Here is a 230,686-nt window from a genome sequence, read left to right as displayed (position 1 = left end):
AGTCAACTCGCCTTGAAGCTTGCTGACGATATCCCCTCGCGCGCCCATCCTTAAAAAACCAGCGTGTGCAATCGTCGCGCTATGGCTATGAGAGCCGACTCGTTGTGCCGTAATTTCTGCCAACCGCTCGAAAGTGATCACCCCGCTCTTGACGTCGCGAACCAACTCTTCGGTGATTGTCTGCGACCATAAACTTCCTGCTATAACCCGCTCATCGTTGCCATTCGTTCCACCATTGATATCCACTCCGGCGGCACCTGCGTCCTCTCTGTGGTGTTCTTTAACCTTATGGCTCCAATAGGCAATGGCGAGTTTGGCTGATGTCTCAGGATCGGCCGCAAGATCGGGATTGCTGACCAAATCGACACCGAATTTCTTTCCAAATTTTGTGTAATTGTATCTTCCGGTGAACTGCAAATACCCTCGACCATAATATTTGGCTCCGTCACCCGGCTCAGTGTTACCAATGCCTTTGTGATTTTCATAAAGTATCGTTGCCACTTGAAGAGGATCGCCGCTGTCAATTGCCGCCTGTATCTGTTTTTCGGTAAATCTGGTGCTTGACGATTGAACCGCTGCCTTTACTCGGCCAACCGTTTTATAGCCCAAGAATTCGTGCATCGTGGAAAAAAATTTCGTCTCTACCGAAGCATTTCCCATTAAGTTGGCAAGTTCGGCTGGTGAATCGATGCCGCCCTCAATGGCTCGCTTCAAAAGAAGTGCAGAAAGTTCGTTTGGCTTGGACATGATCTAACCTCCTTGTTTACTGAACGATTGCAGGGTGCTTAACGAGCACGCGATCAATCTCTTTTCTGTCGAATGAGGACATAGGCGTCCAACGAAAATCCTTTGGATAGCCGGCCACTTCTTTCACCATCTCTACCTCATCGGATTTGCTCCTTAGATGCTGATAAGTATTGATCGCCTCATCCAAGTACCAGTTCGCATTTGGTGCCGAGTATCTGAAGGTGTACTGGCTGTAGTTACGTATCCTCTGGTTTGTGTAAGTTATCCTGAAGGACTTCACATCTAGATCGTCGTTGATGTCGTTGACGTTATCTCTGACCAAGTCGTTGTACGTGCAATCGACTATCTGACTATTCTTTACAGCTGTAGATAGCACGCCACCGCTCCGCTTAAGGACCAATAGATCGCAAGGATTGTTGTCGAACGACTGCATGTCGGCCGGTGGGGTCTCATGGCGAACGATGATTACTGCGTCCATCGTTCCATCTGCAAGGAGGTCGACAGGCTTGTACGCAATAAGGTCATCTTTCGGACCAATGAAGGACTGAACTTCAGTCGGAATCGGCATCTTGGGCTGCAAATCACGCAAAAGTTTGTCGGGCGCAGCGGTATCCTTATTCGGTTCGTGACCAGTATTCGTCGGCGACGGCGGGGCGGGAGTAACCACCTCGGAAGACTGATGTTTCAACTGTTCCGCACGCACCGCGCTCTCCAGGAAGACCGCTTGATCCGTCGTTTTTTCCGTGAGGCAAAGCAGGGCAGCGAGACGTTGCCCTGGCCTGGGATCAGGCCGCAGCGGGCATTGAACGTCGCGATACGCTATCCATTGCCTCTGCTCGGCACGCAGTTTTGCTTGTTGCGTCTTGTCGGTAAGGCCAAGAAGTGCCTTGTAGACCTTGTTCAGACGTTTGTCCTGAAAGGCCAGTTCGTTCTTAGCGCATTCCGTCGAAGCGGGTACCGCAGAGGGTGCGATGGCGAGGCATTTTATATAGGAGACGCGATTTCCACGCGCGTCGTATACCTCGCTTGGCGATACTTCATGCTGATCCGACGCGATACTGATCGTTGCTTTTGTTGCCCTCGTTGTATCGAGTCGTGATTGCTCCGCTATTGATGGGCTCGCGACTATCGCGCCAAGCACGAACATGTATGCGAGAAGATTCAACGCATTCCGTGCAAATGTTATTGCCATAGCCGAACCTCTTCTCGCCAGCATTGTTACTGTTGTCACAAGATCAACCTCGGCACATCGATCTGGCTCGTCATATTTTCATATCATTGAGTGATTGATCGTACGCATTGATGAAATCAAAATGCGTGGAAACTATTTCTCCGGTGCCCAAACAAGACGAAATTGAAGGTATTCCGCCTGTTTGGCCGCTTCCCGAACCTCACAATCTTGCGCCATAAGCATCTGCGCCTCTCCGTCGTCAGGGAACGATTCGCAGTGGGTATCGCGATACGCGATCCATGCCCTCTGCTCCGCTCGAAGCTTTACCTGCTTGTCTTTATCCAGTCGCTGCAACAGTGTTTTGTAGACACTGTTGAGTCGAGCATCCTGATATGCGTACTCGACGGTTGCGCACGCTTGAATTTTTGATGTCACACCGTCCGAGGCATTCAGGCAAAGGGAATAGGATGGACGGATGCCGTCCTTCACTTCTTCCGGCATATTCTTGGCTTCAACATTCGCTGCTGCATGATCTTTCACTTGTTTTGCATGTATCTCGTTCGCAAGTATCGCGCCCAGCGCAAATATGGATATACGCAGGATCAACACGTTTCGACGGGTTATCCGATTCATAGTCAAACTCCTGCTCGTAAATGCCGACACTATCGACCCAACTGCAACTTCGGCACATCGACCTTCGGAAGCAGCCGTTTCTTGAAGAACCGATCCTTGTAGTACCGAATTTTCGTGCACTTGATCGGATGCGGACTGCCTTCGACGAAGATAATCTGCTCTTCCGGGCTCATGGCCTTCAGTTCCTGCGGAAGCATCAGCGCGCGGCGTTCTTCTGTGTCGGTGTAGGAGACGCTACCGTTGCGGCCCCTCGACCGCGTTTCGTTGCGTTTGCGTACGGTGGTGTAGCCAAGCATCTCGGAATAGTCGTTGGCATCGCGCTGCTCGCGTGGCGTATAGACGATCTGGCAGGCAAGGTTCGTCACCATGCTGCGTGCCACATCGCGACCGTACGTCGCGTCCAGCTGTGACAGCGACTGGATGACGGTGAGTATTCGCAGGTTGTAGCCAGCGAGGTAGCTGATCGCCCTGGCGATGATGTCGACGCGGCCAAGCGCCGTGAACTCGTCCAGCAGGATCAGGCACTGGTGTTTCAATGCGGGATTCTTTTCCGGCAGTTCCTTGACGTTCTGGTTGATCGCCTGACTGAAGAACAGGTTGAGGATCTTGCTCGACTCGGCGAGCTTGTGCGGCGAGATGCCGACATAGATGCTCATGGATAGGCACCGAAGATTCCGGAGGTCGAAACTATTGCTGGATGTGGCTTTGTCCAGAACGGGGTTGAGGAAGATGTGCAGCGGCTCCTGAAAGCTGCCGATGACCGACGAGAAGGTCTTGTCGGCCAGTGCGGTCAGGTTGGCGAAGGCCGTGCGGGTGTCGGCGCTTACAAAGGGTTGGTCGGCCAGCTTCTGCACGTGGGTCTTGAGGTCACCGCCGTTGCTTGTGAATAAGCGATAGATGCGACCAAGCGTCGGATAACGCGCGCGGGCTTCGCCTGCGTTCTGACCGTCCTTCCACTGTTCGAACAGAAAGAGGCTCGCCGCGAGGAAGCAATTACGGGCGTTGTTTGTCCAGAAGGGATCGCGACCGGCCTCGTCGTCGTAGAGGGTCGCGGCGATAGCCTGTAGATCGGTCGTGCGAAAGGTGGGGTCGTCGCTCACATAGGTCATCGGGTTCCAGCAATGCGTGCGCAGGTCTTCGGCGAACGGATTGAACAGGAACACCGGGCCGAGCGTCGCGCGCCAGCCGGAGGTCAGGTCGTAGGCCTCCTGTTTGATATCAAGCATGACCACCGAATCGCCGTAGGTCAGCAGGTTCGGGATCACCGCGCCAACGCCTTTGCCGCTGCGCGTCGGTGCGGCCAGCAACGCATGCCGCGTGCCGTGCAGGCGAAGCAGGTCATTTCCGGATTGGCCGATGACGATGCCATTGTCGGAGGGATTGAGCAGCCCTTGACGGGACAGCTCGCTGCGCCGGGCGAAACGGGCGTCGCCGTGCGTGGTTTGTGCAGTTCGCCGGAACAGCTTCGTCAGCAGGAACGTCCACAGGATCAGAGGTACGCCAAATCCTATGAACCCCGATGCCTTGATGGTGCCGGCGTAGCGTGCGACATCGGGCCGATCCAGTATCTGGAAGTACAGCCAGTACGTGTTCCACGTCCAGGGGACGTGGCTCGCCTTCAACAGGAGCAGCATCAGGAAACCCGAGGCACACATGCCTGCCAGCAGGACCGACGCCAGACTTCCGAGCGTCAGCCCGACCTTGATCTTGCTCATCCTTGAATCTCCCCTACGCAACCCCGCGTACTTGCCGTCATTCTCACGGCGAGAGACAAACAGCTCTCTCAGACTAGTCTGAAAAATCGCGTCTATTTAGCGCGATGGATTGACGGGCGCGCGCACGGCCGCGATGCTTCTTCGGTCGCCGCATATCGGCGACCGGGCGTAGAAACCCGAGGACTGGCGCTGAAGACGGCGTCTCAAACGACGTCTTCATGCGTTGCGCTACGTTATGCCTGCCTTTTACGGCGGGCGTGCCGGGCGGGCTTCGGCCCGGCCGGGCTCCAGTCCACGGTTTTCTACCCTGGCACGCCCGCCACCCGCACTCTGCGGGTGGCGGACATCCACGGAGAGGATGCCGCCATGAGCAGCAAGCAAGACGGACCGTCAGCGTCCGAGTCGTACGTCCTGACGTCCGGCCACGACCTGTCCATTCCCTGCCCGCTTTGCAAAGGCAGACGCGCCCTGAAGCCGGGCGATATCCATGAAGCGATCACCGAGCGTTTGTCGGGCATGCGTGGCGTGACCGATCTTCTTATCGACGTACCGATGATCGATGCCGAGCAAGGCTCGGTGGCACAGGCTGCGTATGTCTTGCGCGGTCTGATCGACGAGGTCGTCGAGATGTATCGGGTGATGAGCCCGGGAGGCAACGAGAAGATGCGCGGAATGCAAACCCCATAGCGATTCACCTGTAGGAGCCCGCTTGCGGGCGAAAGCCAACGAAGCGGAGAAGATGTGCGTGACATCCGCAGCCAGAAGGTCGGGCTTGCGAATGTGAGCATCCGTCTTCTTCGCCCTGTTGGCTTTCGCCCGCAAGCGGGCTCCTACAGACAACGCGAAAAGATCAGTCTGCGCACTTCGTCTCGTGCAGGTGCCGCCAGAGCGGCTTTCCTTCGGCATCTATCGCGAACACCGCCGTCGAACGACGGCTGTTCCGACCGGAGGGTAGCGTCTGGTGTTCGTGATAGCCGATCGTGGCCCCAGTCGCATCGACGTGGATGGCGCGCATATCGGAAATGACGATTTCCAGCCCCGGTCTCGCTCCGCCCAAGCGGAGGAACAGCGCATGGACAGCGGCGCGATCGAGGATGTCGCCGGCGGGTACGACCATAGAGAAGTCGGACGAGAAGCGGGACATCAGCGACTCGAGCGTCTGTCCATGCGTTTTTCCGGCGAACCAGTTCTCGATGGCGACATGGGCATCGACGATTTCGTCGAAGAAGATGGCGGGATCAGTCATGGTGTTGTCTCGATGGCGTTGGATGCAGCAGGGGCATGACATCTTCCGTGCGGATGCGACGCACGAGAGGTAAGGGAAGCAACGTAAGGAGCGCGGCAACGATGAAGCAAGTGCGATGCGCGGAGAGCGGCGTATCGGACATGCCGAGCAGAGTGCTCAGAAGCATACCGATGGCAGCGACGCCGAGGCAGAAACCGATCTGCCGGTTGATGTTCCACAGGGCGCTTGCATGCGCCATGTCTTCCGGCGCGATATCCAGGAATGCCGCGCTCTGCGCCGTGCTGCTGCACAGACTTCCGCCAAAGCCCATCAATGCGTAGGCAGCGACGAGATACGCGATGTGAACGCCGGGCGTCAGCGTCGACATCAGCGTGATTCCCGCACTCTGCATCAGCACGCCAGCGAAGAACAATGTCTTGGGTCCGATACGGTTGAACCCGGCGCGTGTCGTGGCGATGGCCGCGAACGAGGCCATCGCCCAGGGCAGCATCAATGCGCCGGTCTGCGTCGCCGTCATGCCGAAAGGACCTTGCAGGAGGAGCGTCGCGGCCATGCTCGTGCCCATGAACACGCCGGGGACGAACAGATAAACCAGCATCGACGTACGCAGCAGTTTGTCGCGGATGAGATGGATATCCAGCAGCGGATGTTTTCTCCGCAGGGCGTCCCGCGCATAAACGATTACTAGTGCCGTCGCGACGACCAGCCAGACCAGGCCCGTCGCCACGGAGCCCGCGGTGCCGAGCAAGGTGAGCGCGACGAGCAGCGCGACGATCGCCGATGCGCCGGAAACGAAACCGAACGCATCGAGCGGCGTCTTTTCGCCGCGTGGAGGATCTTTCCCGAGCCAGGCACTGGCCAGAAAGAACGTCGGCAGCACCAGCGGAAGATTGGCGAAGAATATCCAGCGCCACGATACGTGGTCGACGAGCAGTCCGCCGAGTGCCGGCGATGCGGCGGGAACGATCAACGCGACCGCCATCACCAGCGAGGTAAGCCGGGCGCGTTCGGCTGGCGGATAGAGCCGGTACGCCAGCGCCTGGCCGATCGGTATCAGCAACCCGCCGGCCAGTCCCTGCACGAAGCGCCAGCCGATCAGTGTGCCGATGGACCCGGCGAAGCCCGCCATCAGCGAGGCGGACCCGAAGACCGATAGAGACACCAGGACAAGACGCCGCTCGCCGTATCGCCCGGCCAGCCACACGCTGAGCGGAATGATCATGGTGAGCCCCAGCATGTAGGCATTGCCGACCCAGGTCAGTGCGGCGACCGATGCACCGAATGCGCGCCCGATGTCCGGGTAGGCCACGTTGGCGATGAACATGTTGACCAGGTCGATGAAGAAGCCGAGCAGATAAATCGTCGCGATTCTGGATCGATGACGCATGCGTACCTCCGAAGCGAAGGCGAGCAGCGTAGGACCGGGCCTCCCGGCAGGGTATTCCCGGCGCGGCTGATATATTGTCGGATAAATTTTGACAATGGCGCGATTCCGACATGATCAGCCTCGATCGTTTCGACATCTTCCGGGCCGTGGTCGAGGCGGGATCGCTCACTGGCGCGGCGAATGCCCTGGGCCAGACACGGGCGGTCGTCAGCTTCAATATCAAGCGGCTGGAAGAGGAATTGGGGGTATCGCTGTTGACGCGCAGTACGCGCAGGATGGCGCTGACCCAGGCGGGCGAGCGTTTCTACCAGCGCTGCCTCGATGTACTGGACGCCGCGCAACTCGCCGTCGACGACGCGCGTCTGGAGCACAACGATCTCAAGGGCACCCTGCGGATCACCACCACCACGGAATACGGGGTCGCGCGCGTCGTTCCCTTGCTGGATGCCTTCAGCCGGCTATATCCGGCCCTGCGCATCCATCTGTCCACGTCGACGCGCCATGCCGACCTGATTTCGGAACGGTTCGACGTGGCCATTCGCCTGGGACGCATCGACGACTCGACGCATCGCGCCGTACGGATCGCTCGTTTCGAGATACGTCCGGTTGCCGCCCCCGCACTTCTGAAGCGCTTGCCGGGAGGCACGGTCGCCACGCTGGACAGCCTTCGCGACGTTCCCTGGCTGGAGCACAGCCGACTTGCGGAATGGTTGCCCTGGAAAGTGACGACACCCGACGGTGGAAGCGACCTGTGCCGGCCCGCGCGGGAAGCCACGATCACAACGGACAACGCCGCGACCCTTCGGGCTTTCGCGCTGGCAGGTATGGGTGTCGCTATGTTGCCGATGTGGCTGATCCGGGCCGATCTTGACGAGGGCCGGTTGTGCAATCTCCTGCCCGGGTACGGATTCCCGGTGCAGGAGGTTTATGCGTTGTACCCGGACACGCGCCACGTTCCGTCGAAAGTGAGATCGTTCATCGACTTCATCAAATCGGCCGATCCGGGCGACGCACCCTTCGCATGATCGATGCGAGGTTTACAGATCGAAACCGACGCCCACGAGCGCCATCGTCTCGCCGCGGTTCGGTTTCGTGAAACCGCCGTTCGAGATGTGGCGTACCTGGAAGCTGAAGTTCCGGTACTGCCAGCCGAGCGTGCTCACGAATTCGTAAGCGGTGCTGAGGGCCTGAGTACGGCCGGTCTGACCCGCCACCTGGAAGCTGAAGAAGAACGGCTGGTACCAGTCGCCCGCGCTGCCATAGTGGAATCGGGCACCCGCCGCGGCGAGCAGGACATTGTCGGTGACGCCGGGATGCGAACCGACGAACCGGCCGATCTTGCGACCCTCGATGTAGCCCAGCGAGACGTCGGGCGACCAGGTGAAGCGGGTGTTGCCCAGGGGGTAGGGATTGAAGACGGATTCGATGAAAAACGCATTCGTTCCGTGGTCATCCATGTAACTGCGCCCGCCCTGTACCTCGATGCGGGTCTGTGCCGCGGCGGGCAGGGAGAAGGCGGTAACGGCTAGCGCGGCAGCCAGGCCGCAGGCGATACGGGACACGTGCATGGAGCGTATTTCCTTCACTTGGGACGTTTATGAACTGAATGGTTCGGTAAATGGTGTTTGATGTCCGTGAATAAAGGGTCGCGACCGTAAAAACTTTTCATCGATCGGCCTTTTTTCTTGCCGAAAGGGTGCTCCGGGCCGTATTTCTGTCCGCGAGGATTCCCGAAGGGGAGGACATCGGCCTCAAGGGGGACACCCCGTGGCCGATACGGTTAGACGGCGACCTTGCGGCCGGCGAAGCACATGGCGTCCCTCGGGACGTGCGGGGAGAAAAACGTGGCGGTAGGGGCGGAGGACGGACTGGCATCGGCCGCGCGCATGCGTCGTTTCCGGCATGCCACGTGGACGGTCGCTTCGATCATTTCGGTTGGCCTGGTCGTGCTCGTCGCCGCGGTCCAGATCGACAGCTATCGTTCGATGCTCGCCTCGGCCCGCCGGCAGGCGGAGGGTGTCGCGGGAGGCGTCGTGCGGGTCGTCGACATCCAGATCGATGCCACGCTCGGTCCACTGATCGCGCTGCGTAACGCTATCGACGGCCCGGCTGCGGACACGCTTCACACCCGGCTGACCGAGGTTTGGGCCCGTCACCCGGAGCTGTCGGGTTTCGTGGCGCTGGACGATGAAGGAACGGTCATCGCGCGGGCGGGCGGTTCGTCCACCGACTGGCGACCGGCGTTGCGCGTGCCGCGCGGAAATATGCTCGGCGTACCCGTGCGCGTGGCGGTCGCCGCCGGCGAAGACGGGACCCGCGCGATCCGCGTGATCGTGGATTCGAATATTCCCATGCCATCGTCTTTCGGCACCGAGATCGACGCCAGCAGGGTCCGCGAAAGTCTTGCGCACACCGGGCTGGGTCCGCACGCGGCGATTACGGTGCTGTCGCGCGAAGGCCGGCGGCTGGTCGCCAATCGCGACGACGATCGCGATGCGTGGGATCGTTCCATGTCGATACCCGGCGCGACCGGTACATGGGACACATTGGGTGCCGATGGCCGGCTGTATGCATATGCCGCATCGCGAACCCATCCTTATGTCGTGCTGGTTGGCGTCGATCGCGTGGCTATCGCGGGAGCGTGGTATCGCCAGGCGCTGCCTTCCGTCCTCGCGGCATTGACACTGATCCTGCTGCTTATCGGCTTCACCGTCTGGCTGAGCCGCGCCTATCGCGGTCAGGGCCAGCTGACCCAGGCGCTGGAACGAAGCGCCCGTCATCTTGGACACGTGCAGCGCATAGGCCATATCGGCCTGTGGGAAATGAACCTGGCGACCGGTGTCATTACTTGGTCCGGCGAAGTACACGACATCACCGGCGTTGCAAAGCATCTCCTGGCCGGCGAACTGGCGACTTACTTCACGCTGGTTCCTCCGGAGGACCGGCAACCGCTGCTCGACTGGCTGGCGCTGTTCGATCACGCGAAAGGCCCCTTCGAGCTGGAGCATCGGTTGTGCCGGCCGGACGGTACGCAGGCTTACGTACGTCTGCGCGGCGAGCGAACGAGCGCCGAAAGCGGTGCGGCCATCATCGCGGGCACCGTCATCGACGTAACGGCGTTGCACGATGCGAACAGCCGGTTGCAGGCGACGAAAGTGGTTGCCGATCGCGAACTGGCCGCCAGCGAGGCGCGTTTCCGCCTTCTGGTGGAGCAGATGCCATTGCCGCTGCTTATCGTGCGCAACGGTGAAATCGCGTTTGCCAACCGTCTCGCCGAAGACCGTCTGGGCCACGAGGGAGCCATGCTCGTGGGCCGGTCGGCCGCCGACTTCATGGACAGCGACGCGCTGGCCGCCACCGATACCTATGAGGTGGACGGTACGCGCATCAGTGCCTGGCTGAATCCCGAGATCGGCGCGCCGTTCGAGGCGGAGATGGCGTTATCGGAATATCGCGATGCGCAGGGCCGCGGCACCCAGATCATCGTGCGCGACCTGACCGATCAGCGGCGCTACGAGGAACGGCTGGCGCATCAGGCCACGCACGACGAGCTCACCGGATTGCCGAATCGCCGCGCCCTGCAGATCCGTCTCGACGAGATGATCGTGGAAGCGGCGGCACGGCAAACCGGTCTGATGCTGCTCTTTATCGACCTGGATCATTTCAAATTCATCAACGACGCCCTCGGTCACATACTGGGCGACGACGTGCTGCGCGACGTCACGCTGAGGCTGAGCGACGCCATCGACGACCGCGGTTATGTCGGCCGTTTCGGCGGCGACGAATTCGTCGCCGCCATTCCTTTCGAAGGGTCGGCTGGCCGGGCGCTCGACATGCTGCCGGTGATCCAGTGCGCCATCGAAGCCCCGCTTATCGTCGCGGGGACCGAGCAGCACCTCAAATGCAGCATTGGTGTCGCGTTCGCTTTGCGCGACGGCAACGACGCCGACACGCTGATCCGTAACGCCGATACCGCCATGTACGACGCCAAACGCAAGGGCCGGCATACATGGAGGCGTTATTCGTCGGAGATGCACGACATCGCCATGGCTCGCCTCGCCGTGTTGTCGCGATTGTCCGGCGTGTCGCTGGACCATGAGCTTTCGCTGCATTACCAGACGCAGCATGCCGGTGCGGATGGCCGGATCATCGGCGTCGAAGCGTTGCTGCGCTGGCCGTCCGGCCCTGGCGAGTTGTCCCGCGCCGATCAACTGGTTCCGTTACTGGAGGAAACCGGCGCCATCGTGCATATCGGCAAATGGGTGCTGCGCGAGGCGTGTCGCCGGCAGCGGGCCATCGCCGATATCGTCGGGTATGCGTGCCGTGTCGCCGTGAACATCTCCGCGCAGCAACTGGTTCATACCGATCTGGTCGCGCTGGTGGCGCAGGTGCTGACCGAAACCGGCGCGAGCGCGGATTGTCTGGAGCTTGAACTGACCGAGAGCGCGTTCATGACCGATCCCGATCGCGCGATCCGCACGCTGCGCGAACTGAAGGCCATGGGCGTGTCGATCGCGCTGGACGATTTCGGTACGGGCTATTCCAACCTGACCTATCTGAGCCGCCTGCCGCTGGACAAGATCAAGATCGACCGGCACTTCACGTCCGCGCTGCTGCACGATCATGTCGATGCCTCGATCTGCCGTTCGATCATCTTCCTCGCGCAAAGCCTGCGGCTTGGCATCATTGCCGAAGGCGTGGAGACGGAAGGCCAGCGCGTCTGGCTGCGCGCCGCCGGGTGCGACCAGATGCAGGGTTATCTGTTTTCGCGGCCGGTGCCGCTGGAGAGGCTGGCCGATCTGGCCACTGCCCGCTGACGACGCGATGTAGGAGGGCTCCTGCGAAATCAATTTCATCCGGGTGTATTGTTATCTGTATTTAGCCCGGGTAATATGCGCGCATCCGCCTTCAGCAACGGTTTGTCGCCATGTCCGACTCCTCTTTTATTGCCTTCGACGGCCTGCGGCGGGTCGCCGAGGGTTCGCTTGCCAGCGTGATCGAGCGCTGCAAGATCCTGCTCGACGCCGATCCCTCGTCCATGCCGATCGTCTACGACGAGGCCACCGGTCGCCCCGTCGACGTGGACTATCGCGGCAACATCCCCGAGGTTCTTGCGCGGATCGCCACGCCGGAACCCGATGCCGCAGCGAAGCGTGGCCCGGGGCGTCCGAAACTGGGCGTCGTGGCGCGCGAAATTACGTTGCTGCCCCGTCACTGGGCCTGGCTGGCCGATCAGCGAGGCGGCGCGTCGGTGGCTTTGCGCCGACTTGTCGAAGCCGCCAGCCGGGAAGCCGCGCCGGCGGATCGCCTGCGCGAGGCGCGTGAAGCGGTGGACCGCTTTATGTACGTGCTGGCGGGTAATCTTCCCGGTTACGAAGAAGCCTCCCGTGCATTCCATCGCCTGGATGAGGCTCGCTTCGATCACCTCATCGACCCATGGCCCGCCGATGTGCGCGACCATATCCGGAAACTTGCCGCCGCGGCGCGCGGTCCACAGCACTGAAAGGAAAGCCCCACACCATGGCCCCGCCCGCGCATCGCACGGCAACCCTTACCCAAGGGCCCATCGCGAGCACTCTTTTGTTATTCGCTTTGCCGATCCTGGCAAGCAATGTCCTGCAATCGCTGAACGCCTCGGTCAATGCGATCTGGGTGGGGCATTTCCTCGGCGAATCCGCCTTTGCCGCCACGTCGAACGCGAACCTCATTCTGTTCTTCCTGCTCGGCGTCGTGTTCGGCATCAGCATGGCCACGACGATCCTGGTCGGGCAGACGACCGGTGCCGGCGATCTGGCCGAAGCCAAGCGTGTCGTCGGTACGGGCACGGTGTTTTTCGTGGTGCTTTCGCTGCTGGTCGCGCTGGGTGGTTTCGTCGGAACGCCAGGCCTGCTGCGCGCGATGGGGACACCGATCGACGCACAACCCTATGCCATCGCCTATCTGCGCATCATCTTCATCGCGCTGCCGGCGATGTACTTCTTCAACTTCCTGATGATGACGCTGCGCGGCGCCGGCGATTCGCGTACGCCTTTCGTCTTCATGCTGGTTTCCGTCGTACTCGACGTGGCGCTGAATCCGCTTTTCATCTTCGGCTGGGGGCCGGTGCCGCGCATGGGTATCGCCGGTTCGGCGGTGGCGACACTCATCGCCCAGACGCTGGCGCTGTTCGGCCTGATTGCGCACCTGTATCGCCATAAACATTTCCTGCGCATCCAGCGTCACGAATGGGGACTGCTTCGTCCCGATCCGGCCGTGCTTCGTTCGCTGGTACTGAAGGGCCTGCCGATGGGTATGCAGATGATCGTCATTTCGTCGGCGGCCATCGTCATGATCTCGCTGGTGAACCGTCACGGTTCGCAGACCACGGCGGCCTATGGCGCGGCGGCGCAGTTGTGGACGTATATCCAGATGCCCGCGCTGGCTATCGGTGCGGCGGTGTCGTCGATGGTGGCGCAGAACGTCGGCGCCCGACTGTGGGATCGCGTGACGCGGATCGGACGCGTGGGCGTCGGTTTCAATTTCCTGATGACCGGCACGCTAGTGGTACTGATCTATTTGTTCAACCGGTACGCGCTCGGGCTGTTCCTTCCCGGTGACGGAGACGCCATCGCCATCGCGCAGCACCTCAATGCGATCGTGGTCTGGTCGTTCCTTTTCTTCGGCGTGACCTTCGTGATCTTCGGCGTGGTTCGTGCGACCGGTGCGGTCATGGCACCGCTGGTCATCCTGACCGTGTCGATGTGGGGCGTGCGCTATCCGTTCGCGGCCTTCCTGGAACCGCGCTTCGGCGCCGACGCCATCTGGTGGAGTTTCCCGCTGAGTTCGTTGCTGGCCGTCACGATGGCGATGACCTATTACCGCTACGGCGGATGGCGCAAGGCCCGCATGCTTGCGCAGAGCACGCCGGAGGCGACGCAGGCTCCGACGACGGGAGCGGGGACGCCGGCTGCTGCGGCTCCCGTTACGGGGGATGGGGGTGGGTAGTGGGGGCGCATGACTGAAATTCGGCGCGAACTTCACGTCCGCGCCGACGCAGGCTCGACGCCGCCAGTACCCTCAGTTCCACGGATTGCGCCCCCCACTACCCAACCCCAACCCCCGCTCTTCCTTTTTCCGCTTTCAGCCGCCGCCGTTCTTCCCGGCGAAGCTTCCGCTTCGCCTTGCGTTCCTTGCGGTCGTGGTTCCACAGATAAATAGCGGGCGTGCTCAGCAGCGTAAGCAACTGGGACACGAGCAGGCCGCCGACGATCGCGATACCCAGCGGCCGCCGCATTTCCGAACCCACACCGAAGCCGATCGCCAGCGGGAACGCGGCACCCATCGCAACAAGCGTCGTCATCGTGATCGGGCGGAAGCGCACCAGCGCGGCTTCCCTGATCGCTTCCAGAGGCGTCCTGCCGTGTTCCCGTTCGGCCACCAGCGCGAAGTCGACCATCATGATCGCGTTTTTCTTCACGATGCCGATCAGCAACAGCACCGCGATGATCGCCATCAGCGTGAGCTGGGTCTGCGTGACCAGCATGGCAAGGAAAGCACCCGCACCCGCGGCTGGCAGCGTGGAAATGATCGTCAGCGGATGGCCCAGGCTTTCATACAGAATGCCCAGCACGATGTAGACGGCGAGAATCGCGCCGATAAGCAACACCATGCCGTTCGACTGGGCATCCTTCAGCCGCTGGTTCGTGCCGGTGAAGTCCATGCGTATGCCTTCGGGCAACTGCATCTCCAGGATGGCCTGCTCGACCAGCTTATTGCCCTTGTCCGGCGAAATGCCCGGCGCGAGGTTGTACGTGATATCCGCCGATTCGAACTGGTTCTGGTGCGTCACGGCGCTGGGCGTGGCTATCGGCTGGATGTGTGCCACCGCGGACAGCGGCACCATCGTGCCCTTCGAGCTCTTTACATAGGTATTGAGCAGCGCGCCCGGGCTCAGCGTCTGCGCGGAAGCCGCGGTCAGCACGACCCAGTACTGGTTGATGTCGGAGTAGATGATCGATACCTGGCGCTGGCCGAACGCGTTGTACAGCGCCGAGTCGATATCGCCCATGCCGACGTTCAGCCGGCCCGCGGCGTCGCGATCGACCTTGAGCATCTGTTGCTTGCCGACGATGTCGAAGTCGCTGCCGACATCGCGCATTTCCTTGACCGTGCGAAGCTTGCGTACAGTTTTCAGCGCCCAGTCCTGCAACGGTTCGCCGCTGGTGCTGATCAGCTGGAACGAATACGCGCCGCGATTGCCGTTATTGCCGCCGCCGCCGAGGAACTGCACGGGACTCATGAAGACCTGGACGTCCGAGATCTTCTCGTAGGTTTTGCCGAGCCGCTCCATCACCTTCTTGATGTTGTCCCTGCGCTCGCCGGGACCGGAGCCGTAAGGCTTCAGATCCACGAACATCATGCCGTTGCTGCCGACCGCGCCGCCGTTGTCGCCGCCGAGGATCGTGGTGACGTCCAGTACGGCGGGGTCCTGCTGCATGATGTCGCCCACGCGCTTCAGTCGCCGCGCCATTTCGCCGGGCGAAATATTGGCATCGGCACTGACCTGGGCCTGCATCATGCCGGTGTCTTCCTCGGGCATGAACCCGCCGCCGGCCGTGGCGACGACGCCCCAACCGAGACCGATCGTGGCGATCAGCAGGAAAATGGGCTGCCAGCGCATGATCCGGCGGTGATGAAGCGCCCAGTCGAGCGCGCGTTCATAGATGCGTTGCAGTCCATTGTCGAAGCGCTCGAGCGCGCGCTCGAAGCGCGAGACTTTACGGTTTTCGCCTTCGTGCTTCAGATACCTGCCGCATAGCGCCGGCGTCAGCGTCAGCGACACGATGGCCGAAATCAGCACAGCGGCCGCCAGCGTGACCGAGAACTCGCGCAGCAGTTTCACGATCAGGTTATTGCCGAACAGCAGCGGCGCGAAGACGGCGACCAGCGAAAGCGTGATGGACACGACGGTAAAGCCGATCTCGCGCACGCCCTCGAGCGCGGCTTCCATCGGGCCCGCACCCTTCTCCATGTGCCGCACGATGTTCTCGATGACCACGATCGCATCGTCGACGACGAAGCCGATGCATAGCACCAGCGCCATCAGGGACAGCGTGTTCAGCGTATATCCCAGCGACCACATGATGACGAATGCGCCGGCCAGCGAAAGCGGCACCGAAAGCGTCGCGATCATGGTCGGACCCATGCGGCGCAGGAACACCATCATCACCGCCACCACCATCACGATGCTGATGAGCAGCGCGACCTTTACCTCGTGCAGCGCGGAACGCGTCGTCTGGGTCAGGTCGAAGATGGGGGTAACGATGGCGTCGGCGGGGAGCGAGTGGGCAAAGCGGGGCAGCGCCGCGCGAATGGCTTCGGCCGTTTCGATCGAGTTGGCATTCGGGCGCTTGCTGATCTGCATGCTGACGGCGCGCTCGCCCTGGAACCAGGCGGCCTGGTATTCGTCCTGCGCACCGCTCTGCACCTTCGCGATATCGCCCAGGCGCACCGGCACGTTATTGCGTACCGCGATCAACAGGGCGGCGAAATCCTTTGGCTCGCGCAGACCGTCATTGGCCAGCACGGTCATCTGGGTGGTGCCGTCGCTGATCGTGCCCTGCGGCGAATTCACGTTAGCCGCGTGCAGGGCGTTCGAGACGTCGTTGGTGGTCAGCCCCTTGGACGAGAGGGCATTGGTATCCAGTTCGACGCGTACCGCATGCGGGGTACCGCCGAAGACCTGCACGCGCGATACGCCCGGAATCTGTGCCACGGCCGGCGCCAGCAGCGTGTCCACCGTGTCGTAGAGCCTGTCCGGGGGAAGGCTTTTCGAGGTGATCGATACAAGCAGCACGGGGATCGAGCCCGTGTCGAACTTGAAGTACTGCGGGGGCGACGGCATGCCGGTCGGAAGATCTTTCGCCGCCGCGTTGATGGCAGCCTGGACGTCGCGCGCCGCCTTGTCCGTACTGCGATCCATGGTGAAACGGACCTGCACGAAGCCCGAGCCTTCGTTGCTGCTCGAATACATGCGGTCGACGCCGGGAATCTGCCCGAGGTGGCGTTCCAGCGGCGCGATGATGGTCGAGGCCATCGTCTGCGCGTTGGCTCCCGGCATCTGCGCGGACACGAAAACGGCGGGCACGTCGACGGACGGCAGCGCGGCGACGCCGAGCAGCAGATAGGCGATGAAGCCGGCGATCAGCAATCCCGCCGCCAGTAGCGACGTTCCGATGGGCCGGCGAATGAATGGGGCAAAGATATTCACGAACACTCCCTGTAGCGCGACAAGCATAACCGCGCACAGTGGACTTTATGCCCGCCGTTCGTTGCAGTTACGTGTGCCTTAAGTCGCTCCCCTGCCGGAAGGCAGGGGTCGGGAGGAGCATGAATAAGCTTTGTCGCGCGGCCGGTTGCACCGCACTGGACCCCTGCCTGCGTAGGGGGTGACGAACGACGATGAGGGGCATTCACGGAGCGCATCGCCAGCACGACGATGCACCCCGACTACCCCTCACCGTCGTCCCGCCCCGGTCTCCGGAAGAACGAAAGCGCCGTATCGGACGCTCTTGCTCTTACAGCCCCGGCATATACCGCACGGTCACGTAGTACGTCCGGCCGAGCTGGTTATAGAAAGCCACCGTCTCGTACGAGTGATCGAACACGTTCGCGACGCGGCCCTGCAGGCTCCAGCCCGGCTGGAAGCGCCAGGTGGCGCGCAGGTCGGTCGTGGCGTAGCCACCCAGGCGACGGGTGTTCGCCGCATTGTCGTAGCTCTTGCCCGCGGCGTTCAGCGTGCCACCGATCGTGAAGTCGCCAAGATCGCGGTCGAGATCGATGCGGCCGGTCTGATCGGGGCGGCGTGCCAGTTTGTTGTTGTACTGGTCGCCTTCCGTGCGGTTGCGCGGCTGCTGCCAGGTCAGGTACGTGCGCACATGCCAGCCGTCGACATCGGCGCCGAGCTGACCTTCCACGCCGCGAACGCGAGCCTTGTCCACATTGATCGGCAGGAAATTCGAGTCGAAGCCGATGAGATCGTCGAACTTCGTCTGGTAGGCGTTGACCGCCCAGTTCCAGATGCCCGGCGTGCCGGACAGGCCGATTTCCGCCGTCTTCGCCTTTTCGGGCTTCAGGACAACCGGTGCGCCATACGGGTAGTACACGTCGTTGAACGATGGCGCGTGGAACGAGGTGCCGTACGACGCCGTGACCTTCATGCCGTTGTCGAACCGGAAACCGTACGCGGCGGCGCCGGTCGTGTGGTTGTCGAACTGGCTGTTATGGTCGCGGCGCACCGACAGCTGGATCTCGTGGGGGCCAAAGATGCCCTGGTACAGCGCGAAGACGCCCGTGTTGTTGCGGTTGTCGCGTGCGTAGCCCGTGTCGCTGTCCAGGTGTTCCTTCTGGTAGTCGACGCCGGCGCTCAGGATCTGGCCCGGGGCGAGGGTGAAGTCGTTCTGCCAGGAAGCCTGGTTGCGCTTCGAGTACAGGTAACCCGTGCGCTTCATGTTGGCGTTGTATTCGGCGCCGTTGAGATAGTTGTCGGCGCGGTCGATGTTCTGGCCGACGTTGAACGTCATGCGCCACATGTCGAGCGGGCTGAAGGCGAGCTTTGCGCCAGCAATCTGCTGCGAGCGACGGGTGAAGTTCTGGAAGCTGCCGTCGTATTCGATGTCGCCCTTGCTGCGCAGCCAGTTGGCCGCGAGCTCGGTACCGTCGTCGAAGCGGTAGCCGCCGCTCAGCGCGCCGTTATAGGTGCGATAGGAATCCTTGTCCGGCTCGTCGACGAAGCAGCCGGCGAAGGCCTTGGCGGCACCGACGCGGCAGGCATTGATGCCGGTGGTGTACTGGCCACCGAGGCTGGCGTTGTACCAGCCGTGGCCGTCGCCGCCGGACAGGCCGAACTGGCCGCCGACCAGGCCGTGGCTGCCGCCGGTCATGCTGATCGAGGGCGTCGGTGCCTCACCGGCCTGGCCGTGGCGGGTGAAAATCTGGATGACGCCGCCGATGGCGTCCGAACCGTAAAGGCTGGAGCGCGGACCGCGCACGATCTCGATGTGGTCGATCTGCTCCACGGGCAGCTGTTCGTAAGCGGGAATGCCGGCGCCAACGGTGCCGATACGCACACCATCGACCAGGACCAGTGTGTGGCTGGAGTTCGATCCGCGCATGAAGAGAGAGGTTTGCTGACCCAGGCCGCCCGAATTGGCGATCGAGATACCCGGCAGGCCGGTGAGCAACTCCGCGACCGACTGGGGCTGCAGGCGTTCGATATCGTCGCGCGTGATCACGGTGACCGGTGCGAGCGTTTCGTCGAGCGGCATGGCGGAGCGCGTGGCCGTCACGACAACCGGATCGAGCTTGTTCGCTGTGTTCTGGTCGGCGGCATGGGCCGCGGCGATGCACGACAGCAGGGCGGTCGCGAGCAGGGTCTTCTTCATGGAACGTTTCTTCCTCTACCGCGTTGAAGCGCGGGTGTTAGCCAGCGTGAGGCTGGAAGGGAAGACATCGCGAACGCGACGCGCAGCCGCTGAAGGCCGCGCAAAGGTCCCCGATTCGCCCTCCGCGAACCAGCCAATAAAGCGCCGCGTACGCGCTTCGAAGCGCATACGAGCTATCGGGCCGGTCTCCGGACTCGCGCACGACGTGTCTGCACACGTCCGGACCGGCGCCTTCCCGCGCTTGGCGCAGTGGCGTCTCGCCGATCCGGGAATACCGCGTCGCGGTATTCCACTCGCTTACCGTTGCGGGGGCAGTGCCGGCCTTGTCGCGCCTTAAAAGGGCGACGCACCGGCTTCCCGTTTAATCCTTCCGGCGGACGCCGTCGGGACACCCGAACCGCGCCACTTTAGCGTTGCGCTTCAAAACCAGCAAGTTAAGAACTCGTTTACGGAATTTCTTCACGAAATCGTAAGAACGGCACTTGACCGACGCAAAAACCTGCGAGTAGGGTCGGCGTGAGCTCAGCGTCCGGTCCAGGGGAAATCCCTGGACGAGAGGGGCACTACCGCCAGTTACAGCCGTCCGGAGGGGGGCGCTGCCGTCGAAAGTGCGGATGGTCTGGGTTCGAACAGAGTTCGGTTGCGGCTTGCGACCGTCTCATTTGCTGTTAATTTCTGGGGAGAAACAAAATGCAGCGCTCCATCAACCGCAGCCCCGTGCTGCGTCGGTCCGTCTTGTGCACCGCGCTTGCCCTGAGTCTGGCAAGCGGCGCGGTCCTGGCACAGTCCAATGCTTCCGGTGTCGTTTTCGGCCGCGTCGCGCAGCCCGAAGGCAGCGTCGTCCATCTGCAGAACCTGGACACGGGCCTGACCCGTGACGTCGGCGTCGATGCCGACGGCCGCTATCGCGCAAGCTCGCTGCCGGTCGGCCGCTACAAGGTATCCGTCGAACGCGGCGGCCAGACCGTCGAAACCCGCGATAACGTCCAGGTCTCGCTTGGCGGCGGTGTCGACGTGTCGTTCGCTGGCTCAGCCGCGCCGGGATCGGCTCAGACCCTCGAAGGCGTGCAGGTCACCGGCAACGTCCTGCCTGCGATCGACGTTTCGTCCGTCGACTCGCGCACCGTCCTCACGTCCCAGCAGTTGCAGAAGCTTCCGCTGGCCCGCGACGTCACCGCCGCCGCGCTTCTCGCGCCAGGCGTTGTCGCAGGCGATAGCCGTTACGGCAACGTGGCGTCCTTCGGTGGTTCGTCCGCGTCGGAAAACCAGTACTACATCAACGGTTATGCGGTAACCAATGCGCTGACCGGTCTTGGCTTCACCAGCCTGCCGTTCGACGCCATCGACCAGCAGCAGATCTTCACCGGCGGCTACGGCGCCGAATACGGCCGTTCGACCGGTGGCGTGATCAACGTCGTCACCAAGCGCGGCGGTAACGAGTGGAAAGCTGGCGTCGGCATGTACATCACGCCGCAGTACTTCCGTCAGTCGCCGCGCAGCATTTATCGTACGAACGGTCAGCTCTTCCAGTACCGCGGCGACAACAAGAGCACGGACATGCAGTACACCGGCTACATCAGCGGTCCACTCATCAAGGACAAGCTGTTCCTGTACGCCGCGGCTGATTTCACCAAGTCCGATAGCAAGAATGTCAGCAGCATCCTGGCGCCGCAGAAAACCAATCAGACGTCCAAAGCCACGAAGTGGATGGCCAAGATCGACTGGAATATCACCGATAGCCACCTGCTGGAACTGACCGGCATCGGCGACAAGACCAACGTCGATCGCAGCGTTTACAAGTACAACTACGCGACCGGTACCCAGGGTGCTTTCATCGGTACCGATAAGCTGAAGAACTTCGACGCGGGCGCTGGTTCGGCGCCTGGCGGCGATGTGTATATCGGCAAATACACCGGTTACATCACCGACAACCTCACGATCAACGCGTTGTACGGTCACTCCACCACCAACCATGTTCGCGATCTGAACTATGCCGGTTCGCCGAATTGCCCGTGGATCACGGACAGCCGCCGCGGCATCTCCAGCCCGATCGTCGGTTGCGGCCTGGTCAACGGCACGGTGCTTGGTGCGGGTGCGAAGGACAAGACCCACGGCTACCGACTGGACGTCGAATACCGCATCGGCGATCACGACCTGCGTGCGGGCGTGGATAACCAGACGCTGGAATCGAGCGCCGGCAATGTCTACGAAGGCGGCTATCGCTGGGTCTACCGCAACGCCGGTAAAGTCACCGGCCGTCCGGACATCGTTCCGCCGCCGGGTACGCAGTACGTCGCCGAAAAGCGTCTCTTCCAGACCGGCGCCTCGGTCAAGGTCGAGCAGGAAGCGCAGTTCATCGAAGACAAGTGGCAGGTCACCGATCGCTGGATGGCGTACATCGGCCTGCGTAACGAGCAGTTCAAAAACCTCAATGGTGCCGGCGAAACTTACGTCAAGCAGCGTCATCAGCTTGCGCCGCGTCTTGGCGTGACGTGGGACGTGTTCGGCGATTCGACCTTCAAGGTGTATGCGAACGCCGGTCGCTACCATCTGGCGATTCCGTCGAACGTGGCTATCCGTGGTGCCTCGGCATCGATGTATTACAGCGAGTACTACACCTATTCGGGCGTGGGTCCGAACGGCGAACCCACGGGTCTGACCCAGCTCGGCAATCGCGCTTACCTCAACGGCGAGGACGGCCATACGCCGAACCCGAAGACCGTTGCCGCGCAGGGCATCGATGCTTATTACCAGGACGAATACATCCTGGGCTTCGATAAAGCGATCAATGCGGACTGGAGCTACGGCGCCAAGGTCACCTATCGCAAGCTGAAGAGTTCGATCGACGACTTCTGCGATTCGCGTCCGTTCGAGAAGTACGCCACGCGCAAGGGCATCGACATCAGCAACGCCAGCATCCCGGGCTGCTATCTGTTCAATCCCGGCAAGGGCGGCACCTTCCAGGTGGATATCGATGGCAAAGGCACGCTGGTTCCGTTCGAGCTGACCAAGCAAGATTTCATCACGGATGCAGGCGTAGGCTTCCCGGATCTGAAGCGCAGCTACTACTCGCTCGACCTGTACCTGGAACACCACTTCGATTCGCGCTGGTACGGTCGCGTCGATTACACGTTCTCGCGTAGCTACGGTAACTCCGAAGGCCAGCTGAAGTCCGACATCGGCCAGCTCGATCCGTCGGTGACGCAGGACTGGGATGCTCCGGAAATCATGCAGTACACGAACGGTCCGCTGCCGAACGATCGCACGCATGCACTGAAGGCCTATGGCTACTTCCAGGCGACACAGGAGTGGTTGTTCGGTGCGAACATCGCCATCGCGTCGGGTCGTCCGAGGAACTGCATCGGCCTGGACCCGGTCGATGCGATCCAGTACGGCGCCTCGTACTTCGAATGCGGCGGCAAACCCGCACCGCGCGGTTCGCAGGGTCGTCTGCCATATACCTGGCAGCTCGACCTGAATACCGAATACCGTCCGCTCTGGGCCGGCGCACAGCAGCCGCTCGCATTCACCGCGGCGGTGTTCAATGTGGCCGGTAGCCAGCGTCCGGTGGCGCAGGTCGACGTCGGCGAAGTCAACACGGGCGGTCCAAGCGACGATTACCGTCGTGCAATCGCGTTCCAGACGCCGCGTTATTTCCGCTTCGGCGTTCGTTACGACTTCTCGCTCTAAGAGCGAACACCAGCGCGCCCGGGCAATGTACCCGGGCGCGCACTCGACTCCCCTGTCGTTGGCCGGCGCCGGATCGTCGGCCTTTTTTATGGTTCTTTTCGCATGGTCGGGGAGGGCTCGGCTTTGCCATCGCTATTGCCGTAGTGCTGGGACGCTTCGAGGAGAGCCGTCGGCCACCGCCCTCGACGCTCCGTCTCCACCGTCGCTCGGGAAGGGATAGCCGCTGCGCGGCTGGTGTTCTATGGCTGCGCCCCGTCGCGCCCGCGCGGCGGGCGGGGGTTTTCGATTCGGCTCCTGCCTCAGCGAAAACGGCGGACCGTCCTGGTCCGCCCCCTTCGGGCCTTTTCCGCCCGCCGCGCTCGGTTCCGCAAGTCGCGTCGAGGGCGGTGGCCGACGGCTCTTCCGGAGGTTGCGGTGACGTGGGGGAAAGCAGCGCGTGACGCATGACCGGTGGTGAGCGTATCCGGTCGCGGCCTCGCAAACGCACGAGCGTGAGGCGGCTGTCCCGACGAGACGCGTGGGGTCGTCCCCGCAGCGCCAGGTGCTACTACGACCGGCTGCCGCTGATCCAGGTTTCCACCACGTTGAAGTTATCGTCCATCACCACGAAGTCGGCGCGATAGCCCGCCGCGATGTGGCCGTGGGTTTTTTCCAGGCCGAGGAATGCGGCGGGATAGGTCGATGCCATGCGCGCTGCCTCGTCGATCGGTACGCCGACCATTTCGACCGTGTTGCGCACGGCCGTGGCCATGTCCAGCGCGGAGCCGGCGAGCGTGCCGTCGGCGGTCTGGCAGACGCCGTCGCGCATGGTGATCGTTTCGCCTTTGAGTACGAAGTCCGGATTGTCCGAGCCCACCGGCGGCATCGCGTCGGTGACGAGCATCATGCGTTCTCTCGCCTTGGCGGCAATGGCAACGCGTAAAGAGGCCGGATGCACGTGATGGCCGTCGACGATCAGGCCGCACCAGCTGTCGTGATCTTCCAGCGCGGCACCGACCACGCCGGGTTCGCGGCTGGTGAACGGCGTCATGGCGTTGAACAGGTGGGTGAAACCACGCACGCCCGCGACCAGTGCGGCGCGCGTCGTGTCGTAGTCGGCGGCGGTGTGTCCGGCCGCGACGACGACGCCGTTGGCGACGAGCTGGCTGAGTACGTCGTTCGTCGTACGTTCCGGCGCCAGGGTGAGCAGCGTGACGCCGCCGTGGCGGCGGGCGAGCAGTGCGACATCGTCGGCTCCGGCCACGCGGAATTTAGCGGAATCGTGAACGCCCTTGCGCTCCGGTGCGATGAACGGGCCTTCCAGATGAATGCCAAGCACGCCCGGTACGCCCTGTTCCACGGCCTCGTTCACCGCGTTGATCGCGCGTTCCATTACGTCCGCATCGTCGCTGATAAGCGTGGGCAGGAAGCCGGTGGTGCCGAACTTGCGGTGGGCCTCGCCGATGCGGCGAATCGTATCGACGGTCGGTGCGTCATTGAACAGCACGCCGCCACCGCCATTGACCTGGCAGTCGATGAAGCCGGGCAGCAGGATATGGCCGCCCAGATCGTGCCGTTCCGCGGCGCGTACGCGTGGATCGGATGGCAACGCAAGGCCGACGATTTTTTCATCCTCGATGAGGACGGCGAAACCGCTCTGGAAACCGTGGTCGGTAAGTACGCGACCGTTGACGAGGGCGATAGTCATGGGTTGCTCCGGATCAGACGGTCTCGGTGACCTTGTTGAGGTGCGGCGGCACGTCGGGATTGAACCCGCGGCGCAGCGCCAGCGCCGCGGTGGCGCGATAGAAACTCTGGACGGTGACAAGCGGCGCGGCGATAGGCGCCGTGGCGGTCAGCGGCAGGATGTCTTCGCCGACGGCGCCGGGTGCCGCGACCCATACTTTCGCGCCGCGCTTGCGGAATTCCGCCGCGACATCCAGGACGCTGGGCAGCGTGTCGTCGTTCTGCGCGAAGAACAGCACGGGGAATTCCGGACCCACCAGCGCCATCGGACCGTGTTTCACTTCGGCCGCGCTGAATGCCTCGGCGTGCAGGCCGCAGGTTTCCTTGAACTTCAGTGCCGCTTCCAGCGCGCCGGCGAAACCGAAACCGCGGCCGACAACGAAGAGATTGCGCGCATCGACGAGTCCGTCGGTCAGCGCGCTCCAGTCGGCGTCCCAGCCGGCACGCAGTTGGGCGGGCAGGTCGATCAGCGCCTGATTGGCTTCGGGGTCCTCGCTCCAGCGTGCGGCAAGGTGCAGGATCGCGAACAGCGCGCCGAGGTAGCTCTTCGTCGCCGCAACGCTCTTTTCAGGACCCGCGTGCAGGGGAATCACGACATCGGCGGCTTCGGCCAGCGGCGAATCGACGACATTGACCATGGCCACGACGTACGCACCGGCTTCTTTCGCCGCCTGTGCGTTGCGTACCAGGTCGGGGCTTTTGCCCGACTGCGAAACGGCGATGTACAGGGCGTCTTCGAGTTGCTGCGGCGCGCGGTAGATCGACGTGACCGATGGCGATGCCGACGCGACGACCACGCCAAGCTGGGTTTCGAAGACGTACTTGGCATACATCGCCGCGTGATCGGAGCTGCCCCGGGCGCAGGTGATGATCATGCGTGGCGTATGCGCGCGCAGATGGGCGGCGAGTTCGCTCACTACCGCTTCGTTCGCGGCGAGCTGGCGCTCGATCACGTCGGCGGTCTCGTGCGCCTCGCGGAACATGAGGGTGTCGTGCGGCTGGATCGTCATGGTGATGGGGGGTCTCATTCGCTTTGCAGTTCGGCGACGAAATCGTAGATATCGCCGCGATACCAGGAACAGGTGAATTCGACGATGCGTCCGTCGTCGAGGAAGCTGCGCCGCTCGATATTCAGGCCGGCGCTGCCGGCACTGAGCCGCAGCAGCCGCGTCTGCGCGGGACCGAGCACCACGGCACGCAGGCGCTGCAACGCCCGGCGCGGACGGCAGCCGAGTTTGTCGAGCGCTTCGTAAAGGGAGTCTTCCACCAACGACGGATCGGGCAGCAGCGAGAGAGGCACCGCGCTGCGCTCGATGGCCAGCGGTTCGTCGCCGGCATAGCGCAGACGATGCAGGCGAACGACCTGGGTGCCGGGCGAGAGGTTCATCGCCATGGCTTCCTCGGGCGTGACTTCGCCGATGGCTCGTTCGAAGAATTCCGAGCGCGGATTGAGTCCGCGGGCACGCAGGTCTTCGGTAAAGCTGGTCATCCGCGACAGCGGCTTGACGATGCGCTCGGACACGAACGTTCCGGCGCCATGGCGCTGGGTGAGCAGGCCATCCTCTACCAGACCGCCGATGGCCTTGCGAACCGTGACCCTGGACAGCGTGAGGGCGCGGGCCAGGTCACGTTCGCTCGGCAGCGCGTTACCGACCTGCACTTCGCCGTTCTCGATCACATTCCGGATAGCGCGACGCAGCCGCATGTACGCCAGCGGCAGGCGTGCGGACGGGTCGTGCTGCAGACGTTGGTATTCGGCGACGAGTGCGCTTTCCATACCAGAGAAGATACCAATTGACGACCACTGGAGCAAGCGGCGACGACATGCCGAAGCGCTACATTTATTTCAAACGGTCGTTCGCACGATTTAAATGGCGTCAGTAAACGGTTACATTCGTAATCATTCCGGCAAAAATCGCAAAGCGACAGATCTCACTGGTACGGGGCTGGTCCGCCCTGGTATGTCACTGGTATGATCGACCGTGCGTCCCACTCCCCCCTCCCGGATCTATTGAGGTGACCACCGTGACTGCTTCTCTCCTGCCGACCGAGCCTTTCGATCTGGTGATCTTCGGCGGCACCGGCGACCTCGCGGTACGCAAGCTGCTGCCAGCGCTTTACCACCGTTTCGTCGATGGCCAGATTCCCGCCAGCAGCCGCATTGTCGGCGTGGCGCGCGAAGGTCTGGACGACGCCGGTTACCGCGCCCAGGTGCGCGACGCCGTCGAAGCATCCGTGCCCCAAACCGTTGCAACGACGCTCGACGCGTTTATCGGCATGATCGGTTACCGCTCGCTGGATGCCCGCAAGGCCGACGGCTGGGAAGAGTTCGCGGCGATGGTCGGCGAGCAGCCGGATCACATTCGGGTGTTCTATCTGTCGACGTCTCCCGAACTGTTCGTCGATATCTGCGAACGTCTGGGCAGCTTCGGTCTCAACGGCCCGCGTTCGCGTGTGGTGCTCGAAAAGCCGATCGGCCGCGACCTGGCCAGCGCCAACGCGATCAACGATGCCGTCGCCCGTGTCTTCGACGAATCGCAGACCTACCGCATCGACCATTACCTCGGTAAGGAAACGGTGCAGAACCTGCTGGCGCTGCGCTTCGGCAATGCCCTGTTCGAACCGCTGTGGAATTCCTCGCATATCGACCACGTGCAGATCACCGTGGCCGAAACGGTGGGTGTCGGCCATCGCGCCGGCTATTACGACCGTGCCGGCGCGCTGCGCGACATGGTCCAGAACCACATCCTGCAGCTGGTCTGCATGGTGGCGATGGAGCCACCTTCGTCGCTGTCGCCCGATGCGGTGCGCGACGAAAAACTCAAAGTGCTGCGTTCGCTGCGCCCGATCAACGGCAGCAACGCCGGCCAGTTCACCGTGCGCGGTCAGTACCGCGCCGGCGCGGCCGAAGGTCAGGGCGTCCCGGGTTACTTCGACGAACTCGGCAGCGACCAGTCGAAAACCGAAACCTTCGTCGCCCTCAAGGCGGAGATCGGTAACTGGCGCTGGGCCGGCGTGCCTTTCTATCTGCGCACCGGCAAGCGCCTTCCGACGCGTGTTTCGGAGATCGTGGTGACGTTCCGTCAGTTGCCGCATTCGATCTTCGATCCGGCCAGCGGTCCGTTGCTGCCCAACCGTCTGACGCTGCGCCTGCAGCCGGACGAGGGCGTGAAGCTCTGGCTGACGATCAAGCATCCGGGTCCGGGCGGTCTGCGCCTGCGTCATGTGCCGCTGGATATGAGCTTCGCCACGGCTTTCGGCGTGCAGCAGCCCGACGCCTACGAGCGCCTGATCCTGGACGTGGTGCGCGGCAATCCCACGCTGTTCATGCGCCGCGACGAAGTCGAGGCGGCATGGAACTGGGCAGGTCCCATCCTCGAGGCGTGGGAAGCCAGCGGTGAGACGCCCAAACCCTACACTGCCGGTACATGGGGTCCGAGCGCCGCCGTGGCGCTCATCGAACGCGATGGCCGTACCTGGGCCGAGGACGCAAGCTGATGAACGCTACCGTACGCCGCCACGATTTCGCAGACCGTCTCACCCTCGCCGACAAGCTTGCCCACGAGGTAGCGGAAAAATTGCGCGAGGCGATCGCCTCGCGCGGTCACGCCACGCTCGCCGTTTCCGGCGGCGGCACGCCCAAGGTATTCTTCGCGGTGTTGGCGCGCTCCGTACTCGACTGGTCGAAAGTGACCGTCACGCTGGTCGACGAACGCTGGGTCGGCGAAGACAACGAACGCTCGAACGCACGCATGGTTCGCGACTTGCTCCTGAAGCAGAACGCGGAACAGGCCACCTTCGTTCCTTTGTACGAAAACGCACCGACGCCGGACGACGCGCTGGACAACGTCAATGCTCGTATCGACAAGTTGCCGCAGCCGTTCGACGTCGTGCTTCTCGGTATGGGTCCGGACGGCCATACGGCATCGTTCTTTCCCGGCGGCGACCATCTTGCGCAGGCCCTTGCGCTGGATGGCACGCGCAGTGTGCTTTCCATGCGCGCCGAAGGCGCGGGCGAGCCGCGTATCACGCTGAGCCTGCCTCGTATCCTGGAAACGCATGCGCTTTATCTGCATATCGAAGGCGATGACAAGAAACAGGTCCTGGACGATGCCATCGCCAGGGATTATCCGATCGCTTCGGTGCTTAAACAAACGCGTACGCCGCTGGACGTCTACTGGAGTCCGTGAGGCCGTCGCCATCCCAGAACAGTCGTTCCGTGCTATGCGCGGGATGCAGGCATCGGCACGTCGCGATGCCTTTCGGTAGCTGCGCGCGGGGGTCGCGCGCATCGCACCGGTCAAAGCTCAGGAGTTCGCCATGACCATCCATCCCGTGATCGCCGAGGTCACCGAGCGCATCGTCGAGCGCAGTCGCACATCGCGCGCCGCGTATCTTGCGAAGATCGACGCCGCGCGCAGTCACGGCACGAAGCGGCACCATCTGTCCTGCGGCAATCTCGCGCACGCCTTCGCCGCGTGCACGGACGACAAGGACGCGCTTCGTAACGGCCACGCGGCGAATATCGCGATCGTCACCTCGTACAACGACATGCTTTCCGCGCATCAGCCGTACGAGCGTTATCCGGAAGTCATCCGTAACGTTGCACGTTCGCTCGGTGCCACGGCGCAGGTCGCGGGTGGTGTGCCGGCCATGTGCGACGGCGTGACGCAGGGTCGTCCGGGCATGGAGCTTTCGCTCTTCTCGCGCGATCTCATTGCGATGGCCACGGCCGTTTCGCTATCGCACGACATGTACGAAGCGGCGCTTTATCTCGGTATCTGCGACAAGATCGTGCCCGGCCTGCTGATCGGCGCACTGAGCTTTGGCCATCTCGCCAGCGCGTTCGTGCCTTCCGGTCCGATGCCGTCGGGTATCCCGAACGAAGAAAAATCCAAAGTCCGTCAGGCATACGCGGAAGGCAAGGCCACGCGTGCGGAACTGCTGGAAGCCGAAGCGCGCTCGTACCATAGCGCCGGCACCTGTACGTTCTACGGTACCGCCAATTCCAACCAGATGCTCATGGAAATCATGGGCCTGCACATGCCGGGCGCGAGCTTCGTACCGCCGGATACGCCGCTGCGCGACGCGCTCACCGCCGCCACCGTCAAGCGCATGATCGACATCAGCTGCCTTGGCGAGCACTACATGCCAGTCGGACATATCGTGGACGAGCGTGCCGTGGTCAACGGCGTGATCGGTCTGCATGCGACGGGTGGTTCGACCAATCATCTTCTGCATCTGGTCGCGATCGCGCGGGCGGCGGGCGTCGAACTTCGCTGGGACGATTTCGATGCGCTTTCGGCGGTGGTGCCGCTGCTGGCGCGCGTGTATCCGAATGGCTATGCCGACGTGAACCATTTCCACGATGCGGGCGGCATGACCTTCCTGATCGATCAGTTGCTCGATGCCGGCCTGCTCCACGGGAACGTCAACACCGTCATGGGACCGGGAATGCTCCATTACCGGAACGTGCCGGAGCTGAAGGACGGCGAGCTCGTCTGGACGCCCGTTTCGAAAGAAAGCGGCAATCGCGGCGTGCTGCGCGCAGCCAGCGAGCCGTTCCGTCACGATGGTGGCCTGCGCATGCTTTCGGGCAACGTCGGGCGCGGTGTCATCAAGATTTCGTCGGTTCCCGAAGACCGCATGGTCATCGAGGCACCGGCGATCGTCTTCGACGAGCAGGACGACGTGAAAGCGGCGTTCGACCGTGGCGAACTCGATCGCGACTTCGTCGCCGTCGTGCGTTTCCAGGGGCCGCGTGCGCGCGGCATGCCCGAACTGCACAAGCTCACGCCGACGCTCAGCATCCTGCAGGATCGCGGGCGGCGCGTGGCATTGCTGACCGACGGGCGCATGTCGGGTGCGTCCGGTCGCGTGCCGGCCGCGATTCATGTCACGCCGGAAGCCGAGGCCGGCGGTCCCATCGGTCGCATCCGCACAGGCGATCTCGTGCGGCTGGATGCGCATGCGGGCACGGTCGAAGTGCTGGTGCCCGCCGACGAATGGGCGGCGCGCGAATGCGCGAGCGTCGATCTGTCCGTGCACCACACCGGCATGGGCCGCGAACTTTTCGCCATGTTCCGTCAGTCCGCCGTTACGGCCGACCTCGGTGCGGGCGTTTTCTGATGACTGGAGCGATCCGATGAGTACCGAAGCGAAACAAAAGCTGGTCGAAGCCACCCTGCGCCTGGCGCCGGTGGTTCCCGTCGTCATCATCGACGATGCGGCCAGTGCTGTGGGCATGGCGCGCGCACTCGTCGCGGGCGGTATTCCCGCGATCGAGATCACGTTGCGTACCGCCGCCGCGCTCGACGCCGTGCGTGCAATCGCGGCGGAAGTGGAAGGTGCGGTAGTGGGCGTGGGTACGGTGCTTACCGCGCGCGATCTCGAGAATGCGTTCAAGGCGGGTGCGAAGTTCGCCGTGTCGCCGGGCAGTGCGCCACGCTTGCTGGATGCGGCCGACGATTCCGAGCTGGCGTTGTTGCCGGGCGCCGCGACGTCCAGCGAGGCGATGAACCTGCTCGAGCGCGGTTATCGCTTCCAGAAGTTTTTCCCGGCCGTCCCTGCCGGTGGCGCGAAGTTGATCGGCGCATGGGCCAGTCCGTTGCCGCAGATCCAGTTCTGTCCGACAGGTGGAATCAGTCTTGCCAATGCGCGCGATTTTCTTGGGTTGTCCAACGTGGTTTGCGTTGGTGGGTCGTGGCTTACCCCTGCCGACATGCTGAAGTCTGGCGACTTCGCCGGCATCGAAGCACTGGCGCGCGAAGCTGGCGCGCTGGCTCGTCTGTAGGAGCGCGTTTGAGCGGGAGCGATGGGTTTTCGCGAAGCAGTCGTTCAGCTCTTAACGGCGAAACCGTGCGGCGACATCGCCTACCGGTCGTGGTCGCCCTGGGCCCCTGCCTGCGCAGGGGCGACTGTGAGGGATCGGTATTCCGTCGAAACCGGAGACGCCGAGAGCTACGGCGTTTGCCTCACCACCCATCGTCGTTCCTGCGCAGGCAGGAACCTGGTGCGGTGCAGTGGGCTATCGCGAGCACGTTGGGTCAGCTCTTCCCGCGGCCTCGAGGACATCGCGCTCAAGCGCGTTCCTGCTAAAGATCTGCGGTGTCGCGCCGCGTTACCATGCGTGCAACCTCTTCGGATTCTCAGCCTCTCCTATGTTCTACATCGCCCTGGCCGTCGCCTTCAGCGTCACGGTTTCCGTTCTCCTGAAGCTGGCCCGCCGGGCTTCCGTCGATGTCGTGCAGGCTATCGCGACGAATTACATCGTCGCCGCCGCGCTCTCGTTCGCCCTGCTCGCGCCATCGCTTCCTGCGTTACAGGCACCGGGCGCTCCGCTCGTACCGCTCACCCTGCTTGGCGTACTGCTCCCGGCAGTGTTCGTGATCCTCGCCTGGTCCGTGCAGCGCGCTGGCATCGTGCGTACCGACGTCGCGCAGCGGCTTTCGCTATTTCTTCCGCTGATCGCCGCGTTCGTTATTTTCGGAGACGTTTTGTCGGCGCATAAGGGCGCCGGTATCGCGCTGGGTGTCGTCGCGGTGGTCTGCATTCTCTGGAAGCGGGGAGCGCCGCGTTCGGATAACGGCATGGGAGCCTGGTTGCTGCCTCTGGCCGTGTTCGTGGGTTTCGGTGTCATCGATATTCTGTTCAAGCGCGTGGCGTTGGCCGGCGCGCCGTTTGCCAGCGCATTACTCGCATCGTTCCTGCTTGCCGCCGTGCTTTGCTGGATCGCCGTGACGTATCGGGCGCTCGCGCGGATTGCCCCGTTTTCATGGCGTAGCATCGGTTTCGGTGTGGCACTGGGCGTGGCGAACTTCGCCAACATCCTGTTCTATGTGCGTGGTCACCAGGCGGTGCCGGACCAGCCTTCACTGGTGTTTTCGGCGATGAATGTCGGCGTGGTGGTGCTGGGCACGCTGGTCGGCACGCTCGCGTTTCGCGAGCGGCTGAATCGCGTCAACGTGGCGGGTATCGTTCTTGCGCTTGCGGCAATCGTGATTATTGCGACGGCCTAGTCGCGGAGTCCGCAAGAGGGCTCCTACGCGGATGTTGCGGCATTCCGCGCAAGCTACAGCCGACGCGGCGCCGTCGAACCGCGCACTACCAGCTCGGGACTGAAACCTTCGTTCGCGATGGGCTCGACGGTGCCGTCCACTTCGCGCTGAAGCTCTGCGATGAGTCGTTGCGCGGCATGGCGGCCGATTTCCTCGGTGGCCTGTCGCGCGGTGGTGAGCGCTGGCCACGACTGCTTGGAGAACGGACTGTCCTCGAAGCCGGCGATCGACAGTCCCCACGGCACGTCGATGCCGCCGGATCGTGCGGCGGCGAGCACGCCCGCGGCGATTTCGTCGTTGCTGCCGAAGATGGCGGTGGGTGGTTCCTTCAGTGCAAGCAGCTTGCGTGCGCCGCGGAAACCGTCGTCGAAGGAGTAATCGCCTTCGACCACCAGCTTTTTGTCGAGCGGAAGACCGTACTCGCGCAGCGCATCTTCGTAGCCCCGGTAGCGCTCGGGACTGGAACGATGTTCCTTGCCGCCCCACAGGAAACCGATACGGTGATGACCGAGCTGGATCAGATGTTCGGTGATCGCATAAGCGGCGTCGCGATCGTCGACGAAGACGCAGGGATAGCCGTCCTTCGGATCGTATCGCGCCGAGATGATGCGCACGAACGGAATTTTCTGTTCCGCCAGGATGCGGATCAGCTCCGGTTGTTCGGACATGGGCGGCGCCAGGACCAGGCCGGCGAGGCGCGACCGGCGGACCAGGTCGCACAGCTGCTCGGCCAGGCGCGGTGCCGACGAGTCGCAGGGATGGATCTGCAGACCGAAGCCGCGTTCGCGGCAGACCGACAGCACGCCGTTCTGCATCGCAATGACGTAGTGGGCGTTCGGATTGTCGTAGACGAGGCCAAGCGCGAACGTGCGCGAGCTGCGCAGGCTGCGCGCGGCCTGATCGGGCTGGTAGTCCAGCGCCTCGATGGCACGCTGCACCTTGTCGAGGGTGCGTGCGTGGACCGAGGGTTCGTGGTTGATGACGCGCGAAACGGTCTTCAGCGACACGCCCGCCCGTTCGGCAACATCCTTGATCGTGGGACTACGCAAACGATGGCCTCGACTCGGTTAGCTGCCCATCCTACCGGACGTCCATGACACAAGCGAAGGGCCGGTTTCAGGCCGGCCCATCCGTTGGTATCAGCCCTGGGCGCGACGCTGCCCCACCTGGTGGCCAGCGTAGCCGTAATACAGGATGTACAGGTAGCAGGGGATCATCAGGCAGAGGAAGACGGCCTGGAAATCGAAGTGCTGCTTCAGGTGCGCAAATATCTGCGGCACGATCGCGCCACCGGCGATGCCCATGATGAGGAATGCCGAGCCACGTTCGGTCAGCGAACCCAGCCCCTTGATCGCCAGCGGGAAGATCGCCGGCCACATCATGGCGTTGGCGAAGCCCAGCGCGGCGACGAAACCCACCGAGGCGTAACCGGTGGTCAGGTAGCTGCCGATCGAGAAGATCACGCCGAGTACCGCCGAGATGGCGAGATAGCGCTGCTGCGACACGAAACGCGGAATGAGCAGCAGGCCGGCGATATAGCCGATCAGCATGGCGAACAGCGTATAGGACGTGAAGTGCTTGGTGGCTTCCGGCGTCATGCCGAAACCCTGGCCGTAGGTGCCGATGGCATCGCCTGCCATGACTTCCACGCCGACGTACAGGAACAGGCAGAGCACGCCGAGCCATAGGTGCGGGAAGCTGAAGATGCCGCCCTTCGCATGACCGATCTCGCGTTCGCTGTTGGCGCCCGACGGTTTGATTTCGGGTAGCGAGGAGCGCACGACCCAGATCGCCAGCAGTACCAGCAGGCCGGCCATGATCATGTAAGGCATGTGCACCTTGGCGGCGAACGCATTCAGTAGTGCGTCGCGTTCGACCGGCGAGGCCGCGGCGGCGATCTGCTTGTCGAACTCACCGATGTTGCTCATCACCAGCGCGCCGAACACGAAGGGTGCCAGCGCGCCGGCGACTTTGTTGCAGATGCCCATGAAGGCAATGCGCTGCGCGGCGCTGTCGATCGGGCCGAGGATCGAGATATACGGATTGGACGCGGTCTGCAGCAGGGAAAGGCCGGCGCCGATCACGAACAGGCCGGTCAATGCGCCGGGGTAAACGCGCATGGTGACGAACTGTCCGAACAGCACGGCACCGATGGCCATGATGAAGAGGCCCAGACCCATGCCCTTCTTCATTCCCGTGCGCTTGAGTACCGCCGAGGCGGGCAGGGCAAGGAAGAAATAAGAAAGATAGAAGGCCATCGGTACGAGGAACGCGTTGACGTCGTCCAGGTCGAAGGCGAGTTTGACGAAGGTGATGAGCGGGCCATTGAGCCACGTCACGAACCCGAAGATAAAGAACAGCACGCCGATGATGATCATCGGCAGCAGGCTCGAATGCCGGGTTTCCTCGGCGGTGACAGGTGTGGCGGACATTAGGTGACTCCCCGTGCTCGTGCTTCTTTTGTCGGTATCCGCGTACTGCGGATACGCCCCGAATGTCCCTTTATTGACTCGTAAGCGTAACGTTGTCAATTCGCGTCAATGCGGGTCAATGGCGGTTTGCGTCGAGTTCGTACTTTCGATGTGGCGACGCATCATGCTTCTGATTGAATGAGTAATTTCAATTTAAATCGCGACAAACGCCGTGATTTTGTCCACGCGGGACATTCGGGCTCGGAGCCGGCCAGCATGCCATGTTGCGCTGCGCTATGGATCGCGGCTTGTCTAGGAAATTTGTCCTGTTGACAACGTTGTCATGCCTTCCCAGACTCCGTTCAAGTTGGGGCGTCACAAACATTTCATGTGACGGCAATGGGATTAAGGGGAAAGGTGTGGGCGAGTCGGCTAAACAGCAGGATGTGTTGCATGCAATGTCGGCTCCCGGCGCGTTTCTCGCGGCCGATGTCGGCGGAACGCATGCGCGCATCGGTCTGGTTCGCCGCGGCAGCGACGCCGCACCGATCACCGTGCTTCGCTACGAGCGTTACGCCTGCGCCGAATGGCCCAGCCTGACCGCCGTACTTCAGGACTTCGTCAGCCGTCTGGATGTGGCCGTCCACGTCGAGCATTGCGCCGTTGCCAGCGCCGGTTATGTCCTCGGCGACGCGATCGTCAACGAGAATCTGCCCTGGCCCGTGTCGATCGGCGACATCCGCCGCACGCTCGGTCTTACCGGTCTGGCGGTCGTCAACGATTTCGAAGCGGTGGCCTACGCCACGCAATTCCTTGCAACGGCCGATACGACGCCGGTCATCGAAACCGGCGCCGAGCCGGCGGTCGGGCCCGTCCTGGTCATGGGTCCGGGCACTGGCCTGGGTTCCGCCGTACTCCTTCCCGGCAAGCCGCACGCGACCGTGCTGCCGACCGAGGCGGGTCAGATTTCGCTTGCTCCGGGCAACGAGCGCGAGGTCGACATACTGCGTCTGCTCGCGAAGAACCGCGACTACGTTTCCTACGAGACCGCGCTTTCGGGCCCGGGTCTCGTCAATCTCTACCAGGCCATCAGCACCTTGCGCGGTACATCCGCGCCGATGGTCGAACCCGCCGACGTTACCCGTGCCGCGCTCGCGCGTAGCGACGAGGCCGCGGTCGAGGCACTGGATGTTTTCTGCGGTCTGCTCGGCAGTTTCGTCGGCGACCTTGCACTTCTTTACGGCGCGCGCGGTGGCGTGTACCTGGCCGGCGGCATCCTGCCCCAGGTACGCGACGTGTTGCTTGCCAGCACTTTTTCGACAAGGTTTTTCAACAAGGGCGTCATGCGCGCCTTTCTCCAGCAAGTACCCGTACGACTCATGGACCACGGCCAGCTTGGCGTGATCGGCGCTGCCGGTCTCTACATGCATGGCCCGAATGCTCAGTGAAGAGCGGGAAGGAAGGACGCGTAGACCTTTGCAACAAAAGCCGGGCATCCGCCCAGATCGCAACACAGCGCGCGTGGTAGCGAAACCACTCGTTGCTGACATCCTCTGAGGGGAGGACACCATGTCGCATCGTAGAACTCTGCTGGCGGCGAGCATCATCGCCGGACTCTGTTGTTTCACCGGAAACGTGCTCGCTCAGGATGCGGCACCGGCTCCGGCTAAGCCGCAGACCACTCAGGAAAAGGCCGACGCCGCTAAGGCCGCTCAGCTCGAAGGCATTACCGTTACCGGTATCCGCGCAAGTCTCGAGAAGTCTCTCGATACGAAGCGCAATGCCGATGCCGTCGTCGAGGCCGTCACGGCCGAAGACATCGGCAAGTTCCCGAATACCAACGTCGCCGAAGCGATGACCCAGGTTCCTGGCGTCACGATCGATCGCGCGTTCGGCCAGGGCGACCGTGTCAGTATCGACGGCACCGATCCCAGCCTGAACCTGACGTTCCTCAATGGCCAGCCGATTTCGCAGACGCCGTGGCAGTACGGCGCGCAGCCGAATCGTGGCTTCGACTTCACCATGCTCGCGCCGGAAATCGTCGGCCGCATGGAAATCTACAAGTCGCCCGAAGCCCGTTTGCCGGAAGGCAGCCTGGGCGGCACGATCCTTCTGCACACGCTGCAGCCGCTCGACCTGCCGGCCAATACGATCCGTGGCTCGTTCGGTCTGTCGTACAACGATCAGGCGTCGGCCGGTTCGCGTCCGAACGGCTCGGTGCTGTATAGCTGGAAGAACGCCGACAACACCTTCGGCATCATCGGTTCCGCGCAGCATTTCGAAGAGAAGATCGATCGCCAGGGCTTCGAAATCTTCAGCTACAGCCCGGTTTCGAAGTGGGCTTCCAGCCCGGCCGTCGCCGCTGGCATCGCCAATGGCACGCTGAACCCGAACGACAAAGTGCCCGACGAGGTCAACTCGGCCTGGTTCCAGCAGAAGCGTAAGCGCGACAGTGCCACGCTGGGCATCCAGCTGCGTCCGACCAGCAACTGGGACATCGACGTCAACAGCCTGTTCGTTCGCGAGAACTTCGACAACTGGAACCAGTCGCTGTATCCGTTCACCGGCGCGACACCGGGTAACGTCACCAGCTTCACCCCGGGTCCCAATGGCGTCATCACTGGCGGTCACGTCTGTGGCAACGACTCGGCCAATTGCCCGGCCATCGCGCAGAACACCTTCGACAGCAACATCCGCAAGTCGGTGGTCCGCACGTCGGCGTTCGATCTGAAGACGACTTATCGCGGCGAAGGCTGGAGTCTCGGCGGTGCCGCCGGTTACAGCAAGGCTGTGAACAACAGCATCTCGCAGGCCGTGATGGAGCCCGTCTACGCGGGTGGTTACACCTGGGATATCAACCGCGGTTTCGCGTTCGACAATCCGTCGGCGGCCCGCGATCCGGCCAATTGGCACATGGGTGACGTCCCCGGCCTCGGTGGTTGGCCCGGCAACTATGGCAACTACTCCGCCAAGGCTCGCGACACGTATGCACAGCTCGACTTCACCAAGGACTTCGACTCCTTCGTGAACCAGGTGCTCGTCGGCTACCGCTTCAACCGCCACGAAGAAGGCATGCAGGCGCATGTCTATGGCGGCAACGCGCCGACGAACATCGCAGCGCTCGGCTTCGGCGGTTACACCGATACGCTGGGTGCCTTCGACTCGCTGCCGGGTTCGGCCAGCCACGTCATGCCGGACAGGGACGCCCAGTACGCCTGGGTTCGCGCTACCAACGGCGGTAACGAAGACGCGGGTACGTACCTCAACGGCACGTACAAGCTGGTCGAGAAGACCAACGCCGCGTATGCGCAGGCCAACTTCGCCGGCGGCGGCTTCCACGGCAACGTGGGTATCCGTTACGTGCATACCGTCACCGACGGCAGCGGCTTCAACTACAGCGGCGCTCCCGTGCTGCCGGCTCCGGCAGGCTCGTGGCAGACCAGCTCGACCACGCAGAAGAACTGGCTGCCGTCGTTGAACGTGGCGTACGACCTGACCGAAGACGTGATCCTGCGTTTCGCGGCGGCCAAGGTCATTGCCCGTCCGCCGTACAACATGCAGGTCAACAACCTGTTCCTCAACGACTCGGTACTCACGGGCAGCGGTGGCAACCCCAACCTCAACCCGTACAAGTCGAAGAACTTCTCGCTCGCAGGCGAGTGGTACTTCGCTCCGCAGTCGTACCTGGCGTTGACCGGCTTCTACAAGAAGATCGACAACTACACCTTCGTCGATTCGGCTCCCGAGCGTCAGTTCAACTCCGGCATCTTCAACGACAAGGAGACGTTCGCGCGTCAGGTGGCGCAGGGTCTGTGCACGCCCGATGGCTTCTGCACGTACAGCATCAGCCGTCCGCGCGACACGGGGTCGGGCAAGGTGCGAGGCGGCAGCCTGAGCTATCAGCAGTCGTTCTGGGATACCGGCTTCGGTGTCACGGCGAGCTACACCTATGCCAAGGGCACGCTGGATTCGGGTGGTGCGCTTCCGTACAACTCGAAGAACTCGTACTCGATCAGCCCGTACTACGAAATGGGCCCGTTCAGCGCCCGCATCTCGTACAACTGGCGTAGCGCGTACCTCTCCGGCGGTTACATCTCCGGTGCGCCGCCGGCCACCACCGATGCGTACGCCGATCTGGGCGCCACGCTCGGCTACAAGCTCAACGATGCCATCTCGTTCACGCTCTCGGGCATGAACCTGACCAACGAAACGTACTTCCAGTACCTGCAGACGAAGGACCTCCCGGTCGCCAAGTACACGACGGGCCGTCGTTACATGGCAGCGGTGCACTTCGCCCTGTAACTCGCTATACGTTTCAACGGATTGGCGGCCATGGACGGCCGCAACCTCAAGGTTTCACCATTCCCCTCGGGCCCGAACTTCTCTCTGTCGGGCCCGCTTTTTTATCCATGGCGCCTTTCGTGACACCATGCGGCGCCAAGCCGGAGTGCACGCATGCGCCACAGATCGTCCGTCCGATTCGCCTTGCTCGCCCTGACCGCGGTCCTCGGAGCGTGCGCGAGCCAACCGAAGCCGGCGTCGTTGCGACCCGTCGCTTCCGAACAGACTCCTCTGTCGCTGCTTCCGCAGCCGGCCCATCTCGATCGCCTGGCGGGTCGGTTTCCGCTTGGCGCCAACACGCACATTCTCATTCCCGCGGGACGTGCCGACGTCCGGCATGTCGCCGAACAACTTGCGCGCCTGATCAAGAGCGCGCGCGGTTTCGATCTCGCGATCGTCGAAGGCGGCCCGGACACCGGCGCCATTTCGTTGATTGTCGACCCGTCGGTCAAGGGCGAAGAGGCGTACACGCTCGATGTCGACGGTGCTCACGTGCGCATCGCCGCCAGCGATATGCACGGCATGTACTACGGTGCCGTGACGCTATGGCAGCTGGCCACCGATCCTTCGGCGCGCGATGGCGTTCCCGCCGTTCGTATCGTCGATGCACCGCGCTTCGCATGGCGCGGCCTGATGCTCGATTCGGGGCGGCATTTCCAGTCGGTCGACGACATCAAGCACCTGCTCGACCAGATGGCATTGCACAAGCTCAACACCTTTCACTGGCACCTGACCGACGACCAGGGCTGGAGGCTGGAGATTAAGCGCTATCCGAAGCTGACGTCGGTGGGCGGTTGTCGCGCGGCGGTCGGTCCCGATGCCCAGCTGACGGGTGGTAGCGACAAGCCTTACTGCGGGTTCTATACGCAGGCACAGGCGCGCGACATCGTCGCTTATGCCGCCGACCGCCATATCGTCGTGGTTCCCGAAATCGAAATGCCCGGGCACGCGCAGGCGGCTATTGCCGCCTATCCCGAACTCGGCGTCACCGGTAAGAAGCCGAATGTGTCGACGGACTGGGGCGTCAATACCTGGCTGTACAGCCCCGACGAAAAGACCATCGCCTTCCTCCAGAACGTGATGGACGAAGTAATGGATGTCTTCCCGTCCACCTATATCCATGTGGGCGGCGACGAGGCGGCCAAGGATCAGTGGGAACACTCCAAAGCGGTGCAGGCACAGATGCGCAAGCTCGGTATCGACGACTATGAAAAGCTGCAAGGCTGGTTCATCGCACGCATCGGTACCTATCTGGACCAGCACCACCGGCGCCTGATTGGCTGGGACGAGATCCTCGACGGCGACGTGCCCGCTTCGGCGACCGTCATGTCGTGGCGCGGCGTAAAAGGTGCCATCAAGGCAGCTAATCAGGGGCATGACGTCGTACTGGCGCCGTCGCCCACGCTTTATACGGACTATCTCCAGAGCGACCTCCCGAGCGAACAGCCCGGCCGGCCGCAGATCCAGACATTGCGTTCGGTATACGACTTCGAGCCCGTTCCCGCCGACATCGCGGCCGACAAGGCAGGTCACGTACTCGGCGCCCAGGTCACGGTCTTCTCGGAATACCTGCCTACCTGGCAGCGGACCCAGCACGCGATTTTCCCGCGCGTTGCCGCCCTCGCCGAGCTCACGTGGTCGCCGAAGGGCGACTGGAACAGTTTCATCGCGCGACTGCCCGCGCAGTTCGACCGCTATCGCGAGGCCGGCATCATGCCTGCGGACAGCGCTTATGCCGTGCGCATCGATGTCGCTCCCACGGTGCCGGGCAAGGCTCGCGTCACGCTGGCCAACCAGAGCGGCTACGGCACGATCCGCTACACGATCGATGGCAGCGCACCCATGCCTCAGTCGACGGGCTATGAAGGCCCGTTCGAGGTCGCTATCCCTGTGACCGTGCGCGCGAACGCATTCGCCAATGGCTTCGGGCTGGCCGGTCCGCGCGATCGTGCGATCGATGCGGCATCGCTGGCGCGTCGCACCAGCGACGAACTCGATACGTGCGGCAATAAACTCACCCTGCGTCTGGGCCCCGTGTCGCCGGATAGTCCGCATGCGATCTACAAGGTCGACATCATGAATACGTGCTGGCAGTGGAAGGGTGCGGTACTCGACGGGAAGACCGCCGTCGATGTCACGATCGACCGTCTTCCGTACAACTACCAGCTGTGGAAGGATGCGGCGGGTGTGGTCGGCCGCAAGACGTCGACCCGTAACGGCGAATTCGAAATCCGCAAGGACAGCTGCGACGGCGAACGCCTCGCGACGCTGCCGCTTCCGCGCGACAACCGCGCCACGCTGCATGCGAAGTTGCCGCCGGTTTCCGGTACGCACGACCTGTGCCTGTTCTTCACGGGGAAACCCGAGAAGACGTTCCGCGTGCTGGGAGACATCCAGTTCCGCTGATTGCCAACCGGCCGCCGCAACCGCAACTGCTGTTGTAGGAGCGCTCTCGAGCGCGATAGCCGACGGAGCGTAGAAACGGGTGTTCACCCCCGATCCGCGGGCTGGCGTTGCAACGCATGGCCTCTTCGCTCCGTCGGCTTTCGCACCGTCATTGATCTTTTGCTTGGCACAAGCCCGCAATCAGGTCGATAGTCGGGCCAGATCTAGGTAAATTTTCGCTGGCGCCAGTTCCGGAGGAAGCTCACGCTTCCCCCATGAGCATCGAAACCGAACGCGATGCGATCCGTCTTGCGGCGAAGCTGCTGCACAAGGCGGCCTCGCATATCAAGGTATTGAAGGCGATCGACTGGTGTCCGGACATCGCCGAACGCTTCTTCGCATCCGGCGCCCACGAGCTGCCTCGTCCGGCGTATACCCCCTGCGATCCGGGGCCGTCCCAGGCGGCGCTCGCCGAACTGCGTTCTGTGAAGATCGGTCATCCGGTGATCGCCGCCTGGGTCGAACGCCAGGCGGAAGCCATCGGTAATGCGGCCATGATGATGGCCGGTGTCGGAACGCCCGATTTTTATCTTTACGGTGGCCGTCTTTACGGCACGCCGACCACGCCGCTGCGGTTCTTTCCCGAAACGCCGCTCGATCTGGCGAAGCGCGTGCGCGAAGTTACCGCGCAGTTGGGATTGCTCCACGTGAAGCTCGCTCCATCCCGTTACTACACCGCCGGGGAGGTCGCGGACGAACTACGCGTGGGGATCACGCGGCATTTCGGTAACGAGGCGCCACGCATCGAGATCGTGGACACGTTATCGGCCAACGCGCTGGCAAGTTCTAAAGTGGTCCGCCTGAAGCGCGATGCACGTTTCACGGACTATGACGCCCGCCAGTTGCTGCAGCACGAGGCCTTCGTTCACGTGGCTACATCGCTGAACGGCCGGTTGCAGACCGATCTTCCGATTCTCGGCTGCGCGCATCCTTACGATGCGCGCACGCAGGAAGGCCTGGCGGTGTTCGCGGAAATGGTCAGCGGTGCCATGGAGATGGATCGGCTACAGCGTCTCGCCGATCGGGTGTTCGCGATCCATATGGCCGTGGAAGGCGCCAACTTCATCGAGGTTTATCGTCACTTCCTGGAAGAAAGCGATCAGCCGGCACAGTCGTTCGAGCGTGCGCGGCGTGTGTTTCGCGGCGGGGTCATCACGGGCGGGGCGCCGTTCGCGAAAGACCTCGTCTACCTGTTCGGTCTGCTTCAGGTAAGCAATACGTTTCGCGCGTTGTTCGCGTCGGGGCGGCCGGATGTGCTGCCTCTTCTGTTCTGCGGCAAGCTCGACATTTCGGATATTCCGGCGCTGGCGGAACTGGCCGCGCTGGGGCTGGTTCGCGCGCCGCGGTTCATGCCGCCGTGGGCGACCGATCCGCGCACCCTGTTCGCTTTGCTGACCTACAGCATGTTCATGGGGCGGATGAATGTCGAAGCGTTGCTGGGAGGTGTGCGGACGCTGTTGGCCGAGACGCCGCCGGTGAGTTTGTCGAAGGTGGGGTAGCGCGGCGACAAGCGAAAGCCGCCGCGACACGATCGGTTGTCGCGACTCAGGTGATCGAAGCTGCCCGCACAGTCCGCCGCTGCAACGCCATCCTCGCATCTCGCTCGTCATCGCCTTCAAGCGGCGTCATCGCAACGACCTTGCCGCCGACCAGCGCCGCCAGCGGTACGCCGTCGCGGATGGCGATCCGCGTACCGACGATCGAAGGCACCTTCGTGCCGGCGAGTATCGTGCCGACCAGGTTCAGGGGATCGTTGCCCGCGATGCATACGATTTCGCCGTCGTGCGGGCGATGCCTGATCTGCCGTAACTGTGCGAGCGCTTCGGGCAGCGCGAACTGTTCGCCGACGAGTCCTTCGACGAAACGTCCGCCGCGAATTTCGCCGCGTGCTTCCAGCCGGTGATAAACGCGGCGAAGCTCGCGCCAGCTCGGCAGCCATGCCGCCTCACGTTCCAGTATCCGCCAGCTGACGACGCCGTAACGGCGCAGTAGCGTGCGCGCGACATGTTCAAGCGTATCCGCAGCGTCGCGCTTGTCGGTTCCGCGGCGCGCGAGCGACCAGCGTCCCGCGTCCTCGATGCCGTTCAGCATGTGCCGGCGTACGCGACGATGCCGATTGTCGTTTCGTTTCGCGGAAGGAAGCAGCAAGGCACGCAGGCCGGCGAAGCTGTCGGCTGTGGCGCGGCCGGCAGCGACGAGTTCGCTGAGCGCATCCTCGAGTTCTGTGCGCAACAGATGGGTCGTCGTGGCGATTTCATCGAAGAACAGCGCGCCTTCGTCGCGCAATGCGTCGGCGACAGCCTGTGCACGGGAGGACAGCGCCACGGTTTCTCCGGTCTCGGGCGCAAGCGAGGACCAGAGCGCGAGCTGTCGACGCGGCAGCAGGACGATCGGCGTGCCGCGTACGGGACCGGCTGTTCCGGTGCCCTGGCGTATCCGGCTCCATATGACACGACCCGCGCGGCACAGATCATCTAGCCAGCCGATGCTGTAGTCGTTGACGCGGGCAGGCAACAGCTCCGATTCCCACGACGCTGCCGCGGCCTCGAAGCCTTCGAGTTGGCCGACGACGCCGGCCAGCGCGTCCGGTCCACTGACCTGCGTGCCGCGCGCGACGTGTTGCCAGTCCATGAGAAAACGCATGAAATCGCGCGGCGCGACCGGTTCGATCTCGCGACGCAACCGACCGATGGTATAGCGGTGAATACGCGCCAGCAGGTGGCGCTCGCACCATTCGGTTTCCGTCGCACCCGGTGAAAACATGCCACGCATGACATAGCCTTCGGTTTCCAGCGAGGTCAGGGCCAGATCGATCTCGGTGGCTAGCACGCCCAATGTCGTGGCGAGTACGCCGACGGGCACAGGGCCCAGGGCCGCCAATCGCCCGCGCACGAGATCGACAAGCGCGGACTCGCGTGTCCACGCCTGCGCGGCGAATTCGGCGGGCGCCGCGACCGCCGGCCGCATGGCCGCTTCCGGATGCAGTGCGCGCCACGTGGGAAGTTTCTCTGTCGCGATCCAGATCGCATGCATTCCATCGGTCAGTCGCGTGGCCCGCGCGTCGGTCGCCAGCGTGCGAAGGAATTGGGCCCAGCGATCGTTAGCCTCCGCATCGGTGACGCCGCCCAGCAGCATCAGCGCTTCATGCATTTCGTCCGCGTTGCGCGCTTCCGGCCACGCTTCCTCGCGAACCGAATCGATAGCGCCCAGGTCCAGACGACCCAGGTCGTCCGCGCTTTCGGCATCGTTCCAGCGCCGGGATTGCACCGCCTGCGTACGGCGCTCTTCCAGCGGGGCGTCGTCCAGAAAGGCATACGGCGCCGCGTTCAGGATTTCCGCCGCCAGCGGCGAAGGGGTGGCGAGATCGCGTGCGATCATCTGGATGGTGCCCGATTCGAGCCCGCGCAACACCGTCAGAAGACCGTCGCTGTCCATGGCTTCGTGCAGGCAGTCATGCAACGTTTGCGCGACCAGCGGGTGATCGGGTACCTCGCGTTCGCCGACGAGATTTTCCGCGCAGGCCACCTGATCGGGAAATACGGTGGCGAGCAAGTCCTCGCTCTTCATGCGTTGCAGTGGCGGCGGCACTTTACGTCCGCTGACGAAGCGCGGCAGCGCAAGCGCCGTCGTGGCGTTCCAGCGCCAGCGTGCGCCGAACAGCGGCGCATCCAGCAGCGCCTGGATCAGCACGTGCTCCGCCGAAGCGGAATGCAGGTAGCGTGCGACTTCGTCCAGCGGGAAGCTGTGGCTGGTGGAAAGCGATAGCACGATGGCATCTTCGGTCGCCGCGGCCTGCAGTTCGAAGTTGAACTTGCGACAGAAGCGTTTGCGCAGCGCCAGTCCCCAGGCGCGATTCACACGGCTGCCGAACGGGGTATGGATGATGAGCTGGGTGCCGCCGGACTCGTCGAAGAAACGCTCCATGATCAGCGTGTCCTGCGTCGGCAGCGCACCGAGGGCGGTCTTCGCACGAGCGAGATAGTCGACCAGCTGTTCCGCGGCCGCCGTGGAAAGACCTATGTCGGCCATCAGCCAGCTTAGTGCCGCGCCCTTCCCGCCTTCGTCCAGACGTTGGGAGATCGTGGCGCGAAGCCGCGCGACACCGGTGGACAGCTCGTCGCTTCGACCGGGCGCTTCGCCCAGCCAGAACGGAATATTCGGCGGCATGCCATGCGCATCCTCCACGCGCAGACGATCGCGTTCGACGCGCAGGATGCGGTAACTCGTGTTGCCCAGCTGGAACACGTCGCCCGCGAGACTTTCGACGGCGAAGTCCTCGTTGACCGTACCGACGATATGCGACTGCGGCTCCAGCACGACCGAATAGTCGCCGGTATCGGGGATGGTGCCGCCCGAGGTGACCGCGGTAAGTCGTGCGCCGCGTCGCGCCCGCAGGCGACGATTGACGGCATCGCGATGCACATAGGCGCCGCGCGGACCGACGCGTGTCGTGAAGCCGTCGGCCAGCATGCGCAGCACATCGTCGAAGGTCGTGCGCGGCAGCTCGGAATACGACCATGCGCGGCGCACCGTATCGAACAGCGCGTCTTCGTCCCATTCCTGGCACGCGACTTCCGCAACGATCTGCTGCGCGAGCACGTCGAGGGGTTGGCGCGGGATGATCAGCGCGTCGAGTTCGCCGCGACGCACGCAGTCCAGCAGCGCCGTGCATTCGACCAGGTCATCGCGGGAACTGGGAAACAGGCGCGCTTTCGGCATGCCGCCCACCGCGTGTCCCGCGCGCCCCGCGCGCTGCAGGAAGGCGGCGATGGAGCGTGGCGATGCAAGCTGGCAGACCAGATCCACGTCGCCGATGTCGATGCCGAGTTCGAGCGATGCCGTCGCGACCAACACGCGAAGGTCGCCACGCTTCAGTCGCTGTTCGGCATCGAGTCGCTGTTCGCGCGAAAGACTGCCGTGATGCGCCGCGACCGCTTCCTTGCCAAGCCGCTCGGAAAGGTGGCGCGCCGCGCGTTCGGCCATCCGGCGCGTGTTCACGAAAATCAGCGTCGTGCTGTGTTGTTCGACCAGTTGGGCGAGCCGGTTGTAGACCAGCTCCCACACGTCGTTCGACATCACGGCTTCCAGCGGCACGGGCGGTACTTCGATCGCCAGGTCGCGTTCGCGCGCGTGGCCTATGTCGATGATGGCGCAGTCGTTGCCTCCACCCAGGAACGCGGCGACTTTCTCGATGGGTTTTTGCGTGGCCGACAGGCCGATACGCGTGAGCCGGCGGCCGCACAGCGATTCCAGCCGTTCGAGCGACAACGCCAGATGGCTGCCGCGCTTGCTCGACGCCACCGCGTGGATTTCATCGACGATGACGGTGCGTACGTCGCCCAGCATCGCGCGGCCGGACTCGGAACCCAGCAGCACGTATAGCGACTCGGGTGTCGTGACGAGAATATGCGGCGGCCGGCGACGCATCTTTTCGCGCTCGCCCGAAGGCGTGTCGCCCGTGCGCACGGCGGTGCGGATTTCGATATCGGGCAGGCCACGTTTACCAAGTTCCGCGCGGATACCTTCGAGCGGGGTTTCCAGGTTGATGCGGATGTCGTTCGACAGCGCCTTCAGCGGCGAGACGTAAAGCACCGTGGTGCGATCCGGCAGCACGCCATCGCGCACGCCTTCGCATACCAGCGTGTCGATGGCGGACAGAAAGGCCGTGAGCGTCTTACCCGAGCCCGTGGGTGCGGCCACCAGCGTATGCTGGCCGGAACGGATGACCGGCCACGCCGCGACCTGCGCTGGCGTAGGCGCGGGAAACGCGCTCTCGAACCAGGCGGCGACGGCGGGATGGAAATCCTTCAGTGGCATCGACAAATGTGAACTCATTGAGTTACTTAAGTGGGGCCGCGAGTCCATGCGCTCAAGCGGGAGAGTACGCCTGTACGGTCTCGCGGGTTGCGATGAAAACGTTACTCACCCACCCTGCCCTATCCCTCTGCGCATGAAAGAGACCGTTCATGACTGTATCCGCGCGCCGCTCGCTGCTGGCCATTTCCATCGCTTCCCTGCTGTTGCCTGTGCTGGCTTCGGCCGCCACGCCGCCCCGGCCGTGGATGAATACGTCCCTGACTCCAGACCAACGCGCCGACCTGGTGCTGGGGCAGATGACCCAGGAAGAAAAATTCCGGATCATCCGCGCCGATTTCGGCCAGGAGCACGACGGTATCGCCGCGCCCGTGGGTGCATTGGGTTCGGCGGGTTACACGCCGGGCATCGAACGCCTGGGCATTCCCGCGATTCAGGAAACCGATGCGGGCCTGGGCGTGACCCGGCCGGGTGCGGACAAGACCGGCGCGATCGGACTTCCGGCCGGCACGGCCACCGCGGCGAGCTTCGATACCGCTATTGCTTATGCCGGCGGTGCGATGATCGGCGGCGAGGCACGTTCCAAGGGCTTCAACGTCTTGCTGGCGGGTGGCGTGAACCTCGTGCGCGATCCGCGCAACGGCCGCAACTTCGAATACGCGGGCGAAGACCCGTTACTGGCCGGGACCATGGCCGGCTATACCGTGCGCGGCGTACAGGACCAGAAAGTCGTGTCCACGGTAAAGCACTACGTACTCAACGATCTGGAAAGCGGCCGCAATACATTGAGTGCCGATATCGATCCCGTCGCGCTGCGCGAATCGGATCTGCTCGCTTTCCAGATCGCCGTGCGCACGGGCGATCCCGGTTCGGTCATGTGTTCGTACAACCGCGTCAACGGCAAGTACACCTGCGAGGACGAGTGGCTGCTCAATGGCGTGCTCAAGGGCGAGTGGGGTTTCAAGGGCTATGTCATGTCCGACTGGGGCTCGGTGCATAGCGCCGCGCCGTCCGCTCTGGCGGGCCTCGATCAGGAATCGGCCGGCGAGGTATTCGACAAGCAGGTGTTCTTCGATGCCCCGCTGCGCGAGGCCGTGAAGAAGGGCGAGGTGCCGCAGTCGCGTCTGGACAACATGGCGCATCGCATCCTGCGCACGATGTTTGCCAAGGGGGTGATCGACGATCCCGTCGTGCCGCGCAAGGCCCGTTATGCGGAGGATCGCCTCGTCGCGCAGAAGGCCGCCGAAGCGGGGGCCGTGCTGCTGAAGAACGAGAAGGCCTTGCTGCCGATTGCCCGCAGCGTGCAATCCGTCGCCGTGATTGGCGGTCATGCGGATAAGGGCGTGCTCTCGGGCGGCGGTTCGTCCGCCGTGCTGGATGTCGACGGCAGTCCGGTCGAAGGACTCATGCCGCAGGGCTGGCCCGGACCGATGCGCTTTCATCCCTCGGCGCCGCTGACGACGATCAAGGCACTGGCGAAGGGCAAGGTCAGCTACGACCCGGGCACCGATATCGCGGCGGCGGCGAAAGCGGCCGCCGGCGCCGACGTGGCGGTGGTTTTCGTCACGCAGTGGGCAGCCGAGTCGTTCGATCATGCCGACATGGCACTCGACGGCAATCAGGACGCCCTCATCGCGGCGGTCGCGAAGGCCAACCCTCGTACGGTCGTCGTCCTCGAAACCAATGGCGCTGTGCGCATGCCCTGGCTCAACGACGTGGGTGCCGTGATGGAGGCCTGGTATCCGGGTTCCGGCGGTGGTGCGGCTATCGGCCGGTTGCTGTTCGGCGAGGTCGCGCCTTCGGGGCGTCTCCCGATGAGCTGGCCGAAGGACGAGTCCCAGCTACCACGGACGAAGGTTCAGGGCGCGGGTCTGGGTTCCAAGGCGGCGCCTGCCGATCGCGTGGACTACACCATCGAAGGCGCCGACGTGGGCTATCGCTGGTTCGAAAAGACGAAGCGCGAGCCGCTGTTCCCGTTCGGTTTTGGCCTGAGTTACACGACGTTCGCCTACTCGGACTTCGAGACCTCGGTCGATGCGTCCGGCAAGCCGGTAGCGCGCTTCACGCTGCGCAATACGGGCACGACGGCCGGCGCCGATGTGCCGCAGCTCTATGTCACGGCACCCGGTGCCACGGCGCGGTTGGCGGGCTGGCGCAAGGTCTGGCTGAAGCCCGGTGAAAGCCAGCGCGTCGAGATCGCCGCCGATCCGCTCGCGCTGGCCCGTTTCGATACGAAGGGAAATCGCTGGCGCGTAGCGGCGGGCGCGTACTCGGTACGCGTCGGTTCGTCGGCGACGAAGAGCGAAGGACAGGCCACGGTAACGATTCCGGAGTCCGTGCTTCCCTGAGCTATGACGGTACCGTGACGTGGAATGATCACAATGGGCCATCCGTAGCCTACCCACGCACCAGGGATGAATCGCATGCGTACCGGCTTCTTCTTCGGACTTTTCGCTCTCGCTCTGACCACCACAGCCCGCGCCGATCCGCCGGATTTCGACCAGCCCGGCGCGGGCTTTGCCACCAGCGTGCTGCCCTTCGGCACGCTGGCGCTCGAACAGGGCCTTCCTACCTATACGCGTCAGAGCAGTGGCGGTCTGCTGGATCGTCAGTACTCGGCCAATAGTCTGATCCGGATCGGCCTGGGTGGTCCGGCCGAGCTGCAGATCGGCGGCTCCGCGTGGAATCGACTGGAAGAACGCGGCCAGGGCGTGCGCCGCTATTCGGTAGGTCACGGCGACAGCAGTCTTGGGCTGAAACTCGCTCCCACGTTGTCCGGGGATTTTTCCTGGTCCGCCCTCGGGGTGGTCACGTTCGCGAACGGCGATCGGGATTTCAGCAACGGCGCACGTCAGTACACGCTCGGCGCCACCGCGCAATGGGCCACCGACGAACGCTATGTGACCACCCTGTATGCCAACGTGGACCGTCTTCGCGGCCGGAATACATGGACGCTGGCGCCGACGTTCGGCGTGAATATTGCGCGAAACTGGATGATCTACGGAGAGTTCGATGCCATCCACAGCGCGCAGTACGGCAACGCATTCCAGGCGGGCGGCGGCGCGGCGCTGAACGTGACCGATCACGTGCAGCTCGACGCATACGCGTTGCATCGCATCGGAACGCATGGTCCATCGGTCATTGCGGGGCTGGGTATATCGATTTTCTTCGATCGGCGCTGAGGACGTATAGCGTGCTCTTATTGCCGGTTCGCGCGGCGCATCTTGCGTAGCAGCCATCCGGTAAGCAGTAGCCCGACCAGCAGCCCGATGCCTCCGCCCCATACGGATCCGGAGCGGCCATCGACGAGATAGCCGATACCGAAACCCAGCAGCAGAAATAGCGGAAGTGGTAAGCAGCCCATGGACCGAGGATACGACAGAAAAAACATGGTCCTCACGCTCACGCGTAGGACCATGCCTGCCTTCCATGGATCGGACGGGACAGGGAACCCGTCATGCGCGGCCCGACACGAGTCGACGCGGCGCCATTGCCGATGAAGGGGGGATCGATCTTTCCGCAAGCGGGGCCGATGGCATCCTGCCACCGAGATCGGTCATCGACAATTCAGTAGCCCTTGCAACTAGCTTCGGGCACACCTGCATCTTGCGTAGGTGGAACCTCTATCGGAATAGGAAGATTCTTAATTTTCTGACGGATATTGCCGTACATACGCGTACGGTCATGCGAATGGAGGCGTGTGATAGGCTCAGGCCCGCCGCGAAGGGCTCGCGTGCCGAAGAAATAATCAAGGAGGATTTCATGTTGCGTCGCACTCGTATTGCCGTGAGGCAACGCATGCCCGAGCTGGTGCTGATCGGTATCACGGTCATCTGGGGCTGTACGTTTCTTGCAACGAAAGTCGGAGTAGGCGACGCAGGTTCGTTCGGTTTCGTTGGCCTCAGATTCGCCTCGGCAACGGTCGTTCTGCTGCTTTTTTCCTGTCGCGGTCTCGGAAGCTTCACTCGCGCGGAAATTCGCGCGGCGGTACCCGTCGGTCTCACGCTTGTGGCCACCTGCGTACTGCTTGCAGAGGGCATGCGGCACATCTCCAGTGCGACGTCCGCGTTCCTTTTTGCGTTGTACGTCCCGATGGTGCCTTTGTTGCAATGGGCCATCTGGCGCATCGTTCCGAATCTGTTCGCCTGGACAGGCACAGGTATTGCCGTCGCGGGTCTTCTTACTATTTCGTCGCGCGGCGCATCCTCACTGGCATTCGACACGGGCGAAGTTCTGGTGATTGCCGCCGCGCTGGCTGTCGCCTTTCAGATTATTCTGATCGGACGTGCCGCAGGCAGGGGCAATCCGCGTCGTCTTGCCATTCTCCAGGTCGGGATGGCCGCGGTGCCATGTATCGCTCTGGCGATAGCGAGCCGGGAATCGGTTCCCACGGGCAACCTGTCTTTCTGGGGGTGCGGTATAGCACTCGGCGTTGCAACGGCTTTTATCCAGCTCGGTATGAACTGGGCGCAGCGCACCGTTTCGCCAACACGCACGACGGTCATCTTTGCGCTCGAACCTGTATGGGCCGGTGTGGTTGGCTGGCTCGCCGGGGAATCGTTGGGCCTGCACGATATCGGTGGCGCAGTACTTATCCTGACCGGCGTTCTGATCGCGGAGTGGCCGAGGGAAAGTCCGTCGGGTCAGACACTGCCTTCGTCGTAGCGATGGACGATTTTGTGCTTGACGGATTTCGCGCTGCGCTGTGTCGGCGGCGGCGCAGGCCGGGTCATCTCGGGCATGGGTACACCCTTGCTCGCAAGACTGCGCAGCATCGCCGGATCGGACGTGCCGTAGTCCCTTTTTTGCTGTGATCGCTGCATATTCGTCTCCTGCCGGTCCTCCTCGTTATCGAGATTGGGCCGGAAGAGAGGAAATTTCGGTGGCGTGCCGGTGAAGATTTCGTGACATCCCAAGCCGTCTCGCAACGGCTTCGCCGCGTTAAGGCGGCGTGGAGGTCGTTCCGGCAGACGGAGGCATGCGTTCGATCAGTTCGGTCGCAAGCTTTTCGTAGTCGTAGTCGAAATGGTGGTCGCCCGGCTTGCGGTACACCGTGACGAACGCTGGCAGACCCGGATCGGTGCAGCCGCTGTCGTCCGCATCGTCGACGCCGTAGTAGCAGGCGATCGGCGGTTTGCCGTTCAGGGCACGGATCGGTGGCATCGCGTCGTAGTGGTGCACGGGATTCAGCCACTGCAGGAAGTTCTGCGTGGTCGTCGTCCACAGGTTCTTATGCATATAGCCTTCGAGTTCGATCTCGAAGTTGACGTCGCGACTGGCCGACAGCAAGACGAGCTGTTCGATCTTGGCACGGTTGTCCGGGCGGATATAGGCAAGGATCGAGGGCAGTACATCCGCGCCGAACGAATAGCCGACCAGCAGGACGCGGCGCTTGCCCCAGCGGACGGTATACGTGTCCAGCAGCGTGTCCAGATCGTGCGCGGCCTCCTGCGGCAGGCGTTCGCGCCAGAAGTACCTCATCGCGCTCACGCCGACCACGGGAATGCCCCGATTGGCGAAAACGTTGCCCAGCCGCTGATCCAGATCGGCCCAGCCGCCGTCGCCCGAATAAATAATGGCCAGCAGATCTTCCTGCCCGGCGGGAGGCGTGGCGTGGGCACCCAGCTCGACCGTCGCCTTCTCGATCGGTATGCGTACCCATGGATGCCAGACAAGCACCAGGGCGGCGATCGCGATGCCCAGCGTCAGCAGGCTATACCGCAGGATCTTTTTCATCGGCGCACCACGCCGCTGAGTCCGCCCGAGATCAGGCTGGCTACATTGGCCAGGGCCAGGGGCAGCGCGATACCGCCCGGCACCGCGATATATCGCGGCTCCCATTCGGGATCGAACTTGTCCTTGTACCGGTGCAGGCCGCGGAAATTGTAGAAGCGCTCGCCGCGTCCGAAGATCATGGCGCCGAAACGGCTCCACAACGGCGCCGAGCGGCGATTCTGCAGTCCGGAGAGAGGCGCCATGCCAAGGTTGAACCAGCGATAGCCTTCGGCGCGTGCCCAGACCATCAGTTCGATAAAGAGGAAATCCATGATGCCGGAGGGGCCGTCGGGCAAGTGGCGCATCAGGTCGACCGAGGCTTCTTCTTTCGTATCGTTGGTAAAGACGTTGGCGAACGCGACAATCTCCTCGCCCAGCCACACGACCGCCATCGGTGTGCGCGAGAGATAGCGTTCGTCGAACAGGCCGAGCGAAAAGCGCTTTTCGCGGACGCGCTTGTCGCGCATCCATGCGTCGGAAATAACCTTCAGGCGCGGCAGCAGCGCCGGAACCCCCTCGATCGGGACGATCTCCATGCGAAGGCCGTCGCGGGCGAGCTTGTTAACGGTGCCGCGCAGCGTCTTCTTGGATTTGCCGTCGAGGTTGAATGTTTCGAGCCGTACGCGCGCTTCTTCGCCGATTTTCAGCAAATTCATGCCAACTTCTAGATAAATGTCGAGATCTTCAGGGCGCACTTGATAGAACAGAGGCCATCCACCGGCCCGCTCGCACTGTTCGCGGAAATGCCATACCAGTTCGCGCCGGGCTTCTTCGTCGTTGCCGATGGGGTCGCCCATGGCGACCCAACTGCGTCCTTCGATGTCGTACATGATGAAGGCACGATCGTCGGGCGCGAACAGCAGGGTTTTGTCTCCCACCAGCGCCAGATGGGCCTGGGCGGAGGGGAAAGTTTTGATCAGCGGAAGGGCGCGGGCGAATTCGGCTTCGCCGGGCGGAATGCGGCGTGGGCGCGCAGGACGGATAAGGTTGGCCAGCGCGAACAGCATGACGACGGCCGCCGCGCCCACCAGCGCTCGCAACGCGCGTGGCGCACCGCCGTGGTGGAAGCTGAATTCCCACCACAGGTTGTTGCTGTACTCGACGTGCTTGAAGCTGAACATCACCAGCCAGGTCGCGCAGCCCAGAACGGAAACGATCGCGAGCATCCAGCCGAGCGAGAAGGTGGCGCGGAACAGCGACGCCCGGCGGTAGAAGTGTTTGTGCGCCGGCGCCAGACCCAGTGCCAGCAAGGACAGCAGCGTCGCTTCCTCGTAGTCGATGCCCTTAAGCAACGACAGAACGGCACCGACCACCAGCAGCACCAGCGTGAGGACATAGGCCGCATCCAGACGGCGTTGCAGGCCGCGCGCCAGGATCAGCAGCAACATGCCCACCATACTGCTCAGGAAGTGCGAGACCTCCACCAGAGGCAACGGCACGAATCCACGGAGAATCTCCATGCGGCCGGGAATAGCAAGCGTGGCGCCGGAAAACAGCAGCACCGCGCCGCATACCAGTGTCAGGCCGGCGAAGAAGGGCGGCAGCAGGCTGGTGAACCAGGGCGTCAGCAGGGCGGCGTGGCGCAGACCGCGCGCTTCGCGCCACAGCACCAGCACCGTCGCGGCACACAGCGGCAACAGGTAGTAGACGGCCCGGTAGGCCGCCAGCGACCCCAGGATCGGCGCTTCCAGGCCCTGATTGCCCGTGGCGCCGAAGCCGGCCAGCATCACAGCCTCGAATACGCCGAGTCCACCCGGCACGTGACTGATCACGCCGGCCATCTGCGCCAGCACGAAGATCGCGAGGAAATGGCCGAAGCCGCCCGCGATTTCCTCGGGCATCAGGACGTAGAGCACGCCGGCGGCCAGTCCCCAGTCCAGGGCGCCGATCAGGATCTGGCGCGCGGCCACCTTCGCGGGCGGCAGGCTGAAGCGCCAGCGGAAGATGCGAAGCGGCCGGCGAGCGATGACGGCGCTCACGAACCATGCCAGCGGTACCAGGGTAAGCAGGATGGCCAGCGGAATACGCAGTTCCGACAGCGGTACGTCGGCCGAAATCGGCACCAGAAGCAGGGTCACGCCGGTAATCGCGGCCAATCCCAGCCAGAAGCTGAGCGTGGTGTAGAGGACGACCCGGGCCACTTCCACGGTCGACAGGCCCGCCTGGATATAGAAGCGGTAGCGGATCGATCCGGAAACGAGCAACGACATGCCCAGCGCATTGCTGAAGGCGTAGCTGATAAACGAGATCAGACCCACCCGACGCATGGGCAGGCGTTTCCCGATGCTGTCGAGGCCGTACCAGTCGTACAGGGTCATGACCCCGTAGCTGAGGGCGGTCAGCAGGACGGCGATCCCGATCTGGCTATTCGGCAGCCCGTGGAAATACCGGGCGATCTGGCGATAGGTCACCTCGCTCGCCATGGCGTGCAGCGCCCAGAGCGCCAGGCACAGCAATACGACCGACAGCAAAGGGCCGCCCGCCCGGCGCAGCAGGGTGACATAAACTGCTGGACGGACCAGCACCGTGTCGGTCGTTGGGACTTCCGCTCCCCGTTCTAGCTGCACTGACCTGATGGCTCCGCGGTTTTCGTAAAGTCGTGTAGGGTGCCACAGTGAACGTACGAAGGCGTAGAGCGTTCGTACCTGGACGGCACCCGGCGAGGTTGCCGTAAGCTACGCTTCGATCCTTTCCACCTATTCACGCCCGACGCGGGTCGCCAACCCGGCCCCGAGTCATGCCCAAGCGAGGTTCCATGCGTTCCCATTCGTCGGTCCCGGGTGCCTTGCGCCAGCGTTTCGCCCCCTTGGTTTGGTTCGGTGTGGTCTTCGTCGTCCTCGCGTTCGTCACGCGGCTCGTCCTGTTGATCAAGACGGGCAAGGACGTACCGCACGACCCGCTGCAGTGGCTTTATCTCTTTGGCGTCGGTCTGGGTTACGACCTGATGACCTACGTCTATTTCGCCTGGCCGATGCTGCTGGTGCTCTGGCTGTTGCCTCGCCGTGCCTATCTGTCCCGGGTCGGTCACGCCATCTTCCTCGGTTTCTGTTTCGTCCTGCTTTTCGCGGTGCTGTACCTCGCCGCTTCCGAGCTTGTGTTCTGGAACGAGTTCGGCGCCCGGTTCAACTTCATCGCGGTCGACTATCTTGTCTATACGCATGAAGTGGTCGGGAATATCCAGGAGTCGTACCCGATCGTCCGCTGGTCGATCTATCTGCTGATTGCCGCGATCCTCATCTTCCTGTTCTCGCGCCGCGCCCTGCGTGCCCGCGACAGCGGTTCCCGCTTCCTCGGCCGCACCGCCGTCGTCGGCGTCTGGCTGGTCCTCACCGTAGCCGGTTCGTTTGCCATCGACGGGTCGATGAAGGACCGCGCACAGAACAATTACGTCAACGAACTGGCCGGCAACGGTATCTACCAGTTCTTCGCGGCGTTCCGGAATAACGAGCTGGATTACGCCCGCTACTACAAGACGATCGACAACGACGAGGCATTCAGGACGCTGCGCGGTCTGCTGCAAACGCCGGACTCGAAGTTCGTCAGCGACGACCCGCACAACCTTACCCGCGTGGTGACCAACGAGGGTCCGGAAAAGCACCTGAATGTCGTGCTGATCAGCGTCGAAAGCCTTTCGGGCGATTACATGGAAGCGCTCGCCGGCAGCACCGGCAAGCACGAGCACCTGACGCCCAACCTCGATGCACTGGCCGACAAGAGCCTGTTCTTCACGCAGTTGTACGCGAACGGCACGCGGACCGTTCGCGGTCTGGAAGCGCTGGCGCTTTCGGTGCCGCCGACGCCGGGCGAATCCATCGTGAAGCGCCCCGGTAACGAAGGCCTGTTCTCGCTAGCCGACGTTTTCAATACCAAGGGCTATACGTCGCAGTTCCTGTACGGCGGTTACGGCTACTTCGACAACATGAACCACTTCTTCAGCACGAATGGTTATGAAGCGGTCGACCGCAACGCCATTGCCGACAAGGACATCCACGCCGAGAACGTCTGGGGCGTCGCCGACGAAGATCTGTTCACCCTGACGATCAGTCAGATGGATAAGTCATTCGCGGCCGGCAAGCCCTACTTCGGGCATGTGATGACCACGTCGAACCACCGGCCCTTCACCTTCCCGAAGGATCGCGTCGACATGCCCCAGGGCAGCCGCCGCGCGGCGGTGAAGTACACCGACTGGGCCATCGCCGATTTCCTGAAGCGCGCATCGACGAAGCCGTGGTTCGACGACACGATCTTCATCATTACCGCCGATCACTGCGCCACCAGCGCGGGCAAGACCAGCCTGCCGGTCGACCGCTATCACATCCCGCTGCTGATCTATTCGCCGAAGCACGTCCAGCCGGGTCGCGTGGACCGTCTGATGAGCCAGATCGATATTCCGCCGACGCTGCTGGGCCTGCTCAACTTCAGCTACACCACGCGGTTCTTCGGCTACGACCTGTTCAAGATCGAACCGGGCCGCGAGCGTGCCTTCATCAGCACGTATCAGGAGCTGGGCTATATGCACGGCGACAAGCTGACCTCGCTGGTACCTCGCGACCCGGTGAAGCAGGTCGTGCCCAACCGCGATACCGGCGAAACCACGCCGGTGGAGCAGATAGACCAGGCGGATGCCAATGCGGCGGTCAGCTATTACCAGATCGCGGCGTATCTGTTTACGAACGGGTTGATGAAGTACGACGCGAAGGCGGCGAAGTAACGCTAGCCCTTACCCTCGGGTCTTCCCATTCCTCAGCGTTACCCCGGCGTACGTGCGCCGGGGTCCGCGGCGACTACGTGGGCCAAGCCCGGACCCTGAGGTTTTCGCTTGAAAGCGACCATCGCTGTCGCAACAACCGCCCGCCTCGTCGCGGGTTCCGGCGTGCGCCGGAACAATGGTGAGGGTGTCCGGATATCGAAACGACGGTGGGCGACTCAGGGCCGCGCCGCGCGCGCCCGGACATCCGCGAAACTGAATTCGCGCACCAGCTCGCCGTTTTCCCACACGGTTGCCAGTGCCTCTTCCCATCCGGCTTCGATCGTCGACGGGTCGAGTTCGACGACACCATCGGGCAATGGCACCGTGCGGTAGCTGCCGTACTCGCGATGCCGCAGCAAGGTCATGCGGCCGCGCTTGGACGTCTTGCCTGCGTCGGTCACCGGGTCCTTGTACACGTCGACCCACTGACCATCGATACGCGCGGCGGAACACTTCAATGCGAACTTCTGTGTGTCGCGCGTCAGCTTCTGCAGCAGTGCGCCGCCCATGCCGAACGCAAGATTGTCGGCGGCGAAGCCTGCGCCCACGATGCGCTCCAGAATGGCGCGGATGCTTTCCGGATTGATGCCGTCGCCCTGAATCACGCGCACGTGGTTGAGGACTTTATAGCCTTTGCCGTTGATCGTGCTGCCGAACGCTTCGTCCAGCAGCGTCAGGCAGGTATGCACCACTTCGACCGGATCGCCGGAATCGGGACGGATGACGACCGTGGCACCGGACGCGATCACTTCGTCCCGAAGCGTTTTCCCCCAGTGCTCGCGAATCGCGGCGTAGATGTCGTAGCTGTCGGAGACCACGGCGACGATGCCGCCGGGTTTCGCGAAGTGCCGGAGCATATTGCGATAGGCGTCGACCTCGTGGTCTTTGCCCCAGCTGGTGATCGTGCTGTGCTCGGCGGCGGGAATCGAGTATCCGGCCATCGGTTCGCCGTAATAGGCGCGGGCATAAAGCACGCCCGACACGGTATCGGTGCCCATGAAGTTCACCAGATGCGCCATACCGCCAAGACCGGCCGATTCCGCACTGGATACGCCGCGAGCGCCGAAATCATGCAGCTTGAAGGGCAGCTGGCCCGCTGCATCGTCGCTGGTCCGGTCGAGATAGTGCGCGATCGTGCGCCGCACCTGCCAGCTGATGGTCGCGACGGTCACCGGATACCACAGTCGCAGCAACAGGGTTTCCAGATAGGAAGGCAGCCAGTACGCCTGGGGATCGGTCGACTCGATTGTCACCAGCGCCTGATGCGTGGGAACGACGCTACCTTCCGCCACCGCGCGGATGCGCAGCGGCAGCCGCCCCTGGTGCGCGTCTACGACGTGTCGCCAACCCGTTTCGTTGAACGGCTCGCCGTGACCGGCGAAAAAATCGCGCGCTTCGTCAATGTCCTTGTGCGACACCGGTCGCGACAACCACGCTTTCAGGATGGCCTGAAGGCCGAAGAACACCGTGCTCTCATACACGCCGCCGCGCGATTCGACGTAGAAAAACGTCCCGTCGGTGCGCGGTGGATATTGCAGCCAGTGGCTGGCCTTGTAGCTATCGGTATTGAGAACGAGGTTGTCGAGGTGGTTCATGCGCACTCCTTCGCATCAGCATAACCACCTCGCAACCGGCGCGTCATGCTCAGTCGGTATCGACCAGCACCAGTTCGGCATCGTCCAGCGCCTTGATCGTCAGCGCCGGCTCGTCGCGAAACGCGACGCCATCGCGTGCTTCGACGCGCTTGCCGTTGATCTCCAGCGCACCCTTGGCCGGTACGAGGTAACCGAAGCGGCCCGTCGCCAGGGCGTAGTCCAGCGATTCGCCAGCCTTCAGGCTTGCGCCAAGCACGCGGGCATTCGCGCGGATCGGCAGTGCTTCGTCGTCGCCCGCGATACCGCTGGCAAGCGTGACGAAACGGCCGGAGCGGTCGCCCTTGGGGAAGGGTTTCGCGCCCCACGCGGGCTGTTCGCCGCCGCGGTTGGGCATGATCCAGATCTGGAATATCTGGGTGGCGCCCGGCTCCGCGTTGTATTCGGCATGGCGGATACCCGTGCCGGCGCTCATAACCTGCACGTCGCCCGCTTCCGTACGGCCCTTGTTGCCCAGGCTGTCCTCGTGGGTGATCGCGCCTTCGCGGACGTAGGTGATGATTTCCATGTCCGCATGCGGATGCGGCGGGAAGCCGGTGCCCGAGGCGATGGTGTCGTCGTTCCAGACGCGCAGCCCGCCCCAGCCCATGCGCTTCGGGTCGTGGTAGGAGGCGAACGAAAAATGATGCTTGGCGTCCAGCCAACCGTGGTTGGCGCCGCCGAGGCTGGCAAAGCTCTTCACGTCGATCATGTCTTGCTCCCCGGTAGTGACCGGCAGGTGGTGATGGCTGCGCATTTTCCGCCGATTCCGGTGTCGCGGAGCCTCCGGCAAGGGAACGGATTGTTTCCCTGGCGACACTCTTTACGGAAACGATACGCCCCGGCAGGGAAACGCTACCCCGTTTTTCCATGCGCTTTTGGACAATACGTCCGTTCCCCAACGAGTGACGACACGTCATGGACGTTTGCAGCGACCGCGCCATGTTTCCGGACCCGGCCCCGGATCACCGCGACACGGTGGTCCGACTTTTTCCGGCAAGGTGCCCGGAAAACGCGATGCGCGACATATCCATGGCCTGGGCCACGGACAGGGACGAGTACGAGCTCGGCGGCTACGCCGGTATCTGAGCCGCTTTCCAACCGATCGGACCCGCGCTGCGTGCGCGGGCTGGAGATGAGTCATGAAACACCCCTGGTTTGCCGCCTTCGCGGCAGGCATGGTCGCGCTTTGCATGGCGGGTAACATTCACGCGGAAACGGCGTCGTCCGATTGCGACCGCGGCCTCATTTCCCGCATGGCGGCGGCATACCGCGAGGATGCGCAGCCGTCGGCACCCGGCGATGCGCCGCCGCGCCGCGCGATGGATGCGCCCCTGGATTCTCCACCGTTTCCCTCGTCCGAATGGCAGCTTGGCGGCGTGGACAATAACGTCGGCGTGCCCGATACGAATGCGCGGTACCCATTGGAGAAGGCGCTTTCCTGCAATGCGCTGGGCCAGTGGCTCGACCGCAACAAGATCCAGGTCTACGGCTGGATGGCTCCTTCGATCAACTTCAGCTCGTCGGACAACTCCAATTATCCGGTCTCGTACGTCAGCCGCCCGAACCGCGTGGAGTTCGATCAGTTCCTTCTGCGTATCCAGCGCCTGCCGGATACCGTGCAGACGGACCATATCGACTGGGGTTTCCACTTCGACCAGCTCTATGGCTACGACTATCACTACACGGCGATGAAGGGCGTCGTCAGCAACCAGTTGCTGAACAACAACCGCGTGAACGGGTACGACCCGATGATTTTCTACGGGAACATCTATATCCCGTGGGTGGCGCAGGGCATGGAAGTAATCTTCGGCCGTTATCTTTCGCTTCCCGATATCGAAGCGCAGTTCTCGCCGAACAATTACCTCGTGACGCATTCGGTGCTGTACACGGTGGACGCCTATACGAACATGGGCATCCTCACGACGACGAAGCTCAACGATCAGTGGACGCTTCAGGTCGGTCTGCATGGTGGCGACGACGTGGCGATCTGGAATCGCGATGCGCGGCTCACGGGGCAGGTCTGCGTGCGCTGGGTGTCCAAATCCAACGACGACATGATTTATCCGTGCGTCGAGTCGTACAACAACAAACGTCAGACGTACAACAACCTGCAGGAATACGTGATTACCTGGGGGCATCGCTTCAACGGCCGTCTGCACATGCTGACCCAGGCTTATCAGTTGACCGTCAACAGCGTGGCGTTGGCCACCTTGCCCGAAGGCCAGACCAAGGACACGAATGCGTACGGCATCGTCAATTACATGAACTTCGAATTGAATCCGCGCACGATGCTGTCGTTCCGCAACGAGTTCTACAACGATGCGGACGGCCAGCGCACGGGTTACAAGACGCACTACGTCACCAGCACGCTGGGCATGACCCGCTGGGTGACGCCCGATCTCGAAGTCCGTCCGGAAGTCCGTTATGACCACGCCTCCGACCAGGCGGCGTACGACAACGGAACGAAGCACACGCAATGGATGGCGGTAATGGACGTCATCATGCACTTCTGAAGCGAACGCCCCGACGATGCCGTCGGGGCGCGATCCGTTTAGCGGATAACTTCGCGAACGACGCGCGAGCCGGTCAGGCATAGCGTGTTGTTGGTAAGGAACGAGTTGAGGTTCTCGATGTTGTCTTCGACGTAGTTTGCCGGCCACTGGCAGCCGGTGATAGCGAAGTCGAAGAACCCGATCGAATCCGGTGCCAGGTGGAAATTCCAGTGGCTGTTGTAGCTTTCGCGCCCGCGGACGACTTTGCCGAGGACCGAGCGCGGCACGTCGCCCGGTCCGTTCATGGCCTGCAGCGTGGCGTCGATCTTCTCTTTGTCGGTCACCTTGATGATGAACTCCTGCGCCTCGATGGTCGGCGCGCTGCTGAGCTGGACGGCGAAGTAACGGGGTTCGACCTGGGCAGCCGGACCGGCGAAAGCCGTGGTCGCGGCGATGGCGAGTGTTGCGAGCAGCACCGGGGTGGCCGTCGTACGAATGGTCATGGGATTCATTCCTTGAAGTGGAGTAGTGCCTCGCGGCGAATAGGCGGGAGGCGGTGAAGCGGGGCCATGAAACCACGCTGGGATCGCGTTTCGGCGGCGAGAAAAACACCTTCCGGCTATGCCCACAGTCGCGTACGGACGTGGCTGACATATCGGGTATGAAGAATTTGCTCAGGTCTTCGCGGCCGGGTTGCAAATGCCTACACCGCAGCCCATATGGGATACATCGGCGGCCCAGCCGCCTCCCGATGTCGAGGCCCCCGGATGATTCCGTTTTCCGTTCTGGATCTTTCGCCCATTGTGCGTGGCGCTACGCCTGCCGATGCGCTACGCAATACACGCGAGCTCGCACGCCATGCCGAGCATCTGGACTACAAAAGATTCTGGCTCGCCGAACACCACAATTTCCCGGGTATCGCCAGCGCCGCCACGTCGGTCGTGATCGGTTATGTCGCGGAAGGCACGTCGACGATTCGCGTGGGCTCCGGCGGTGTGATGCTGCCTAACCACGCGCCGCTGGTCATCGCCGAGCAGTTCGGTACGCTGGAATCGCTGTATCCGGGCCGTATCGACCTGGGCCTTGGCCGTGCGCCCGGTACGGATCAGGGTACGGCCCGCGCATTGCGCAGGGCCATGGGACCAAGCGACGATCGTTTCCCCGAAGATGTCGTGGAGCTGCAGCGTTATCTCGGGCCGCAGCAACCGGGGCAGACCGTACGCGCCGTGCCCGGCATGGGTACCAACGTACCGATCTGGCTTCTGGGCTCCAGCCTGTTCAGCGCGCAACTCGCTGCCGAAATGGGCCTGCCCTTCGCTTTCGCATCGCATTTCGCGCCGGATCTGATGATGAACGCGCTGAAGGTCTACCGGACGATGTTCCGGCCTTCCGATGTGCTCGACAAACCCTACGCGATGCTCGGCATCAACGTGTTCGCTGCCGATACCGACGAGGAAGCGCAGCGATTGTTCACATCGTTGCAGCAGCAGTTCTGGAATCTGCGCCGCGGAACGCCGGGCCAGTTGCCGCCGCCGGTCAATACCATGGAAGGTGTTTGGACGCCCATCGAGCGGGCCGGCGTGGATCACGCGCTGAGTTGCGCGGTGGTGGGATCGCCCGACACTGTGCGCGAAGGTCTGGCGTCGTTTATCGAACGCACGGGCGCCGACGAATTGATGGTGACGGCCCAGATTTTCGACCACACCGCGCGTATGCACTCGTTCGAACTGGTGGCGCAGGCACGCGACGCACTGGCGGAGCGTCAGGCGGCATGACGCCCCGCCGGATCGTCCTCGACACGAATGTCTGCCTGGACCTGTTCGTGTTCGGGGACCCGAGATGTGCGGCATTGCGCGATGCGCTCGATCGGGGCGTCGTGGCTGCGGTAACCCGCGAGGATTGCCGGGACGAGTGGCTGGCTGTGCTGGAATACGCCCGTCTGGGGCTGGAGGGCGCGGCCCGGGAGAAGGGCCGCGCCCTCTACGACCGCTACGTTGCGCCGTTTGTCGTTACCGTTGCCGTACCGGCCCTGCCGCGCTGCGGCGACCCGGACGATCAGAAATTCCTCGAACTGGCGGCGACGGCGCGAGCGAAAGTGCTGTTCAGTCGCGATGCCGAGCTGTTGCGGCTATCGCGCAGGACGTCGCGCGATCATGGCTTCGCGGTAGTCACGCCGGAAACATGGGGCTCGCCGCACGCTTCGTTGTAGGAGCGTGTTCCTATAAAAAGGCGATTTACTAGTCCCAGTGCCATTCTTCTCGCAGCCGCTCGCTGCAAAACTCGACGAAGCGACGCACGCGTGGCGCCAGGTGTTGCGCGTTCGCATAGACCGCCTGTAACGGAGCCGCGGAAATCGTGTAATCCGGCAACAGCCGCACCAGACGTCCCGCCGCGATATCGTCGCCGACATCCCAGATCGACTTGATGACGATGCCCGCCCCTTCCAGTGCCAGCGTCTGCGCGGTTTCGCCATCGTTGGTGACGAAGGTCGGACGTACGTGCACGACGATCGCGGCGCCGTCGTGCTGGAAGTGCCAGTCGCTGGTGGGATGTTCGCCGAACACGATGCAGTGATGCGCTGCCAGCGCTGCCGGATCGGAGGGAAAGCCGTGCCGCGCAAGATAAGAAGGCGCAGCGCATACGACACGAAAGTTCGGTGCCAGCTGTCGTGCGATCAGCGACGAATCCGCCAACCGGCCAAAGCGCACCGCCAGATCCATACCTTCCTCGACCAGGTTGACCAGTGCGTCGGTGAGTACGAGTTGCACGCGCAGCTCCGGATGCAATGCCTGGAAGGCGACCGCGAGCGGTGCGATGCGACGGCGGCCGAAGCCGCGCGGTGCGGTGATGCGAAGCACGCCGGTAACGGTGTCGCGCGTATGCGATACGGCAGCCTCGGCTTCTTCCACTTCGGCCAGTATGCGCACGCAACGCGCATGGAAGATGGTGCCCTCTTCCGTTAGCGACTGGCGCCGCGTCGTGCGCTGGAGCAATCGCACGCCCAGCCTTGTTTCAAGCGCGGTCAGTCGTTTGCTCACGACGGCCAGCGACAGGTCCAGTTCCCGCGCGGCGGCCGAAAGACTACCTGCCGAGACCACCCGGGTGAAGACCGTCAGTTCGAGCAGGTTGTCGATCATTCTCAATCCCTCGGAAATATAGGCATCGCTCTTTCGTGCATGATCGCCCTGGGCCCCTGCCTGCGCAGGAGCGACGGTGAGAGATAGATATCCTGCCGACATCGGAGACGCTGCGGGCTACGATGTCCGCTTCACCACCCCATCGTCGTTCCTGCGCAGGCTTCGAACCCAGCGCGATGCAAACGGTTCTCGCGACACGCGTATTCGAAACTCTATTCCACCGGCACCAATGCAATAAAATTCCGCAGGCTGTAGTACCGATCCTCGCGAGGCCAGTTCACCGAACTCAACGCCTTGTCGCCCGCAGCCCAGGGTTTGTTGTCCAGCAGTACTTCGATCTGCGTGCGGCCATCGCCCACGTTGCCGTAGAAAACGCGGACCCAGTGCAATTCGCCCGTCAGCGACTCTGTGGCGATGACCGCCTGAAGCGCCGTCATCGCTTCGTCGGGCACGTCGAGAGGCTCGGTACGTTCGCCGCGCAGCGTAAAGTTGCCAATGTAGGCATCCCACGGGCGTCCGCCGATGACGATGCGCTCGACCGCGAGCTTCGACGTGTCGACGGTATGCCAGCAAGCCGCCAGCATCACGTGGAAATCGTTGCTCGCAAAGGTGGCAAGCGCGTCGCGGCATCCAGCCTTGCCGCCGCCGACACCCGGGAAAATCTCTTCGATCCGGCGCTCCTCATCCAGCACGATATCGATGTCGAGTCGACCGACCTGCCCGTCCTTACCCTCGTGCCAGACGCCGCAAATGGCCGGGAAATCGCCTTCCGTCAGCAGCCATTCGTCCTCGTCGCGCTCATCGGGTTCGTCGAGTTCGATGCCGTGTTCGGCGAACAGGTCGAGCAGGTAGTTCTGGATCAGCCGTTCCATAGGGCTCCGGTCGGACAGGGGTGATGAAAGGGCACGATTATGAGGCTTTCGACATGCCAGGTAGCTGAAGCAGTGCGATAGCGGCCGCCGGATTGCGTTCCTTCGCGGCGGAGATGAAGTACAGGAAGACGTCGCGCCCGGCATGTTTCTGCCCGGGATTGCCCGCATGGGGCAGGTCGGCGGGGTCGCTGCCCTTCGCCCACTCGCCCGCCCGGCGCGCCCATGCCGCCAGTTCGTACGCCGGATAGCCGGATTCTTCGCTCGCCCTGCTCCTCATCAACCGGGCGTAGACGAAGTCGCCGGTCAGGTCGGCAAAGGACGGATAGTTGGGCGAATCGGTGAACACGGTGGCGACGCCATGCTTCCTTGCCAGGGCCAGATAGGCCTCGCACCTGAAGCTCTCGTTCCGCACCTCGACGGCATGACGCAGGGAGATCTGTCCGACCTTCGCCGGCAACAGATCCAGGAAGGCCCCGATGGCTTCGGGGTCGAAAACACGTGTAGGTAGCAGCTGCCACAGGATAGGGCCGAGACGGTCGCCCAATGCAACGATACCTTCGACGAATCGCTCGATCTGCTCACCGGCATGTCCCAGCGTTTTGATCTGCACGATGCTCCGTGGCGCCTTTACCGAGAACACGAAGCCGGGCGGCGTTTCGGCGGCCCATTTCTCGTACGTTTCCCGGCTTTGCGCCTTGTAATAGGTACCGTTGATCTCGATCGCCGTGACCTGGCGGCTTGCGTACTCCAGTTCGCGCCGTTGAACGAGACCGGCGGGATAGAAGTTGTTTCGCCACGGTGCGTAGGTCCAGCCTCCCATACCGCTGCGGATATGGCCGGGTTGGGTCCCGACTTGTTCCTGCATGGAAACCATGACGAAGACTCTCGGAAATGGAGGGCGCAGACTGGCACGATAGCGGTGGACGATCCGTCGTCGTTCCGGTTCAGCGCAGCCCCAGCCGGCGAGCGCTGCGGGCCAGATTCGCCCGGTCGACGCCCAGCGACCGGGCGGTGGCTGCCCAGTTGCCATCGTGGCGTTCCAGCTGGTCCTGAATAATGCGGCGCTCGTGGGATTCGAGCATGGCGCGCAGGGTGGTGCCGCGCGGCGTTTCGCTTTCGGGCAATGGCGTTTCCGGTTCGAGTGGTTCCGATCCGGAAAGGTCGAGGGTCGCGGCGGTCAGCGTGAGGACCGACGCGTCGTGATCGCGACGACTTGCCATGGCCCGCAATACGCTGCGGCCGATCAGATGTTCCAGTTCCCGTACGTTGCCCGGCCATGGGTGGGCGAGCAATGCGTCCTGGGCGTCCGCGGCAAGACGAATGCCTGTCAGACCCGCCCTCGCCCTCGCCTCTTCCAGAAAGGCACCGGCAAGCAGCAGCACGTCGCGCCCACGTTCGCGCAACGCCGGCACCGTCAGTGGATACACGCTCAGGCGATGAAACAGGTCGGCGCGATAGCTGCCGACCTTCACGGCCTCCGCCAGATCCCGGTTGGTCGCCGCGATGACGCGCACGTCCACGGTGTGTTCGCGATCGGAGCCGACACGTTGCAGCTGTCCCGTCTGCACTACGCGCAATAGCTTGGCCTGCACGCCGGGACTGAGTTCTCCGACTTCATCGAGAAATAGCGTGCCCTTATCGGCGAGCTCGAATTTTCCTCGACGGTCACCGGTCGCGCCGGAAAACGCACCTCGCACGTGACCGAACAGCTCGCTTTCGACCAGGTTTTCGGGCAGCGCCGCGCAGTTGATATTGACCAGCGGCTGCGTCGCCCGCGACGACGCGGCGTGAATGGCGCGTGCGACGAGCTCTTTTCCCGTGCCGGTTTCGCCCTGGATCAACACGTTCAGGTCGCTGGTGGCGACGACGCGGATTTCTTCCATCAGGCGACGATAGATCTCGCTCTGGCCGATGGGTCCGCGAGGCGTGCGTTCCTTGGCCGCATTGCGATAGGCCTCCGCACGCCGTCGCTCGGTGGTGGCCGAAATGCGTAGCGCCGTCATACGTTCGGACGCCACGACCGTCGCCGCCGCCAGCGATGCGAACGACGCCAACGCCGACAGGTCCACCGACTCAAAGCTTCCCGGGGCCAGCGAATCCAGCGTGATCACTCCCCATGTACGGCCGTCGACGCGCAGGCGGCATCCCATGCAGTCATGCACCAGCAGCCGGCCCTGCTGATTCGGAATCAGGCCGTCGTACGGGTCGGGAAGCGGACTGTCGTGAGGAAACCGCGTGGGGTCTTCGTTGGCGACGAAAAGTTTGAGACGTGGATGCTCGTGAATCGAAAAGCGCCGCCCGAGGGTGTCTTCGCTGAGGCCGTCGACGCTTAGCGGAACGAGGATGTCGTTGTCGAGACGAAGGATCGCCGTGGCATCGCAGGGAAAATGCTCGCGCAATGTCTTCAGCAGACGCTTGTAGCGCTCGGCATCGTCGATGTCGTGCGTGAGGTCGGCAACGAGGGGGAGTAAACCGGAAAGCAGGGAAGCAGGAGTCATAGAGACAACGTCGAGTCCATTCGACAGCAAAAGCTGGTAGTCATAGTGACGCAAGCCATGATTAAGCGCTTGCTTTACATCGCATCTTACGATGGCACGAATGATGATTGCAGAACACAACGATCGTTGCGAATAGCAACGACATCCATCGTTGTGAGGTCGAGCATGTTATCCGCTGAACATATCGCCATCGTAAAGGCCACCGTGCCTCTGCTGGAAGTACATGGAGAAATACTTGCCAGCCATTTCTACCGTTTGCTTCTCGACGAACATCCGCAACTTCGTTCGATGTTCAATCATTCCCGGCAGATCAACGGCGAACAGGCGCGAGCGCTTTCGGCGCGCATTCTGGCGTATGCGCGCAATATCGACCGCATGGAAAAACTCGGCCCCGTCATATCGACGGTCTGCAGCAAGCATGTCTCGAAGTACGTGCAACCCGAGCATTATGCTCTCGTGGGCGAATGTCTCATGCGTACGATTCGCGACGTGCTTGGCGAAGAGACGGCGACAGACAGTCTGATCAAAGCCTGGAGTATCGCCTACGCGCAGTTCGCCGGCGTCCTGGTGGGGGCGGAATTCCAGATGTACGACAGTCAGGAAAACGCACCCGGCGGCTGGCGGGGTCTTCGTTCCTTCGTCGTCGTATCGCGAACGATGGAATGCGACGAGATCGTGTCGTTGCGTCTTCGGCCGCTGGACGGTGGCGACGTCATACGGCACAGCCCAGGCCAGTACATCGGCCTCAACGTCACGATCGACGGCCAGGAACTGCGTCGCAACTATTCGCTATCCGCCGTTGCGAACGGACATACCTATCGCATCAGCGTGAAGCGCGAACCCGGCGGCATCGTATCCAACTATCTCCACGATTCGGTCGCCATCGGCGAGACGCTGGCGCTCTATCCCCCGTCGGGCGAGTTCACGTTGCAGGAGGGCGCACGGCCTCTGGCCCTCATCAGCGCCGGCGTGGGAATCACTCCCGTCATGGCGATGCTGGAATCCGCCGTACAGGCCGGCCGCTCGATCAACTTCATCCATGCGGCGCGCCAGCGCAGCGTGCATGCCTTTCGCAACAGGGTCGACGAACTCGCGGCCACCTACCCGCGCCTGAGACGGTTTTACTGCTACGAACGCGGCGAAACCGACGACGCCTGCACTGGCCTGGTCACCCGCGAACGGCTGCGTGCATGGTTGCCGGACATACTGAACCTGGATGTCTACGTACTCGGGCCGCTGGCGTTCATGCGCGCTATACGGGTTCATCTGGATGCCCTGGGAGTGCCATGGGACGACGTGCACTACGAATTCTTCGGGGTGACGTCGGCGCTGGAATAGGCCCGGGCAACCGAAAAGCTGATTGCCATGAGAATGATTCGCACTTAGCATTGCCGGGCTTCCTTCCCCAGATGCCTCCCCATGCCTTCACGTCTTACCGTGCTGTCGCTTGCCCTGTTGGCCAGCGGCCTGCTTTCGCCCGTCGTTTCCGGGCAGACGGCACCCCCGCCGCCCGCGGCCGAACTGGAGAGTGTGAAGGTCGTGGGCGACTGGTTGGGCGAAGCCAGCCGTAACACCGTGGCGAACCACCCCGGCGCACGCACCGTGGTGCGGCGGAAAGAGTTGGCCGAAAGCGGCGCGGTCAACCTGCGCGACGCACTGCGCCGGGTTCCCGGCGTGCAGGTCCAGGAGAGCAATGGCACGGGCGGCAGCGACGTCTCGCTCAACGTGGGCGTGCGCGGCCTTACATCGCGGCTCTCGCCGCGCTCGACCATCCTTCTGGATGGCGTTCCCATCGCCGTGGCGCCTTACGGCCAGCCGCAGCTGTCGATGGCGCCGGTCGGGCTGGGTAACCTGCAGGCGGTCGACGTGGTACGCGGTGGCGGTTCCGTTCGCTACGGGCCGCAGAACGTGGGCGGCATCATCAACTTCGTTACGCGCGATATCCCCGAAACCTTCGGCGGCAATGCGGGCGTGCAGTTGCAGGGTGGCGAGCATGGCGGCATCCGCACGCAAAGCAATCTCTTTGTCGGTGGCACCACCACGCAGGGTCTTGGCGTTGCATTGCTTTACAACGGCACGCACGGGCCGGGTTATCGCGAACGCGAGGACAACGAGAGCATCGACGACATCATGCTCAAGGCGCGCTACACATTTTCCGAAACCGACGAACTGACCGGCAGCCTGCATTACTACGATGGCCATGCCGGCATGCCTGGCGGCCTGACCCAGGCCGACTACGATGCCGACCCGTTCCAGTCGCGCCGTCCGTTCGACGACTTCCACGGTACGCGCAAGGACGCGGTGCTGAAATACAGCCATCGCGACGATCGCCGTACGTTCGAAGTCCAGACGTATTACACGGACAGCTTCCGTGGCAGCCATATCGAAACCATTGCACCCGGAACGGTAGCCGGTACCTATACGCATCAGTTGATGGCCTATCCGCGCGATTACCACACGTTCGCCATCGAGCCGCGCTACTCGCAGCTTTTCGACTGGGGCCAGTGGACGCATGAAATCAGCGTCGGTTATCGCTATCTCAATGAAGCGATGCACGAGCGCACGCTGCGCAACAACAAGTACACGTCCACCCTGGACTACACGCCTTACGACAGCTTTCCGTACGCCGGGCCGTACGTGCTTTCCGGCGACAACACCGGCGGTAACGAAGCACACGCCGTATACATCGACGACACGATCAACGCCGGCGACTGGACCATTACGCCGGGCTTGCGCTACGAGCGCATCAACAGCTGGTGGCAGGCGCATCCCGGCGGCACCGTCGTCGTAAAGGGTCCGACCTTCCGGCGCGACCACTATTCGCAGCCGTTGCCCTCGCTCAACGTCATCTATCACCTGACGGATGCGTTGAAGTTTTACGCGAACGCCGAGACCTCGTTCGGTAGCCTGCAATATTTCCAGATAGGTCAGAAGGATTCGACGAGCCAGTTCGCGTCGGGGCTTCAGCCCGAAAAAGCGCGTACGTACGAGATCGGTACCCGCTACGACACTGCCGCCTGGGGCGGCGAGGTATCGCTGTTCCGGATCAACTTCGATCACGAACTGCAGTTCGTCGGCAAGCTGCCCGGCGTGGTCGATTCGTACGATGGCTGGACCAGTCTGGGCGCCACGACGCATAAGGGCATCGAATCGGCGGCCCACGTGGACCTCGGCGCGTTCGACGACCGCTTGCGTGGCCTGTCGCTGTGGGGCACCGCCACGTACACGCATGCGTTCTATCGCTTCGGTTCGTTCGAAGGAAAAGACCTGCCGTTCTATTCCCGCCGCACGGCGAATGCCGGCCTGCGTTATGCGCGCGCCGCATGGACGTTCAACGTCGACGCGTTCTCGCAGTCGCGCCAGCATTCGCCGGGTACGCCCAGCTTCGATCCGAACCATCCCACGCAATACCGGACGATCGGTACGCCCGAAGGCGACCTCGGCGATATCCCCGGCTGGACGACCTGGAATGCCCGCACAGAGTATGCGTTCGGCCCGTCGGTCTCGAACCTGCGGCTGGGCGTCGGCGTGAAGAACATCTTCGACCGCCGCTACTTCACCCGCTCTACCGACAACAACGATGGCATCTATGTCGGTCAGCCGCGCACATACTACGTACAAGCCTCGGTGGATTTCTGACATGACCCGATCCGGCACCGCTCACCGATCGCCCCGTCGCGCCCGCACGGTGCTGAAGACGCTGCATCTGTGGTTGGGACTTTCGCTTGGCGTGGTACTGGCGCTGGTGGCGCTGTCGGGAAGCGTGCTGCTTTTCGAAGACCAGCTCGTGGTCGCCGGTCACCCGGAGCTTACCGGTCACGCCGTGCCCGATCCGACGACGCAGGGTCGCGCGCTGCAACACATTCTCGGGTCGCCCGACGGCAGCGCGCTGCGCAGCATTTCGCCGCCCGACGAGGCGCTTCCGGTCTGGGATGGCGGCCTGAAAGGCGGCGACCATGTCTACTTCGATGCCGTCACCGGCGAGCCGGTTCTGCGCCGCAAAGCGTCGGGCGACGGACTGCTCATCCTGAAGGACTGGCACACGCATCTTCTGTCCGGACCGATTGGCGAGACGATCCTCGGCGTGGTGGCCTGGGCGGGTCTCTTCATGCTGCTGTCGGGCGTATGGCTCTACTGGCCGGGACGCCGTCGCGCCCTCACCCATCTGCGCCCTCACCCGCGTCCGGCGATTCTCCGCTGGGCCAGCTGGCATCGATTCGTTGGCGTGGTTGCCTTCCCGCTGTTGCTGGTCATGCTCGGCACGGGAACAACCATGGCCTACCGCGGCGCGGTGCGCGCGGGCCTTGTAAGCGCCTTTGGCGAGCCCGCACCGCGCAAGCCGCCACCGGTGCCGTCGTCGACCAGCCTCGTCGATTGGCCAGCCGTGCTGAACGCGGCGCACGCCGCCGCGCCGGACGCTGAAATCACGCGCATCATGTTGCCCGTGCGCGATGGCGCCGCGCTGGTCCTGCGTATCCGGCGTCCGGGCGAATGGAATATCGCCGGACGCAGCACGCTCTGGATCGACGCGCCGGGCGCGAAAGTGATCGGTGGCGAAGACGCCACGCGACTGGGCACCGGCGGTACCCTGGCCAATACGCTGTTCCCGATCCACACGGCGGCGGTGGGCGGCACGCTGTGGCGTGTCGTTGCCTGCATCGCCGGCGTGCTGCCGATGTTCCTTATGGTCACCGGATTCCTGTTCTGGCGTGCCCGCAGAAACCGTCCACCGGCCATGCGCACGACCTGATCTCACGATCGACACGGCTGCGCCCGGAAATCGCCATCTGGGCGACCTATCGTTGCGCGACTCATCGAAGGGGACAGTCATGAAATTCGCCGCAACGTTTGCATTCGCGGGGGCGATGGCAGCCAGCGCCGGCACGGCGTACGCTGGGGATCCCGAGTGGACCCGGCCGCAGGCACCGTTCAAGGTCTACGGAAATACCTATTACGTCGGTACGCGCGGTCTGTCGGCGATGCTGATTACGTCGCCGAAAGGTCACGTGCTGATCGACGGCACGCTGGATGTCAACGCGGCGCGGATCGAGTCGAACATCCGCGCACTGGGTTTCCGCGTGGAAGATATTCGCGTGATCCTGAACTCCCATGCGCATGCGGATCACGCCGGCGCCATCGCGCAACTGGCTCACGATAGCGGTGCCGAAGTGCGCGCAAGTCCCGCCGGCGCGCGTGCGATGCGGCTTGGCGGCAACGATCCGGACGATCCGCAGCATGGCGAGGCGCCGCTATTCCCCGCCGTGAAGGACGTCGACGAGCTGAAACCCGGCGAGACGGTGCACGTTGGCGACCTGGCCCTCGCATCGCATCCGACACCCGGCCATACGCCGGGTGGCACGACATGGACGTGGCGTTCGTGCGAAGGCAGCGAGTGCGTCAACATCGTCTATGGCGACAGCCTCACGCCGTTCTCGACGGACGGGTATCGTTTCAGTGCGGATCCCCGCCGCGTGGCGGCTTACCGCAAGTCGCTGGATACCGTGGCGAGCTTGCCGTGCGACATCCTGATTACGGTCCATCCCGATATGGTGGACCTTATGGATAAGGTCGACGCGCACAAGTCGTTGCGCAGCGAGAATGCGTGCCGGGATTACGCGGCGGCGTCGAAGAAGAAGCTCGACGATCGGCTGGCGAAGGAGCGTGCCGGGAAGTAAGAACGAGAGATCGGGGGCCCCCCTCACCGTCGCTCCTGCGCAGGAGCGACGGTGAGGTACGGGATCGGTCGAGAGCGGCGTGTTACTCCGCCAGCATCCGCCCGATCCGCGCATCCTTCTGCGCCCAGAGATCATTCACCCAAGCCTGAAACCGCTCGCGGAAAACGGCATCGTCGTCGTAATCGCCACGCAGTTCGGCAAGGATCGGCAGCTGGCGCACGTGAACGCGAATCTCGCGGACGCGGCCGGCGATGAGGTCCATCAGGCTACCCGCGCCCTGCGGATACACGATCGTGACGTCCAGCAGCGAACGCATGGCATCGCCCATGGCGTCGACGACGAAAGCCACGCCGCCCGCTTTCGGTCGAAGCAGGTGACGGTACGGCGATTTCTGCGCGTCGTGCTTGGCCTGCGTAAAGCGCGTGCCTTCGGTGAAGTTCATGATCGACACGGGGATGCTCCGGAACTTCTCGCACGCCCGGCGCGTTGCTTCGCGATCTTTACCGCGCAGTTCCGGCTTCGCTTCCAGCGTCTGCCGCGAATAGCGCTTCATGAACGGGAAATCGAGCGCCCACCACGCCGGTCCGAGCAAAGGCACCCAGATCAGTTTGCTCTTCAGGAAGAACCGAAAGAACGGCACGCGTCGATTGAACAGTTTCTGCAGCACCGGGATGTCGACCCAGCTCTGGTGGTTGCAGACGACGAGGAAGTTGTCGTGGTTCTCGATACCGTCGAGCCCTTCGACCTGCCAGCGGATGCGCGTGAAAATATCGAACAGCCATGAATTGACGGCGATCCAGCTTTCCGCGATAGCGACCAGGCCATGGGTGATGGCCTGACGGATCGGGCGCACGGGGATCGCGATCTTGAAGAACGTCAGCACGAACAGCGGTGTGACGTGAAGCACGACGTTCGCGGCCAGCAGCAGGCAGGCGAGAGGGATGCGCAGAAAGGCGGGAATCGAGGCGAGCATGCTTGACCGGAGGCGTGCAAAGACCTGAAGACTACTGGCTTAGCGCCCCCAAGCGACAGTCCTCCGCTCCGGAAGGCGGGCGCACAGGGCGCCCGCCGTTGCTACCGATCAGAATCCAAACTTCAGGATTCGCGCATATTTGCTTACATCCAGCGTGCCGAGGCCGGCGCCGGGGTCATATCCGCTCTTGCCCTGATAGAACCAGTTGTCGCCAGCCTTGATGTCGCTCACCGGCGAATATTTGCCATAGCCCAGGAAGTCCTGCAGCAGATACACCTGCGGATTCCAGAAACCGACGCGATGACCGGCATTCTGTGTCAGCAGAGCGGAGATGCCGTTGAGCTGGGGCGCCACGAAGCTCGTACCGCCCTCGCCCGTCACGACGCCGTTTTCCGCATCGGTAGACGAAATCAACAGATAGCCGGTTTCCGGATCGGCGTTCAGCGACACATCGGGCAAGTTGCGACCCGAGTAATGGGCCGGAAGCGTCAGCAGCGTCAGTGGCGTGGTCTGCGTATAACCCGGCAGGCTCACGCTCGGGTTCTGCGCCACCAGCGACTGATTGGGCTCGCTCTGGCGGATGCCGTGAGTGAATCGCTGATAGAACGGCGTCGGCCAGAAGATGCTTACGCCGCCACCGCCGCCGGTCGCGAAGAGGTCGTAGACGCCGGGACGTACCTTATCCAGATAGGTTTGCAGATAGTCCCAGCCCCATACCTGTTCCGTGGCGATCGAAGCCTTCGGTCCGCCCGCGAAGCTGAAGGTGAAGGGCAGCGTGGTACCGCCGGCTGCGGTGATGAACGGATCGGAGGCCGGTGCATCCACCGTCAACGGTGCGCTGAAATCGGTATGGCCGAGCGCGCGTACGGTGTCGTAAGCGCCGGAATCGCCGGTAGCCGCGAACATCGAAATGCCTTGTGCGGCGGCCTCCAGGAATACCTGGTGGAACGCGACAAGTTCGCTGGTGTAATCGCCGCCGGTCAATGGCGAATCGAAATAGAATATTTCCGGCTGGCCCCAGCTCACCGAAATACTGTCGGCGACGTTATCCGACACAGCTTTATAGAACGCGCCGAGGAAGCCGCCGCTGGTATTGGGTGCGTCGTAGACGAGGATGTCCGCGAAGGGTGCGAGGCCGCCGGACTGTTCCACGTCAAGCGACGTTTCGCCGCTGCCTGCCGCCGAACTGATGACGCCGCCGCCGTCGACATGCACCTGCGTGATACGGCCGGGCTTGGTCGTCAGACCGATCAGCGACCAGTAGTCGTAGGCATCCTGCGGAAGGAATCCGGCAAGCGTGACAATGCCGATCGTCGTGCCCTTGCCGTTGATGCCCGCCTGATAGAGCGGATTGATGTTGTAGAAATTCGCCACGTCGCCGACCGTGTATTCGCCCGGCGTATTCGTGGCTGTCGATCCGGACGCGGTCGTCAGCGTGGCGATCGCGGGCGCGGCGGTCAGTGCGACAACTTTATTGCTGTTCACGCGATGGGAAATATATTTCGGCTCGTTGCTGAGACCCGCCGCGATTACCAGTGTGTTGGACAGCGCTACCGGCAATTCGGGGTGATGGCTCGGGCGATGGAAGCGATGTCCGTCGCGCTCGTATTCATGCACCGGCGTCTGGAATGCCGTGCTGAACTGGCCGATCGTGCCGGTTGCCCTGATGGCGAGATGACTGGGCAATACCTCGACTTCCGCGATGCCGTTCTTTTGCAGGAATGCACCGATCTGGGCGAGATCGCGATCGCTGGGTCCGAAACGCGATGCGAACTGGCTGGTGGAAAGGAAGTGCCCGTAGTGCGGATTGCCAGGCGTCACGGTCTGGTAGACGTATTGTTCGAGCGACTCGGTGTGCTGGAGCTTCAGTACCAGCGTGACATTCACCGTCTGGTTGGGGTCCGCCGAACCGAGGTCGATGGTGGGGCCTTCATCGCGCGCGTAAGCGGCGAGAGAAAACGAAAACAGCACGGCCGACAAAGAAGCCGCCAGGACATGGCGGCGGAGGTTCGCGAGCATGTTGTATCTCCCATGGATAAGATCGCGACAGCGTGTCGACCCCCTGTTCATCGAGCGCTGGCCTCGTGAAACTAGCTCGCACTTACTCGCGATGGAAGCCTATTCATGCATCGTAAGTTATTGCGTAACAAGTATTTTTTCTTGCGCTGTCGAGGTGCGGCAAGGCTTGCCGGGGAACCTGTCTCATCCTCGTTACACGGGAATTCGTCGGAGTAGGAAAAATTCCTACGCGCCAGACCGAACGAACCGCCTTGTAGGAGCCCGCTTGCGGGCGAAAGCCAACAGGGCGAGGAAGACGGATGGTCGCATTCGCGAGCCCGATATCCTGGCTGCGGATGTCGCGCAACCGACTACGCATTCGACTACGCATTGTCGGGAAACGACGGGGGAGGTCGCGGGCGCCACGGATAGTCCGGTTCCGTGCCGCGACCTATGGTTGTCCGACCTCCCGATCTTGCCGATCAATGAACAGATACATGCTCCGGGTACTATCCGTTTTCCTTGCGTTATCCGTGTCGTACACGGTCGCAGCGGCAAAACAGGGATGCAATCCGCTGCATAGTCAGGGCGTACCGCAGACGGTCAGCTTCGGACGGGTGGAGGTTCCCGTCGGCGTGGAAGATGGACGCATTCTTGCCGAGATACTTTCGACGCCGGCGTACACAACGCCTACGTTAAATTACATTTGCTACAACTCCATCCGTCGCGGCGAGCTTTCGCGATTCAATACGCTGTCCGGTTACGGGCAGGGGGCCTACGAGACAGGCATTGCCGGCGTCGGTATCCGTGTTTACACCACGTCGACATCCGATCATCTGCCGCATCGGGAAGTGCCCTGGAGCGAGTACTTTCCTGGAAGGGTGTCATGGATCATGCAGAACTTCCGGTTCAAGGTGCAGCTCGTTAAAACCGGCCCCGTGTCGTCGGGAATGCTTGCCGGAGGACAGGTCGCCACCTGGGGGCATGACGGTAACCGTCAGATCACGCTCGACCTCACGCCAGTGGAAATAGCGGCACCCACGCCGACCTGCGCTTTCTCGGGGACGAACGTGTCGTTCCAGCTAAGGGATGTCCTGTTCGGGAACCTTGGTGCCGACGGCGGAAGTCCATGGATACACGGGGGCGTTACGTCGGCAGGCTGCTCGAACGTCAACGCGGTCAGGATGACTTTCGCCGGTAGCGCCGATGCCGACGATGCCGGTCTCTTCGCGGTAACGGGTGGGGCTGCCGGCGTGGGTATCGAGCTGCGTAGCATCCAGCCCGACGTGGCCGTCGTGCCCAACAGTTCGACGCCGATCGTGCTGACGCCGCGCGCCGCTGGCGACCAGTACGCATTCAAGGCTCGCTATAAACGCAATGGCCAGCCGTTCTCCGCGGGCCGAGGCGATGCGAACATCACGGTCCGTGTCGACTACGACTAGTCGTTCCAGGGGAGCCGCAGGCCGCATGTAGCCTGCTCCAGCTTGAGGTATTGCCGACGTGCCCGTTACGCTCCCAAGTCGTATTGCCGGGAGCCGACATGACATTCAACCGCGACGACGAGATGCTTTCACGCCGACGATTCGTCCAGGGCATCGCCATGGGTGGTCTTGCGCTGGGATTCGGCGTTGCACGTCCCGGTCAGGCGTGGGCGCTGACGAGTCCCGGCGAGTCGACGGCGCTGCAAGGTACGGAGTTCGCGCTCGATATTGTCGAGGCACCGGTCAACTACACGGGAACCTCGCGTCGTGCGATCACGGTCAATGGCGGCGTGCCCGGCCCGCTGTTGCGCTGGAAAGAAGGCAGCACCGTGACGCTGCGCGTGACCAACCGGCTGTCGACGCCGACATCCATCCACTGGCACGGCATCGTGCTACCCGCGAGTCAGGACGGTGTGCCGGGTCTGAGCTTCGACGGTATCGCGCCGGGCGAAACGTTTACCTATCGTTTCGACGTGCGTCAGGCGGGAACGTACTGGTATCACTCGCATACGCGCTTTCAGGAACAGACCGGACTGTATGGGCCGCTGGTGATCGAGCCTGCCGGTCCCGAACGCTATCCGACCGATCGCGACTACGTCGTGTTGCTCAGCGACTGGACCGACGAAAATCCCGAGCGCGTTTACGCAAAGCTGAAAAAGCGCAGCGACGTCTACAATTTCTCGCAGCCGACCGTTGCCGACTTTCTTGCCGATGCCCGCGCCGAGGGCGTGCGCAAGGCATGGTCGAAGCGCGGCATGTGGAACCGCATGCGGATGAATCCTACCGACCTGGCGGATGTCTCCGGTGCGACTTACACCTATCTCATGAACGGAACCAGTCCCGCCGGAAACTGGACGGGCTCGTTCCAGCCCGGCGAAAAGGTGCGATTGCGCGTCATCAACGGCTCGTCGTCCACGATTTTCGACCTGCGTATTCCCGGCCTGAAGATGACCGTCATCGCCACCGACGGTCAGGACATCGAACCGGTCGACATCGACGAGATGCGTATCGCGCCTGCCGAAACCTATGACGTCATCGTCGAGCCGCGCAACGCAAAGGCATATACGCTGTTCGCGCAATCGATCGACCGGTCCGGATATGCGCGTGGCACGCTGTCGCCCCGACAGGGCACGGTCGCGACGGTTCCCTCCATCGACGCGCGGCAGTGGCTGAGCATGGACGACATGATGGGCTCGATGGACAGCGATGGACCGATCGCCCGTCATGCCTCCACGGAATACGGTCCGGGCGTGGACATGCGCGTGGATACGCCGCGCACGAATATCGACGACCCCGGCATCGGGCTGCGCGACAACGGGCGGCGCGTGCTGACCTATGCGGATCTGAAAACCGTGGGTGGATCGCTGGATCGACGCGAGCCGTCACGCGATATCGAACTTCATCTCACCGGCAACATGGAGCGTTTCATGTGGTCGTTCGACGGCGTGAAATTCTCCGATGCGAAACCGATTCACTTAAGACTTGGCGAACGCGTGCGCATCGTGCTCGTCAACGACACGATGATGAATCATCCCATCCACCTGCACGGCATGTGGAGCGAACTCGAGGCGCCGGACGGCTCGTTCCAGGTCCGCAAGCACACCATCAATGTCCAGCCCGCGCAGCGGATCGCATTCGCCGTATCGGCGAACAATCCGGGCCGCTGGGCATTCCACTGTCACATGCTCTATCACATGGAAGCGGGCATGTTCCGCGAAGTGGTGGTTTCGTGAGGCGGCCCTGGGTCGTCATCGCGGCGCTGTTGCTGATAGCGCAGGCGCACGCGCAGTCCGCGCCGGAACAGCCGAAGATGGACATGGACCACGGCAGCATGGACCACGGGTCGATGGATCATTCGTCCATGGCCCAGCCAGCGGCGGATGCGCCACCGCAAAATGCCCCGTCGATGGATCACGGCAGCATGGACCATGCCTCGATGGACCATGCCTCGATGGATCATGGCGATATGGATATGGGCGGCATGTCGATGGCGCCCATGCAGGGCGGCAAGGCACCGGCCGATGCCCGCAGTCCCGACTACTCGGACGGTCTGGTCCACAGCCCCATGAAGCATATGGACATGGACGATTCGGCCCCCGTCGGCATGCTGATGATCGACCAGCTGGAATCATGGGCGGGACGCGACGATCACGGTCAGCGCTGGGAAGCCCAGGGCTGGTATGGCGGCGATACGAATCGTCTGTGGGTGCGTACGGAAGGCGAGCGTGCCCGTGGATCGCTGGAAGACGCCGACATCGAGGCACTGTGGAGCCATGCAATTGCCACCTTCTGGAACACGCAGCTCGGTGCGCGTCACGATTTCGGCGAAGGTCCGGGGCGTACGTGGGCCGCATTCGGCGTGCAGGGTCTGGCACCGTACTGGTTCGAACTGGAGGCCACGGCGTATGCAGGGCAGGGTGGCCGCACCGCCGCGCGTGTGCGTGCGGAGTACGAAGTCCTCTTTACCCAGCGGCTGATCCTGCAGCCGGAATTCGAGGTCAATGCCTATGGCAAGGACGATCCGGCGCGCGGCATCGGCAGCGGGATTTCCGATCTTCAGCTTGGCCTGCGTCTTCGCTACGAAATTCGCCGGACCTTCGCACCCTACGTGGGCGTGAAGTTCGTCCATACGATGGGCAATACCGCCGATCTGAACCGCAGCGAAGGACGGCGCGTCACCGATCTGCAGTGGGTGGCGGGTGTGCGCGTCTGGTTCTGACCAGGCGCGACGTCTTCTGAAACGCCACCTCCGTTCCGGCATTCCGGATTTCCTGTGGGAGCGCTCTTGCGCGCGATAGCCGACGGAGCATAGAAACGGATGTTCACATTCGCGAGCCCGGCTCTTTGGCTGCGGATGTCACCCACGGCATCGCCGCTCCGTTGGCTTTCGTACCGTCATTGATATTTTGCTTGGCACAAGCGCGCAAGCGCGCTCCCACAGAAAATCACTCGATTACTACTCTTGCATCCTCTGTCCCACCCCAAGATTCATCACCCGATAAATCTCCACCACCTCGTCGATCAACCCACGCAAAACATACGCTGCCTGCGCCACCGACCCTTGCTCGGCATCGATCATCGGCACATCGATAAGAAGATCGGCCACACCACGCATACCCGATAACCGCTCGGTGATCGCTTCATGGATATCGTCCAGCTTCAGGGCGCGACTGCCTTTGCAAAGCGGGCAGGGAATAGACAGGTCGTGGCCAGACTTCAGGACGTACGACGCGGACGCTGACGGTCCGTCTTGCTTGCTGCTCATGGCGGCATCCTCTCCGTGGATGTCCGCCACCCGCAGGGTGCGGGTGGCGGGCGTGCCAGGATAGAAAGACCGGTGCAAGTGGATCCCGGCCGGACCAAAGTCCTCCCGACACGCCCGCCATAAAAGACGAACATAACGTAGCGCAACGCATGAAGACGTCGTTTGAGATGGCGTCTTCAGCGCCACTTGCTAAACACGGACTTTCTATGCCCGATCGCCGATGTGCGGCGACCGAAAGAGCATCGCGGCCACACACGCACTCGTCAATCCATAACGCTAAAAGAGACCGGATTTTCAGAATAGTCTGAGTAGAAACGGCAACCATCCAGGTCGCGCGCCCACACACAAACCCAAGAGGCCTTGGCATGTCGCAATCATCCGGCATCCACCCGATCGTCATGACCGGCATCGTAAAGTCGGGAAACCGTACCGACAGTGGAGGCGAGCATGAGCGCATCAGGTGTTCCGCGGATACGTCCCGGGGAAGAGACCACCGGCTCCGGCGATCCCTCGCACGCGGTGCCAGACGGTCCGGAGCTGCCGGAAACCACGGGTTCCGGAGATCCCCGGCATATCCGGCCGGGGCAGGTGGATGAAGAGGAATAACGACGTGCCCTTTGTCGATTCGGTGCCTGTTCGTTCGACGAGCAAACAGGAACCCAGCGAGGAGTAGCCATGCAAACCCGTTTCCAGCGCATCACCCCGTTTCTCTGGTTCGACGACCGGGCCGAAGAGGCCGCGAAGTACTACGTCGCGATATTCGACGACGCGCGCATCGTCACCACCAACCGGTACAGCGCCGAGTCGGCCAAGGCATCGGGCCGCAAGGAAGGTTCGGTCATGACCGTGGCGTTCGATCTCGCCGGCCAGCGCTTCACGGCGCTGAATGGCGGCCCGGTCTTCACGTTCAACGAATCCGTCTCGATGGTCGTGAACTGCACATCCCAGGACGAAGTGGATCACTACTGGAACCGTCTGTCCGACGGCGGCGATCCGAAGGCGCAAATGTGCGGATGGCTGAAGGATCGCTTCGGTCTGTCCTGGCAGGTGGTGCCCACGGCATTGTTCGAGCTGCTTTCCGACCCCGACCCCGAAAAAGGACGGAAGGCGATGGAAGCGCTGATGACCATGAAGAAGCTGGACATCGACGGACTGCGCCGCGCCGCCAACGCCTGAAACGCTAGACGGGGTACGGGCCTTCCTCGAAGGTCCCGGCGTGATAACCCTTCACGCCGACCGCGCGGGCAAGGTCGCTGGTCAGCTCGCCGCCTTTCCGCAGCCGGTCGATAACGCCGGCGAAGTCGTGGCGCGGCTGCCAGCCGAGTTCGCGCCGTGCGCGCTCGTTGACGTACACGCGATCCAGATGCGGCGCCATGCGCCATCCCAGCGCCGCGTATGCGGCGTCGAAGCCCGGCACGCGCAGGCGCAGGGCAGCGGGCGTGTCCGTTCGCAGCAAGGGCATGTCTTCGGGAAGGAACGGCGTCGTCGCGCTGACGATGTAACGGCCGAAGCCAAGCGCGGGCGCTCGCTCGATCGCACACAGGTGCGCGCCGACGACATCTTCGATATCCACACGGCGATGCAGGAACTCGTTCGCCTTCGTGTTCGCATCGGTATAGGCCTCGCGCGCCGCTTTGCTGTCGTCCTCTTCAGGGAAGAAACGCGACGTGCGCAGCACGATGCAGGACAGATGCTTGTTCCGGTGCATCAACTGGCAGAGATCTTCCGCCGCCGATTTCGTTACGCCATAGATGTTCTTGGGAACGGGCACCACCTCTTCGGTGATCCATGCGGCCGGCTCGCCCACGGGCGGGACGAGCGCATCGCCGAAGACGCTGGTGGTACTGGTGTAGACGAACGAGCGCACGCCGGCGGCAACGGCTTCCTCCAGAAGATTCAGCGTGCCGGTGATGTTGGTGTCGATGAAGTCCTGGGTGCCGTGCGTCGCCACGTGCGGCTTATGCAGCGTGGCCGCATGAAGTACGGCGTCCACGCCCGCCATGCGATCGCGTACGAACGTCCGGTCGACGATCGAGCCGACATGCGTGGTGAATGGCGAGGCGAGCAGGTCGACACCGACGACATCGTCGCCGCGGTCGCGCAATGTGCGTACGAGTGCTTCGCCAAGATGGCCGGCGCTACCGGTAACGAGGATCTTCATGGTCGTGTGTATGCACATAAAGATCGTAACGTTAACGGGTACGGGTCGTCGTTGCACGTCTGGGACCGATGTGGATCGGTTCGGCTTCGCTCATCGTATTTCGCGATGTATGCGTGCACCACTACGGCATACTCCGGTTCTGCCCACGATGCCGAGGCGTAAGGCGGGGATGTGGGCTATTTCGATAGAAACTCCACAACGGCCAGCCCGAGAGAAGCCGTTGCCGCCCACCTGCTTGAGAACGCGTCCCTGGTTGCCAGAGTGCGGCCACAGGCGTAACGATCGTACCTCCCCGTGCGCGGTCTCTCTCCGGCAGTCCGGGCAAATAGGTCTTGAGGCGGCAACGAGACGAGGCTCCATAGCGCCGGCCGCGACGAAATTCAGCGCTCTTATTTCCGCATGCATATGGCCGCCACCAGTTACCGGTATGCCGCCAGCGTCTGAAATCATGAAAACTTGTTGCCAGTCGAGATCACGTCCACCTCCGGCAAACACACGGCGCCGCGCACCACCCCATGTCGATGTCTCGACTACCGCAGTCGTCAACATGCGTTGACTGAACTCGCCGGCCATTTCGCTGTGGACCGCACCGACCATGCCGTGCAGATCGTCGATTCGTTCTCTCCACGTTAATCCGGTTCGTCTGCGATCCGGACGCCGTTGTATCGGGGCGTAGTAGCGGAAGCCGTAGTAGTAGAGCCCGGTCGCGTCGCGTTCCTTGCCCGAGTAGCGCACCGTGCGCCAGTCCGCTTCCAGCTGCGAGCTTGCCGCTTGGCCTGGCAGGCTGATCGGAAGCGCGCGGCGCCGTAGACGTTCATGCCAGGTATGTCCTCCAGGCACCCGTCGGCGATGGAGACCTCACATTTCTCTCGACAAGAGTAATCATGTGAGGCTCGATGTCCTCGTGCCTGATGTGAATTTCGTTCATGGCGGCAGCCCCGCCAACGAAGGCGTCGAGCTCGTCGAGTGTCGCAGGCTCCTCATGCGGTTCAATGCCGAGATGCCGCATTAATTCTTCCTTGTTGTTCTCAAAATTTTCGTTCAGAGACACACCTGAAATATGAGTCGCATCGATCTCATACATTCGATAGTTTCTGTCGCGAACCGCAAAGCGCCGAGCGGATCGCGGGTCGCCGGACACGATGAGAGCATTGCCGTCACTTATCATGTTTGGAACCGAAGTGAAGTCCTTCGAATGATCGAAATGGGTCATGCCATCAGCACCGGGGAACCGTTTTGAAAGGCGATACACCTTTCCTCCCAATGTCCTCTCGATAAGACGGGCTCCGCTCGCGTCCGAAACGTGGCTATCGTCGGACGGCGACTCGCTTCGCGATGTTTCCGACGGAGACGTTTCAGGACTGTTCCGCCATCCGCTTGCTGCATGTGCCACCGATGGCAAGACACTCGCCGCGCCCCTTGAAGGGGCTCTGTATCCCGTGGCATTCATGATATTCATCAGTACAGCGACGGGGTCCGCGCCTCCACTTGCTGCGGGAGGTGCCGCCGAGAAGAGGTTAGCCGACGGCCTATCAATCGCAGAGGGGTACAGGGCAGTTATGGGACCTACAAGCCTTCTGCTCAAATGCTCGTTCGCGGCGGCATCGACGAGCATATCCAACTCGGAAATCGTCATCCCGCCGTTCGCTTCGCGCCCTACCGATCCATTCGTGTCGAACATGCCTATGGGATTGTTCCTGACCATGCGGTACAGATTTAACCCGTCGACATCGCCGGCCGGGTCGGGGTTGATCCAACGGGCGAGCCACGGGGCGTAGTAGCGGAAGCCGTAGTAGTAGAGCCCGGTCGCGTCGCGTTCCTTGCCCGAGTAGCGCACCGTGCGCCAGTCCGCTTCCAGCTGCGAGCTTGCCGCTTGCCATGCGGTACCGCCGAAGGGGTAGTACTCCTCGCACGAGGCCAGCTGGCCGGTCTCGTCCAGCTCCATCGCCGTGGAGCCCAGATGATCGGTCACGGCGTAACGGGTGGTGGTACTGCCATCGGCTTTGACGATGATGCGCACGGCGTCGCCGCCAAGCGCCACGGTGATCACGTCGCGATGCGTATGGGTGACGTCGTCATGGTGGCGTTCGAGCGTGCCCAGATAGCAGGTCTCGGCGATACGCATCGTGCCCGCCACATCGTGCCGCCAGCGCTTGCGCACGCGTTGACCGCCGCCATCGTACAGGTACAGTTCGCGATCGTTCTCCCGTGCCGCGCGCACGATGGTGGCCACCTCGCGCAGGCGATGGCGGCCATCCCACACCAGTGTCGCCCCGCCGGGATAAAGCTGATGGGCGTTGCCGCTCGCGTCGAAGAAGCCGTCGACCTTCGCCGGGTCCGTGGTGACGCTGGCGGGGAGCGCGCGATTGGACAAGGGCGCGATCGTCATCGCCTGCGTGCCGAGGTTCGTCGGGTTGCCACCCGCATCGTATGCGTACGCGCGGGTATAGGCGCGCAGGGAGGCGGGATCGCCAACGACCGGCAGCACATCGGGAAGGTCCGGGCCGTATCCCGCGGAGGCATGCTCGCGCCCGGTCGCTTCGATCAGCTGGTGGAAGGCGTCGTAGGCGAACGTGCGGGTCGCTTCGATCCTCGCGTTGCGATGGAAGACGAGGGGCGATGCGGTATCGCTGATCGCCAGGATGTTGCCGACCGGGTCGTAGCGGTACTCAAGGCGTTGCAACGGTGTCGTATCGCGCAGCGTCGCCGTGCGCCGCAGGCGTCCGTCGTCCGGGTCGTACGTCCAGGTCCGGGTGACCCCATTGGCGGTGGACTGCCCGATCAACTCGCCCGACGGGCCGTAGTGCAGGGCCGTCGCCAGCGGGATGCGGGAGCTTCCGGCCAGCATCACGCCGGTACGCACCGGGGCCCCGGCCACACCACGCACGACCTCTTGCGTATGCCCGGCCGCGTCGGTCTGGGTCAGCAGCGCACCGAGCGCGTCGTAGGTGGCAAGGGTGATCGCCGGAGCTTCCAGCGCGTCGGTATCCGGCCAGTCCGGATCGGTATCGCCGGCGAGCAGTTCGAGACGGGATGCCTGGACCTGTCCGGTGAGCGCGACACGCGTCGTTTCACGGCGACCGGCGGCGTCGAACGCCAGCACCGGTATACCGGCGAGATTGGCCGGCCACGCCTCGGCGGTGCCGTAAGTGGTGAGGGCAAGACAGCGCGAAGCGGTACCGGTGTCTTCATCGTGCCGTACGGGTCTCCCCGCCGGGTCGTATGTTGTCGTCTGCCAGACCCCGTTCGCGTCTCGCGACCACAGCGGCGCACCGGTATCGGCGACGAGCTGCCAGGCATCGCCGGCGTCGGCGCTCCACGCAAACGGCGCGCCCAAGGCGCCGGACGACCTACGCACCGGCACGTTGCGATCGACGGAACGGGCGTCGTATTGCGCGACGACACGGCCATCGGCGTCATACCGCGTGCGCTCCACTCGTTCCACGGTCCCGTCCGTCGCCACTCGTCGGTAATAACGCACCGTGCGGACGGGCAACCCGCGCGGATCGACGGCGACAACGACTGGACTGGAAATGATGTCCGACATAACGGAACCCCCTCAGGGTGTCGGCGTCGTGGTGGACTGGATCTCGTCCTCTGCAACGCTATACCAGGCGTAGAAGCGTGAGCGCCGGACGCCGCCCTTCGCATTTATAGACGATATCTGTCGACCCGTGGCGTCATAGAACAGCGACTCGAAAGCTATCGTTCCATCGCCCGAAGGATCGGCTACGTAGTGCCACGTATCCGCGAAATGCGGTCGGTATACGCGCACGGGAAAGCCGCGGTCATGCCACCGGACCCTTTCAGGGACTGCCCATCGCTGACCGGGAGGGACGCCTTCTGCGGGAGGAACCAATCGGGCTGTTTGCAGGGACCGCCCAAAGCCGTCGACGAAAGCCACCGATATCTGGATGTTGCGTGCCGGATTCATCGCGTCGTAGCAATCGGACTGGAGACTGACGGTATGGATCGGCAGACGAGGAAACGCGTCGAACACCCGCTCTGGCTCGGGTTTGTCCCGGTCCGCGCGACGCCCGTGCGCGCGAATGCATCCCTCGGCGGTGATCCACCGCGCAGCCAGCCATGTGGCGCGAAGTTCGGGAGTCCATGCCCCTGCGTTGTCGCTGAGTCGTCCCATCCATGCGTTCTCGTCGTACAGATGCGCGGTAGCGTAAACGGTCAATGTATCGCCGGGTTGGTCGATACCCTCCGCGGGCGATGCGGAAATGACTGGCCATCCGGACGAGAACGAAGAAAACCCGACTTGTATCTCGGTGTCGTTCTCCGACACTTCTGTGCCATGGAACGTCGTGGCGTAAACGCGACCGAACGGATCGAGCGCCACTTCGTGCGTATTCCTGTGGGCGTTGACGATTCGGTGAGGCTGAAGGTTGAGATAGTCGTACACCGCGGTCGTGGCGAGCTTATCGGGTCCCTCCACGCGTTCGGGAAACAGTCCAAGCCGTTCATACGTGAATGTCGTTGCCCCGACGCTTTTCGAGGTGGCAATGCTCACGGCGCGATAAAACGCATCGACGCCTGCGTAAACGGTGATATTGGTCGTCGTGCCCCATATCACCTCGCCGGGATTCAGTAGCGGCGATTGCATCGGCGTGTAACCGCCCCGGTTGAGATGGCTCTGTAGTTCCGATGAGGAAAGTACGGATTCGTATTCGGAGATGGCCCGCTCGTCGATGGCCGCCGACATGATCGATGTCGGAAGGCCATGGAAGGATGGCGATGCGGAAACGTCGCTCTCGTCGTACACCGCGTGCGTCAATGAAACGAGCTTCCGGTCCGTCGTCGCTATCGGACTATCCACGGCGACGAACCGTTCGACACAAATGTCGGCTTCGTCGAGATCGTCGCGTGCGATGGCAAGGGCATTCACGCGCACGTCGCCAGATACACCGGGCCGCCACGCATCGGGTTGGATCAGGTACCACGGATTCGCTAGTGTCTCGGATACATAGTGCATGGCCTGCTGCTCGTCGATGGACGATTTCCACCACGTGGATTCGTGTCCGTCGGCATAGGGCGGCGAGGCGATATCGCGCCGTGCGCCGGACACCGTCACGCTTTGCAGCGTGTTGCCGTATTCGTCCCGGACGAGACTGAGCGAATGCGTACGACGGGGATCGGCCGGCAATCGTTCATAGGAATAGCTCAACTGCTCCGCCTCCATGAGCAGGCAAGATCCATAGGGGTGAGTGTCGTTGGGCGCTTCGACTTGCCGCAGATGCGGACGAGCCTCGGTTACCGAATAGGGATGGACGGCGATGGCGCGATTGTCCATGCCGAAAACTTCTGTACGGCGAACGGAGCCGGCCAACGCGCGCCAGAGTTCCATCCTGTCGGTCTCGGGCAGATTGTTTCGCGGGACATCGAGCTGCGCGACCTTGTTCCACGTCGTAAACAGCGGCGGTTGAACGCCCACGGCCTTATCGTCCGACGCATAAAATCCCGTGCGTGCCGTGTCGATATCGGGATGGCCCACGTAGTACCAGCTCTTCGTAAGAATGCCGGGTGCCGAGGAATCGTTGGCATCGCGGCCATCGGGTGCGCCTTCGTCAACCAGCGTATGCATGGCGAATCCGCGAAACTGCTTCTCCTGACCGTCGTAATAACCGCCACGCCAGGTATGTGTCGTTCTCGTTGTGTGCCGCCCGATCTCGTCGTGTCGCGTCATGTGCTTCACGACATGAACAGGGAAGGGCAGATGCGACACGGGCCTCTGTCCCGCCGGGAGAGCGGCTTTTTCGTCGAGCCATTCTTGCGCGGAACTGCGGTAGGCAACGGTTGTCTCGCAGCCGCGGTTGTTATTGCACCATTCGATCAGATGCGGCTTCTTCGTCGCGAAGTCCAGTCGCCAGTGCCGGGGAACCCGCGTGCCGTCCGATCCGTGCGGCGTGGTCAGCAGCATGCTTGCGCAGCCGATACCCGCCGCATCGGCGAAGCTGATGGTCCAGGTCTCGTCGTAGTACAGCCCTTCGGGCCATGGCCATTCGACGGCCGCTTCGAACCCGTGTCCCGAACGATTCCGGAATACAAGCAAGTACTCGCTCGTGGCGTACAGCACATCCACGGGACCCGAGCCGTCGAGGTCCGCCAGAAAAATACGGGCGGGATCGAGCATACCCCGAAGATCGAGCATGCCCAGTGGCAGTGCGGTGTTGCCGAACCGTCCGTGCCCGAGATTGGGCCAGCAGACGACCGCCCCGTTGGCGCCGATGCGCAGCAGATGTTGCTGGCCGCTGCCCAGCGGATCGGCGAAAGCGACGATCGCGTTCGTACTCCCCGTGACGGGCAAGGGATCGCCAGCATGCGCCACGTTTGTTGCGGTCCCATAGCCAGCTTCGCGAAGAGACGGGTAGACGCGAACGCTTGACGGTCCGATCAGTGCGAGATCCATGAGGCCCGCGCCGGCAAGGTCGGCCCATTGGGCCTGCGAGTGCAGGAACTCTTCGGGAAACGCCCTGAACGGCGTAAAAGTGGACCAGATTCGCGTGGCATCCAGTGTGTAATAGCCACGCAGTTCGGGGTCCGCGACGAGCCAGTCGAGTTTGCCGTCGCCAGTGAGGTCGACGAGCATCCGCCGCGTCGGCATGGCATGCCTGTCCTCGCGTGCGAAACCCCGCCTTTGCTCTCGCACGCCATCTTCGCCACGAATGGCCGGTATGCGTGGTAACGGCACGGGTTGACCGTATGACACCCCGTCGGGCGTATCGGGATTGCGCCGCGGTTCGCGATACACCCAGCCCGAGTCGTCGCGGTGAAGGATGCCTGGAATGCCTTCGCCGTAAAGATCCACCAGCTGTGCGCGGACTCCGTCGTCGAGCCCGGGAAATCGCGGCAAGGACGCATAGGTCCAGCGGGTCGCATCGAAATCCGTCCACGCGAAGTCGACCGGCGGCGTTTCCCTGCGAGTGGATGCGGCGTTGCCGCGGTAAGCCATGAAACGTGCGCCCGTCAGGCGGCTCACCTGTGACGACGTATCGTATTCAAACAGCGTGCGGCGCGTCAGTACGGCGGCCGATGTCGCACTGTCCACCCGATGAAACATCAGCGCCTGTTTGCACAAGCGCAGTGTCCGGTGTTCGAAGCCGTACGAGAAATCGCAGAAGCGATCGGGTCGCGGTGTCCATGCCAGCGTGGGCTCATAGCCCGGCATGGTTTCCGGATCGTCGCCACGCTGGCCATAGTCGAAAATCAATTCGAAATAGAAGTACTTCGAGTCGGCCACGTCGGCGCCGAGCAGTCCGTAGGGAACATCGTCCCCCATTTCGTTGCCGTAGCGTACGCGGCATGGATACCGCGCGGCCCGTTTGTCGCGCAGGCTCTCTTCGGCAGGCACGCCGAAGCCGTCCTCGGCAATATAGTCGTAGATCGTGTGTTCGCCCGAAGGCGTTACCGACTCGCGCAGACGCCACTCCGCAATATGGGCCGGCATGTCCGGATCGCACAGAATGGCATCCGGATGTCCGCCGAAAAGATGCAACATACCGCTGGTTTCGTGGACGAGCCAGAATGCCGGCCCCGACGTGGCCTTCGGCGTCCATTGCTCGATAAGGTCGCACGATGACGCGACGCGTTGCCGGAAGCGGCGGACGTCGTATGTCGTGGGAAGCGAGACACTTCCATAGGTGTCGGTCACGTGGCTCTCGCCCGGAACAAGCCACTGATCGTCGGGAGCGACGAAAACGTCCTTGTCGTCGTACTTCGGAATACCGTGCGTCGTTCGGCGACGGATTGCCGGAATACCGATGGTCCAGCCCATGCCGAAGAGACCGTTGCCGAGACTCGTGCCATAGGACAGAGACAACGCCGGCGTACTAGTGCGGCAGGGCGACACGGGTAGCGGTATTCCGATCGAGACGCCGCCGGTTCCTCCGACGGAGGTCCATGTCGTGCCCACGCTGGGCATGGCACCGCCCGCTTTGGGTAGCGACGGCGCGGCAGTCAGCGGTACCGATCGGTTATTCACGATGAGACCTCACGGCGTTCTGCTGGAAGCACCGGGATGGATGGTGTAGCGCACGTGGAAAATGATGTCGGTAATGCTTAGAAGCATCGCCTTCTGCGAACGCTTCGAATCCGTTCTCGCATCCGGGAAAGTGAGGGTGAACGTTCCGGTATCAGCGATCGGAATGCCTTCGAAAGGAAGATACTTCACATCTCCCGGGTCGCTCACGAAAAGGCCGCTGTCGACCAGGCCGTGGGAGAGTTTCACCCGGTCGCAGCCGGGCGGAAGCTTTGGTGCGTATCCGCCGGTGTAGGCAAGCGATGCCCGGATGTCTTCGTACGGTCCGGTGACCGCTGGAATCGACACGCTGACCGACTTGATCGTACGCTTGCCGGTGTCGGGATAGTCCGAATCGATAGAGAGCTTCGTCAGTTCGAAGGAGACGTTGAGAGATGTGGTGTCCGGTGCTGGCGTGACCGTCACGATGCCTGATGTGCCAGTCGACCCAATGAGGCCCGCGGAAATCAGCGCGGCCAGCGATGTGGCCCCTTCCGTCCCGCCGTCGAGCGACACCGTCCGTTCGACCTCCTGCTGTCGCAGGTTCCACTCGATGTGCGCGTTCTCCAACCGCTGCAAACCCAGCATAAGCGTCTCGCCCGCCATGAGTCCCTGATACACATCGTTCCATGCACCGGTAAGCAGGAGCGGGGTCGTGTTGCCCGATTCGAACTGATAGCTCGCCTGCGCATATGCGCAGAGCCCCGCCGCGGCGTCGTAAAGTTGGTAGTACAGCGTCGCCATGCGGCTGCCAAGCCAGCGGAACAGCGTTTCTCCGGTGAAGCGTGTGCTGAGCGTATCGAGTACCGCTTGGGCGAAACCCAGCTCCATATCGTTTTGATCGGCCTGCCGGCCTGCCATGGCGATCTGCGAGCGTAATGCGTCGAGTTGCGCATCGAGCTGCGCGATTTCCGAGGTGGCCTGGTCGCGTTGCAGTCGCCAATCCTCGCGACGACGGCGATAGATTTCGGACGTATCGAGTTGAGTGGCTTCGCTGTCCTTAATCTGGGCCGCCAGCTCGAAGCCTTGTCCTGTTGCCCGAACGATCGCGCCCCAGTTCATGCCGCCCACGCCACAGGCCATGCCGGCGATGAACGAGTTAGGGGCCATATCCAGCGCTGCACCGGCCAACGTCGTAACGCCTGCGCGGGTGCGCCATTCCGACGACTCCGAGCGCAAATCCATCACACGCTGTTCGTTGCGCGAGATGTGTTCGTCGTAGAGTGCGGCATAATGACGCTGTCGCGCTTGCGCGGAAGCGCGGGTTTCCGTCGTTGCGCGTTCGCTGTGCGTCAGCATGTCGATATTGTGCTGTTGTACTTCGCGCGTGATGTTGAGAAGCGCGGTCTGATGGGTCTGTTGAAGGACGCTCAGCGCGTCGGCATCGCGTCGTTCAAGAATGCCCTGCAGCGTGGTGCCGAACTGTATCAGCTGTTGCACAGCGTTCCGTGCGCGTTCCAGCATCAAAGGGAAACGCATGGACTGCAGAAGGCTACCGCCGCTTCCCGCGCCGCCCGAATTGTCGCCGGCCAGTCGGCGGTTTTGCAGTTCGCGTGGCGATACCGGTGTTTCGTAGAGCGGCAGCATCAACGGCAACCCGTCGAGCGATAAGTTGTTGCGCAGGTTGTATAGCCGTAGCTCGAAACGATCCCACCAAGTCAGGACGGCATCGTCGACCGGCGGCAGGAACGGGCTGTTCGTCATGGGGATCTCAGCCGGGTTTCCCGAGACGAATACGAGATCGTGCGCTCGGGTGTCGGTGTCCAGCACGGCAAGCGCGGCATTGCCTGTCGCGGCCGCATCGCCCAATAACGGATTCGTCCAGAACTCGCCGAGTTCGACATGAAAATAGGGCCGCGGACCGAGAAGCTGCAACGCATGCATGTACCACATCTTTGCCTCGGTCAGCGTGTCGCGGGTCTGCTGGCGATAGGCCATGTCGCCGCGTTCCTGAAGCATGCTAAGCCAGCGCAGATACACCGCGAGCTTGTAATGCATCGGGTCGTTCGCGGCCACGATGTCCGGGTCGTCGGTAATGACACCCAGCTCGGGTCCCCATGCGGCGTCTCGCTGAAGCGGGACGACATTCCAGTAACGGGGTTTGCCATCGACCATCTCGGGCTGGCCAAGGACGTTGACATAGCCGGAGGGTGAAAAGATGAAGCGCATCCATCGTTCGGCTTCATCGAAACGTTGCTCGGCCAGCAGGCGACAGGCAATCAGCCAGGGCACGTGGAAGAACAGCTCCAGCATGTAGAGGCCGTTTGCTCCGGTGAACCTGATCGGCGAATCGTACGGCGGCGAAGCAAATAGGGGCTCGATCCCCTCCCTTTGCGTGCTATAGCTGAGCAGTGCGTCGACAGACGCACCGATGCGGCGTTCGAAGAGAGGGCCGGCAAGCGAGGTAAGTGTCGCAACGTAAACTCCATTGACATCCAGGCTTTGAACTCCATAGTTGTCAAGGATTCTGCACGGCGAGCTGTTTGACTCGGTCAAGCCTCCGGAAACGATAATTCTCGGAACTACGTCGTAGACTGCGAAGCCATTAGAACCACTTCCCTCAATACGATAGCGAAGCTGGATATTTTTCGCTCCGATATCGGCGGGTGTACCCACGAATGCGGCCGTCCACGGGTAGTCACCGGCAGGAGCAGTGATGGTGGCGATCTCGGTGGGATTTCCATTTTTTGCATCTGCAAAGACGGAAAATTTGAAGCCACTTACTTGTGAGTAATAACTCATTGTGAAATTGAAGTCAGTCTTTCCGCTGCCTTTTTCGACAAGACTAAGGTGGTGCACGGTAAGTCGTGTCGGAAACGAAAAATTTTCGTCCGTAGGCACGATGGTAAGATCGCCTACGGTGTAAACAAGACTGCGTCGCATGGATTTGCCATAACTCACGTTATATGGGCCAAGATCTGTCCCAGTGGCTACCCACGTAATTTCATCGATCTCATACGCTTTGGTCCATGCCTCGGGCCCATTGACCAGCACGGTCAATCGGGGGTGCGCATCCGTTCTTAAGACGGGGGCAACATAGATATCTCTTACGCTGCCCAGGTCGTACGTAAATTCGTTGCGCCGCACACGCCAGTGTCCACCCGAGCCAAGCCGAGCGACGTTGAGTTCAAGCCGGTACTGCGGATTGGGAGCCAGGTTCGGACTGGTGCCGGTGGTTTTCATTTCGTCCATGACGCGCGCGAGCCATATAACGTAGAGCCTCTCCTTGAACAGGACGATATTGGGGTCGCCAGCAAGGTCCGCGACGGGAGGAATGCCGGCATCTACCGGCATCCATTGCCCCCACACGCCTGTATTTAGGGTGCCGACAACGACAACACCTTCGGCCCGTCGCCAGTAATAACGTGGCGTTTCATCGTTGTTACGCGCAAGGAAAAGCATCGGCGATGTCGCCGGATCGGCTTCTTCCATAAAGCCGTTGACCACCGTCATCTCGAAGATGTCGCCCAGTTCGCCGACATAGGTCGCGATGGCCGCCTCGGCACGCTCCTCGGTCAGCCTTCCTTCGTTGATCGACTGTTCTAGGTTGAGGAAGGGCGTGGTCTTCCCATAGCGAAGCTCCGGATCGAGATAGCTTGCCGGGTAGCGTAAAAGCCGCTGCAGGCCGGCCCATGTACCATAGCGTTTGTAGTATGCGTCCCAGTAGGAATAGAACGTGTTGGTACCGGAAAGCTGTTCGAGAACGGCTGCATCGACGCCGGGTTCCAAGCCTTCGCGACACCGGTGCAGATAGAGCTGAACACTCGAAATTGCTTCGGCGATGCGACTTGTTCTGACTTTGCCCGAGACCATGGCGTCGAGAAGCAAGTACTCGTAAAGATCGTTGGTCGTGCGCAGTGTGCCAACGGCCAAACCCGTGGGCGCGTAACGAATGTAGTAGGCGACCAGCGCATCCCGTTCGCGTTCGTCGAGCGTCTGGTTCAGCGTGACGTTCATGCCATGCTCCGTGCAGGGGTGGAGTTTGCTATGGCGGACAACGAATGCGCCGCAGCGAGTACCCTGGGTGCCAATTTGGTACGTAGCGCCGCCGCTGCGGTGCTCGTGGCGGCGCGCAGTTTCTTCAGATCGTTGACGTCGCCGGGCGCGAGGTGAAGATGCTGCACTTCGTCCATCCAGACGACGAGCTGGTAATGCTGGACAAACGACGTGGGATAGACGTCCTTGCCGAACAGGCATTCCATGGCCTGTTGTGTCGTCGTCGGGTCCCAGTCGTGCAACTCGCACATCTCGGCGATGCGCAGATCACCCACGGCGATGGCATCTGTGCTTGCGCGAATCAGATAGCGCCGGGCTTCGGCTTGCTTCTCCCCGGCGAAGCGTTCGATCCATGCGACGTAGCGGGAAAGCCAGAGCAGGAGTTCCAGCGTGGGTAATCGCGATATTTTGCCAAGGAGAGGAGATGTCTCGGAGCTGGGTGCGGCCGGCATAAGAAGATCGACATCCTGTTCCGTCAGAACGGACCAATGGCATATCAGGGTGAACTGATTGAGCATCTGACAGTAGACGATCGTCTTTTCCTCTAGCTCAAGATTGCCCATGTCGACAGGTATTGCGATTCCCTTGATGGCGGCCCAGAACGCCAGGATGTCGAAACCTTTCATGGCCGGATTCATTGTCTCTATCACGCTGTCCATCCACGTGACCGTGGCAGTCATCACGGTATGCTTCAGGCCGAACTGGCTTGCCAGGTGGCGGCATAACTGATCGACGATCGTCGCGTCGTCGGTGGCGTTGACCGCGTCGCGTGCATTCTTCACGAATGACAGCAATTCTTCGGTGGCGGTGGTTCGATAGGTGCGCGTCGTCATGAATTCGAGCGTGGCGACGTTGAGCTTTCGTGTGTCCTTCTGTTCCGCCATCCAGTCGACGATGTGTTGCGTACGCTCGATAATGGCGGGAATGCGCACAGGCAAGTCTAACTTTCCCGCAACCTGATTCACGATGGACATGGGCCCAGCGGTGCCACCGTCGACGGCATCCATGCGAGTCCAGAGCGCGAGGCCTTCGTCGGGTGTAAGCCCGAACACGCGCGGTATTTCCACCAGACGATAGAACGCGGCGATAACCTCCGGTACCAGGAAAAGTGTCGCCGGCGTGCCTTCTTCCGGGGGTGGGCTTACCTGGACCTTCGCAATCAACGTGGCGAGGTGGCATAAAAGACGGTCGTCGATACGAAGGCCGCCGCATAGGCGTGCGCGGATACCGTCAGGACTATCAATATACGGATCAAATGTAATCTCGTTTTCAGGGAACGGACCGGTTCCGAAAACCTGTTCGACGAAGGAGGACTGATCGGGCCGGCGATTGGGATTGAGAATACCGATAAAGGCGCCATACACATTGACCGATAGACCGTAGCGATCGCGAAGTGGCATGTATGGTGCGAGCGCGGACAAGGTCGCATTCAGTTCATCGGCCGTACCTTGCCCGGCCTGCACCGTGATCCAGTCGATCTCTTCGAAGCTGAGGCCGCATGCGCGCCACAGGCGGAGCATGCGTTGAATGCGGTCGAAGGTCCGATTGTCTGTATTGACAAGTTTGCCATCCTCCGTCGGAGGTTTGCCAATATAAATTCCGATAGGTGGCAAGGTATTTCCTTCCCATCCGTTGATATATATAGATCCATAGAGGCGTGGGCCGGCAGAAACTATTTCCGGTGGACTGGGTGCCTGGGTCTCGGATACCCAGAAACGAAAGGTGGCAAACCGGAGTGTTTCAATGGGTAACGACGGGGCGGGAAAGCTACATAGCACTGTCTTAGGTGTTTCGTTAAGGCTCATAATCTGCGCAAGGTGAACGCCCATCGATTCGCCATTAATTTCCAGGCCGACGGTCAAATAGCGAGTGCCGGCGGTCGTTGCCCACGCTTCAAAACGCGTTCCAGTATTAACTGAGCTGTATTGAATTCTAATGTTCTGAATATGGGCCCAGTTTCCGGCCAGTATGGTCTGGCCGATAAAGGGATAGATAAATGACACATCGAAGGGCGATGCCCTGTTAGTGCTATAAGAAGCAACAAGCTCATGCGCCTCCGCTTCGCTCAGCCCCGTCGACGCGGTGAGTTCACTGACATTGTTCAACGTCAATGGTGCGGTCTGACCGTAATACGATGCGAGCGTGGCGGCATCGAAGGCGGGGCTTACGAGAATCTCGTACTGCTCTGGCCCAAGGCCGAGGCGCTCTTGCTGAAGCGCTGGCATATGTCGCCCAGTCCATGTGCCAACCGGATCGAATGCCTCGCGACGGAAATCCTCCAGACGCGCCCATACTTCCGGCAGGCTGGTCCCGCTGGCGCGAATAGCCTCGCTGATGATAACGGCGTTATGGTTATAGGGCAGGGTGGATGGATAGACCTTGCCGGTGAGTGCATCCTGCGACGAGGTCGATCCCAGACCCTTCCGCAAGACTTCCAGCACAAGATCGAGCGTCGGGAGTTCTTCTGTCAGGTGTGTCTGCGTCAATGTCAGGCCCGCAAGGTCGGGGCGACGCTTGAAGAGATGGTATGCGTTATTGGACGCATGCAGCGGCAGTGCGGTCTTGTAGAGAAAGGTCAGATAGGCCGCGGGAGAAAAAAGCGATGCGACGGAATCCGGGGGGGCATAGATGTCGTCTCGCTTGGGGAACCAGTCCCCGTAATCCTGACCAAGGACACGCTTGATCCATGCCTCGTCGCTTGGTGCATCGAACTTGCGCAACGCCAACATGGCCGGTTCGCCGTGTGCGAGACGGCGGATATGAAAGCGCGTGAGGGCGGCGGCGCGTTGCGTCGCGGCGCTGTAAAGCGCGGCCACCGTGGCTTCATCTTGCAGAGCCGATCCATACTGCGCGACAAATGCCGCTCGGGTTTTGTTCGTAATGTCGAACACGGAGGCGATGCCGGTTGCTTCGAGCTGTTCGCGCAGCCGCACGAGGCCGTCGACGCTTCCGGAAGATGCCAGCCTCTGGTGCCGCTTCGACTGTCGTACCGGCCGCTGCGTCGATGTGCTGCAGAATGCCGGTCCCTGGTCCGACGGGGGTACGTTGTTTCGTGGCATGACTGTATCTCGCGTGCAACACGACACCTGCCCGCGAATACATCACGGGATGAAATGGAGCTGCGGTAGGCGAGATGGTCCGCATGCGTGTGGACCATCTCGCCTACCATTCCACTATCGGCGCGAGGGTTGAACAATATGTCGTTGGTTGTAGGGGCGACGACGCCCCGGGTACCGCGGGAATGCAACCAGGGCGAGAACGGCGATGCGCGTTCTCGCGAGCGGCTATCGCGATCAAGCTACCAGGTGGCTTCGAGTTTGCGGAACGGCTTTGCCAACACAACACCATTCGCATCGAAAGTCGTCACCGGCTTGCCATCGATGACAACGGCTGCCGGTCTTTGCCGGTTCGGCCAGAACACCCTCACGGCGGTGTTCTTGTGCAGTCCGTCGCCCAGCGTCATGCGCAGCGTTTTGTCCTGCTGCTGCGCGGTCATCGTCAGCATGCCGTACGCGGTCGGCAGCTTGCGGATATCGATGCCTTCGCCCCAGAGCCAGGCCGTCGACGCGCCGGGCAGCAGATACAGTCCGTCGTCGGCCTCGCGCATCAGCATGCCGAACAGCGCGCGGGCGTATTCGGAGCCAATCCATGTATGCGGCATGTCGCCCAGATAGCCCGGATGGCGAAGTCGCGAATGAACCACTTCCGCGAATTCCTGCCACTCCAGCGGACGACGGTCGCGCATCAGGTTGTCGAAGAGTTCGTTTGCATCCTTCGGCCGGTTGAGATGGACGTAGGTAAGGATGTTGCGCATCTCGTACGGCGTGTACGCATAAAGCGAATCGGGTTTTTCGCGCGCGCGGACATCGTCGAGATAGCGCGTGAACGTACGTTCCAGCGCATCCGCGGGCAGCAGATCCTGTTGTCCCGTGGGATCGAGGGCGATCGACACGCCGGTCGGATCGCCGTCGCCAAGATCCGCGGCGGACGGGATGAAGTCCGATCCCTTCCACGCCATGGTCGCGCGGATGGATGCGGCGACCGATTCGCGCAGCGCGGCGTACTGCCCGCGTGCCCAGGTCGCCATCTCCTTATCGCCCCATTGGTCGGCCAGCCAGATGCCGTCGTGCCAACCCTTCAATGCCCAGTAGTCGTCCCAGTAGCTATGCGTCGGGCTGGAATAACCCTCGTGGCTGATCGACGGCGCGATGATGCCGTGGAAACGCTCCGGTGCCGGGCGGTCGGACAAGTAACCGGGTACCAGCGTGCGCTCGCGCAGTTCCTGCATGAACTGCATCGCCAGTCGAACTTTCCGGTGATAGTCGCGCACGGTGGACGCGCCACCGTCGAGCCGCGCCACGTCGGCGACGAGATTGATGAATTCGCCCTGGCTGTCGTACTCGATATCCGAACCGAAGCCGGTGTTCACTGTGCCGTCCGCGTTGAGGATCGGTGAGACCAGGCCATTCGGATGCACAGCATGGTCGGCGTACCAGCGCAGATAATCGCGCGCGGCTTTCGTTTCGCCAAGGCGCAGCAGGATCGACGACGTCGCGGCGCCGTCGCGAATGAAGGACCGGTTGTAGTTGCGCGGGCCGGCCTGCATCGCCGGTCCCGTCTGGTTGATCAGCATGTACGCGCCTTGCGCGCGAAGCATGTCGACCAGCGAACGATCGGGCAGGGAAAGACCGACGCCGCCGAGACGCTTCTGCCAGTCGGCGGCCACGCGCGTCGCGATAACGTCGAAGTGTGCACCCGCATCGTTGCCTGCGCCGAGCAGCGCCGAGCGGTCGATTGCCGGCGCGTCGGGTAAACGCGTGGCCTTCGGATCGAAGGCCACGGTGCCGAGTGGCATCGCAATGACGATGTCCTTGTGTGCTCCCGGCGCCAGTTGCACGCGATAACCCAGTGCGGCGGCGGCGAGACCGTCGTCGTCGTGCGCCGTCGTGGCGGCGGGCAGCGTGCCTGCCGCCACGCTCGCCGTGATTTCGGATTCGCCATGCGCGCCGAACGGTGCGGCGCCACGGGTGTCGGCCGGTGTCAGCGACTGGAACAACAGACGACCGTTCACGCGAACGTCCGTCTGGGCGTTCCCACCTTCGATAGCGATGTCGTGGATCGGCGACGGACCGCCGTTCTGCCACGGCGGATTGACCTGCATCGGCCGCACGACGAGCGACAACGTGCCGTCGACCGGTTGCGTGCCGGTGTTCGTCAGTCGATGGCGAACCAGCGTCACCGGCTGGCCGTTCTGCTCGACGGCAAAGGATTCGCTTTGTACGGCAAGGCCCGGCTGGGCGATCCAGCCCACGGTCGGCATCGGCATCCAACCTTCGCGCAGGGCATGTTTACGATCGCTGCCATCTGCCACCGCTGTGTGGCCCGACGCTTCGCGCCACACGGCCTGCACCATCGGCGCGCCTTTGAATGCCTCGATGTCGCCGTATTCGTCGAAGATCGACTTCTGCATGCCGGCAGGCACGCCCACCACCGTCCAGTAAACCTGCTCCATATGCAGCGACGACGGGAAGAGTTCCGCATGCGCGCGTGCGGCGGCGATCTGGTATCGCTTCATCGGCGTCATGACGCGCGGTGGCGCAAGCAACGTCAGCCGCTGGACCGAAAGTGGCGCACCGTCGACCTGGCCGACGGTAAGGCGCAGCTCGGTCGCGGTCAGCGGTTCGCGCGCGGCCAGGTACGACGACGTACCAACGGCGCCGGGATCGGACGCCAGTTCGTGCCAGATGCCGGCGGTGTCGCGCGCTTCCAGTCGTGCGTCGCGGTGCGGTCCCGCCCATGCGACATCCAGACCGGCGATGGTCAGGGGGCGCGGCAACGTCACGTGCAGTTCGCGCGTGTCCTTCTGCTTTCCCTTCGCGCCAACGACTTGTGGCGAACCGGCGCTCCATAGCGCCGCCTGTGCGCCCTTGCCCGAAAGGCCGGAAATTTTCGCGGCGTCGCTCGCGGCCAGCGGCTCGAATTCGAAAACCGATACGCCCCAGTCGGCTGTGCGCGGCACGCTGGCCAGGCGCACATAACGCGCGGAAACGTCGGGGAAGAACAGGTATTCCGTCCCGCCGATGCTATCCGTCGTGGCATAGGCCTTGTGCCAGTCGCGACCGTCCGTCGACGTTTCGATGTCATACGACGCTGCGAAGCCGCTGTCCCAGTGAATGATCAGGCCGCCGACCGGCGCCACCTTGCCCAGATCCACCTGGAACCACTGTCCCGCGCTGAAGGCACCGCCCCAGCGGGTAGTCAGGTCGCCATCGATCGCGTGTTCCGGCGCAAGCGCGGGAACCTGTTGCGACGAACTGGACGCCCGCCATTGGGACCGTGCCGGGAAATCCTTGTCCGAGGCCATGGCGTGGGAGCCGATCAGGAGCGCACTCAGGAAAAGCGAGGTGCGAAGCGATGCGGGCAGGGCGCCGCGGAGACAAGGCAAGGGCATGAAACGTCCAGTCCTTAAGGGGCAAGGGGCGGATCATAGCCTCGCATGAAAACGTTTACATGCGGCGTTGCGGCAAACGGGAAGCGGGGGGTTGGGAATGGGTAGTGGGGGCGTAAATCCGGCGATCGATCGAGGGGCCGGCAGCGTCCGGCGGACGCTCGCCGGAAATGCGCCCCCACTACCCACCCCCACCCCCCGCTTTCCGTCATATGCTTGGCAAAGTTGCGCCGGCACGGCCAGGTACGGAAAGAAGATGAGCGAACCCAGCGCGGCAACGATTCTCATCGTGGATCCCGAGCCGCTGATCGTCGAGTCGATCGCCGTAGCGCTGGCGGCCAATGGCTATCGCACGCTTCAGGCCATGAGCCGCGGCATCGCACAGCACATGGTCAACCACGATCGTATCCACGTACTGATTTCGCACGGCCATCTGCACGGCGACAGCACGCCGTTCTCGTTCGCCACCGAAGTCAGTTCGGCTCATCCGGATATGGCCATCGTGGCGGTCACCAGCGATGGGCATACGGATCACGCGTTCATTCCCGAACGCGCGCGCATTCTGCGCAAACCGTTCGACGTTTCCGATCTGTTGAATGCGATCGCCGACGCGCAGGCTTTGGCACGAGCCGCGTCGTCGTAAGCGTCAGTGTGTGTCCAGGCCGCGGATGCGCTCGATGTCGCGTAACGGCGGCAATCCATACAGACGGCCATATTCGCGACTGAACTGCGACGTGCTCTGATAGCCCACGCGATAGCCGGCCGTTCCGACATCGAGCTTTTCCAGAAGCATCAGCCTTCTCGCCTCGTGCATCCGGAGCTGCTTCTGATACTGCATGGGCGTCATCGCCGTGACGGCTTTGAAATGGTGGTGAAGCGAGGACACGCTCATGCCCACGTGTTCTGCCAGCTCGTCCACCCGCAGCGGTTCGCGAAAATGGTCGCGAAGCCACGCGATGCTCCTGGCGATGCGGTTGCCCGGACTGTCGGCCACGGCGATCTGGATCAGTTGCGCGCCGCAGGGACCGGTCAGTAAGTGGTAAAGGATCTCCTGCTCCGCCAGTGGCGCGAGCGCGGGAATGTCTTCCGGTCTGTCGAGCAGCCGGAGCAGTCGTAGCGTGGCATCCAGCAGTCCGGGCGACGCGACATTCACCGCGACACCCAGTCTGTCGGTGGCGGCAAGCGCACGGTGCGGGATGCTTATCCGGCTCATCAGGTCGGCCAGCGCGTTGCTGTCGATGGACATGCCAAGACCCATATGCGGCTCGTCCTCGCTGGCCTGCGTTACCTGCGATACCACCGGTAGTTCGAGCGACACCAGCAGGAAATCGCCCACGCCGTAGCGATAGGTCTCGGCACCCAGCGCGATGCTTTTCTGGCCCTGGACAACCAGCGCGAAACAGGGCGACTGCGCCACGTGCAGGCACTGGCTCGGCGACGAACGACGGCTGAAGAAAAGCGAGTCGATAGCCGTGCCGCTATAGGTTTCGTCCGTGGCATAACGGGCAATGATGGAAGCGATTTCCAGAAAGGGCCCGGACTGGGGATTCATCCACATTTACCCGCTATAGAGCGATTTATTCGCCGGCTCCATCGTATCCGGTTTGCCACGGTGGCATACCGGGAATCTTCCCGTTTGCAGGATCGTGCATGAAACATGGAGGATGCGGATAACGGTGTCTGTGTTGCGGGGATCAGGCTCTCAGCCCAGTCCACGACACCCCGGAGCGAACCCAAGATGACAACGGCCAAAGCCTATGCGGTATCCGCGGCACGGATGCCTCCGCGCCCCTTTACGATCGAACGTCGCGCGCCACGTGAGGACGATGTCGTGATCGACATCAAGTATTGCGGCGTATGCCACACCGATATCCATCTGGCCGCGAACGACTGGGGTAACGCCATTTATCCCATGGTTCCCGGGCATGAGATAACGGGCATCGTCTCCGCCGTCGGCGGCAGCGTTACGCGGTTCAAGGTCGGAGATCGCGTCGGCGTGGGCGTATTCGTGGATTCGTGTACCGCATGTGCCGAACGCGATCGCGAGCTGGAGCAATACCGGCCGGGCCTGGTCGGGACGTACAACGCCATCGAACCCGGCAGCGACCTGCCGACCTACGGCGGCTATTCCGACCACATCGTCGTGAAGGAAGGCTATGTCCTGTCCATTCCCGACAACCTCCCGCTCGACGCGACGGCACCGCTGCTATGCGCCGGTATCACGCTTTATTCGCCACTGCGCCATTGGAAAGCCGGTCCCGGCAAGCGAGTGGCCATCGTCGGCATGGGCGGTCTCGGGCACATCGGCGTCAAGCTCGCGCACGCGATGGGCGCCGAGGTCACGGTGTTGAGCCAGACACTTGCCAAGCAGGAGGATGGGCTTCGGCTGGGCGCCGATCATTACTTCGCGACCGGCGATTCGTCGATCTTCGAAACCCTCGCCGGCACATTCGACCTTGTCGTCAGCACCGTTTCCGCCGCGATGGATTGGAACGCCTATCTCGGATTGCTGGCGATCGATGGCGCACTGGTGCTGCTGGGTGCGCCGGCAGAGCCGGTTCCCGTGAGTGCGTTCGCGATCCTGCCGAAACGTCGCACGCTTGCGGGTTCCATGATCGGTTCCATCAAGGAAACGCAGGAGATGCTGGAGTTCTGTAGTCAGCACAACATCGTTTCCGAGATCGAGCTGATCGACATCGACCAGCTCGAAGAGGCTTACGAGCGCGTGCAGAAGAGCGATGTCCGTTATCGGTTCGTCATCGACATGGCATCGCTCAGATAGGCTGGCAAGCTCCGTGATTCGTGGCCTCCACTTCCCCCCCTTCGCCGTCGTTCCTGCGCAGCCACTATCCAGTCAATAGAAAAACTATCTATTGAACATGCCGCCCGTAGTCGATCCGCATAGTGTCTTGCTCCACACTGCTGCCCATGACAAGGACAACATCCGACAGGCGACCCTATGCGTAGCAAGCTGTTCGTGCCGGGGGCGCGACCGGAATTGTTCGCGAAGGCACTTGCCGGTCAGGCCGATGCTCTTTCCTTCGATCTGGAAGACTCGGTCGTTCCCGAACTCAAAAGCGAAGCACGGCAGCAGGTCGCCGATTTCGTGACAAGAGACGCGGTGCGCGGCGCCGCCAAGGTCATCATCGTCCGCGTCAACGCACCGAAGACACCGTACTTCGAAGACGACGTGCGTGCGATGGCACGCGATGGCGTCACTTTGCTCAATCTGCCCAAGATCGAGTCGGTGGCGGCATTGCTCCGCGCGATCGATGTGTTGGAATACGCCGAGGTGGCCAACGGCGTCACGACGCCTATCCGTCTTCTGATCAATGTCGAAACGCCCAGAGCGCTTGCCCGCGCCGCCTCGCTGGCGTCCGCGCATCCGCGTGTTGCCGGGTTGCAGCTGGGGCTGGGCGACCTGTTCGAACCGAATGCCATCGACCGGCGCGACAGCGCCAGCGTGCACGCCGCGATGTTCGCGGTCAGGATGGCGGCGGCACAGGCGGATATCTTCGCCATCGACGGCGCCTTTGCCGATCTCGACGACACAGCCGGTTTCACGGCGGAGGCACAGATGGCGCGCAGGCTGGGTTACATCGGAAAAAGTTGCATCCATCCTTCGCAGGTGGCGCTGGCCAATGCGGCGTTCGCGCCCTCGGACACCGAGATCGCGACGGCACGGCGGATCGTCGCCGCGGCACGCGAAGCGAAAGATGCCGGTCGTGGCGCTTTCGTGGTCGATGGCAAGATGATCGACGTACCGTTCCTCAAGCGCGCCCAGGCGATCGTGGCAGCGGCGGAATGACATCGTCGTCGCGGAGCATCATGCAAGTCGATCCTCGAAAAACTACCCGCTCGACCTTCTCCCGGCGTGGCCTGCGATGGCTTGCCGCCATCGGCATGGCACTGATCGTCGCACCGGCTGCCGCCGATAGCCTGACCCCTATGCGCAGCGTCGCGTTGCCTGCGATCGAAGCCTCTGGCCGGATCGAGGGCATCGCGGCCATCGACGGACAAGCGGTCGCGATACTGGAAAACACGGCATGGCAGCTGGACGATAAGGGCAATGCGTGGCGGCCCATCGCCTGGAAGTCAGGTACGGCGCCCGGCGACATCGCCGCACTGGTCGGCGATGGCAACCGGACCTATGCACTCATCGGTGCTTCGCGAACCGGTGCCATCGACAGGGTGGCCAGAGTCCAGCTTGCCGGTAGCGAACTGTCGTTGCAGCCGCTGCCTCCGTTGCCTACGCCGCTATCGGCGGTGCAGGGTGCGTTGAGTGGAAACGTTATCTATCTCACCGGGCAATCCGGATCGAAGATCCAGTTGCTGCAGATGACGCTGGATGCCGAACGTCCGACCTGGTCGACGGTCGATGGATGGCCTCAGGCGGTGCCGGCGACATCGCTGGTGGTGCAGACCGCCGGCGTGTTCGCGACCGTGCCCGATGCGACCGATGGCCAGGAGCGGCTATGGCGCTGGTCCACCAGCACCGGCTGGGTGGCGCGTGGCGTAGTGCCGGGCGTCGTGGTTCCCGGAACCGGGCGGGCGATGGGGCAGGCGCACGTGCTGTACCTCGTGCACGATGCGGCGAACGCGCCGGTGCGCGCGATGACCTTCCAGACCATTACCGGGTCGTGGGCGACGCTGCCCGGCGTATCCATCGAAAATCCGCAGGCGTCGGCATCATGGCAGGACGGCTTGCTATGGGCGGCGCCCAGCGCGGATGGCAGGCGCATCGAGTTCGCGTCCGCGCAGGTGCAGTCCAGCAAGTTGCTGCTGAGGTGGCTGGACTGGATCGTGATCGTCGTCTACCTGTCGGCGATGATCGGCATCGGGCTGTATTTCTACCTGCGCGAGAAGCGGGGTTCCACGTCGAGCTTTTTCGTCGGTGGCCGCAGCATTCCGTTCTGGGCCGCGGGCGTCAGTCTCTACGCCGCCAACACCAGTTCCATCAGCTTCATCGCCATTCCGGCCAAGGCGTTCGAAAGCAACTGGCAATACCTCACCAACAACCTGATCGCCGTGTTCGGCCTGATGTTCGTCGCGGTGTGGATCGTGCCGCTGTTGCGCAGGCTCGATCTGATGTCGGTGTTCTCGTATCTGGAAACGCGCTTTCATCCCGCGATCCGGATGCTCGCCAGCGCGCTGTGCATCCTTACCCAGATCGGCAGCCGCATGAGCGTGATCCTGTTCCTGCCGGCGCTGGCGATCGCCACCATTACAGGCATCAGCGTCACCTGGAGCGTGATCCTGATGGGTGGTTTCACCATCGTCTATACCGCGATGGGTGGCATGAAAGCGGTGATCTGGACCGATTTCGTGCAGGTGATCGTCAAGATGGGCGGGGCGATCTTCGCCATCGGCTTCATCGTGTGGAGCCTGCACGGTGGCGTGGGTGAGTTCATGGCCACGGCGATGGCCGAGAACAAGATGCACGTGTTCGACTTCAGCTTCGATCTGACGAAGGCCACCGTCTGGGGCTTCCTCTTCCTGGTGCTGTTCGACGTGGTACTCACCTTCCCCAAGGATCAGGTGCTGATGCAGCGCACCTTGTCGACCAAGTCGGACAAGGAAGCCGGGCGTTCGATCTGGGCGTTCGCTGCGATCATGATTCCGGGTGGCTTCGTGTTCTACATGATCGGCACCGCGCTGTTCGTGTTCTATAAGGCACATCCGGAGCGCATGAATCCGCTGCTGCCCATCGACGCGACGTTCCCGTTGTTCATTGCCGCCGAATTGCCGATGGGTGTAACCGGGCTAATCGTCGCCGGCATTTTCGCTGCGGCGATGGCCACGTTGTCCGGCATCATGAATAGTGTCGCGACGCTGATTTCCGTGGACTTCTACGACAAGCTGGTCAAGGACCCCTCGCAGAAGAAGAGTGTGTTCTTCGCCGAGATGATGACTGTGGTGGTGGGGCTGATCGGTATCGGTGCGGCGCTATTGCTGTCGCGTTTCGATGTGCATTCGTTGTTCGACGTGTCGATCGAGCTTGCCGGTCTGCTGGGTGGCGGCTTTGCCGGTGCTTATACCCTTGGCATGTTTACGCGCCGTGCCAATGCGCCGGGCGTGGCCATCGGTATCGCATCCAGCATCTGTCTGACGTTGATCGCATGGACGTTCCATCTGGTTCACCCGTATTTCTATCTCGCGATTTCAATACTGCTGTGCATCGTGATCGGCTACGTGGCGAGCCTGTTCTTCCCGGCGCCGACGCGTTCGCTGAAGGGTCTGACTATTTATGCGGATGTGGAGGAGTGACGATCGCTTTCAGAGCGAGATCGTCCGCTGTCGGGCTTGCGTGCAAGTGGTCGTCCTGGGTTCCTGCCTGCGTGTATGGACCGGAGAGATGGTTAACAGATGTGCCAGGACATGGTTTACACCTCGACCGCCAAGTTGTGGCGACTCGAGGCCCAGCCCATGCCCTGGAAGGAAACCTCATCCATGTCACTTCGTACTGAGCTTGTCGCGGTGGCCAAGCAGCCCGGTCAGTCGATCACTGAGCTGGCCCGCCGGTTCGGCGTCAGCCGAACCACGGCGTACAAATGGCTAGGCCGCGATCAGGCGCACGAGCCCCTGGCCGACCGCTCGCGGCGTCCCCATCGCACCCCGACGCGCACGGCTCAGTCGCTCGAAGAGCGCGTGGTCGCCCTGCGCCGACAGTTCCCCCACTGGGGTGGCCGCAAGCTGTTTGTGTTGCTTCAGCGCGAGGGCCTGGCGCCTCCGGCACCGAGCACGATCACCCACATCCTTCGGCGCCATGGCCTGCTGTGGTCGCCCACCGAGCCGGCCGTGCATCCCTGGCAGCGCTTCGAGCATGCCGAGCCGAACGACCTGTGGCAGATGGACTTCAAAGGCCCCCTCCGTGTCGGCCGCGGTCGGTGCGATCCGTTGACCGTGCTCGACGATCATTCCCGCTTCAACCTGATCCTGGGCCATAACGCCGACATGACCGGCGCCACCGTGCAGCACTGGCTCACCGAGGCCTTCCGCCGCTACGGCCTGCCGCGGCGCATGAACATGGATAACGGCACCCCGTGGGGCATGGGCAACGGCCCCTCCCGGCACTTGTCCACGCTCGGCGTATGGTTGGTCCGCCTTGGCATCCACCTGAGCTTCAGCCGTCCGTTTCATCCGCAAACCAACGGCAAGGACGAACGCTTCCATCGAAGCTTGGACATCGAGCTGCTGCGTGGCCGCCACTTCCTGAATCTGACCGAGGTGGAGCGGGCCTTCGCGCACTGGCGCGAGATTTACAACCACGTGCGCCCGCATCAGGCCATCGGCATGGTACCGCCGGTGACACGCTATCGCCTCAGCCCACGCCCCTTCCCCGAACGGCTCGATCAGATTACCGAGTACGGCCCCGACGACATCGTCATCGGGGTCGATCAACGCGGCCGGATCAAACTACTCACGCGGCCGCTCGTGGTCTCGACAGCGCTCAAAGGTCAGCTCATCGCCGCCCGGCCCCGGCCCGATCAGGACGGTGTGTATGACCTCTATTTTGCTCACCACTGGCTCGATGTCGTCGACCTGCGACGACCGCGATAAAGTGTCCACCATGTCCTGGCACATCTGTTAACCATCTCTCCGGTCCATACACCTGCGCAGGAACGACGGTGAGGGTTGCAGAAACATTGCCATACCGTCGCACCTGCGCAGGCAGGGCCGAATGTCACCCCTACCTACGGGCCATGGCAGCAAGCACCGGCCTCGTGTAGCCTGCCTCACACGTCAAGCGAGTCGCCGTGGAAACCCAGTTCCTCAATACCTTCATCACCATCGTCGACCAGGGCTCCATGGCGGCCGCGGCACGCGTGCTGAACATCACGCCGGCGGCCGTGGCGCAGCAGATCAGGACGCTGGAGCGCGAAATCGGCGCCACCCTGATCGCACGCGTCGGCCGTACCGTCAGCGTGACCGAGGAAGGCTCGCGCATCCTGGCGCGCTCGCGCGATCTGCTGCGCAACGTGGCCGACCTGCGCAGCGTCGCCAACGAAAGCGGGGTCTCCGGCGAACTGCGCCTCGGCGCCTGTCCGACCGCACTGGCCGGCATGTTGCCCGACGTACTCGCTCGCATGGTCGCGACCTTTCCGCAGATCAATGTCTTCATCAAGCCGGGTTACTCGGTAGACCTCTATCGCGCGGTGGAGACCGGCGACCTCGATGCCGCGGTGGTGTTGCAGGCGCCCTTTCCGTTGCCCAAAACCTGCGAATGGCAGTTGCTGCGCGAAGAGCCGTTGATCGTGCTCGCGCCGAAAAGCATGGCCGACCGGGATCCGCACGAACTGCTCGCGACACAACCGCTGATCCGCTACGACCGCAATCAGTGGGGTGGCCGGCAGGCCGACGAGTACCTGCACGCTCGCGGCATCGTTCCGCACGAACGTTTCGAACTGAACGCACTCAACGCGATCGCCGTGATGGTCGACCGCGGACTGGGTGTGTCGCTGGTGCCGGACTGGGCGCGACCCTGGCCGGAAGGATTGCAGCTGGCGCGCATTCCGCTTCCCGATGCTGCGGTACCGCGTCGTATCGGCATCGTGTGGTCGCGTTCCAGCGTGCGCGTCCGGCTGGTGACGGTACTGCTTCAGGAAAGCCGCAAAGCCATGCAGGCCATGCAAACGAAGTCGCGCTGACGTCCGCGCACTATCGCGAATGCACGACAACAATGCTGCATCGCGACAAACTTTTTCTTCGTTCGTAAGCAACAAAAACTAGTCTCTGAACATAGTCCGCATCGGTTCTATGCGGAGGGTGAAGCGCATACGCTCACTCGTGAAATAGCACAGGGTTGTTGGGACGCCGGGGAGGGCGCCGCCAGACAAAGACGCAGCACATTGTCCCTGGCGCATCGCACGCGACGCGCCGGGCTGGCCATCTGGCCAACCCGCAGCCATCAGCACACCATTCGGACACCACATGAGAAAGCCACTATTCGTAGCGATCAGCAGCATCCTGCTGATCTCCGTTATCGGGGACAGCGTGCATGCGCAGAGCGCCACGCCCGCCAGCGATGCCAATACCGATACATCGAAGGATGCCAAGAAAAAAGAGAAGGCCGCGGTCAACCTGGAACAGGTCATCGTGACGGGTACGCGCACCCCGAAGGCGATCGACGAGATCCCCGGTGCGATCACAGTGGTATCCAAGGAAGAGATCCAGCATACGTTGCTGGTGACCGAGGATGCGACGGCCGTACTGGCGCGGACCGTTCCCGGTTATGCCGAATCGTCGCAGGCGATGAGCAACACCGGCGAAACGCTGCGCGGTCGCATCCCGCTGCGCCTGTTCGACGGTATCCCGCAGGGCTCGCCGCTGCGCGAAGGTACGCGCAACGGCACGTTCACCGATATGGGCGTGATCGGTCGCGTCGAGGTCATCAACGGTCCATCCGCGTCCGAAGGTATCGGCGCCGCGGGCGGCATCATCAACTACATTTCCAAGGTGCCGACCAAGGAAGGCAACGAGACCACCATCACCACGCGCTACCAGACCCAGGGCTATAGCGACAGCGGTGGCTGGAAAACGGGCGTGACCTTCGCGCGCAAGCAGGAGTCATACGACGTGCTGGCCGCGGCGTCGTATATCGATCGTGGTATTTCCTACGACGGCGACGGCCGCCGTATCGGCATGAATACCAGCGGCTCGCTGGCCGACTCCACGTCGAAGAACCTGTTCCTCAAGGCGGGGTTCAATTTCGGCGAGAACAACGACCAGCGTTTGCAGGCGACCTATAGCCGTTTCAAAATCACCGGCAAGGGCAACTACATCCAGGTGATTGGCTGTCGCGGGCCGACCGACGATCCTCCGTGCGCCGTGCCGCATACCAACACCTCCGAGAAGGGGCAGATCTTCGGCTCCAAGGACGCATTCAACGACTTCAAGCAGTACAACGTGCAGTACACGAACAACAAGTTTTTCGGCGGCTCGCTGGATATCAATATCTACAAGGCCGACCAGGCGATGCGTTACCTGCCGGAGAACACCGAGGACAAGCAGGACCCGTTGATCGCGCCACTGAATACATTGTTCGACCAGTCGGAAATTACCTCGCATAAAAAGGGTATTCGCACGTCGTGGACGCGGCCGGATATCTTCAACATCACCGGGCTGGAACTGCACACGGGCGTCGACGTGACCAAGGACGAGGCCCAGCAGCGGCTGGCGCTGACTAATCGCCTATGGGTGCCGCCGATGAACTACAAGGGCGTCGCACCGTATGCCCAGTTGTCCTGGGACATCGGGCCGCTGACCTTCAGTGGCGGGTATCGCCGCGAAGACGACAAGCTGGACGTCAAGAGCTACACCACGACTTACTACCGCAATCGCGTCTTTGTTCAGGGCGGTGGCGTGAAGTACAAAGAGAACCTGAAGAACGCCGGCGCGATCTGGCGTATCACGGACGAGTGGTCGCTGTTCGGTTCGTACAGCGAAGGCTTCACCCTGCCGAACATCGGTATTCCGCTGCGTAACATCAACGTGCCCGGACAATCCGTCGATCGCATCCGGGATCTCAATGCGATCATCTTCAAGAACAACGAAATCGGCTTCAACTGGCGTGGCCAGCAAGGTGCCTTCGGCGCGACGCATTACATTTCAAAGTCGCCGTTCGGTGCATCGCTGGCCATCGATCCGCACACCAGCGACTTCATCCTTTCGCGCGCTCCGGTGCGTATCGAAGGCACGGAAGTGACGGGCGAATGGCGCTTCGACGACCAGTGGAAAGTCACGGGGCTGTACTCGCGCATTCGCGGCAAGACAGCGTTCTGGTCGGCCGATCCGGCGGGTCGTTATGGCTCGGGCGGGTTGAACAAGCCGATGGGCGTGCTGGACATCAATCCGGACAAGTTCGCCGCGTCGGTCACCTGGAAATTCCTGCCCAATGCCGACGCTACGCTGGGCTCCACCACGCTGTTCAATCGTCACATCTCCGGGAACGACGTGCGGGCCTACGACGGCGCGAAATTCAGCTACGAAGAACAGACCCATGGCTATACGCTGTTCGATCTGGGCGTGAACTACGACATGCAGCAACATGGCAAGCTGTCGCTCGGTGTCGAGAACCTGCTGGACAAGCAATACATCCTCAGCTGGTCGCAGCTCGCCGGCTACCAGAACTACTGGGCCGGTCGTGGCCGCGTGACTTCGCTGACGTACTCGATCACGTTGTGATCCGGGCGTGACGGACGACCGATCCGGCGCCCGCCACCTGGGGCGTCGGGTCGGTGACAAGGAACCATCGATGATCGGATTTCGCAGAGGCAGGGGCTGGACCGGCACGGTAGCGGTCGTCCTGCTATGCCTTGCATCGGCGCGTACGACGGAGGCTGCGGTGCTGCCGGAAGCCACTCCCGAATCGCAGGGCCTGTCGGCCGTGCGTCTTCAGCGGTTGCATGAGTACATGCGCAAGGCCACGGATGCCGAAGGGTATCCCGGCGGTGTATTGCTGGTCATGCGCAACGGCAGGATCGTCGACTGGCAGGCATATGGGTATCGCGATATCGCGCGCCACGACGCCATGCGCAAGGACACGATCTTCCGCATCTATTCCATGACCAAGACGGTGACATCGGTTGCGGTGATGATGCTGGTAGAAGAAGGCAAGATCACGCTCGAAGATCCGGTATCGCGCTATCTGCCGGGATTTTCGACATCGCAGGTCTTTGCCGGTGGGAATGCCGACGCACCGCGACTACGGCCAGCCGCCAAACCCATAACTATCCACGCGCTGCTGACGCACACCGCAGGCTATCCGGCGAGCCTCAAGGGCGACGAAGAAGCGGTCAAGCTGATGGAGCGTATCGATCCGCACGGCGCTGTCGATCTGCGCGGTTTCGCCGAACGCATGAGTCGTGTTCCGCTCGCCGCCGACCCCGGCACGCGCTTCGGTTACGACGGTGCGTCGACGGAACTGCTGGCGCGCGTGGTCGAGGTGGCATCGGGGGAATCGTTCGAAGCGTTCCTGCGGGAGCGCATCTTCGATCCGCTGCGGATGCCCGACACGGGCTTCAGCGTGCCGGTGTCGCAGCGTACGCGCGTGGTCGACATCACCACCATGGACAAGAACGGAAAACTGGCGATTGCGGACGGCGCAAACGCCGCGCATCCGGGCGAGCCGCTCAACGCCTATACCAGCGGCGCTGGCGGGCTGTACTCGACTGCTGGCGACTATGCGCGTTTCGCGCAGATGCTTCTCAACGGCGGTACGCTCGATGGGCAGGCCCTGTTGGGGCGAAAGACGGTGGAACTGATGATGCAGAACCACCTCACGATGCTGAATCCTCCCGTGACCCAGTTCAGCGACGCCGAAGGTTTCGGTATCGGCGGTTACGTGGTCATCGACGTGGCGAAGCGCGGCCAGCTCGGGTCGCTGGGGCAGTACGGCTGGACCGGCGCGGCGTCGACCTATTACACCATCGACCCGAAAGAGCATCTGGTGGCTATTCTCATGTTGCAGCACCTGCCGCGCGACGATGTCCCCAAGGATCTGCCGCGCATCAGCCGCCATTTCTACAATCTTGTTTATCAGGCGCTTTTGCGATGACGACACCGCGTACGGGCACCGTACTGGTGGCCGGTTCGGCCAATCTCGATTTCGTCGTTCGCGCATCCCGCGTACCCGCGCCGGGCGAAACCGTACTGGGGCACGCGTTCGAAACGATGCCCGGAGGCAAGGGCGCCAATCAGGCCGTGGCCTGTGCACGGGCAGGCGGCGCCGTCACGCGCATGTTGCTGGCGTTGGGCGACGACGCTTTCGCCGTGCCGATCGAAGCATCGTTACGCGACGCGGGCGTTGAACTCGACATAGTGCGTGTGCACGGCCAACCGACGGGCGTGGCCTTCGTCTGTCTTTCGGATGCCGCCGAGAATGCGATTACGGTCACTCCCGGCGCCAACAGCCTGCTTGAGCCCGGACACCTGCCGCCACTCGCGGGCGTTACGCATGTACTGCTGCAACTGGAAACGCCATTGGCCAGCGTCGAGGCATGGGCGCGTGCGGCGCGTGCCGCCGGTGTCACCGTCGTGCTCAATGCCGCCCCGGCGAGGACATTGCCCGCGAGTCTGCTGGCGGATGTCGACATACTCATCGTCAATGAAAACGAGCTGACCACGTTGACCGGAGTGGAAGACATCGCCACGGGCATGGACAGGCTCGACGTCGCCTGTCTGGTGGTCACGCTGGGTGCGCGCGGGTGTTGCGCCCGCATGGGCAAGCAGCGATTTCTGCAAGCCGCGTTCGCCGTGCAGGCTGTGGACACGACCGGCGCGGGCGACACGTTCTGCGGCACACTGGTCGCGGGACTCAGTCGCGGCCTGGCCTTCGGGCAGGTGCTGCGTCGTGCCGGCGCCGCCTCCGCACTGGCCTGTACGCGGCTGGGCGCGCAAGCTGGGGTGCCCGCGCACGACGAGGTCGAACGTCTGCTTGCGGCCAATAGCCCGGTTGCCACCACCGAAGACCTTGCCACCTATTGCAGCTTCGCCTGACCCCGATACTTTTCGAGTCCGACGCATACCATGACCAACCGTTCCGACCTTCCCCGCGACACGGCATCCACGGACGACGCGACCGCGCCGCGAGTGAAGACCGAGTACAAGTTCTCGCATGTCACCACCGGTCGCTATCTGCCCACGCCAGGCAAAGCGCCGGGCTGGCCGTTCGCCGAGATCGGGCACTGGAAGATGGACGTCGACGGCACCGTCGACGACTGGGTCGCCGAGCTGACCGACTGGCGGCGCGAACATCTCACGCGTATCGGCTACGACGATGCAAACTACCGACGCCCGGAACTGCAGTGGGCGCAGCGCAACTTCGTGCACGCGCAGATGATGGTGGAGGATCGCTACTTCTACGATCCCGTGGCCGGGCGATATACGGTCGACCGCTATCTCGACGATCTGGAAGCGCGCTTCGGCGGCATCGACAGCGTGCTGATCTGGTTCGTTTATCCCAACATCGGCATCGACGACCGCAACAAGACCGATCTGGCCTACGACCTGCCGGATGGCCTCGACGGCCTGCGCGGCGCCGTCGACGATTTCCACCGTCGCGGCGTACGCGTCTTCCTGCCTACCATGCCCTGGGACAACGGCACGCGCGAAGCCGGACTGAACGACTGGCAGACCATGGCGCAGCTGGTCAAGGCGGTTGGCGCGGACGGCATCAACGGCGATACCTACAACGGTGTGCCTCGCGCGTTCTTCGATGCGTGCGATGCGGCCGGCCGGCCGGTCGTGCTGCAACCGGAATCCACTATCAGCGCCGAGGAACAGCTGATCTGGAACGTGCAGAGCTGGGGCAAGAAAGCGCCGAACGAGATCGTGCCGCCGGTTGCGAAGTTCAAGTGGCTGGAACCCCGCCACATGATCAACTACGAGAACCGCTGGGGTCGCGACCGCAATCACGATCTGCAGTACATCTTCTTCAACGGTATCGGCTACAACGCCTGGGAAAATGTCTGGGGCATCTGGAACCAGCTCACGCCACGCGACGCGGAATCGCTGCGTCGCATCGCCGCCATCGAGCGGCAGTTCGCGCCGGCCATGGTCAGCATGGACTGGCGACCCTACGAGCACACGCTGCAAGCAGGCGTGTTCGCCAGCCGTTTTCCTGTCGATGCGTTCACGCTGTGGACGCTGGTCAATCGCAACGAGTACGCCGTGGACGGCGAGCAGATCGCGGTGCCGCATCGCGAAGGCACGCGTTATTACGATGCATGGAACGGCACGCCTTTACAGCCGCGGCACGATAACGGCCGCGCCGTATTCGATGTCGCGATGGAGGGGCGTGGGTTCGGTGCATTGCTGGCCGTGGCCGAAGGTGTCGACATCGAGGGTCTGGACGCTTTTCTGGCCAACATGCGCAAGCTGGCGTCGGTTCCGTTGAAATCGTTGTCGAATCAGTGGCAATCCCTGCCGCAGAAATTGAAGGAAATCGCTCGCACCGCGCCGGTCGCCACGGCACCGGAGGGCATGGTGGCGATGCCCGCGGGCGACTTCGATTTCGTCGTCGGCGGCGTCGAGATCGAGGGCCAGACATGGGAAGGAAACGACGTGCAGTATCCGTGGGAGAGCAGCGCGCGGCGCGGCCACCGGCGGCGGATGAGCATGCCGGCGTACTTCATCGACCGAACGCCGGTGACCAACGCGCAGTACCGTGCATTCCTGGACGGCAGCGGCTGGCGGCCCCGCGATGCGCACAACTTCCTGCGCGACTGGCGCGACGGTGTGCCCCCGCCGGGCTGGGATAACAAGCCCGTGACCTGGGTGTCGATCGAGGACGCGCGCGCTTACGCGGCATGGGCGGGTAAACGCCTGCCGCACGAATGGGAATGGCAGTACGCCGCACAAGGCACCGATGGCCGGCGCTATCCGTGGGGCGACGCGTGGAACGATGCGATGGTGCCGGCACCGAATCGCGGGCGGACTTTGCGTGCGCCGGACGATGTCGACGCACATCCGGCGGCGGCCAGTCCGTTCGGCCTGCTGGATCTGGTCGGCAACGTCTGGCAGTGGACCGACGAGTACGAAGACGAACACACGCGTGCGGCTATCCTTCGCGGCGGCAGCAGCTATCAGCCGCAGACCTCGCACTGGTATTTCCCGCAAGCGTATCGACTGGACGAACACGGCAAGTATCTTCTGATGGCGCCGTCCAAGGACCGTTCGGGCTGCGTCGGTTTCCGATGTGTCGTGGATGCCGCCTGATGCATCCGACGATACAGTTGCGCGGCCTCCTCGGCGATGCGCTCGACGCTAACCTGCACGGGCGGCTTTCGCATTTCGTCATCGACGAGCATAGCCCCGCGATTGCGATATTCGCACCGGACAGACGCCGGGAAGATCGCGAAGGCGACTGGTATGGCGAGCACGCCGGAAAATGGCTTTATGCCGCCGCGAAAGCGGCCGCCCGAAGCGGCGATGAGGCTCTGCGCGCGCATGTGCTGCGCGTGGCGGACTATCTCGTCTCCACGCAGGAAGCCGACGGCTATCTGGGTACTTATGCGCCGGACCATCGCTTCATGCGCCCGCAGCCGCCCAAGCCCGGAACGTGGGATGGCGCGCCGAGCGTACGCACATGGGATATCTGGACACACGCGTATCTGGTGATCGGATTGCTGGAAGTGCACCGGCACTTTCCCGCGCCAGGCTATCTCGATGCCGCACGCCGCATCGGCGACCTGTGTCTGCACACGCTGACCGAGGGCGGGATCGACATCACCGAACTGGGCAATCATTTCGGACTGTCGGCGACGGTGTTGATGGACCCCGCCGTGGAGTTGTATGTCGCAACCGGCGACCGCCGTTACCTCAATCTTGCGCAGCGGATACTGCAGCAGGCAGATAATCATCGCGATCTTGCGTTGCTGACGCGTGCACTATCTGGCGTCGACGCATCCGGCATTGCCACCGGCAAGGCGTACCAGCTGGCATGGAACCTGGTCGGTCTGGCCAAGCTGCACAAGGCGACGGGCGACGAGGATTATCGACGTGCGGTGGACCACGTATGGCAAAACATCCGCGAGTACCATCTGACGCTTGGCGGGGGGCCGTGGGGCGGGGTGGCGCATCGTTCGCGCGAAGTCTTCAATCCTGCCGGAGTATTCAGTCCGTACGGTTACGTCGAAACCTGTTCGACGCTCGCGTGGATCCAGTTGAATCGCGAATTGCTGGCGATTACCGGCGATGCGAAGTACGCCGAGGAAATCGAGCGCTCCGCCTATAACGATCTTCTCGGCGCGCAGGCGCCGAACGGCGAAGACTGGTGCTATTACGTGTTTCCCAACGGACGGCGCGTACACACGACGTACTGGCGCTGTTGCAAGTCCAGTGGAGCGATGGCGCTGGAAGAGCTGCCCGCAATTGCTTATGTGCAAGGCGACGACAGCATTGCGATCAATCTCTACGGACCTGGCGAGGCGACCTTCGCGTTGGCGGGTGCGGGAGAGGTGCGCGTTGCACAGGACACGGTATACCCGTATCCCGGCGATATCCGGTTGAATATTTCAGCAGAGCGCAAGGCACGTTTCGCCGTAAAGCTACGCATCCCGTCATGGGCGGAAGGCGCAACAGTCACCGTGAACAACGAGGACGTCGGCGTAGCGATCGTTCCTGGTCACTACGCCGTGATCGAACGCGAATGGCGCAGCGGCGACGAGATCCTGGCGCGGTTCCCTGCGCGGCCGACGTTGCATCGTGCCGTCAATCGCAATATTCAGGAATCGCGTGCGCCCGATGGCAGCGAAGTGCGGCAGGAAGTGCTGCATTTCGAATATGCCGCTGTTACATGCGGGCCTTTGGTCTACGCAACGGACCTGATCGACGGATTCAAGGTCGAGGAAACGCTGCGTTTGCCGACGGGGCCGAGAGATAGCTGGCTGACGCTGTTACCCGCGACATCCGGAGACGTGCCACGTATCGCACTGGATCCCGGCTATCGGGCGCCGCTTACGTTCACACCCTATTTCGCCACGGGCGGCCGTGTCGACGGCGCATGGCGTCTGACCTGGCTGCCGCTGGCGCCGAAGGTGTTGGAATAACGCCGTTGCGTGGGCATCACAAAAGAATATGTGCTGCCAGAACATATCAACGGTACCTGTTTCTTTAGGGGAGCCTGTTGCAAAGTGACTCCAGCAACGGGTATCGACCTTCATGAACGAGCAGCGTATGGACACCTTTCCGACTGAGTCGAAAGAAGCCCGCAACGGTCATACCGGCCCACTCGCCGGTGTGCGCGTGCTGGACCTGAGCGCTTATATCGCCGGTCCCTACGGCTGTACGTTGCTCGCCGATCAGGGCGCGGACGTCATCAAGATCGAGCCCCCGGGCGGCGACAATCTCCGCCAGTATCCGTCGACGCTGGCGAGCGAGAGTCGCGCCTTCCTTGGCGTGAATCGCAGCAAGCGTGGCATGGTGCTGGATCTGAAGCGTGCCGAAGATCACGCCACGCTGCTGAAGATGGTGCGCGATGCCGATGTGCTGGTACATAACTTCCGCCCCGGTGTACCCAACCGGCTGGGCATCGATCACGACCGCCTGAACCTGATCAACCCTCGCCTGATTTATTGCGCCGTCACCGGCTACGGCGAAGATGGGCCGATGAAGGACAAGGCCGGTTACGACCAGGTGCTGCAGACCATGACCGGCATGTGCGCGCTGCAAGGCAAACGCGGCGGGCCGCCGGAAGTGATCTACGGATCGGTAGTCGATTACTACGCTGCGGCGTTACTCGCCTCTGGCGTTTCGTCGGCGCTGTACGAGCGCGAACGTAGCGGGCTGGGTCAGTTCGTCGGCGTGTCGTTGTTGCGCAGTGCGCTGACCATGCAATCCGCACGCATGATCTGGGCGGAGGGCGAGTCGCTCGATATCGGTCGCGACATGCGATCCGGTGGCGTCACCGGCATCCACCCGACGCGCGACGGCTACATCTATATTTCAGCCAACACGCCAAGGTTCTGGAAGGCATTGTGCGAAAAGACCGGTCTGGACCGGCTGCACAACGATTCCCGCTACGACACGGTGCGCAAACGCGCCGAACGATATGCCGACATCGTGCCGCAATTGCACGAAGCCCTGGCCGCGCACAGCGCCCTCGAATGGGAACGGATTTTCGGCGACGACGTGCCCAGCGCCGCCGCGCGGCGCATCGAGGACATGTTCGACCATCCGCAGGTACTCGCCGAAGGGATGGTGTCGACCTTCCAGCATCCCGCCGTAGGCAAATATCGCGGCGTGACCCATCCGATCAAATTCGGCCGCACGCCGGGACCGGCCTCGTTCGCCGCGCCGACGCTGGATCAGGATACCGCTGGGATCGTGAAGGAGCTTGAGGACAGCCCCGGGGTGTGACCCCGGCGGGTGTCGCGATTGCGATACCATCGCGGCAACCATCCTTGGGGTTTCCGGCGATGTCCATGAAACGTTGTCTGGCGATCCTGCTCACGGTTCTGGTGCCGACGTGCATGGCCAGCGAAAACCACCCGGAAACCGTATGGGCGTGGACTCCGGCCGGCGTATCCAGCAATCAGTTCGAGTCGCATCCCGCATTCGATCCGCTGACCGGCGACCTGTACTTCGTGCGCAGTTCGAAAACGTTTTCCGGCTGGCGAATCCTCACCTCGCATTGCGACGGGAAAGGATGGACATCACCCGTGCCGGCACCGTTCTCAGGCCCCGGCACGGAGGCCGATCCCTGGTTCACCCCGGACGGCCATACCGTTTACTTCATCTCCACCCGGCTCACCGGGAGCATGAAGAGCAACGATCTCGATATCTGGAAGGCGGACAGGGGCAGCGACGGAAAGTGGAAGGCGCCGGTTCGTCTTCCGTCGCCGGTTAACTCGAACGAAGCCGAGTGGTTTCCGCGACTGGCACCCGACGGCTGGCTGTACTTCGGTTCGAATCGTCCGGGCGGCCTCGGCAAGAACGATATCTGGCGCGCTCGCGAGAACGGCGCCGGGCAATGGATCGTCGAGAACGCCGGGCCTGCCATCAATACGCCGGGAGACGAATACGAGCCGCTACCTTCGGCCGATGGAAAACGACTGATCGTGATGGCGGACGGCGGACTCTATGAGTCGCGGATGGGGCCGGATGGCTGGTCGCCGAAGGTGAAGCTGGGTCCCGAGGTCAACGTCAACGGCTCGGAGATCGGTGCCGTGTTCTCGCCCAGCGGGAAATCGCTGATGTTCGCGCGGGACACGGGCGAACCGAAATCCGGCGAATTTTTCGTCTGGCATCCGGACGGCCAGGAGTCGTGGCCGCCGACGTGTGGTGGGGCGGGGCGCAGGGATTCGTCATCCGGCGGCGCCCACTAGCCGCAACCTGCGAGCTGGCACGGGTTTGACAGGCAGCCTTGCCGATTACGTGCAGCGGTTCCTCTCAAGCCCGCCGCGAGTCCAGCCGATATTTATCGATGGACTCAGGGGCGGGGGCTCGTGATGCGATACACGATCAAATTACGTATGGGGGCGCGGCTCACTCTGATGCTGCTGTTCCTGATGGCGGTCAGTCTGGTCGGCATCTATGGGATCGAGCGGGCCAACGCCGGCACCGACCAGCAATACCGGGAGGATGTGCTCGAGTTGGGAGCCCTGGCGCGTTTGCTTGGCGCGCTTAACCACCGGGAAGACGCGCTTCGCGCCATGGCATCGGGCATGTTGCCGGTTACAGCCGATGATGGTCTGTCGACGCTCTCTTCCGTCGACCATGGGGCCCTCGAAACGTTCGCTAAGCCATGGGATGAACTGTGGGCCCATCTATCGCAGGCACATGCCAGGGGCGACCTCGCCACAGTGAGCAGGCTGGCGGCCGGGGAAGCAGCGCCGCTGCTTCACGATTACCGGGCGGCGGTCGAGCAAACCATCGAACAGCACCTCGCGACTGCCCGGGCGCATCACGTCGAACTCGGTGAGCAGGGTCGTCGCATCCGCAACATCGCGCTTGGTGTCGTACTGGCCGGATTACTGCTGGCCGTAGTAAGCGATGGCGTGTTCGTGCGTTCCGTGACGGCGCGCATCCGTACTGCACTGGAACTTGCGCGAACCGTGGCCAGTGGTCGTCTCGATAATCAGATTCCCATGCTCTACAGCGACGAGATCGGCGAGCTACGCGCCGCATTCCGCGAAATGGACGAGCATCTGTCCGTAGTGATCCGCCGGGTGCGGGGCAGCGCGGACGCGGTCAACGTCACCTCGCGCGAGCTTGCTTCGGGTAACGGCGAGCTGGCCGCGATGATGAGCGAGCAGGTGGAATCGCTGGGGCAAACCGCCGTCAGCATGGGTGCGATGGCCCAGACCGTCAGGCGGACCGCCGACAACGCCAGCGAAGCGGATCGTCTGGCGGCCACCGCGCGCCAGCAGGCCGAGCGTGGTGGCGAAGTGATCGTGCAGATGACCCAGGCCATGGATGCGATCGATCTTTCCAGCCGGCATATTGCCGACATTACGGGTGAGATCGACGGCATCGCCTTTCAGACCAACCTGCTGGCGCTGAATGCCGCCGTCGAGGCCGCGCGAGCCGGCGAACAGGGGCGTGGTTTCGCGGTAGTCGCCGGTGAAGTGCGCAGTCTGGCCCAGCGCAGTGCGGCAGCCGCGCGCGAGATCAAGCGCCTGATTGGCGAAAGCCAGGCGACCGTGGCCGATGGCGCGCAACTGGTCACCCGCTCCAGTGAAGACTTCAAGAACATCGTGCGCAGCGTGCGCAAGCTCAGCGACATCGTTGGCGAAATTGCCGCGGCCAGCGAACACCAGGCCGCCGACGTCACCCAGGTCAGCGCCACCGTCACGCGTATGGATGCCAGTACGCGCAAACACCACCAGCAGGTCATGGGTGTCAGTCGCGCGAGCAACGAATTGCTCGAGCAGGCCAGCATGCTGGCAGGCGAGGTGGAGTACTTCCATTTCGCGAACGAACAACGCGTCGAAACCGTCTGACCCATCCACCTCAACCAGATCGCGGGACGCACGCATGGATAAGCATTACGACATTCTGCTGGTCGTTTACTCATTCGTTATCGCTTCGCTCACGGGATACTGCGGCATCGAGATGACCTCGCGCGTGCGCAGGGCCACCGAGAATAAGTGGGTATGGATCGGTGCGGCCGCGGTTGCGTTTGGCACGGGCGTATGGGGCATGCACTTCATGGGCATGGTTGCCCTGATGTTGCCTGTGCCGGTGACATTCGACACGGGAATCACCTTTGCCTCGTGGGCCGTGGCGGTGCTGGTCAGCGGCATCGGTTTCTACGTCATCCGCAACGGCGTCCGCGTGGGTTCATGGCTACTGGCCTCCGCATTGATGGCAACAGGCGTCTGCCTCATGCACTACGGCGGCATGTACGCGATGCAGATGGGCGACGGCCTGACTTACCGCCCGGTGCTGTTCTGGATATCCGCCGCCATCGCGTTCGGTGCAAGCGCCGCCGCGCTGTTGATCATGACGTGGCTGCGCGACAGCGAACGCTGGCCGGGCATCCTCGCGCGTCTGGGTGCCGCGATGGTGATGGGGCTGGCCGTAACCGGCATGCATTACACCGGCATGGCCGCGGCGATCTTCGGACCGGGGGCGTATTGCTCGCCGGCGAATGGGTTGAGCAACGCCGCGACGATCCTGGGGCTGGTGATCGGGGCGACCGCCGTGGTGAGCATTTCGCAGTGGTCTGCGTTGTTACGTTGAGCGGGCAGCGGCGTAGGTGGTCACGTGGCGTAGGGACTTAACGGCCTCCGGCCCTGCAATAGACATGAATGCGACACTTCACAGCCAGTTCGATCGGGGAGCATGCTGCCATCGGGAATTGAAAACGACAGGGCATCAGGTGGACAAGGCGACGACCGGCTGGGTCAATGGATTGGTGGGAGTGGTGATATTCAGTGGCTCGCTGCCCGCCACGCGCGTGGCGGTGATGGACTTCGATCCTGTCTTCCTGACCGTTGCGCGAGCGGCCATCGCGGGGCTGCTGGGTCTGGCTCTGTTGCTGATATTTCGCGAGAAGCGTCCGAAGCGCGGCGACCTGTTCTCGCTGGCCATCGTGGCATTCGGCGTTGTCATCGGCTTCCCGTTGTTGACGGCGTTGGCGCTCAAACACGTCACGTCCGCTCATTCCATTGTGTTCATCGGCCTGTTACCGCTGGCGACCGCGATTTTCGCCGTGCTGCGCGGTGGTGAGCGCCCGCGCCCGGCGTTCTGGCTGTTCTCCTGTCTGGGCAGTGCTCTCGTGGGCGGATTTGCGCTGTCGCAAGGCGTTGCTGCGTCGCCGATCGGGGATGCGTTGATGCTGGCGGCGATCGTGGCATGCGGACTGGGCTACGCCGAAGGAGCCAAACTGTCGCGAACGCTTGGCGGCTGGCAGGTCATCTCCTGGGCGCTGGTCCTGTCGTTGCCTGTGATGTTGGCGCTGATGTTTGACACCATGCCGCCGTCGCTTGCGGGCATCAGTGGCGCGGCATGGGCCGGGCTCGCCTATGTATCGCTGTTCAGTATGTTGATCGGCTTCGTGTTCTGGTATCGGGGGCTGGTGCTAGGTGGCATCGCCGCTGTCGGACAGTTGCAATTACTCCAGCCCTTCTTCGGTCTGGTTCTTGCCGCAAGCCTGCTGCATGAGCAAGTGAGCGCAAGCATGCTCGTCGTCACCATCGGCGTTGTGCTGTGTGTTGCGGGGGCGAGGATGTTTGCGAAGTAGCTTCCCGTAACGCGTCACGCTTACCTGACGAAGTGACCCGGTTAAACTGAGTGCCGACTTTCACGACCGCCTTGCTTTCACGACGGTCACATGATCCGGAGCACGTTGTGAGCGAACGCATGGACCCCTTCTCCGATCCCGAAGCCGTGACCCGATACGCCGAAGGACCGCCACGGCTGGTGCCCGGCTTCGTCGGCCTGCAAAGCATGACGACGATCCTGTTAGCGGAGCGCGCACCGGCCGATGCACGCGTGCTGGTTCTGGGGGCTGGCGGTGGACTGGAATTGAAGGCGTTCGCGCAAGCCCATCCGGGCTGGACCTTCGACGGCGTCGATCCCGCTGGCGAGATGTTGAAGCTGGCCGAACAGATCATGGGACCGCTCGCGTCGCGTGCGCGGTTGCATCGGGGTTATATCGACGATGCGCCGGAAGGACCGTTCGATGGGGCGGCCTGTCTTTTGACCATGCACTTCGTGGCGCCAGAAGAGCGGTTACGTACGGTGACCGAAGTCCGGCGACGCCTGAAGCCAGGTGCACCTTTCGTAGTTGCCCATTTCAGCTTTCCGCAGGGCGACGGCGAGCGTGCACAGTGGCTGTCGCGATACGCCGCTTTCGCGGTCACCTCCGGCATCGAACCCGAAAAGGCAGAGGCCGCCCGCACGGCGATCGATGCACGTCTGCACATTCTTACGCCCGAACAAGACGAAGCCATCCTGAGCGACGCCGGATTCTCGAACGTCAGCCAGTTCTACGCCGGCTTCGCCTTCCGCGGCTGGGTAGCCTACGCCTGATAAGTGAGCCCTCACAAATCCCCTTGTGGGAGCGCGCAAGCGCGCTCCCACAGAAAATCACTCGATTACTGCTCTTGCATCCTCTGTCCCACCCCAAGATTCATCACTCGATAAATCTCCACCACCTCGTCGATCAACCCGCGCAACACATACGCTGCCTGCGCCACCGAGCCTTGCTCGGCATCGATCATCGGCACATCGATTAGAAGATCGGCCACACCGCGCATGCCCGACAGTCGCTCGGTAATTGCTTCGTGGATATCGCCCAGCTTCAGGGCGCGACTGCCTTTGCAAAGCGGGCAGGGAATAGACCGGTCGTGGCCAGACTTCAGGACGTACGACGCGGACGCTGACGGTCCGTCTTGCTTGCTGCTCATGGCGGCATCCTCTCCGTGGATGACCGCCACCCGCGGAATGCGGGTGGCGGGCGTGCCAGGGTCGAAAAGCCGGTGCAAGTGGAACCCAGCGGGACCGAAGTCCCCCCGGCACGCCCGCCATAAGAGGCAGGCACAACGTAGCGCAACGCATGAAGACGTCGTTTGAGACGGCGTCTTCAGCGCCACTTGCCAAACACGGGTTTTCGACACCCGGTCGCCGATGTGCGGCGACGCGAAGAGGATCGCGGCGATGACGTGTAGCGTCAACCCGTTTGGATAAAAGAGACCGAATTTTCAGATTAGTCTGAGTGTCGCTGCATCACTGCGCAAAGCGGTATGCATGATTTACGGGCAAGTGATTAGTTGTGCCGACCCCTATTCCAGATGCAGCGCATGCTGCCCGCTTAAGCGGACTCGTCAGCCAGCCGTGAAGTGTTGCTAAGCACGCGCGGTTTGGCATCCAGTCCAAACAATGGTCGCAACCAATTCGTGCGACGGATCACGAGCTCGTGCAGCAATGCGCAGCCGCTCACGGTACCGAGCAGCACCAAGGCGGGTTCCAGCACCGGTCCCAACCGCAACGGCAGCAACCAATACGCTACCAGCAACAGCACACTCTGATGCAGCACGTACCATGGGTATACCGCTTCGCGCGCATACGGCAGCCAGTGGAGCGGACGGTTCAGATACGCATGGCCCCAGCCGAGTATGGCGGCGATGGCGCTCCAGCAATACGCGTAGCGCAATGCCTCAATCAGCCAGCCGGCGATGAGCATGGTGGTGTGTGTCAGCGGGCGATGGATCAGCGTGCCCGCGAACTTGTCGAGGAACAGATACAGCGCAAAGCAAGTTAGCGCGGTAGTCAGCGAGGCACGACGCAAGCGAGCCAGTTCAGCCCACAAAGCATGCTCGGTTCCCAGCAGATAGCCGTAGAGGAACATCGTGAAGTACAGCGCATGCGCATACCAGTCGCCCACTAGTGCGTGGTTCTCGGGGTAGTGATAGCGCAGCGTCCCGGCAAGCAGCAGTGGTAGCGCGGGTACCAGCAGAAGAGGCGCACCACGCAGACGTCGGACGCCAGATCGCAACCGTCGGCCAACGTCGGATTCAAGCGCGGGCAATATCGCCAGTAGCACCATCGTGTACAGCCACAGATAGGACAGATACCAGAGATGGTTCCAAGTCAGTCCGTGGTCCCGGTAGTTATGTGTCCAGTAATGGGGCAGGAAGGCCAAGAAACCCGGCTCGACGGAGTTCTCGGTTATCCCCTGCACGTAGGTCTGCACCGGAACGACCACCAGCATACCGAATACTAGCGGTAGCTGAAGTCGCATAGTGCGCTTCCCTGCCAGTCGGGCAAGCGAGGAGCGCCCGCGCAGGAAGTGCACCGCAAGGCCGGAAATCAGGAACAGCAACTCCATCCGCCAGCGGTTGAGAAACAGCATGGGGTAGGTCAGCCATTCAGCGAGATAGCTGCTCTTTAGGTTGTATCCCCAGTCGGCCACAGGAGCCACGTACAGCATGCCGGCGTGATAGAGGATCAACAATCCGAAGGCGAGTACGCGCAAGGCATCGATATCGTGGCGGCGGTTCATGGTGGGGTTCCCGTGATGTCGCCAAACCTTGGCCCGTCCAGCCATGGCCGTCTCCCGTTGAGTGACGGATGGTGGTCACCCAGTGATGAACGGTGGGACGCGAGGGACGAATCGCGGTAGCCTTGCAGGCCCTCCTTGGCCCGGCGTGACATGAAGGACCGCACGTTCACGTTTGAAGGATTCCAGCGCTGGCGCCGGCCTTTCGAGGTTGGCTTCTGGATCGTCCTGTACGCTTGCAACGCACTGTTCAATAGCATCAATGCGCAGATGGATCATCCACGGACCGCGGCGTGGGAGCCATGGTGTTGGGAGTGGAGCAGCGCGGTGTTGATGCTGGCGCTGATCCCGGCGGTGGTCTGGGTGACAGGCCGCTGGCCGATCCGCTTAGACAATTGGCGTCGTATGCTGCCTCGCCACTTGGCCGTCACCGTACCCTTCAGCTTGGCGCACGTGGCTGGGATGATCGCGCTGCGTAAGCTTGCCTACACCATCGCGGGGAATCACTACGACTTCGGTACATGGTGGGTGCATTTTGGCTATGAGTATCTAAAGGACGCGCGCAGCTATTTCAGCATTCTCGCCACCATCGCCCTTTACCGCTTGTGGTTGATCCGTTGGCAAGGCGAAGCCAGCCTGCTCGCCGAGCCCGACGAAGGGCCACCGGTAGAGCCAGTGGATTGCCCCGAACGCTTCTTGGTGCGCAAACTGGGGAAAGAATTTCTGATCGCTGCGCGCGAGATCGAATGGGTGCAGGCATCCGGCAACTATGTGAATCTACATGTACGCGGGCGCGACTATCCCTTGCGCGCCACCATGGCCGGCATTGAGAGCCGGCTCGATCCACAGCGCTTCGTTCGGGTGCATCGTAGCTATCTGGTCAACCTCGACTGCCTTGCCGAAATTACCCCACTAGATACAGGCGATGCCCAACTCGGGATGCGTGACGGTGCCATCTTGCCGTGCAGCCGGCGTTTTCGGGGGCTATTGCGCGAACGTTTCGGGGATGTGGCGGCCGGTACGTGATCGCGTTCGGCACGTTCTTCCCGGTCAAGTCAGGTGCCAACCTCATGACGTCGGCCCGTTTTTTAGACACAGCAGAAAACCGGAGTTAAGGTCGCCTCATCCACAGGCCCGCAGGGGTGACGTCACTTGAATGCAAGCGCTTCATGGTTGAACGAGTCACCTACCTGGAATTTCCCTTCTTTTCTTTCTTTGCCGCCTTCTTCTCTTTCATGGTTTTTGCAGGCTTCTTCTTGTCACTTTTCTTCGAATCCATACTCTTGCTCATGTCCATTCCTCAGTCACGGTTAAAGACTCTAGAGTCGCACTTTGGGCATCTCGCCCGCTAGAAGCAGCGTTTTCGCTTTCATGGAATCTTGCCAGTAGAAGGTTACGCCATCCAGTAAAGGAGTGTGGCGCTCGTCCGAATAGTTGGCGTCAACCTGAGCGGCACGCATCTGGGCGATGGCTTCTTTGGGTAGGAAGCGAACATTTGCAGCATGCCGGGCTGACGCTCCCATCGCAATATTTGCCGACGACGGAGATTCCGGGATTTGGATTTGCCTTCGGGGTTGGGACTGGTCTTGGCTTCATGCGGCAAGACCAGTCGAGAGCGATGTTCTTCGCGCCCGGGGGTGGACCTGTGCGTCATCACGCCGAAAGCAGCGGCGGCAGGATCACCTCGACCCGGTCGCGCTTGGCGACCAGGGTCCAGATCTACTCGGCGATATCGTCGGGGCGATCACCGGAAACTTCGGGTAGATCGCCGCGCCATTGGCGGGCCCACGCCACTCATTCCGGGTATCGGAACCACTGCCGTGAGCTCGTGGAGTTGGGATTCAACTACTCCGTCGCCCTATCGCCAGGCAAACGCTGGATGCCAGTAACGGCAACGGTTCCTTCTTCATCCCGAAGCGCCCGCTCCAGCAAGGCCACGACCCGTTCGCCCTGGTCGGTAAAGATCAGTTCCATCGCCGTCCGGCTATCGAGCGTTTCGATGTGTGCGTGAAACAGCCAGTCCCAGATCGCCTGGCGATCCGGTTCCAGGCGTTCGGCCAGGGTAACGATGCGACGGACGATTCCCTGGCCCATAGCTTAGAAAATGTAACTTAGCGCGACAAAATAGCTGACGGTATGGTCGGCATCGACCATCGGACTGTCTTTGACCGCGGTTGGCAGACGGGTGTAGCGAAGACCGGCCGTGGTCAGCCACGAATGCGACAGCTTGTAGATGGCGGCCATGCCCAGATAAGGCGACGAGCCGCCGCCGGCATGGTAGGCGGGAAGTCCGCTACGCAATGCCTCGCTGGTACCGATGCCATAGTAGTAATCGTTCAGTGCGCCGTTGCTGTAAGTCACGCCGCCGGTCGGCACCAGGGTCAGGTTGCCCCGGATGATCGGGTAGCTGTAATTCAGATCGAAGGCGCTACCGCCACCGTGGCCGGTGAACTCTTTCTGTGCGCTGGCCTGTACCGCGCCCCAAACCGCTTGATGCCGCCATGCCACGCCGACCATGCCGGAGATGTCGCGGTCGGAAAGCTGGCGCAGATGCGGATCGCTGGTATCGCCATGACGAAAGCGATTCCCCAGCGGCGAAGCCGTGATGGAGAACTCGTCCGAGACCGTCTTGAACAAGCGGTACCCGAAGAGCGCTCCGTGCGCGTAGAACGACTTGCCATCGTAGTTGACCATCGGCAGCGGCCAGGCTTTGTTGTCGTAGCTGCGATAAGGGCTGGGGCTCCAGACGGCGCCAAGACCCAGGGTCCAGGTGGGGCTTTGCTGAGGCGCGGACTGGGCCAGTGCGGAGCTACAGAAAGCGGTACAGGCCAAAGCAGCCGACAGGCTGGTAAGACGTAACGATGCAATCGACATGGGCGGACAAAGACCAGGGAATCCAGACAGCCACGGATCATGGGCACCCTACATTGCCTCAACATTGCGCCGATACGGTGGAGGTGAATGCTAAAGTCGCCCGGCACGCAGCCATGCGTGAGGCAAGGAGATACCAACCATGCGAATCCTGCTGGTTGAAGACGAACCGGAAATGGCCCAGGCACTACGCACGGCATTGCAGCGTCACGGCATCCTGGCGGACATTGCGCCAAACCTGATGCAGGCTGGCGAGGCGTTGCGCCAGAACGTACATGACCTGCTTTTGTTGGATCGTCAGCTACCCGACGGCGATGGCGCTACCCTGATCCGGATCGCGCGGAAATGTCGAGCCGATCTGCCGGTCATCATGCTGACGGCGCGAGGATCATTGGCCGACCGTATCGACGGTCTCGACCTTGGCGCGGACGATTATCTGGTCAAGCCATTTGCCGTCGAAGAGCTGCTGGCGCGCATTCGCGCCGTATCGCGGCGTCCGTCGCAACTGGCGCTACCCACGGCAAAGGTGGGCAATCTGAGTTTCGATTTTTCCGCGCACGAAGCCTTCGTCGGAGCAATGTCGCTGCAGCTTCCACGACGGCAATTGCTGGTGCTTGAAGCTTTATTCCTGCGACATGGGCGTACGGTTCGCCGCGAAGTCCTGCAGGAGTCGGTCTACGACTTCAACGACGATATTCAGTCCAACGCATTGGACGCCCATGTGTCGAAGCTTCGACGTGCGTTGAGCGAGGCGGGAGCGCGCGCGGACATTCACGTGATTCGAGGCATTGGCTATCTGCTCAAGGAGCGAACCAATGAAGGTGAGGAATAAATCGCTCACGTTGCAGCTGGCATGGCGGTTGATCGGTTTGCAAGCCGCGGTCATTCTTGGACTGATCATTGCGTGGACGTACATGATATACGTCGGAAACTTGTCGTATATCGACGAAAACGTTCCCCGTATGATGGTGAACAACTTGCGTATGGACGACACCGGCAAGCTGGCGTTTCGATACGATGCCAAACTGCAGTCGCTTCTTCAAACCTCACCCGGCTTGTGGTTCGCCATTGAGGACGAAAAAGGCCATCGCATGGTCCATGGCGAGGTGCCCGAGGCCTATCGTTCGCTGGCGGATTCGCTAACTCAATTGCAGAGCGGAGAAGTTCACGCCAGCGGTCCGCCTTATGCGCTTGCCATGCGCATCTATACAGACGACACGCCGATGGGGCGCATTTATGTCATCTGTGGCGGGGTGCCCACGGCGAATGTGGGCATCATATTCGCCCTGATCCTGGCCTACTTCGGCTGGCGCATAACACTGCCGCTGGCGTTGCTGACGCTGATTGTGGTGCCGTGGTTGGTCCGTCGTGCCATGCGCGGTGTAGCCAAGGTGGCTGAGCAGGCCCAGGCGATCGACATCGACGAACGGGGTGCGCGTCTTGCCGATCACACCGTGCCTCGCGAGTTGCAACCGCTGGTGCAAGCGTTCAACGCCGCACTCGAGCGCCTCAACGAAGGCTATAACACCCGCGATCGTTTTCTGGCTGGCGCCGCCCACGAGCTGCGCGCGCCCATTGCGATTATCGAGGCGCGGATCGAAACACTTGAGGCTGGCGCCATGCGCAATCGTCTCCTCACGGACGTCGCGCGTTTGTCCAATCTGGCCGAGCAGCTCCTTGATCTACAGCGCCTGGGTAAACATGAGGGCAAGTTCGAGCCGTTCGACCTGGTGTCATTAGCGAGTGAAGTCGCGGCGGACGTCGCTCCCCTGGCGATAGGTGCCGGCTACGAGCTGGCGCTGGATGCGCCCGAGACGCCGGTCATGGTGATGGGAGACCCGCTGTCGCTTGCGCGCGTGTTGACCAATCTGATCCAGAACGCGATTGCGCACGGCGGCGGTCGCGGCCTGATCACCGTCGATGTTCGCCCGGACGGCTCGTTCGGCGTCAGCGACCAGGGGTCGGGCATTCCCGCGGACGAGCGGCAGCGTATCTTCGAGCCGTTCTATCGTTTGCGTCCAAGCAGCACAGGCGCGGGGCTGGGGCTGCATCTGGTGCAGGAGATCGTCGCTTTGCATGGCGGCCGGATCGACATCGTCGAGGCGGATGGCGGTGGCGCGTGGTTTCGTGTGCGGCTTCAGGCCATCGTCGCGGGCGCTGCCGTTAGCGACGTTAGCGGGGCGGTTGGCGTTCGAATATAGAAAGGACAAAAAGATTGGACGGAACACAAAGGGGTGAGTTTGTCACAAGTGATAAATCATGCTCCTTTTGTTCTGCTCGAAATTCTTTTGAGAGCTTTACTACTCCATGAAGAAACATTCGGTCCTCGCACTGCCGATGCGATGAAAGAGCTGGCAGCTGAGACCGCTTGCGACCCCGTCCCGGAGCCTGAGCATACTCGTCGGGGCGTTCATCCCAATGCAAACGGACCAGACGGGGTAGCGGTGCGCACGGCGAAGGGATGAACACCGCCACATCCAACTAGCGACCCGACGCAACTTCCGTGCCCGCGATGGTCTTCTGCACCTTGCCATCCTTATCGAGGAAATTGATGACAGCCGTACCATCGGCTGGCACTTTCATCTGGATGCGTTCCTTTCCGGCACCGTCCATCATGGACAACGTGGCCGTTCCATCATCGTCGCGTCCCACCCATATGCGCTGCTTGTTGTGCTCGTTTTCCTTGCTATCCGTGATCGATAGGCCTGCATAGTGATTGTCCTTGTCATCGACGCCGATGAGCTGGACCACTTGGTTTGCATTGTATCGATCGAACGACAAGGCGCCGCCCGCATCCACGATTTCTCCCTTGGCGTTGCGCTTGCCGCCGAAGATGAGGCCGCCGTTCTCGGAGCCCTCGTCGTTGTAGAAGATCATGCCCGCCTGGGGACGATCAACCTTCGGCTGTTCCTTTCCCTTGACAATCACACCCGGCATCTTTGCCCCGTTCGTGACGATCATTCGCAGGGTGCCGTCCGCCTCGCGAACGTTGATGCGTTGTACGTTGATCTCGTCGAACGAGGTGATAGGATTCTTTGCGAAGCCGGAAAGCATCGTGACCGCGAACACTGCGGTTAGAAGGCCAGAATAGACTACAAGAAAACGGTTGCCGGACATGGGGCTCCCCCTCGGTTAGTCGAATCTCGGCAGGCTAGCTAGCGTAGGTGACAGTTGTCCACCATGCCTCTTGGCAGGGTGGTTGTTCTCCTGCCTGTCCAGCCGTGGTTACCCGATACAAAGCGCCGTGTCAGATCATGTGATGAACACTGACACCCTTGCGATCGAATGAAGGTAGGCATGGCTGCGACGGCTTAAGCAAAGCTTTGTCTAACCTCTCCAGGGACTCTCCGGACAAGTTATCGGCTCTGTGTTCAAATAGCCGTCTGAACGAGATGGATGATGGCATGAATCAGATGAGCTTCTCCGATGCCGAATATGCTTGATTCCGGATTTAACTACCTCGGGTCTTTTTCCCCAGCTGCTTCCAGCCGATTGCGAGCGATAGCCTCTTTGTTGTTCGACGCCCACAAGTGAAGTGGCACAAGCGCGCCACGCAATGTCTGGCCAAGCACGGTCAGCTCATAGTCCACACGTGGTGGTACTGAGGGGAACAGGGTGCGCGTAACGATGCCATCCGTCTCCAGTCGCTTCAGAGTCAGCGTAAGCATGCGTTGCGAGATACCGCTGACGCGCCGCTGGACCTCGTTGTAGCGGAGCGACCCCTTGGACAGTGCTCCAACAACCATGATGGTCCATTTGTCTCCGACGCTGGCCAGCACATCGGCAAGACCCTTGCAGTCGGTCGCAGACAAGGAGCCGTCGGGAACAAAAGTGTTCGCTTCGCTCGGAAAAGTGCCTTCTTGTGCCACGTTATCGTCCTTCCCATACTGGCGTTACGAACAAATTGTTCGCGTACTTTAGTCCAGGTAAGCGGACGCCACAATTGAGGAAAGAACGTGATGACGAAGCTTCTGCTTGTTGAGGCCAGCCCCCGAGGAGAGCATTCGATCTCCCGAAATCTTGCGAAAACATTTGTGGAGCGATGGAAGGCCGCGCACCCGGGCGATGAAGTCATTGAGCGCGATCTCGCAAGGATGGATCTGCCCTACGTGAATCTGCCCTGGCTGGCAGCCAGCCTTACGCCCGCGGAGAAGCACACCCCCGAGATGAAGGATGTCCTTCGGCTATCCAACGAGCTTGTCGCCGAGCTTCTGGCCGCGGACCACATAGCCATCAGCACCCCGGTTTATAACTACAACATCCCCGCAAACCTCAAGTCCTACGTGGACCACTTGGTACGCAAAGGCCTGACCCTTGGCATGACGGGCGAGGGCCTGGTCCATGGAAAAAAGTGCACGATCCTGATGGCTTCGGGCGGTGTTTATACAGAGGGCTCGCCGATCCGGGATCGGGACGTCGCAACGATGTATCTTCGCCTGATCCTCAAGGTCATCGGCATCGAGGATGTGACGTTCGTTTCCGCAGGCGGTAGCAAGGTTGTCGACCTTGGGGAAAGATCGCGGGCGGACTTCCTCCAGACGTTTGACGCGGCGGTGACGTCCGCAGCGCATGCGTGATCCAGTTAAGGGATCGGCATGATTTATCGACAAGTGATCAATCATGCCGACCCCTTTGTTGTTGAGTGATCGTTTCCGACCCGCAGCGGCCGCTCGCGTATGTCTGCTTGTGGTGACGGGGAGCGGCGTACTAGCATCGTCCGAAGTCAGTGACTGGGGTCATCGAATGAAGACATGCGTCCTGCGGCGCGTCATCCTGGTGGCAACGATCAGCTTCGTTGCACAGGGTGTGGCCGTCGCACAGTCTCTTAATGCCCCGTTGCTCGATCGCCTGATCGGAACGTGGGTGCTGCGCGGAGATATCGCCGGTAAGTCGGTAACCCACGACATAGTGGCCCAATGGGTGCTGGCCCATCAGTACGTCCAGATTCACGAAATATCGCGATCAAGAACGGCGGCTGGGGCACCGGAATACGATGCCATTGTCTACATCGGCTGGAATCCGGAGTTAAAACAATACTCATGCCTGTGGCTAGATTCGACGGGTGGCAACGGACTGGTAGGGACAGCGTTCGGTCATGCCGAATCGAATCCTGCCGAGCTTGCATTTATATGGTCTGGCAAGAACGGCGATCCGTCCCTCTCCAACACCTTCGCATACGACCGTGCAACGGATTCCTGGCGTTGGGCGATCGACAATATCGATAAGGGACGGCACCGCCCATTTGCGAACGTGAAACTTACCCGGCAGTAGCCAAAGGGGCTGAAAGGGGGGCGTATATCAGGTAGTCAGGCGATAGGGGAAGTACATCGTGACTCAGACGGTCATACCGCAGCTTCGGATCACCCGTGCAGTTGATAGCTTGCCATTCTATGTACAAGGGCTTGGTTTCACTGTCGATTGGCAGCATCAGTTCGAGCCGGGTTTTCCGCTCTTTCTACAGCTGACGCGGCAAGGTCAGACCATCTTCCTGACCGAGCACGCGGGAGACTGTGAAGTAGGCGGTGCTGTCTATTTCGTTGTACCCGACGTTGATGAATGCTTCCATTTTTTCAGCGCTGGCGGCATCGGGCCCACTGAAGATCCACAAGACACGCCGTGGGGTTCCAGGGAAATGGTTGTCACAGATCCGGACGGCAATCGTTTGCGCTTTGCCACTCGCGTCGCCATTTAACTCAAGCGTTAGACCGCATCTGGAGAACCTATGCAGCAGGTGATGGACCACGGACTAAGAATAACGTGGCTAATTCTTGGCCTGTATTGGTTATGGAGCTCAAGGCGCATCAAAGCCACGAGCCATATGGAGTCATTTCCCAAGCGATTTCTCGCCTATTACTTTCCTTTGCTTGCGGCAGGTGCGCTTTTAGGTCCTGGAGAGTGGTACGGGGACTTTTGGCTTCATCATCGGTTCTTGCCAGACCTTGAGTGGTTTCGGCCTGTTGGCTTGACCCTTGTTGTAGCCGGCGCTTTTTTTGCGTGTTGGGCACGCTACACGCTTGGTCGCAACTGGAGTGTCGCGGCTCAACTCAAGCAGGAACATGAGTTGATTCAATCGGGCCCGTATCGCTTTGTACGCCACCCCATCTACTCCGGGCTATTGCTCGCCTTCCTGGGAACAACGGTGATGATTGGCGAGTGGCGCGCATTGCTTGCGTTCCTGATCGTGCTTATCTCCTTCTTGTACAAATTCCGGGTAGAGGAACGCCTGTTAAAGAAGCACTTTGGCGATAGCTATCTTCAGTATTCGGCGCGTACCAGAGCGTTGGTTCCGACTATTTACTGAAATGCGGTCGAGTAGTTCATTGAGTGAAAGAGTCCAGCTCGCTATCAGCGCTTCGCATCCTTCGAGGGGTCCTTGACGGCCGCCGAGCAAATCCATCCGCCGGAATGTCCGATGGAGAAATCCAGGTTCCCGTCGTAAAACCTGCCCTCCTTCTGCGCCTTATCTATCAGCGCAGAGGCCTTGTCGCGCGTCACGCCCAGGGCCGCGACCAGAAGCTCCGTACAAGTGGCCGGTCCAAACTGATCGGGCGCTACGAGTGTCCAGCGACTGTCCCGAAGGACTTGGTTAATCAAAAGAAGGTGGGGAGAGACGAGAACGGCGTCGCCGTTGCCTTGCTGCTGGGTCAGCTTTAGCTCCGGATCCGCCATGTCGCGGTTCCAGACGGTCATGAAGGCCGCTGGGTTCATCTCGATGCGGTACTGCGTGCCGCAAGCGGCCAGGGAGGCTATGCAGATCGCCGATACAAGAAGTCGTTTCATTTTGGTTCCGCAGCCGAGGCTACGGAGCCCCCAGCGATAGTCGCTGCAAGATTGAAGACAGTGGTGATTGCTGCTTTCAATACGGTGGCCTCAGAGAGATGGGATGCAACGAAAGGGGACCGTACGATTTATCGGCAAGTGATAAATCATACTGCCTCCTTTGCTGTTTGCTATAGACCCCTTTGCTGTCATTTGGCCGCGTGTCCGGGGCGCCATGTGGCAAACTGGCTCACCAGTTCGGCAACCGGTCCATTAGTTTGTGATCAAAGACACCAGCGCCATGGATGAGGAAAGGTCGGATTCCAGCCGGGTGGCCGTGGTCTTCATTGCTTTGATCTCCCTGCTCACCGTGGCAGCCCTTTTTACGCCGCGCTTCCGGCAGCCCACGGCAGGGGCCAAAGTCGTCCCTTCGCCACCGCCGGTCATGCCAGCCGTCGAGCTTTGGCTGAGTACGGCGGATCGCCGGCTGATGCTGGCGCAGCAAGCCGACATCGAGATGAGCGCACGAGATTCGTCGCCCACCGATATCGTCATCGACGTCAATGCCAGGTATCAGACCGTGACCGGTTTTGGAGCGGCGATGACGGACTCTTCGGCGTGGCTTCTCCAGAACAAATTGGATGTACCAGGACGCAGTGCGTTGCTGCACGAACTGTATGGAGCGCCGCCCAATCTCAACTTAAACATGATGCGGCTGACCATCGGCGCCTCCGATTTCTCGCTGAATTTTTACACCCTGGACGATATTCCCTTCGGCCAGGCCGACCCCTCATTGCAGCATTTCAATGTCGCGGCCAATTTGCAGGACGTGATACCGACGGTGCGCGAGATCCTTTCCATCGACCCCGGGTTGCTCATCGTAGCGTCGCCATGGAGCGCGCCGGCATGGATGAAAACCAACGAGAATCTTATTGGCGGGGAATTGCTGGAGCAGTACGAAAGCACGTACGCGGACTATCTCGTCAGGTATCTCGACGCTTACCGCCGTTATGGCATCCCCATCTTCGCATTGACCTTGCAGAACGAGCCAAGATTTACGCCCATCAGCTACCCGAGCATGGCAATGAGTGCACAGACGCGGGCGCGTATCGTCGCGAGGTACCTCGGACCAAAGTTGGCAGGCCGCAAACCGAGGACGCGCATTCTGGACTGGGACCACAACTGGAGCCATCCCGAGGAGCCATTGAGTGTGCTGGCCGATCCCGATGCTTCGCGCTACATCGATGGCGTTGCGTGGCATTGCTACGAAGGCAGCCAACACGAGCAGGGTCGCGTGCATCGCGCGTATCCCCAAAAGGATGCTTACATCACCGAGTGTTCCGGGGGAGACTGGCCGTTAAGCATGAACGGCGAGCTGCTCTGGTTTACGCGGAACTTGCTGGTCACGGGGATCAGGCAGTGGGCACGTGGTGCGATCTACTGGAACCTTGCTCTCGACGAGAATCACGGTCCGCATTTCGGCGGGTGCGTGGCCTGCAAAGGTGTGATCACGATCGATTCGCAGACGGGGGCCGTGAGTCGCAATGACGAGTACTACGCGTTGGCGCACTTCAGTCGATTCGTGCTTCCAGGCGCTGTCCGGGTGAACTCCACCGACACCGATGCCGACAAGGGCATCGCGAATGTGGCATTCCAGAATGCTTTCGACGGATCGATCGTTCTGGTAATGGTGAACATCAATGCGGTTGCCCGCCGCGTTTCGGTGGCGGAGGGACGGACCCGCTTCGAATACACGATGCCGCCGGAAAGCGTGGCGACCTTTGTATGGAATCCGGATCTGGCGGGTACATGGATGCGGCGTGTCCTCGGATGGCTGAGAGGGGGCCGGGCTCCGGCGATCACCGAATGAGCAAGCCGGGGCCTGTCGAGGTCTGAAGCTGGAATTTGAGTTTGCAATGGTGTTCTATGCGGACAAACCGGACACGGAAAGGGATCGTCTTCCATCCCGGTGAGATTGCCTTTTTTCGCCAGGAGGAGCCTCACGATGACCATCGTCATTACCGCATTTGAACGATCGCCCGATGGCGGCAAGGGACTGGCGCGCGATACGCGCGTTCGTTGGGCGCTTGAAGAAGCAGGCCAACCCTACGAAGTTCGCCTTGTTTCGTTCCGTGCGATGAAGGAGCCCGCGCATCTGGGCATTCATCCTTTCGGCCAGATTCCAACCTATGAGGAAGGCGATCTCGCCCTGTTCGAGACAGGCGCGATCGTCTTCCATATCGCCGAGCGCCATACGAGCCTGTTGCCGGACGGTGGCAATGCCCGGGCGCGGGCGATAACCTGGATGTTTGCCGCGCTCAGCACCGTGGAGCCGCCGATCCTTGAACTCGTAACCGTCAGGTTTGTGGAAGGCGATAAGCCCTGGAGCAAGGAGCGCCTGCCTCTGGTAGTGGATCGCATCTGCGATCGGCTGGGTCAGCTTTCCGCTCGCCTGGGCGATGCCGAGTGGCTTGATGGTGCGTTCAGTGCGGGCGACCTGATGATGGTGTCGGTGCTGCTCAGGCTGAAACCATCGGGCATTCTGGACGAATTTCCGAGCCTGGCTGCCTATGTCGCCCGCGGAGAAGCGAGATCCGCATACAAGCGGGCTTTCGCCGCCCAATTGGCGATAAACGCCGGCAAGCCACCAGCCGGCTGATCGGGAGCGAAAGGGGATGTATCGTCGAATCCGGGGGAGCCGTCTGATTGGCGGTTAGATGCATATGACTGATGAGTTCATTGAGCCAACACCTCAGGGCCGACGCAATCTGGTCGCGCTCCTGGCGATAGGTGTCGTCATCGCTGTCTCGTGCCGGCTTTGGTTACAACCAGCGTTCCTTGGTTATATCCATTCGCTTCCCCTTTGCGATCAGCTTCCCTGGTGGCGCGGTCTGTTGATCAGCGTATGGGCGTCGCTTCTTGTCGTCGCGCTTCTTTCCACATGGAACGCCCTCAAGCTTCTGCGGCACGGCCAATGGCCTCTGCCCGGTACGTGGGTGTTTCAACGCACTAAGATCCGGCGCGGTGTTGCAGTGCGCCGGAGGGCTTACTTTCTTCTGACCATTTCCGTGCTTGCTGTTCCCATTGCCTGGTACTGCTGGCAGAGCCTTTCCAGCACGGCCATATTCCATCCGATCGGCAAGTGTGCGTTCGATCGCGCATTTTCATCGTCTGAAACCTCAGCCGTACGCAATAGCTGATAGAGCCTTTCATCCGTCCGATCGGAGATGGAACACCTATGCGTTCAAAAACATCGCGCCCGACCGAATTCAGTACGCGTGCGACATTGTGGATCGGTTGCACTCTCGCCCTGCTATGCGCGGCGATAGGTTCGTCGACACTCGCCGCCGATACCACGATACCTAGCGACAATGCTCATCGTTCGGTACTGGATGTCGCCGTTGACAAGGCTGCCGACGATTTCTTTCGCAATCGCTGTCACGTGGGGTTTTCCATGGTGGTCATGGACAACGGCCGGTCATATTTTTACGACTACGGCTCGACTTCTCGCGCCAAAGCCGTGCTGGCGACGCCGCAGAGTGTTTATGAACTGGCCTCCGTCACTAAAACCTTTACGGCCATGTTGGCGGCGCAAGCGGTGCTCGATGGCCGCATGAGTGTGGACGGCGATTTTCGCCACTCGCTACCGAGTAGCTATAGCAATCTTGCTTTGAACGGAAAGGCCATCACCTTACGAACGCTGCTCACCCACTATTCGGGCATGCCACGCGACATCCCGGACACAGATATTATTTTTGCGGAAAAGAACTACGCGACGCTACCTTCTCGCTTGATCGCGCTAAACCAAGGTTTCGGGCGAGATCAGTTTTTGGCCGCGCTGCACACCGTCACGCTACGCAGCGAGCCAGGGCTAAACCAGGCTTACTCGAACGCAGGGTTCCAGGTTGTCGGCATGGGGCTTGAAAACGTTTATGGAAAATCTTTCGACGCGTTACTCCGGCAGCGCATTACCCAACCTCTACGCATGACGTCGACCGGACTTGCGTTAGATCGCAGTGAATCGGCACGCCTCGTCGTCGGCTACGACCGCGACGGCCGCATCGCGCCTTACCACGTGCAGAACGCCGGTGCCGCGTGGGGTTTGTATTCCTCCACCGCGGACATGGCGAAGTATCTGCGTTGGCAACTCGACACCCGCGACCCCGTGATTCGTCTTTCTCATCAACGCCTGGTCGGTACCGCCGATGACGGCGAGGGAATGGCCTGGAACCTGGAAACGGATCAAGGGCAGCCCCTCGTCTCGCACGGCGGCGGAAGCTTTGGCACATCGAGCCAGATGGTGCTTTACCCGAAGCAGCACGAGGGATTTGTATTGTTGGCCAACGACACCTGTCAGGGCACGGAGGGTGCGTTAAAAACGATGGCAAAGTCGATTCATGCCGCCAGCGAAAGGGGCCAGCTCAGTCCGTCCCCTTCCTCCTAAGGGCGTTCAATCCAGCGGCCTCACCCAGATATTGCGAAAACTGATGGGCTGCGAAGGATCGCCGTGCGCCTGGAGCTTGATCGCCGCTTCGGCGTAGGGCGCGTATTTTGGCTTGCCGATGTAGACGGTCTCGCCGGCAAGCTGAGTGTGGTTCTGCACCAGCACGCCGTTGTGGAATAGCGTCACGTATGCCGGCGACTTCAGCGTGCCGTCGGCGGCAAACACCGGCGCTGTCCAGATGACGTCATAGGTTTGCCATTCTCCCGGGGGGCGCATGGCATTGACCAGGGGAGGTGTCTGTTTATAGACGCTGGCCGCCTGTCCGTTGACATAGGTTTTGTTCTTCCACGAATCCAGTATCTGGATTTCGTAGCCCTCGTCGGCCGGCCCGGTCGAGGCGAGGAACACACCGCTGTTGCCGCGTGCCTGGCCTTCGCCAGCGATGTCCTTGGGTACTTGCCACTCCAGATGCAGCTGGTAGTTTTTGAACCGCTGTCTGGTCTGGATGTTGCCCGCGGCCTTGTCGACCGTCAGCACGCCGTCGTGCACTTTCCAGCGCGCCGGAGCATGGTCCTTGGACGATTCCCATTGAGCGAGATCGCGGCCATCGAACAGCACGACGGCGTCGGATGGCGGTGTACTTTCCCGACTGCCCGACGCTACGATTTTGGGCACCGGCTCCCACCGCTCGGTTGCCTTGGGATCGGTCTGTGCCCATGCGGACGATTGGCCGGCGGCTGCGAGAACGAAAAGGGCAAGGACAATCGCGCTTCGCCTCTTCAAAGGCATCCCTCGATGAAAGTTCATACCGTGCATATCCTGAGTGCCTCGGCAAACGAGTCGAATGGATCGGATCGCGACGGCATGAATTCGTGCGCGATGAAACCCTGGAAATTCAGATCCGCGATCGCCTTCGCGATCGCGTGATAATTGAGCTCCTGGGTGCCGTCGATGTCATGGCGGCCCGGTACGCCACCGGTGTGGAAATGCCCGATCCACTGGATGTTGTCGCGGATGGTGCGGATCACGTCGCCTTCCATGATCTGCATGTGATAGATGTCGTAGAGCAGCTTGACGTTGGGCGAGTCGATGCCCTTCATCACCGCGACGCCGAACGCCGTGCTGTCGCCCTGATAACCGTGATGGTCGATCTTGCTGTTCAGGAGTTCCACGCACAGGGTGATGCCGTTCTCGGCCGCGTAAGGTGCGATTTTTGAAAGGCCGGCGACGCAGTTATCGATGGCCTGGCGCTCGTCTATGCCCGCCTTGCGGTTGCCGAACATGGTGATCACATTGGTCACACCGGCGCGCTTGGCGAGTGGGATCGTCGCTTCCAGTTCTTTCAGCAGAGTGGCGTGATTGGCCGGGTCATTGAAGCCCATCGCGATGAAGTTATCCCGCCGGGAGGGATACCCCATCGATACGGCCAGGCCACTGTCGGTCACCACCGCCCATTCGTCCGCATACAGCAGATCGACGCCGGCGAAGCCGATGGTCTTAAGACGCTTGCACAGTTCGGGGAGCGGCGCCTTGGAGGTCCAGCGGCTCAGCGACTGCTTGAGGCGCCCGGATGTCGCCTTCTCGGGAGCGGTCTTGCCGGGGGCCGTCCCGGCGGAGGCAAGCAACGGCATGGCGCCGAAAGCCGCCGCAGCCGCGGCGAGGCGACCGAGTGCGGTACGGCGGCTGATGTCGGGAGACGTGGCGGTCATGGTTATTCGAGCCCCAGGATGTCGCGATTGAACGCGCGGTCGCTCACCGTCGCGGCGAAATCGTCGAATGCGCGCTCGGTGACCTTGATGATGTGGTCGCGAATAAAGACCGCGCCTTCCTTCGCGCCTTGCTGGGCATCCTTGATGCAGCACTCCCATTCGAGTACGGCCCAGCCCGGATAGTCGTACTGCGCGAGCTTGCTGAAGATCGCGCCGAAATCGATCTGCCCGTCGCCCAGCGAGCGGAAGCGTCCGGGGCGGTCGATCCAGTTCTGGTAGCCGCCGTAGACACCCGCGCGCCCATTGGGACGGAACTCGGCATCCTTCACATGGAACGCACGGATCCGCTCGTGATAGATGTCGATGAACTGCAGATAGTCCATCTGCTGCAGGATCATGTGGCTGGGGTCGTAGAGGATGTTCGCGCGCGGGTGGTGTCCTACCGCCTCGAGAAAACGCTCGAAGGTAGCGCCGTCGTGCAGATCCTCGCCGGGGTGAAGTTCATAACAGACATCGACGCCGGCGTCGTCGAAAGCATCGAGGATGGGCCGCCAACGTTTCCCGAGTTCCGCGAAGGCTTCCTCGATCAGCCCGGCGGGACGTTGCGGCCACGGGTAGAACAGATGCCATGCCAGTGCGCCGGAGAACGTTGCGTGTGCGGTCAGGCCGAAATGCTTGCTCGCTGTCGCCGCAAGCTTGAGTTGTTGCACCGCCCAGGCTTGGCGTTGCTGCGTGTTGTCGCGCTGTGCGGCGGGCGCGAAACCATCGAACAAGCGGTCGTAGGCGGGGTGCGAGGCCACCAGTTGTCCTTGCAGATGCGTCGACAGCTCGGTGACCGCCAGCCCGTGTTCGGCCAGCATGCCTGCGATGTCGTCGCAATAAGCCTTGCTTGTCGCCGCCAGTTCCAGATCGAACAAGCGACGATCGTTGGTGGGAATCTGCACGCCGACAAAGCCGAGCGATGCCGCCCACCGGGCGATATCGGGAAGCGTGTTGAATGGCGCCACATCTCCCGCGTACTGGGCAAGAAAGATGCCTGGCCCCTTGAGGGTTTTCATGCGTATTTTCTCGGCATTCGGTTCATGGGTCAGATCTTCAATTCCGTTTCCACAGCCCAGGCCTTGCCATTGCCCGCCTGAGACAGCGGTATATCGGCCTTGAAGCCACCTGGAATGGCGACGTACTGGAGCACTTCCGTGCAGCCGGGCTGGGACATGAAGAAGCCAAGCATGGTCAATTTCTTGGTCATCAGCACGAAGTCGGCCGCGGGTGGCATCGCGGCATGTCGCGATGTGGCTATCGCCTCGCTGTGTAGTTTCGTCACCAGCTTCTTGCGTTGGGCCTCGTCGAGCTGGAGAAAGGGTTTGCCACCGGCCTGGTCGAACGCGGCCAGCGCGGTGAGGTATCGCTGTTGATCGGCCTTGGCATAGACGTCCTTGAACATCTGGTCGATAAAGACCGGCACGCCCGCGTCGAGCGCTCCCGGGGTATCGGTACGCGGGATCACGATGTCGATCACCGCGGCGATCAGGCTGCTTTGCGCCGGAGTGAAGAATCGGGGCGCCGCACCCGGTTTTTGCGAAGCGGCATGAGCCTCGAAGACGGCCAGCAGCGACGGCGCGGCGACCGCGCCGACGGCAATCGCGGACATGCATTTCAACCATTCACGACGGTTCATGGCGATATCCTCAGATGTTGCCGCGCTTGAGTTCGTCCACGGCATGACTGGCCGCGCGTGCGGTCAGCGCCATGTAAGTCAGGGACGGGTTCTGGCAGGCGGACGACGCCATGGCCGAGCCGTCGGTAATGAAGACGTTCTTGCATGCATGCATCTGGTTCCACTCGTTGAGTACCGACGTCTTCGGGTCGCGGCCCATGCGTGCGGTACCCATTTCATGGATGCCGGCGCCGACGTTGGCCTGCATCGTGAAGGAGCTCACGTTGCGATAGCCGGCGGCGGTCATCATTTCCATTGCGTCGTCGACGATCTCCTTGGTCATCAGGATCTCGTTCTCCCGGTGCGCGGCATCGAAGTTGAGCACGGGCAAGCCGTACTTGTCCTTATGGTTGCGGTCGAGGGTTACCATGTTCTGGTGATTGGGCAACATTTCGCCGAAGCCCATCATCGACACCCACCAGGGGCCGGGTTTCTCCGCGGCATGCTTGAGCTCGTCGCCCAGCACCGGCTCGTTGACAAGTCGCGTCCAGTCGCTGCGGCTCGCGCCGCCCTGGTAGCCGAAGCCGCGCAGATAGTTGCGTTTGTCCGTGCCGATATTGCGGTAGCGCGGAATGTAGAAGCCGTTGGGCCGGCGCCCGGAGTAGTAGCGGTCTTCATGGCCGTCGACAAGCGCTCGCGCGCCGTTGCCGAAAATATGGTCCATGATGTTGTGGCCCACTTCGCCGCTGTCGTTGCCAAAGCCGTTGGGGAAGCGGCTGGAGACGGAATTGAGCAGGATGTGCGTGGTGCCGAAGGTGGATGCATTGAGGAAGATCACGCGCGCGAAGTACTCCGTCTGATGGCCGGTCTCCGCATCCAGTACGCGCACACCGGTCGCCTTGCCCTTGGCGTCGTCATAGATCACCTCGTAGACGATGGCGTTGGTGACCATGGTCATATTGCCGGTCTTCTCGGCGGCGGGAAGGGTCGATGAGTTACTACTGAAGTAGGCGCCGAAAGGGCAGCCACGCATACACAGGTTGCGATACTGGCACTGCGAACGCTGCGGACTCTTGTCGTGCTTGAGCGGCTCGGAGAGGTTGGCGGTGCGGCCGATGATGAGCTTGCGGTTGAACTTGTCATCCAACTTGCCCTGGAAATCCTTTTCGACGCAATTGAGCTCCATCGGTTTCAGGAACTGGCTATCCGGCAATTGCGCCAGATGTTCGGTCGACCCGCTGACGCCGATGAAATGCTCGACGTAGTCGTACCAGGGAGCGATGTCGTTATAGCGGATGGGCCAATCCACACCCACGCCTTCCTTGCCGTTCGCCTCGAAGTCCATGGGACTGAAGCGATAGCTTTGCCGACCCCACATCAGCGAGCGTCCGCCGACGTGGTAACCGCGGAACCAGTCGAATGGCTTGGTTTCTTCATAGGGGTTGTCGATGTCGTCGACGAACCAGTGCTTGGTGGACTGCGTGATGCCATAGAACGACGGACGCGTGTGTTTCGGATGACGTGCGATGTCTTCCTGCGTCGGTTCGTCGGCGTACGGCAGCTCCCACGGTGCCTTCATGGCGGTCGGGTAATCGCCATGCTTGACCATGGGGCCACGGTCGAGCACCAGAGTCTTGAGGCCCTTCTCAGTCAGTTCTTTGGCGGCCCAGCCGCCGCTGACACCGGTGCCGACGACGATGGCGTCGAACGTGTTCTTTTCCATGCGTTTTGCCTTCAGACAGAGTTTCGATCAATGGGGAGAGGCGCGGTTCAGCGCAGTGGGCGAAGGTAGCCGTAGTCGACGCGCGCGGCGTCGAGCTGGCTCATGCGGTCGAAGGGGCCTTCTTGCTCGACGAAACAATGCTTCAGTCCGGAGGCGTCCGCCGCCGCCATGATCGGCTTGTAGTCGAGTGTGCCGCGGCCGAGTTCCGCGCCCGGGTAGTTCTTGCCACCGGCGCCGGGCAGGAAATCCTTGGCATGCATCAGCGGGATGCGGCCGGGGTTGGCCTTGAAGTAATCCGCGGGGTTCTTGCCGCCCGCGTGGACCCAGCCGCAGTCGAGCTCGAACTGGACGAGCTTGCGATCGGTTTCCTTGAGCAGCACGTCGTAGAACGTCTGCCCACCACCCACGTCGGTAAATTCGAGATGGTGGTTGTGATAGGCGTACTGCAACCCCGCTTGCCTGGCCTTTTCACCGAGGCGGTTGGCGTACTCCGCGGTGCGCTTGGCGTCGTCGAGCGAGTACGCCGGTTCCGGTGCGCTCTTTCCCTTCGCGGCCTGTTCCTTCTGCATGATGGACGGCAGCATGCTGCTGACGATGTATTGCGCGCCAAGCGTGTGTGCGGCTTCGATACCGGGCTCGAAACCCAGGCTGTCGAAGTGCATGCTGGGAGAACGCAAGCCTGCTTCGTTCAACTGATCGCGCAGGGTCTTGGCCGTGCTGGTGACGATGGCTTCGATTTCTGTGTAGCCGATCGTCTTGAGCGTTTTGAGTGTGCCGACGGGATCGTCCTGGTAAGCCTTCAGTACCATGTAGAGCTGGATACCGAGCGCCTTGCCCTGCGCGGTGGCGGCAAGGATTTTTCCGGGTACGCCAAGGGTGAGCCACGCCGCTGTGCCACAAAGCGCGGAACGAGACAGGAACTGCCTGCGAGTCATCATGAACGGTTCTTCCTGGGGGCCAGGTGGAATGATGGGATTCGAATCAGGTGGCGTTGGCGACAGGGTTGTCCGCCGTCGCCTTGCGATCCTTGAACAACAGCACGAACAAGACGAGCACGACGGCAGCGCAGCCACCGGCAATCATCCAGATCGCGTACCAGTCGTGCGTCGCGACGCCCTGGGCATTGGTTCTCACATAGGTGTCGACCGCCACCCCGGACAGCCAGGAGCCGACGAACATGCCCAGGCCGTAGGTCAGGAAGGTGATCAACCCCTGCGTTGCCGCGCGCAGAGCGGACGGTGCCTCGCGATCGATATATATCTGGCCGACGACGAAGAAGAAGTCGAAGCAGATGCCGTGCAGGATGATGCCGAGCCAGAGCATCCACATCAGTTCGCCGGTGCCGCCGAAGGCAAACATGCCATAGCGCACCACCCAGGCCAGCATGCCGACGGCGAGCATGTACTTCACGCCCAGGCGCCGGAAGAACCACGGGATCAGCAACATGCAGAGGATTTCCGACATCTGCCCGCCGGTCATCTTGCCGGCGGCGTTGACCACGCCGATCTCGTTGAGGAACAGGTTGGTGAACGCGTAATAGAACTGCAGCGGAATGCAGATCAGGAACGAGGCCAGCGCGAACACCGCCATCGAGCGGTTGCGCAGCAGGTGCAGGGACTCAAGCGGAAGCACCGAACGCATCTTGAAGCGCTGGTCGCGAGCGAGCGGCGGCGTCGGGGGCAGGGTGAAGCAATAGCCTGCCATCGCAAGCGAAAGTCCAGCGGCCAGGTGCAAGGGCGACGCGGTAGCCTCCACGCCCCAGGCGCCGACGATCAGACCCACGACGATCCAGCCGATGGTGCCGAACACGCGGATCGCACCGAACTCCTCCTGCGGATCGTCGATATGCCGCATTGCAAGCGAGGTGGTCAGCGCCAGCGTCGGCATGTAGCAGAGGCTATAGGCCAACAGGGCGGCGTATATCCCCCCGAACGAACTTTGTTGCGCGGCGAGCACCAGGAGGACGGCGCCGATGACGTGCAATATGGCGAGCACACGGCGCGTATCGAACAGGCGGTCGGCAAGTAGTCCGACGAACAGCGGCGAGATCATCGCACCGATGGCCGTGGTGCCCGCGATGGCGCCGATTTCCTTGCCACTGAAATGCAACGTCTGACCAAGCCAGGTGCCGACCGTGACGTACCACGCGCCCCAGATCGCGAACTCGAACAGCATCATCAACCTAAGGCGCCATTTCATTCCCGTTTCCCCTTTGTGCGTTGTGGTCCGAGAGGGTCTTCGACGTGCTGCCATACGCCGCCCGCGGCATGGCTCTTGAGCATCGCGTCGACCAGCAGGCTGTTGCGATAGCCGTCGGCGAAAGTGGGTAGCGCGGCAGGCTTCGTTTCGGGTGTGCCGCCACGTCGAATCCACGCATAGGCGTCGGCCATCAGGTTGCCGAAGGCGTCCGACCAGGCTTCCGGGTGGCCCGCGGGCAGATGCGCATAGCCGCGCGCGGCGGGATCGAGCAGCGCGGGGTCTCGCGTCAGCAGCGTGTTTGCCTGCGCGTGGTGGCCGATCCAGAGTTCGTTGGGCTGCTCCTGCCGCCACGCCAGCGAGGCCAGGCGCCCGCTTACCTCCAGGCGCAGGTCGTTCTTGTGACCGGGAAGCACCTGACCGACGGTGACGCAGCCGCGCGCACCGTTGTCAAAACGCAGCAGCACGCTGGCGAGGTCTTCGCTGGTGATCTTGATCTTGCGCCGCGATGTCGACTTGGCCGCGCCGGCGAAAGCCTTCGGCGAAGCCGCTGGCGCCTCGCGGACCGGCACGGCCGTGTGCAGATCGGCCAGCACGGCGGTAATGCGCGCGCCGGTGACGTGTTCGGCCAGGTCGCACCAGTGCGAGCCGATGTCGCCGAGCGCGGAACTGGCGCCGCCCCGCTTGGGATCGAGACGCCACGAATACGCGCGCTCGTCGGTCAGCCAATCCTGCAAATAGCAGCCATGTACGAACACCGCCGGGCCGACCTTGCCCTTGGCGATCATCGCGCGCGCCTGCTGGACGAGCGGGTAGCCGCGATAGTTGAAGGTGACGACGTGCGCAACATCGGCTTCGCGCGCGGCTTCGTACAGTTCACGCGCTTCCTGCGTATTGCTGGCAAGCGGCTTGTCGGAGATCACATGCTTGCCGGCACGCAGCGCCGCCAATGAGACCTCTCTGTGCAAGTGGTTGGGTGTGGTGTTGTGAACCACCTGCACGGCGGGGTCGGCCAGCAGTTCCCGGTAACTTGCGTAGGCTCGCCCGGCGTTCAGTTCGCGTGCCCGTTTTTTTGCGGATTCGAGGCTGGAGCCAGCAATGCCGACGATCTCGACGTTGCCCAGACGACGCACGGCATCGAGGTGATGCGCGGCGATGAAGCCGGGGCCGACGAGCCCCATGCCGAGCTTCTTCATCGGGTTACCGCCCTGGCGCTGGTCGATATGGACTGGCCTGCCATTTCCTCTCCGATGTTCCCCTGCCACGAAAATGTATTCGATTACATCAGCATAAATACTGGTGTTGAACGTCTCACTTGCGTGGAATTTTGTTCGATGCGCTGAGCGGCTTGTCGTAGACCGCTTTAAATGTGGCAATGTATGTAACAGATGTGCAAATGCCTATGCAACGATTTCATGTAATCCATTACATTGCATTGCACAAATCTCGGTCGGAACGACCACTTCGGACATTTCGTTCTCGGGCGCTGCCAACTGGTATCGTCCACGGCACAGCGACGATAAAGGGACTAAAACGCGTGAGTGGGGATGGATCCAAGCGTAAGCGGCAGGGCGCCAAGGGCGAGCGTACGAATGCTGCGCCGCAGCCTGCGCGTGTCCGGACAGTCAAGGAAATTGCCGCCATCGCCAAGGTTTCGGTGGCAACTGTGTCGCGCGCCTTGCAGCGGCCCGAGCTCGTCAGCGAGGCGACACGCCAGCGCATCCATGAGGTGGTCAAGCGTCTGGGCTATACGCCCAACGCACTCGCGCGCAATCTGCGCACGGCGCGTACGCGACTGATCGTCGCCTTGCTCCCCGACATCACCAATCCGTTTTTCTCGGAGGTGATCCGCGGCATCGAGCAGGTCGCCCACGAGAATGGCTATTCGGTGCTGCTGGGCGAGACCCAAAGCAGCCTGGTACGTGAGCAGGCTTATGCCGACATGGTCGCGGCGCGCCAGGCCGACGGCATCATCACCATGTCCCATCGTGTACCGGCGATTCCTATCGATGGCCGTCTGCCCGTGGTCAATGCTTGCGAGTACGTCAAGGACAGCAACATTTCCAGTGTCTATATCGACAACGTCGCCGCCGCGGGCTTCGCGGTCGACTATCTCGTTACGCTGGGACACCGCGATATCGCCTTCATCGCCGGCCCATCGTCGAGCCCGATATGCGTGGACCGCGAACAGGGCTACCGTCTCGCAATGCAACGGGCGAAGATTTCCACCAACCCCACGCTGACCACCGTCGGTGACTTCTCGATCGAAGCGGGCGAACGCGCCATCGAGCTGTTTCTGGCGCAGGGGCAATCGTTCAGCGCGGTGTTCTGTTCCAACGACGAAATGGCGATCGGCGCGATGCGCGCATTGATCTCGCACGGCCTGCGCGTGCCGGAGGATGTCTCCGTGGTCGGCTTCGACGACATCCGCTTCGCACGCTACACCTCGCCACCGTTGACCACCATCGCCCAGCCAAAGAATGCACTGGGGCGGGAAGCGATGACCATGATGATCGAACTGCTCAACGATCCGGCGGTGCCCCCGCGAAAGCGTGTGCTTTCGGCTGACCTGGTGGTGCGAGGATCCACTGCGCCACGTGCGGCCGGGCGTTGATGGCGAGGTGCTGAAGTCGGGTCTAACTATCACCGGTCACCCATCCTCTATCGACAAGTTACCCGTATAAGAGCGCTCTTGAGCGCGATAGCCGACGAGCGTAGATGCCAAGCGTTGCAACGCCAGCCCGCAGATCGAGTCTGCGAATGTGGGCATCCGTTTCCACGCTTCGTCGGCTATCGCGCTCAAGAGTGCTCCTACACAAGAATCGCTCGACTATTGCGCTCGCATCTCCCGTCTCTTCTCATCCATCCCCAGATTCATCACCCGATAAATCTCCACCACCTCATCGATCAACCCGCGCAACACATACGCGGCCTGCGCCACCGAGCCCTGCTCGGCATCGATCATCGGCACATCGATTAGAAGATCGGCCACACCGCGCATACCCGACAGACGCCCGGTAATTGCTTCATGGATATCGCCCAGCTTCAGGGCGCGACTGCCTTTGCAAAGCGGGCAGGGAATAGACAGGTCGTGACCAGACTTCAGGACGTACGACTCGGACGCTGACGGTCCGTCTTGCTTGCTGCTCATGGCGGCATCCTCTCCGTGGATGTCCGCCACCCGCAGAGTGCGGGTGGCGGGCGTGCCAGGGTGGAAAAACCGGTGCAAGTGGAACCCGGCAGGACCGAAGTCCTCCCGGCACGCCCGCCGTAAAAGGCAGGCATAACGTAGTGCAACGCATGAAGACGTCGTTTGAGACGGCGTCTTCAGCGCCACTTGCTATACACAGGTTTCCACACCCGGTCGCCGATGTGCGGCGACGCGAAGAGGATCGCGGCGATGCCGTGTAGCGTCAACCCGTTTGGATAAAAGAGACCGAATTTTCAGATTAGTCTGAGTGGGGGCTACGGTGTAGGCAGGAAGTGCTTACGATTCCCGGGGCAGTCCATCGCCAAGTACCGCAACGATGAGGCTCGTAAGGTACCCCCATTCCTCACGGACACCGAAATCTGCTTCTGTGAGATCGCGCAAGCTGAGCCCGTCTTCCGCGAGAATAGTGTCCACAGCTAGCGCAAACTCCGGGCAGCAACCGATCAGCGTGATCTCAGGATCGACGAGTATGGCGAAGCGTTCTTGATCTTCGAACAGAATCCACTCGAGTTCCTTTCGGACAGGATTCTTGTCGCTGGCGAATTCTTCCCAGTCGCCGGATACAGGTACGGGTGGCGGCTCATGGTCGTGTTTCTGTGCATCCATCATGCCGTATGAGCAGACGTGCCAGGTTGATGTTCCCGAGGCACGCGAAAGCGCATTCCAAAGCACCCGAGGCATGCGATGCGCGTCGTATCGGTCTCTCTCCAGAAGCGCACCCTTCCAGTCCGGGCGTGCGAATACCTCATCGTCTTGAAGACTTTTGAAAAACTTCAATCTGGTTGAACTTATTCCGCTAATAGCCATGTTATTTCCGCAAGCGAGGGATGCGGGAACTCGATCATTGCAGGGGCTCCGGAGGCGGTGGCGATGATTCCCTTGCGTACCTTTGTGTACAAATGCACGCGTCCGTTCCTACGGGTGAATATGATGCGTGCGCCTGCCTACCTAAGCGTTGCATGTAGCCAGCGCACCCCTTGAAATGGAGGGAGTGATATAAGCTTATGGCGGCGCCCCATACTCACGGCAAGCCAGCCTAGGAATGGAAGCAAAGCATGAATATAAAGTGTGCCGCCAGCTTTGAATTAACACGCCAAAAAGCTGCCGAAAATCTGTTCAATAACGAAATGCATGCACGCCAGATGCAGGCCAAACAAGACAAGATATGGTGGACGACAACATGGGAAAGCGAATCGTTCTAATACCATTCGCCAACGATGAAGAGTTTTATCAGATCATCGCTGGATATCGACACGCGAAAGGTCAGTTAATTATTGACGGCGCCAATGCAAACTTGAAAACATTGGAATCACTTCGTGGCGAAGATGACCAATTCACGTTGGCAGATAAGATTGACGAAGCCGAGGCCGTGCAAAAGAAAAGCAAGGGCCTGGCTACGCAGTTCTGTGCCCAGTATCCAGGATGGAGCAATGTTGATCCTTCGAATGTCGTCAAATGCGATAGTGAGGCCGCAGGACGACTCATTACTTCACTTGCGGACGAAGACGACATTCTCTATATCGTCGGGCACAGCAGCGCGGGAAGCAAAACGCTTTCCTCGCTCCCTAGTGGTGGAACAACAGTAACGGTCAATAATCTGACGGATTTGCTCGTCGTGCTCGGGCTGAAATCAAGTTTCCGAGGCAGAATAAAGGTGTTTGGGTGCAACACGGCTATCTCTAAAGGCTCTCGCCCATCGTTCGCTCAACGCCTTGCCGATGCCTTGGTAGAACAGGGTTTTCTAAGCGTGCGCGTTCTTGGCTACCGGCAAACTTTGGCTACAAAGCCTGATGCGGGCGGTCATAAGTACACTGCGGACAGAAAACATAGGGCGAAGGCGGCACTGAGTGACCCCATGCAATCCGATGAGGTTAAGATTCGGTCGCCAAAGAGTACTTGTTCAATTTTGTAGTGGCCAAGAGACTATCCAAAGTACTCAAAGATGAGATCACAGCTAGTCGACATGCCGATCTCTTTGCGGCTGCGGCTGATCGCGGGGCACGCCAATAATTTCTACGCGGACGTTCCCTCATTCCCAAGCTGTAAGGTCAGCCTCGTGAACCTCAGTTGCCGACCCGTCTTCGAACTCAACCATGTACACCGTTCCAAGGGGAAATTTGTCGAAGTATGGACCAGGCCGTTCACCGTCGAAAACGGCAACAACCCAAGCCTTTCGATCAACCTCTGATGGATCTTCGCCCACCGATGCAGGAACGCGCACTATGTCGTCATATGTGAACTTGGTCGCCATTGTTTAGGTCTCTAGTTGATTGGCGACCCGATTGGGGGCGCGGACGAATTGGCAGATGGGGATTACCGTCGTCGGTAACGCCTGGTCGGTGACCGTGCGGTCCGTTCGCTTTCAGAGCGAAAGAGCTCAGCATGATTTGTCGGCAGTTGATAAATCATGCTGACCTCTTTGCGGTTGACCATGCCGGGGCGGCCGAGCACTACCCTGGCAACTGTGTGTAGGGTGGTGCAATCCTCCGATGTGAACAAGGAGCCATCGCAAAGTTGATGGACGACGGCACAATGGGGCTTGATGTGGGGCGGTCCCAGTCGGGGTTTGCACCGGATGCATGACGCACCCCAGTCCGTCCATCAGCCTGTTAGGCTGCCAGGCACACTCATACGTATCACTACGCCTCTATGCTCAGACGACTTTCCTGGCGGAATGTTTGTGATTTATCGGCTGCAGTGGGTGGTATTGCAGGTCTTGCTCTGTGGATATCGGTATTGATGTACCACCGTGAGTCAGAACGTGCATTGCCGTCAGAACCTGCTCCACCGGAATCAGTGTTGAATCTTCAAGATCACATTGAAGCCGGTGATCTCCGATTCGGCCCTACCAATGCGAATACCGAGGACGCCGCGCTGTTCCCATTAGAGGCAGTGTCCCTCGAGCGCACAGTGTGTTTCGGTAACTGTCCCATCTACGTCATGACGCTTCGCAGGGAAGGGCGGGCATCATTGATCACAAATGACATTGGGGACAATCAGATTAAGTACTACGAGGCGGACATTTCGCCCGAGCTTTTTGCAAGAGCAACTCAGCTTGCTCAGGGCGCGATGCAGGCTGCAAAGAAGCAGCAATATGCCGGGCAATGGACGGACGACTATTCCGCGATCATTCGGGTCGAGTCAGCCAGTGGCTCGTGGTGCGTTTCAGACTATGGTCAAGTGGCTCCGGTGCAGGTATGGGCGTTGGAGGAACTGCTTCACCAGTTTCGAGCGAAAATTCAGTGGCACGTTTCGCCTATTCCGCGTACCAAGGAGCCTTATCCATCCAGGATGATGTGCGAACTGAGCGCAAAGGGGTCCGCAAACGGGTCAGTATGATTTATCACAACCGCTCCGCTTCCACACACTCCAGCGACACGGGCTTCACCCGCGCAGCCCAGATCACACCCGCTACCAACAGCGCCACCCCGAGCATGGTTTGCGTATTCGGAAACGTCCCGCGCAATGCAAAGGCATAGCTCAGCGCTGCCAATGTTTCGAACACGATTAGCTGGCCCGCGATAGCTGTAGGTAGACGCTGGCTGGCTTCGTTCCAGCATGTGGTGCCCAGCCAGGAAGCGAACAAGCCGAGCGTCGCCATCAATGCAATAAAGACCATGGGGCGCGGGCCGAACGGCATGGGGAACTCGTTGCCGGTAGCGTGCAAGTACAGCCACACCAGTACGTAACCAACCAGCGCCAGCGGTAAAGTGGCGACTCCCTGCGCGGTTGCCCATGTACGCGGGCTGCGGCCAGGATGGTGGCGCAGCCAGTCGGCGTTGCGCAGCGGATACCAGGTCCAGCACACCACCGAAGCGACGGCGAGCAAAGCGCCCATACCGTATCGTGCCAAGTCCGCGTGCGTCTGGGTGCGCAATGCGGCCAGCTCGGATTGATTCACGCAAGTAATACCGGCGGCGATCAGCAACAGCGCCGGTGCGAGTCGTGCCCAGGGCAGGTGGCCGTCGCGACGGGCGTTACGCAAGTTGGCGGCAATCGCGATGACCACCGGCAAAGTGCCAATGATCATGGTCGCTAGCGGTGCGCCTGCGTGTTGGATCGCGCTGGCCAGGCACACGTAATAGAGCAAGTTGCCGACGGCCGTGAGCTTCAGTGCCTCCGTCCAGTCCGCACGGCTGAGCTGGCGCAGCGCATGGCGATCCAGCCAGGCGAGCGGCAGCGCAATCATGCCAAAAGCGAGATAACGGCCGACCGACTGCAGTGCGGCCGGATAGTCGGGCACCAGCATTGGCCCGACGAAAACCAGGCCCCACATCAGGCCGGCGCAGAGTGCGTAGAGCGTTCCTGTCCACATGCGTGCAGCATCGGGCTGCACGATCGGATGGTCTTGTACCAGATTGCTACCGCTGCAGCCTGCGCTGGTAACGCGCAGGTGTCACTCCGTAGCGGCACGCAAAGGCGCGGGTCAGATGAGACTGGTCGGCCAGTCCGGTAGCCGCGGCAACCTGGGCCGGTGCTTCGCCGGCGGCGAGCAAGCGCTTGGCGGCGGAGAGGCGAAAAGCCATCAACATCTGCTGTGGCGTGGCGTCATGGCGCGCCTGGAATTGGCGCAAGAAATGGAAGGGGCTGAGTCCCGCCACCTTGGCAAGATCATCCAGTGTGACACGCTCGGCCAGGTGCGCATGGAGATAGTCGATCACTAATGCAAAACGCGATGGTGCTTCGCGCTGTGCCGTGCGAGATACGCGGGCATGCCGGCGAAATTCGCTAAGTAACCGCAGCAGCAAGCTGTCAAAGGCAAGCGGCTCGCGCGCCTGCCACAGCGCATTGAGCAACGCGGTAATCTGCCGCGCGCCCACTGCGTCTGCCTGCACGGCGTCGCCAAACCACCAGCCGGGCTCGCCGGTGATCTCGTCTACCGCGGCCTGGTGGATATAAACCATACGGTAGCGCCAGCCGCCCTCCGTTTCGGCGCGACCGGTGTGCACCTCATCCGGATTCATCAGCACTAGCGAATCGGGCGGCGCCAGATGGTCCGCACCGCGGTAGCGGAAACGCTCCACGCCGGATTCGATGGCGCCCAGGCCAAAGCCGTCATGTACGTGTGGTTCGAAAGCGTGGCGCACAATGTGCGCGCGATATAGCTCAACCCCCGCGCGGTGCGCAGGGCAGCGGAATTCGGCGGTATCCGCAGGGTGATCAAAAGGGTGGGGTACGCCATGCATGGACAAATAATGGCATGCGCAGCAGGTATTTGCCTGGTGGTACGTCAACTATCCGGTTCTAGTCTTCCGCCGCCGCTTCGCGGCCCTGCTGTCGGATGAGCGCTTCTTCACGCGCATCGTTGATGGACTGACGGATGCTGTCGAGATCGACCTCGGTTTCGTCGGGCTCGAACTCGCCGGTCAGTTCCGTATCGGGTCGCAGCTCACCGGCCATGAACAATGCCCACATCTCCTCGCCGTACCACGTCTCCAGCAGCTCGGGTGCCCAGCGTCCAAGATGTGCCGTGAGGTTGTTGACGTCACGCAGCAGCATCGTGCGCGCCGCATTGTTGCCCGCGGCATTGACGACTTGTGGGAAGTCGATCACCACCGGACCATCCGGTCCGACCAGCACGTTGTACGCGGACAGATCGCCATGAATCAACCCGCAGCACAGCATCAGCACTACCTGCCGCACCAGCACACGATGGTATTCACGTGCCTTCTCCGCACTGAGTTCAATCTCACCCAGACGTGGCGCAGATAAGCCTTCGGCATCGGTGACCAGTTCCATCACCAGTACACCGTGGAAATAGCCATACGGCTCAGGCACACGCATGCCAGCGACGCGCAACTGGTAGAGCGCATCAACCTCGGTGTTCTTCCAGGCTACTTCCTGCTGTTTGCGCCCGTACTTACTCGCCTTGCCGATCGCACGCGCCTCGCGACTGCCTCGTACCTTGCGACCTTCCTGGTACTGCACGCGTTGCTGGAAGCTGCGCTGCGCCATGTCCTTGTAAACCTTTGCGCACCGTATTTCGTCGCCGCTACGGACAACGTATACCGCCGCTTCCTTGCCGCTCTTGAGTGGTCGCAGTACTTCGTCAATGACGCCATCATCGATCAGCGCCTGTAGGCCTTGGGGTGTCTTCACGGTGTCTCTTGAGGGGAGTTGGCGCTGCGAGAGCGGCCATTAACTACCAATTTTCCCATTTTCCGGCAGGCGTGACCATCGTAAGAAGAGGTTGCGTGCATACATCGGCCTTGGCCTGGGGCCTGCAAACGTCCGTTTTTGGCGGCGAGCCGGACATTTGAGGTGCTTGTCTTTTGGGCCGGCTGGGGCGGCCGACTGCTGACCTGGCCTGCAGTAGGGCCAGCTATTTTGTGAAAAGGTCTGCTTCCGACCCGTAGCGGGCAGCTTCTCCAGAGGCCCCGTGTCGATCCCGCAGGCGCTCATTCGTCGCATACATAAAGTGACCATACCGGCCACCCTTCACGCCAAGGAGACAATCATGTCCTACATCGATGGTTTCGTGATCGCCGTACCCAACGCCAACCGCGAACAGTTCATCGTGCACGCCCGTACCTTCGACGCCATTTTCCTGGAGTTCGGCGCCACACGGGTGGTGGAGTGCTGGGGCGACGACGTGCCCGACGGCAAGCTCACCGATTTCCGCCGCGCCGTGCAGGCGACGCAGGATGAATCCGTGGTGTTCTCCTGGGTGGAATGGCCCGACAAGGCCACTCGCGATGCCGGCATGGCGAAATTCATGCAAGACCCGCGCATGGAAGCCGCCGGTGACTGTCCTTTCGATGGCAAGCGCATGATCTTTGGCGGCTTCAAGCCGGTAGTTAGCCTGCCGGACTAGGGAGGTCTTGAGCTGCGCGCTTTCAAAGCAACGTCCGCTTTCGACCCGAAGCGGACATATAGAGCGCACAGCTATTGATGCGTCCTTTTCTATACGTATTTCGGCAACCCTCCCTTAGTCCGTAAGTCGAACGTCCCGTCCGTTTTGGGTCGAAAACGGATACAGACACATGGCTTAAGCCTAAGGTTGCCGAGCTTTCGTAGGTGAAAAGAGTTTACGGGCCAGTACCTAGTTATGTGATTGGTCTGGGAAGCTTCCATGGCTCGCTGCGTCCTTGAATGCATCGGGCAGGTGCCAATGTAAAAGACCACCATCACAAAATGCCCACAGGTCGGACCCACTCCATGAGAAGGCCAGCGCGTGAAGGTCTGGGTCACGGTTCCGAGGGGCCAATAGCTGCACGGAGGCTTGACCCTTGGTGACATCCCAAAGCGCGACCTTCGGACCTTTAGAACCTCCCGGGCGGACACTGTTGGAGCCTAGTGCAAGCCATCGTCCGTTGGCCGACCGTGCGGCGGCCGCCAGCGAGTCGGATCGACCTAGCAGTGCAGAAAGGCGTACATGACCATCATCTAGATCGACGACGTGCATGCCGACAAAACGATCGCCGTCAAAGCGATTGTGGCGATCAGGATTGCCATCGAGCTTTGGTGGCAGGCTGCCGTCGTCTTTCAGCATCAAGATAAAGCCTGTGGCGATCCAGTTAGCTTCGGGTGAGCCCAGGGACCGGGGTACCCACTGCGCCTGGCCGGTAGCATCAGTGCTATTTGGAGTGCCAAAACGCTGAGGTAGAGCGAACGCGCGAAGCACGCGTCCGCTGGCGGCATCGAGTACGGAAACGCCGGGCTGATCCTCGAGCCATACGGACTTTTGGCCGCGCCAGCGTACCGGACTGATCTGCGCGCTCATCATGGACTGGCGAGCCGATTTGAGCGTGGGCTGGAACGACCAGGCACCACCATCAGCCGGCGGCTTAGCGGCAGCCTGAAGCACTTCGACCCATTCCCGGCGCTGCGAATTGCCATCCTTGTTTTCATAAGAGTAGGAGTGGTTGAAGTAAGCCGGGAGTTGGTCTCCCATCAATTCCCAGCGTGATTTGCTGACATCGGCAGGCAGGTTCACCGCATAGGCAGTTACTCGATCTGTTTCCAGATTGATGGAAAAAAGCGCTGCCTCCTTGGCATTGGAGGCGCCTGAAAACCATGCGGTGCGTCCATCCGCGCTGAGCGCCAGTTGCCGCCCACCACCTTCATCACCCTGCCAGAGCGTGGTTGCCTTCCATTGGTTACCTTCCAGCTGCAATCGCCATACCCGTGCAGTGTCAATGCGACTAGCACTGAGTAGCAGATCGCCCCCGGGCAAGGTCAGCAGATCGTGTGGATAAGTAATCGCATCCGCCTGCGCCCCCGCGATGCGAGCCCAAGGCACAGTCTCGGCTTCAATGGGCGGACGATCGGTCTGCGGTGGCGTCAGTATGATCGTAGGTACTGTCCTCACGGGCTCCACGGTGGCCAGCCACGTCCTCGGCGTGGGGGCAATGCGGACGCTATGGCCCGCGCCTATCGATACAAGTGCGGCCCGCACCGGGTCAAAAGCTGACGCAGGCACGACGCTACCCGTGAGTATCGATGGCGTCCCTGAACTAAGTATGCTGCGGCGGCTGGATTCGCGAATCTCTCTCAGAGTGCTGTAATCGGGATTCGGATATGTATCTTCGCGGGATATCCGCACCGCAGTCGCCGGATGCCCGAAGGCAGCCGACACATCGAATACATAGATGCTCAGCTTGCTACGGCTTTTTTCCAGTACGCCATAGCTACGATTCTGATTGGCGTAATAGTTGGGATAGGTCGACTGAAACGCATCAAGGGCATAACCGGCCTGTGGCGCTGAAGTTACGTCGGCGCGTGCCAGAGCCATGCGCTGGTCGACCTCCGCAGCGGTCAGCAACCCTTCTTTGAGGGCAAGCTCCAGGCGCGGCTGGACGAAATGTTTTGCCAACGTATTGCGCAAGTCTGGCCGGCGGGACAGCAGCACTTCGCCCCAGCCATCGATCTGGTAAGCCAGCAGACTGTTTTCGGTACTCGAGTCGAACTGGCCAAGACCAGCCAGTGCTTTCTTCACTGCTGGCTGGACCTCGGCGAAAGGGGCATCGATCAGCAGGTGTACCTCGGTAGCCGCCCTGGGGGTGTCGCCAGGATTGTCCCAGACAATGATTCGATCCTTCAGGCGCGCGGCCACGCCGCTAGCACCGGGCACTTTGGCCGCAGGCTCCATATGCCAGGCGGGCTCATCCAAGGTCACATCCTCCGCAGGTGCTGCAGACCCACGCGCCATGCCGGCAAACGTGAAAATGCCGGTCACTATTATTACGAGGGTCGACTTCATATTCGTGTCCTTAAAGACGAAGTTCTGATTTGCCATGGGGTGACGGCTTGAGTGATGTGGCCCCCCTGATGGCTGCGGCCCGCAACTACGCCTTTACACTTAATGCATGAAGCCGTGCCCAAGGGGGTCTATGCCGGCACAGTGAATATTGGCGCGGCCATCGATCGCTCCGCAGGTCTCCGTGCCATGACCGCCAACCGCATAGAGCTGGACCCGCGATTTCCCACTATCGACCCCGACGACATTGCAGGGGAAATGTGGACCCTTGTCACGAAGCGTGACCGGGTTGAAGTCATTCTTCCGCCGCTACCACCGGTATGACAGCGAGATCCCAACCGTCGTAATGCCGACGATGTCCGCTTTGGGTCGGAAGCGGACATGGCGCCGCGTCAATCAATCCTCACCAAGGAAAGTACGTCGAACCGTTCATCTAGCCACCGGCCCATACGCTGTCTGTGCTAACCGGGAATAACGAGTCCGAATTGGGCTTGCGCGGACAACATATGCGTCGATTCTAGACGCAAATAGTGACAGCCACAGTTTGGGGCAAGACTACCTCAGCGCACGCCGGGCGAGCGCCGCCAAAGACCTAAGCGACCAATGGCAGGACGGAACTGCCCGGCGGTGGGCCTGCCGCTCTCAACCGCAAGCCACATGTAGAGCGGCAAGCTCCCGCGGGTGGTGGCAGGACAACCAACGGGCAGCTCGTCATCAGATGAGGCCAGCCGCGACGAGCGACGCCACCAGCGCTATCGTTGTCTTCAAGAGATTCATGCATGCTCTCGCTGGTCAGGGGACTGCCGCAGCGGCCCCGGCCGCCGGACGAATACCATCGGTATTTGCCAAACGCATCTCCAGGCCCCATCCCCAATGCTGCTGTCCGCCGGCGAAGTTGTCGTCGATAGCCACGACGACTTGATTGGCACCTTTCTTCAGCGGGAGGTCGAACGATCCGTTGGTTAGGGACAAGCGGCCGCCCGGCTCTTTGCTTTCGCCCTTGATGCCGTACAGATTCTTGCTTTGGAGCGCGAGCTTACCGTTCACGAAGAGCCAGACTTCTCGGGTCCACCCGATATCCACATGCTTGATTTGGTCATAATCAGCGTCGATTATGGTTTTCAACCAAATGCCGGTGATGCCCGGCCCGGTCTGCGCGTCGCCATACCATCGGGTGAGATTGATCAGGCCACCCGGGTCGGGCGCAATCGGCTTCCACAATGCCGTCGCTTGTGGCATCGACGAATAAACCGGATCGATGCCGGTGTTTTCCTGAAGCGTGGCATCCATTCGACTGGGCATGACGAAGGGCTTCGACGCAAGCCAATGGCGAACATATCGAAGATCAACTTCCGCGGGGTCGGTCGACGCCACGGCAGGCAAGCCGTCAACGATATTGGGCGCGATGCTCAAGTGTGCATACGAGGCAGGTCCGTGCAGTCTGATCGAGCCGTCGGGGAATCCGCCAACCAATGTTCCGATTGTCATCGTTGGCGCGCGCGCACCGTTGATGAAAACATTCATGCGTGCGCCGGATAGCACCAGCTTGATGTGGTTCCAACCCTGCAGGTTAATGGGAGCGTGCGTTTGATCCTTCCCATACAAGTCCCATTCGAACACGTGATGCGCGGTGGGCATGTACTGGATGCACTCGTCTGAGACAGCACAGTCCGCGCTGGGTCGAAAGTACAATGCGTCTGCTTCATCGTCATGCTGACGGAAAGTGATTCCCGTAATTCGCTCCCCGACAAATTTTGTGTCGAATTCAATGGTTCCATTGCTGAAGTTAGTGTTCTTCAGCTCCGCATAACCCTTATTGACGAAGAGCACATCCTGCTTGGACCGATCGTGCTGAAACGACACCTCCCCGTTCACTTGCCAACGCACCGGCGTCATCGGGATATGGCTTGATTCGAATGCGATCACGGGGTGCGAGAGCCCTATGATGGGAGCAAGAATCAACGCCCTTGCATATTTGGATACCGTTGACATGCGCTCTTCCTCTCGCCCAGCGAGACATCGAGTTACTGTATTTGCGACCCTCAATCGCTCTTCCGAAATGATCCGAAGTGGATCAACGGTGTTGCTAAGCGATGTCTTACAGGCCTAACGCCTGTATGCCCGGCCGCTACCTATGCAGATCACTGGCTGATAATGCTGTTCGCTTGGGCCAACTTATCCAGGCGACGACGAGTGACAACGTCGCCGCGACGAGCGGCAGCACGGCGTGCGCGTATTCGCCGTGAATGATGACGGTCGCGAGTGCGGCGAACATCACGGTGCAGCCGAGCACCGCACCTGACAGGCGAGTCGGTGTCCGGAAAAGCAGAATGGCAGTGGTGAGTTCCATCGTTCCGGTGAAAAAATGGAACCAGGGGGGATATCCCCAATCCAGGTATTCCTCGTAGATCGATCTCGGAGCGATGATGTTGCCCAGTGAACCGACGACGAAAAATGCGGCAAGCACGAAGGGTAAAACTTGGCGCCACGAGACTTTAGCCATGGGTCCAACCTCAGACGATGAATTTGTCGCCGGTGGGATGCGACTTTCGGAGTAGATTTCGAACGTCGCATCGTTGGCGCAGGGCAGACCTAGGCTGCGGTGGCCCTTTGAGCCGCTGCAAAGACATCGCGAGCGGGCGTCGCCGACGGTACGTGCTCCGTACCCACGACCCCGAGGTCCATCCCTCCGGCGTTGACGGCCTCGTACATGGTTTCAGCCGGTGCGGACTTGCCCTTCGGAATGCCGAACTGCTCGAATGTATGTGGCCAATCGGCCCGCGGGACGGCAACGGCCTTAACGTCGCGCTTCATCACTTCGCTTAGTTGCGCCGCCACTTCATCTGCGCTCAGCATTGAGCCGAGTTCGATGATCCGATGCCCCGACCACGCCGGCCCGCTCAGAAGCGATGCGATCTCGGCGCCGATGTCGTTGGTCGCAACCATGGTCGATTTCCGATGTGTCGGGTCGTTGAAGACGGGCAACGTGCCGCCCTGGGCGACGTGCAAGCCGTAAAGATAGTTTTCAAAGAATGCGCCGGCTCGCGCATAGGCAATCGGCATGGTCAGGTCGCGGAAGGCCTGCTCCAGAAGCGACAGCGCCGTGATCAGCCCCATTCCACTGGTTCTGTTCGCGCCCATCGACGAAAGCGCGACTACCCTGGGCACCGGTACGTGGGTGAGCGCCTCGACATAGTTCGCGATGACGCCCTTGGCTTCCCTGAAATCCGGTGAGGGGGCCCATATGGGAGGCAACATGACAAACGCGCCGTCGACGGCCCTGAGTGCCCGCTTGACGGAGGCCGCATCGTTCCAGTCGCCTTCAATCAGTTCGACGCCTTGGTCGGCCCAGCTTGCCGCCTTCGCAGGGGCGCGAACCAGCGCGCGCACCTTCCTGCCTTGCGTCAGCAAATGAGTGGCCGTTGCGCCGCCTACTTTCCCGGTAATTCCCATGACTAAAAACATGTGCGTTCGCCTTCATTGGTTTGATGGCTCACGGTACCCCGTGCGTTATTATTCGAATATGAGGCATATTCGGAACGGGCCGTGTAGATGAACTTAACAATCGCTCGAACCCATCTGGATGGGCTGGTCATGTTTTTGACTGTGGCGGAATACCGAGGCTTTCGCGCTGCGGCCCGGCACCTCGGCATCACGCCGTCTGCGGTCAGTCAGGCGATACGCAGTCTGGAGGAACGGATTGGCGCGCCGCTCTTCTCCCGTACAACACGAAGCGTCAGGCTGACCGAGGCGGGCGAACGCCTGCTTGCCTATGCGCGCCCGGCGGTCGACATGCTCACCGCAGGATTGGACGCGGCGAGTGGTTTGGGTGGCGAGATTACCGGCCGACTGCGCATCAATATGCCCAGACCCATTTTGCCGCTGCTAGTGAATCGCTTGCTGCCGGACTTTCTCGACGCTCACCCAAATGTTGAACTGGAACTGGTGGGCGACGATCGTCCCATCGACATTGTCGAAGAAGGATTCGATGCGGGAATACGACTGGGAAACTTTGTCCAGATCGACATGGTCGCGATGTGGCTAACGCCACCGGAGCGCTTCGTTGTCGTTGGCGCCCCGGCGTTATTTAGGAAGCATGGCCGGCCGGCGTCTCCGTACGATCTGCAGAACTTTCGTTGCATCCTGCTTCGTCAATCCGTGCGAGCTCTCGATCACTGGCAATTTGTCGTCGATGGTAAGCGCATCACGGTGGGCGTAGCGGGTCCTCTTGTGATTAACGATATCGAGGGCTGCGTTCGCTCAGCGCTGAGAGGTGTTGGGCTCTTCCAATTGCCACACTCGCTCGTGATGTCGCATCTTGAACGTGGTGATCTGCAGACCGTGCTCGAACCGTATTGTGAAGAGGTTCCCGGTCTTTCCCTTTACTACCCGAGTCGAAGTCAGTCACTGCCGAAGCTTCGCGCGTTTGTCGATTTCGCGACCCAGCGAATGCGAAGACCCTTCAAGCCGGACGATTACTTGCCGAGTCCCATAAGAGATGCCGACAGATGACGGTCATCACTGTGGATAGCTCCCTTCTATAGCCTCGGCCCAGATGGTGGCATTGGTGCCCATGAGCGCACTCACCGCCTCTTTTAGCCACTAAGCCATTCGGTCCTCCTGGGCCTGCTCGCCACCGACCGGTCGCCAGAATGGTCGATGACGTCCTGACATCGGACGTGGGTGTTGCGGTGGCGAGCTAATGCACCGAAGAGTAGCTACAGAGTCTATGCGGAGAAAACGTTCGCTCGAGTGCGACCACTTGCGATGCGTCCCTGATTACCTTAGCGATAACGGAAATTTTACTGTTAGGCGCCATGCTCAAGATTGAATCAGTTATGCTGAAACAAAGGGTGTGATAGGCCGCGGAAGCTGGCTAAATCAGGAAGGCGACGGATTGCAATATGGTGGGCCCACCAGGACTCGAACCTGGAACCAAAGGATTATGAGTCCTCTGAATGGCCTTCTGCGGGGGTGCGTCCTCAGCCCTATCCGTCCCCAATAATGGCTCCACAGAGCCATTTGTTCGGATTCTGACTGTCACCAAAAGGTGGCAAGAGGTGGCACCTAGTGTCTCTGAGGGGAGCCATGGCGGAGCCATGGAGCCGTGTGCGACCATCGGATACCTAATCCTCATGTCGCCCGCCATGACCACGCCCAAACGACCCAGCATCAAAGTGCCGTTCACTGCCGCGCTTATCCGAGCACTGCGGTTTGAAACGTGGCCCCGGATCCCGATCGAGATCGTTGAAGGACGTTTGGCAACGGAGCCCACGCCTTCGCATGTCAAAGACTGGACGGTGCGCGACACGCAAACCCCTGGCCTGGGCGTGCGCCTGACCCGCGGCAGCAAGACCTATTTCGTGCAACGCAAGCGCAAGGGCAGCACGAGCGATCGGTGGGTGCTCACTGAGCAGCACAGCCTGGAAGCGGCACGTGCGCAGGCCGGTGAGTGGTATGTCGAGATGAGGCGGGTAGAAGACCCCCGCCAGAAACTCAAAGCCCTTGCGGACGCCGGGGAAGTCCTCAAGGCACAAGCGCGCAACACGTTCGGTCACGTCTTCGCCGATTTCATCACCGAGGGCGAGGAGCGGGTGAAGAAGGGTCTGCTCAAGGCATCCACGCTCAAGGATCGCAAGCAGGTGATCATGTGGATGGGCGGCAGCGCCTTGTGGTCCACTCCGCTCCACCTCGTCGACACCGAAGCGGTGGAAAAGACTTTCGCCCCCCTGTTCAAGCGAGCGGCGGATCGGACGGCCGAGCGGCGAGCGAAGGGAGAGCAACGCAAGCGCGGAGAAGGCATCGCCGGTGGCGTAGCTACCGTGCATAAGTGCTTCCGCTATTGTTCGGGTGCTTGGACCAGCGCGGGCGGGGTAAAAGTTGGTGGGCAGAACCCGTTCACCGCGTGGCGCAAGGGTGTTCGCCGTTCACTTCCGAAAGTGGTGACGCGGCAAACGCGTCTGCCCACGGCAAAGGCGGAGGGTCAGGCTTGGCTTAAAGCGTTGAACACACTTCGTGCAGCGCCGGATCACGCGACCAGTGTGATTTCGGATTTCATTTTGTTGGCGGCCCTTTGGGGCGGTCGCAAGGAAGAAATGGCCGCCATCCGTTGGATCGACATTCGCCAGGAAGACCACCGGGCGATGTTTGCCGCAGAGACGACGAAAGGAAACGCGGACCACTACATCCCGCTTACGCCCTGGGCTTCGGCCATCCTCGACCAGCGCCGGGACCGGAACTTGGAGGGCGGTTTCAGTGCCGAAGGCCGCGATCTAGTTTTTCCCTACCCCGACACGGCCACCGGTCAGATCCGCGATTACCGTCCGGTGACGCGGTTGCTGCAGGAAAAGACGGGCCTCTGGATCCGTCTCCACGACCTACGCCGCACGCTTGCCAGCGAGATCTTTGGCACCTCCCATAGCCTGGGCACCGTCGCGGTGGCCCTGGGCCACCGTAGCGGGCAGAAAGTGAGTCAGGACTACATCGGAGCGATGGAAGCGATTGAAGGCTTGCGACCGCTCTACGAAGCCCGCGAGAGCCGGTTGCGTCGACTGATCGGGCTCGACGAACCCGAACCTATGGCCGCGCTGACGGACCAGCAAAAGGCGTTGGTCGAGGGATTGGCGAGCATGCTCAAGCAGCAGGGGATCCCGCTCGACGCGCTGTTGCGCTCGGCTAAAACTGCCTGACGGGCTACGACCGGGCGCGGCCCGTCGTCGTGGGGGCGTTCGGTGCCGCCGCCACGATCGCATCTCGATCCTTCGCGGCAATCTCCGCCATCGCTTCCTCATGCGCAGCCGTGCGCAGCGCATCGAGATACGCCGCGAGCGTCATCCACTCTGGCGCGTCATCGTCGCCGGGTTCCAGGTCGAGCGAGTAGATGAAATCGATGGGTCGGCGGCGTGGACCCATGCGCATGAACAGCCATTCGTCGTCGGCCGGTGCGGTCGACAGGAACTGCGCGAACGACGCGAGCCGGGGGACCTTGCGTGGCTTCCCGGGGTCTGCCGATGCGACGTCGCCTGGTGCCGCAAGGTCGGCCTCCGCGGCTTTGGCGAGCGCAAGGACATACTCCCGCACCGAGCCAAGTAGGTAACGAATGGCCGTCCTCCCCGCGCGCGGCGGTTCGCCAAGGCGGCGCTGGGGATCGACCCAGATTGGCGGTTGTTTTCCTTCGCGCCGCCACTGGCTCAAGACGTCAGGGCTAACCTGGAGGAAGCCCGCTACATGCGCCTCCGTGAGCAGTGATGCGGGATCACGGGTCGCCAACGTCTGGAGGAACGGATCGAGGGCGAGTTCGGCGAGGGTTTTTCGGGAGGCGGTGCGTGGCATTCCGCCAGCGTATCGACGCACCTTACATCGAGCAATCGGCGCCGTGCGCGAGCCTGGATCTTGATCGCGAGGTGGGATCCTGAACGGCGAACATTTCCAGAAAGGGTTCATGCGGTTCGCCACGGGTTTAACCGGGTCAAGCCGGGTTCAATCCGAAGTCAGTAAAACTGAATGATATCAATGAGATGTATTGAATGAAGTCGTCGCCACGCGCACGCTCTGCCCACCCCGGCAATCCCGCTCGGTGGCCTATGGAGTGCGTCATGAGTAGCCGTAAAGCCAAAACCAAAACCAACCGCAAGACCAAATCCCGCCGGACGATGGCGTCGACTTACACCAATGCGCCAATGCTGTCCAAACTCTGGGCGGATCCCGCGATGGTGGCGGCGGTCGCCGCTTACCACCTGAAGGACCCCAAATCCGAGGTGAGCGTGCAGAATCTCCAGCACCTCCTGGATGGGTGTAAGGGTGTTCAGGAGGTCGGCGACCCGGAGCTGGGAACGAAAGGTGCGGATGGGCGCACGCCGTTTACGCAGACGATCACCATGACTGTGGGCACGATTCAGGTCGTCGGCGTGATCAACCTCTGCCGGGTCGCGGGGGCACCCGTGCGCGAATGGGTGACTTTCGGCGAAATGTTCGTTTCGGCGGATTACGTGCCTAATGCTGAATGCGCAATCGATTGGCGTTCCGCGGAAGGACTGGCGATGCGCGCCAAGGTGGCATTGAGCGCGCTGTCACGAGGCCGTGATCCCGAAGGCCTCTACAACATGGATGGCGACTACAGTCTGGACCTGGATGGCGCTGCGTTCGTGCTGTATGGGGCGACGGAAGACGGAGAGGAGCGCCCGGCAACGGCCTTGGGGGATCAGATTCTGGCGACGGCCGCCGCGCAGGGTCACGATTGGGAGACTGGGCGCTTTACGTTCTCGGAGGTCTTCGAGCGTGCCTATGGCAAGAAGCGGTGGCGGATCGAGGGCACGTGTGACCACACCGAAGGTTACGTGCCGGTCACCTCCGTCGCTGTGGCGTCGATGACTGCCTTGGTGGAGGGATAAGCCATGACGACGGCGGTCCTCCGAAACGAACCCACTTCCCAAGAAGGAGACCGCCATCACCTCCCGTTGATCCTGGCCGAAGCCGTCGCCGGTCGCCATATCTTCGCGCAGTTTGAGCCAAGTATTTAATGGCGCGTTGCCACTAAATAAATCTTTCGCGACCCCCTTGCGGGGTTCGGATTTTCCGCTATGACTCTTAGACCGGGACCGAAACGGGCCCAGTTCAGACCCTTTCGCCCTGTGCTTTTTAGGAGTGCGCCATGACCGCCTCAGTCTTTCCCGATCGCCACAAGCGGCACGTCCGCAACCGTCTGTTGAAGACGTATATCAACGGCCAGGAACTGGAAGCCGTGGCCGGCCTCGCCGAGCGTTTGGGCCAGACCCAAAGCGCCCTGGTGCGTCGCCTGGTCTGCGACGCGATCGCCGCGGATGAGCGGCAGCGTGCGAAGACCCGGGCCACCGCCTGATACGAAAAACCCCGCCTGGCAGGGCGGGGTCGATATCGCTTGCATCACAGTTTTGGAGAACCGCATGGCCTTTGTCGCCGAAGATATGGTCGCTGTCAAGAGCAACGCTACCCGTGCCGGTGCCCCGCTGTATGCGGTGGGCGGCAGGAAGCGGAAAGCCGACGGCGCGGACATGAGCCGGGACGAGGGGGCATCGAAGAAGGATACCGATCCCAGTTTTGAACTGCGGTATGCCATGGAACGCATCGACGACGAAACGTGGCGCGTGGGCGGTCCCACCGGCGACGCGGACGGACGCATTGACGAAACCACCTACCGCTGGACAGTGAGCGCCGACAGCGCCGCGCACTGGCGCATCGTGGATCCCAAAGCCCTGGATGGCGACGCCACGGCCTGGCTGAGCATCGCGCAACCCAATAAAGCGAACGACGGGAACGGCCGTTCCGCCGCAAAAACGCTGGTGACCCTGATGGTGAATGCCGGTCAGAAGAAGTGGCTGCCGAAGGCGGACAGCCGGCGCAACTTCGTGCCGCTTCGTGGGCAGTATCTGTCCATCGAATCGACCGGCGATATTTACTGTTTCGCTCCCGATCCCATCCACGGGCTGACCTACTGTGTCCCGGCCACCTTCGACCCCGCGAAGGTCGTCGAAGGTCGTTATCACCCGCAGCCGGTGGATCCGAAAGGCTGTTTCGGGCGTTACCTGGCCTCGACCTTCGCCGACGATGGTGTGCGCGATCTGGCCCAGGAAGCGTTCGCCACGGTGCTCATCAACCGTTGCTTTGAAAAGTCCATCTGGATGTATGGCGACGGCGAGAACGGCAAATCGGTGGCCCTGCACATTTTGAATGCGGTGGTCGGAGGTCGCAGCGCCGCCATCAAGTTGCCGCGTCTAGTGCGGGATCACTTCGGCACCGCCTCCCTGCATGGTGCCCGGCTCGCCATGGTCAGTGAGGTGCCGAAGTCCCTCACTTCCGAGATGCAAGACACGCTGAAGGAACTGATCTCGTGGGATGCCCAGCCGCTCGAAAAGAAGGGGCGCGATGCGTTCACCTTTCGACCTACGGCGGTCTGGCTGCTCGCGAGCAACGCGTTCCCCCGGGTGTCGCAGCACGAGCATGGCTTTTGGCGAAAGGTCCTGACGCTGCCATTCACCCAACGGGTCAAGGCCGAGGACAAGATCACCGACTTCCACCTGCTGATCACCGAGAACCCCGCCGAGATGGCCCAGGTGATCGATTGGCTCCTAGTCGGAGCACAGCGGTTGATCCGGCGCGGGGGCAAGTTTCCGGACGTGCTGCCGGCGCCGGTGGCCGACCTGGCCCAGCAACAGCGCCTGGACAGTGATCCGGTCGCGGCTTATATCAGCGACAGCGTGGAGGTCGACGACACCACCTGGACCTCCAAGATGCGCATCTACACGGACTACGTCGCATGGTGCCAGCAACGCGGCCGCCACCCGCTCAACGACACGGGCTTTTGGGATCGCCTTCGCGCGACGTTCCGGGGCGTTGATCTGGGTAACCGCCAGGGCCCGGCAGTGGATGGTCGGCGCGATCGTTACGTTAACTTGAAGGTCGAGGGCGTCGTGCCGCTGGAGGCCCACCGCTGGCCGCAGGGTTGGCTTCCGGCGGGGACAACGTGGGACGATGCCGCGGCGTAACTGTCGGTCGGTTCCAGGGTCAAAAGGGGCGGATATCCGCCCCTTTTTTCGTTCCGGGACCTGCGGCATGCCATCGCTTGAACATAGCCCTGTGCAGACCCGTTCAAGCGAAAACCGCATAGGAATGCGGCTTGCACGGGTTGAACAGGTTGAACAGGTCAAAATCATCGCGCCAGGATTTTGTGCGCTCTTGCACGTCCCTCGACCCTACACCTGTGCCGCTGTCGAACGCTGCTTTCCCCACGAACTGATTTGCTATGTTCACTATGTTCAAGAACAAATAACGGGGAAGAAACCGCATAAGAATGCGGCTTCCCGCTTGAACGGGTCTTTGAACGGGTCTGCACGGGGCTATGTTCAAACCTGCGTTACATCACGCATCGGCACGGTTTCATTGGCCAACTTTCGTTTTTCCAAAGGGCGAAGCCCCGCTCTTCATGCTCCTTCCCAAAACATGCTTTTGATTTTCCGCGCACAGTGGAAGAGCAAGAACATTTTTTGGGGAAGAGCAGCACATCATGAAAAGCAGAAGCACCGAGCCGAGGCGAGGGCGATCCCGAAAGGCCTACCCAGATTCGAGCCCACGTAACTTCTTCGCCTAGAACATCGCGGCCCTCCGCGATGCGAAGGTGAGGTGGCGCCGTGGCTTTTTAGGCATCGATGGCATCGGGCAATGCGCGCCTGGAAATGGCTTATTTAAAGGCATTCTGCAACTAAATAAAGATTGAAAAAGATCGCGTTTCACTCTTGACAAAGCGCATGGTCGGCCTAGGGTTAAGGTGCAAAGGGAGACCTGAACGGCCTCCCCAATGACCAGCCAGTCCAGGAGAAACACCATGAGTTACTGCTCTGTCACCCAACGCGACGCCATGACCCGCGAGTTCCACAAACGACTGTTGGATGGCGGCCTAGTGCGCCCCAATGGGTTCGATGGAGAGAAATTTTATAAGGCTGACGACCCGTCGGGCTGGTCGTTGGAAAAGTTGGCGGACGCGGGGGCGGACGCGCTGGGCCGAGACGAAGACGGCACGCCATTTATGCACCTGGCTTTGGCCCAGTTGAACCCCGATCTGGCCGATTGTCTATTTATTCTGCAGTGCCACTCCCCCTACCGTTGGCCAGTCGACGATGGAAACGATTTCGGCACGGGCGCTGATCGCTTGGTGCAAGGCACCGACGGGCAGGGTCGCACCGCCGTGGTCATGGTGCTTCATGAGTTGGCCCACCTGGACGATCGCGGCGGATCCCTTCCCGAGGCCGACGTCCGCCACCTGGTCTGGCAAGCCCTCCGAACCGCCAAGCCGAACTTCGGTCGCGATTTGTCTCATCCCGACCAGGTGACCCCGCTCCATTTGGCCGCCGAGTTGCCCGAGGCCATGGCGGTGCCAGCAATTGAGACCTTGCTGGATTTCGGCGCGCCCCTACATGCGCGGGATGACCGATATGGCGAAACGGTCGCGGAGTGGCTGGTCCGAACCCAGTCTACTGGTGACGACCCTTCGGACTACGGTCGACTGCCACGGGCGGATGACGAAGGTGTCCGTCGCATCTTGGGGACGCTGGCCACCTACCAAGCAGGCGACCATGAAAAGGCGAAACCTGAGGCCCCACTCTGAAGGGCACGGAGCCGCCGCAGCAGGTCCAGGAAGATCGCAGCATGTTCCGGTAATCGGGACCCCACGGAAGAAGCAAAGGTCGGGCTATGCCCGACCTTTTTGTTTTGGGCAAGAGGCCGCGATGCGCAGGGGGATGGGTTACCGGGCGTCGATGGGGACAGTTGGCGTGGGCACGAAGGAAGCCTTGTTTAAAGGCATTCTTCAACTAAATAAAGATTGAAAAAAATCGTGATCTTACTATTGACAACGCCATGGTTAGGCCTAGGGTTAAGGTGTGAAGGGAGACTTTAACGGTCTCCCATAGGCAGGAGACGCCACGATGAAAACCTCTTCCCAAAGCACGCACGGCCTCGGCCTGGTCGAGGCCATCGCCTCCCTCGCGCTCATCATCATCGTATCGGCGGGTATCTGGTTTCTCGTTGGACCTGGCCGAACCGCAGCAGACGTGAGCAGCGAAAACGCCCGGCTCAATCAGATGATCGGCGCCGTGGATAGCGCCTACCGCTCGGGCAAGGACTTCACTTCGATTTCCGCCAGCCGCAGCATCCAGGAAGGCTGGTTCCCGGCGGGCTTCGATGCGATCCGCTCGCCTTGGGGGACCTTCGACCTAACGGCCGCCACGGTCAAGAACCCGGCCGATGCCTGGGCAGCGGTCTATCAGAACGTGCCACCGCAGGTCTGCGTCGAACTGGTCACCCGGCAACTGTCTACAGCCCAGTGGGAGCGCATCAGCGTAGGCGGCGCCGACGTCACCGCCGCCACGCTGGCCGACCGTTGCACCGACACGGCGACCGCGCAGGACGCCACGGGCTCGCACAGCGTCACCTTCACCCGCTGGGGTGGGGAACGCCAAGGCACCTCTGGTCTTGCCCCCCTGTGCTTCGATCGCGTGCGCGATGACCCGCGCGGATACGAGCCGGGCTGCACCACCGACCCCCTCGCCTACAGCCCCGCCCCCACCCTGTGATCCGCCCGCTAAACGCCCTTCCGCTATCAGCTTGACTCTTCTCACTTTTTCGCTAGTGTCGATGGCAAGAGGGATACCTTTCACACCTCCCTTCAGGAAATTGCCATGAGTGCATCCACCGAAAATCTGCCCTTCCGCACCGCCGCTCTCGATTGCAAGCCGCAACCGGAAGCGCGGGCGCTCCTGGCCGCCGTCCAGGCTTGCGACATCGAGCAAGTGAGCGAGTTGCTCGCCAGCGGTGCCCCGGTCAATGGCCGCGGAGATTTCGCGCTGACCCCGCTGCATGTCGCCTGTCGCATGTGCGGTCTCGCACCGTTCGAAAAGCGCAACGTCGCTGCCGAAGGGATCGTCGCCCTGCTTCTGGCGAACGGCGCCGATGCGGCCGCCGTGGACGCCTTCTGTTACGTGCCTTCCGCCTGGTGCGAAGGGCGATCCCCGACTTGCCTTCGCGAGCACATGCAGAAACTGGCCTCCGCAAATACCTGGCCCAGCACCGATCCTGCTCACTGCTCAGATGAATATCGGCGCCGGATCGCGAATGAGGATGGCTACGGCCTTCCGATGATCCGCCGCCCTGTCCCCCATTACCTGCGCGATGCCGCCTAAGGAGCACGTTATGCCGCACGTCATCCACACCTGGTCCTCCAAGGGCGGATCGGGAAAGAGCACCACCGCGATCAATCTGGCAGGCGGCCTCGCCTGCGCCGGCTCGCGTGTGCTGCTCGTCGACCTGGACCCGAACGGCTCCGAAGGCGGCGCGTTGCGCTGGGCTGCGCAGGCCCACGTCCACGGACGTCAACCGGCCTTCCTGGTGAGCCCGGCGATGCCCCGGCACACGGCCGAGTTCGATTACATCATCGTGGATCATCCCCCCGGCCGGCCCACACGCTTGCCCGAAGGTTTGGTGCTGCTCCCCGCGACGCTCGATGCCGGTAACTTCTTCTCCACGCGTCGATCGATTGATCTCCTGCGGAAGAAGGTCAAGTCCATCGTCATTGCCAGCCGTGTGCGGATGGACCGGGCGGATCAGCGGGCCTTGCTCGCCGTCCTGGGCGACGGGAACCCCTTGGCCGTGTCGGACCGTGCCATTTTCGCCAGCGCTTATGGCATCGGTGCAACGATCTGGGACGACGACGCGGGCCTCCGCCACGCGCCGAGCGCCCGCGCCGAGTTCATGCACGTCGTCACGGCGGTCCAGCACGCCTGCGGTGCGTCCCGCATGGCGTCGGTGGCTGCATAATGATCGACATGACCAAGCCCAAGCCCGCGCCCAAGCCGCCCGCGAAGAAGACGGCGACGAAGAAAACTGCCAGTTGGATTGCCGCGGCTACGGCTGCGGATCGAGCCGACACGAGCGGGCGTGCGCTTCGGAAGGACGAGGAGCGCCGGTTGCCGGCGGGGTCCACCTTCCGCTTCGAGACCCCCGGCCCGGGGCAGGTCGTGATGGCGGCCGTGCTCCCCACGAAAACTCGTGGAGTGCAGTTCTCTGTGCCTCCGAGCCTTGAGCGCGATGTCCGGGAGGCGACGGGGGGCGTGCGGTGGACGACGGCACTGATCGCCCTCGCGGATTACGCGCTCGACTTGCTGGAGGCCGCGCCCGCGAAAGTCACGATTGAGCCGGAGGAGGATCCCGAGGGTGACGTGGCGTGTTACTTCACCCTGGAACCGGCGAAGCGGCTGACGCTGCATCTGACCGGGGCGTTGCCCGGTTGGAACCGTGAAACGCGCCGTCGTATCGGCGTGCCTGCGGACGTGCGCGCGCGGATCGAGGCGGTGCGCAAAGAAGGGTCTTTTACCGGAGCCTTGCTATCGCTCGCACAATACGCGCTTCTGGATCTTAAGAAACGGCGGAAGTGCCTGATCGTGCAACCCGCTTAGTCCACTCACAGGAGAGCACCATGACCGACATTGCCACCCAAACAGACATCGATACGATCGACAGCCTGATCGGGCACATGGGGGTCATGAACCTGCTCTCCCAGGCAGAGCGGGGACGGCAACAGAGGAGCGCACAAGCGGCTTTAGCACTCGACGCGGACGAACACGACGCGATAGCGCGGCGTCGAAAGAAGCGGGAAGCAGAAGCCGCAGCGCGACCGCAGGCGACGCAAACCGCGTTGAGCGACTGGCGGAGCGGCCAGGCCGATGCGGAGGCGTGGCGCCGAGGGCGCTGACGGAACGAGCGAGATCAAGAGCAAGGCCGGGCATCGCCCGGCCTTTGTGTTTTGGGGAGGAGCGAACGGCGTTACATCGCGGAGGACCGCGATGCGAAGGTGGCGCGATGTGCCGTGAAAGGCCTTGTTTAAAGGCATTCTGCGACTAAATAAAGATTGAAAAAGATCGTGTTTTGCCCTTGACAAGGGCGCGGGTTGGCCTAGGGTGACTGTATGAGGGGAGACCGCAAAGACCTCCCTAACTACCACGAACAAGGAGTTTTTATGAGCGCGTTTAAGACCAACCCATCCTTCGACGACTTCGACGACTTCGACGCCTACCCCTCTGAAGACAGCCATGGCGGGGCGTATGCGGATCGCGGCTCGGCATACTATGTCGCAGGCGAGGCACCGGCCCCTGCCACCGCAAAAGAATGCCGCTGCGGAAATTGCGGACGAGTGGGGGAGTGGGGAGGTTATGATTTTACGATCCACACGTGGCAGTGCGATCGCTGCGAAGCCGAGGGCTTCTAACCGGGAATTTAGATCAAACTGCTAGCAAGGCCGGGCATTGCCCGGCCTTTTGTTTTTGGGGTAGGGCGAGGGAGGGGCGTTACATCGCGGAGGGCCGCGATGCGGAGGCGGCACAATGTGCGGTGAAAGGCCTTATTTAAAGGCATTCTGCGACTAAATAAAGATTGAAAAAGATCGTGTTTTGCCCTTGACAAGGGGGGCAACCGGCCTAGGGTGAATGCCATAAGGGAGACCTTTCGGACCTCCCCAACCCACCCCGGAGATATCGCCATGGCCACCTTCCCCACCGCCGCTGATCTGGATGCCCTGGGCCTGGGCCCCGCGCGCAGCCGAGCCCTGGTCACCAAGTTTCCGCACCTCTCCATCGCACTGGTCACCTTCGCCGCCACCTGCCGCGAGGCCGGCACGCGCTTCAAGGTCTTCCAGTCCAGCGGACGCGACGGCTACCACGCGCAACTGCGGTTGATGGTTATCAACGGGAAGGCCCCGAACGGCCACATGGACAGCCGCGGTTACGAGGGCCCTTACTACCAGTGCGAGGTCGGCTCGATGGGCACGACGAAGGCGCAAGCCCGTGAACTGGGCAAGGCCCTGGCCTGGCTCGCCGTCGAGGCCGATGTGCCCTTCGGGCCTTACCAGGGCGAGCCGGCGAACGTCGCGCTTCGCGCGTGAGGAGCCGATCATGACATGCGGCTCTACACGCTCGGATATCCGCGTCTTCCTTAGCGAACTGAACGACTATGAGCGGGGAGTGTCCCCTTTTGCTCCGCTATTCAAACGCCCTGATTCCAGTGGCATTGAGCGCACTGCGGCGATGGTTATTCAGTGGCTTGCGCGGTCCAACGAGCCCCTAATCGAGGATGCAGATTTCGGCGTAGTGGCGCGCGCATTCGCGGGGAACTGGAGCACGAAGGTCGATAAGACTCAGGCGCTTCCCGAAGCGCTTGCTGCCGCGCTTATCGAGGCAAACCGGGAAGCGCAGTTCGACGCAACCGAAGCGTGGGTCCTACGGACAGCGCAAGTGATCAAGGAGCAATACGCCATGGTCCGCCAAGTCGTCCCCGAAGGAGACAAGGCCACCGACGAGCAGTTCGCGGAGTTGCACGCCATCCTTTCGACGCCCGCCAGCGTTGCCGCTCTGGCCGTGCGGACGCTCCAGTGATGATCGCCTGGGCACCCTTGGCAAACCCCTTCGCCGCCCTCAAGGCCATCGCGGACCCGGGCCAGCCCATCACCTGGGCGCCGGTCTACGAAGCGCACGCCGACGACGGCACGCGTTACATCGTTGAGGCCTGTCGCTACCTTCATCGCGGGAACGAGCTCGAGGTGATCGGGCTCTATTGCGCGATCTACGCACCAGAACGTCGTGTGAAGCGGAAGCGCTCCGGGACCATCGAGTGCGCGAGCCTGGAAACAGAGCACGGTCGGGACTTGGCGCGCTTCCGCTGCATCACCGCGCGGGCGTGGGTCCGGTCCATGGGCCGCCGGCCACGTGTCGTTAGCGACCGCTTTAAAGACATGCTGACGCTTACTGGGCAGGCGTGATGCCGTGACCGGCACCGTGTGGATAGCCGGTGGACGAGCCGGGGATAACGCGTTGCGTTACCCCCCGCATCGCCCACGCGCCTGCCCACACTTCACGCTTTAAGGCCACGTCCAACGCGCCACCACAACCTCGCCCTTGGGCCACGCGTGGGCCCGGGCTAACGAAGAAGCGAAGCGCAGATCAAGAGCGGCCCTCTGGGCTGGCTTCTTCAGTCAAGGGCCGTTCGCGGCCGGGTCAGTCGCCTTCGGCTCCATCCCGCACCACCCGCTCTCTTCCTCCCTTGACTGCGCCAACCCGGCGGGCGGCCGTTTGCCCATGGGCAGCAGGCGGACCTGCTGCCCGTTCCGGGCCAGCAACGACTACAGGAGAGCGAGCCATGACCACCGCACCGACCCCGATTGACCCCGTTGAAATCATCTACCGCTACACCCGCCGCCAGGCACTGCTTGACGGTGTCCTGGTTGCGTTGCCCCGTGCTTTCCTTGTGGGGTTCAAAGTCCCCGTTGCGATCACGGCTGCGGCTTATGCAGTCTGCGTCGATTGGGAAGTGGCGGACCCCACGTGCGCCGACACCTACGCGTTGCGTGAGATGGCCGTGCTCGAAGCGGCGATGAAGGGGGCCCGGGCGCAGATCGAGCGCGAGCGGAAGGGGTCGGCGGAGGAGGGCGGTGACCGGATCACATTCGGCGTTTCGGTCGCGGTGGACGATGGCAGCGGAAGGATGATTGAGATCGCGCTCCAGATGCTCATCGGTCCCGGCGATGACGCGCGGCCGGTGGGGACGATCCTCCTCCTGGGCGAGGACTAAGCGCGGGCTTGCCGAAGGCGGGAGACCAGCGGCCACGCCTGGACGTGGCGCTGGTGTCAACAACCGTGCCGTCGCCATCTGCCTCAGACATACTGGAGACGACCCGTTTAGAGGAAGTGGTATGGCGGACCCCACTCAGCGCGGCGAGCCGACGTTACCCGGCAACCCGCACCAAATCACTAAGCGTCAGCATGTGCTGCCGAAGGCCTCCATACAACGGTTCGCCGATGGGGACGGGTTGGTGGATTGTTATCTCCTGAAAGACGGCAAGATCAGGAGGGTTCCTCCTGGGGCGGATGTCTTCTGCGCAAGTCGCGTGTGGGATCACGGCGCTGAGGCGGGGCCGACCACAAAGCGCGTCGAGGATACATTCCAAGACTTGGTCGACAAGATCGTCTGCAGGCAACTGCATACCTTGGACGCTTCAGAAAATGAAACGGCGACGGCATTCTTCGCACTCATGATCGCACGTGAAGAAACCCGGCGATCACGGCCGGAGGCCGTTTCGTTCCCAGGGCGATCGGGCCACGACCTAAGCCTAGAGGAACAAGAATGTTTGGAGAAAGTGGGCTACATCGTTCCCCAGAATGACGGCACCCTCGGCTCCCGAGCCGCCGCAGGCATTCGGATCATGGGACAGATCGTGTGGGCAAAGCGCAACATGGCCGATTGGCGGTGGGGCATCGTGCGGTCACCCGGTCCAGAGTTCATCGTCCCCGATGTCATTGCCCCACTCAACTTCATACCCATCGGGCCGAGGGTTCTGCTGGCGGCCGGCAACGGCGACTTGGAAACCACCGATCAAGGCGTGAGCGATCACAACCGTCGTGCGAGGGAAGTATCCGAGCACTACTACTTTGCGAAACGCCTAAACAGCGATCTTTAAACAGGTCTCCAAACCCCGCAGCCTGGCTGCGAACGCCGCACCTGCCTAGGTGCGGGGACGGCGCGCGCGGAAGCCTACCCTCGGCTTCGCTTCGCGGCCCCGCCTTGTCTGCTCGACGCCGGAAAGCAATACGTCCCACTGGGCCTTTGGCCCTGGCTCTTCCCCCAAACCACGCTCTTGCTCTTCCCACTTCAGGACAGCCTTCGCGCTCACGCGCCGGAGGATCGCGTGCCGCTCGATGAGCGCTTGCGCGACCACCGGCCACCGTTCCGAGGGCACGACAAGCACATGGGGCGCCAGGAGGACGGACGTTGCGCCGGCCTCGCGCAGCGAAGCGGCCATCGCGCCCCAAGGCAGCCCTGGCGATACCTGGACCGGGCAAACCAACGTTGCGGTCGGCCCACACAGCACCGCCACAGGCACCCTGGGGAAGTTCCAACGGGTGCCCTTCAGCCACTCGCGGCAGGTCGCCGTCGAACGCCGGTAGCGGTCGGCCACGGGGTGGTGCATGGCGTCGTCGAGTGCAGCATCGCGCTGCGCCGCCTTCGGCAGCGTCAGTCGCTTGTCCTTCGACCAGGGTAGGGCCAGCGGGTCCGTATCGGCATGCTCAACCCGGCAACGATCGCAGCACGCAACGAGGTTGGCATCACCTGCAGAACCCCCGAGGGCACGGGACAGCAACGGCATGACGCGAGCGGCCGGCGCGCGGCAGTGCCAGCACCGCGACTTATCGCGGGCCAGCACGCGATCGCGGAGCCACGGTTGGACCGCACCCATCGGCTGGCGTTGCCCTTCGACTTCATCGAGGAAGGCGAGCAGCACAGCGGGAGCGAGAGCGGTCATTCCGCACCCGGGGCGGACTTTCCTCCGCGCAGAAACCGCATGTGATGCGTGTGCTCGATCAAGCGGACGCGCGCTTCGATTTCATCGCCACGCTCCCCGGCCATGGCGATAGCGGCGGCCAGATACGCGACTGTGGAAAGGCCCCGACGGCTGGCGTCCTGTTTCATTTCATTCACCAGGGACGCCGGAAGCACGAACGAAACGGCCACCCGATCCGAATGACGAGGGGCGCGCTCTTTGTTCGCGCCGGGGGATCGGGGGCGGACGGGAAGGGAGCGAAGCGAGGAAGGCGAGGGCATGAGGGCATCCGATGAAAAGTGGAGTGGGCTACATCGACAGTAGCGATGGATCCGCATCTGTCGAGCCCCCGCCACCTTCGCCCCCCAGATCGATAGCACCCTCTCTTGCTTGTCATGAGCCCGGGCCAGCGGATGGGTCTTCGCAGTCTCGTCGTCTCCTTACAAGCAAGAGATGGGTGCACACACCATGTCGCACCTCCGGTGACGGCCTAACCGCTTCCCTTCGGCCGCGTCAAAAGCGTCCGAAGCCTTTGCGCTACGCGCCTTTTCTCCGTTGCCTTTGCGACTGCCTTTCGGCGCGTAACCCGTTGCCTTTTGGCCGTCCAAAGCCACCGAAGCCCATGTGGAATGCGGGTTTGCGGCGTTGCCACCTTTTGCAGAACACCCCCTTGCGGATGAAGTTTGTTTGGCTAGGTTGGAGGTGAGGCGAAGAACATTTCGCCGACCTCTTCCCCATCAGGCATCCACCGCATGCGCACGCAATCGGCCGTCACCATCCGACTCTATCCCGCACAAACGCGCGCGGTGTCCATCATCGCGGATCGCGAAGGTAAGCGTCCGTCGCAGGTGCTTCGGGAAGCCGTGGACTTGCGCTTGCAGGTCGAGAATCAGGCGCAGTTGCTGACAGATGAAGTGCGCCGTGCCACCGACGACGCGCTGGCGAAGTTTCGCCATGAGGCCCGCGCGCTCATCCAAGAGCAGATCACCGCAGCGATGGCATCGGACGCGACGAGTCGCGAACTGATCTCCGCTTTCCTTGAAGCGATCAGCGCCCAAGTGTCACCGCCGCCCGCCACCCCGCGCGCAGATCCCAGTGTGAAGCGCGGCGTTCTCCCGCGGAGGACCGACGTATGACCGACGCTCTCTTTCTGTCCGGCTTCGCCTTCGGCATTTCCTTCCTTTCACTTGTGCTGCTCCTCCGCAATCACATGCAGAGGCCGAACGGCCCCGGCGTCACCGTCATTGAGGAGCCTTCCGATGATCCCCGCCTTTAATCCCATGTGCGCGCGCCACGTCATCGAAGAGCGCGCCCGTCACCGTGAACACCGTCACCCCGAAACCGTGATCGATCGGACCGCGCCCGACATCGCTCATGTCATGGACACGTATGCGCGCAGGCAGAACACCGGACGCTATGTGCGCGCCAATGTCGGCGGCTCGTTGATCATGGATGGGAAAGGGTCTTTGGCGACTTTGTATAGGCGGGTCAAAGGCGACCAAGGCTACCTGTTGATCGACCCGCGGCGCGTCATCGTGGGCCTCTACGAGGGGATGAGTCCTGAGCAAGTGGGCATCACCCTGAAGGAACTGAACACGAACAACACCGAGCAAACGGGGGCGGAGTTTTGGACCTCCAGCGCTTACAGCGCGATTCGCCATTTTGCACAGATTCTCCGCGCACTTGTCGATCTGGGTGGTGCAGGGGGCCCGTGGCACTGGACGATGCATGACCATTTCCGCCTCGTTCAAATCGGCTTGTCGAAAAATGCCGACAAGGTAGCGGATACCAAGGAGTTGCTTGCTTTTATTCTTGAACACCACCCTGGCGCCGCAAGTGGGCTTTTGCGGGACGCGCGGAACTACTGCCTGGTCGAAGTCGACGGGATGGACGAGAAGACTCAGGCCAACATCGCTGCCACGGTGAGTTCCTGGTTTAGTCCAGTGATGGCACATCCCCTGCTGCTTGAGTGGGCTCAATCAGAAACCGGTGTCCGGGTAGAGGAATGCCTTCACGGCCGTCATGTGGGCATCAACCTGCCGCAAACCATTTTCGGTCACGCTGGAACGGTGGCGACGCGTTTCCTGAAAAACCGCGTCTTCAACGAGATCCGGCGGCGCGCAGAAGCGGATGAAGGGAAATGGCGGGCGCTGGATCCGACGGCCAAGCCAGTGCTCATGATGATGGACGAATGCCAACTGCTCCTCACCGAGGCTGACATGGAACTCGCACCCATTGGCCGCTCCCTCGGATGCTGGTTTGTCTGTAGCACACAAACTGTTGAGAGCGTCCGGGCCATCAGCCGCGATCAGCAAAAGATCGGAGCCTTCCTGGACAGTTTTCAGTCCGTCATCGCCCTTCGCAGTTCTCCAGACACCACGGAGTGGTTGGTGAAGCGGTTCGGCATGACCTGGATGCCGCAGTTCGCGACGCGTGGGGTGGGCATCAACTTCATCGGTAGCGTGGCCGAGGCCTCCGATGCGCCGCTGTATGACCCGACCCATCCCCTGGCGCACGTCATGCGCTGGCTGCGCCGCCTGGGCGCCGGCAGTTTCCATTCGCTCGCCGCGGCGACCGATGGCAATCGCGAAGGCATGGGCGGCGCCGCGGATCACTTGAAGTTCTCGCTGGTCACGACGGCCAATGGAAAAGGCTGGTCTGAAGAACCGCTGCTCAGCAAAGCGACGTTCGAATCGCTCGTAGCGAGCCAAGGGACCGCGCTGGTCTGTTTGACCCGCGCCGGCTCACCGCGACGCGATTTCATCAAGTTGGATCGGCACATGGACACGCTGCCGGAAGATATCTGCGATCCCGATGTGCCGTTTGACCCCGAACTCGACGCGCTGGCTGACGAAGCCCCAGATGCGTTTGACCTGGATGAGGCTTCGACTTTCGATGAGGTGTCCGCATGAAACCCGTTCAACCGTTTATCAGCGCTTATGAGAAGACCTACCCGACCCGGGAAGCGGCGCTCGCTGCCCGCTCGGCGCCCGCCGCTCCCACCTTGGCTGGGGCCATGGGCATGAACGCGCCCGCCACTGCACCGCCGGCTCCCCCGGTGCAGCGTGAAGACCCGCGACCCGCTGTGCTTCGCGTAGCGCGTCCGAAACGCGACGACGTCGGGAAAGGGGTGCTCCCCGCCCTCGCGCCCACGCTCGCCCAGGCCATGGGCGTGAGTGCCCCCCGCGCGGAGCCGCCGGGGCACGTCCAGGCGCAGAGCGACGGAAAGCAGGCCGGCAGTGTGCGTCGTCCCTCCGATCCGTCGTTTTACTGCCCGGTCCCTGTCTCAGGGGGCATTTCCGTTCCGAGGCGCGACGACTTCGGGAAAGAGGTGGCCCGCGATCGGTCGCTCACCAGCAAACTGCGTGGCATGTCCATCTGACCGCGTCTCTCCCCTCCACCCGGGCCGCTTGCGGCCCGTTCTTGTGACAGGCTGAGCGATATCATCGGTGTGGATCCAGGACGGGGAGCAGGGGATGGCTGGGATCGAGAACGACGACGATATTCAGCGCGCTTTGGGGTGGATATGGCACTGCACCGGAGACAGCCAACAGGAGCACATTCGCCGAACCATGCGGGCCATGCGGCATTACATGGACAACTGTGGTTTGAAGGAGGGGCGCTGGGTCAGGAACGACGCACTGCTGTTGCCGACGGACCTGCCGGGTGCATGGCTGGCCCAGGCGGTCGCGTTTTTGTCGCATGCCAAAGCCTATGACGCGCGTCTGGGTTCGCGCATCCTTTCCCTCATCAAGGCGATCGGGATCGCGCTTCCTGAACTGTCCCAGGTCGAAGGAGCGGAGGGACGCGTCAAACGCATGATGGCCCATGGCACGTTGTCTCCGGAAAGCGCGTTGTTTGAACTCGCGATGGCGGGGCGTTACCTGCGGGAAGGACTGGATGTCGCGTTCATTCCCGAGGGTCGTGATCGAGCCGCCGATCTGTCCGTCGGTGTGGATGATCAGCGTGTCCACGTCGAGTGCAAAAGGCTTCAGTCGACCGCGTATGAAACTAAAGAACGAGAGGCAGTCCAGGTGCTTTTCGCTGCGCTCGATCCGTTGACCGATGCGAAGCAGGTGAGCCTTTTCCTCGACGTGACGTTTACCGTGGAGGTGGCATCGGTCCCCCTGGACTATTTGGCGATGCATGCCGATCGCGCCCTTCAATCCCGTCTGGCGCTGCCGGACGGGTATCCCTGGCGCGACGACTACGGCCAGGGCGTCGTTCGCCGTTGCGACCTCGACGCTGTGGCTGCCGATACGGTGGACAGTCACGTGCTTGTCGGGCCGAAGATATTTCGGCTCTTGACGGGTCGGGTGCTCGACCCCGCTAAGTGCATGATCTCACTTCGTGCGGAAAGCGCGCATGAGGATGACGCCCGATACGTCGCCGAGGTGTCCCAGGCAACGGTGGTTCATTGGGAGTGTCTGGCCCAGCCCTCCGTGGAGGCACGAGCGCGCTTCATTAAATCGAAACTCGCGGATGTCGATCGCCAGGTCGCCAATGCACCGCTCGCCATCGTTCATTTCGGGATGGATGCCGCCCGCGACAGCGTGGCTTCGGACCTGAAGCGCGCGCTCAACAAACGGGCGGCAACGGAGTTCATGGCAGGCAGTCGCCTCATCGAACTGGAACTGCACTATTTCATGCCCAGGGAGTTGGAGCGGGTGTCGTGGGCCAACGATGAAATGGTGGACACGTTCATCCGAGGTAACGGCACATCGCTCCTCCCCGATCCCAGGCTCATGCCAGGCGACGATTTGGGGGACAGTCCGCCGTGGCACATCCCCAACGATTGAGGTCTTGACGTCCGCCGATTTCGGCCTAGGGTTGATGTATAGGGAGACCTTCTATACCTCCCTTGGAGCCCGCCATGACCACCCCGAACCGCACGCCCAACCTGCCGCCGTCAAACCCCGACGAGGAAACCCTCGACTTTTGGATGTTCGTGCAGATTGACCCAGATGGAGATGGTTTCGACCTGGAGCAGCCGGAGAGCACGCTCCTGGAACTCTTTGGTTCGGGCATCGCCGGCGCGGTGATGGGCGCGATCGGGTGGGAGTTTCTGTCGCACGTGCTGGATGTCGGCGAGCACCTGGGCGAACTCCAGGACGCCATGCGCCCACAAATCCGCCCCATCCAAATCTTCGACGCGCTGGCCGCGTGGAAGGCCAACCCCCGGCCCTTTGCGAAGGGCGAAGTCCCAGGCATCTGGGTGCGCGTCCCGGTGCCCCGCCCGCGGGTCCGGATGGCGCTCGATCGCGTATTCCCCAACATGGCCCTTTGGCTCCCGCGCGGCGACCGTCCGGCTCCCCCGCCGCAGCCCGAGCGGCCCCGTGCGGCGGCGCGCCTGTCGCCCTTCATGATGCCGACCCGCATGGTCCCCCGGCCGACGATGCGCTGGTAAGTCAGCAGGGGGGGGGCTTCCGTTTGGAGTGGCCGAGGCTAGGGTGGATCTGTCATCCCATCCCCTGCGAGATCCCCATGCCCCTCACTCCGAAACGCGGCGCCGTCCTGCTCGGCGCATTGACCAAGGCCGGCCGCCAAGCCTGTATCGCCGAAACCGATTTGGCCTGGGCCACACACACCCGCGACCAGTTCGCAAAGCAGCGCGTCCGTGACCAGGCGCTGGCCCGCTATGAGCGCATCCTGCGCCAAGCGCAAACCGAAGCCTTCATCGGGCCGCCGGGCGTGCGCCGCCTCGCCGCAGTCGCCACCGATGCCATGACGATTGCCCGCTGGCAGATCGACCCCGCGCTCCGCACGGCCATGGGCTTCTGGCCGCAGGTCGATGCCCTCACCGATGCACTGCGTGCGGTCTGGAAATCGGCGGTGCGTGAGAAGCGCGTCCAGACCTGGCTGCATCCCCTGCCTTCCATCCTCGGCCTTGGGGAGCAGCGCGCATGAACTGGCTGACCCGACTGTTTTCACTGCCTTCCGCGTTGCGGACCCCGTCGACCGAAGTGCCGGCGAAGCGGGCCCGCGACCTCGACCCGGAGCAGATGGGCGCGTTTGAAGAAGACGCGTTGAGCCTGTCCGATGCGATCACCGCGCGCGATGGGGAGGAGCGGCCATGAACGACGAGAAAGAGGCCAAGGTTCCCTTCGCCGAGCGCGTGGCGCGCCAACTGATCGAACAACTGGAAGCGGGCACGGCGCCCTGGCAGCGTCCCTGGGACCCCGATGCGGGTCCGATCGGCATGCCCATGAACCCGACGACGGGCAAGCGTTACCGCGGCATCAATGCGATGTGGTTGATGTCGCAGGGCCATGACGATCCGCGCTTCTGCACTTACAAGCAGGCCGACGCCGAAGGCTGGCAAGTGCGTCGGGGCGAGAAGGGCACGACGATCGAATACTGGCAAATGGAGAAGGACGAGAAGGGTCCCGACGGCGTGAAGCGCACGGTCCGTCTCGATCGCCCGAAGGTCTTTTGGGCGACGGTGTTTCACGCGTCGCAGATCGACGGCATGCCGGCGTATGAAGCGCCCGTGCGCACCTGGGATCCCATCGAACGGGCCGACGCCCTGGTGCAGGCCAGCGGGGCGTGGGTGGAGCACCGGCAGGGCAACGCCGCGTTTTATAGCCCGGCCTCCGATCGCATCATCGTCCCGCTGCGCGAGCAGTTCCCGAGCGCGGATCGGTATTACGCCACCGTGCTGCATGAACTCGGCCATTGGTCCGGACATGGCAGCCGTTTGGCGCGCGATTTGACCGGCACGTTTGCGAGCGAGAGTTACGCGAAGGAAGAACTCCGCGCGGAAATCGCCAGCCTGATGATCGGCTCGGAACTGGGTGTCGGTCACGACCCCGGCCAACATGCCGCTTACGTCAAATCATGGGTTCGCGCATTGAAAGACGACCCCCGGGAAATCTTCCGCGCGTCCGCCGATGCCGAAAAGATCCACACGTATCTGATGACGTTCGATCGCCACCGCGAGCAGGAGCACGCGCCGGAACGTCCCGCTACGCCGGCCCCGGCACCGGTTCCGGTTGAGCCCGTCGCCGCGCGTGCGCCCCGGCGTCCGGCCCGTGTGCGCGAAGGCGCAGCGCAAGAGCGGGGGATGGCCCGCTGATGGCCGGTCCGACGCTCAACCTGTTCTTGCAGCCGATCCCGGCCAACACGCCACCGAGCACGTGGATCCGGCGCGTCGATAGCGCGATCGTCGCCGGCTTGCTCACGCTCGCGTTCGTGGATGCGTTGGTGGGTTGGGCGTTGTGGCGTCCGTTGCTGGGATCAGGCATTCCCGATGGCGGACTGCTCCACCAGTTGCTCGCGTATCCCGGTGTGCTGCTCTCCCAGGTGAGCGGTGAGCATCTGATGCCCCATGCCGCGGTGGACAACCCCGCCGCACTGAACCTGTGGCCCCTCCATGCGCGTCTGCTGCCAGCGCTGGCGCTTGGCATGGCGGCCGGCGCCTACGTCTTGAAAGCGGGGCTCCACCCCTGGCGGCGCATGCGCCACCTGGACGGGCCGCAGTTGCTGGAAGGGAAGGACGCCGTCCGGGCCGCGCGCCAGGTCGCCGCGGTCGAGTGCGCGAAGGAACCGCCCTTCATGGATCTCCATCCCGAACTGCCGTTGCCCAAGAGCCGTTGGACGCGCGGCGTGTTGATGTATGGCTCGCCCGGCAGCGGCAAAACGGTCAGCCTGATCCCCATCGTCCAGCAGTTGTTGGCGGGCGGCCACCGCACGTTGATCTACGATGCCAAGGGCGATTTCACGTCCTATTGGCTCGGTGGCTCCGTGGGCCTGCTGTGCCCGTGGGATCAGCGCTCCTTGGTCTGGGATCTCGGGCGGGATCTGCGCACCAGCAGCCAGGCGCAGACCTTCGCTTCCTCGCTCATCCCCGACGAAGACGGCAACGGCAAGTTTTGGGCGACGGCCGCACGCCAGTTGCTGGAAGGCTCATTGCGCGGCCTTCAGAACGAGTTGGGCACCAACTGGGGCTGGTCCACGTTGGCTGATCGGTTGGCAATGGCAGCCCCGGCGTTTGCGGCGAGCATGGCGGAGCATTACCCGAAGGCCGTTGCCCTGGTGGCCGATGAAAAATCGCAGACCACCGGCAGCGTGTTGGCGACGTTGAGCGCCTACACCAAACTGATCGACGACCTGGCCCTGGCCTGGGGTGACGGTCGCGACAGTGCGGGCCACCTGCGCCCGTCCATCGCCTTCAGCGACTGGGCCGCCGATGGCTACACGGGGGAAATCCGCCAGATCATCTTGCAGGCCGGCGATCGCACTGCAACGACGGCGCTGGCGAGCGCCATCATCAACACACTGACCCCGGCGCTGCTGTCGGCCGCACTGCCCGACGACGAGAAGGGCCGAACGGTTGCGTTTGTCCTCGACGAACTGCCCAGCCTGGGCAAGATCGACTTTGCCGGGCTCATTGAACGGGGCCGCAGCAAGGGCGTGATCTTCGTGGGCGCGTGCCAGACCCTCGATCAAATCAAAGCCGTGTGGGGCGAGGAGACCATGCGCTCGCTCGGCTCGATGATCGGAACCCACCTGATTTTCCGGTGCCAGCCCTCTGCATCCCGCGACGCGATCGCCGAGCAGTTCGGTAAGTCCCGGTGGGCCATCACCGCCGTCAACACGACCGGTGGCGGTGGGCAGCAATCCGGCACCAACACCTCCGTGCATGAAGAGACCCGCCCGGTCATTCAGCCGTCTGAACTGACCTCCGCCCTGGGGCCCCGCCCCAACAAAGCGTTCGCTTTGGGCTGGGGCGTCCGGGCCATGGTTAGCATGGGCGGTGATGTGCTGACGCTAGATTTCCCTGGGGTGTCGCCGGAGAAGCGGCGCACCCCGCATCGACCTGCACGATGGACGATGGGTCCGGCGAAACCCAACGCCAAACCGAGCACGACGACGACAGCGGCCGGCGCCGGGGATCGGGTGGAAGTGAAGGCGCACGAGGCGCACGCCGAACCCAAGCCGGCGGGCCGGAAGGTGGCTCGAACGATGAGCCGCAAGGTGAACCGGACGCCGGGCCAACCGGGCGAGCCACTGTTCTACTGGGCAGAGAACCCCCTGGCTCAGCTCGAGCCCGACGCGCCGAAGGGCCGAACCATCGTCGTGGAGCGGGGCGCCATCGAACGGATTCATGCGGAGCGCGAAAGCAGCCCGCTGGCGACGCTGGCCGGTGCCGCTTTTCCGGGCGTTGAGCCGATCCTTCATGCCGCAGAGATCATTGACCTCATCCAGGAAAGCGTGGGCACGCCCGAGACCGACCCGCGGCCCGTGGCCCTGGTCCAGGTGGGGCCGGCCCAAGATCGCTAAGCGGGTCCCATCGGGGCGGCGACCGGAAAGCAATCGCGATGGTCTTCCCAAAGGTGCGTGGTCATTGCCATGACCTCGGGCGAGCCCGTCAGGCTGGCCATCAATCGATAAGCGAAGTGGATTAACCCGTTTGAGTTCCGGATGAGTTGCACCGCCTGCACTTCGGGATAGCCCTCCACCCGACGGGCGATGGGATGAAGGCCCGCGTGGATGTAGGAGTTCAGGCCGTTCCAGGCGACGCCATGAAACTCCCGCAACGGGGCCAGGAGCCCTGCGGGGGCAACCTTGTCTAACGCCGTGAGCATATCGTTCGCCTGCGGCAGTTTGCGGGCCTGCTTGTCGGCGTCCGCATCCAGGGGCTGCATCAACACCGCCACCTGTTCGTCGGTCGCTGCGTGCAGGCTCCATGCGCTCCTCACCAGGGCTTCGTATTGGGGCCGCAGCAGCGCCGTGGCGGCGCTGGGCATGCCGTGCCCAAAGGCCAATCGCAAGGCTGCCCCGTGCTCGACGGACAGCGAGGCGGCCGCCGCGCACGCGCGATGACGGGGTTTAGGAAGCGGGGAGCCGGCGAAGGGTTCCAGGACCCCTTCGAGCGCCGCATGAAACCGGTCCGATTGAGCAAGCAAGGTGAGCAATCGGTGGGTCTCCAGGTGAGGACAAATGCGTGCAAGGGGCTTCCGCTTTGCGGGGTTTCGACTAGGTTCAAGGGATACCCCATGGACTATTGCGATGCTCACCCTCACTGCCCTCAAAAACAACAGCGCTGACGGGAAGAGCAGCGGCGTTCCGGCATACCTGAAAGCCACGGAATATTACCTGGGCAAGGACGGGCAGGAACGGTCCACGAGCCAGTGGCTGGGCAACGGTGCCGAGGCCCTGGGCTTGCGGGGCGAGGTGAAAGAAAAGGTGATGGATCTTCTCGCCCAGGGGTTCGGGCCCAAGGGCGAAGCGCTGCGACAAAACGCGGGCGCAAAGCCCGAAATGCACCCCGTGCTCGACCGCGAAGGGAAACCGCGGCTCGATGCCAAAGGCAAGCCGATGACGACGATTAAGGGCGAACGCATCGGTTTTGATCTCACTTTTTCGCCGCCCAAACCCGTGAGCGTCGTGTTTTCGGGCGCGGATCCGGCCTTGCGCGATCGGATCCTGAAGGCCCATCGCGATGCCGTGGCGACGTGCTTGCGGTTTGTAGAGGAACACGTCGCCGAAACGCGGCGGGGGAAGGGCGGTAAAGAGGTGATGGGCGTCAAGGGCCTGGTGATCTCGTCCCATACGCACTTTGGCGCCCGTGCGCATGAAAAGGACTGGAAAGAGCGGGGCGACGCGCGCATGGACGTCGATCCGCAACTGCACACCCACAACCTGGTTTATAACGTCTGCCAGGCGGCAGATGGGACCTGGGCGACCCTTGAATCCCAGGAAATCTACCGCTACGAGAAAACCGTGGGGGCCATGTATCGCGCAGAACTCGCCGCCAACCTCCGCGCCATCGGCTTTGGCATTAAACCGGACATCCGGCTAGACGCCAACGGCCAGGTCAAGGAACGGTTTTTCAAGATCGCCGGGATCCCCGATGACCTGGCGGAGCAGATGTCCGGGCGCCGCAAGCAGATCCTCGACTACATGCGCGAGCACGGCGGGTCCGCTCAGGAAGCGAACCTCCGCACGCGAAAGTCCAAGGATGAGCCCTCGTTCACCGAACTGCTCGACCGATGGCACGCGGACTTGGCCGACTACCGCCAGGCGAACCCGGGCCTGTTGCCCGAGCGCATGGCGGACCTGCTGGAGCCGGCCGCGGTGCGCCGCGCGCAGAAGCAGGCACTGAGCCTCGATCGCGAAGCCCAGGAAGCCCACGATCGCGAGGTGCTGGAAGAACTCCACGCCACGAAATCGGTGTGGACCAAGGCCGACCTCATCGAGCAGATCGCATCGCGGGAGGGCGAGGGGCGCCTGGGCCTGAAGGCGGTATTGAAGGAAGCGGATGCCTTCCTGGCACGAAACGACCTGGCCGTTGTCCGGCCCGAGCGGCTGCACAAAGACGACCGGGGGGAGGGCGGCCAAGTCTCCCGGCGATACCGCGAAGTGCGTTATGCCGACCACGCGCTCGCGGTAAAAGTGGAGCAGGATTTGTTGCGTGCGGCGGTCGAGCGGAAGGACGAGCGCGCCGTGCGGCTCGACCCCGAAGTGGTCCAGGCCGCCATTGCCGATATGAAAAAGACCAAGGGGATCGCCCTCTCCGACGAGCAGCGCAAGGCGGTTCAATGGGCGACGGAAGGCACCGGCGGCGTCGCCGTGATCCAGGGCCGGGCGGGCACCGGCAAGACCACGATGGCCTTGGCGCTGGTCGACGCGTTTCACCGTGGCGGTCGCGAGACCATTGGCTGCGCTACGGGTTGGGACGCGGCTAAGAAACTGGAAGCCGAGGCCGGTATCACGTCGTATTCGATCGCGTCGCTCACGTCGAAACTGGCGAGCGGCAAACTCCGCCTCACGGATAAGACCGTGATCCTGGTGGATGAGGCCGGCATGGTCGGCACCCCGAGCCTTCAGAAACTCATGGCGTTTGCACACGCCGCCAAGGCCAAGGTGATCCTGCAGGGCGATGCCTTACAACTTCAATCGGTCGAACGGGGTGGGCCCTTGCGCTTGCTCGCCCAGTCCCTGGGCAGCGTCAATCTCACGGAAATCCGGCGGCAGAAAGGCGCTGATGACCGAGCCATGGCGCAGGCGTTCTACGCAGCCGGCGGGACGGAACTCCGCTCGCGGCGGGAGAACGCCGCGTCGGGGCAGAAGATCTTGCTTACGATGGAAAAGCGCGGGCAACTCCAGGGCTTCAATGACCGCGAACAGGCAATGCAGGTCTTGGTCCAGGACTACATCAAAAGCAAGGTTCCAGCGCGCGACAAACTGGTCATCGCCGGCACGCGTGCCGACGTGGCCGCGCTCAACGAAGCGCTGCGCTCCCACCGCCGCGCCGCCGGTGAACTGGGCGCCGATACCCGGATCAAGACCACGACGGGCCGAAAGGACGTGCTCAGCGAAATGACCCTGGCCGAAGGGGATCGCATTCGCTTTGGCAAGAAGGACGAGGGCCTGGGCGTGGTGAACGGCACGAAGGGCATCGTCGTGGGTCTGACGGCGGAGCCCGGCGGCCACCACCAGGTGGAAGTCCAAATCGAGAGTGACATTCCCGGGCAAGACGGGCGCCGCCTGGCGTTCTCGACGGCGAAATACGGCTCGCTTGACCTCGCCTATGCAGGCACGGTCCACAAGGCCCAGGGCGCGGGGGCTCTGGAGGTCTTCCATCTGGCCCATCGCGGCATGCAGGATCGGCATTTGGCGCTGGTCTCGTTTACGCGCATGAGATCTTCGTATACCTGTTACGGAGCCAGTTCAGACCTATTCGACCGCAGTATCGATGCGGCGACGGTGTCGGACCGATTTCAAATGAACGTTCTGCAAGAGGGCCTGGCGACGCCGAAGACGACCCGCCAACTGGCCCTGGAAGACGCGAAGGCGGCCCATGCGCGCACGATCGCACCACAGGCACCGAAGGCGGCGCCTGCGCCCGCGTCGAAACTCGACCCGCTCTTGCAGCGGGCGGCGGACGCCTGGAAGCAACTCGTCGAGCGGATCGCGCAGGCGCGCGCACGCAAGGGCCCGGAACCCAGCCGCGGTCGTGGCATGTCCATGTAAGAAGGGGCAGGGGCACGCTTACGGCTATGATTTGCTCCTCGCCGTGAAGGTAGGAGGTATCCCCGTGGAGCCCGAGATCATCAAGTTTGCCAATGATATCGGGGCAAGCGAGCCCGATGAGGCGGATGAGTTCTTTGAGTTGTATCGATCACTGTTCCGGGAACGTAACTATTTTAGGCACCCGAGCGGGTTGTTGGTCATCAAGATAAGTCGGAGCCCGAAGCCGTTTTGGGGCTTATCGAAAGACATCATGGCCGCGCTCAACCGCTTTCTTCCCTACAACCTGATCCTTCTCACATCAGACACCCAAGGCTGGGTCGTGAGCAAGGTGGAAACCATGGGTTACATTGAAAGGCGGGACTGGAAGTTGGACACGGCCGGGCAATACAAGATCCACGCACCGCTTCCTGATGCCAATAAGTTCTTTGGCCCAAAAGGGTGTCTTAAAAGGCTTGGCGTTTCGTGATGTAGGTCAGCCCAGGGTCTCTGTGCCGTGGGTTCTCGACCATGACTGATCGTGCACTGCCCGGGTCACTGGTGCCACACGGGGTCAAGAAGGACCGTTAACCGAGCAGACGAAGCATCTAGGCTTGCTAGGACTTGTTTGGCATAGGCTTCATCGATCACGCGCGTGCCTTGACCGGATGAAAGGGTATAGGCGGCACCCGATGCCGCTGCTTGAAGCATGGCCTCACCCTTGTTCACAGCCGACGGATCCGCTTGGCTTAGTGCCTCTCCGTATGCTTCCGTTTTCACAACCTGGTGCGATTGTGCGGATAGAAGCGCGCTCTCCCAAAAAGCCTTCTGAAAGCGCATTCCTTCATCAAGGCCAGCCACGGTATCTTGGCGGCGTTCTGGCTTTGACCAAAGGGAAGCAGGTATCAAACTCCAAAAGTGATCATGCGTTTGCTGATCCACGGCACCGCCTGCAGCAACTTGACGGAGGATGGATTGAAGTTCCGGCTTGTTGGCAGCGAGTGTGGCGGTGTCCTGGGTGCTGATGTCATCAGCAGCCTTTGAAGATGGTTCGGACGCGAAAGCGCTAAGGCGTTCGTTTGGTGTCGACACGAAGATATGAACGGTAATCGCCACTGCCCAGATGACCAGGAACAGACCGAAGGAGCGGAGTTTTCCCTTGTTCTTGGCGACATGGCCAAACTGCTCGATCAATGCCCAGATGATCAGAGCCGTGATAATTTCTGCCACAGCGATTGTGATGAACCCGGTCATCTCGGCAACCCCCTGTCGTAAGCCATGCCAGTGGATCAGGCTACCAAAAAGAGGGCCGACGTGCGCTACGCTAAGACCGGCGACTAGCCTTACCTTCGGGATGAACTCGGGCTGACCGAAGTTGAGCCCCACGCCTGACATGGTGTTGGCTGGCGGTGGAGTTGCACCTGACCGGTCTCGATCCATGAGATAGCCCTACTGCACATTTGTCCCGGGGTGCTGCGCGCGCGATGCGATGCTCGGTCGAACCCCGCTGACTGTGTAAGAGGCGCCTAATGGCTAAGAATATCTTTGCGTTCATCGGCTTGTGGGTCGTGATCGCTGCTGCACAGAAGGGCTTCCGGGCCTGTGTTAAGGCTGCCGCAGAGGAGGCCGCCGCCTAACATCACTTACCTATGGCAACATGGAGGGTGGACACAGGGAGGTGGTCTCGCGACTGCTTCCCCTATTGCAGTTCGATGACCAAACAGGGTGGAAATCGTATGACGGTTGCAGACTTGGATATTGCGCAGGCCATCAAGCATGCGCAGGAAGAGGCACTGAAAAAGCGGGGCGAGGCCAACATCTTGATCGTCGGCAAGACGGGGGCTGGAAAGAGCACGCTCATCAACACTGTTTTTCAGGGGCGAATGGCGGACACGGGCCAAGGGAAGCCGGTCACGCAGGGAATGAAGAAGATCACCAAGGCAGGCATCCCAGTATCGATTTATGATTCTAAGGGCCTGGAGGTCAAGGACTATAAGCCCATCCTCGCGGAAATGATGGCCTTCATCGACCGCACCAACAGCAGCGAGAACGCGAAGGACCATATCCACGCCGCGTGGATCTGCGTTGCTGAAGGATCGCGACGCGTCGAGGACGCAGAGATCGAACTTGCGAAGGCGCTGGACCAGCGTGGGATCCCCGTGATCATGGTTATCACCACGGCTATCTCCAATCAGGGCTTCGATAAGGAAGTGGAACGCCATTTCCCCACTGCGCGAAACACCGTGCGCGTCAACTCCCTGGCGTTTACCGATGACGAAGGTCGAACCATCCCCGTGAAGGGTGTGGAGGAACTGGTCGATTTGACGATGGAGGTCATTCCCGAAGGCCAAAAAAACGCTTTCGCGTCCGCTCAACGGATCAAGATAGGTCATAAGGTTGATCGGGCGCGTCTGGTAGTTGCAGCATCGGCCGCTTCGGCAGGTGGCGTTGGCGCCATCCCCATCCCGTTCTCCGATGCGATCGGCATCATCCCCATCCAGATCACCATGCTTGCCTCGATCGCATCGATTTTTGGCATTGATGTATCGACAAACTTCCTAAGCACGCTGGTCAGCGGCACGTTCACTTCGCTCGCGGGTAGCATGGGTGGGCGCGCATTGGTGGGCGGATTGCTCAAACTCATTCCTGGTGCGGGCAGTCTCATTGGAGGAGCCATTTCAGCGGGTGTCGCCATCGCATTGACCACCGCTTTCGGTGAGGCTTACATCACCGTGCTCAAGCGCCTTGTGGCGGCTTATCCGGATCGTGTCATCACGGGCGAAGAAGTGGCCGAGGCACTGAAGCAGCAGATGAAGTCCGTTTCCTTGCCGAAATAGTTTGCCGGCGCCTGACTGCCAGCGTCCCCAGATAGGGGCGATGCAGGGAGCCAAGGGGCGGCGGCCTAGACCGTCGCCCTTTTTGCTATCCAATCGGCAGTCACAATGCCCCGTGGTTTGATAGGCATCCGCTGACACTTCCGGTTAACATCGGACCGCATTCGATCAGGGACGGTCCCGTGGACAAGTTCAAATCATACCTAGGCCTTGCAGTGATCCTAGCGGTCGCTTGGCTCTTCTTATCGCCTGACCCGGTGTCGTTCTACCACGACACGGTCCGTGCCACCCCATTGGATCGAACGGGGATCTCTCAGATCATCCAATATAGGACCCCGGCGTTTAACCTGCTCGCGCATGCACAGGCATATGCGGAACGATGCCCGGAGGGTCCAGAAACCCGTGATCTGACACCGCATGCCAGTTGTGGGCTGTATCTGCTGGCCCCCGACTTCATCAACGTTTACGACGTCGCCCAGGACATCCAGGCCTACGATCCCGGTTTCTTCAGAGCCTTGTCGGTCTACGACGACGCTCCCTCGGGCGATGCAAAAGACCAGGCCTGGGTCGAGGTCCAGCGCCGCGCCGTCGCCACTTATGCGAAGTTGCTGCCGGGTTACGAGGCGTCCTTCAAAGTTGCCGTCTATCTCTTCCATGTCCTGTTCGTCGGCCTACTCGTCCTCGCGGTCATCTTCCGCCGGCAAGTCGGGGCGGCCCTGTTGTTCCCGCTGACGCTATTGCTGAAGTTGCTGAAACAGGCCCATAAGCAGGTTTGAGCAAGGCGTTGTATGAACTGATTGAGCCATGCACGGGGCGGTTCATCCAGTCGGCAGTGGATGCATCCCCTCGCCTTTTAAAACGATACGCTATGACCTCCAATGACAATGCAAGGGAGGCTCTATGCGTTCGATCTATCGTTCAACCCTGTTGGCAGCCGGTTTGGCTAGTGCGCTCTTTGGGGAAGCCGCCATGGCGGCCAGCCCGCCATCCACCGGTTTGGGTCAGACCTGGCCGAATGCGGCGGATGTCAGTGCGTCCCCGCACTACCACGTCTACGTCTTTCAGAAGCAGGGCGTGCGGTTTGTGCAGGTCAATGACACGAACGGCACCGTTCGTGGGGCCGTCGCCTACACCGCCTCCGACAGCGTCCTAGACTTGCCCATCGGCGTCGATGCCAGCCGTTGGGTGACGTCCGCCGACGCCGCTGGGACGGCGGCTGATACGACCGGTGAACAGGTTTACCGGGACGAGGCCGTGATCATCCATGTCGCACCGCAGCCGGATGGCACCGCGCGACTGATGCTCGCCCCAGGTTGCGACGACCCGTTGGCGTGCAGCATTCGGTTCCAGTAGTTCTCTATCGGTGGTAGGGCTGCGCTGCGGCGCTGACACCGCGCTGTCGGGCGCCGAAAATCAGGGCGCCCGACAGCACCAGAGACAATGCCATTTGGACCTTCAAGGTTTCGGGATCAAGGAGGCCATGTGCGGTTGAGGCCAGCGCAAAACTCGCCATCATTCCGCCGACCGCCGTGCCATGCCAGCCGTATCGCCACGCCAAACCGAGGACGGGCCAGAGCAGGGCGAGACGAATAGCCTGTTGAAGACTTTCATCCGCTGTCGATTGGGTGAAATAGGCGAGTGCGGCGAGCGTGGGAACGACCCACCAAAGCACGTCACGAAGGAGTGGACTGCGCCATACGGTTGCAACCTTGATCGGTTCGCCGAGCGTTCGGAACCGCTCACGCATCGCCAAGATGACTGGCGTTAGGGTGAGGGCGCCGAGGTAGGCGCCCAGCAAACACGAGACGACGACTTGGACCGGATCGTGCCCCGGAAACTTGCCGGGCATGTGCATCAGCGCGGCGATCCATGTGACAGTGGTTATGACAGATGTGATCGCGGCAACGCCCAGTGTGGATGCCAGAATGACGGGCATACACAAGCGACCGTCTTTCTCAAAAAGGGACCAGCGTCGGAGGACGACGTTCAGCAGCGGCCACCACAGAGCGACGGTCGGGATCGAGGCCAGCACGGCCCACGTCATGCCGAACTTGCTGGCGCAAAACACGGCATTTTCGATGAGGGGAATGCTTTCACCGACCGCGATGGCAAGCCAAAAACGCCTCGGAAGCAGCAGCATGCACGCCAGGCGAAGCCCGGTCGTCAGTAGAAACTGAGGCGATGAGAGGTGATATGTGATCGCATAGACCGCCTCGTATGCGGCCCCCACTGCGACGTATTGCCCCCAAGCAATCCAATGCGCCGTGCCTCCCTTCACGCCTGCTCCTAAGATCGGAAAGAAATCGCCTATTAAGCGTGCCACGATTTTGTTGCCGGCGTCTCTGGTGAGCCGCGGTAAGGCGCCCAGATTTGGATCTCTTGCCGAAAATGCGTTATTCCTGCCGTTTCGCCTCCACCAGGACGTATTGCCCCTTGTCGCCCCAGCGCGGTGATTTCGGATCGAGCCGCACACAGGGGTGCCCGCCACACGAGGTCATGTTGACCTGCGCAAAAGCGGCCGCCGTTTCCGCGCTGACGTTGGCGGCGGCGGTGCGTGCCCGTGCATCCCCATAGGCCTGCCATTCCATCCAAAGCACGACGCCACCGCCAGCGATGAGCAGCACCATGGCGCCCAGGACGGCTAAGTAACTGAGGGTGATTTGCCGAGACAGCGTCGCCCGAGCACGGGCCAAGCCCTCGTCCAGGGCTGCTACCGCCGTCTGGACCTTCTTTCCCGCCGACGCCGCGGTTTGATCGAACCGGCCCGCACTTTCTCCCAGGGAAGCGTCGACACCTTGGCGGGCCGCCTGGCTCACTTGGTCGCCTGCGCTTTGGAGCAGTCGGTCCACGTCACCGCGAACGGCGGTCACGGTTTGACCGAGGGTTTGGCTGGCTTGTTCGTGCTGAGCGGCTGCAACCGAACTGCGGCGTTCCAGTGTTTCGGCGAGGAGGGCGAGTTGCTTGGCGGTTTCAATGAGGGGCGTGAGGTTGGCGTCCATGGTTGCCTGCGCGTCTGAGGGTGGGCTAAGGTCCGGATGGTCAGTCTAAGCCACGGAGTGCGCAGTGAGCGATCTCACAGATCAGGACCTTTACGGTCCGACCGGCAAGCCGGACGCCTCAGACATCCACCAGCGCAATCTTGGCGACTGCTATTTCGTTGCTCCCCTCGGTGCGCTTGCAACGCAGCAGCCGCAACGCATTCAGGATGCCATCGCGTATAACCCCGACACCAAGGCATTCACGGTCACGCTATACCAGCACGGCCACGGTGGGTTCCTGGGTCTGAAGGACGAAGCCAAGCCCATCCAGATCGAGATCAGCCAGGCCGAACTTCAAACCGACCTGAAGGTCAGCGACAACTTGACCCACGGCGCAGGCAATACCCGTGGGCCGATTTGGCCCGCCGTGATGGAAGCGGCCTACGGCGAAATGCAGGAACGCAAAGGCGAGGGAATGGAGCAGGGATTGGGTCGCATTGGGGGTGGCGGTTATCCGAAGAATGCGATCTATGCGCTGACCGGCGAACAACCCAGCCGGCTCTCTGCACACGACGCGAAAGACGTTCCCGTCGATAAGATGTATGACCGTCTCAACGGCGCGCTGCAAGAAGGGCGGCCGGTCTTGCTCAGCACCAATTACATGAAAGACGTGCCCAACGATGGTTTGATCAAAGGCGACGGGAACAGCGGGCATGTCTACATCGTGGAGGGCGCAACCAAGGATGCCAGTGGCAATGTCGAACTGACGTTGCGCAATCCGTGGGGCCACAACGTGGCGCCGGGCATGGGCATCAACTCGCCCGATCCCCACGTGAAGGTGGATTTGAAGACTGTGCTGCAAAACGGGCACGTGGATGAACTTGCGTTCGGCCCGAAACCGCCACAGCGAACGCAGGACAAAGAACACACCCAGGAACAGGGTCAAGACGGCGCGCCCAAGCAGGCCCCGTCGCAGGTGCGCACGGGCGACCCGGCGATGGATCAACTCCTGGCGAGCCTCCACGATCCGAAGGCCATGGACCAAGCCCTCACCTCGCTGGCAAAGTCGCCCGAAGGGCAGGCCTTCCATGCGCAAGGCCAGGCGCAATATCAAGCGATGGAAACACAGCAAGCGCAGCAGGCCCAACAAGCCCAGCAGGCGCAAACGCAGCAGCAAACCGGCCCGGTCATGGTGCGCTGACATGAGACTATTTGCGCGCACTGCATCCGTTGCTACGATCATTTTGATGTTGGGGGGAAGCGCCTGTGCGGCCCCCATCAAGGATACTTCCATGTCTCTGGACAAACTGCCCGTCAGCACGGCTTTCAATCCCCAAACGCCGATCGGTGCGGACATCTATCCGAAGGAGCAAGCCGCGTTTGTTCAAGGAGTCACGGCGCAAGTCCAGGCGAAGGGCTATCAGATCACCGGGCAGCGGGTATTCGTGTTCGTTGGGTATGTCCCGGACGTTGGACCGCAATGGGTGGTGCTCCATGCGGAACTCAACAATCACCTCGACGGCGCCTATCACGCTAAAGAGATCGCGAAAGAAATCAGTGAGACCGAGCCCGTCGCTTCGTCGATTTGGAAGTTGTCCGATGGACAGGTGATCGCAGTAGCACAGTCACATCCGCTTCCCGATGGTAAGGCGCTGGTGGGCTACTTTTCCCTCAAGAAGTAGTCCAGCCGGGTGCGTTGCATCTTGTTGCTGTGCATTTCCAGTCCATCAAGCCGCTGGTCGATTTTGTTTAGCCGACCGTCAATGCTATCCAGGCGGGTGATGATAGGAGCCACCGCAGTGGTGATGGCCTCCTTTTGCATGTCAGCGAAGTAGTTTTGGACCCCAATCATCGCTGTCATCACAACAGCAACGGCCGCCACCATACTCACCAAGCCTTTCCAAAAGGCAAGATGGTTCATACGATCGTCCTTTCGTTGGTGGCGGATATGCTGGCGTTGCACGAAGGCCGCGCTGGCGTGAGGGCGGCGATCCAAGTTGGCGTGTGGACGGGCCACACCGACTGAGTAGCAGCGGCACACGTCGGCGCGATCGCGCCAGGGCCATCGATCCAGAGCACAGAGCCGGACAAGGAACCGAACCGCCGGTCGAGTGCCGTCAGCGTTTCCGGTGCGACTGCCGCGCAGCCGGCGGACGTGCCCACATGCGTGGCGGAAACGTAAGGCGCCGGGTGCAGCATGATTTGGCGCTCGAACGCGTGTGCATTTGTCGACGAAACGCCTGCGAGCCGGTAACTGCCGCCGTGCTTGCCGACATAGGGGGCACCGACGACATAGGCGCCGAGGCTCGTTTTGCCCGAACCTTCGACATCGCCGAAGGTCGTGGGAACGCCGGTCTTGCCAGGGTCACTGCCATACCCGTTCGCGACCTGGGTCTGGAGCACAAGCGTGGGGTGGGTAGGATCGGATAGGTCAAAAGCCCAGAAGCGCCGAGCAAGGCTCGGCTGGCTCATGTCGGCGACGAGCAGCACACGCGGTGCCCCGCCACTGCACAAGGCCGCAGCGGACGCATGCGCCGCCACGTGCGGCGGCAGTTGGGGCAGGTCAAGCATCATTTGCGGTCACCTTTCGAAGCGCGTTCGCAGTAGTTGCTCAGCACCTTGGCGGCGAGCACATCGGGATGCATGCCCATCCGCTTTGCGGTTTCGGCAAGTGCGAGCGAGACCGACGTGGGGATGAACTGGAAGACGATCGGGTCTTGCCGGGTGGGTTGGAGGCCATCCATTTGTGCTGTCCAAACGTGTCAGGGATACCTTCAGGCTAGCGATGAAAACTTCATCCGGAAGGCCTTGACAGACTTTTATTCGTCTATAGGTTGGATGGTGTAGGGAGACCTTCCAGACCTCCCCGGAGAACACGCCATGGCTAGCGCAACCCACCCCGCCCACACGTTCGTTTCCAGCGCTGCCGGTGTATCCCTGCCGCTCCTGCACGCCGAGGCAATGGTCCATTTCGAGCGCACCGGTTTCATCAACATCGGCGGCCTGGTGGGCACCACCTGGCGCGCATCGAACATTCAGGGCCGCAGCCTCCGGCATCGCGCGGACTTCAACTGTTACACCCCCGAAACCGAGATCAACGGTGCGGTGCTGTTCCGCGCGATGATCCAGCAGGAACGCGTGGCCCGCTGGGAAGAAGAGTTGCGCGCCCAGTTGGCCCGCGACGTCGCCGCCCGCGCGCGTTGGGACGAAGCCGTCCGGGAGGGCGCCGCTCTGCAGGCGCAGAGCGCCTATGCGCATCGTCCCTGGTGCGCCCGCCTGGAGGCTTACGCATGAACCGCTTCGCCTTGCTCGCCCTCGCCCTCTTCATCGCCCCTCTGGCGCACGCCGGCCAGACCTCGGCCACCATGCAGGTCAGCGCGCGTGTGGTCGCTTCGTGTTCGGTATCGGCTGACGATCTTCGGTTCCCTGATTACACGTCGGGCGGTCCGGCGGTCCGCCAAATCGCGGACGTTCGCCTCCGCTGCACGAAGGGCGCCCCGGCCACCGTCTACATGGATGGGCCGCAGGTGCTGACGTCCACGGACGGCACCCCGTTGGCGTATGCCGTGCGCACCCCGGCCGGCGCTCCCTGGACCAGCACAGCGGGCGTCGCGGTCATGGGCCAGGGCTTGACCCCCATCGCGCTCCCGCTGACCGGCACGATCGCTGCAGGGCAGCGGGTCGCACCGGGGGACTACAAAGGCGAGGTGTTGGTTCGGGTCGTTTATTGACCGGTGGCGGCAGGGTCGCATCCCTTGCGATCCTGCCCGGCTTACACTGACCGGCCTCCAGTCAGTGCGAGCAACGGAATGGCGTATCACCTCTTCAACATCGGTAAGCCCGCCGACCTTCACTGGTGGCGCCAAAACCTCTATCGCGGCGTGATTACCGCCGGGTTTTTGGGCGATGAAGGGGATCGCGGCGAGGTCATCCTTAAGGGCATGGACGAAGGCGACACGGTAATCGCCTACGTTAACGGCCATGGTTTTGTCGGCGCGGGGCTCGCCCAGGGTGCGGGGACCTACCGCCTCCATAGACACCTTCCCCGCGGCTCATTGAGCGACCATTTGCACGAGCGAAAAGTGGCCTGGACGCTGGCTGTGTCGGATCTGGCGCAGGCCATCAAAGCAGATACCTTCGGGCGCCAAGCGCCGCGCAACACCAAGGAGCGGTTGCCCGATGTCGCAGAAGCCGAGCGCATCATCGAGGCGCTAAGGGCGCGCGGGGCTCGCGACCTGTCCCACGGGCTGACCATTCGGGGCGACGAGATCTACTGGCGCGCTGCCGACGCCGCGCTGACCCTGAGTTCGCGTGCAGGTCGGCCGGTTACAGCCGATGAAGTCCGTGATCACATCCTGTCCGTGTTTCCGGACTACAAGACGAGCAACGCGCTTAGTGACTTGAGTAAAGTCACCGTCAACGACCGCAACCGTGGGTTTCACGGCCGGGTGAGGTCGTCGAGCGAGCTGCGCTCCGACCAGGGCCATCCGCTCGACCTGCTTTATCGCAGTCGGGACGCATACGGCGATCCCGTCTATGAAGCCTACGATCGAGAGCGACACGGCGTATGGGCGTTGTATCCCGACCACCGCGGCCAACCGCGTCTCATTGAGCCTGGGCGCGAAGTCACTCTTGCCGAAGCCGCTTTGGAAGAAGCGCGGGAGGAAATCGCCGCCGAGCCGGTCGAACCCATCACGTCCGACCACGACGGCAGAAAAAGGGTCATGCGCGAGATCGTGGCTCGCGAAGGCCAAGGCGATTTTCGGGAAGGGCTATTGGCCGCTTATGGCCGTCGCTGCGCAGTGACCGGATGCGCGGTGGAAGACATTCTTGAAGCCGCGCACATCCGACCGTATCGCGGTGAACACACCCACCGCACGGACAACGGCATGCTGCTCCGCGCCGACATCCACACGCTCTTCGACAAGGGTCTGATCTGGATCGACGCAACGGGCCGCGTGCAAATGGCGGAGCGCCTGGCGGGAAGCGAATACGACCAATGGCGTGGGCAGGAACTGCGTCTGCCGGCGATGCAGTCCTGCCGCCCTCACGGCGACCACCTGGCCTATCACCGGACGACGACGGCGGGACAGCCTGAGTAGTCCTCGTCCTCCGATTGAAAGGCATCGAGAGATCCGTCGGAGGGCGGGTTATCCGCTCCTTCCACGGGGGTGAACTTGTTGGCCCACAGTTCGCGGGTGATGAACTGAAACCAGAGGTCAGCGGCGGTCATCAGATGCCTACCAGAGAAACTGTATTGATGTCCTTGCAGGCGAACGCGGCCCAGTTGACGTCGAGGTCACCGTTTGATGCCACTTGACCGTCTGCGTTGATGGCCGCCTGGTTGTTGATCAGCACATACCCGCCGACGAAGCGCTTGGTCGCCATCGTCGTCATCTTCACGCAGGCTGAGGCAGGCACCTCCTGGAAGGTGATCTGATATCCGAACCGGGAGCCGATCAAGAAGTTGCCGTTGACGCTGAGCGCGCCCCAGGGCCCCTGCGCCGACGTGCCATCTGCGTTGACCATGTCCCGTGGGATGACATGTGCATCGATGGCGCGCATTGTCGTGAGGCCGCTATACCCTGCGGCCTTTCCGCCCAAAACCTGCTGTAGGCCGGAGGCAATGGTAGAGGCCTGGTCGACTGCTGTTTCTGCGTCACTCGTCGCCTTCGCCGATTGATAAAGCCAGAACGCCCCGGCCCCGGCGCCAATCACGAGGATGAAGGTCAGGATCATTTCGAGCAAACCGAAGCCGGCGGTGCGGACATGCCGACGTGGGATATCCCACGTCGGCATTGACGCGAGAAGAACGGCGCTCATCACCGGATCTCCTGCGCGTCGACCGTGGAGGCTTCGCCCATCCCGGTGCCTTCCGTGCGCACGATGCTGAAGCCCTGGCGCGAGCGGACGAGCAACACGCGATCGCCCGTCCGAATGCCCTGATCGTCATCCTCGACCACCGACGTCAGCGAGCCGGTGGGGCGGCCCTGGTGATCGTAGCGCTGGACGAAGATTTGAACGGCGGGGTGCGAGCCCACGCGGTTGCCCACGGCCTGGCCCACGGCAGCACCCCCGGCGAGGCCAAGGATGCTCCCCACGCCGCGCATGCTCGACGAGGCGTTGCGAGTGAGGGCGTAGCCCGTGGCACCACCGACCGCGCCGCCGAGGTAGGTCCCCTTGTTGGTCCCGGTGTCCTTGATCTGGACGGGACGAACCGCGATCACCGTGGCGATTTCGGCTTGCTGGCGAGCGAGGGCGCTGCGGCTGTCAAAGACATTGGCCGACGTGTTCTGTTCCGCGATGGCGGACCCCGACGCGAGAGCGCAGGCGAGAACGAGAGTGCGGAAAGGAATGTGCATATTCACGTCCTCTTATTGACCCAGGCCGATGCCGACCGAGACGCCGATGGCGGTTCCGCCGGAGGCGAACGCGCCACCGATGGCCACACTCACGCGACCGGACTGCGATACATGGTTGAAGCCAATGCCCACGGCCGACTGACCGCGGTAGCCGGCCACCGACATGACCAACCGATCGCTCTGTTGGATGCCCTGCGCACCGAGCGCGAGCATGCCGATGGCGGATCCAACCGCACCCGCCTGCGCGGACTGCCGCGAAGCGCGATCGAATCGCTGATCGGTGTAGCCCTTGGCCCAATCCTTCGCCGCAGCGACCTGGTTATCCGTGTAGGATTGCGACTGCTGCACGGCCGCTTGGACCTGGGCGACGTTCGCCCCATCGTTGGGCGCCACACCGTTGGCAAGATTGTGGATCTGCGTGCCATCGGCGCCCTGAAGCGTCACGTCCTTCTGCGAGGCGTTGTCGTAGTGGACCGCCTTGGTGTCGTTGCCATTGCCCGTGCCGTCCTGGCCCGCCGGACCTTGCGGACCGGTATCACCGGTGTCGCCCTTCGGACCCTGTGGCCCGACCATTCCGCCGCCACCTGGCGGAACGGCGTCGATGCGCTGATCGAGAAAGGTTAATGCGGTGCCGACATCGCGGAAAGTTTGTCCGCTCAGCAGATACGAGGGCGGCTGGAAGGTGCCACCGGCGAACGAAGCGCCGCCACCGAACCCACCGACGACCCGTGCAATCTGGCCGACGTTCACAGCGTCGGTCGGCTCGCTACCCGCGTTGACTTGGACCAGTTGGCGATTGCCGAAGGCCGTGGTGAACGGACGATCGGCCACGGTCCCCGAGCCGATGGAGGTGGAGAAATCAGCACCCGCGAGAACCTGGGCACTCTGGCCGAACGCACTGGAGGCAACCGCATCAGCGACCGCGGAAGAACCCACTGCCGTCGCTTGACCGCCGGTGCCGAGCATCGAGGAACCATGCAGTCCCGCGGCCGCGCCGGCACCTACGGCCAGGTTCTGCGACGTGTCGGCGGATGCGCCGGCCTGGGCGTTCGGACCCACTGCGACGTTGAAGGCGGTTCCCGAGTTGCCAGCCTGCGCATTGCTGCCCATCGCCAGGCCCGAGTTGCCCTTGGCCTGCGCAGCCTGCGTTTCAGTGGACGCGATCCAGGTGACGCCACCGGTGCTCACTTGGCCGATGGCATCGTTGAGTTGCTGGACGTTCACCGCATCCGTGTTGGCCTGACCCTCCGCAACGTTGGTCAATCGACGCTGATTCGCGGCATCACCAATACTGACGGTGTTGGGTTCGTTGGCAACGCTGTTGAAACCAATGGCGGTCGCCTGATCCGCCGTCGCCGATGAGCCGACGCCGAACGCCGAAGCGTAGGCGCCACTGGCGACGCTGCCCACGCCGAACGATAGGGCGAAGTCACCACTGGCTTGCCCGAGCAAAGCGACGGCTTTGGTTCCGGAGGCACTGGAACCCGCGCCTGCCGCAAAGGCCCCATTGCCGGTGGCGGCGGACTGGGCACCGATCGCCGTTGCCAACGAGTTGTTTGCGAAGGCGCCTGCGCCCACGGCCGTTGCGTTGCTGTTCCCGACGTTCGACGTGTTGGCGAAGGCACCCGCACCCACGGCCACGTCGCCTGCGCCCGTGGCCTGTGCTCCTGCGCCAAAGGCAGACGATTGACCACCCAAGGCCTTCGACCCGGTGCCCACCGCCGTTGCGTTGGTGTTGAAAGTCGGACCGGTCGGGTCGGTGTCTGCGGCACCGTTGTAACCCGCCGTCCCCCCGATCGTAATCGATCCGTTGGTGCGCGCGAGTCCATACACGGCAACCGAGTTGTCACCCAGGGCCTGGCTATTTGGGAATGAGTTGCCCAGTGCAGGGTTACCCACACACATCCAAAGATAAGGGCAGGTCTCCGCGTGGAGGGGAAGCGGTGCGGCAGCGAAGAAAGGAAGCGCACACAACAGCGCGCGGAGGAGGCGGGGAGAGCGGAGAGGAAGCATGGTGTGTCTCGGCGGGGAAGTGGCGGACACAACCCATGCTAGTCACCGAAACTTCATCCGGAAGCCCCCTAAGAACAAAAAAAGCCGCGACGGATCGCGGCTCTCGTTCGGTGGGCGCAGCGGGAAGCGTTACATCGCGAAGCCCGGCACACGACGTGTGACCTCCCGCATCACGGCGTGGGCGAGCGCGTCATCCAGCCCGCCTGCCAGAATGGTTCGTTGTCCCTCGTGTTCCAGATTCACAACGAAACTCACGGCCGCAATCAGCCGTTGGGTGGTCATCCCCATCTGCGCAACACCGGCCGTGGCATTGAAGCCGCCGACGGCCACGACCCGTCCATCCATCGCGTTGGTGATGGTCACGCGTGCGATCACGGCACTCGGGATGAGCGTGCCATCGCGCAGGCGAACGCCTGCGGCTCCGATGTCGAAACCGTGACGTTGCGCCTTTCGCCTTGCATTGTGAAACAGCCCAAAGAGTTTCGAGATCGCGCCGGCAATCAGGGCCAGGAACACCACGATGATGAACACGAACATCGGCAAACGCGGGTTCGACGTCCCGGACGTCACCCAGAACGCTGCGGCTACCGCCGGAACCACAGCGGCCACCCAGGAAACCACGGTAATGCGTGCGGGGAGGGGCCTGGGGCGCGCATAGATATGGGTCCATTCGCCCCGTTCCTCGACCAGGAGCGGTGGCCCGTGCTTCGCGGCGCTAGCCCCGCGCAGGGCCGCAAAGCGGCCCACCCCAATCCAACCTACGATGGCGCCCACAGCGAAGCCGGCGTAAGGCAATGGACCGTCGTTGACGCGGTATCGATGGAGGATTGCGAAGAAGGACATCACGAGGACCAGTCCGACGAAGCCGCTTATCAAGGCAGCGATGACGCGCAGCGGAAGCGCGTTCACAGGTGCGCCGCCCGGTCCAGGTTTCCGTTGGGATCAAAGACCGTCCACATCGATTTACCGATCGTGCTGTTGATCGTCGGCGCCGACGGGTTCACGTAGCCTGAGAGCCAGGCGAGGCGCAAAAGGATGCTCCGGTATTGGATGCTAAAGGCGTAGGCATTCGGACCGGTCGCCTCGATCTGGAACAGGCGCAACGGCGGATTTGGCCCCGCGTTTCGCGTCGACGACGACGCGGCATGGGACGAGCCTTCGACGTTTTGTGCGGGCAAGATCGCGTTCGCCAACGTCATCCCTTGGCCTGCGTCGACCGTGGACGGATTGCCCAAATCATCCATCTGGATGATGGGCGAGTTGCAGATCTGAAACGTCTCAATCGTCGGCGACTTCTCGGAGCGCCAGATGCTCGCGCGCACCGTCCAGCACGGCTCCGAAGCGCCGAAACGGGTGAAGGTCAACGCCACCCTCGGAAAGGTGTCCACCCCCGGCCGGTAGTTGCCGAAGATCCCCGGGAACGATCCATGGGCAGGGCTGATGGGGCGGTAGTAGTCACCGGCGGTCGTGGCCCCCGCCGAGTTGTTCGAGCCTGCGGTGGCAGGCTTACCCACCACCGCCTGCGCGGTCTGCGTGACAGCCGAACCGGCGCGCTGGAGAAATCCACGGAACCCACCTTCACTTTCCTGCGCCAGAGCCACGGCAGGTGCGACGGTGGCGCCCAAGAGGGCAGCGGCCAAAAGCAAACCAAACCTTTTCATACGAAACCCCTGTTTCGGCGGGTGAATGTGACCATCGCCCAGGCGCACCCGTTCCATCCCGGCGAAAGCAGGATACTTTCGTTACACAAAACAACGGCTAAATCAGTAGTCGTAAAACGGCTAAAGATACGAGTTCCGCGTAGGCGTATAGCGGGTAATAGGTTGACGGCCGACCACTATTTGGACGGCACGCACATGAAGCGCAAGACGGTTCACTCCCCGGAGCACTTGGAACTGACGACCCTCCTGTTTGACCTCCGCCGCCGGGCGAACCTGACCCAGACTGAAGCCGCCGCGGCGCTCGGCCGGCCCCAGACCTACATTTCGGCGGTGGAGGTGGGGCGACGGAACCTGGATCTGGTCCAGGTCCGGGAGTTCTGTGTCCTATACGGGGTCACGTTTCCCCGGTTCGCAGTGCTGTTCGAGCAACGGTTGAAGGCCATGGAGAGCCACCGGCGACCGCCTCGCCTGACCCGCAAGAGCCCTGAGAAAGCGCCGGCCAAGCCTGTTGCCAAGAAGGCCGCGAAGAAGGCGCCCAAGGCCCGAAAATGAAACGGGCCGCTGGGGTTAGCAGCGGCCCGGTCGGGCGTCGGTCAAAACTCTATGCAAGGGGCATGTTCGTAGCGCCTGACTTCCCGGCCCCGCATGTATCGCACAGACCCCGTCCTGATTTCAACCCGTTGTAGTCGGAAAACGGGTATCGGCCTCCGACGCTCTTACGCCGCCAACCGGTGTTCGTAGAACGCCTGCGGCCGGTCATCGAGGATGGCGTAAAGCGCGGCCAGGTTCGTCGGGTCCGGGTTGAGCCAGGCGTCCACGTGCTCCGGTTTGATCTGGATGATGCAGCGGTCGTGACCGGTCTCGGCCACTTCGGGCGGCGGGTCATCGGTGATGGCCGCGTAGGACCACAAATCTTCGCCAGGACCGGTCCAGTGGGAATACAGGCAGGCAATGATCATGTCCTGCCGTGGCTGCGGCTTGAACTCCAGGACGATGTTTTCTTCGGGCTCACCGGGTGCCAACGCCCGGTGTTCGGCCGCATGGCGAGCCACGTTCTCGTAGAAGGCGTTGACGACCATGATCCCGTGGGTGTGCCCGAACTGCCCGCGCCAGAACCGTTCGAGGTTGTCCCGCCTTGCGTTATACGTGCCGCTGACCCGGCCATCCTTCGTCCGATCGATGGAGGCGGGCATCCCTTCGGGACGGCAGTGGTAACGCATCGGGATCACGACCTTTTCGCCATTCCGAACGATCATCACCGGCGCGTAAGTGTCGGGAAATATCCGTGCGTCGCGATCCACGGGCTCCCTGCGCCGAAGGTCGGCCAACTTAACCTGGATCGCGCTGATCTTGCTGGTCGCAATGCGCTGGTGTTCGAGAGCCGCCTTCGTCGTCCGCGTCTGCAAGGTGCGTTCGGCATCGGCCAGGCGCTTTTTCTGCTTGAACAGATCCTGTTCCAGAGCGGAGGCTTGCTCCGCATCGAACGCCTTGATTAACGTTCCGATTTCGCGTTCGGGTGGGGTGGTCGGATGCGCAAATGCATCCGCCATGGCCTTGGGTATCCGGATCTTCCGCTCCCGCGTTCGCTCGCCGAAGAGGCGCACGAACTCGGTGATGGAAAGGGTGGCGCCGAACTCCCGCTGGTAGCGGTGATAGTCCGCCCACACTTGGGCCGAGTAGCACATGTCATCATCCCGCGCTGGTGGCTAGGCCCAGCATACCCGCCTCGCGCTCTCAGACGCTGAGACGGATCGGGTGGTAATCTTGATTTTCGTTCAGTAATCAAGAAGAGCCCCATGACACCCCCTGATCACGGTGGATTCCGACCGGGCGCCGGCCGGAAAGCAGGCTCCGGCCCCTTCGGCGAGCCCACGCAACCCATCCGCGTGCCCGCCAGTCAGGTCGAAACGGTGGTGTCTTACCTGGACACCTACCGCCAGCCGACGACCGCTGGGGATGCTCGGCCGGTCTCACTAATCCCGACAACGGTCAGCCTGGCCGCCTTCGCCAGTCGGGTGCCGGCAGGCTTTCCCTCCCCCGCCGAAGACTATATCGATAACAGCGTCGATCTGAACTCCGAACTCATCCAGCAGGGACATGAGGCTTCGACCTACGTCCTGGTGGTCAAAGGCTGGTCGATGATGAACGCTGGGATTTTTGATGGCGATCGCATCGTGGTGGATCGGGCGCTCGATCCGCAGCAAGGCGATGTGGTCGTGGCCGTCCTCAATAACGATTTGACGGTGAAGCGATTGGGGACGCTGGACGGCAAGTTGGCGTTGATGCCGGAGAACCCGCATTTCAAACCAATCGTGCTGGACGATGGGGATGAACTGGTGATCTGGGGCGTGGTGACCAACTGCCTTCGGAGTTTTCGCCGAGGTGGGCGATAGCCCGCTAGGAAAAAATCACACTTCGGTTGCATCGGCTCTAAATAGGAGGAGTGATCAACCATAGGAGACTCATATGACCACTACAAACCAAACCGAAACCCCAGTCGCCGGTCCGAAGCATCATCCCTACAACCAGCAAGCGTTGTTCGCAGCCAAAGCGGCGAATACGTTCTATTCGTTTGGCTTCCGAACGGGTGATCCCGAAGACTTGAACATGGTCGTGCCGGACCTGCACCTGTTCAACGGCTATGCCATGAACCTGGTCGCGTTGCGTGAGGCGCCTCGCACGATGAGCGCGATGCTCAACGCCACGCCACAGGTTGAAACGCTTTACCACGCCAGCAAGTTGGTCGATGACCTGTGGATCCACTGGGACAGCGAAGTCAACGAACTCGTGGGCACCTGGCGACCGCATCCGCGATGATCGACGGTGAACCGCCCCGCCGCATCGCCCTGGTCGATGCCAACAGTTTCTATTGCTCGGCCGAACGCGTCTTTCGGCCGGATCTGGAAGGCGTGCCCGTCGTCGTGCTGTCGAACAACGATGGGTGCGTGGTGGCGCGCAGTTCAGAAGTCAAAGCCCTGGGCGTGCCGATGGGCGCGCCCTGGTTCAAGATGCGCGACTTGGCGCGGCAGCACCGCATCGTCGCGTTCTCCAGCAACTACACCTTGTATGGCGATATCAGCCGCCGGTTCATGGACGTGCTGGGCCAGTTCGTGCCCGACGAGGATCAGGAGGTTTACTCGATCGATGAGTGCTTCCTCGACTTCACCGCTCAACCGCGGCTGGATCTGACGGCACACGGGCGGGTCATCCGCGATCGTGTGCGCCAGTGGACCGGCTTGCCGGTGTGCGTGGGTGTCGGCGCCACCAAAACGCTGGCGAAAATGGCGAACAACGTGGCGAAGAAACAGCCCCGGTGGGGAGGTGTGTGCGACCTCTCTGCATTGCCCGAAACCGAGTTGGACCAGGTGCTGGCCGAGTTCGACGTGCAGGACGTGTGGGGCATCGGGCGGCGCCTGTCCGAGCAGTTGCGCGAAGGTGGCATTGCCACGGCAGCCGACTTGCGCCGTTGCGATCCCAAGCGCATCCGCGAACGATTTTCCGTCGTCGTGGAACGCACGGTCTCCGAACTGCGCGGGGTGGCGTGCGTGGCGTGGGAAAATGAGCCGCCCGCCAAGAAGCAGATCATCGCTTCGCGCTCGTTTGGCGGTCCGCTATGCACCCTCGACCAGTTGGCCGCCCCTGTCCAGTTTCATGCGAGCCGTGCCGCTGAAAAACTCCGGCAGCAGGGCAGTGCCGCAGGTCGCGTGGCCGTCTGGATCCAGACCAACGTCTTTCGACCGCAGGATGCGCAATACACACCGATGCGAAGCGTGGCGCTTCCCAGCGCGACCGACGACACGGCGACGATCGCGGCCTGGTCCATGGCGGTGCTGCGCATGGTGTGGCGGCCCGGCTATCGCTACGTCAAAGCAGGGGTCATGCTGGATGACCTGCGCCCGCGCGAACTGGTCCAAGGCTCACTCTTCGACACCGCCCCGCCCGAGCGCAATGCTCAGCGCGAAACACTCATGGGCGTGCTCGATAAGGCCAATCGGAAATGGGGCCGGGGAACTCTGTGCATCGGCGCGGCCGGCGTGCGCGACCAGCGCGACTGGGCGATGCAGCGCGGGATGCTCAGCCCCTGCTACACGACGAACTGGAACCAACTGCGCGTTGTATCGAGCGACTAGCCCTGGCCGTGTTCGCGCGTTGCCGCGTGTTCGGCCTGTGCAGCCCGTGAGCGCGCATCGAGGTAGTCAGCCAGGGTGAGCCAGGCGCACGTGTCCGCGCGCGTCATGGCGACGTCGCCACGGAGGGTTAGCCCGAAATCCACGGGGCGCCGATGTGGGCCGATGAGTGCAAACGGCCAGACGTCCGACGGACGCGCTTCATGAAGAAACGCGGCGAACGAAGCAAACCTCATTGCCTCCAAGTGCGCGTTGATCGCGGCTTGTTCGGCGAGCCACACGCGATAACGGCGCACCGATCCCATCGAATACCACACTGCAGCGCGCTTCTTTTCGCGCGGCTCCGGATGGGGCGGTTTGGGTGGTCGCGTGCGCATGCGTTCTTTGAGTGAGCCGATGGAAAGGCCGGTCAACATCATCACTTGCGTGGGCAGCAAAAGCACGTCGTCCGAGAGGTCTCCGGCTATCGTTTGCAAGAGGTTGTCGGGGATGGCTTGAACGCGTTTTGGCATGGTCTGCATCGTGCCAGTCGGAAGCCATCCTGGCTACGCTTCCAACGGTTCAAGGGGGAGCCATAGCGGAGCCATCGCCGGGAAGGTCTTGGGACATTCGGATTCGATGTCCCGAAATGCCGCTATAACTATCTGAATATAAATAGCTAAAATGGTGGGCCCACCAGGACTCGAACCTGGAACCAAAGGATTATGAGTCCTCTGCTCTAACCATTGAGCTATAGGCCCGCGTGCGGGTCGCAAGTGTAGCGAATGGAGCGGGGTGGAGCGACAGCGCGGACGGCGGCGTTGCGCCGCCGTCCGTCGGCGGGTGGCTTGCTTAGCTGCCTTCTTTTAGCGCGATGGCGCTGATGCCAACGGCTTGTAGGCGCTGCTTCGTGCTTTCCAGTTCCGTCGCGGACTTGAAGGGGCCGAGGCGAACGCGGTTGTAGGTCTGTGTGCCGACTTTGACCGACTGGACGTTGGCGACGAAGCCTTGCAGTGCGAGCTTGGCTTTGAGTGCTTCGGCGTCGCCCGCGCTGGGGAATGCGCCGACCTGAAGCAGGTAGCCGCTGCTGCCCGGGCTGGCCTGGGCTGGCGCCGTCGGTGTGGCTGGCGTCGCTGTGACGGTCTGGGTCGGTGCCTGCGGCAGGTTGGCTTGCGCGGCTTTCTGTTGCTGCTGTTGCGCGGCGGCTGCTTGCTGCTGCGCTGCCTGTTGCTGGGCGGCGGCCTGCTGGCGCTGTTGCGCTTCGGCGCTGGCCTGCGCGCGGATTTCGGCGTCGGGGATGCGTACTTCTTTCTCGGACAGCACCGAATAGAAGTCGTAGGACGGCTTCTTGGGCTTGTCCGGTTCGGCCTGATCGACGACGCCCGGTTCGCTGCCCTTCTGCGCGGTGGCCTGCGGGTTGGGTTCGGGGCCGTCCTGTTTGCGCATCATCGGCATCCAGGTGCCGCGCATGGCGAATGCCATCAACAGGGCGCCGGCGAGAATGCCGATCAGCGCCCAGCTCCAGCCCGGCATACCTTTGGAATCGTTACGGACGGCCTGACGACCCTTGGCCTTCTTACGTGGTGCCATTACATGCTCTCCGGGGCGGAAATGCCCAGCAGATCCAGACCATTCCTCAATACCTGCTGCGTCGCGACCACCTGGGCAAGGCGGGCGTCGCGCAGATTCGCGTCATCCACGATCCACTTGTGCTCGTGATAATAGCTGTGCAGCGCGCCGGCGAGGTCGCGCAGGTACTGAGCGATCAGATGGGGTTCAAGCGTGGCCGCGGCTGACTCGACCATTTCGGGGTAACGCGACAGTTCGACCATCAACGCCTGTTCGTGCTCGGTATCGAGCCGGTCCAGGTGGGCCACGCCGTTCGCGCGGTCGAACGACAGGCCGCGATCGGCCAGTTCGCGGAAGACGCGGCAGGCGCGGGCGTGGGCGTACTGGATGTAGTAGACCGGGTTGTCGTTGCTCTGCGAGCGCGCGAGGTCGATGTCGAAGACCAGCTGCGAATCGGCCTTGCGGGCGATCAGGAAGTAGCGCGTCGCGTCGCGGCCGACTTCGTCGATCAGGTCGCGCAGGGTGACGTAGGAGCCGGCGCGCTTGGAGATTTTCACCTCTTCGCCGCCGCGCATCACGGTCACCATCTGGTGCAGGACGTATTCGGGCCAGCCCTTGGGAATGCCGGCGTCCAGCGCCTGCAGGCCGGCTTTCACTCGGGCGAGCGAACCGTGGTGATCCGAGCCCAGCTCGGTAATCGCCCGTTCGTAGCCGCGCTGCCACTTGGACAGGTGGTAGGCCACGTCCGGCAGGAAGTAGGTATAGGTGCCGTCGGACTTGCGCATGACGCGGTCCTTGTCGTCACCGAAATCCGTGGAACGCAGCCACAGCGCGCCGCCTTCCTCATAGGTATGGCCATGGGCGACGAGCTCGCGCACCGTCTCCTCGACCTTGCCGCCGCTATAGAGCGACGACTCCAGGAAGTAGGTATCGAAGCCGACGCCGAAGGCCTTGAGGTCCAGATCCTGCTCGCGACGCAGGTAGGCGACGGCGAAGCGGCGGATGCTGTCCAGGTCGTTCGCGTCGCCATTGGCCGTGACGGTCTCGCCATCGGCTTCGACGGAGTCGCGGTCCAGGAATGCGCGTGCCACGTCGGCGATGTAGTCGCCGCGATAGCCCAGCTCCGGCCAGTGGGTGTCGGCGGGTGTCACTCCGTGGGCGCGGGCCTGGGTCGACGTTGCCAGGTTGGCGATCTGTACGCCGGCGTCGTTGTAATAGAACTCGCGCGCAACGTCCCAACCGGCGGCATCGAGCAGACGCGCCAGGCAGTCGCCGATCGCGGCTGCGCGACCGTGGCCTACGTGCAGCGGGCCGGTCGGGTTGGCGGAAACGAATTCCACGCCCGCTTTGCGACCGGCGCCGGAGCGGCTACGGCCATAGGTGTCGCCCTCGGCCAGCACGCGGACAATTTCCGCGTGATAGGCGGCAGGCGCCAGAAAGAAGTTGATGAAGCCGGGGCCGGCAATATCCACCCGCGCCACCGTGGCGCTTCCGGGCAGCGCGGCGACCAGCGCCTCGGCCAGTTCGCGGGGTTTACGGCCGGCGGCTTTGGACATCAGCATGGCGGCATTCGTGGCGAAATCGCCATGCTCGCGGCTGCGCGTCCGCTCGGTCACGAAGGACGGGGCGACGAAATCGGACGGCAATGTGCCGTTCTGCCGCAGGGCGTCGATGGCCTGCAGTACGAGATGTTGAAGCTCTTCTTTCACGGGAGGGGCGAAGCGAATATGGAACCGGCAATCCTAGCAGAGTAGGCGGGGGGCGCTGGTACGAAAGGACGGGAGCGGAGGCGGTACTTTTATCCACACAGCCTGTGGATAACTCTGTGGGCAATATGCGTCCGGCGTTTGCCTCCCGGGCGCCTTACCGTAAAGACTCGGTACCGTCACATGATGAAGTGATTTAAATCAGCCGGTTACGTCGTTGACCTCTGTGTGGACAACAGCTGTGACCGCCAAGTGAGAAAATTCGTGTTTGTGCATAAGTCGAATGGCGCAAAAACGGCAGGGTGCCGTGGGATGGCTTCCCGGTAGCCGCCGCCAACCTGGTTTTCCGGCGAATCGTCGAAACGACGCCTGGTCGTCATTTCGCTGTCATCCCCCTCGCCGATACTTCTCCACGTGCTCCGGTGTCTCCCCGGCCGACGGGCACACGGGTCATCGACAGCCCCTCCCTCGGAAGATGACCCACAACGGCGCGGTGCGGCAACCGCGCCGTTTTTCTTTGGGGCGGCGCTAAAGCAGTCCGCGCAATGCCATCGACACCGGCTCCCCTTCACCGACGATCAGATGGTCGAGGACGCGGACGTCGATCAGTGCCAGCGCCTGGCCCAGCACCTCGGTGATGTCCCGATCGGCCTCGCTCGGCTCGGCCACGCCCGACGGATGGTTATGGGCGAAGATCACGGCACTGGCGTTGTGCTTCAGGCAGGCACGCACGACCTCGCGCGGATAGACGCTGGCTCCGTCGACGGTTCCGCGAAACAGTTCGTCGCAGGCAAGCACCCGATTGCGGTTGTCCAGGAATAGGCAGACGAACACTTCATAAGGAAGGTGCCGCAGCCGGGCGCTGAGATAGGCGGCGCTTTCGCGTGGATTGGCGAGGGCGGGCAGCTCCAGCAGCCGCTCGGCCAGTGCACGGCGCGCCAGTTCCAACGTGGCGATCAGGCGTGCGCGTTTGGCAGGGCCCACGCCGACGACGCGGGGCACGTTCTGGGGATCGGCGAGCAATCGCGACACGCCGCCGGCCTTACTCAACAAGGACCGTGCCAGCCCGACCGCGTCCTGTCCCACCGTTCCGTTCCCAAGCAGCACGGCGATCAGCTCCGCGTCGGTGAGATGTGCCGCGCCCTTAGAAAGCAGGCGTTCTCTGGGGCGTTCGCCTTCTGGCCATTGCTGGATGCTCATCCCGCCATGATCCGGCGTTGGTCCGACGGGAGCTATGAGTCGCGCCCAGGCCGACGTGTGGGCTGCGCCCGTGGGCGTGGTGGGGCCGATGCAGGAAGAGACCCTGGCGAAATCCGTTAAGCTAGCTACCCGTTCCGAAAGCGCCGACAGATCGCCATGAATCTTGCCAAACGTCGCATCCTGGTTGGGATGACCGGAGGCATCGCCGCCTACAAGATCTGCGAACTCGTTCGCCGGCTGCGCGACCTCGATGTCGAAGTGCGCGTCGTGATGACCGAGGGCGCGACCCACTTCATAACGCCCACCACGATGCAGGCCCTTTCGGGTCAGCCGGTACGCGTCAGCCTGTGGGACGAGGCGGGCGAAGCCGCGATGGGGCATATCGAGCTGGCGCGCTGGGCCGAACGGTTCATCGTCGCGCCTGCCAGCGCGGACACGATCGCGCGCCTCGCGCATGGTTTCGCGAACGATCTCCTGACGACGGTGGCCCTGGCCACGGCGGCGCCCGTGTTCGTCGCCCCGGCGATGAATCAGCAGATGTGGGCCCACGCCGCTGTGCAGGCCAACGTCGCCACGCTGCGTCAGCGCGGCGTCACCATCCTTGGGCCCGCCGATGGCGACCAGGCGTGTGGCGATATCGGCTCGGGTCGTCTGCTCGAACCCCACGAATTGCGCGACGCCCTGGTGGCATCGTTCGGCGACCGGCTGCTTGCCGGGCGCCGGGTGCTGGTCAGCGCGGGGCCGACTTACGAAGACATCGATCCCGTGCGTTTTATCGGGAACCGCAGTTCCGGGCGTATGGGGTTCGCCGTGGCCGCCGCCGCCCACGAAGCCGGCGCCGACGTGACGTTGGTCGCCGGACCCGTGAGCCTTCCCACGCCGGTGGGCGTCCGCCGAATCGACGTGCGCAGCGCGCGCGAGATGCACGAGGCCGTGTTGGCGAACGCGGCGACCACCGATATCTATGTGGGTGCCGCGGCCGTGGGCGACTATCGCCCGGAAGCTCCCGCCAGCGACAAGCTGAAGAAGCACGATGGCCAGCCGCTGCATCTCGAACTCACCGAGAACCCCGACATCATCGGCGCGCTCGCAGCGCTTCCGTCGCATCCCTTCCTTGTGGGCTTCGCGGCCGAAACGCAGGCGATCGCCGACTACGCGAAAGACAAGCTTCGCCGGAAGGGCCTGGACATGATCGCCGCCAACGACGTCAGCGCCGGTCGCGGTTTCGAGGTGGCGGAGAACGCGCTGCACATTTACTGGGCCGATGGCGACGCGGTCCTGCCCCACATGCCGAAGACGGAGCTGGCGCGGCAACTCGTCGCGCACATCGCCGATCGCTATCGCACCAAACGGACGTAAGCCCTCTTGATCGACATCGAACTGAAAATCCTGGACCCCCGCCTCGGCGACACCATTCCCCTGCCCGAGCCGGCCACGGACGGAAGCGCGGGCATGGACCTGCGCGCCGCGCTGGAGCAGCCGCTAACCATCAAGCCGGGCGAAAGCTCCCTGGTGCCGAGCGGTATTGCCATTCACATCGGCGACCCGGCATGGTGCGCGCTGATCGTGCCGCGGTCGGGGCTGGGGCATAAGCATGGGTTGGTCATGGGCAATCTGGTGGGCGTTATCGACGCCGACTACCAGGGCCCACTGATGATTTCGTGTTGGAATCGCGGAAACGCGGACTACACCATCGCGCCGGGTGACCGGATCGCGCAATTATTGCTGGTGCCGGTCGGCCGGGCGCGTCTGCGCGTGGTCGAAGGGTTTGCGCCGTCGCACCGCGGTGAGGGCGGCTTCGGTTCTACAGGGGTGGGCTGACGTCTCCAACGGAGAAACACGGGTATGGCGGGGAAGGCAGGAGGCTCGGGCAAGGGGATTCGTATCGACATCGCAGGTTTGCTCCCACTCGTGGGGGCGACGCTGCTGATCGCGGGCGGACTCTTCTGTGGGTGGCAGACATGGCTGATCGCCGATGAGGCGGATGCGGCGGAACGCGTGCGCTCGGCACAGCGGCAGGCCGTGCACGATATCGGCGAAGTCATCGCGGCCCGGCACGCCCAGGTTGCCAAGGCGGCAGCGGATCCCGTACTGGCCGGCATCATCGACGACCGCGGCGCGGCTGCCCAACGCCTGAAGCAGTTGTTGCCCGATTCGAAGGAGATCGAGGTTTATAGCGGCAGCCTCGATGAAGTCGTGCGCGCGAACTACCGTGAGTTCGGCTACGCCAAGGCGGCGCAGTTGATGGCTGCACTGGGTTCGGACGAACAGTCGCCGGTCCAGTCGTTCCTTGCCGGCACCGAACGCGAGTTGAGCGTCGTCGAGCCCATTGGCGGTCCGGGCGCCGTCCGCGCCTACGTATGGCTGCAGTACCCGTTCGATTCGGTGCATACGCGTTTCGAAAGCATCCAGCCCGCATCGGGTCGCATCGAGCTTCGTCAGGGCGAGGGCGGTTCGAACCTCCAGTTGCTGACAAAGGGCAGCACGGCACCGACCCTCGAGGATCAGGGGCAGCGCATTCCGGGTAGCGCGCTCTATATCTATGCCGCGTTGCCTAAGGCTTTTATCGTGCTGCCGCATTCGTGGCCGCTGACGCTGGTGCTTGCACTCGCCGGACTGGCTGGCGGTATCGCGCTGCTCTGGATGCGATCGCGTCCCCGGCAGGTCGTCGTGGCCGTGCCCGAAGACATGCTGGTGGCGGATGTCGTGCGCGAACCGCCCCGACTGGCAACGCCCGTGCACGTTCTGGAGTCGCCAAGGACTCGCGAACCCGAGACGGTGACCGTCGATCCATCGATTTTCCGCGCCTACGACATACGAGGCATCGTCGGGACGAACCTCAACGCAGGCGTCGCCCGTCTGATCGGACAGGCCGTGGGTAGCCTGATGCGTGAGCAGGGCCTGTCCGAAATCGTCATCGGCCGCGATGGCCGGCTATCCGGCCCGGAACTGGCTGGCGCACTGTCCGAAGGACTTCGCGCTGCGGGCATCGATGTCATCGACCTGGGTGCGGTGCCGACGCCGCTGGTTTATTTCGCGACGTTCAAGTTCAACACAGGCTGCGGTGTCGTAGTGACCGGCAGCCACAATCCGCCCGATTACAACGGCTTCAAGATTGTCGTCGGCGGCCAGACCCTTTCCGAAGGGGCGATTCAGGACATCTACAAGCGCATCGACGAGAAGCGCCTGGACCATTCGGGCGGCGGTAGCCTGCGCACGCAGGACATCGTGGGCGATTACGTCGAGCGCATCGCGTCGGACGTGTCGGCCGAGGGCCGGCTGAAAGTGGTGGTCGACTGCGGCAACGGCGTTGCCGGCGACGTCGCTCCGCGCGTGCTCGAGGCCATCGGCTGCGAAGTCATTCCCTTGTACTGCGACGTGGACGGTACGTTCCCGAACCATCATCCCGACCCGTCGGACCCGCACAATCTGCAGGACCTTATCGTGTCGGTGCAAAAGACCGGCGCGGATATCGGCGTGGCATTCGATGGCGACGGCGACCGGCTGGGCGTGGTCACGCGTAGCGGCGAAATCGTCTACGCGGATCGTCTGTTGATGCTGTTCGCGCGGGATGTTCTGTCGCGTAATCCGGGCGCCACGATTATTTACGACGTGAAGAGCACGGGTCATCTGCGCAAGCTGGTGCAGGAATCCGCTGGCGTGCCGCTGATGTGGCGCACGGGCCATTCGCTGATAAAGGCGAAGATGCGGGAAACCGGCGCGGCTCTCGCGGGCGAGATGAGTGGACACTTCTTCTTTGCCGACAATAACCGCTGGTATGGATTCGACGACGGCATCTACGCGGCGGCGCGGTTGCTGGAAATCGTGGGTCGCGATGTCGACGCGGGTGGGACGTCCGACGAGATTTTCGAGACGTTGCCGCAAAGCCTGTCCACGCCGGAACTGAAGGTGGCGATGGCAGAAGGCGTAAGCCATCGTTTCGTCGAGGACCTTCGCGCCAAGGCGAACTTCGGGGACGCACGCCTGACGACGATCGATGGCATCCGGGCCGACTGGAACGATGGCTGGGGGCTGGTGCGCGCGTCCAACACCACGCCAGTGTTGGTTCTGCGCTTCGAAGCCGACAACGGCAAGGCGCTGGAGCGGATCAAGGAAGTCTTCCGCCAGCAGATCCACGCGATGGACCCGTCGCTGACGCTGCCGTTCTGACCCGGGCGATTCGGGAGAGGCGGCAGTCTGATCAGCCGCCGGGTTTCTGGGCTGCGCGCAGTTCGCGATAGTGCTGCAGCTGGGCGTCGGCTTTCGTCCGCGCTGCGTCTTTGGCTTGCTGCTGGCGCTGGAGCGTGGACCGGAGTGTGGCAACTGTGTTGCGTTGTTCGGTGATGCGATCGGTCAGGTAGGGCGGCAACGGTTGCTTTGCCCGTTCCAGATCCGCGCCGCGCGACAGTAACTCGGCCAGCGTCTTTTCCTGGCTTTGCAGATTCAGGCGCGTGGTTCTGGCCGCCTGCTCGAATGTTTCGACCTCGGCCGTCTTCGCGGACGTGAAGGACGCCTCGTCGGGATAGGCGTTGAGCATCTGCATGTCTTCGCGCTGACGGTTCTGCGCGGCGAGGTCGTCGGCGGCACGCTGATCGGCGACTTTTCGCGCGGCGATACGCTCGTCCGGCGTCAGGGCGCGATCGATGTGCTTCACGACGACGCCCTGGCCGTTGACCACGTCGTAGCCATTCTGGATGGCGTCCGGGCTCAGGCTGTCGCTGAAATAGATGTGTCCCTGACTGTCGCGCCACTTGTAGCGGAACGCATTGGCGTTGTCCTGCGCGGCGGTAGCGATGCCCGCATACAGTCCGGCGCAAACGACGACGTAAAGCAAAATTCGCATGGTGTCCCCTCCTGCGCCGGAGTATATCCATCATGAGGCCGCAGACGCGGCCGCTGATACGTTGACGTGACGCAGTTGCCGTTTCGGCGTGACGACGGGCTTAAGCGTCGACGCCGTACTGGTCGCGATAGGCCACCAGTCGCCCGTGCTCGGTTGCCAGATCGGGACGCTCGCCCGCGAAGGTCAGGACATCGGCAAGGGTGGCGATAGCGATGACGGGTATGTCGAACTCGGCCGTGACTTCCTGCGCCGCGGACCGATCGCCCTTGCCGCGTTCCTGCCGGTCCAGCGCGATGAGAACGCCTGCCGGCTCGGCACCGCTGGCGCGGATGAGGTCGAGTGATTCGCGTACGGCGGTGCCGGCGGTCATGACATCGTCGACGATCAGCACGCGGCCCCTGAGCGGAGCGCCGACGAGGTTGCCACCTTCGCCGTGATCCTTGGCTTCCTTGCGGTTATAGGCCCACGGCACGTCGCGGCCGTGGTGGTCCGCTAGCGCGATTCCGGTGGCGGCGGCAAGCGCGATGCCCTTGTAGGCCGGGCCGAACAGCATGTCGAAGCCGAGGCCGGACCGTTCGATGGCGGCGGCGTACGAGCGTCCCAGGCGGGCGAGAGCGCCGCCGGAATCGATACGTCCCATGTTGAAGAAGTACGGACTGGTACGGCCGGATTTCAGGGTGAACTCGCCGAATCGCAGTACGTCGCGGGCAAGGGTGAGTTCGATGAATTCGCGCTGGTAATCGTGCACGGTCAGGGCTCTTTGGGAGTATCGGGAATCAGTGGGCGCCACAGCACGTGCTGGGGGCCGGCGTCGCCGCCATGGTACAGCTGCCCGTCGTCGACGTAGCCCGCGCGACCATACAGGCGCACGGCGGACGCGTTCCTGAGGTTGACGGTGAGGACGATACGGTCCCGGTCGGGATATCGCCGCGACAGATCCTGCCGAATTGCCTCGAGCGCGCCCGCGCCCAGACCTCGTCCCTGCTGCGTCGCGGCGATCAGGAAACTGCGCAGGCCCAGCGACCCAGGCGCGGGATGGCCGGTGACGACGGACACATTGCGTTCGATCCGGACGAAGCCGACGACTGTGTCGCCCTCCAGTATGGCCAGGGCCTCGCTTCCGGGGCATACATCGATGTCCGCGAACGTGTCGGACATGGCGCTCACGAATGCGCGCTGTTCGCTATGGACGGAGAGGCGCAGGGCGGCATCCCGGTAACTGCCGATGGCAGGAACGATGCGTAGGGGAATCGGCATGGCAGCATCGTAATGGCCGGACATCGGGTCGTCCACGTGCCTTGGTATGATGCGCCGATCCGTCCATCGACCCCCGAAGGCACCATGCGCATCATTTCCCTGAATGCCAACGGCATTCGCTCCGCCGCGACCAAGGGCGTTTTCGAATGGCTGCGTTCGCAGGACGCCGACGTGGTGTGCCTGCAGGAGACCAAGGCGCAGGAAGCCCAGCTGGTCGATCCGATGTTCCGGCCGGACGGACATCATTGCTTCTATCACGATGCCCGCAGCAAGAAGGGCTACAGCGGCGTGGCGATTTATTCGAAGCGCGAACCGGACGAAGTGCGCACGTCGCTGGGGCGCGAGGACTTCGACTGCGAAGGCCGCTACATCGAAGCGCGCTACGGCAACCTGAGCGTCGTGTCGTTTTATATCCCGTCGGGTTCGTCCGGCGACGAACGCCAGCAGTACAAGTTCCGCATCATGGAATGGCTGACGCCGATCCTGCGCGAGTGGGCCGCCAGCGGCCGCGACTATGTGTTGTGCGGCGACTGGAACATCGTCCATACCAAGAACGACATCAAGAACTGGACGTCGAACCAGAAGAACTCCGGCTGCCTGCCGGAAGAGCGGGCATGGCTCGACCTGCTGTTCAAGGAAATCGGTTGGGTGGATACGTTCCGTGCCCTCAAGCCGGACGCCGTGGAATACACGTGGTGGTCGAACCGCGGCCAGGCACGCGCGAATAACGTGGGTTGGCGCATCGATTATCAGATTGCGACGCCCTCGCTGCGCGACCGTCTGCGTGCGTGTTCCGTTTATCGCGACGAGCGCTTCTCCGACCACGCGCCGTTCATCGTGGACTACGCCGAGTGACGGCAACCTCTCCGGCACCCCGCTACAAGGGGTTTCGTGGCGTTCTTCAGGCTTTCGCACAGCCGGGCGCCATCACGATGCTGTTCTTCGGACTGGCATCCGGACTGCCGTTCCTTCTGGTGGGAAACACGCTTTCGGCGTGGCTGAAGGAATCGGGCATCGACTACGGTGCCATCGGCCTCGCCAGCTACGTAACCTTCAGCTACAACTTCAAGTTCGTGTGGGCGCCGCTGGTGGATCGCTTCCGGCTGCCGCTCTTCTGCCGGCTGGGACAGCGGCGCGGATGGCTTATGTTCGCGCTGCTGTTGCTGACTGTCGGTTTGTTGGGCATGGCCATGATGCCGCCGGATGCTTCCCTGGCGCGCTTTGTCGGCGTGACGCTGATCGCGGCATTCGCGGGCGCCACCATCGATATCGTGGTGGACGCCTATCGCGTCGAGATTGCACCGCCCGAGGCGCAGGGCGCGCTGGCGGCGACCTACACGCTGGGTTACCGCTTCGGCCTTATCGCCAGCGGCGCGGGTATTCTCATCATCGCGGACGCGGTTGGCTGGCAGAAGGCGTACGTGGCCATCTGTCTGCTGCTGATTATCCCGATCGTCAGCGTACTGGTCGTTCGCGAACCCGAGCACCGTGTCCGCGAGCGCGTGTCGCTGGCCGTTGCGGTACAGGATGGATTTATCGGGCCCTTCCGCGACTTTTTCTCGCGATACGGATTGGGGCTGGCGCTTGGCCTGATCGCTTTCGTCGGGCTGTTCCGCCTGCCGGATCAGATGCTGGGCGTGATGGCGTATCCCTTCTATCTGGATACGGGATTCACCAAGACGCAGATCGCCGAAGTTTCCAAGGTATACGGCGTGGTCGTGGGCATTGTCGGTGCGCTGGCGGGCGGCTGGGCGGTTACCCGGTTCGAGCTTCGCCGGCTCCTGGCCGTGGCTGGCGTCGGTGTGGCGGTGTCGAACCTGCTCTATATCGTGATGGCGAACCACCCGGGCGAAACCTGGAGTTTCGTCCTGACGCTGTCGGGCGACAATTTCGCACAAGGGTTCGCGGGGCCCGTGCTTGTTGCCTTCATGTCCTCGCTGGTCAACCGCAGCTTTACGGCCACGCAGTACGCGTTGCTCAGTTCGCTGGCGAACCTGCCGGGCAAGGTGATCGGCGGCATGTCCGGTTTCCTGGTGCGGGATTCCGGTTACACGACGCTGTTCGTCATCAGCACGGTTTCCATCGTGCCGACCCTGATCGTTCTTGCCCTGTTGTGGCGGCGAATTCCTACGATCGCGGCCCCTCGCTGACGTTCGGTCTATAGCGACCGGCCGGGGAGACCGCATCGCCGATTCTGTGCAAGAATCGGCCGCACAGGGGGCATGCGCGATACAGGAGGAGACGCACGTGCCGGATATTGTGGTCAGGCATATCGACGAGGCGATGGCGGAGCGCATCAAGACGCTCGCGCGCGAGCGCCGCTGGTCGATCAACGAAGTGATCCTGCATGCCTTGCGTTACGGCCTGGGCATGGGGGCGGGCGACGTGTTCAGCGAATTGCTGCTGGAGCCGGGCGATATCGCGCATCTGACCGGGGCCTACGACGCGCAGGAGCAGGCGGCCTTTCAGGAGGCGTTGAACGCCCTGTCGCAGACGTCGCCATCCGCGCTTGCCGCCGCGGCAAAAAACTACTCCGAAGCGGGCGAATCGATTTAGGCCGTGGGAGCCAGGTAAACGGCTCCCAGTACTCTATGTCCGCTCGCGCCTGTGACGGTCGGTAAATTGCCTGGCCTGCCCAATAGTCTCTGCCGGGCAAGCCACGCGAACGCCATGGCTTCCATGAAGTCGGGATCGATCCCATAAGCGGAGCTTCGCTGCAATTCCACCGGTCCCAGTCGACTCCTGATCGCTTCCATCAGCGCGGCGTTATGTACGCCGCCGCCGCACGCGACGACCTGTCGCGCGCCGTGGCCATAGCGGGCGATATCGTGAGCCACCGTGATCGCGCTCAGGGCCAGCAGGGTAGCCTGCACGTCGGCGGGGGCCAGACCGCTCAGTTCGCGGTGGCCATCGAGCCATGCGAGATGAAAGTGTTCCCGGCCGGTGCTCTTGGGCGGAGGAAGGGCGAAGTAGGCATCGGCGAGCAAGGCTGCCAATAACCGCTCGTCGACCGTGCCCGACGCAGCGAAGCGGCCGTCGCGGTCGTAAGGTTCGCCAAGCTGGCGCTGACACCACGCATCCATCAATCCGTTGGCCGGCCCGGTGTCGAATCCCGTGACCGATCCGTCGACACCGAGGATGCTGACGTTCGCGATGCCACCGAGATTCAGGACAACGCGTGGTTCTTCTGTCGGTGCGAGGACGTGGGCGTGGAACGCGGGCACTAGGGGCGCGCCCTGGCCGCCCGCGGCGATGTCCGCGCGGCGGAAGTCGGCCACGGTTTCGATGCGTGTGCTTTCGGCGATGACGGAAGCGTCGCCGATCTGCAGGGTAAAGGGGTGTTCGCCGGTGGGCCGGTGCCTGATCGTCTGTCCGTGCGAGCCCAGGGCACGCACGGACGACGCGGCGACGCCAGCCTGGGCCAGCACCGCCAGGGCGGCTTCCGCGAATATGCGCCCTATGGCGACGTCGAGCCGGCCGTACGTATCCAGATCCAGTCGTTGCTCGTCCTGCGCGATCGCGAGGATGCGCGCACGCAGATCGTCGGGCCACGGATGGGTCAGTCCGGCGACGAGGGACGGTTGTTCGTCCTCGAAGCGCACCAGCGCGGCGTCTATGCCGTCTGCGCTGGTGCCGGAGATCAGGCCCAGATAAAGCTCACTATTGTCCGCCATGGCGGATCAGTCGTCGCTACGGGTATCGGACTGGGCGCGGGCCAGCTTGACGCTGCTGTCCACCTGATTCAAGCGAGCCAGCTGGGGCTTGACCACTTCGCTCTTGAACTTCGCCAGCTGTGCCGCGGGCAGGGGTTCGGGTTTTGGCAGGGTGACGGTCTGCGGGTCGCGCTGCGTATTGTTGACGCGGAATTCGTAGTGCAGATGCGGGCCGGTAGCCAGGCCGGTCATGCCTACGAAGCCGATCGTGCTGCCCTGGGTGACTCGCTGGCCGACGCGCAGATTCGCAAAGCGCGACATGTGGCCGTAGGCGGTGCTGATCGTGGCGTTGTGTTGAATGACGACGAAGTTGCCGTAGCCGTTCATCCAGCCGCGGAACTTGATGACGCCATCGCCCGCCGCGTGGATGGGTGTGCCGGTGGGGGCCGCGTAGTCGACGCCCTTGTGTGCGCGCATCTTGCCGAGGATCGGGTGCATGCGGCCGGCGCTGAACTGCGACGAGATGCGCGTGAAGTCGACCGGAATACGCAGGAAGGAGCCCGTCAGCGGACGGCCTTCCTCGCTGAAGTAGCTGTACTTGCCGTCGCTGTTCTTGAAGCGATAGGCCGTGTAGCGCTTGCCCTGGTTGACGAATTCGGCGGCGACGATGTCGCCTTCGCGGGAATAGGCGCCGTCGCGATAGATGTCGTCGTAAATCACGGTGAAGTTATCGCCGACGCGCAGGTCCTGCACGAAGTCGATGTCGAACTTGAACACTTCGGCGAGCTTCAGGACCATCGCGTTGCTCATGCCGGCCTTCGATGCCGCGCCGAACAGCGAGCTGTCGATGGTGCCGTGCGCGATATGTTCGCGACGCTGTACATCGCGCGACTGCGTCGTCAATTCCGGCTTTGCGCCATCGAGGCGAAGCGTGGCGATGCTGGCTTCGTCCTGGTCGAA

The 230,686-nt window shown here is 62.2% G+C and carries 196 protein-coding genes, 2 tRNA genes, 1 pseudogene and 1 riboswitch (2 of these 200 only partly in view); of the genes and pseudogenes, 112 read left to right on the top strand and 87 right to left on the bottom strand.

Features of this window, described 5'->3' with window-relative positions; all coding sequences use genetic code 11:
* The 4 genes from AC3IR3_RS20325 to AC3IR3_RS20310 all read right to left on the bottom strand — a co-directional run.
* Positions 1-747 carry the start of an XVIPCD domain-containing protein gene (locus AC3IR3_RS20325; RefSeq protein ID WP_489194851.1) on the bottom strand. 1,044 nt of this gene lie to the left of the window's left edge, so only the first 747 of its 1,791 coding nucleotides appear in the window; the start codon lies at positions 745-747; its stop codon lies off the left edge, out of view.
* Between the two features lie 16 nt (positions 748-763).
* Positions 764-1,912: a lysozyme inhibitor LprI family protein gene (locus tag AC3IR3_RS20320; RefSeq protein ID WP_489194849.1), complete on the bottom strand. Its 1,149-nt coding sequence runs from the start codon at positions 1,910-1,912 to the stop codon at positions 764-766.
* A gap of 159 nt (positions 1,913-2,071) precedes the next feature.
* Complete coding sequence (locus tag AC3IR3_RS20315) at positions 2,072-2,551, bottom strand: lysozyme inhibitor LprI family protein (protein WP_489194848.1); 480 nt, start codon at positions 2,549-2,551, stop codon at positions 2,072-2,074.
* Positions 2,552-2,580: 29 nt separating this feature from the next.
* Complete coding sequence (locus tag AC3IR3_RS20310; protein ID WP_489194846.1) at positions 2,581-4,266, bottom strand: type IV secretory system conjugative DNA transfer family protein; 1,686 nt, start codon at positions 4,264-4,266, stop codon at positions 2,581-2,583.
* Positions 4,267-4,632: 366 nt separating this feature from the next.
* On the opposite strand from AC3IR3_RS20310, the gene AC3IR3_RS20305 reads away from it, so the two are divergent.
* Positions 4,633-4,953, top strand: coding sequence for a hypothetical protein (locus AC3IR3_RS20305; protein ID WP_489194844.1), 321 nt, complete (start codon positions 4,633-4,635; stop codon positions 4,951-4,953).
* A 163-nt stretch (positions 4,954-5,116) separates the two neighbouring features.
* On the opposite strand, the gene AC3IR3_RS20300 is transcribed toward AC3IR3_RS20305, so the two are convergent.
* Positions 5,117-5,512: a hypothetical protein gene (locus AC3IR3_RS20300; RefSeq protein WP_489194842.1), complete on the bottom strand. Its 396-nt coding sequence runs from the start codon at positions 5,510-5,512 to the stop codon at positions 5,117-5,119.
* The gene (locus AC3IR3_RS20295; protein WP_489194840.1) at positions 5,505-6,899 is read right to left on the bottom strand and encodes an MFS transporter; all 1,395 of its coding nucleotides are present in this window, start codon (positions 6,897-6,899) and stop codon (positions 5,505-5,507) included. Before AC3IR3_RS20295 ends, AC3IR3_RS20300 begins: the two co-directional genes overlap by 8 nt.
* 110 nt (positions 6,900-7,009) lie before the next feature.
* On the opposite strand from AC3IR3_RS20295, the gene AC3IR3_RS20290 reads away from it, so the two are divergent.
* On the top strand, positions 7,010-7,924 hold the full coding sequence (locus AC3IR3_RS20290; protein WP_489194838.1) for a LysR family transcriptional regulator: 915 nt from the start codon (positions 7,010-7,012) through the stop codon (positions 7,922-7,924).
* Between the two features lie 12 nt (positions 7,925-7,936).
* Here the strand turns inward: AC3IR3_RS20290 and AC3IR3_RS20285 are convergent, their stop codons facing one another.
* On the bottom strand, positions 7,937-8,467 hold the full coding sequence (locus AC3IR3_RS20285) for an acyloxyacyl hydrolase (RefSeq protein WP_489194836.1): 531 nt from the start codon (positions 8,465-8,467) through the stop codon (positions 7,937-7,939).
* A 276-nt stretch (positions 8,468-8,743) separates the two neighbouring features.
* Between AC3IR3_RS20285 and AC3IR3_RS20280 the strand changes: the two genes are divergently transcribed.
* The 3 genes from AC3IR3_RS20280 to AC3IR3_RS20270 all read left to right on the top strand — a co-directional run bounded on the left by AC3IR3_RS20280 (position 8,744) and on the right by AC3IR3_RS20270 (position 13,883).
* Complete coding sequence (locus AC3IR3_RS20280) at positions 8,744-11,716, top strand: bifunctional diguanylate cyclase/phosphodiesterase (protein WP_489194834.1); 2,973 nt, start codon at positions 8,744-8,746, stop codon at positions 11,714-11,716.
* A 110-nt stretch (positions 11,717-11,826) separates the two neighbouring features.
* Complete coding sequence (locus AC3IR3_RS20275) at positions 11,827-12,402, top strand: DUF2239 family protein (RefSeq protein ID WP_489194832.1); 576 nt, start codon at positions 11,827-11,829, stop codon at positions 12,400-12,402.
* Between the two features lie 17 nt (positions 12,403-12,419).
* A complete protein-coding gene (locus AC3IR3_RS20270) occupies positions 12,420-13,883 on the top strand; it encodes an MATE family efflux transporter (RefSeq protein WP_489194830.1) in 1,464 nt (487 codons plus the stop codon).
* 97 nt (positions 13,884-13,980) lie between these two features.
* Here AC3IR3_RS20270 and AC3IR3_RS20265 read toward each other — a convergent pair whose 3' ends face one another.
* Positions 13,981-17,148, bottom strand: a complete 3,168-nt coding sequence (locus AC3IR3_RS20265; RefSeq protein ID WP_489194829.1) for an efflux RND transporter permease subunit — start codon at positions 17,146-17,148, stop codon at positions 13,981-13,983.
* Positions 17,149-17,455: 307 nt separating this feature from the next.
* The gene (locus AC3IR3_RS20260; protein WP_489194827.1) at positions 17,456-19,321 is read right to left on the bottom strand and encodes a TonB-dependent receptor domain-containing protein; all 1,866 of its coding nucleotides are present in this window, start codon (positions 19,319-19,321) and stop codon (positions 17,456-17,458) included.
* A 162-nt stretch (positions 19,322-19,483) separates the two neighbouring features.
* Positions 19,484-19,731, bottom strand: a riboswitch (cobalamin riboswitch).
* 280 nt (positions 19,732-20,011) lie between these two features.
* Here AC3IR3_RS20260 and AC3IR3_RS20255 point away from each other — a divergent pair.
* Complete coding sequence (locus AC3IR3_RS20255) at positions 20,012-23,011, top strand: TonB-dependent receptor (protein ID WP_489194826.1); 3,000 nt, start codon at positions 20,012-20,014, stop codon at positions 23,009-23,011.
* A gap of 547 nt (positions 23,012-23,558) precedes the next feature.
* Here the strand turns inward: AC3IR3_RS20255 and nagA are convergent.
* Genes nagA through AC3IR3_RS20240 form a run of 3 tightly spaced genes read right to left on the bottom strand, consistent with a single transcriptional unit; the run spans position 23,559 to position 26,513 of the window.
* A complete protein-coding gene (gene nagA / locus AC3IR3_RS20250) occupies positions 23,559-24,698 on the bottom strand; it encodes an N-acetylglucosamine-6-phosphate deacetylase (RefSeq protein ID WP_489194824.1) in 1,140 nt (379 codons plus the stop codon).
* 13 nt (positions 24,699-24,711) lie between these two features.
* Positions 24,712-25,746 (bottom strand): SIS domain-containing protein, encoded by a 1,035-nt coding sequence (locus tag AC3IR3_RS20245; RefSeq protein ID WP_489196984.1) that lies wholly within the window; start codon positions 25,744-25,746, stop codon positions 24,712-24,714.
* A 14-nt stretch (positions 25,747-25,760) separates the two neighbouring features.
* Entirely contained in the window at positions 25,761-26,513 is a 753-nt protein-coding gene (locus AC3IR3_RS20240; RefSeq protein WP_132145475.1) for a GntR family transcriptional regulator, read from the bottom strand.
* A gap of 248 nt (positions 26,514-26,761) precedes the next feature.
* On the opposite strand from AC3IR3_RS20240, the gene zwf reads away from it, so the two are divergent.
* The 5 genes from zwf (at position 26,762) to AC3IR3_RS20215 (ending at position 32,754) form a co-directional block, all read left to right on the top strand.
* A complete protein-coding gene (gene zwf, locus AC3IR3_RS20235) occupies positions 26,762-28,234 on the top strand; it encodes a glucose-6-phosphate dehydrogenase (RefSeq protein WP_489194823.1) in 1,473 nt (490 codons plus the stop codon).
* The gene (gene pgl, locus AC3IR3_RS20230; protein ID WP_489194822.1) at positions 28,234-28,926 is read left to right on the top strand and encodes a 6-phosphogluconolactonase; all 693 of its coding nucleotides are present in this window, start codon (positions 28,234-28,236) and stop codon (positions 28,924-28,926) included. Before zwf ends, pgl begins: the two co-directional genes overlap by 1 nt.
* Before the next feature lie 130 nt (positions 28,927-29,056).
* Positions 29,057-30,865, top strand: coding sequence for a phosphogluconate dehydratase (edd, locus tag AC3IR3_RS20225; protein WP_489194820.1), 1,809 nt, complete (start codon positions 29,057-29,059; stop codon positions 30,863-30,865).
* Positions 30,866-30,881: 16 nt separating this feature from the next.
* Positions 30,882-31,529, top strand: a complete 648-nt coding sequence (eda, locus tag AC3IR3_RS20220; protein WP_489194818.1) for a bifunctional 4-hydroxy-2-oxoglutarate aldolase/2-dehydro-3-deoxy-phosphogluconate aldolase — start codon at positions 30,882-30,884, stop codon at positions 31,527-31,529.
* 367 nt (positions 31,530-31,896) lie between these two features.
* The gene (locus tag AC3IR3_RS20215) at positions 31,897-32,754 is read left to right on the top strand and encodes an EamA/RhaT family transporter (protein WP_489194816.1); all 858 of its coding nucleotides are present in this window, start codon (positions 31,897-31,899) and stop codon (positions 32,752-32,754) included.
* 53 nt (positions 32,755-32,807) lie between these two features.
* On the opposite strand, the gene AC3IR3_RS20210 is transcribed toward AC3IR3_RS20215, so the two are convergent.
* Entirely contained in the window at positions 32,808-33,842 is a 1,035-nt protein-coding gene (locus tag AC3IR3_RS20210) for a LacI family DNA-binding transcriptional regulator (protein WP_489194814.1), read from the bottom strand.
* A gap of 90 nt (positions 33,843-33,932) precedes the next feature.
* A complete protein-coding gene (locus tag AC3IR3_RS20205; RefSeq protein WP_489194813.1) occupies positions 33,933-35,225 on the bottom strand; it encodes a sugar MFS transporter in 1,293 nt (430 codons plus the stop codon).
* Positions 35,226-35,662: 437 nt separating this feature from the next.
* Here AC3IR3_RS20205 and glk point away from each other — a divergent pair, with 437 nt between their 5' ends.
* The 4 genes from glk (at position 35,663) to AC3IR3_RS20185 (ending at position 43,489) form a co-directional block, all read left to right on the top strand.
* Positions 35,663-36,652 carry a glucokinase gene (glk, locus tag AC3IR3_RS20200; RefSeq protein WP_489194811.1) on the top strand — a complete coding sequence of 330 codons (990 nt, stop codon included), beginning with the start codon at positions 35,663-35,665 and terminating at the stop codon, positions 36,650-36,652.
* 121 nt (positions 36,653-36,773) lie between these two features.
* Positions 36,774-39,506 (top strand): TonB-dependent receptor, encoded by a 2,733-nt coding sequence (locus tag AC3IR3_RS20195; protein WP_489194809.1) that lies wholly within the window; start codon positions 36,774-36,776, stop codon positions 39,504-39,506.
* A 153-nt stretch (positions 39,507-39,659) separates the two neighbouring features.
* Positions 39,660-41,951, top strand: coding sequence for a family 20 glycosylhydrolase (locus AC3IR3_RS20190; RefSeq protein ID WP_489194807.1), 2,292 nt, complete (start codon positions 39,660-39,662; stop codon positions 41,949-41,951).
* A 254-nt stretch (positions 41,952-42,205) separates the two neighbouring features.
* The gene (locus AC3IR3_RS20185; RefSeq protein WP_489194805.1) at positions 42,206-43,489 is read left to right on the top strand and encodes a peptidase MATCAP family protein; all 1,284 of its coding nucleotides are present in this window, start codon (positions 42,206-42,208) and stop codon (positions 43,487-43,489) included.
* A 46-nt stretch (positions 43,490-43,535) separates the two neighbouring features.
* On the opposite strand, the gene AC3IR3_RS20180 is transcribed toward AC3IR3_RS20185, so the two are convergent.
* A complete protein-coding gene (locus AC3IR3_RS20180; RefSeq protein ID WP_489196983.1) occupies positions 43,536-47,813 on the bottom strand; it encodes a DEAD/DEAH box helicase in 4,278 nt (1,425 codons plus the stop codon).
* A gap of 170 nt (positions 47,814-47,983) precedes the next feature.
* Here AC3IR3_RS20180 and AC3IR3_RS20175 point away from each other — a divergent pair, with 170 nt between their 5' ends.
* Together AC3IR3_RS20175 and AC3IR3_RS20170 are read left to right on the top strand one after the other, a co-directional pair.
* The gene (locus AC3IR3_RS20175) at positions 47,984-50,152 is read left to right on the top strand and encodes a glycoside hydrolase family 3 C-terminal domain-containing protein (protein ID WP_489196982.1); all 2,169 of its coding nucleotides are present in this window, start codon (positions 47,984-47,986) and stop codon (positions 50,150-50,152) included.
* 75 nt (positions 50,153-50,227) lie between these two features.
* Entirely contained in the window at positions 50,228-50,986 is a 759-nt protein-coding gene (locus AC3IR3_RS20170; RefSeq protein ID WP_489194803.1) for a transporter, read from the top strand.
* A gap of 17 nt (positions 50,987-51,003) precedes the next feature.
* Here the strand turns inward: AC3IR3_RS20170 and AC3IR3_RS20165 are convergent, their stop codons facing one another.
* Entirely contained in the window at positions 51,004-51,168 is a 165-nt protein-coding gene (locus AC3IR3_RS20165; RefSeq protein ID WP_165973625.1) for a hypothetical protein, read from the bottom strand.
* A gap of 398 nt (positions 51,169-51,566) precedes the next feature.
* On the opposite strand from AC3IR3_RS20165, the gene AC3IR3_RS20160 reads away from it, so the two are divergent.
* Complete coding sequence (locus AC3IR3_RS20160; protein WP_489194801.1) at positions 51,567-52,469, top strand: DMT family transporter; 903 nt, start codon at positions 51,567-51,569, stop codon at positions 52,467-52,469.
* On the opposite strand, the gene AC3IR3_RS20155 is transcribed toward AC3IR3_RS20160, so the two are convergent.
* From AC3IR3_RS20155 to mprF, 3 genes are all read right to left on the bottom strand, one after another.
* The gene (locus AC3IR3_RS20155) at positions 52,448-52,627 is read right to left on the bottom strand and encodes a hypothetical protein (RefSeq protein WP_489194800.1); all 180 of its coding nucleotides are present in this window, start codon (positions 52,625-52,627) and stop codon (positions 52,448-52,450) included. The two genes, AC3IR3_RS20160 and AC3IR3_RS20155, sit on opposite strands and share 22 nt — an antisense overlap.
* A 118-nt stretch (positions 52,628-52,745) precedes the next feature.
* A complete protein-coding gene (locus AC3IR3_RS20150) occupies positions 52,746-53,540 on the bottom strand; it encodes an AcvB/VirJ family lysyl-phosphatidylglycerol hydrolase (protein ID WP_489194798.1) in 795 nt (264 codons plus the stop codon).
* On the bottom strand, positions 53,537-56,104 hold the full coding sequence (gene mprF / locus AC3IR3_RS20145) for a bifunctional lysylphosphatidylglycerol flippase/synthetase MprF (protein ID WP_489194796.1): 2,568 nt from the start codon (positions 56,102-56,104) through the stop codon (positions 53,537-53,539). The genes AC3IR3_RS20150 and mprF overlap by 4 nt, the downstream gene beginning before the upstream one ends.
* 230 nt (positions 56,105-56,334) lie before the next feature.
* Between mprF and AC3IR3_RS20140 the strand changes: the two genes are divergently transcribed.
* On the top strand, positions 56,335-58,290 hold the full coding sequence (locus tag AC3IR3_RS20140; RefSeq protein WP_489194794.1) for an LTA synthase family protein: 1,956 nt from the start codon (positions 56,335-56,337) through the stop codon (positions 58,288-58,290).
* Positions 58,291-58,505: 215 nt separating this feature from the next.
* On the opposite strand, the gene AC3IR3_RS20135 is transcribed toward AC3IR3_RS20140, so the two are convergent.
* Together AC3IR3_RS20135 and AC3IR3_RS20130 are read right to left on the bottom strand one after the other, a co-directional pair.
* A complete protein-coding gene (locus AC3IR3_RS20135) occupies positions 58,506-59,924 on the bottom strand; it encodes a nicotinate phosphoribosyltransferase (RefSeq protein WP_489194792.1) in 1,419 nt (472 codons plus the stop codon).
* Between the two features lie 49 nt (positions 59,925-59,973).
* The gene (locus AC3IR3_RS20130; protein WP_489194790.1) at positions 59,974-60,672 is read right to left on the bottom strand and encodes a pirin family protein; all 699 of its coding nucleotides are present in this window, start codon (positions 60,670-60,672) and stop codon (positions 59,974-59,976) included.
* 430 nt (positions 60,673-61,102) lie between these two features.
* On the opposite strand from AC3IR3_RS20130, the gene AC3IR3_RS20125 reads away from it, so the two are divergent.
* The gene (locus AC3IR3_RS20125) at positions 61,103-62,476 is read left to right on the top strand and encodes an outer membrane beta-barrel protein (RefSeq protein WP_489194787.1); all 1,374 of its coding nucleotides are present in this window, start codon (positions 61,103-61,105) and stop codon (positions 62,474-62,476) included.
* A gap of 38 nt (positions 62,477-62,514) precedes the next feature.
* Here AC3IR3_RS20125 and AC3IR3_RS20120 read toward each other — a convergent pair whose 3' ends face one another.
* Entirely contained in the window at positions 62,515-62,958 is a 444-nt protein-coding gene (locus AC3IR3_RS20120; RefSeq protein WP_489194785.1) for a BP74-related protein, read from the bottom strand.
* A 264-nt stretch (positions 62,959-63,222) separates the two neighbouring features.
* On the opposite strand from AC3IR3_RS20120, the gene AC3IR3_RS20115 reads away from it, so the two are divergent.
* Entirely contained in the window at positions 63,223-64,230 is a 1,008-nt protein-coding gene (locus AC3IR3_RS20115) for an LLM class flavin-dependent oxidoreductase (protein WP_489194783.1), read from the top strand.
* A complete protein-coding gene (locus AC3IR3_RS20110; RefSeq protein ID WP_489194781.1) occupies positions 64,227-64,664 on the top strand; it encodes a PIN domain-containing protein in 438 nt (145 codons plus the stop codon). The genes AC3IR3_RS20115 and AC3IR3_RS20110 overlap by 4 nt, the downstream gene beginning before the upstream one ends.
* Positions 64,665-64,692: 28 nt before the next feature.
* On the opposite strand, the gene AC3IR3_RS20105 is transcribed toward AC3IR3_RS20110, so the two are convergent.
* From AC3IR3_RS20105 to norR, 4 genes are all read right to left on the bottom strand, one after another.
* A complete protein-coding gene (locus AC3IR3_RS20105) occupies positions 64,693-65,592 on the bottom strand; it encodes a LysR family transcriptional regulator (protein WP_489194780.1) in 900 nt (299 codons plus the stop codon).
* A 212-nt stretch (positions 65,593-65,804) separates the two neighbouring features.
* The gene (locus AC3IR3_RS20100; protein ID WP_489194778.1) at positions 65,805-66,464 is read right to left on the bottom strand and encodes a DUF6348 family protein; all 660 of its coding nucleotides are present in this window, start codon (positions 66,462-66,464) and stop codon (positions 65,805-65,807) included.
* Positions 66,465-66,501: 37 nt separating this feature from the next.
* Positions 66,502-67,338 (bottom strand): DUF72 domain-containing protein, encoded by an 837-nt coding sequence (locus AC3IR3_RS20095; RefSeq protein WP_489194776.1) that lies wholly within the window; start codon positions 67,336-67,338, stop codon positions 66,502-66,504.
* A 70-nt stretch (positions 67,339-67,408) separates the two neighbouring features.
* On the bottom strand, positions 67,409-68,962 hold the full coding sequence (norR, locus tag AC3IR3_RS20090; RefSeq protein WP_489194774.1) for a nitric oxide reductase transcriptional regulator NorR: 1,554 nt from the start codon (positions 68,960-68,962) through the stop codon (positions 67,409-67,411).
* Between the two features lie 165 nt (positions 68,963-69,127).
* On the opposite strand from norR, the gene hmpA reads away from it, so the two are divergent.
* The 4 genes from hmpA to bla all read left to right on the top strand — a co-directional run bounded on the left by hmpA (position 69,128) and on the right by bla (position 74,637).
* Complete coding sequence (gene hmpA / locus AC3IR3_RS20085) at positions 69,128-70,300, top strand: NO-inducible flavohemoprotein (protein ID WP_489194772.1); 1,173 nt, start codon at positions 69,128-69,130, stop codon at positions 70,298-70,300.
* 81 nt (positions 70,301-70,381) lie between these two features.
* A complete protein-coding gene (locus AC3IR3_RS20080; RefSeq protein ID WP_489194770.1) occupies positions 70,382-72,601 on the top strand; it encodes a TonB-dependent receptor family protein in 2,220 nt (739 codons plus the stop codon).
* A gap of 1 nt (position 72,602) precedes the next feature.
* Positions 72,603-73,712 (top strand): PepSY-associated TM helix domain-containing protein, encoded by a 1,110-nt coding sequence (locus tag AC3IR3_RS20075; RefSeq protein ID WP_489194768.1) that lies wholly within the window; start codon positions 72,603-72,605, stop codon positions 73,710-73,712.
* A gap of 79 nt (positions 73,713-73,791) precedes the next feature.
* Entirely contained in the window at positions 73,792-74,637 is an 846-nt protein-coding gene (bla, locus tag AC3IR3_RS20070; protein ID WP_489194766.1) for a subclass B3 metallo-beta-lactamase, read from the top strand.
* A gap of 82 nt (positions 74,638-74,719) precedes the next feature.
* On the opposite strand, the gene yihG is transcribed toward bla, so the two are convergent.
* Both yihG and AC3IR3_RS20060 read right to left on the bottom strand, forming a co-directional pair.
* Positions 74,720-75,610 (bottom strand): 1-acylglycerol-3-phosphate O-acyltransferase, YihG family, encoded by an 891-nt coding sequence (yihG, locus tag AC3IR3_RS20065; RefSeq protein WP_489194765.1) that lies wholly within the window; start codon positions 75,608-75,610, stop codon positions 74,720-74,722.
* A gap of 108 nt (positions 75,611-75,718) precedes the next feature.
* Positions 75,719-77,629, bottom strand: a complete 1,911-nt coding sequence (locus tag AC3IR3_RS20060) for a S53 family peptidase (protein ID WP_489194763.1) — start codon at positions 77,627-77,629, stop codon at positions 75,719-75,721.
* 476 nt (positions 77,630-78,105) lie between these two features.
* On the opposite strand from AC3IR3_RS20060, the gene AC3IR3_RS20055 reads away from it, so the two are divergent.
* From AC3IR3_RS20055 to AC3IR3_RS20045, 3 genes are all read left to right on the top strand, one after another.
* The gene (locus tag AC3IR3_RS20055) at positions 78,106-79,050 is read left to right on the top strand and encodes a fimbrial protein (RefSeq protein WP_489194761.1); all 945 of its coding nucleotides are present in this window, start codon (positions 78,106-78,108) and stop codon (positions 79,048-79,050) included.
* Positions 79,051-79,148: 98 nt separating this feature from the next.
* The gene (locus AC3IR3_RS20050; RefSeq protein ID WP_489194759.1) at positions 79,149-80,822 is read left to right on the top strand and encodes a copper resistance system multicopper oxidase; all 1,674 of its coding nucleotides are present in this window, start codon (positions 79,149-79,151) and stop codon (positions 80,820-80,822) included.
* Positions 80,819-81,808: a copper resistance protein B gene (locus AC3IR3_RS20045; protein ID WP_489194757.1), complete on the top strand. Its 990-nt coding sequence runs from the start codon at positions 80,819-80,821 to the stop codon at positions 81,806-81,808. The genes AC3IR3_RS20050 and AC3IR3_RS20045 overlap by 4 nt, the downstream gene beginning before the upstream one ends.
* A gap of 237 nt (positions 81,809-82,045) precedes the next feature.
* Here the strand turns inward: AC3IR3_RS20045 and AC3IR3_RS20040 are convergent, their stop codons facing one another.
* Complete coding sequence (locus tag AC3IR3_RS20040; RefSeq protein ID WP_489194755.1) at positions 82,046-82,354, bottom strand: hypothetical protein; 309 nt, start codon at positions 82,352-82,354, stop codon at positions 82,046-82,048.
* A gap of 447 nt (positions 82,355-82,801) precedes the next feature.
* On the opposite strand from AC3IR3_RS20040, the gene AC3IR3_RS20035 reads away from it, so the two are divergent.
* The gene (locus tag AC3IR3_RS20035) at positions 82,802-82,960 is read left to right on the top strand and encodes a hypothetical protein (protein ID WP_489194753.1); all 159 of its coding nucleotides are present in this window, start codon (positions 82,802-82,804) and stop codon (positions 82,958-82,960) included.
* A 69-nt stretch (positions 82,961-83,029) separates the two neighbouring features.
* Positions 83,030-83,530 carry a VOC family protein gene (locus AC3IR3_RS20030; RefSeq protein ID WP_489194751.1) on the top strand — a complete coding sequence of 167 codons (501 nt, stop codon included), beginning with the start codon at positions 83,030-83,032 and terminating at the stop codon, positions 83,528-83,530.
* A gap of 4 nt (positions 83,531-83,534) precedes the next feature.
* On the opposite strand, the gene AC3IR3_RS20025 is transcribed toward AC3IR3_RS20030, so the two are convergent.
* The 6 genes from AC3IR3_RS20025 to AC3IR3_RS20000 form a co-directional block, all read right to left on the bottom strand.
* A complete protein-coding gene (locus AC3IR3_RS20025; protein WP_489194749.1) occupies positions 83,535-84,515 on the bottom strand; it encodes an NAD-dependent epimerase/dehydratase family protein in 981 nt (326 codons plus the stop codon).
* A gap of 814 nt (positions 84,516-85,329) precedes the next feature.
* The gene (locus tag AC3IR3_RS20020; RefSeq protein ID WP_489194748.1) at positions 85,330-88,062 is read right to left on the bottom strand and encodes an RHS repeat-associated core domain-containing protein; all 2,733 of its coding nucleotides are present in this window, start codon (positions 88,060-88,062) and stop codon (positions 85,330-85,332) included.
* A gap of 12 nt (positions 88,063-88,074) precedes the next feature.
* Complete coding sequence (locus AC3IR3_RS20015) at positions 88,075-92,502, bottom strand: SpvB/TcaC N-terminal domain-containing protein (protein ID WP_489194746.1); 4,428 nt, start codon at positions 92,500-92,502, stop codon at positions 88,075-88,077.
* A gap of 9 nt (positions 92,503-92,511) precedes the next feature.
* Positions 92,512-96,495, bottom strand: coding sequence for a Tc toxin subunit A-related protein (locus AC3IR3_RS20010; protein WP_489196981.1), 3,984 nt, complete (start codon positions 96,493-96,495; stop codon positions 92,512-92,514).
* On the bottom strand, positions 96,492-99,467 hold the full coding sequence (locus tag AC3IR3_RS20005; RefSeq protein ID WP_489194745.1) for a Tc toxin subunit A: 2,976 nt from the start codon (positions 99,465-99,467) through the stop codon (positions 96,492-96,494). The genes AC3IR3_RS20010 and AC3IR3_RS20005 overlap by 4 nt, the downstream gene beginning before the upstream one ends.
* A gap of 365 nt (positions 99,468-99,832) precedes the next feature.
* Positions 99,833-102,985, bottom strand: a complete 3,153-nt coding sequence (locus AC3IR3_RS20000; RefSeq protein ID WP_489194743.1) for a discoidin domain-containing protein — start codon at positions 102,983-102,985, stop codon at positions 99,833-99,835.
* Positions 102,986-103,238: 253 nt separating this feature from the next.
* On the opposite strand from AC3IR3_RS20000, the gene AC3IR3_RS19995 reads away from it, so the two are divergent.
* Entirely contained in the window at positions 103,239-103,625 is a 387-nt protein-coding gene (locus AC3IR3_RS19995) for a response regulator (RefSeq protein ID WP_489194741.1), read from the top strand.
* A gap of 3 nt (positions 103,626-103,628) precedes the next feature.
* On the opposite strand, the gene AC3IR3_RS19990 is transcribed toward AC3IR3_RS19995, so the two are convergent.
* Entirely contained in the window at positions 103,629-104,534 is a 906-nt protein-coding gene (locus tag AC3IR3_RS19990) for an AraC family transcriptional regulator (protein ID WP_489194739.1), read from the bottom strand.
* A gap of 186 nt (positions 104,535-104,720) precedes the next feature.
* On the opposite strand from AC3IR3_RS19990, the gene AC3IR3_RS19985 reads away from it, so the two are divergent.
* The 17 genes and pseudogenes from AC3IR3_RS19985 to AC3IR3_RS19905 all read left to right on the top strand — a co-directional run bounded on the left by AC3IR3_RS19985 (position 104,721) and on the right by AC3IR3_RS19905 (position 126,961).
* Positions 104,721-105,764, top strand: a complete 1,044-nt coding sequence (locus tag AC3IR3_RS19985) for an NAD(P)-dependent alcohol dehydrogenase (protein WP_489194737.1) — start codon at positions 104,721-104,723, stop codon at positions 105,762-105,764.
* Between the two features lie 177 nt (positions 105,765-105,941).
* Positions 105,942-106,790 carry an HpcH/HpaI aldolase/citrate lyase family protein gene (locus tag AC3IR3_RS19980; RefSeq protein ID WP_489194735.1) on the top strand — a complete coding sequence of 283 codons (849 nt, stop codon included), beginning with the start codon at positions 105,942-105,944 and terminating at the stop codon, positions 106,788-106,790.
* Between the two features lie 20 nt (positions 106,791-106,810).
* The gene (locus AC3IR3_RS19975; protein ID WP_489194733.1) at positions 106,811-109,249 is read left to right on the top strand and encodes a sodium:solute symporter family protein; all 2,439 of its coding nucleotides are present in this window, start codon (positions 106,811-106,813) and stop codon (positions 109,247-109,249) included.
* A gap of 159 nt (positions 109,250-109,408) precedes the next feature.
* Complete coding sequence (locus AC3IR3_RS19970) at positions 109,409-110,542, top strand: IS481 family transposase (RefSeq protein ID WP_489195211.1); 1,134 nt, start codon at positions 109,409-109,411, stop codon at positions 110,540-110,542.
* 197 nt (positions 110,543-110,739) lie between these two features.
* Complete coding sequence (locus AC3IR3_RS19965) at positions 110,740-111,630, top strand: LysR family transcriptional regulator (protein ID WP_489194731.1); 891 nt, start codon at positions 110,740-110,742, stop codon at positions 111,628-111,630.
* Positions 111,631-111,913: 283 nt separating this feature from the next.
* On the top strand, positions 111,914-114,166 hold the full coding sequence (locus AC3IR3_RS19960; RefSeq protein ID WP_489194730.1) for a TonB-dependent receptor: 2,253 nt from the start codon (positions 111,914-111,916) through the stop codon (positions 114,164-114,166).
* A 70-nt stretch (positions 114,167-114,236) separates the two neighbouring features.
* Positions 114,237-115,538: a serine hydrolase domain-containing protein gene (locus AC3IR3_RS19955; protein WP_489194728.1), complete on the top strand. Its 1,302-nt coding sequence runs from the start codon at positions 114,237-114,239 to the stop codon at positions 115,536-115,538.
* Complete coding sequence (locus tag AC3IR3_RS19950; RefSeq protein ID WP_489194727.1) at positions 115,535-116,479, top strand: ribokinase; 945 nt, start codon at positions 115,535-115,537, stop codon at positions 116,477-116,479. The genes AC3IR3_RS19955 and AC3IR3_RS19950 overlap by 4 nt, the downstream gene beginning before the upstream one ends.
* Positions 116,480-116,509: 30 nt before the next feature.
* Positions 116,510-118,699, top strand: a complete 2,190-nt coding sequence (locus tag AC3IR3_RS19945) for a formylglycine-generating enzyme family protein (RefSeq protein ID WP_489194725.1) — start codon at positions 116,510-116,512, stop codon at positions 118,697-118,699.
* The gene (locus tag AC3IR3_RS19940; protein ID WP_489194723.1) at positions 118,699-120,531 is read left to right on the top strand and encodes a glycoside hydrolase family 127 protein; all 1,833 of its coding nucleotides are present in this window, start codon (positions 118,699-118,701) and stop codon (positions 120,529-120,531) included. The genes AC3IR3_RS19945 and AC3IR3_RS19940 overlap by 1 nt, the downstream gene beginning before the upstream one ends.
* A 112-nt stretch (positions 120,532-120,643) precedes the next feature.
* The gene (locus AC3IR3_RS19935; RefSeq protein WP_489194721.1) at positions 120,644-121,840 is read left to right on the top strand and encodes a CaiB/BaiF CoA transferase family protein; all 1,197 of its coding nucleotides are present in this window, start codon (positions 120,644-120,646) and stop codon (positions 121,838-121,840) included.
* Positions 121,841-121,905: 65 nt separating this feature from the next.
* Positions 121,906-122,808 (top strand): TolB family protein, encoded by a 903-nt coding sequence (locus tag AC3IR3_RS19930; protein WP_489194719.1) that lies wholly within the window; start codon positions 121,906-121,908, stop codon positions 122,806-122,808.
* Between the two features lie 123 nt (positions 122,809-122,931).
* Positions 122,932-123,561 (top strand): annotated as a pseudogene (locus tag AC3IR3_RS19925) (MCP four helix bundle domain-containing protein); the annotation flags it as partial.
* Between the two features lie 9 nt (positions 123,562-123,570).
* Positions 123,571-124,425: a methyl-accepting chemotaxis protein gene (locus AC3IR3_RS19920; RefSeq protein ID WP_489196980.1), complete on the top strand. Its 855-nt coding sequence runs from the start codon at positions 123,571-123,573 to the stop codon at positions 124,423-124,425.
* A 34-nt stretch (positions 124,426-124,459) separates the two neighbouring features.
* Entirely contained in the window at positions 124,460-125,167 is a 708-nt protein-coding gene (locus tag AC3IR3_RS19915; protein ID WP_165973620.1) for an MHYT domain-containing protein, read from the top strand.
* 139 nt (positions 125,168-125,306) lie between these two features.
* Positions 125,307-126,170: a DMT family transporter gene (locus tag AC3IR3_RS19910; protein ID WP_489196979.1), complete on the top strand. Its 864-nt coding sequence runs from the start codon at positions 125,307-125,309 to the stop codon at positions 126,168-126,170.
* A 119-nt stretch (positions 126,171-126,289) separates the two neighbouring features.
* Entirely contained in the window at positions 126,290-126,961 is a 672-nt protein-coding gene (locus AC3IR3_RS19905) for a class I SAM-dependent methyltransferase (protein WP_489196978.1), read from the top strand.
* A gap of 65 nt (positions 126,962-127,026) precedes the next feature.
* On the opposite strand, the gene AC3IR3_RS19900 is transcribed toward AC3IR3_RS19905, so the two are convergent.
* On the bottom strand, positions 127,027-127,338 hold the full coding sequence (locus tag AC3IR3_RS19900; RefSeq protein WP_489194717.1) for a hypothetical protein: 312 nt from the start codon (positions 127,336-127,338) through the stop codon (positions 127,027-127,029).
* Between the two features lie 404 nt (positions 127,339-127,742).
* The gene (locus tag AC3IR3_RS19895) at positions 127,743-128,933 is read right to left on the bottom strand and encodes an acyltransferase family protein (RefSeq protein WP_489194716.1); all 1,191 of its coding nucleotides are present in this window, start codon (positions 128,931-128,933) and stop codon (positions 127,743-127,745) included.
* A gap of 150 nt (positions 128,934-129,083) precedes the next feature.
* Here AC3IR3_RS19895 and AC3IR3_RS19890 point away from each other — a divergent pair, with 150 nt between their 5' ends.
* Complete coding sequence (locus AC3IR3_RS19890) at positions 129,084-129,956, top strand: LytTR family DNA-binding domain-containing protein (RefSeq protein WP_489194715.1); 873 nt, start codon at positions 129,084-129,086, stop codon at positions 129,954-129,956.
* Positions 129,957-130,775: 819 nt separating this feature from the next.
* On the opposite strand, the gene AC3IR3_RS19885 is transcribed toward AC3IR3_RS19890, so the two are convergent.
* Together AC3IR3_RS19885 and AC3IR3_RS19880 are read right to left on the bottom strand one after the other, a co-directional pair.
* A complete protein-coding gene (locus AC3IR3_RS19885; RefSeq protein ID WP_489194714.1) occupies positions 130,776-131,024 on the bottom strand; it encodes a hypothetical protein in 249 nt (82 codons plus the stop codon).
* Positions 131,025-131,027: 3 nt separating this feature from the next.
* The gene (locus tag AC3IR3_RS19880; RefSeq protein ID WP_489194712.1) at positions 131,028-131,804 is read right to left on the bottom strand and encodes a MipA/OmpV family protein; all 777 of its coding nucleotides are present in this window, start codon (positions 131,802-131,804) and stop codon (positions 131,028-131,030) included.
* Between the two features lie 139 nt (positions 131,805-131,943).
* Here AC3IR3_RS19880 and AC3IR3_RS19875 point away from each other — a divergent pair, with 139 nt between their 5' ends.
* Complete coding sequence (locus tag AC3IR3_RS19875) at positions 131,944-132,633, top strand: response regulator (protein WP_489194711.1); 690 nt, start codon at positions 131,944-131,946, stop codon at positions 132,631-132,633.
* A gap of 151 nt (positions 132,634-132,784) precedes the next feature.
* Entirely contained in the window at positions 132,785-134,002 is a 1,218-nt protein-coding gene (locus tag AC3IR3_RS19870) for a sensor histidine kinase (protein ID WP_489194710.1), read from the top strand.
* Between the two features lie 280 nt (positions 134,003-134,282).
* Here AC3IR3_RS19870 and AC3IR3_RS19865 read toward each other — a convergent pair whose 3' ends face one another.
* Positions 134,283-134,918: a hypothetical protein gene (locus AC3IR3_RS19865; protein WP_489194709.1), complete on the bottom strand. Its 636-nt coding sequence runs from the start codon at positions 134,916-134,918 to the stop codon at positions 134,283-134,285.
* A gap of 338 nt (positions 134,919-135,256) precedes the next feature.
* Positions 135,257-135,670, bottom strand: coding sequence for a winged helix-turn-helix transcriptional regulator (locus AC3IR3_RS19860; RefSeq protein WP_489194708.1), 414 nt, complete (start codon positions 135,668-135,670; stop codon positions 135,257-135,259).
* A 90-nt stretch (positions 135,671-135,760) separates the two neighbouring features.
* Between AC3IR3_RS19860 and AC3IR3_RS19855 the strand changes: the two genes are divergently transcribed.
* The 4 genes from AC3IR3_RS19855 (at position 135,761) to AC3IR3_RS19840 (ending at position 138,102) form a co-directional block, all read left to right on the top strand.
* Positions 135,761-136,378, top strand: coding sequence for an FMN-dependent NADH-azoreductase (locus tag AC3IR3_RS19855; protein WP_489194706.1), 618 nt, complete (start codon positions 135,761-135,763; stop codon positions 136,376-136,378).
* Positions 136,379-136,544: 166 nt separating this feature from the next.
* The gene (locus tag AC3IR3_RS19850; RefSeq protein ID WP_489194704.1) at positions 136,545-137,072 is read left to right on the top strand and encodes a hypothetical protein; all 528 of its coding nucleotides are present in this window, start codon (positions 136,545-136,547) and stop codon (positions 137,070-137,072) included.
* A 58-nt stretch (positions 137,073-137,130) separates the two neighbouring features.
* Positions 137,131-137,493: a bleomycin resistance protein gene (locus AC3IR3_RS19845; protein ID WP_489194702.1), complete on the top strand. Its 363-nt coding sequence runs from the start codon at positions 137,131-137,133 to the stop codon at positions 137,491-137,493.
* Between the two features lie 30 nt (positions 137,494-137,523).
* Positions 137,524-138,102: a methyltransferase family protein gene (locus AC3IR3_RS19840; protein WP_489194700.1), complete on the top strand. Its 579-nt coding sequence runs from the start codon at positions 137,524-137,526 to the stop codon at positions 138,100-138,102.
* 44 nt (positions 138,103-138,146) lie between these two features.
* Here AC3IR3_RS19840 and AC3IR3_RS19835 read toward each other — a convergent pair whose 3' ends face one another.
* A complete protein-coding gene (locus tag AC3IR3_RS19835; protein WP_489194699.1) occupies positions 138,147-138,581 on the bottom strand; it encodes a hypothetical protein in 435 nt (144 codons plus the stop codon).
* Between the two features lie 280 nt (positions 138,582-138,861).
* Here AC3IR3_RS19835 and AC3IR3_RS19830 point away from each other — a divergent pair, with 280 nt between their 5' ends.
* The 4 genes from AC3IR3_RS19830 to AC3IR3_RS19815 all read left to right on the top strand — a co-directional run bounded on the left by AC3IR3_RS19830 (position 138,862) and on the right by AC3IR3_RS19815 (position 143,004).
* Entirely contained in the window at positions 138,862-140,430 is a 1,569-nt protein-coding gene (locus tag AC3IR3_RS19830; protein ID WP_489194697.1) for a glycoside hydrolase family 30 protein, read from the top strand.
* Between the two features lie 135 nt (positions 140,431-140,565).
* Positions 140,566-141,219, top strand: a complete 654-nt coding sequence (locus tag AC3IR3_RS19825; RefSeq protein WP_489194695.1) for a glutathione S-transferase family protein — start codon at positions 140,566-140,568, stop codon at positions 141,217-141,219.
* A gap of 64 nt (positions 141,220-141,283) precedes the next feature.
* A complete protein-coding gene (locus tag AC3IR3_RS19820) occupies positions 141,284-141,760 on the top strand; it encodes a hypothetical protein (RefSeq protein WP_489194694.1) in 477 nt (158 codons plus the stop codon).
* Positions 141,761-141,798: 38 nt separating this feature from the next.
* Entirely contained in the window at positions 141,799-143,004 is a 1,206-nt protein-coding gene (locus tag AC3IR3_RS19815; protein WP_489194692.1) for a serine hydrolase domain-containing protein, read from the top strand.
* Positions 143,005-143,010: 6 nt separating this feature from the next.
* On the opposite strand, the gene AC3IR3_RS19810 is transcribed toward AC3IR3_RS19815, so the two are convergent.
* The 8 genes from AC3IR3_RS19810 to AC3IR3_RS19775 are packed head-to-tail and all read right to left on the bottom strand — an operon-like array spanning position 143,011 to position 151,485.
* Positions 143,011-143,793, bottom strand: a complete 783-nt coding sequence (locus tag AC3IR3_RS19810; protein WP_489196977.1) for a 3-keto-disaccharide hydrolase — start codon at positions 143,791-143,793, stop codon at positions 143,011-143,013.
* Between the two features lie 14 nt (positions 143,794-143,807).
* Positions 143,808-144,713: a hydroxypyruvate isomerase family protein gene (locus AC3IR3_RS19805; protein WP_489194690.1), complete on the bottom strand. Its 906-nt coding sequence runs from the start codon at positions 144,711-144,713 to the stop codon at positions 143,808-143,810.
* Between the two features lie 2 nt (positions 144,714-144,715).
* Complete coding sequence (locus AC3IR3_RS19800) at positions 144,716-145,771, bottom strand: sugar phosphate isomerase/epimerase family protein (protein WP_489194688.1); 1,056 nt, start codon at positions 145,769-145,771, stop codon at positions 144,716-144,718.
* A 29-nt stretch (positions 145,772-145,800) separates the two neighbouring features.
* Positions 145,801-146,391: a gluconate 2-dehydrogenase subunit 3 family protein gene (locus tag AC3IR3_RS19795; protein ID WP_489194686.1), complete on the bottom strand. Its 591-nt coding sequence runs from the start codon at positions 146,389-146,391 to the stop codon at positions 145,801-145,803.
* 10 nt (positions 146,392-146,401) lie between these two features.
* A complete protein-coding gene (locus tag AC3IR3_RS19790) occupies positions 146,402-148,093 on the bottom strand; it encodes a GMC oxidoreductase (RefSeq protein ID WP_489194684.1) in 1,692 nt (563 codons plus the stop codon).
* A 47-nt stretch (positions 148,094-148,140) separates the two neighbouring features.
* Entirely contained in the window at positions 148,141-149,031 is an 891-nt protein-coding gene (locus AC3IR3_RS19785) for a sugar phosphate isomerase/epimerase family protein (RefSeq protein ID WP_489194682.1), read from the bottom strand.
* A 43-nt stretch (positions 149,032-149,074) separates the two neighbouring features.
* The gene (locus tag AC3IR3_RS19780) at positions 149,075-150,292 is read right to left on the bottom strand and encodes a nucleoside permease (RefSeq protein WP_489194681.1); all 1,218 of its coding nucleotides are present in this window, start codon (positions 150,290-150,292) and stop codon (positions 149,075-149,077) included.
* Positions 150,289-151,485: a Gfo/Idh/MocA family protein gene (locus tag AC3IR3_RS19775; RefSeq protein WP_489194679.1), complete on the bottom strand. Its 1,197-nt coding sequence runs from the start codon at positions 151,483-151,485 to the stop codon at positions 150,289-150,291. The genes AC3IR3_RS19780 and AC3IR3_RS19775 overlap by 4 nt, the downstream gene beginning before the upstream one ends.
* Before the next feature lie 341 nt (positions 151,486-151,826).
* On the opposite strand from AC3IR3_RS19775, the gene AC3IR3_RS19770 reads away from it, so the two are divergent.
* Positions 151,827-152,903 carry a LacI family DNA-binding transcriptional regulator gene (locus AC3IR3_RS19770; RefSeq protein WP_489194677.1) on the top strand — a complete coding sequence of 359 codons (1,077 nt, stop codon included), beginning with the start codon at positions 151,827-151,829 and terminating at the stop codon, positions 152,901-152,903.
* A gap of 216 nt (positions 152,904-153,119) precedes the next feature.
* Here the strand turns inward: AC3IR3_RS19770 and AC3IR3_RS19765 are convergent, their stop codons facing one another.
* Together AC3IR3_RS19765 and AC3IR3_RS19760 are read right to left on the bottom strand one after the other, a co-directional pair.
* The gene (locus AC3IR3_RS19765) at positions 153,120-153,440 is read right to left on the bottom strand and encodes a hypothetical protein (RefSeq protein ID WP_489194675.1); all 321 of its coding nucleotides are present in this window, start codon (positions 153,438-153,440) and stop codon (positions 153,120-153,122) included.
* Between the two features lie 336 nt (positions 153,441-153,776).
* Complete coding sequence (locus AC3IR3_RS19760; RefSeq protein WP_489194673.1) at positions 153,777-154,307, bottom strand: hypothetical protein; 531 nt, start codon at positions 154,305-154,307, stop codon at positions 153,777-153,779.
* A 358-nt stretch (positions 154,308-154,665) separates the two neighbouring features.
* Here AC3IR3_RS19760 and AC3IR3_RS19755 point away from each other — a divergent pair, with 358 nt between their 5' ends.
* The 3 genes from AC3IR3_RS19755 (at position 154,666) to AC3IR3_RS19745 (ending at position 156,839) form a co-directional block, all read left to right on the top strand.
* Positions 154,666-155,412: a hypothetical protein gene (locus tag AC3IR3_RS19755; protein ID WP_489194671.1), complete on the top strand. Its 747-nt coding sequence runs from the start codon at positions 154,666-154,668 to the stop codon at positions 155,410-155,412.
* 51 nt (positions 155,413-155,463) lie between these two features.
* Complete coding sequence (locus tag AC3IR3_RS19750) at positions 155,464-155,688, top strand: hypothetical protein (protein ID WP_489194669.1); 225 nt, start codon at positions 155,464-155,466, stop codon at positions 155,686-155,688.
* A gap of 611 nt (positions 155,689-156,299) precedes the next feature.
* The gene (locus tag AC3IR3_RS19745) at positions 156,300-156,839 is read left to right on the top strand and encodes a DUF6438 domain-containing protein (protein WP_489194668.1); all 540 of its coding nucleotides are present in this window, start codon (positions 156,300-156,302) and stop codon (positions 156,837-156,839) included.
* Positions 156,840-156,843: 4 nt separating this feature from the next.
* Here the strand turns inward: AC3IR3_RS19745 and AC3IR3_RS19740 are convergent, their stop codons facing one another.
* From AC3IR3_RS19740 to AC3IR3_RS19730, 3 genes are all read right to left on the bottom strand, one after another.
* Positions 156,844-157,836, bottom strand: a complete 993-nt coding sequence (locus tag AC3IR3_RS19740; protein ID WP_489225033.1) for a DMT family transporter — start codon at positions 157,834-157,836, stop codon at positions 156,844-156,846.
* Between the two features lie 25 nt (positions 157,837-157,861).
* Complete coding sequence (locus tag AC3IR3_RS19735; RefSeq protein WP_489225032.1) at positions 157,862-158,587, bottom strand: AraC family ligand binding domain-containing protein; 726 nt, start codon at positions 158,585-158,587, stop codon at positions 157,862-157,864.
* Positions 158,588-158,744: 157 nt separating this feature from the next.
* Entirely contained in the window at positions 158,745-159,599 is an 855-nt protein-coding gene (locus AC3IR3_RS19730) for a PA4780 family RIO1-like protein kinase (RefSeq protein WP_489194663.1), read from the bottom strand.
* A gap of 358 nt (positions 159,600-159,957) precedes the next feature.
* Between AC3IR3_RS19730 and AC3IR3_RS19725 the strand changes: the two genes are divergently transcribed.
* Positions 159,958-160,314, top strand: a complete 357-nt coding sequence (locus AC3IR3_RS19725) for a DUF1428 domain-containing protein (RefSeq protein ID WP_132145320.1) — start codon at positions 159,958-159,960, stop codon at positions 160,312-160,314.
* Positions 160,315-160,542: 228 nt separating this feature from the next.
* Here AC3IR3_RS19725 and AC3IR3_RS19720 read toward each other — a convergent pair whose 3' ends face one another.
* From AC3IR3_RS19720 to AC3IR3_RS19705, 4 genes are all read right to left on the bottom strand, one after another.
* Positions 160,543-162,702, bottom strand: a complete 2,160-nt coding sequence (locus AC3IR3_RS19720) for a WD40 repeat domain-containing protein (RefSeq protein ID WP_489194661.1) — start codon at positions 162,700-162,702, stop codon at positions 160,543-160,545.
* 789 nt (positions 162,703-163,491) lie between these two features.
* A complete protein-coding gene (locus AC3IR3_RS19715) occupies positions 163,492-164,691 on the bottom strand; it encodes a hypothetical protein (protein WP_489194659.1) in 1,200 nt (399 codons plus the stop codon).
* A 136-nt stretch (positions 164,692-164,827) separates the two neighbouring features.
* Positions 164,828-165,202, bottom strand: a complete 375-nt coding sequence (locus AC3IR3_RS19710; RefSeq protein ID WP_489194657.1) for a DoxX family protein — start codon at positions 165,200-165,202, stop codon at positions 164,828-164,830.
* Between the two features lie 89 nt (positions 165,203-165,291).
* Positions 165,292-166,164 (bottom strand): NmrA family NAD(P)-binding protein, encoded by an 873-nt coding sequence (locus AC3IR3_RS19705; RefSeq protein WP_489194656.1) that lies wholly within the window; start codon positions 166,162-166,164, stop codon positions 165,292-165,294.
* An 87-nt stretch (positions 166,165-166,251) separates the two neighbouring features.
* Here AC3IR3_RS19705 and AC3IR3_RS19700 point away from each other — a divergent pair, with 87 nt between their 5' ends.
* A complete protein-coding gene (locus AC3IR3_RS19700) occupies positions 166,252-167,211 on the top strand; it encodes a LysR family transcriptional regulator (protein ID WP_489194654.1) in 960 nt (319 codons plus the stop codon).
* Between the two features lie 393 nt (positions 167,212-167,604).
* Here the strand turns inward: AC3IR3_RS19700 and AC3IR3_RS19695 are convergent.
* Positions 167,605-167,719 (bottom strand) — tRNA-Ile (locus AC3IR3_RS19695).
* Positions 167,720-167,846: 127 nt separating this feature from the next.
* Here AC3IR3_RS19695 and AC3IR3_RS19690 point away from each other — a divergent pair.
* Positions 167,847-169,388 carry a tyrosine-type recombinase/integrase gene (locus AC3IR3_RS19690; protein WP_489194652.1) on the top strand — a complete coding sequence of 514 codons (1,542 nt, stop codon included), beginning with the start codon at positions 167,847-167,849 and terminating at the stop codon, positions 169,386-169,388.
* A 4-nt stretch (positions 169,389-169,392) separates the two neighbouring features.
* Here the strand turns inward: AC3IR3_RS19690 and AC3IR3_RS19685 are convergent, their stop codons facing one another.
* Positions 169,393-170,031, bottom strand: a complete 639-nt coding sequence (locus AC3IR3_RS19685) for a hypothetical protein (protein WP_489194650.1) — start codon at positions 170,029-170,031, stop codon at positions 169,393-169,395.
* A 263-nt stretch (positions 170,032-170,294) separates the two neighbouring features.
* Here AC3IR3_RS19685 and AC3IR3_RS19680 point away from each other — a divergent pair, with 263 nt between their 5' ends.
* From AC3IR3_RS19680 to AC3IR3_RS19610, 15 genes are all read left to right on the top strand, one after another.
* On the top strand, positions 170,295-171,089 hold the full coding sequence (locus AC3IR3_RS19680; protein WP_489194648.1) for a hypothetical protein: 795 nt from the start codon (positions 170,295-170,297) through the stop codon (positions 171,087-171,089).
* A gap of 260 nt (positions 171,090-171,349) precedes the next feature.
* Complete coding sequence (locus AC3IR3_RS19675) at positions 171,350-171,556, top strand: hypothetical protein (RefSeq protein ID WP_489194646.1); 207 nt, start codon at positions 171,350-171,352, stop codon at positions 171,554-171,556.
* Between the two features lie 64 nt (positions 171,557-171,620).
* Positions 171,621-173,219, top strand: a complete 1,599-nt coding sequence (locus tag AC3IR3_RS19670; protein ID WP_489194645.1) for a DNA primase family protein — start codon at positions 171,621-171,623, stop codon at positions 173,217-173,219.
* Between the two features lie 836 nt (positions 173,220-174,055).
* The gene (locus tag AC3IR3_RS19665; RefSeq protein WP_489194643.1) at positions 174,056-174,835 is read left to right on the top strand and encodes an ankyrin repeat domain-containing protein; all 780 of its coding nucleotides are present in this window, start codon (positions 174,056-174,058) and stop codon (positions 174,833-174,835) included.
* Between the two features lie 319 nt (positions 174,836-175,154).
* Positions 175,155-175,802 carry a type 4 pilus major pilin gene (locus AC3IR3_RS19660; protein WP_489194642.1) on the top strand — a complete coding sequence of 216 codons (648 nt, stop codon included), beginning with the start codon at positions 175,155-175,157 and terminating at the stop codon, positions 175,800-175,802.
* 105 nt (positions 175,803-175,907) lie between these two features.
* A complete protein-coding gene (locus tag AC3IR3_RS19655; protein ID WP_489194641.1) occupies positions 175,908-176,408 on the top strand; it encodes a hypothetical protein in 501 nt (166 codons plus the stop codon).
* 10 nt (positions 176,409-176,418) lie between these two features.
* Positions 176,419-177,042 (top strand): AAA family ATPase, encoded by a 624-nt coding sequence (locus AC3IR3_RS19650; protein ID WP_489194640.1) that lies wholly within the window; start codon positions 176,419-176,421, stop codon positions 177,040-177,042.
* 8 nt (positions 177,043-177,050) lie between these two features.
* A complete protein-coding gene (locus AC3IR3_RS19645) occupies positions 177,051-177,680 on the top strand; it encodes a hypothetical protein (protein ID WP_489194638.1) in 630 nt (209 codons plus the stop codon).
* A gap of 20 nt (positions 177,681-177,700) precedes the next feature.
* A complete protein-coding gene (locus AC3IR3_RS19640) occupies positions 177,701-177,976 on the top strand; it encodes a hypothetical protein (protein ID WP_489194636.1) in 276 nt (91 codons plus the stop codon).
* 264 nt (positions 177,977-178,240) lie between these two features.
* Positions 178,241-178,489 (top strand): hypothetical protein, encoded by a 249-nt coding sequence (locus AC3IR3_RS19635; protein WP_489194634.1) that lies wholly within the window; start codon positions 178,241-178,243, stop codon positions 178,487-178,489.
* Positions 178,490-178,759: 270 nt separating this feature from the next.
* Positions 178,760-179,161, top strand: a complete 402-nt coding sequence (locus AC3IR3_RS19630) for a hypothetical protein (RefSeq protein ID WP_489194632.1) — start codon at positions 178,760-178,762, stop codon at positions 179,159-179,161.
* Positions 179,162-179,171: 10 nt separating this feature from the next.
* On the top strand, positions 179,172-179,651 hold the full coding sequence (locus tag AC3IR3_RS19625) for a hypothetical protein (protein WP_489194631.1): 480 nt from the start codon (positions 179,172-179,174) through the stop codon (positions 179,649-179,651).
* Positions 179,651-180,034: a hypothetical protein gene (locus AC3IR3_RS19620; RefSeq protein ID WP_489194629.1), complete on the top strand. Its 384-nt coding sequence runs from the start codon at positions 179,651-179,653 to the stop codon at positions 180,032-180,034. Before AC3IR3_RS19625 ends, AC3IR3_RS19620 begins: the two co-directional genes overlap by 1 nt.
* Before the next feature lie 377 nt (positions 180,035-180,411).
* Positions 180,412-180,843, top strand: a complete 432-nt coding sequence (locus tag AC3IR3_RS19615) for a DUF6573 family protein (protein WP_489194627.1) — start codon at positions 180,412-180,414, stop codon at positions 180,841-180,843.
* Between the two features lie 121 nt (positions 180,844-180,964).
* Complete coding sequence (locus AC3IR3_RS19610) at positions 180,965-181,729, top strand: hypothetical protein (protein ID WP_489194626.1); 765 nt, start codon at positions 180,965-180,967, stop codon at positions 181,727-181,729.
* A 45-nt stretch (positions 181,730-181,774) separates the two neighbouring features.
* On the opposite strand, the gene AC3IR3_RS19605 is transcribed toward AC3IR3_RS19610, so the two are convergent.
* Both AC3IR3_RS19605 and AC3IR3_RS19600 read right to left on the bottom strand, forming a co-directional pair.
* A complete protein-coding gene (locus tag AC3IR3_RS19605) occupies positions 181,775-182,572 on the bottom strand; it encodes an HNH endonuclease (RefSeq protein WP_489194624.1) in 798 nt (265 codons plus the stop codon).
* Positions 182,569-182,739: a hypothetical protein gene (locus AC3IR3_RS19600; RefSeq protein WP_489194622.1), complete on the bottom strand. Its 171-nt coding sequence runs from the start codon at positions 182,737-182,739 to the stop codon at positions 182,569-182,571. Before AC3IR3_RS19600 ends, AC3IR3_RS19605 begins: the two co-directional genes overlap by 4 nt.
* Before the next feature lie 603 nt (positions 182,740-183,342).
* Here AC3IR3_RS19600 and AC3IR3_RS19595 point away from each other — a divergent pair.
* The 10 genes from AC3IR3_RS19595 to AC3IR3_RS19550 all read left to right on the top strand — a co-directional run bounded on the left by AC3IR3_RS19595 (position 183,343) and on the right by AC3IR3_RS19550 (position 191,872).
* Complete coding sequence (locus tag AC3IR3_RS19595; protein WP_489194620.1) at positions 183,343-183,726, top strand: hypothetical protein; 384 nt, start codon at positions 183,343-183,345, stop codon at positions 183,724-183,726.
* Positions 183,723-183,866 (top strand): hypothetical protein, encoded by a 144-nt coding sequence (locus AC3IR3_RS19590; protein WP_489194618.1) that lies wholly within the window; start codon positions 183,723-183,725, stop codon positions 183,864-183,866. Before AC3IR3_RS19595 ends, AC3IR3_RS19590 begins: the two co-directional genes overlap by 4 nt.
* On the top strand, positions 183,850-185,502 hold the full coding sequence (locus tag AC3IR3_RS19585) for a type IV secretory system conjugative DNA transfer family protein (RefSeq protein WP_489194616.1): 1,653 nt from the start codon (positions 183,850-183,852) through the stop codon (positions 185,500-185,502). The genes AC3IR3_RS19590 and AC3IR3_RS19585 overlap by 17 nt, the downstream gene beginning before the upstream one ends.
* Entirely contained in the window at positions 185,499-185,972 is a 474-nt protein-coding gene (locus AC3IR3_RS19580) for a hypothetical protein (RefSeq protein ID WP_489194614.1), read from the top strand. The genes AC3IR3_RS19585 and AC3IR3_RS19580 overlap by 4 nt, the downstream gene beginning before the upstream one ends.
* A 94-nt stretch (positions 185,973-186,066) precedes the next feature.
* Entirely contained in the window at positions 186,067-187,389 is a 1,323-nt protein-coding gene (locus AC3IR3_RS19575) for a hypothetical protein (RefSeq protein ID WP_489194612.1), read from the top strand.
* A gap of 74 nt (positions 187,390-187,463) precedes the next feature.
* Positions 187,464-187,997: a hypothetical protein gene (locus AC3IR3_RS19570; protein WP_489194610.1), complete on the top strand. Its 534-nt coding sequence runs from the start codon at positions 187,464-187,466 to the stop codon at positions 187,995-187,997.
* Positions 187,998-188,074: 77 nt separating this feature from the next.
* Positions 188,075-188,497, top strand: a complete 423-nt coding sequence (locus AC3IR3_RS19565; protein ID WP_489194609.1) for a hypothetical protein — start codon at positions 188,075-188,077, stop codon at positions 188,495-188,497.
* Positions 188,494-188,667: a hypothetical protein gene (locus tag AC3IR3_RS19560; protein WP_489194607.1), complete on the top strand. Its 174-nt coding sequence runs from the start codon at positions 188,494-188,496 to the stop codon at positions 188,665-188,667. Before AC3IR3_RS19565 ends, AC3IR3_RS19560 begins: the two co-directional genes overlap by 4 nt.
* Entirely contained in the window at positions 188,664-189,665 is a 1,002-nt protein-coding gene (locus AC3IR3_RS19555) for an ArdC family protein (protein ID WP_489194606.1), read from the top strand. The genes AC3IR3_RS19560 and AC3IR3_RS19555 overlap by 4 nt, the downstream gene beginning before the upstream one ends.
* The gene (locus AC3IR3_RS19550) at positions 189,665-191,872 is read left to right on the top strand and encodes a type IV secretion system DNA-binding domain-containing protein (protein ID WP_489194604.1); all 2,208 of its coding nucleotides are present in this window, start codon (positions 189,665-189,667) and stop codon (positions 191,870-191,872) included. Before AC3IR3_RS19555 ends, AC3IR3_RS19550 begins: the two co-directional genes overlap by 1 nt.
* On the opposite strand, the gene AC3IR3_RS19545 is transcribed toward AC3IR3_RS19550, so the two are convergent.
* Positions 191,869-192,507 (bottom strand): DUF6988 family protein, encoded by a 639-nt coding sequence (locus tag AC3IR3_RS19545; protein ID WP_489194602.1) that lies wholly within the window; start codon positions 192,505-192,507, stop codon positions 191,869-191,871. The two genes, AC3IR3_RS19550 and AC3IR3_RS19545, sit on opposite strands and share 4 nt — an antisense overlap.
* Before the next feature lie 94 nt (positions 192,508-192,601).
* Here AC3IR3_RS19545 and mobF point away from each other — a divergent pair, with 94 nt between their 5' ends.
* Both mobF and AC3IR3_RS19535 read left to right on the top strand, forming a co-directional pair.
* Positions 192,602-195,568, top strand: a complete 2,967-nt coding sequence (gene mobF, locus AC3IR3_RS19540; protein ID WP_489194600.1) for a MobF family relaxase — start codon at positions 192,602-192,604, stop codon at positions 195,566-195,568.
* Between the two features lie 64 nt (positions 195,569-195,632).
* Positions 195,633-196,034: a hypothetical protein gene (locus tag AC3IR3_RS19535; RefSeq protein WP_489194599.1), complete on the top strand. Its 402-nt coding sequence runs from the start codon at positions 195,633-195,635 to the stop codon at positions 196,032-196,034.
* A 65-nt stretch (positions 196,035-196,099) separates the two neighbouring features.
* Here the strand turns inward: AC3IR3_RS19535 and AC3IR3_RS19530 are convergent, their stop codons facing one another.
* Positions 196,100-196,798: a hypothetical protein gene (locus AC3IR3_RS19530; RefSeq protein WP_489194597.1), complete on the bottom strand. Its 699-nt coding sequence runs from the start codon at positions 196,796-196,798 to the stop codon at positions 196,100-196,102.
* A 482-nt stretch (positions 196,799-197,280) separates the two neighbouring features.
* Here AC3IR3_RS19530 and AC3IR3_RS19525 point away from each other — a divergent pair, with 482 nt between their 5' ends.
* From AC3IR3_RS19525 to AC3IR3_RS19515, 3 genes are all read left to right on the top strand, one after another.
* Complete coding sequence (locus AC3IR3_RS19525) at positions 197,281-198,381, top strand: YcjF family protein (protein ID WP_489194596.1); 1,101 nt, start codon at positions 197,281-197,283, stop codon at positions 198,379-198,381.
* 179 nt (positions 198,382-198,560) lie between these two features.
* Complete coding sequence (locus AC3IR3_RS19520) at positions 198,561-199,154, top strand: hypothetical protein (RefSeq protein ID WP_489194594.1); 594 nt, start codon at positions 198,561-198,563, stop codon at positions 199,152-199,154.
* Between the two features lie 124 nt (positions 199,155-199,278).
* Positions 199,279-199,731, top strand: a complete 453-nt coding sequence (locus AC3IR3_RS19515; protein WP_489194592.1) for a hypothetical protein — start codon at positions 199,279-199,281, stop codon at positions 199,729-199,731.
* Between the two features lie 4 nt (positions 199,732-199,735).
* Here AC3IR3_RS19515 and AC3IR3_RS19510 read toward each other — a convergent pair whose 3' ends face one another.
* Both AC3IR3_RS19510 and AC3IR3_RS19505 read right to left on the bottom strand, forming a co-directional pair.
* Entirely contained in the window at positions 199,736-200,656 is a 921-nt protein-coding gene (locus AC3IR3_RS19510) for an MASE1 domain-containing protein (RefSeq protein ID WP_489194590.1), read from the bottom strand.
* 115 nt (positions 200,657-200,771) lie between these two features.
* Positions 200,772-201,377, bottom strand: coding sequence for a hypothetical protein (locus AC3IR3_RS19505; RefSeq protein ID WP_489194588.1), 606 nt, complete (start codon positions 201,375-201,377; stop codon positions 200,772-200,774).
* A gap of 64 nt (positions 201,378-201,441) precedes the next feature.
* Here AC3IR3_RS19505 and AC3IR3_RS19500 point away from each other — a divergent pair, with 64 nt between their 5' ends.
* Together AC3IR3_RS19500 and AC3IR3_RS19495 are read left to right on the top strand one after the other, a co-directional pair.
* Positions 201,442-202,557 carry a C2 family cysteine protease gene (locus AC3IR3_RS19500; RefSeq protein WP_489194586.1) on the top strand — a complete coding sequence of 372 codons (1,116 nt, stop codon included), beginning with the start codon at positions 201,442-201,444 and terminating at the stop codon, positions 202,555-202,557.
* A 91-nt stretch (positions 202,558-202,648) separates the two neighbouring features.
* Positions 202,649-203,038: a hypothetical protein gene (locus tag AC3IR3_RS19495; RefSeq protein WP_489194584.1), complete on the top strand. Its 390-nt coding sequence runs from the start codon at positions 202,649-202,651 to the stop codon at positions 203,036-203,038.
* Here the strand turns inward: AC3IR3_RS19495 and AC3IR3_RS19490 are convergent.
* The 3 genes from AC3IR3_RS19490 to AC3IR3_RS19480 form a co-directional block, all read right to left on the bottom strand.
* Positions 203,017-203,277, bottom strand: a complete 261-nt coding sequence (locus tag AC3IR3_RS19490; protein ID WP_489194582.1) for a hypothetical protein — start codon at positions 203,275-203,277, stop codon at positions 203,017-203,019. The two genes, AC3IR3_RS19495 and AC3IR3_RS19490, sit on opposite strands and share 22 nt — an antisense overlap.
* On the bottom strand, positions 203,274-203,846 hold the full coding sequence (locus AC3IR3_RS19485; RefSeq protein ID WP_489194580.1) for a murein L,D-transpeptidase catalytic domain-containing protein: 573 nt from the start codon (positions 203,844-203,846) through the stop codon (positions 203,274-203,276). The genes AC3IR3_RS19490 and AC3IR3_RS19485 overlap by 4 nt, the downstream gene beginning before the upstream one ends.
* Positions 203,847-203,926: 80 nt before the next feature.
* The gene (locus AC3IR3_RS19480) at positions 203,927-204,100 is read right to left on the bottom strand and encodes a hypothetical protein (protein WP_489194578.1); all 174 of its coding nucleotides are present in this window, start codon (positions 204,098-204,100) and stop codon (positions 203,927-203,929) included.
* A gap of 136 nt (positions 204,101-204,236) precedes the next feature.
* Here AC3IR3_RS19480 and AC3IR3_RS19475 point away from each other — a divergent pair, with 136 nt between their 5' ends.
* The 3 genes from AC3IR3_RS19475 to AC3IR3_RS19465 all read left to right on the top strand — a co-directional run bounded on the left by AC3IR3_RS19475 (position 204,237) and on the right by AC3IR3_RS19465 (position 206,458).
* Positions 204,237-204,650 (top strand): hypothetical protein, encoded by a 414-nt coding sequence (locus AC3IR3_RS19475; RefSeq protein ID WP_489194577.1) that lies wholly within the window; start codon positions 204,237-204,239, stop codon positions 204,648-204,650.
* Entirely contained in the window at positions 204,647-205,087 is a 441-nt protein-coding gene (locus AC3IR3_RS19470) for a spore coat protein U domain-containing protein (protein ID WP_489194575.1), read from the top strand. Before AC3IR3_RS19475 ends, AC3IR3_RS19470 begins: the two co-directional genes overlap by 4 nt.
* Positions 205,088-205,165: 78 nt before the next feature.
* Complete coding sequence (locus tag AC3IR3_RS19465) at positions 205,166-206,458, top strand: HNH endonuclease (RefSeq protein ID WP_489194573.1); 1,293 nt, start codon at positions 205,166-205,168, stop codon at positions 206,456-206,458.
* Positions 206,459-206,588: 130 nt separating this feature from the next.
* Here the strand turns inward: AC3IR3_RS19465 and AC3IR3_RS19460 are convergent, their stop codons facing one another.
* The 5 genes from AC3IR3_RS19460 to AC3IR3_RS19440 form a co-directional block, all read right to left on the bottom strand.
* On the bottom strand, positions 206,589-207,179 hold the full coding sequence (locus AC3IR3_RS19460) for a type 4 pilus major pilin (RefSeq protein WP_489194572.1): 591 nt from the start codon (positions 207,177-207,179) through the stop codon (positions 206,589-206,591).
* Positions 207,179-207,718, bottom strand: a complete 540-nt coding sequence (locus AC3IR3_RS19455) for an outer membrane lipoprotein (protein ID WP_489194570.1) — start codon at positions 207,716-207,718, stop codon at positions 207,179-207,181. Before AC3IR3_RS19455 ends, AC3IR3_RS19460 begins: the two co-directional genes overlap by 1 nt.
* A 12-nt stretch (positions 207,719-207,730) precedes the next feature.
* Positions 207,731-209,617 (bottom strand): YadA-like family protein, encoded by a 1,887-nt coding sequence (locus AC3IR3_RS19450; RefSeq protein ID WP_489194568.1) that lies wholly within the window; start codon positions 209,615-209,617, stop codon positions 207,731-207,733.
* A gap of 243 nt (positions 209,618-209,860) precedes the next feature.
* Positions 209,861-210,640 (bottom strand): hypothetical protein, encoded by a 780-nt coding sequence (locus AC3IR3_RS19445; RefSeq protein ID WP_489194566.1) that lies wholly within the window; start codon positions 210,638-210,640, stop codon positions 209,861-209,863.
* The gene (locus AC3IR3_RS19440) at positions 210,637-211,392 is read right to left on the bottom strand and encodes a hypothetical protein (RefSeq protein WP_489225031.1); all 756 of its coding nucleotides are present in this window, start codon (positions 211,390-211,392) and stop codon (positions 210,637-210,639) included. Before AC3IR3_RS19440 ends, AC3IR3_RS19445 begins: the two co-directional genes overlap by 4 nt.
* Before the next feature lie 195 nt (positions 211,393-211,587).
* Between AC3IR3_RS19440 and AC3IR3_RS19435 the strand changes: the two genes are divergently transcribed.
* Positions 211,588-211,944, top strand: a complete 357-nt coding sequence (locus AC3IR3_RS19435) for a helix-turn-helix transcriptional regulator (RefSeq protein WP_489194562.1) — start codon at positions 211,588-211,590, stop codon at positions 211,942-211,944.
* 164 nt (positions 211,945-212,108) lie between these two features.
* On the opposite strand, the gene AC3IR3_RS19430 is transcribed toward AC3IR3_RS19435, so the two are convergent.
* Positions 212,109-213,077: an SOS response-associated peptidase family protein gene (locus AC3IR3_RS19430; RefSeq protein WP_489194561.1), complete on the bottom strand. Its 969-nt coding sequence runs from the start codon at positions 213,075-213,077 to the stop codon at positions 212,109-212,111.
* 111 nt (positions 213,078-213,188) lie between these two features.
* Here AC3IR3_RS19430 and AC3IR3_RS19425 point away from each other — a divergent pair, with 111 nt between their 5' ends.
* From AC3IR3_RS19425 to AC3IR3_RS19415, 3 genes are all read left to right on the top strand, one after another.
* Entirely contained in the window at positions 213,189-213,785 is a 597-nt protein-coding gene (locus AC3IR3_RS19425) for a LexA family protein (RefSeq protein ID WP_489194559.1), read from the top strand.
* 73 nt (positions 213,786-213,858) lie between these two features.
* A complete protein-coding gene (locus AC3IR3_RS19420; protein WP_489194557.1) occupies positions 213,859-214,209 on the top strand; it encodes a hypothetical protein in 351 nt (116 codons plus the stop codon).
* On the top strand, positions 214,206-215,522 hold the full coding sequence (locus AC3IR3_RS19415; protein ID WP_489194555.1) for a Y-family DNA polymerase: 1,317 nt from the start codon (positions 214,206-214,208) through the stop codon (positions 215,520-215,522). Before AC3IR3_RS19420 ends, AC3IR3_RS19415 begins: the two co-directional genes overlap by 4 nt.
* Here the strand turns inward: AC3IR3_RS19415 and AC3IR3_RS19410 are convergent.
* The 5 genes from AC3IR3_RS19410 to radC form a co-directional block, all read right to left on the bottom strand.
* Entirely contained in the window at positions 215,519-216,031 is a 513-nt protein-coding gene (locus AC3IR3_RS19410) for a hypothetical protein (protein ID WP_489194553.1), read from the bottom strand. The genes AC3IR3_RS19415 and AC3IR3_RS19410 overlap by 4 nt on opposite strands.
* A 152-nt stretch (positions 216,032-216,183) precedes the next feature.
* Positions 216,184-216,259, bottom strand: a tRNA-Ile gene (locus tag AC3IR3_RS19405).
* A 91-nt stretch (positions 216,260-216,350) separates the two neighbouring features.
* On the bottom strand, positions 216,351-217,088 hold the full coding sequence (locus tag AC3IR3_RS19400) for an SPOR domain-containing protein (RefSeq protein WP_489194551.1): 738 nt from the start codon (positions 217,086-217,088) through the stop codon (positions 216,351-216,353).
* A complete protein-coding gene (gene argS / locus AC3IR3_RS19395) occupies positions 217,088-218,776 on the bottom strand; it encodes an arginine--tRNA ligase (protein WP_489194549.1) in 1,689 nt (562 codons plus the stop codon). The genes AC3IR3_RS19400 and argS overlap by 1 nt, the downstream gene beginning before the upstream one ends.
* Before the next feature lie 525 nt (positions 218,777-219,301).
* Positions 219,302-219,973, bottom strand: coding sequence for a RadC family protein (radC, locus tag AC3IR3_RS19390; protein WP_489194547.1), 672 nt, complete (start codon positions 219,971-219,973; stop codon positions 219,302-219,304).
* Positions 219,974-220,129: 156 nt separating this feature from the next.
* On the opposite strand from radC, the gene coaBC reads away from it, so the two are divergent.
* From coaBC to AC3IR3_RS19375, 3 genes are read left to right on the top strand one after another with little or no spacing between them, the layout of a single operon-like run.
* Positions 220,130-221,332: a bifunctional phosphopantothenoylcysteine decarboxylase/phosphopantothenate--cysteine ligase CoaBC gene (coaBC, locus tag AC3IR3_RS19385; RefSeq protein WP_489194545.1), complete on the top strand. Its 1,203-nt coding sequence runs from the start codon at positions 220,130-220,132 to the stop codon at positions 221,330-221,332.
* Positions 221,333-221,338: 6 nt separating this feature from the next.
* Positions 221,339-221,794: a dUTP diphosphatase gene (gene dut, locus AC3IR3_RS19380; protein WP_132145298.1), complete on the top strand. Its 456-nt coding sequence runs from the start codon at positions 221,339-221,341 to the stop codon at positions 221,792-221,794.
* 24 nt (positions 221,795-221,818) lie between these two features.
* Complete coding sequence (locus AC3IR3_RS19375) at positions 221,819-224,143, top strand: phosphomannomutase/phosphoglucomutase (RefSeq protein ID WP_489194544.1); 2,325 nt, start codon at positions 221,819-221,821, stop codon at positions 224,141-224,143.
* Positions 224,144-224,174: 31 nt separating this feature from the next.
* On the opposite strand, the gene AC3IR3_RS19370 is transcribed toward AC3IR3_RS19375, so the two are convergent.
* The 3 genes from AC3IR3_RS19370 to AC3IR3_RS19360 form a co-directional block, all read right to left on the bottom strand.
* The gene (locus tag AC3IR3_RS19370) at positions 224,175-224,816 is read right to left on the bottom strand and encodes a DUF4124 domain-containing protein (RefSeq protein ID WP_489194542.1); all 642 of its coding nucleotides are present in this window, start codon (positions 224,814-224,816) and stop codon (positions 224,175-224,177) included.
* A 100-nt stretch (positions 224,817-224,916) separates the two neighbouring features.
* Positions 224,917-225,564, bottom strand: coding sequence for an orotate phosphoribosyltransferase (gene pyrE, locus AC3IR3_RS19365; protein ID WP_489194540.1), 648 nt, complete (start codon positions 225,562-225,564; stop codon positions 224,917-224,919).
* Positions 225,565-225,566: 2 nt separating this feature from the next.
* A complete protein-coding gene (locus AC3IR3_RS19360; RefSeq protein ID WP_489194538.1) occupies positions 225,567-226,073 on the bottom strand; it encodes a GNAT family N-acetyltransferase in 507 nt (168 codons plus the stop codon).
* 84 nt (positions 226,074-226,157) lie between these two features.
* On the opposite strand from AC3IR3_RS19360, the gene AC3IR3_RS19355 reads away from it, so the two are divergent.
* From AC3IR3_RS19355 to AC3IR3_RS19345, 3 genes are all read left to right on the top strand, one after another.
* Positions 226,158-226,928: an exodeoxyribonuclease III gene (locus AC3IR3_RS19355; protein WP_132145290.1), complete on the top strand. Its 771-nt coding sequence runs from the start codon at positions 226,158-226,160 to the stop codon at positions 226,926-226,928.
* Positions 226,925-228,223: an AmpG family muropeptide MFS transporter gene (locus AC3IR3_RS19350; protein WP_489194535.1), complete on the top strand. Its 1,299-nt coding sequence runs from the start codon at positions 226,925-226,927 to the stop codon at positions 228,221-228,223. The genes AC3IR3_RS19355 and AC3IR3_RS19350 overlap by 4 nt, the downstream gene beginning before the upstream one ends.
* A 97-nt stretch (positions 228,224-228,320) precedes the next feature.
* Positions 228,321-228,629 carry a hypothetical protein gene (locus AC3IR3_RS19345; RefSeq protein ID WP_489194533.1) on the top strand — a complete coding sequence of 103 codons (309 nt, stop codon included), beginning with the start codon at positions 228,321-228,323 and terminating at the stop codon, positions 228,627-228,629.
* Here AC3IR3_RS19345 and AC3IR3_RS19340 read toward each other — a convergent pair.
* Both AC3IR3_RS19340 and AC3IR3_RS19335 read right to left on the bottom strand, forming a co-directional pair.
* Positions 228,626-229,747 carry an anhydro-N-acetylmuramic acid kinase gene (locus tag AC3IR3_RS19340; RefSeq protein WP_489194531.1) on the bottom strand — a complete coding sequence of 374 codons (1,122 nt, stop codon included), beginning with the start codon at positions 229,745-229,747 and terminating at the stop codon, positions 228,626-228,628. The two genes, AC3IR3_RS19345 and AC3IR3_RS19340, sit on opposite strands and share 4 nt — an antisense overlap.
* Before the next feature lie 6 nt (positions 229,748-229,753).
* Positions 229,754-230,686 carry the 3' portion of an OapA family protein gene (locus tag AC3IR3_RS19335; protein ID WP_489194530.1) on the bottom strand. 516 nt of this gene lie beyond the right edge of the window, so 933 of the gene's 1,449 nt are visible here — the last part of the coding sequence; its start codon lies beyond the right edge, outside the window — the gene reads right to left on this strand; its stop codon occupies positions 229,754-229,756.

This window comes from Luteibacter sp. GL_149 (assembly GCF_057834065.1).
Note: the sequence above shows the minus strand (reverse complement) of the source record. Positions and strands in the feature narration are given on the sequence as shown.

What these genes read in the sequence shown, in the direction of transcription:
- AC3IR3_RS19995 (WP_489194741.1), top strand. Translation starts at nt 103,239, where the DNA reads ATGAGCGAACCCAGCGCGGCAACGATTCTCATCGTGGATCCCGAGCCG.
- AC3IR3_RS20130 (WP_489194790.1), bottom strand. Translation starts at nt 60,672, where the DNA reads ATGATCGACGTGAAGAGCTTTGCCAGCCTCGGCGGCGCCAACCACGGT.
- AC3IR3_RS20100 (WP_489194778.1), bottom strand. Translation starts at nt 66,464, where the DNA reads ATGGAACGGCTGATCCAGAACTACCTGCTCGACCTGTTCGCCGAACAC.
- pgl (WP_489194822.1), top strand. Translation starts at nt 28,234, where the DNA reads ATGAACGCTACCGTACGCCGCCACGATTTCGCAGACCGTCTCACCCTC.
- AC3IR3_RS20025 (WP_489194749.1), bottom strand. Translation starts at nt 84,515, where the DNA reads ATGAAGATCCTCGTTACCGGTAGCGCCGGCCATCTTGGCGAAGCACTC.
- AC3IR3_RS19565 (WP_489194609.1), top strand. Translation starts at nt 188,075, where the DNA reads ATGCCCCTCACTCCGAAACGCGGCGCCGTCCTGCTCGGCGCATTGACC.
- AC3IR3_RS19355 (WP_132145290.1), top strand. Translation starts at nt 226,158, where the DNA reads ATGCGCATCATTTCCCTGAATGCCAACGGCATTCGCTCCGCCGCGACC.
- AC3IR3_RS19985 (WP_489194737.1), top strand. Translation starts at nt 104,721, where the DNA reads ATGACAACGGCCAAAGCCTATGCGGTATCCGCGGCACGGATGCCTCCG.
- AC3IR3_RS20040 (WP_489194755.1), bottom strand. Translation starts at nt 82,354, where the DNA reads ATGAGCAGCAAGCAAGACGGACCGTCAGCGTCCGCGTCGTACGTCCTG.
- AC3IR3_RS19850 (WP_489194704.1), top strand. Translation starts at nt 136,545, where the DNA reads ATGAAGACATGCGTCCTGCGGCGCGTCATCCTGGTGGCAACGATCAGC.
- AC3IR3_RS19795 (WP_489194686.1), bottom strand. Translation starts at nt 146,391, where the DNA reads ATGAACCGTCGTGAATGGTTGAAATGCATGTCCGCGATTGCCGTCGGC.
- AC3IR3_RS19680 (WP_489194648.1), top strand. Translation starts at nt 170,295, where the DNA reads ATGAGTAGCCGTAAAGCCAAAACCAAAACCAACCGCAAGACCAAATCC.
- AC3IR3_RS20295 (WP_489194840.1), bottom strand. Translation starts at nt 6,899, where the DNA reads ATGCGTCATCGATCCAGAATCGCGACGATTTATCTGCTCGGCTTCTTC.
- AC3IR3_RS19865 (WP_489194709.1), bottom strand. Translation starts at nt 134,918, where the DNA reads ATGTCCGGCAACCGTTTTCTTGTAGTCTATTCTGGCCTTCTAACCGCA.
- AC3IR3_RS19465 (WP_489194573.1), top strand. Translation starts at nt 205,166, where the DNA reads ATGGCGTATCACCTCTTCAACATCGGTAAGCCCGCCGACCTTCACTGG.
- AC3IR3_RS19655 (WP_489194641.1), top strand. Translation starts at nt 175,908, where the DNA reads ATGAGTGCATCCACCGAAAATCTGCCCTTCCGCACCGCCGCTCTCGAT.
- AC3IR3_RS19905 (WP_489196978.1), top strand. Translation starts at nt 126,290, where the DNA reads ATGGACCCCTTCTCCGATCCCGAAGCCGTGACCCGATACGCCGAAGGA.
- AC3IR3_RS20150 (WP_489194798.1), bottom strand. Translation starts at nt 53,540, where the DNA reads ATGAAAAAGATCCTGCGGTATAGCCTGCTGACGCTGGGCATCGCGATC.
- AC3IR3_RS20010 (WP_489196981.1), bottom strand. Translation starts at nt 96,495, where the DNA reads ATGAACGTCACGCTGAACCAGACGCTCGACGAACGCGAACGGGATGCG.
- AC3IR3_RS19360 (WP_489194538.1), bottom strand. Translation starts at nt 226,073, where the DNA reads ATGCCGATTCCCCTACGCATCGTTCCTGCCATCGGCAGTTACCGGGAT.
- AC3IR3_RS19940 (WP_489194723.1), top strand. Translation starts at nt 118,699, where the DNA reads ATGCATCCGACGATACAGTTGCGCGGCCTCCTCGGCGATGCGCTCGAC.
- AC3IR3_RS19375 (WP_489194544.1), top strand. Translation starts at nt 221,819, where the DNA reads ATGGCGGGGAAGGCAGGAGGCTCGGGCAAGGGGATTCGTATCGACATC.
- AC3IR3_RS19760 (WP_489194673.1), bottom strand. Translation starts at nt 154,307, where the DNA reads ATGGCTATTAGCGGAATAAGTTCAACCAGATTGAAGTTTTTCAAAAGT.
- AC3IR3_RS20310 (WP_489194846.1), bottom strand. Translation starts at nt 4,266, where the DNA reads ATGAGCAAGATCAAGGTCGGGCTGACGCTCGGAAGTCTGGCGTCGGTC.
- AC3IR3_RS19810 (WP_489196977.1), bottom strand. Translation starts at nt 143,793, where the DNA reads ATGCCTTTGAAGAGGCGAAGCGCGATTGTCCTTGCCCTTTTCGTTCTC.
- AC3IR3_RS19895 (WP_489194716.1), bottom strand. Translation starts at nt 128,933, where the DNA reads ATGAACCGCCGCCACGATATCGATGCCTTGCGCGTACTCGCCTTCGGA.
- AC3IR3_RS19525 (WP_489194596.1), top strand. Translation starts at nt 197,281, where the DNA reads ATGACGGTTGCAGACTTGGATATTGCGCAGGCCATCAAGCATGCGCAG.
- norR (WP_489194774.1), bottom strand. Translation starts at nt 68,962, where the DNA reads ATGACTCCTGCTTCCCTGCTTTCCGGTTTACTCCCCCTCGTTGCCGAC.
- AC3IR3_RS19780 (WP_489194681.1), bottom strand. Translation starts at nt 150,292, where the DNA reads ATGAAATGGCGCCTTAGGTTGATGATGCTGTTCGAGTTCGCGATCTGG.
- AC3IR3_RS19885 (WP_489194714.1), bottom strand. Translation starts at nt 131,024, where the DNA reads ATGGGCCAGGGAATCGTCCGTCGCATCGTTACCCTGGCCGAACGCCTG.
- AC3IR3_RS19790 (WP_489194684.1), bottom strand. Translation starts at nt 148,093, where the DNA reads ATGGAAAAGAACACGTTCGACGCCATCGTCGTCGGCACCGGTGTCAGC.
- AC3IR3_RS19340 (WP_489194531.1), bottom strand. Translation starts at nt 229,747, where the DNA reads ATGGCGGACAATAGTGAGCTTTATCTGGGCCTGATCTCCGGCACCAGC.
- AC3IR3_RS19610 (WP_489194626.1), top strand. Translation starts at nt 180,965, where the DNA reads ATGGCGGACCCCACTCAGCGCGGCGAGCCGACGTTACCCGGCAACCCG.
- AC3IR3_RS19600 (WP_489194622.1), bottom strand. Translation starts at nt 182,739, where the DNA reads ATGAAACAGGACGCCAGCCGTCGGGGCCTTTCCACAGTCGCGTATCTG.
- AC3IR3_RS20140 (WP_489194794.1), top strand. Translation starts at nt 56,335, where the DNA reads ATGCGTTCCCATTCGTCGGTCCCGGGTGCCTTGCGCCAGCGTTTCGCC.
- eda (WP_489194818.1), top strand. Translation starts at nt 30,882, where the DNA reads ATGAGTACCGAAGCGAAACAAAAGCTGGTCGAAGCCACCCTGCGCCTG.
- bla (WP_489194766.1), top strand. Translation starts at nt 73,792, where the DNA reads ATGAAATTCGCCGCAACGTTTGCATTCGCGGGGGCGATGGCAGCCAGC.
- AC3IR3_RS19420 (WP_489194557.1), top strand. Translation starts at nt 213,859, where the DNA reads ATGACCACTACAAACCAAACCGAAACCCCAGTCGCCGGTCCGAAGCAT.
- hmpA (WP_489194772.1), top strand. Translation starts at nt 69,128, where the DNA reads ATGTTATCCGCTGAACATATCGCCATCGTAAAGGCCACCGTGCCTCTG.
- AC3IR3_RS20165 (WP_165973625.1), bottom strand. Translation starts at nt 51,168, where the DNA reads ATGGGCTGCTTACCACTTCCGCTATTTCTGCTGCTGGGTTTCGGTATC.
- AC3IR3_RS19835 (WP_489194699.1), bottom strand. Translation starts at nt 138,581, where the DNA reads ATGAAACGACTTCTTGTATCGGCGATCTGCATAGCCTCCCTGGCCGCT.
- AC3IR3_RS19725 (WP_132145320.1), top strand. Translation starts at nt 159,958, where the DNA reads ATGTCCTACATCGATGGTTTCGTGATCGCCGTACCCAACGCCAACCGC.
- AC3IR3_RS19550 (WP_489194604.1), top strand. Translation starts at nt 189,665, where the DNA reads ATGGCCGGTCCGACGCTCAACCTGTTCTTGCAGCCGATCCCGGCCAAC.
- AC3IR3_RS19595 (WP_489194620.1), top strand. Translation starts at nt 183,343, where the DNA reads ATGCGCACGCAATCGGCCGTCACCATCCGACTCTATCCCGCACAAACG.
- AC3IR3_RS19870 (WP_489194710.1), top strand. Translation starts at nt 132,785, where the DNA reads ATGGACGACACCGGCAAGCTGGCGTTTCGATACGATGCCAAACTGCAG.
- AC3IR3_RS19580 (WP_489194614.1), top strand. Translation starts at nt 185,499, where the DNA reads ATGAAACCCGTTCAACCGTTTATCAGCGCTTATGAGAAGACCTACCCG.
- AC3IR3_RS19710 (WP_489194657.1), bottom strand. Translation starts at nt 165,202, where the DNA reads ATGGCTAAAGTCTCGTGGCGCCAAGTTTTACCCTTCGTGCTTGCCGCA.
- AC3IR3_RS19370 (WP_489194542.1), bottom strand. Translation starts at nt 224,816, where the DNA reads ATGCGAATTTTGCTTTACGTCGTCGTTTGCGCCGGACTGTATGCGGGC.
- AC3IR3_RS19785 (WP_489194682.1), bottom strand. Translation starts at nt 149,031, where the DNA reads ATGATGACTCGCAGGCAGTTCCTGTCTCGTTCCGCGCTTTGTGGCACA.
- AC3IR3_RS19650 (WP_489194640.1), top strand. Translation starts at nt 176,419, where the DNA reads ATGCCGCACGTCATCCACACCTGGTCCTCCAAGGGCGGATCGGGAAAG.
- AC3IR3_RS19890 (WP_489194715.1), top strand. Translation starts at nt 129,084, where the DNA reads ATGAAGGACCGCACGTTCACGTTTGAAGGATTCCAGCGCTGGCGCCGG.
- AC3IR3_RS19475 (WP_489194577.1), top strand. Translation starts at nt 204,237, where the DNA reads ATGGCTAGCGCAACCCACCCCGCCCACACGTTCGTTTCCAGCGCTGCC.
- AC3IR3_RS19675 (WP_489194646.1), top strand. Translation starts at nt 171,350, where the DNA reads ATGACCGCCTCAGTCTTTCCCGATCGCCACAAGCGGCACGTCCGCAAC.
- AC3IR3_RS20300 (WP_489194842.1), bottom strand. Translation starts at nt 5,512, where the DNA reads ATGACTGATCCCGCCATCTTCTTCGACGAAATCGTCGATGCCCATGTC.
- AC3IR3_RS20155 (WP_489194800.1), bottom strand. Translation starts at nt 52,627, where the DNA reads ATGCAGCGATCACAGCAAAAAAGGGACTACGGCACGTCCGATCCGGCG.
- AC3IR3_RS19705 (WP_489194656.1), bottom strand. Translation starts at nt 166,164, where the DNA reads ATGTTTTTAGTCATGGGAATTACCGGGAAAGTAGGCGGCGCAACGGCC.
- AC3IR3_RS19585 (WP_489194616.1), top strand. Translation starts at nt 183,850, where the DNA reads ATGATCCCCGCCTTTAATCCCATGTGCGCGCGCCACGTCATCGAAGAG.
- AC3IR3_RS19490 (WP_489194582.1), bottom strand. Translation starts at nt 203,277, where the DNA reads ATGAACCATCTTGCCTTTTGGAAAGGCTTGGTGAGTATGGTGGCGGCC.
- AC3IR3_RS19775 (WP_489194679.1), bottom strand. Translation starts at nt 151,485, where the DNA reads ATGAAGAAGCTCGGCATGGGGCTCGTCGGCCCCGGCTTCATCGCCGCG.
- AC3IR3_RS20035 (WP_489194753.1), top strand. Translation starts at nt 82,802, where the DNA reads ATGAGCGCATCAGGTGTTCCGCGGATACGTCCCGGGGAAGAGACCACC.
- AC3IR3_RS19625 (WP_489194631.1), top strand. Translation starts at nt 179,172, where the DNA reads ATGACATGCGGCTCTACACGCTCGGATATCCGCGTCTTCCTTAGCGAA.
- AC3IR3_RS20245 (WP_489196984.1), bottom strand. Translation starts at nt 25,746, where the DNA reads ATGACGATCCAGCCGCACGACACCCTCATGTTCCGCGAGGCGCACGAG.
- AC3IR3_RS20160 (WP_489194801.1), top strand. Translation starts at nt 51,567, where the DNA reads ATGTTGCGTCGCACTCGTATTGCCGTGAGGCAACGCATGCCCGAGCTG.
- AC3IR3_RS20095 (WP_489194776.1), bottom strand. Translation starts at nt 67,338, where the DNA reads ATGGTTTCCATGCAGGAACAAGTCGGGACCCAACCCGGCCATATCCGC.
- AC3IR3_RS19460 (WP_489194572.1), bottom strand. Translation starts at nt 207,179, where the DNA reads ATGAGCGCCGTTCTTCTCGCGTCAATGCCGACGTGGGATATCCCACGT.
- AC3IR3_RS20075 (WP_489194768.1), top strand. Translation starts at nt 72,603, where the DNA reads ATGACCCGATCCGGCACCGCTCACCGATCGCCCCGTCGCGCCCGCACG.
- AC3IR3_RS19980 (WP_489194735.1), top strand. Translation starts at nt 105,942, where the DNA reads ATGCGTAGCAAGCTGTTCGTGCCGGGGGCGCGACCGGAATTGTTCGCG.
- AC3IR3_RS19960 (WP_489194730.1), top strand. Translation starts at nt 111,914, where the DNA reads ATGAGAAAGCCACTATTCGTAGCGATCAGCAGCATCCTGCTGATCTCC.
- AC3IR3_RS19425 (WP_489194559.1), top strand. Translation starts at nt 213,189, where the DNA reads ATGACACCCCCTGATCACGGTGGATTCCGACCGGGCGCCGGCCGGAAA.
- AC3IR3_RS19975 (WP_489194733.1), top strand. Translation starts at nt 106,811, where the DNA reads ATGCAAGTCGATCCTCGAAAAACTACCCGCTCGACCTTCTCCCGGCGT.
- AC3IR3_RS19670 (WP_489194645.1), top strand. Translation starts at nt 171,621, where the DNA reads ATGGCCTTTGTCGCCGAAGATATGGTCGCTGTCAAGAGCAACGCTACC.
- AC3IR3_RS19560 (WP_489194607.1), top strand. Translation starts at nt 188,494, where the DNA reads ATGAACTGGCTGACCCGACTGTTTTCACTGCCTTCCGCGTTGCGGACC.
- AC3IR3_RS19805 (WP_489194690.1), bottom strand. Translation starts at nt 144,713, where the DNA reads ATGACCGCCACGTCTCCCGACATCAGCCGCCGTACCGCACTCGGTCGC.
- nagA (WP_489194824.1), bottom strand. Translation starts at nt 24,698, where the DNA reads ATGACTATCGCCCTCGTCAACGGTCGCGTACTTACCGACCACGGTTTC.
- AC3IR3_RS19665 (WP_489194643.1), top strand. Translation starts at nt 174,056, where the DNA reads ATGAGTTACTGCTCTGTCACCCAACGCGACGCCATGACCCGCGAGTTC.
- AC3IR3_RS20260 (WP_489194827.1), bottom strand. Translation starts at nt 19,321, where the DNA reads ATGAAGAAGACCCTGCTCGCGACCGCCCTGCTGTCGTGCATCGCCGCG.
- AC3IR3_RS20030 (WP_489194751.1), top strand. Translation starts at nt 83,030, where the DNA reads ATGCAAACCCGTTTCCAGCGCATCACCCCGTTTCTCTGGTTCGACGAC.
- AC3IR3_RS20115 (WP_489194783.1), top strand. Translation starts at nt 63,223, where the DNA reads ATGATTCCGTTTTCCGTTCTGGATCTTTCGCCCATTGTGCGTGGCGCT.
- AC3IR3_RS19970 (WP_489195211.1), top strand. Translation starts at nt 109,409, where the DNA reads ATGCCCTGGAAGGAAACCTCATCCATGTCACTTCGTACTGAGCTTGTC.
- AC3IR3_RS20120 (WP_489194785.1), bottom strand. Translation starts at nt 62,958, where the DNA reads ATGACCATTCGTACGACGGCCACCCCGGTGCTGCTCGCAACACTCGCC.
- AC3IR3_RS19820 (WP_489194694.1), top strand. Translation starts at nt 141,284, where the DNA reads ATGACTGATGAGTTCATTGAGCCAACACCTCAGGGCCGACGCAATCTG.
- AC3IR3_RS20240 (WP_132145475.1), bottom strand. Translation starts at nt 26,513, where the DNA reads ATGGAAAGCGCACTCGTCGCCGAATACCAACGTCTGCAGCACGACCCG.
- AC3IR3_RS19920 (WP_489196980.1), top strand. Translation starts at nt 123,571, where the DNA reads ATGCTCTACAGCGACGAGATCGGCGAGCTACGCGCCGCATTCCGCGAA.
- AC3IR3_RS20195 (WP_489194809.1), top strand. Translation starts at nt 36,774, where the DNA reads ATGTCGCATCGTAGAACTCTGCTGGCGGCGAGCATCATCGCCGGACTC.
- AC3IR3_RS20170 (WP_489194803.1), top strand. Translation starts at nt 50,228, where the DNA reads ATGCGTACCGGCTTCTTCTTCGGACTTTTCGCTCTCGCTCTGACCACC.
- AC3IR3_RS20125 (WP_489194787.1), top strand. Translation starts at nt 61,103, where the DNA reads ATGAAACACCCCTGGTTTGCCGCCTTCGCGGCAGGCATGGTCGCGCTT.
- AC3IR3_RS19415 (WP_489194555.1), top strand. Translation starts at nt 214,206, where the DNA reads ATGATCGACGGTGAACCGCCCCGCCGCATCGCCCTGGTCGATGCCAAC.
- AC3IR3_RS20270 (WP_489194830.1), top strand. Translation starts at nt 12,420, where the DNA reads ATGGCCCCGCCCGCGCATCGCACGGCAACCCTTACCCAAGGGCCCATC.
- AC3IR3_RS19830 (WP_489194697.1), top strand. Translation starts at nt 138,862, where the DNA reads ATGGATGAGGAAAGGTCGGATTCCAGCCGGGTGGCCGTGGTCTTCATT.
- AC3IR3_RS19605 (WP_489194624.1), bottom strand. Translation starts at nt 182,572, where the DNA reads ATGACCGCTCTCGCTCCCGCTGTGCTGCTCGCCTTCCTCGATGAAGTC.
- AC3IR3_RS19715 (WP_489194659.1), bottom strand. Translation starts at nt 164,691, where the DNA reads ATGTCAACGGTATCCAAATATGCAAGGGCGTTGATTCTTGCTCCCATC.
- AC3IR3_RS19480 (WP_489194578.1), bottom strand. Translation starts at nt 204,100, where the DNA reads ATGGATGGCCTCCAACCCACCCGGCAAGACCCGATCGTCTTCCAGTTC.
- AC3IR3_RS19815 (WP_489194692.1), top strand. Translation starts at nt 141,799, where the DNA reads ATGCGTTCAAAAACATCGCGCCCGACCGAATTCAGTACGCGTGCGACA.
- AC3IR3_RS19875 (WP_489194711.1), top strand. Translation starts at nt 131,944, where the DNA reads ATGCGAATCCTGCTGGTTGAAGACGAACCGGAAATGGCCCAGGCACTA.
- AC3IR3_RS20255 (WP_489194826.1), top strand. Translation starts at nt 20,012, where the DNA reads ATGCAGCGCTCCATCAACCGCAGCCCCGTGCTGCGTCGGTCCGTCTTG.
- AC3IR3_RS19570 (WP_489194610.1), top strand. Translation starts at nt 187,464, where the DNA reads ATGACCACCCCGAACCGCACGCCCAACCTGCCGCCGTCAAACCCCGAC.
- glk (WP_489194811.1), top strand. Translation starts at nt 35,663, where the DNA reads ATGTCGGCTCCCGGCGCGTTTCTCGCGGCCGATGTCGGCGGAACGCAT.
- AC3IR3_RS20205 (WP_489194813.1), bottom strand. Translation starts at nt 35,225, where the DNA reads ATGTCCGCCACACCTGTCACCGCCGAGGAAACCCGGCATTCGAGCCTG.
- AC3IR3_RS20110 (WP_489194781.1), top strand. Translation starts at nt 64,227, where the DNA reads ATGACGCCCCGCCGGATCGTCCTCGACACGAATGTCTGCCTGGACCTG.
- AC3IR3_RS20135 (WP_489194792.1), bottom strand. Translation starts at nt 59,924, where the DNA reads ATGAACCACCTCGACAACCTCGTTCTCAATACCGATAGCTACAAGGCC.
- yihG (WP_489194765.1), bottom strand. Translation starts at nt 75,610, where the DNA reads ATGCTCGCCTCGATTCCCGCCTTTCTGCGCATCCCTCTCGCCTGCCTG.
- AC3IR3_RS19990 (WP_489194739.1), bottom strand. Translation starts at nt 104,534, where the DNA reads ATGAATCCCCAGTCCGGGCCCTTTCTGGAAATCGCTTCCATCATTGCC.
- AC3IR3_RS20050 (WP_489194759.1), top strand. Translation starts at nt 79,149, where the DNA reads ATGACATTCAACCGCGACGACGAGATGCTTTCACGCCGACGATTCGTC.
- AC3IR3_RS19660 (WP_489194642.1), top strand. Translation starts at nt 175,155, where the DNA reads ATGAAAACCTCTTCCCAAAGCACGCACGGCCTCGGCCTGGTCGAGGCC.
- AC3IR3_RS19430 (WP_489194561.1), bottom strand. Translation starts at nt 213,077, where the DNA reads ATGTGCTACTCGGCCCAAGTGTGGGCGGACTATCACCGCTACCAGCGG.
- AC3IR3_RS20315 (WP_489194848.1), bottom strand. Translation starts at nt 2,551, where the DNA reads ATGAATCGGATAACCCGTCGAAACGTGTTGATCCTGCGTATATCCATA.
- AC3IR3_RS19840 (WP_489194700.1), top strand. Translation starts at nt 137,524, where the DNA reads ATGCAGCAGGTGATGGACCACGGACTAAGAATAACGTGGCTAATTCTT.
- AC3IR3_RS20215 (WP_489194816.1), top strand. Translation starts at nt 31,897, where the DNA reads ATGTTCTACATCGCCCTGGCCGTCGCCTTCAGCGTCACGGTTTCCGTT.
- AC3IR3_RS19765 (WP_489194675.1), bottom strand. Translation starts at nt 153,440, where the DNA reads ATGAGCAGCAAGCAAGACGGACCGTCAGCGTCCGAGTCGTACGTCCTG.
- AC3IR3_RS20080 (WP_489194770.1), top strand. Translation starts at nt 70,382, where the DNA reads ATGCCTTCACGTCTTACCGTGCTGTCGCTTGCCCTGTTGGCCAGCGGC.
- AC3IR3_RS19880 (WP_489194712.1), bottom strand. Translation starts at nt 131,804, where the DNA reads ATGTCGATTGCATCGTTACGTCTTACCAGCCTGTCGGCTGCTTTGGCC.
- AC3IR3_RS19470 (WP_489194575.1), top strand. Translation starts at nt 204,647, where the DNA reads ATGAACCGCTTCGCCTTGCTCGCCCTCGCCCTCTTCATCGCCCCTCTG.
- AC3IR3_RS19690 (WP_489194652.1), top strand. Translation starts at nt 167,847, where the DNA reads ATGACCACGCCCAAACGACCCAGCATCAAAGTGCCGTTCACTGCCGCG.
- AC3IR3_RS20290 (WP_489194838.1), top strand. Translation starts at nt 7,010, where the DNA reads ATGATCAGCCTCGATCGTTTCGACATCTTCCGGGCCGTGGTCGAGGCG.
- mobF (WP_489194600.1), top strand. Translation starts at nt 192,602, where the DNA reads ATGCTCACCCTCACTGCCCTCAAAAACAACAGCGCTGACGGGAAGAGC.
- AC3IR3_RS19410 (WP_489194553.1), bottom strand. Translation starts at nt 216,031, where the DNA reads ATGCCAAAACGCGTTCAAGCCATCCCCGACAACCTCTTGCAAACGATA.
- AC3IR3_RS19930 (WP_489194719.1), top strand. Translation starts at nt 121,906, where the DNA reads ATGAAACGTTGTCTGGCGATCCTGCTCACGGTTCTGGTGCCGACGTGC.
- AC3IR3_RS19515 (WP_489194592.1), top strand. Translation starts at nt 199,279, where the DNA reads ATGCGTTCGATCTATCGTTCAACCCTGTTGGCAGCCGGTTTGGCTAGT.
- AC3IR3_RS19950 (WP_489194727.1), top strand. Translation starts at nt 115,535, where the DNA reads ATGACGACACCGCGTACGGGCACCGTACTGGTGGCCGGTTCGGCCAAT.
- AC3IR3_RS20105 (WP_489194780.1), bottom strand. Translation starts at nt 65,592, where the DNA reads ATGATCGACAACCTGCTCGAACTGACGGTCTTCACCCGGGTGGTCTCG.
- AC3IR3_RS19720 (WP_489194661.1), bottom strand. Translation starts at nt 162,702, where the DNA reads ATGAAGTCGACCCTCGTAATAATAGTGACCGGCATTTTCACGTTTGCC.
- AC3IR3_RS20275 (WP_489194832.1), top strand. Translation starts at nt 11,827, where the DNA reads ATGTCCGACTCCTCTTTTATTGCCTTCGACGGCCTGCGGCGGGTCGCC.
- AC3IR3_RS20185 (WP_489194805.1), top strand. Translation starts at nt 42,206, where the DNA reads ATGAGCATCGAAACCGAACGCGATGCGATCCGTCTTGCGGCGAAGCTG.
- AC3IR3_RS20055 (WP_489194761.1), top strand. Translation starts at nt 78,106, where the DNA reads ATGCTCCGGGTACTATCCGTTTTCCTTGCGTTATCCGTGTCGTACACG.
- AC3IR3_RS19530 (WP_489194597.1), bottom strand. Translation starts at nt 196,798, where the DNA reads ATGACCGGGTTCATCACAATCGCTGTGGCAGAAATTATCACGGCTCTG.
- AC3IR3_RS19700 (WP_489194654.1), top strand. Translation starts at nt 166,252, where the DNA reads ATGAACTTAACAATCGCTCGAACCCATCTGGATGGGCTGGTCATGTTT.
- AC3IR3_RS19590 (WP_489194618.1), top strand. Translation starts at nt 183,723, where the DNA reads ATGACCGACGCTCTCTTTCTGTCCGGCTTCGCCTTCGGCATTTCCTTC.
- AC3IR3_RS19620 (WP_489194629.1), top strand. Translation starts at nt 179,651, where the DNA reads ATGATCGCCTGGGCACCCTTGGCAAACCCCTTCGCCGCCCTCAAGGCC.
- edd (WP_489194820.1), top strand. Translation starts at nt 29,057, where the DNA reads ATGACCATCCATCCCGTGATCGCCGAGGTCACCGAGCGCATCGTCGAG.
- AC3IR3_RS19945 (WP_489194725.1), top strand. Translation starts at nt 116,510, where the DNA reads ATGACCAACCGTTCCGACCTTCCCCGCGACACGGCATCCACGGACGAC.
- coaBC (WP_489194545.1), top strand. Translation starts at nt 220,130, where the DNA reads ATGAATCTTGCCAAACGTCGCATCCTGGTTGGGATGACCGGAGGCATC.
- AC3IR3_RS19575 (WP_489194612.1), top strand. Translation starts at nt 186,067, where the DNA reads ATGGCTGGGATCGAGAACGACGACGATATTCAGCGCGCTTTGGGGTGG.
- AC3IR3_RS19400 (WP_489194551.1), bottom strand. Translation starts at nt 217,088, where the DNA reads ATGGCACCACGTAAGAAGGCCAAGGGTCGTCAGGCCGTCCGTAACGAT.
- AC3IR3_RS20060 (WP_489194763.1), bottom strand. Translation starts at nt 77,629, where the DNA reads ATGCTCGCGAACCTCCGCCGCCATGTCCTGGCGGCTTCTTTGTCGGCC.
- AC3IR3_RS19555 (WP_489194606.1), top strand. Translation starts at nt 188,664, where the DNA reads ATGAACGACGAGAAAGAGGCCAAGGTTCCCTTCGCCGAGCGCGTGGCG.
- AC3IR3_RS20020 (WP_489194748.1), bottom strand. Translation starts at nt 88,062, where the DNA reads ATGTCGGACATCATTTCCAGTCCAGTCGTTGTCGCCGTCGATCCGCGC.
- AC3IR3_RS19825 (WP_489194695.1), top strand. Translation starts at nt 140,566, where the DNA reads ATGACCATCGTCATTACCGCATTTGAACGATCGCCCGATGGCGGCAAG.
- AC3IR3_RS19935 (WP_489194721.1), top strand. Translation starts at nt 120,644, where the DNA reads ATGAACGAGCAGCGTATGGACACCTTTCCGACTGAGTCGAAAGAAGCC.
- AC3IR3_RS19755 (WP_489194671.1), top strand. Translation starts at nt 154,666, where the DNA reads ATGGTGGACGACAACATGGGAAAGCGAATCGTTCTAATACCATTCGCC.
- AC3IR3_RS19615 (WP_489194627.1), top strand. Translation starts at nt 180,412, where the DNA reads ATGACCACCGCACCGACCCCGATTGACCCCGTTGAAATCATCTACCGC.
- AC3IR3_RS19435 (WP_489194562.1), top strand. Translation starts at nt 211,588, where the DNA reads ATGAAGCGCAAGACGGTTCACTCCCCGGAGCACTTGGAACTGACGACC.
- AC3IR3_RS19900 (WP_489194717.1), bottom strand. Translation starts at nt 127,338, where the DNA reads ATGAGCAGCAAGCAAGACGGACCGTCAGCGTCCGCGTCGTACGTCCTG.
- AC3IR3_RS19750 (WP_489194669.1), top strand. Translation starts at nt 155,464, where the DNA reads ATGCCGATCTCTTTGCGGCTGCGGCTGATCGCGGGGCACGCCAATAAT.
- AC3IR3_RS20285 (WP_489194836.1), bottom strand. Translation starts at nt 8,467, where the DNA reads ATGCACGTGTCCCGTATCGCCTGCGGCCTGGCTGCCGCGCTAGCCGTT.
- AC3IR3_RS20000 (WP_489194743.1), bottom strand. Translation starts at nt 102,985, where the DNA reads ATGCCCTTGCCTTGTCTCCGCGGCGCCCTGCCCGCATCGCTTCGCACC.
- AC3IR3_RS19440 (WP_489225031.1), bottom strand. Translation starts at nt 211,392, where the DNA reads ATGAAAAGGTTTGGTTTGCTTTTGGCCGCTGCCCTCTTGGGCGCCACC.
- AC3IR3_RS19505 (WP_489194588.1), bottom strand. Translation starts at nt 201,377, where the DNA reads ATGGACGCCAACCTCACGCCCCTCATTGAAACCGCCAAGCAACTCGCC.
- radC (WP_489194547.1), bottom strand. Translation starts at nt 219,973, where the DNA reads ATGAGCATCCAGCAATGGCCAGAAGGCGAACGCCCCAGAGAACGCCTG.
- AC3IR3_RS19645 (WP_489194638.1), top strand. Translation starts at nt 177,051, where the DNA reads ATGACCAAGCCCAAGCCCGCGCCCAAGCCGCCCGCGAAGAAGACGGCG.
- AC3IR3_RS19685 (WP_489194650.1), bottom strand. Translation starts at nt 170,031, where the DNA reads ATGCCACGCACCGCCTCCCGAAAAACCCTCGCCGAACTCGCCCTCGAT.
- AC3IR3_RS20305 (WP_489194844.1), top strand. Translation starts at nt 4,633, where the DNA reads ATGAGCAGCAAGCAAGACGGACCGTCAGCGTCCGAGTCGTACGTCCTG.
- AC3IR3_RS19955 (WP_489194728.1), top strand. Translation starts at nt 114,237, where the DNA reads ATGATCGGATTTCGCAGAGGCAGGGGCTGGACCGGCACGGTAGCGGTC.
- AC3IR3_RS19630 (WP_489194632.1), top strand. Translation starts at nt 178,760, where the DNA reads ATGGCCACCTTCCCCACCGCCGCTGATCTGGATGCCCTGGGCCTGGGC.
- AC3IR3_RS19800 (WP_489194688.1), bottom strand. Translation starts at nt 145,771, where the DNA reads ATGAAAACCCTCAAGGGGCCAGGCATCTTTCTTGCCCAGTACGCGGGA.
- AC3IR3_RS19495 (WP_489194584.1), top strand. Translation starts at nt 202,649, where the DNA reads ATGTCTCTGGACAAACTGCCCGTCAGCACGGCTTTCAATCCCCAAACG.
- AC3IR3_RS19635 (WP_489194634.1), top strand. Translation starts at nt 178,241, where the DNA reads ATGAGCGCGTTTAAGACCAACCCATCCTTCGACGACTTCGACGACTTC.
- AC3IR3_RS19915 (WP_165973620.1), top strand. Translation starts at nt 124,460, where the DNA reads ATGGATAAGCATTACGACATTCTGCTGGTCGTTTACTCATTCGTTATC.
- AC3IR3_RS20190 (WP_489194807.1), top strand. Translation starts at nt 39,660, where the DNA reads ATGCGCCACAGATCGTCCGTCCGATTCGCCTTGCTCGCCCTGACCGCG.
- AC3IR3_RS19640 (WP_489194636.1), top strand. Translation starts at nt 177,701, where the DNA reads ATGACCGACATTGCCACCCAAACAGACATCGATACGATCGACAGCCTG.
- AC3IR3_RS19855 (WP_489194706.1), top strand. Translation starts at nt 135,761, where the DNA reads ATGACGAAGCTTCTGCTTGTTGAGGCCAGCCCCCGAGGAGAGCATTCG.
- AC3IR3_RS19455 (WP_489194570.1), bottom strand. Translation starts at nt 207,718, where the DNA reads ATGCACATTCCTTTCCGCACTCTCGTTCTCGCCTGCGCTCTCGCGTCG.